The sequence below is a fragment of the Acinetobacter proteolyticus genome, from assembly GCF_000367945.1.
In the GTDB taxonomy this organism is placed as follows: domain Bacteria; phylum Pseudomonadota; class Gammaproteobacteria; order Pseudomonadales; family Moraxellaceae; genus Acinetobacter; species Acinetobacter proteolyticus.
This window is the reverse complement of the sequence record NZ_KB849179.1, coordinates 2,898,067-3,074,194: the sequence shown is the minus strand read 5'-3', so window position 1 is coordinate 3,074,194 and position 176,128 is coordinate 2,898,067. Positions and strand designations below refer to the sequence as shown.

The 176,128-nt window shown below is 41.4% G+C and carries 154 protein-coding genes, 3 tRNA genes, 3 rRNA genes and 1 pseudogene; 103 read left to right on the top strand and 58 right to left on the bottom strand.

The annotated features are described in order from the left end of the window. Positions 1 to 208 precede the first annotated feature (208 nt). Positions 209 to 1,441, bottom strand: a complete 1,233-nt coding sequence (gene tyrS, locus F993_RS02790) for a tyrosine--tRNA ligase (protein WP_016543200.1) — start codon at positions 1,439 to 1,441, stop codon at positions 209 to 211. Between the two features lie 61 nt (positions 1,442 to 1,502). Here tyrS and F993_RS02795 point away from each other — a divergent pair, with 61 nt between their 5' ends. Continuing rightward, the gene (locus tag F993_RS02795) at positions 1,503 to 2,636 is read left to right on the top strand and encodes an anhydro-N-acetylmuramic acid kinase (protein ID WP_004656880.1); all 1,134 of its coding nucleotides are present in this window, start codon (positions 1,503 to 1,505) and stop codon (positions 2,634 to 2,636) included. Between the two features lie 50 nt (positions 2,637 to 2,686). Here the strand turns inward: F993_RS02795 and erpA are convergent, their stop codons facing one another. The 5 genes from erpA to F993_RS02820 all read right to left on the bottom strand — a co-directional run bounded on the left by erpA (position 2,687) and on the right by F993_RS02820 (position 7,875). Beyond that, positions 2,687 to 3,022 (bottom strand): iron-sulfur cluster insertion protein ErpA, encoded by a 336-nt coding sequence (gene erpA / locus F993_RS02800; protein ID WP_004656878.1) that lies wholly within the window; start codon positions 3,020 to 3,022, stop codon positions 2,687 to 2,689. A 122-nt stretch (positions 3,023 to 3,144) separates the two neighbouring features. Continuing rightward, the gene (locus F993_RS02805; protein WP_004656876.1) at positions 3,145 to 4,149 is read right to left on the bottom strand and encodes a putative solute-binding protein; all 1,005 of its coding nucleotides are present in this window, start codon (positions 4,147 to 4,149) and stop codon (positions 3,145 to 3,147) included. Positions 4,150 to 4,437: 288 nt separating this feature from the next. Beyond that, entirely contained in the window at positions 4,438 to 5,445 is a 1,008-nt protein-coding gene (locus F993_RS02810) for a putative solute-binding protein (protein WP_004656875.1), read from the bottom strand. A 216-nt stretch (positions 5,446 to 5,661) separates the two neighbouring features. Next, positions 5,662 to 6,663 (bottom strand): putative solute-binding protein, encoded by a 1,002-nt coding sequence (locus F993_RS02815; RefSeq protein ID WP_004656873.1) that lies wholly within the window; start codon positions 6,661 to 6,663, stop codon positions 5,662 to 5,664. A gap of 204 nt (positions 6,664 to 6,867) precedes the next feature. Further along, positions 6,868 to 7,875, bottom strand: a complete 1,008-nt coding sequence (locus F993_RS02820) for a putative solute-binding protein (RefSeq protein ID WP_004656871.1) — start codon at positions 7,873 to 7,875, stop codon at positions 6,868 to 6,870. 213 nt (positions 7,876 to 8,088) lie between these two features. Here F993_RS02820 and F993_RS02825 point away from each other — a divergent pair, with 213 nt between their 5' ends. Then, entirely contained in the window at positions 8,089 to 10,017 is a 1,929-nt protein-coding gene (locus F993_RS02825) for an ATP-binding cassette domain-containing protein (RefSeq protein ID WP_004656869.1), read from the top strand. A gap of 343 nt (positions 10,018 to 10,360) precedes the next feature. Then, positions 10,361 to 10,918 (top strand): VTT domain-containing protein, encoded by a 558-nt coding sequence (locus F993_RS02830; RefSeq protein WP_004656868.1) that lies wholly within the window; start codon positions 10,361 to 10,363, stop codon positions 10,916 to 10,918. Between the two features lie 96 nt (positions 10,919 to 11,014). Here F993_RS02830 and gyrB read toward each other — a convergent pair whose 3' ends face one another. The 4 genes from gyrB to dnaA all read right to left on the bottom strand — a co-directional run bounded on the left by gyrB (position 11,015) and on the right by dnaA (position 17,280). Further along, positions 11,015 to 13,483 carry a DNA topoisomerase (ATP-hydrolyzing) subunit B gene (gyrB, locus tag F993_RS02835; protein WP_004656866.1) on the bottom strand — a complete coding sequence of 823 codons (2,469 nt, stop codon included), beginning with the start codon at positions 13,481 to 13,483 and terminating at the stop codon, positions 11,015 to 11,017. Positions 13,484 to 13,532: 49 nt separating this feature from the next. After that, the gene (gene recF / locus F993_RS02840; RefSeq protein WP_004656864.1) at positions 13,533 to 14,615 is read right to left on the bottom strand and encodes a DNA replication/repair protein RecF; all 1,083 of its coding nucleotides are present in this window, start codon (positions 14,613 to 14,615) and stop codon (positions 13,533 to 13,535) included. Positions 14,616 to 14,643: 28 nt separating this feature from the next. Beyond that, positions 14,644 to 15,792 (bottom strand): DNA polymerase III subunit beta, encoded by a 1,149-nt coding sequence (gene dnaN, locus F993_RS02845; RefSeq protein ID WP_004656862.1) that lies wholly within the window; start codon positions 15,790 to 15,792, stop codon positions 14,644 to 14,646. Between the two features lie 90 nt (positions 15,793 to 15,882). Then, complete coding sequence (gene dnaA / locus F993_RS02850; protein WP_004656859.1) at positions 15,883 to 17,280, bottom strand: chromosomal replication initiator protein DnaA; 1,398 nt, start codon at positions 17,278 to 17,280, stop codon at positions 15,883 to 15,885. Between the two features lie 668 nt (positions 17,281 to 17,948). On the opposite strand from dnaA, the gene rpmH reads away from it, so the two are divergent. From rpmH to mnmE, 5 genes are all read left to right on the top strand, one after another. Then, entirely contained in the window at positions 17,949 to 18,083 is a 135-nt protein-coding gene (rpmH, locus tag F993_RS02855; RefSeq protein ID WP_000831329.1) for a 50S ribosomal protein L34, read from the top strand. A 27-nt stretch (positions 18,084 to 18,110) separates the two neighbouring features. Next, on the top strand, positions 18,111 to 18,506 hold the full coding sequence (gene rnpA / locus F993_RS02860) for a ribonuclease P protein component (RefSeq protein ID WP_004656857.1): 396 nt from the start codon (positions 18,111 to 18,113) through the stop codon (positions 18,504 to 18,506). Positions 18,507 to 18,515: 9 nt separating this feature from the next. Next, complete coding sequence (yidD, locus tag F993_RS02865; RefSeq protein WP_004656856.1) at positions 18,516 to 18,839, top strand: membrane protein insertion efficiency factor YidD; 324 nt, start codon at positions 18,516 to 18,518, stop codon at positions 18,837 to 18,839. A gap of 2 nt (positions 18,840 to 18,841) precedes the next feature. Next, positions 18,842 to 20,602: a membrane protein insertase YidC gene (gene yidC, locus F993_RS02870; protein ID WP_004656854.1), complete on the top strand. Its 1,761-nt coding sequence runs from the start codon at positions 18,842 to 18,844 to the stop codon at positions 20,600 to 20,602. Between the two features lie 114 nt (positions 20,603 to 20,716). After that, complete coding sequence (gene mnmE, locus F993_RS02875; RefSeq protein ID WP_004656852.1) at positions 20,717 to 22,072, top strand: tRNA uridine-5-carboxymethylaminomethyl(34) synthesis GTPase MnmE; 1,356 nt, start codon at positions 20,717 to 20,719, stop codon at positions 22,070 to 22,072. Positions 22,073 to 22,128: 56 nt separating this feature from the next. Here the strand turns inward: mnmE and F993_RS02880 are convergent, their stop codons facing one another. Next, a complete protein-coding gene (locus F993_RS02880) occupies positions 22,129 to 23,310 on the bottom strand; it encodes a PilT/PilU family type 4a pilus ATPase (protein WP_004656850.1) in 1,182 nt (393 codons plus the stop codon). 434 nt (positions 23,311 to 23,744) lie between these two features. Here F993_RS02880 and F993_RS02885 point away from each other — a divergent pair, with 434 nt between their 5' ends. After that, the gene (locus tag F993_RS02885) at positions 23,745 to 24,443 is read left to right on the top strand and encodes a DsbC family protein (protein WP_004656848.1); all 699 of its coding nucleotides are present in this window, start codon (positions 23,745 to 23,747) and stop codon (positions 24,441 to 24,443) included. A gap of 54 nt (positions 24,444 to 24,497) precedes the next feature. Here the strand turns inward: F993_RS02885 and F993_RS02890 are convergent, their stop codons facing one another. The 3 genes from F993_RS02890 to guaD all read right to left on the bottom strand — a co-directional run bounded on the left by F993_RS02890 (position 24,498) and on the right by guaD (position 27,024). After that, a complete protein-coding gene (locus F993_RS02890; protein ID WP_004656846.1) occupies positions 24,498 to 24,749 on the bottom strand; it encodes a GlsB/YeaQ/YmgE family stress response membrane protein in 252 nt (83 codons plus the stop codon). Positions 24,750 to 24,955: 206 nt separating this feature from the next. Then, positions 24,956 to 25,483: a hypoxanthine phosphoribosyltransferase gene (hpt, locus tag F993_RS02895; RefSeq protein WP_004656844.1), complete on the bottom strand. Its 528-nt coding sequence runs from the start codon at positions 25,481 to 25,483 to the stop codon at positions 24,956 to 24,958. A gap of 212 nt (positions 25,484 to 25,695) precedes the next feature. Next, the gene (gene guaD, locus F993_RS02900; RefSeq protein ID WP_004656839.1) at positions 25,696 to 27,024 is read right to left on the bottom strand and encodes a guanine deaminase; all 1,329 of its coding nucleotides are present in this window, start codon (positions 27,022 to 27,024) and stop codon (positions 25,696 to 25,698) included. A 140-nt stretch (positions 27,025 to 27,164) separates the two neighbouring features. Here guaD and F993_RS02905 point away from each other — a divergent pair, with 140 nt between their 5' ends. Further along, entirely contained in the window at positions 27,165 to 27,791 is a 627-nt protein-coding gene (locus tag F993_RS02905) for a nucleotidyltransferase family protein (protein WP_004656838.1), read from the top strand. A gap of 24 nt (positions 27,792 to 27,815) precedes the next feature. Here the strand turns inward: F993_RS02905 and F993_RS02910 are convergent, their stop codons facing one another. After that, on the bottom strand, positions 27,816 to 28,772 hold the full coding sequence (locus F993_RS02910; protein ID WP_004656836.1) for a TerC family protein: 957 nt from the start codon (positions 28,770 to 28,772) through the stop codon (positions 27,816 to 27,818). 398 nt (positions 28,773 to 29,170) lie between these two features. Between F993_RS02910 and F993_RS02915 the strand changes: the two genes are divergently transcribed. Continuing rightward, positions 29,171 to 30,367 (top strand): low temperature requirement protein A, encoded by a 1,197-nt coding sequence (locus F993_RS02915; RefSeq protein ID WP_004656834.1) that lies wholly within the window; start codon positions 29,171 to 29,173, stop codon positions 30,365 to 30,367. A 67-nt stretch (positions 30,368 to 30,434) separates the two neighbouring features. On the opposite strand, the gene F993_RS02920 is transcribed toward F993_RS02915, so the two are convergent. After that, on the bottom strand, positions 30,435 to 31,352 hold the full coding sequence (locus tag F993_RS02920) for a LysR family transcriptional regulator (RefSeq protein ID WP_004656831.1): 918 nt from the start codon (positions 31,350 to 31,352) through the stop codon (positions 30,435 to 30,437). A 106-nt stretch (positions 31,353 to 31,458) separates the two neighbouring features. On the opposite strand from F993_RS02920, the gene F993_RS02925 reads away from it, so the two are divergent. The 4 genes from F993_RS02925 to F993_RS02940 are packed head-to-tail and all read left to right on the top strand — an operon-like array spanning position 31,459 to position 35,281. Beyond that, entirely contained in the window at positions 31,459 to 32,688 is a 1,230-nt protein-coding gene (locus tag F993_RS02925) for an acyl-CoA dehydrogenase family protein (RefSeq protein WP_171066086.1), read from the top strand. Positions 32,689 to 32,704: 16 nt separating this feature from the next. Further along, positions 32,705 to 33,826 (top strand): phosphotransferase family protein, encoded by a 1,122-nt coding sequence (locus F993_RS02930; RefSeq protein ID WP_004656828.1) that lies wholly within the window; start codon positions 32,705 to 32,707, stop codon positions 33,824 to 33,826. After that, complete coding sequence (locus F993_RS02935; RefSeq protein WP_004656827.1) at positions 33,823 to 34,521, top strand: histidine phosphatase family protein; 699 nt, start codon at positions 33,823 to 33,825, stop codon at positions 34,519 to 34,521. The genes F993_RS02930 and F993_RS02935 overlap by 4 nt, the downstream gene beginning before the upstream one ends. Positions 34,522 to 34,537: 16 nt before the next feature. After that, complete coding sequence (locus F993_RS02940; RefSeq protein WP_004656825.1) at positions 34,538 to 35,281, top strand: SDR family oxidoreductase; 744 nt, start codon at positions 34,538 to 34,540, stop codon at positions 35,279 to 35,281. 510 nt (positions 35,282 to 35,791) lie between these two features. On the opposite strand, the gene mpl is transcribed toward F993_RS02940, so the two are convergent. After that, on the bottom strand, positions 35,792 to 37,153 hold the full coding sequence (gene mpl / locus F993_RS02945; protein WP_004656822.1) for a UDP-N-acetylmuramate:L-alanyl-gamma-D-glutamyl-meso-diaminopimelate ligase: 1,362 nt from the start codon (positions 37,151 to 37,153) through the stop codon (positions 35,792 to 35,794). 223 nt (positions 37,154 to 37,376) lie between these two features. Here mpl and F993_RS02950 point away from each other — a divergent pair, with 223 nt between their 5' ends. Next, entirely contained in the window at positions 37,377 to 37,727 is a 351-nt protein-coding gene (locus F993_RS02950) for a DMT family protein (protein ID WP_004656820.1), read from the top strand. Between the two features lie 65 nt (positions 37,728 to 37,792). Here the strand turns inward: F993_RS02950 and F993_RS02955 are convergent, their stop codons facing one another. Further along, entirely contained in the window at positions 37,793 to 38,251 is a 459-nt protein-coding gene (locus F993_RS02955) for a hypothetical protein (RefSeq protein ID WP_004656819.1), read from the bottom strand. Between the two features lie 229 nt (positions 38,252 to 38,480). Here F993_RS02955 and purE point away from each other — a divergent pair, with 229 nt between their 5' ends. From purE to F993_RS02970, 3 genes are all read left to right on the top strand, one after another. Continuing rightward, positions 38,481 to 38,996, top strand: coding sequence for a 5-(carboxyamino)imidazole ribonucleotide mutase (purE, locus tag F993_RS02960; protein ID WP_004656816.1), 516 nt, complete (start codon positions 38,481 to 38,483; stop codon positions 38,994 to 38,996). A 68-nt stretch (positions 38,997 to 39,064) separates the two neighbouring features. Further along, entirely contained in the window at positions 39,065 to 40,186 is a 1,122-nt protein-coding gene (locus F993_RS02965; RefSeq protein ID WP_004656815.1) for a 5-(carboxyamino)imidazole ribonucleotide synthase, read from the top strand. Between the two features lie 596 nt (positions 40,187 to 40,782). Next, positions 40,783 to 42,081, top strand: a complete 1,299-nt coding sequence (locus tag F993_RS02970) for a lytic murein transglycosylase (protein ID WP_032812577.1) — start codon at positions 40,783 to 40,785, stop codon at positions 42,079 to 42,081. Positions 42,082 to 42,137: 56 nt separating this feature from the next. On the opposite strand, the gene F993_RS02975 is transcribed toward F993_RS02970, so the two are convergent. The 5 genes from F993_RS02975 to F993_RS02995 all read right to left on the bottom strand — a co-directional run bounded on the left by F993_RS02975 (position 42,138) and on the right by F993_RS02995 (position 46,549). Next, positions 42,138 to 42,521, bottom strand: a complete 384-nt coding sequence (locus F993_RS02975; RefSeq protein WP_167353068.1) for a hypothetical protein — start codon at positions 42,519 to 42,521, stop codon at positions 42,138 to 42,140. A gap of 119 nt (positions 42,522 to 42,640) precedes the next feature. Then, on the bottom strand, positions 42,641 to 43,549 hold the full coding sequence (locus F993_RS02980; RefSeq protein ID WP_004656808.1) for a matrixin family metalloprotease: 909 nt from the start codon (positions 43,547 to 43,549) through the stop codon (positions 42,641 to 42,643). A gap of 386 nt (positions 43,550 to 43,935) precedes the next feature. After that, the gene (locus tag F993_RS02985) at positions 43,936 to 44,847 is read right to left on the bottom strand and encodes a matrixin family metalloprotease (protein WP_004656804.1); all 912 of its coding nucleotides are present in this window, start codon (positions 44,845 to 44,847) and stop codon (positions 43,936 to 43,938) included. A gap of 380 nt (positions 44,848 to 45,227) precedes the next feature. After that, the gene (locus tag F993_RS02990) at positions 45,228 to 46,136 is read right to left on the bottom strand and encodes a matrixin family metalloprotease (protein WP_004656802.1); all 909 of its coding nucleotides are present in this window, start codon (positions 46,134 to 46,136) and stop codon (positions 45,228 to 45,230) included. Next, positions 46,133 to 46,549, bottom strand: a complete 417-nt coding sequence (locus tag F993_RS02995; RefSeq protein ID WP_004656800.1) for a hypothetical protein — start codon at positions 46,547 to 46,549, stop codon at positions 46,133 to 46,135. Before F993_RS02995 ends, F993_RS02990 begins: the two co-directional genes overlap by 4 nt. A gap of 206 nt (positions 46,550 to 46,755) precedes the next feature. Here F993_RS02995 and F993_RS03000 point away from each other — a divergent pair, with 206 nt between their 5' ends. After that, complete coding sequence (locus F993_RS03000) at positions 46,756 to 47,631, top strand: MBL fold metallo-hydrolase (protein WP_004656798.1); 876 nt, start codon at positions 46,756 to 46,758, stop codon at positions 47,629 to 47,631. A 57-nt stretch (positions 47,632 to 47,688) separates the two neighbouring features. Here the strand turns inward: F993_RS03000 and dnaK are convergent, their stop codons facing one another. From dnaK to F993_RS03015, 3 genes are all read right to left on the bottom strand, one after another. Then, on the bottom strand, positions 47,689 to 49,635 hold the full coding sequence (dnaK, locus tag F993_RS03005; RefSeq protein ID WP_004656796.1) for a molecular chaperone DnaK: 1,947 nt from the start codon (positions 49,633 to 49,635) through the stop codon (positions 47,689 to 47,691). Positions 49,636 to 49,809: 174 nt separating this feature from the next. Continuing rightward, the gene (gene grpE, locus F993_RS03010) at positions 49,810 to 50,355 is read right to left on the bottom strand and encodes a nucleotide exchange factor GrpE (protein ID WP_004656795.1); all 546 of its coding nucleotides are present in this window, start codon (positions 50,353 to 50,355) and stop codon (positions 49,810 to 49,812) included. A gap of 160 nt (positions 50,356 to 50,515) precedes the next feature. Beyond that, positions 50,516 to 51,409: a LysR family transcriptional regulator gene (locus F993_RS03015; RefSeq protein ID WP_004656794.1), complete on the bottom strand. Its 894-nt coding sequence runs from the start codon at positions 51,407 to 51,409 to the stop codon at positions 50,516 to 50,518. Positions 51,410 to 51,516: 107 nt separating this feature from the next. On the opposite strand from F993_RS03015, the gene F993_RS03020 reads away from it, so the two are divergent. From F993_RS03020 to rrf, 9 genes are all read left to right on the top strand, one after another. Next, positions 51,517 to 52,371, top strand: a complete 855-nt coding sequence (locus F993_RS03020; protein WP_004656793.1) for an MBL fold metallo-hydrolase — start codon at positions 51,517 to 51,519, stop codon at positions 52,369 to 52,371. 388 nt (positions 52,372 to 52,759) lie between these two features. After that, the gene (locus tag F993_RS03025) at positions 52,760 to 52,999 is read left to right on the top strand and encodes a hypothetical protein (RefSeq protein WP_004656792.1); all 240 of its coding nucleotides are present in this window, start codon (positions 52,760 to 52,762) and stop codon (positions 52,997 to 52,999) included. Positions 53,000 to 53,360: 361 nt separating this feature from the next. Further along, positions 53,361 to 54,431, top strand: a complete 1,071-nt coding sequence (locus F993_RS03030) for an alpha/beta hydrolase (RefSeq protein WP_212749788.1) — start codon at positions 53,361 to 53,363, stop codon at positions 54,429 to 54,431. Positions 54,432 to 54,564: 133 nt separating this feature from the next. Beyond that, complete coding sequence (locus F993_RS03035) at positions 54,565 to 55,122, top strand: peptidylprolyl isomerase (protein ID WP_004656790.1); 558 nt, start codon at positions 54,565 to 54,567, stop codon at positions 55,120 to 55,122. A 422-nt stretch (positions 55,123 to 55,544) separates the two neighbouring features. Continuing rightward, positions 55,545 to 57,082, top strand: a 16S ribosomal RNA gene (locus F993_RS03040). A 59-nt stretch (positions 57,083 to 57,141) separates the two neighbouring features. Then, positions 57,142 to 57,218: transfer RNA gene (locus F993_RS03045), tRNA-Ile, on the top strand. Positions 57,219 to 57,273: 55 nt separating this feature from the next. Next, positions 57,274 to 57,349 (top strand) — tRNA-Ala (locus tag F993_RS03050). Positions 57,350 to 57,726: 377 nt separating this feature from the next. Continuing rightward, positions 57,727 to 60,618, top strand: a 23S ribosomal RNA gene (locus F993_RS03055). A 159-nt stretch (positions 60,619 to 60,777) separates the two neighbouring features. After that, positions 60,778 to 60,892, top strand: a 5S ribosomal RNA gene (gene rrf / locus F993_RS03060). Together the 16S, 23S and 5S rRNA genes with 2 tRNA genes alongside form the textbook arrangement of a ribosomal RNA operon. 77 nt (positions 60,893 to 60,969) lie before the next feature. On the opposite strand, the gene F993_RS03065 is transcribed toward rrf, so the two are convergent. The 6 genes from F993_RS03065 to ribF all read right to left on the bottom strand — a co-directional run bounded on the left by F993_RS03065 (position 60,970) and on the right by ribF (position 67,676). Further along, a complete protein-coding gene (locus F993_RS03065; protein WP_004656789.1) occupies positions 60,970 to 61,515 on the bottom strand; it encodes a type 1 glutamine amidotransferase domain-containing protein in 546 nt (181 codons plus the stop codon). A 324-nt stretch (positions 61,516 to 61,839) separates the two neighbouring features. After that, complete coding sequence (locus F993_RS03070) at positions 61,840 to 62,382, bottom strand: NADPH-dependent FMN reductase (protein WP_004656788.1); 543 nt, start codon at positions 62,380 to 62,382, stop codon at positions 61,840 to 61,842. 106 nt (positions 62,383 to 62,488) lie between these two features. Further along, positions 62,489 to 62,971 carry an FKBP-type peptidyl-prolyl cis-trans isomerase gene (locus tag F993_RS03075; protein ID WP_004656787.1) on the bottom strand — a complete coding sequence of 161 codons (483 nt, stop codon included), beginning with the start codon at positions 62,969 to 62,971 and terminating at the stop codon, positions 62,489 to 62,491. Between the two features lies 1 nt (position 62,972). After that, entirely contained in the window at positions 62,973 to 63,515 is a 543-nt protein-coding gene (gene lspA, locus F993_RS03080; protein WP_004656786.1) for a signal peptidase II, read from the bottom strand. Further along, positions 63,508 to 66,345 (bottom strand): isoleucine--tRNA ligase, encoded by a 2,838-nt coding sequence (gene ileS, locus F993_RS03085; protein ID WP_004656785.1) that lies wholly within the window; start codon positions 66,343 to 66,345, stop codon positions 63,508 to 63,510. The genes lspA and ileS overlap by 8 nt, the downstream gene beginning before the upstream one ends. Positions 66,346 to 66,674: 329 nt before the next feature. Then, positions 66,675 to 67,676 carry a riboflavin biosynthesis protein RibF gene (gene ribF, locus F993_RS03090; protein WP_004656784.1) on the bottom strand — a complete coding sequence of 334 codons (1,002 nt, stop codon included), beginning with the start codon at positions 67,674 to 67,676 and terminating at the stop codon, positions 66,675 to 66,677. Positions 67,677 to 67,883: 207 nt separating this feature from the next. On the opposite strand from ribF, the gene F993_RS03095 reads away from it, so the two are divergent. The 3 genes from F993_RS03095 to F993_RS03105 all read left to right on the top strand — a co-directional run bounded on the left by F993_RS03095 (position 67,884) and on the right by F993_RS03105 (position 70,438). Continuing rightward, complete coding sequence (locus F993_RS03095) at positions 67,884 to 69,017, top strand: TDT family transporter (RefSeq protein WP_004656783.1); 1,134 nt, start codon at positions 67,884 to 67,886, stop codon at positions 69,015 to 69,017. A 333-nt stretch (positions 69,018 to 69,350) separates the two neighbouring features. Beyond that, complete coding sequence (locus F993_RS03100) at positions 69,351 to 69,917, top strand: phosphorylase family protein (RefSeq protein WP_004656782.1); 567 nt, start codon at positions 69,351 to 69,353, stop codon at positions 69,915 to 69,917. A gap of 242 nt (positions 69,918 to 70,159) precedes the next feature. Beyond that, positions 70,160 to 70,438: a DUF2164 domain-containing protein gene (locus F993_RS03105; RefSeq protein ID WP_004656781.1), complete on the top strand. Its 279-nt coding sequence runs from the start codon at positions 70,160 to 70,162 to the stop codon at positions 70,436 to 70,438. Between the two features lie 188 nt (positions 70,439 to 70,626). On the opposite strand, the gene F993_RS03110 is transcribed toward F993_RS03105, so the two are convergent. The 11 genes from F993_RS03110 to ubiG form a co-directional block, all read right to left on the bottom strand. Continuing rightward, on the bottom strand, positions 70,627 to 71,238 hold the full coding sequence (locus tag F993_RS03110) for a TetR/AcrR family transcriptional regulator (protein WP_004656779.1): 612 nt from the start codon (positions 71,236 to 71,238) through the stop codon (positions 70,627 to 70,629). A 243-nt stretch (positions 71,239 to 71,481) separates the two neighbouring features. Then, the gene (locus tag F993_RS03115; RefSeq protein ID WP_004656778.1) at positions 71,482 to 72,282 is read right to left on the bottom strand and encodes an ATP-binding cassette domain-containing protein; all 801 of its coding nucleotides are present in this window, start codon (positions 72,280 to 72,282) and stop codon (positions 71,482 to 71,484) included. A 13-nt stretch (positions 72,283 to 72,295) separates the two neighbouring features. Next, complete coding sequence (gene ssuC, locus F993_RS03120; protein WP_004656776.1) at positions 72,296 to 73,099, bottom strand: aliphatic sulfonate ABC transporter permease SsuC; 804 nt, start codon at positions 73,097 to 73,099, stop codon at positions 72,296 to 72,298. Beyond that, entirely contained in the window at positions 73,096 to 74,271 is a 1,176-nt protein-coding gene (ssuD, locus tag F993_RS03125; RefSeq protein ID WP_004656774.1) for an FMNH2-dependent alkanesulfonate monooxygenase, read from the bottom strand. Before ssuD ends, ssuC begins: the two co-directional genes overlap by 4 nt. A gap of 32 nt (positions 74,272 to 74,303) precedes the next feature. Then, positions 74,304 to 75,293 carry an aliphatic sulfonate ABC transporter substrate-binding protein gene (locus tag F993_RS03130; RefSeq protein ID WP_004656772.1) on the bottom strand — a complete coding sequence of 330 codons (990 nt, stop codon included), beginning with the start codon at positions 75,291 to 75,293 and terminating at the stop codon, positions 74,304 to 74,306. Positions 75,294 to 75,305: 12 nt separating this feature from the next. Further along, on the bottom strand, positions 75,306 to 76,298 hold the full coding sequence (locus tag F993_RS03135; protein WP_004656771.1) for a sulfonate ABC transporter substrate-binding protein: 993 nt from the start codon (positions 76,296 to 76,298) through the stop codon (positions 75,306 to 75,308). Between the two features lie 312 nt (positions 76,299 to 76,610). Further along, positions 76,611 to 77,966 carry an amino-acid N-acetyltransferase gene (gene argA / locus F993_RS03140; RefSeq protein ID WP_004656769.1) on the bottom strand — a complete coding sequence of 452 codons (1,356 nt, stop codon included), beginning with the start codon at positions 77,964 to 77,966 and terminating at the stop codon, positions 76,611 to 76,613. 112 nt (positions 77,967 to 78,078) lie between these two features. After that, positions 78,079 to 78,462, bottom strand: coding sequence for an RcnB family protein (locus tag F993_RS03145; protein WP_004656767.1), 384 nt, complete (start codon positions 78,460 to 78,462; stop codon positions 78,079 to 78,081). Between the two features lie 182 nt (positions 78,463 to 78,644). Then, positions 78,645 to 79,391 carry a YciK family oxidoreductase gene (locus tag F993_RS03150; protein ID WP_004656765.1) on the bottom strand — a complete coding sequence of 249 codons (747 nt, stop codon included), beginning with the start codon at positions 79,389 to 79,391 and terminating at the stop codon, positions 78,645 to 78,647. A gap of 37 nt (positions 79,392 to 79,428) precedes the next feature. Further along, positions 79,429 to 80,127 (bottom strand): HAD family hydrolase, encoded by a 699-nt coding sequence (locus F993_RS03155; RefSeq protein WP_004656763.1) that lies wholly within the window; start codon positions 80,125 to 80,127, stop codon positions 79,429 to 79,431. After that, entirely contained in the window at positions 80,124 to 80,840 is a 717-nt protein-coding gene (gene ubiG / locus F993_RS03160) for a bifunctional 2-polyprenyl-6-hydroxyphenol methylase/3-demethylubiquinol 3-O-methyltransferase UbiG (RefSeq protein ID WP_004656762.1), read from the bottom strand. Before ubiG ends, F993_RS03155 begins: the two co-directional genes overlap by 4 nt. 178 nt (positions 80,841 to 81,018) lie before the next feature. On the opposite strand from ubiG, the gene F993_RS03165 reads away from it, so the two are divergent. After that, complete coding sequence (locus F993_RS03165; RefSeq protein ID WP_004656759.1) at positions 81,019 to 81,639, top strand: thiol:disulfide interchange protein DsbA/DsbL; 621 nt, start codon at positions 81,019 to 81,021, stop codon at positions 81,637 to 81,639. A 53-nt stretch (positions 81,640 to 81,692) separates the two neighbouring features. On the opposite strand, the gene F993_RS03170 is transcribed toward F993_RS03165, so the two are convergent. Continuing rightward, on the bottom strand, positions 81,693 to 82,328 hold the full coding sequence (locus F993_RS03170) for a TetR/AcrR family transcriptional regulator (protein WP_004656758.1): 636 nt from the start codon (positions 82,326 to 82,328) through the stop codon (positions 81,693 to 81,695). Positions 82,329 to 82,435: 107 nt separating this feature from the next. After that, complete coding sequence (locus tag F993_RS03175; RefSeq protein ID WP_004656756.1) at positions 82,436 to 83,086, bottom strand: TetR family transcriptional regulator; 651 nt, start codon at positions 83,084 to 83,086, stop codon at positions 82,436 to 82,438. Between the two features lie 313 nt (positions 83,087 to 83,399). Between F993_RS03175 and F993_RS03180 the strand changes: the two genes are divergently transcribed. The 4 genes from F993_RS03180 to F993_RS03195 all read left to right on the top strand — a co-directional run bounded on the left by F993_RS03180 (position 83,400) and on the right by F993_RS03195 (position 88,904). After that, positions 83,400 to 84,425 carry a flavin reductase family protein gene (locus F993_RS03180; protein ID WP_004656753.1) on the top strand — a complete coding sequence of 342 codons (1,026 nt, stop codon included), beginning with the start codon at positions 83,400 to 83,402 and terminating at the stop codon, positions 84,423 to 84,425. Between the two features lie 33 nt (positions 84,426 to 84,458). After that, on the top strand, positions 84,459 to 85,601 hold the full coding sequence (locus tag F993_RS03185; protein ID WP_171066084.1) for a fatty acid desaturase family protein: 1,143 nt from the start codon (positions 84,459 to 84,461) through the stop codon (positions 85,599 to 85,601). A 97-nt stretch (positions 85,602 to 85,698) separates the two neighbouring features. Continuing rightward, positions 85,699 to 86,415 carry a ribonuclease PH gene (gene rph, locus F993_RS03190; RefSeq protein WP_004656749.1) on the top strand — a complete coding sequence of 239 codons (717 nt, stop codon included), beginning with the start codon at positions 85,699 to 85,701 and terminating at the stop codon, positions 86,413 to 86,415. Between the two features lie 308 nt (positions 86,416 to 86,723). Continuing rightward, positions 86,724 to 88,904, top strand: a complete 2,181-nt coding sequence (locus tag F993_RS03195; protein WP_004656746.1) for a phosphocholine-specific phospholipase C — start codon at positions 86,724 to 86,726, stop codon at positions 88,902 to 88,904. Positions 88,905 to 88,968: 64 nt separating this feature from the next. Here the strand turns inward: F993_RS03195 and F993_RS20245 are convergent, their stop codons facing one another. Next, positions 88,969 to 89,208 (bottom strand): hypothetical protein, encoded by a 240-nt coding sequence (locus F993_RS20245; protein ID WP_004656745.1) that lies wholly within the window; start codon positions 89,206 to 89,208, stop codon positions 88,969 to 88,971. A gap of 195 nt (positions 89,209 to 89,403) precedes the next feature. On the opposite strand from F993_RS20245, the gene F993_RS03200 reads away from it, so the two are divergent. After that, a complete protein-coding gene (locus F993_RS03200; RefSeq protein ID WP_004656743.1) occupies positions 89,404 to 89,595 on the top strand; it encodes an ABZJ_00068 family colistin stress protein in 192 nt (63 codons plus the stop codon). Here the strand turns inward: F993_RS03200 and nadC are convergent. After that, entirely contained in the window at positions 89,592 to 90,437 is an 846-nt protein-coding gene (nadC, locus tag F993_RS03205; RefSeq protein WP_004656741.1) for a carboxylating nicotinate-nucleotide diphosphorylase, read from the bottom strand. The two genes, F993_RS03200 and nadC, sit on opposite strands and share 4 nt — an antisense overlap. A gap of 145 nt (positions 90,438 to 90,582) precedes the next feature. On the opposite strand from nadC, the gene ampD reads away from it, so the two are divergent. Beyond that, entirely contained in the window at positions 90,583 to 91,176 is a 594-nt protein-coding gene (ampD, locus tag F993_RS03210; RefSeq protein ID WP_004656739.1) for a 1,6-anhydro-N-acetylmuramyl-L-alanine amidase AmpD, read from the top strand. 62 nt (positions 91,177 to 91,238) lie between these two features. Next, complete coding sequence (gene murJ / locus F993_RS03215) at positions 91,239 to 92,789, top strand: murein biosynthesis integral membrane protein MurJ (protein WP_171066017.1); 1,551 nt, start codon at positions 91,239 to 91,241, stop codon at positions 92,787 to 92,789. Between the two features lie 40 nt (positions 92,790 to 92,829). Here murJ and F993_RS03220 read toward each other — a convergent pair whose 3' ends face one another. From F993_RS03220 to F993_RS03235, 4 genes are all read right to left on the bottom strand, one after another. Beyond that, the gene (locus F993_RS03220) at positions 92,830 to 93,513 is read right to left on the bottom strand and encodes a BamJ family beta-barrel-assembly machinery protein (protein WP_004656735.1); all 684 of its coding nucleotides are present in this window, start codon (positions 93,511 to 93,513) and stop codon (positions 92,830 to 92,832) included. 46 nt (positions 93,514 to 93,559) lie between these two features. Continuing rightward, a complete protein-coding gene (locus tag F993_RS03225) occupies positions 93,560 to 94,267 on the bottom strand; it encodes a BamJ family beta-barrel-assembly machinery protein (protein ID WP_004656733.1) in 708 nt (235 codons plus the stop codon). Between the two features lie 206 nt (positions 94,268 to 94,473). Beyond that, on the bottom strand, positions 94,474 to 96,597 hold the full coding sequence (locus F993_RS03230) for a GNVR domain-containing protein (RefSeq protein ID WP_004656731.1): 2,124 nt from the start codon (positions 96,595 to 96,597) through the stop codon (positions 94,474 to 94,476). Positions 96,598 to 96,678: 81 nt separating this feature from the next. Then, the gene (locus F993_RS03235) at positions 96,679 to 97,788 is read right to left on the bottom strand and encodes a polysaccharide biosynthesis/export family protein (RefSeq protein ID WP_004656729.1); all 1,110 of its coding nucleotides are present in this window, start codon (positions 97,786 to 97,788) and stop codon (positions 96,679 to 96,681) included. A gap of 492 nt (positions 97,789 to 98,280) precedes the next feature. Between F993_RS03235 and rfbB the strand changes: the two genes are divergently transcribed. The 17 genes from rfbB to galE all read left to right on the top strand — a co-directional run bounded on the left by rfbB (position 98,281) and on the right by galE (position 116,301). Then, positions 98,281 to 99,363, top strand: a complete 1,083-nt coding sequence (gene rfbB / locus F993_RS03240) for a dTDP-glucose 4,6-dehydratase (protein WP_004656727.1) — start codon at positions 98,281 to 98,283, stop codon at positions 99,361 to 99,363. A 12-nt stretch (positions 99,364 to 99,375) separates the two neighbouring features. Then, complete coding sequence (gene rfbD / locus F993_RS03245; RefSeq protein WP_004656726.1) at positions 99,376 to 100,284, top strand: dTDP-4-dehydrorhamnose reductase; 909 nt, start codon at positions 99,376 to 99,378, stop codon at positions 100,282 to 100,284. After that, complete coding sequence (gene rfbA, locus F993_RS03250; RefSeq protein ID WP_004656724.1) at positions 100,281 to 101,168, top strand: glucose-1-phosphate thymidylyltransferase RfbA; 888 nt, start codon at positions 100,281 to 100,283, stop codon at positions 101,166 to 101,168. The genes rfbD and rfbA overlap by 4 nt, the downstream gene beginning before the upstream one ends. Then, a complete protein-coding gene (rfbC, locus tag F993_RS03255; protein ID WP_004656723.1) occupies positions 101,169 to 101,729 on the top strand; it encodes a dTDP-4-dehydrorhamnose 3,5-epimerase in 561 nt (186 codons plus the stop codon). An 11-nt stretch (positions 101,730 to 101,740) separates the two neighbouring features. Further along, entirely contained in the window at positions 101,741 to 102,979 is a 1,239-nt protein-coding gene (locus tag F993_RS03260) for a flippase (protein ID WP_004656721.1), read from the top strand. Beyond that, positions 102,976 to 103,884: a glycosyltransferase family 2 protein gene (locus F993_RS03265; protein WP_004656718.1), complete on the top strand. Its 909-nt coding sequence runs from the start codon at positions 102,976 to 102,978 to the stop codon at positions 103,882 to 103,884. Before F993_RS03260 ends, F993_RS03265 begins: the two co-directional genes overlap by 4 nt. After that, positions 103,881 to 105,065, top strand: a complete 1,185-nt coding sequence (locus F993_RS03270; protein ID WP_004656716.1) for an EpsG family protein — start codon at positions 103,881 to 103,883, stop codon at positions 105,063 to 105,065. The genes F993_RS03265 and F993_RS03270 overlap by 4 nt, the downstream gene beginning before the upstream one ends. A 22-nt stretch (positions 105,066 to 105,087) precedes the next feature. Continuing rightward, positions 105,088 to 106,098: a glycosyltransferase gene (locus F993_RS03275; protein WP_004656714.1), complete on the top strand. Its 1,011-nt coding sequence runs from the start codon at positions 105,088 to 105,090 to the stop codon at positions 106,096 to 106,098. A 2-nt stretch (positions 106,099 to 106,100) separates the two neighbouring features. Further along, complete coding sequence (locus F993_RS03280; RefSeq protein ID WP_004656713.1) at positions 106,101 to 107,138, top strand: polysaccharide biosynthesis protein; 1,038 nt, start codon at positions 106,101 to 106,103, stop codon at positions 107,136 to 107,138. 1 nt (position 107,139) lies between these two features. Beyond that, entirely contained in the window at positions 107,140 to 108,252 is a 1,113-nt protein-coding gene (gene wbjC, locus F993_RS03285; protein ID WP_004656711.1) for a UDP-2-acetamido-2,6-beta-L-arabino-hexul-4-ose reductase, read from the top strand. A gap of 12 nt (positions 108,253 to 108,264) precedes the next feature. Then, positions 108,265 to 109,395, top strand: coding sequence for a non-hydrolyzing UDP-N-acetylglucosamine 2-epimerase (wecB, locus tag F993_RS03290; protein ID WP_004656710.1), 1,131 nt, complete (start codon positions 108,265 to 108,267; stop codon positions 109,393 to 109,395). 10 nt (positions 109,396 to 109,405) lie between these two features. Beyond that, entirely contained in the window at positions 109,406 to 110,584 is a 1,179-nt protein-coding gene (locus tag F993_RS03295) for a glycosyltransferase family 4 protein (protein WP_004656708.1), read from the top strand. Positions 110,585 to 110,834: 250 nt separating this feature from the next. Then, positions 110,835 to 111,452: a sugar transferase gene (locus F993_RS03300; protein WP_032812765.1), complete on the top strand. Its 618-nt coding sequence runs from the start codon at positions 110,835 to 110,837 to the stop codon at positions 111,450 to 111,452. Between the two features lie 12 nt (positions 111,453 to 111,464). Beyond that, positions 111,465 to 112,340, top strand: a complete 876-nt coding sequence (galU, locus tag F993_RS03305; RefSeq protein WP_004656704.1) for a UTP--glucose-1-phosphate uridylyltransferase GalU — start codon at positions 111,465 to 111,467, stop codon at positions 112,338 to 112,340. Between the two features lie 16 nt (positions 112,341 to 112,356). Continuing rightward, positions 112,357 to 113,616, top strand: coding sequence for a nucleotide sugar dehydrogenase (locus F993_RS03310; protein WP_004656702.1), 1,260 nt, complete (start codon positions 112,357 to 112,359; stop codon positions 113,614 to 113,616). Positions 113,617 to 113,618: 2 nt separating this feature from the next. Then, on the top strand, positions 113,619 to 115,292 hold the full coding sequence (gene pgi, locus F993_RS03315) for a glucose-6-phosphate isomerase (protein WP_004656699.1): 1,674 nt from the start codon (positions 113,619 to 113,621) through the stop codon (positions 115,290 to 115,292). Next, positions 115,285 to 116,301: a UDP-glucose 4-epimerase GalE gene (gene galE / locus F993_RS03320; protein WP_004656697.1), complete on the top strand. Its 1,017-nt coding sequence runs from the start codon at positions 115,285 to 115,287 to the stop codon at positions 116,299 to 116,301. The genes pgi and galE overlap by 8 nt, the downstream gene beginning before the upstream one ends. 52 nt (positions 116,302 to 116,353) lie before the next feature. Here galE and F993_RS03325 read toward each other — a convergent pair whose 3' ends face one another. After that, entirely contained in the window at positions 116,354 to 117,724 is a 1,371-nt protein-coding gene (locus tag F993_RS03325; RefSeq protein WP_004656695.1) for a phosphohexomutase domain-containing protein, read from the bottom strand. Between the two features lie 381 nt (positions 117,725 to 118,105). Between F993_RS03325 and lldP the strand changes: the two genes are divergently transcribed. The 4 genes from lldP to dld all read left to right on the top strand — a co-directional run bounded on the left by lldP (position 118,106) and on the right by dld (position 123,695). After that, a complete protein-coding gene (gene lldP, locus F993_RS03330; protein ID WP_171066016.1) occupies positions 118,106 to 119,773 on the top strand; it encodes an L-lactate permease in 1,668 nt (555 codons plus the stop codon). 19 nt (positions 119,774 to 119,792) lie between these two features. Continuing rightward, positions 119,793 to 120,545 carry a transcriptional regulator LldR gene (gene lldR / locus F993_RS03335; protein ID WP_004656691.1) on the top strand — a complete coding sequence of 251 codons (753 nt, stop codon included), beginning with the start codon at positions 119,793 to 119,795 and terminating at the stop codon, positions 120,543 to 120,545. Further along, a complete protein-coding gene (lldD, locus tag F993_RS03340) occupies positions 120,542 to 121,693 on the top strand; it encodes an FMN-dependent L-lactate dehydrogenase LldD (protein ID WP_004656688.1) in 1,152 nt (383 codons plus the stop codon). The genes lldR and lldD overlap by 4 nt, the downstream gene beginning before the upstream one ends. Positions 121,694 to 121,988: 295 nt before the next feature. Then, positions 121,989 to 123,695: a D-lactate dehydrogenase gene (dld, locus tag F993_RS03345; RefSeq protein ID WP_004656685.1), complete on the top strand. Its 1,707-nt coding sequence runs from the start codon at positions 121,989 to 121,991 to the stop codon at positions 123,693 to 123,695. Positions 123,696 to 123,754: 59 nt separating this feature from the next. Here dld and F993_RS03350 read toward each other — a convergent pair whose 3' ends face one another. Beyond that, positions 123,755 to 124,969, bottom strand: coding sequence for an amino acid aminotransferase (locus F993_RS03350; RefSeq protein WP_004656684.1), 1,215 nt, complete (start codon positions 124,967 to 124,969; stop codon positions 123,755 to 123,757). Between the two features lie 457 nt (positions 124,970 to 125,426). On the opposite strand from F993_RS03350, the gene F993_RS03355 reads away from it, so the two are divergent. From F993_RS03355 to F993_RS03480, 28 genes are all read left to right on the top strand, one after another. Further along, positions 125,427 to 126,137, top strand: coding sequence for a GntR family transcriptional regulator (locus F993_RS03355; protein WP_004656681.1), 711 nt, complete (start codon positions 125,427 to 125,429; stop codon positions 126,135 to 126,137). Continuing rightward, positions 126,130 to 127,014 (top strand): methylisocitrate lyase, encoded by an 885-nt coding sequence (gene prpB / locus F993_RS03360; protein ID WP_004656679.1) that lies wholly within the window; start codon positions 126,130 to 126,132, stop codon positions 127,012 to 127,014. The genes F993_RS03355 and prpB overlap by 8 nt, the downstream gene beginning before the upstream one ends. A 269-nt stretch (positions 127,015 to 127,283) precedes the next feature. Beyond that, positions 127,284 to 128,441: a bifunctional 2-methylcitrate synthase/citrate synthase gene (gene prpC, locus F993_RS03365; RefSeq protein WP_004656677.1), complete on the top strand. Its 1,158-nt coding sequence runs from the start codon at positions 127,284 to 127,286 to the stop codon at positions 128,439 to 128,441. Next, the gene (gene acnD / locus F993_RS03370) at positions 128,441 to 131,059 is read left to right on the top strand and encodes a Fe/S-dependent 2-methylisocitrate dehydratase AcnD (RefSeq protein WP_004656675.1); all 2,619 of its coding nucleotides are present in this window, start codon (positions 128,441 to 128,443) and stop codon (positions 131,057 to 131,059) included. Before prpC ends, acnD begins: the two co-directional genes overlap by 1 nt. A gap of 77 nt (positions 131,060 to 131,136) precedes the next feature. Further along, positions 131,137 to 132,171, top strand: a complete 1,035-nt coding sequence (locus F993_RS03375) for a GTP pyrophosphokinase (protein ID WP_004656673.1) — start codon at positions 131,137 to 131,139, stop codon at positions 132,169 to 132,171. A gap of 130 nt (positions 132,172 to 132,301) precedes the next feature. Then, the gene (locus tag F993_RS20235) at positions 132,302 to 132,445 is read left to right on the top strand and encodes a zinc ribbon-containing protein (protein WP_004637424.1); all 144 of its coding nucleotides are present in this window, start codon (positions 132,302 to 132,304) and stop codon (positions 132,443 to 132,445) included. A gap of 127 nt (positions 132,446 to 132,572) precedes the next feature. Beyond that, the gene (locus tag F993_RS03380) at positions 132,573 to 133,148 is read left to right on the top strand and encodes a DUF4126 domain-containing protein (RefSeq protein WP_032812571.1); all 576 of its coding nucleotides are present in this window, start codon (positions 132,573 to 132,575) and stop codon (positions 133,146 to 133,148) included. 78 nt (positions 133,149 to 133,226) lie between these two features. Beyond that, positions 133,227 to 133,745: a GNAT family N-acetyltransferase gene (locus tag F993_RS03385; protein ID WP_004656668.1), complete on the top strand. Its 519-nt coding sequence runs from the start codon at positions 133,227 to 133,229 to the stop codon at positions 133,743 to 133,745. Between the two features lie 64 nt (positions 133,746 to 133,809). Continuing rightward, on the top strand, positions 133,810 to 134,508 hold the full coding sequence (locus F993_RS03390) for a hypothetical protein (protein WP_004656667.1): 699 nt from the start codon (positions 133,810 to 133,812) through the stop codon (positions 134,506 to 134,508). A gap of 125 nt (positions 134,509 to 134,633) precedes the next feature. Further along, positions 134,634 to 135,335 (top strand): hypothetical protein, encoded by a 702-nt coding sequence (locus F993_RS03395; RefSeq protein WP_032812764.1) that lies wholly within the window; start codon positions 134,634 to 134,636, stop codon positions 135,333 to 135,335. 133 nt (positions 135,336 to 135,468) lie between these two features. After that, positions 135,469 to 135,708 (top strand): DUF6868 family protein, encoded by a 240-nt coding sequence (locus F993_RS03400; RefSeq protein ID WP_004656664.1) that lies wholly within the window; start codon positions 135,469 to 135,471, stop codon positions 135,706 to 135,708. A 119-nt stretch (positions 135,709 to 135,827) separates the two neighbouring features. Continuing rightward, positions 135,828 to 136,532, top strand: coding sequence for a DUF1003 domain-containing protein (locus tag F993_RS03405; protein WP_004656662.1), 705 nt, complete (start codon positions 135,828 to 135,830; stop codon positions 136,530 to 136,532). A gap of 140 nt (positions 136,533 to 136,672) precedes the next feature. After that, a complete protein-coding gene (locus tag F993_RS03410; protein WP_004656660.1) occupies positions 136,673 to 137,560 on the top strand; it encodes a DMT family transporter in 888 nt (295 codons plus the stop codon). A gap of 571 nt (positions 137,561 to 138,131) precedes the next feature. Then, positions 138,132 to 138,584: a hypothetical protein gene (locus tag F993_RS03415; RefSeq protein WP_004656658.1), complete on the top strand. Its 453-nt coding sequence runs from the start codon at positions 138,132 to 138,134 to the stop codon at positions 138,582 to 138,584. Between the two features lie 96 nt (positions 138,585 to 138,680). Continuing rightward, positions 138,681 to 139,346 carry a pseudouridine synthase gene (locus tag F993_RS03420; RefSeq protein ID WP_032812762.1) on the top strand — a complete coding sequence of 222 codons (666 nt, stop codon included), beginning with the start codon at positions 138,681 to 138,683 and terminating at the stop codon, positions 139,344 to 139,346. Between the two features lie 24 nt (positions 139,347 to 139,370). Beyond that, on the top strand, positions 139,371 to 139,844 hold the full coding sequence (locus F993_RS03425; protein WP_004656655.1) for a GNAT family N-acetyltransferase: 474 nt from the start codon (positions 139,371 to 139,373) through the stop codon (positions 139,842 to 139,844). A 137-nt stretch (positions 139,845 to 139,981) separates the two neighbouring features. Beyond that, positions 139,982 to 140,347: a ribonuclease E inhibitor RraB gene (locus F993_RS03430; RefSeq protein ID WP_004656653.1), complete on the top strand. Its 366-nt coding sequence runs from the start codon at positions 139,982 to 139,984 to the stop codon at positions 140,345 to 140,347. A gap of 300 nt (positions 140,348 to 140,647) precedes the next feature. Continuing rightward, positions 140,648 to 141,469 carry an ABC transporter permease gene (locus tag F993_RS03435; RefSeq protein ID WP_004656651.1) on the top strand — a complete coding sequence of 274 codons (822 nt, stop codon included), beginning with the start codon at positions 140,648 to 140,650 and terminating at the stop codon, positions 141,467 to 141,469. Next, positions 141,466 to 142,137: an ABC transporter ATP-binding protein gene (locus F993_RS03440; RefSeq protein ID WP_004656649.1), complete on the top strand. Its 672-nt coding sequence runs from the start codon at positions 141,466 to 141,468 to the stop codon at positions 142,135 to 142,137. The genes F993_RS03435 and F993_RS03440 overlap by 4 nt, the downstream gene beginning before the upstream one ends. Continuing rightward, positions 142,118 to 143,218: a KpsE/RkpR family capsule polysaccharide export protein gene (locus tag F993_RS03445; protein WP_004656647.1), complete on the top strand. Its 1,101-nt coding sequence runs from the start codon at positions 142,118 to 142,120 to the stop codon at positions 143,216 to 143,218. Before F993_RS03440 ends, F993_RS03445 begins: the two co-directional genes overlap by 20 nt. Positions 143,219 to 143,223: 5 nt before the next feature. Further along, the gene (locus F993_RS03450; RefSeq protein WP_004656645.1) at positions 143,224 to 144,900 is read left to right on the top strand and encodes a polysaccharide biosynthesis/export family protein; all 1,677 of its coding nucleotides are present in this window, start codon (positions 143,224 to 143,226) and stop codon (positions 144,898 to 144,900) included. Positions 144,901 to 145,031: 131 nt separating this feature from the next. Next, a complete protein-coding gene (gene wecB, locus F993_RS03455) occupies positions 145,032 to 146,153 on the top strand; it encodes a non-hydrolyzing UDP-N-acetylglucosamine 2-epimerase (RefSeq protein WP_004656643.1) in 1,122 nt (373 codons plus the stop codon). Positions 146,154 to 146,208: 55 nt separating this feature from the next. Then, on the top strand, positions 146,209 to 147,438 hold the full coding sequence (gene wecC / locus F993_RS03460) for a UDP-N-acetyl-D-mannosamine dehydrogenase (protein WP_004656640.1): 1,230 nt from the start codon (positions 146,209 to 146,211) through the stop codon (positions 147,436 to 147,438). Between the two features lie 13 nt (positions 147,439 to 147,451). Further along, a complete protein-coding gene (locus F993_RS0119800; RefSeq protein ID WP_004656638.1) occupies positions 147,452 to 149,509 on the top strand; it encodes a CgeB family protein in 2,058 nt (685 codons plus the stop codon). Beyond that, entirely contained in the window at positions 149,509 to 151,449 is a 1,941-nt protein-coding gene (locus F993_RS03465) for a glycosyltransferase (RefSeq protein WP_004656636.1), read from the top strand. Before F993_RS0119800 ends, F993_RS03465 begins: the two co-directional genes overlap by 1 nt. Before the next feature lie 13 nt (positions 151,450 to 151,462). Beyond that, positions 151,463 to 152,638: a glycosyltransferase gene (locus F993_RS03470; RefSeq protein ID WP_004656634.1), complete on the top strand. Its 1,176-nt coding sequence runs from the start codon at positions 151,463 to 151,465 to the stop codon at positions 152,636 to 152,638. 189 nt (positions 152,639 to 152,827) lie between these two features. Then, entirely contained in the window at positions 152,828 to 153,814 is a 987-nt protein-coding gene (locus F993_RS03475) for a DUF6270 domain-containing protein (protein WP_004656632.1), read from the top strand. Positions 153,815 to 154,076: 262 nt separating this feature from the next. Further along, complete coding sequence (locus F993_RS03480; protein WP_004656630.1) at positions 154,077 to 155,273, top strand: hypothetical protein; 1,197 nt, start codon at positions 154,077 to 154,079, stop codon at positions 155,271 to 155,273. 20 nt (positions 155,274 to 155,293) lie between these two features. Here the strand turns inward: F993_RS03480 and F993_RS03485 are convergent, their stop codons facing one another. Both F993_RS03485 and F993_RS03490 read right to left on the bottom strand, forming a co-directional pair. Next, entirely contained in the window at positions 155,294 to 156,295 is a 1,002-nt protein-coding gene (locus tag F993_RS03485) for a galactosyltransferase-related protein (protein WP_004656629.1), read from the bottom strand. Further along, positions 156,288 to 157,298, bottom strand: a complete 1,011-nt coding sequence (locus tag F993_RS03490; RefSeq protein WP_004656628.1) for a CgeB family protein — start codon at positions 157,296 to 157,298, stop codon at positions 156,288 to 156,290. The genes F993_RS03485 and F993_RS03490 overlap by 8 nt, the downstream gene beginning before the upstream one ends. Before the next feature lie 94 nt (positions 157,299 to 157,392). Here F993_RS03490 and F993_RS03495 point away from each other — a divergent pair, with 94 nt between their 5' ends. Together F993_RS03495 and F993_RS03500 are read left to right on the top strand one after the other, a co-directional pair. After that, the gene (locus tag F993_RS03495) at positions 157,393 to 159,465 is read left to right on the top strand and encodes a capsular polysaccharide biosynthesis protein (RefSeq protein ID WP_004656626.1); all 2,073 of its coding nucleotides are present in this window, start codon (positions 157,393 to 157,395) and stop codon (positions 159,463 to 159,465) included. A gap of 9 nt (positions 159,466 to 159,474) precedes the next feature. After that, a complete protein-coding gene (locus tag F993_RS03500; protein ID WP_004656624.1) occupies positions 159,475 to 160,662 on the top strand; it encodes a capsule biosynthesis protein in 1,188 nt (395 codons plus the stop codon). Between the two features lie 47 nt (positions 160,663 to 160,709). On the opposite strand, the gene F993_RS03505 is transcribed toward F993_RS03500, so the two are convergent. Continuing rightward, positions 160,710 to 161,177, bottom strand: a complete 468-nt coding sequence (locus F993_RS03505) for an Lrp/AsnC ligand binding domain-containing protein (protein ID WP_032812567.1) — start codon at positions 161,175 to 161,177, stop codon at positions 160,710 to 160,712. 139 nt (positions 161,178 to 161,316) lie between these two features. Here F993_RS03505 and F993_RS03510 point away from each other — a divergent pair, with 139 nt between their 5' ends. From F993_RS03510 to F993_RS0119795, 4 genes and pseudogenes are all read left to right on the top strand, one after another. Beyond that, positions 161,317 to 162,573, top strand: a complete 1,257-nt coding sequence (locus tag F993_RS03510) for a D-amino acid dehydrogenase (RefSeq protein WP_004656619.1) — start codon at positions 161,317 to 161,319, stop codon at positions 162,571 to 162,573. A gap of 23 nt (positions 162,574 to 162,596) precedes the next feature. Then, positions 162,597 to 163,700, top strand: coding sequence for an alanine racemase (gene alr / locus F993_RS03515; protein ID WP_004656616.1), 1,104 nt, complete (start codon positions 162,597 to 162,599; stop codon positions 163,698 to 163,700). A gap of 9 nt (positions 163,701 to 163,709) precedes the next feature. Beyond that, positions 163,710 to 164,069 carry a RidA family protein gene (locus F993_RS03520; protein ID WP_004656614.1) on the top strand — a complete coding sequence of 120 codons (360 nt, stop codon included), beginning with the start codon at positions 163,710 to 163,712 and terminating at the stop codon, positions 164,067 to 164,069. Positions 164,070 to 164,260: 191 nt separating this feature from the next. Next, positions 164,261 to 165,695: pseudogene (locus F993_RS0119795) on the top strand (amino acid permease). Between the two features lie 65 nt (positions 165,696 to 165,760). On the opposite strand, the gene F993_RS03525 reads toward F993_RS0119795, so the two are convergent. Further along, entirely contained in the window at positions 165,761 to 166,642 is an 882-nt protein-coding gene (locus tag F993_RS03525) for a LysR family transcriptional regulator (RefSeq protein WP_004656608.1), read from the bottom strand. A 165-nt stretch (positions 166,643 to 166,807) separates the two neighbouring features. Here F993_RS03525 and F993_RS03530 point away from each other — a divergent pair, with 165 nt between their 5' ends. The 8 genes from F993_RS03530 to F993_RS03565 all read left to right on the top strand — a co-directional run bounded on the left by F993_RS03530 (position 166,808) and on the right by F993_RS03565 (position 175,987). Beyond that, complete coding sequence (locus F993_RS03530; protein ID WP_004656605.1) at positions 166,808 to 168,325, top strand: CoA-acylating methylmalonate-semialdehyde dehydrogenase; 1,518 nt, start codon at positions 166,808 to 166,810, stop codon at positions 168,323 to 168,325. Positions 168,326 to 168,339: 14 nt separating this feature from the next. Next, positions 168,340 to 169,230 (top strand): 3-hydroxyisobutyrate dehydrogenase, encoded by an 891-nt coding sequence (gene mmsB / locus F993_RS03535; protein ID WP_004656604.1) that lies wholly within the window; start codon positions 168,340 to 168,342, stop codon positions 169,228 to 169,230. Between the two features lie 81 nt (positions 169,231 to 169,311). Continuing rightward, on the top strand, positions 169,312 to 170,961 hold the full coding sequence (locus F993_RS03540; protein WP_004656603.1) for an AMP-binding protein: 1,650 nt from the start codon (positions 169,312 to 169,314) through the stop codon (positions 170,959 to 170,961). 10 nt (positions 170,962 to 170,971) lie between these two features. Next, the gene (locus F993_RS03545; RefSeq protein ID WP_004656601.1) at positions 170,972 to 172,099 is read left to right on the top strand and encodes an acyl-CoA dehydrogenase family protein; all 1,128 of its coding nucleotides are present in this window, start codon (positions 170,972 to 170,974) and stop codon (positions 172,097 to 172,099) included. 21 nt (positions 172,100 to 172,120) lie between these two features. Further along, complete coding sequence (locus tag F993_RS03550; RefSeq protein WP_004656599.1) at positions 172,121 to 172,894, top strand: enoyl-CoA hydratase; 774 nt, start codon at positions 172,121 to 172,123, stop codon at positions 172,892 to 172,894. A 13-nt stretch (positions 172,895 to 172,907) separates the two neighbouring features. Beyond that, a complete protein-coding gene (locus F993_RS03555; RefSeq protein ID WP_004656598.1) occupies positions 172,908 to 173,933 on the top strand; it encodes an enoyl-CoA hydratase/isomerase family protein in 1,026 nt (341 codons plus the stop codon). 117 nt (positions 173,934 to 174,050) lie between these two features. Continuing rightward, positions 174,051 to 175,409 carry an MFS transporter gene (locus F993_RS03560; RefSeq protein ID WP_004656597.1) on the top strand — a complete coding sequence of 453 codons (1,359 nt, stop codon included), beginning with the start codon at positions 174,051 to 174,053 and terminating at the stop codon, positions 175,407 to 175,409. Between the two features lie 206 nt (positions 175,410 to 175,615). Beyond that, positions 175,616 to 175,987, top strand: coding sequence for a rhodanese-like domain-containing protein (locus tag F993_RS03565; RefSeq protein ID WP_004656595.1), 372 nt, complete (start codon positions 175,616 to 175,618; stop codon positions 175,985 to 175,987). Positions 175,988 to 176,052: 65 nt separating this feature from the next. Here F993_RS03565 and F993_RS03570 read toward each other — a convergent pair. Beyond that, positions 176,053 to 176,128 (bottom strand) — tRNA-Gly (locus F993_RS03570).

Sequence of the window (176,128 nt, the reverse complement as noted above, 5' to 3'; positions counted from 1 at the left end):
AAATCCTTGTTTCTCAACAAGTTTTTATCTGCATCACCGCCGATGGATGTGCATTCTACAGCATTTCAGACCCAACACAACCCCCTTTTTTATTATTTTCTTTTGCATGTTTCTTTTTTCTACAAATTCAGTGTTTTCGTTGTTTTTATCAGCTATTTACGTATAAAAAGCAGGCTCATGACCTGCTTTTTATTTTTTTCATTGTGAATTAATCAGTGAAAGTCACTCGTGCAATGGCTTTTTTACCTGATTGGATGATTAAAGTGACATTCTCTTTTACAGAGTAGCTCATATCCACCACATTCCAATCAACTTTTACTGCACCACGCCCCACGGCGTCTTTCGCTGCCGCGGCATTTGGGTTTAAACCCGCAACACGAAGAATGGTTGCAATAAATAACTCACCACCAAACTCGCCACGAGAAATGGTCACTTCTGGGGTATCTTCTGGTACCTCGCCTTCAGTTACACGGTTACCTGCACTTTTATGTGCATTTTCGGCCGCTTCTGCATCATGGAAACGTTCAACCAATTCAAGCGCCAAGATACGTTTGATTTCCTGTGGGTTACGACCCGCAGCCATTTCATCAAGCAAAACTTTGATTTCATCCAATGACTTGAAGCTCAGTAGATCAAAGTAACGTTCAATCAAGCTATCCGGCATCGACAGGATTTTTTGATACATTGCCCCTGGGGTATCAAATACACCAATATAGTTGCCTAAAGATTTAGACATCTTATTGACGCCATCTAGACCTTCAAGAATCGGCACAGTAATACACACTTGTGATTCTTGACCATAACGGCCTTGTAGGGTACGCCCCATTAACAAGTTAAAAGTCTGGTCTGTACCACCTAACTCTACATCAGCCTCAAGTGCAATCGAATCATAGCCTTGTACCAATGGATACAAGAACTCATGAATTGCAATCGGTTGATGGTTGTTATAGCGCTTAGTAAAGTCATCACGTTCTAACATACGTGATACGGTTTGTTGACTCGCCAATTGAATTAAATCAGCTGCTGTTCTTTGATTAAACCATTCCGAGTTAAAACGAACTTTGGTTTTATTTGGATCTAAGATTTTAAAAACTTGTTCTTGATAGGTTTTCGCGTTGGCTTCAACTTGCTCACGAGACAACGGCGGACGTGTTGCGCTTTTCCCAGACGGGTCACCAATCATGGCCGTATAGTCACCAATCAAGAAGGTGACTTCATGTCCCAAATCTTGAAAAGTTTTTAATTTATTAATTAGAACCGTATGTCCTAAGTGTAAATCAGGAGCCGTTGGGTCAAAACCTGCTTTTACACGGAGTGGACGATTCTCTTTCAGTTTTTTCAATAAATCTTCTTCAGAGATAATCTCGTGCGTGCCTCGTTGAATGAGAGCAAGCTGTTCTTCGGCTGGCAAGAAATTTGACATCACAAAACCTAAACACATCAGTTATTCAATTTGTGCGATATACTAACATTTTTTCAGCATCTTGCAGGATAAGTTGTATATGAGCGCGATCTATATTGGTGTAATGACAGGCACGAGCATGGATGGTGTTGATATTGTTGCAACTTCATTCGATCCATTAACACTGCATGCCACGCTGACCGTGCCTTTTGAGCCTGAACTACGTGATGAGTTGATGGCATTAACTCTACCAGATGACAATGAAATTGATCGTATGGGCAAAGCGGATGTCGCTTTGGCGCAAATGATTGGGCACGGTATCAATCAACTGATTGAACAAAATAATTTAGACCGAAGCCAAATTAAAGCGATTGGATCACATGGGCAGACCATTCGTCACCGCCCAGAGCATGGTTTCACCTTACAAATTGGTGATCCCAATATCATCACAGAAATCACACAACTGCCTGTAGTCTCGGATTTCCGTCGTCGTGACATGGCCGCAGGTGGTCAAGGTGCGCCTCTAGTACCTGCTTTCCATCAAGCTCTGTTTCAACATGACAGCATTCACCGCGTGATTTTAAATTTAGGTGGCATTGCCAATGTCAGTATGCTGCCTGCAAATAATCTAGACGGCGTTTATGGTTTTGATACCGGCCCTGCCAATATCTTGATGGATGCGTGGTGTCATCGCCACACAGGGCATCCTTATGATGAAAATGGCGATTGGGCAGCCTATGGCAATCCTATTCGTTCTTTATTAGATCGTTTACAGAATCATGAATTTTTTGCCAAAGAGCCACCGAAGAGCACAGGTCGTGAAGACTTTAATTTAGAATGGCTGGATGAGCAGCTCAGCGATTGGCGCAATGATTTGGAATATGACGAACTGGAAGATACCCCAGAAAATGTTCAATCCACTTTAATGAAACTCACTACACGTGCGATTAAAAAAGCGATTTACCGCAGTAAAGAAACGATGCCGACGGGTGAAATCTATGTTTGTGGCGGGGGTGCCTATAACTCTCATTTACTTGAGCAACTCCGTTGGCGCTTACGTAAACACAATTGGTCGGTACAAACCACGGATGCCCTTGATTTAGCTCCGACATGGGTAGAAGCGACGGCGTTTGCCTGGTTAGCCATGCGTTTTGTAGAGCAGCTCAGTGGCAATTTACCTACGGTGACGGGTGCATCCGGTGACCGTATTCTCGGCACCATCACAGCGGTCTAAGACCAAAAAAGCTTCTCAATTGGAGAAGCTTTTTTTACATCAAAAATCCGTTAGATCGAGAACGATGAACCACAACCGCAAGTGGTGGTCGCATTCGGGTTTTGAACTACAAAACGAGAGCCTTCAAGTCCTTCCAAATAATCGACCACTGACCCAACAAGATATTGGTAACTGAGTGAATCAACCAGCATTTTAACATCGCCATTCATAAATTCAGCATCGTCTTCATTGATGCTTTCCGCGAAGTTAAAACCATAAGAGAAGCCTGAACAACCACCGCCTGTTACATAAACACGTAACATAAGATCGTTATTGCCTTCACTTTCGCGTAGTTGGCGAACTTTGTTAGCAGCACTATCTGACAATTCTAGAGCTTGGGCGTTCATGATGGATATTCCTCAGACTTCAATACGTCTTTCATAAATAAAAGACCCGATATGTAGTATAGCATACTCAATATCGGGTCTGTATTTGAAGTTTTAAAGTGCTGTTAAAGACTTTTACACGATTATTTGTAGTTCTCGTCTTGTAAGCCGCATTCAAAGTTTTTGGCATCTTCACGGCAACGGAATTGCCATAACAGTTTCATCATGCGCTTGTCATAGATTCCTTTCGCGGTCAGATTAATACGCGCTTCACGCATTAATTTTTGATAGCCTGGTTTGTCAGAAGCTGGAACTTCCATCCAATATTTTTGTGGAATGTCTGCTTTCATTTTTCCAAGAATGGTAAATGCACGTGGTAATTGTGCCTTCACCCACTCTCGCGACTTTTGGCCAAAACCTGTTGGGAATTTCTCTGGATGAATAATTAAGTTGCCTGTCACTTGCAGAATTGGATAATTCACAATCGCCCCTTTGGTTCCTAAACCCTTATACAGTTCCAAAGGTTTAAAGGCAGCAGCTGGTGCACCAATAATATCCACCTGACCATTATTGAACTTGGCACCAAAGTTGGTGATATCTGAGCTGACGGCTTGTGCACCGACTTGAGAAGCCATAATTTTTTGTGCTTCATCATAATCTAGGACAGCAATTTTCTTGCCAGCAGCTTTAGCCACCGTATTGATATTACGGTCATTTACCAATAAATAGGCATCACCTACAGGAATGACCCCAACCACTTCATATTTACCATTCACCATTGCTTTAGCAAAGGTCGGGCTGGCTAAACCCTGCATCACTTTAACGGCCAATTTAAGGTCAGTAATCGCCCCGATTGCATCCAATGAACCTGTAAACTGGTTAAACTGACGACCACGCATCCCTGTGATGCTGACCCCATCACATTTACCCGCTTTAAAGTCTTCAGCAATCACAGCTTCATTCGTTCCGACTTTAAGCTCAATATCAGCGCCCCAAGTTTTTGCAGCGAGTTGATAATCCTTCATTAATGCATAAACATCGCCACTTTTTCCCACGATATCAAATACACAAATCGTTTGTTTTGCCTGAGTGCCCGCAGAGACCGCGGCGATCCCAGTCGCAAGTAATAAAGTTTTAAACCATTGCATTTTATTTTTCCTTTGCATCTATGCTGATTGTTGTTGCATCCCATCCAAAATCAAACGACTGGCGGTATATCTTTAAATAGGCTTCACCAATGGATCAATGTTTGAATACAGTCATGTTTAATCGTCCTGATTGAAACATCTTTTAAATCTTCAAGATTCCATTTGGTTTTTATATTTTTATATAATTACGAGCTTTGTAAATCAACACAATGGCTTAAATGACATCTTAAAAAAAACAAAAAGCCTAGATAAATCTAGGCTTTAAGTGTTGATTGTGGCAATTCTGGATTATTCACCCGGTAATGCACATTCAAAGTTTGCTTTGTCTACTGAACAACGAGCTTTCTTCAATACAGACATCATGCCTGCATCGTAAATACCACGCTTAGTCAGATCCATACGACCATCACGTAATAATTTTTGATATTTCAAGTTATCTTCAGCACTCAAGTTCATTTTGTATTTGGCTGGAATTTCAGCTTCATAACGTTTGATCATTGAGAATGCTTTTGGAAGTTGTTTCACAAAGTAGTCACGAGATTTTTGACCAAAGCCAGCAGGGAATTTCTCTGGACGAATCACAAGATCTGCAGTCACTTGTAATACAGGGAAGTTAAACATCGCACCATTTGAACCTAAGCCTTTGCTTAATTCTAATGGTTTGTAGGCATAAGCAGGTGCACCGACCATGTCCACTTGACCGTTGTTAAATTTCGCAGCAAAGTTAGAAATATCAGAAAGTACCGCTTGCGCGCCTACGCGTTGTACCATGATTTTTTGTGCATCATCATAACCCAATACGGCGAATTTTTTACCCGCTGCTTTTTCAATTGAGTTAATGCTCTTGTCACGTACGAAAATGTAAGCAGCACCTAAAGGCGCGATACCCGCGATTTCGTATTTATTACCGCCTAAGTTAGTGGTCATTTTTGCTGCATTACGTGCATCAAGTACATAAGTAATCGCACGCTGTGCCACTTCATTGCTTGGTGCGCCGCCCAATGAATCAACTGAACCCGCAAATTTGTTATATGGACGAGCACGCATTGCTGTCATCGCAACAGCAGCACATTTACCCGCTTTAAAGTTATTGTCTGCAACCTGTTCATCCGTGATTGCAAGTAAGTTGACATCAGCGCCCCAGCTTTTCGCTGCGAGTGCCCAGTCTTGCATCATTTTGTATGATTCACCTGACTTTCCTAATAAGTCGAATACACACACATCAATTGCTGCTTGAGTAGAAGCAGATACACCAAAGATCGAAGTTGCTGCAAGAGCAAGTGCAATTTTTTTCATATTTTTCATCCTTTCACAAACTTTATGTTTGTCTCCTTGTTCGAAGCAAATATTAATCATGTTTTTTGAAAAAAAATAGAGCTTCTACTCTATTTTTATGACTAGATTGTTTATTTTTTACCCTCTTTTATCTATTTCTATTATTTTCTTAGGCAATTTTGTTATATCTGCCTCACTTTGTGTATAGATTTATATCTAGGCGACTGTTCTCCTTTTTTATTCACCACTCAAAGTACACTCAAAGTTCGTCCGTTCAACCGTACAACGGGCACGTTTCAACACATTCATCATACTCGCATCATACACGCCTTGCTTGGTTAAATTCATGCGTCCATCACGCAACATTTTTTGATAACGGGTTTTATCTTCATTGGTCAAGGTAATCTTTTTGGCATTCATTCCCGCTTCTAAACGCTGCACCATGGCAAAGTTACTTGGCAATTTGTTCACGAACCACTGTCGAGACTGAGTTCCGAATCCACTTGGGAATTGTGCAGGACGAATAATCAAGTCACCGGTAATATTGACCACGGGAAAATTAAATAATGCACCATTGGCTAAGCCCTTACTGATCTCTAAAGGCTTATAGGCATAGGCAGGCGCTGCAATTACATCCACCTGTCCGCTATTAAATTTTTTCACAAAATCAGAAATATCTGATGGTACCGCTACCAAATCAATGCTTTCTACAATGGCTTTTTGTGCTTGGTCATAATGTAAATAAGCAAATTTTTTGCCTTTGGCTTTTTCAATGGTGTCGATTTTTTTGTCACGTACAAAAATATATGCCAGCCCGACTTGGATAATACCTGCAACTTCGAATTTATCCCCATTCACTGTCGCTGTTAAACGATGTTGATTGCGCTTATCCAGCACATAGCTAATCGCCTTTTGTGCAATAGCATTGCTGGTAACCGCCCCGACCGCATCAACCGAACCTGCAAATTTATTATATTTTCGGGCACGCATGGAGGTCATATAGACCCCATCACATTTGCCCGCATCGAAATCTTTTTCCGCTTTTTCTTCGTCTTGATAAGGAATTAGCTCAACATCGCCCTGCCATGTTTTAGAAGCCAGCTTCCATTCCTCAATCAGTTTATAAGACTCCCCTGCCTTACCCAATAAATCAAAAACGCAAATTTGTTGTTTTGCCTGTACAGGAGTGCTCATGACAAATAGAGCTGTAGCACTCAATGCCCAAAGTCCTTTTTTCATCTTGTTTTCCCTTACTTTGCTATTTTGCACAATTTTCCATCAGTGCTTATTCAATATAGTCAGATTTTGACCAAAAGAATAGCACTTTTATATACATATGTCGGGTTTTCATCTGTTTTAACAGACTTGATCACGTTTTAATGTTTTAGGCCAATATCAACTCAAAAGCAGGATGTTGAGACATCCATCCACTGATGTATTGGTTTATTCACCACCTAAAGTACATTCAAAATTGGTTCGGTCTACTGTACAACGCGCGCGTTTCAGTACACTCATCATGCTGGCATCGTAAATACCACGTTTGGTCAATCCCATACGTGCTTCACGCAAGATTTGCTGATAACGGGTTTTATCCTCGTTACTGAGGTTGATTTTATATTTGGCAGGTAATTCTGATTCAAGACGCTGGATCAGTGCGAAATTGGTATTCAGACGGCTTAGAAACCACGCTCGAGAGTTCTGTCCAAAATTGCTGGAGAATTTTTCAGGACGGATAATTAAGTCCATGGTCATATTCACCGCTGGGAAAGTCATAATTGCACCCTCATTTCCCAGTCCCTTCGACAGCTCTAAAGGTTTATAGGCATAGGCAGGTGCCGCCATAATATCGGCCTGACCTGTATTAAACTTTTTGGCGATATCAGAGATATCTGCAAGTACGGCTTGTCCACCTAGGCTTTTCACCACGATCTTTTGTGCTTCGTCATAGCCCAGCACTGCAAATTTTTTCCCTTTGATTTGCTCAATAGTATTCATCTTCTTGTCTTTGACAAAGATATAGGCCAAACCAATTTGCGAAATCCCTGCAACTTCATAGTTTTCATTATCAACGGTGCTGAGCAAACGGCGTTGATTACGCTTGTCCAAAGCAAAGCTAATCGCTTTCTGTGCAATCGCATAGCTTGGTACCGCCCCAATGGCATCAATCGAACCTGCAAATTTGTTATAACGGCGCGCACGCATTGAAGTCATATAGACGCCATCACATTTGCCTTGTTCAAAATCATTTTCCGCCAACGCTTCATTCTGATAGCTGATCAAAAAAGTATCGCCGCGCCATGCTTTAGCGGCCAAGGCCCACTCTTCCATGGCCTTATAGGCTTCTCCTGATTTCCCCAACAAATCAAAAACACAAATTTTGCTCGCTGCATGTGTTTCTGTATAGCTCCCCAACACCAGCATTGCCCCCAATGCAAGAATTCCCTTGTTCATCCTTAAATCCTATGCTGCTACTTTTAGTCTTGTTGCTTATTTTTTCATATAATTTAAATAATAATCTGATTCGCGTCACAAAAATAGAGCTTTTACTCTATTTTATCATTGATTGCTCAGCTCAATCCGAACAACTTGATCTTAAATATAAAAATTTGCATTCATGGGCGATCACCTTAAAATGCAGCTATCTATTCGCTATTTTGCATGCTCATGATCCAATTTGACCAAGTTTCATTACGCCGTGGTGGGCGAGTTTTATTCCAAAAAGCTTCAATGCAGCTTCATCCGGGCTGGAAAATTGGTCTTACTGGGGTGAATGGTGCTGGTAAATCGACTCTATTCGCTGCATTCTTAGGAGACTTGGTCGCAGATGAGGGCAATCTGACTCGTCCCGCAGTATGGACTGTGGCGCATATGGCGCAAGAAATTAAAGCCTTAGAAATGCCAGCGATTGATTTTGTGCTGTCAGGCGATGAAGAATACTGGGATATTCAAGAAAAATTAGCGCATCCAGATCAACTCAGTAATGATGAGTTAGCCCAACTGCATGGTCGTTTTGACGAAATTCATGGTTATGCAGCACCCGCCAAAGCAGCACAATTGATGGCTGGTCTCGGCTTTCTTGATCACCAATTAAAATTAAATGTCGCGAGCTTCTCGGGCGGTTGGCGTATGCGCTTGAACTTGGCGCGTACCCTTATGAGCCGTTCAGATCTGCTGTTGCTGGATGAACCGACCAACCATTTGGACTTGGATGCGATCTTGTGGTTAGAAGACTGGCTCAAAGCGTATGAAGGTACGCTGGTCCTGATTTCACATGACCGAGATTTCTTGGATGCGATTACCGATCATATTTTGCATATCGAAAATCAAGAACTGACCTTATACACAGGCAATTACTCCACCTTTGAAACCACTCGTAGTGAACGCTTAGCGCAGCAACAGCAAGCTTTTGAGAAGCAGCAAGAAACCCGCGCACATCTACAAAAGTTTATTGACCGCTTTAAAGCCAAGGCCACCAAAGCCCGCCAAGCACAAAGCCGAATTAAGCAATTAGAGCGCATGCAGCAACTCGCACCAGCACATGTTGATACACCATTTACCTTCAGCTTCCGTGAACCGACCAAAATGAGTTCACCTCTGCTGAGTCTGGATGCTGCTACGATTGGCTACGGCGATAAAATCATTGCTGAAAAAATTCGTCTGCAAATCACCCCAAGTTCACGTATTGGCTTACTCGGGATGAATGGTGCAGGTAAATCAACCTTGATCAAGACCCTTGTCGGTGATTTACCACTACTTGCAGGCGAACGTAAGGCCTCTGAACTGCTCAATATTGGTTATTTTGCTCAGCATCAAATGGATGCTTTGGATGCCCATGCCAGCCCAATGCTGCAATTGGCACGTATTGCCGACAAACACATCAGTGAAGCTGCTTTACGTGCCTTTTTAGGTAGTTTTGGCTTTAGTGGCGAGCGTATGGATACGCCATGTGAGAGCTTCTCTGGTGGTGAACGTGCACGTCTGGCGCTGGCACTGATCGTATGGCAACGTCCCAATGTCTTGATTCTGGACGAACCAACCAACCATTTAGACTTGGATATGCGTCTGGCACTGACTATGGCGCTACAGGACTTTGATGGTGCGGTGGTGCTGGTATCACACGAACGCCAATTGATTGCCAGTGTCTGTGATGACTTGTTATTAGTGCATGCAGGTCAATGCACAGAATTTGCAGGTGATCTACAAGACTACGCTAAGTGGTTACGTGAAGCGCGCCAGCAACAGATCAATGCACAAAATGCATCACAGCAGCAAAGCACAACCACCCAAGCCCCTGCCGCAAAAGTAGATAAGGAAGCGCAACGTAAAGAAGCAGCTCGTCGCCGTGAAATGACGCGTCCAATTCGTAAAAATATTGAAAAGGTTGAAGCTCAGATTGAAAAGGTTCAGCCACGCTTAGCTGACATTGAACATGCTTTGGCGGATAGCGCCTTATATGAGGCTGAGCGCAAAAATGATTTGATCAAGCTGATGAATGAACAAAATGAGCTTAAAGCCAAGTTGGAACAGCATGAAGAACAGCTTTTAGAACTGATGATGGAACTGGAAGAATTGGAAAGCTCATTTGCAGATTAAGCCGCTACGTGATTCATACACATTGCTGTTTTGAGTGTGTATGAATTACAACGTTTAAGGTCATTTGTTTAAACAGAATTATTCCCTTTACAGCTTCAAAAGATGCTTCGGATACTTAAAAACACTATGAATAGCATGAAAAATGTCATGAATTTGTCGAGAATTTAAGATAAGGTAAAAATTGGAATTTTCTCAGAAAATTGAGCTTTAGTGTCAGGCTCGATATACTCAGCCCCCACTGTTGTAAATTTATAACTGACGAATGAATCCTGAGGGTTAAATTCATTTTACATTTTTTGTACTTTAATTTGGTGAGTACTCTATTTTGGATCATACAAACTGAATGAATTCTTTAGATTTTATTTTTAATTTTGAACATATTCTACCGGTCTTGGTTCAAGAGTACGGTTTATGGATTTATGCCATTCTTTTTCTGATTATTTTTTCAGAAACCGCCTTTGTTTTTATGTTCTTCCTACCTGGCGACAGTCTATTACTCACCGTAGGCGCATTATGCTCTGTGGTGGAAATCATGCATCTCGGCTATATGATCAGCCTTTTGTTCTTTGCTGCGGCATTGGGCTATATGGTGAACTACCATATTGGTCGTCATTTTGGCGACCGTATTTTCAATATGAAATCACGCTTTATTAAGCAAGAATATCTACAAAAAACTAATGTGTTCTTTCTGAAACACGGCGGAAAAACCATTTTGCTGGCTCGTTTTATCCCTTTTGCCCGTTCATTTGCACCGTTAGCGGCAGGTTCAAGCAATATGAACTATAGCCATTTTGTGATTTATAACATCTTGGGTGCATTACTGTGGATCAGCGTTTTAGTCACAGCTGGATACTTGTTCGGCCATGCATTGATTCAAGTGAGTGACTTTGTAGAGAATTAACCAGACAACAAGACGTTTCACGTGGAACGCAGATAATAAAAAAGCGATGATTATCAATATCATCGCTTTTTTATTTAAAACAGATGCTTAACGCAGTTAAGCATCAATATCTGCATTTAAGGCATTTTCTTCAATGAAGGCACGACGCGGTTCTACGTCATCCCCCATCAAGCATGAGAACATACGATCTGCTTCAATCGCATCATCAATGGTCACTTGCAACATATTACGGTTTTCAGGATCCATCGTGGTTTCCCAAAGTTGCTCAGCATTCATCTCACCCAAACCTTTATAGCGTTGGATCATCATGCCACGACGTGAGTCTTGTAAAATATGTTGCCACACTTGATGGAAACTGCTGACTTGAATACGGCGATCACCTTTTTGCAGATAAGCCCCTTCCTCAAGCAACTTGAACCAGCTCTTCGAGTTTTTCAACAGACGTGCATATTCAGCAGAATTTAACAGACCTGCATCCAATAAATATGAATGTGGTAAGTTATGTACATACACGGTCACACGAGGCCAGTAATGTGCTGATTTCTCACCTTGCGCATTTTCACGTTCAAACGCTTCTAAACTAATTTCTGGACGCAAGCTTGGTTGTAATTTCTCAATTGCAACACGTAATTGCTCTGCCCATGCTTCCACATAATCGCGTTCGTGATTGTGATCCGCTTTAAATGCCTCCAACTCCAGTAAGCCATCAAGCAAGCTTGCAGGATAACGTTGAGTTAAGCGCTGTAAGCTCTTTTGCGAGACTTGATAATCCGCAATCACTCTCGATAAGGCTTCACCAGTAATCGCAGGAGCTTCCGCACTGATATGCAATGAAAGCTCATCAATCGCATTAGAAATCAGGAAAGTTTCCAGTGCTTCATTATCTTTGATGTACTGCTCGTGCTTACCTTTCTTCAACTTGTACAATGGTGGTTGCGCGATATAGATATAACCACGCTCAACCAACTCCGGCATTTGACGGAAGAAGAAGGTCAATAACAAGGTCCGAATATGTGAACCATCCACGTCCGCATCGGTCATGATAATGATTTTGTGATAACGCAATTTGTCTGGATTATATTCTTCACGCCCGATACCACAACCAAGCGCGGTAATCAGCGTACCGACTTCTTGGCTTGAAATCATCTTGTCAAAACGTGCACGTTCAACGTTCAGGATTTTACCTTTAAGTGGCAAAATCGCCTGCATCTTACGGTTACGACCTTGCTTGGCACTACCACCCGCAGAGTCACCCTCGACCAGATACAGTTCCGACAATGCTGGATCTTTTTCCTGACAGTCGGCCAATTTACCAGGTAAACCAGCAATGTCCAAAGCACTCTTACGGCGAGTCATTTCACGTGCTTTACGTGCCGCATCACGCGCACGTGCCGCATCAATAATTTTGCCTGCAATCGATTTTGCAGCCTGTGGGTTTTCAAGCAAATAAGCTGAAAACTCTTTGTTCATGGCTTGTTCAACAGCAGGTTTTACTTCACTCGACACCAGTTTTTCTTTGGTTTGTGAAGAGAATTTTGGATCTGGTACTTTCACCGAAATGATGGCAGTTAAACCTTCACGTGCATCGTCACCGGTGACAGCCACTTTTTCTTTTTTCAGTAAGCTTTCATTTTCCATGTAGCTGTTTAAGCCACGGGTTAATGCAGCTCGGAAGCCTGCAAGGTGGGTACCACCATCTTTCTGTGGAATGTTATTGGTAAAGCAACGGACATTCTCTTGATAGCTGTCATTCCACTGCAATGCAACTTCAACACCAATGCCATTATCGGCATCCGTAGTGAAATGGAAGATTTCGTTGAGATGGGTTTTACCTTCGTTAATATATTTAACGAATTCAGATAAACCACCTTCATAGTCATAAACATGCTCGAGATTGACACGCTCATCACGCAGTACGATACGGACTCCTGCGTTCAGGAACGAAAGCTCTCGTAAACGACGTGCCAAAATATCCACACTAAAAATGGTTTGGCTAAAGGTCAGTTCACTTGGCCAGAAACGAACGGTTGTCCCCGATGTATCAGTTTCACCCACGACTTTTAATGGATATTGCGGATCGCCATGTGCGTATTCTTGCTCATGGATTTGGCCAGCACGGTGAATGGTCAAATGCAATTTTTTAGATAAAGCATTAACAACTGAGACACCTACACCGTGTAAACCACCCGACACTTTATAGCTGTTGTCGTCGAACTTACCACCTGCGTGCAGAATGGTCAGAATCACCTCTGCCGCAGACACCCCTTCTTCAGGGTGAATATCGGTTGGAATACCACGACCATTATCCGAGACGCTGACCGATTCATCTTCATGAATGGTCACCAAAATCTCGTCACAGTGTCCTGCTAAAGCTTCATCGATGGCATTATCCACCACCTCAAACACCATATGGTGCAAACCTGTACCGTCATCGGTATCACCGATATACATGCCAGGGCGTTTACGAACCGCGTCTAATCCACGTAATACTTTAATACTAGAGGAATCATAAGCCTTTTCATTTGTTTGTTCTGTTTGAGAGACTGATTGAGACTCTGAACTCATGGTTACTCCCTAGTAAATATCTAATCTATCCAAAGATGAGGAAATAAAATTATGGCGCAGCAAGACTGACTTGGCCGTGAACAACATGGAACAATTGAAAGGGAATCGACAGATCATGTAAGTGTTTTAATACCGACGCATGGTCTAAGGTGGTCATAAAAACCTGACTTCCCAACTGACTCAGTCGCTCAATTAAACGTTGTTGTGCAGCTAAATCTAACTCTGCTGTCAGATCATCTAATAATACCACAGTTTCCTTGTTACTCGCATGCAGCATTGCAATTTGTGACAGTTTTAATGCCATGATTAACAACTTTTTTTGCCCGCGAGAGAGTACGTCATCGGCATTGCCAAACGGCGTTTTTAAGCGTAAATCGGCACGGTGTGGACCATACTCGGTATAACGGCGATCAAGGTCTTTTTGATGCTGCTGAATCAAGTCCTGTAGCAAGCCCTGCTCGGTATGAAAGCCAGCACTGTATTCCAGTTCAATCTGCAGATTGGGCAACAACTGCTGCAAATCCTCATGAAAAAACTGATTCCATTGCTCAACGATTCCAACCCGTTGTGAGTGCAAAATTTCGCCATAATCACTCAGCATTTTGTTCCACGGCTCTAAATCAGCCAGACTGAGATTAAGCCGTGTTTTGAGTAAACTATTGCGCTGTTTTAATGCACGCGAATAATACTGCCAAGCAAAATAAAACTCAGGTTCCACGTGGAACATTAACCAATCCAGCAATTGCCGTCTGGGTTTAGCGCCGTGATCGATAATATCGGTACTTTGCGGATCGATATGTTGTAAAGGTAATAGTTTTGCCAGCTGACCTTGGGTCGCAATAGTATCGCCATTGACCTTAATCAGTTGCTCGCCAGAAGCCATTTTTTGCATACCAATACGTTCACTGGCCGATTGTGCAAACACAATCGCATCACCTGCCTCATATTGGATGTAATGTTTCGGAATATGGGTGCGAAACGAGCGACCTGTGGCCAATAAATGAATGGATTCAAGTATTGAGGTTTTTCCGGAACCATTGGCCCCGTAAAAAATATTAAACGGTTGCAACCCATTGAGCGCAACCGCCTTTAAATTACGTACACGCTCGATATTTAAACGCGTGATTTGCATGATTTTAAACTCAAATAATCAATGCCAATTAAACACGCATCGGCATGACAACATAAGTTTGATCAGGATGTGCAGGATCTTGAACAAGCACCGACTGGTTGGCCTCACTCATGCTCATTTTTACATCATCCCCGTCTAAAACGCTTAAAACATCTAGGATATATTGCGCATTAAATGACATTTCTAGGGGAGCATCTTGATATTGAATTGCAATATCTTCAACCGCTTCATCTTGTTCTGGGTTATTGGCACGCAACTGTAATGAATCCTGATTAAAATTCAAGAACACACCACGAAGTTTTTCATTACTTAAAATCGCCACACGCTGCAATGATTGTTTAAACACATCATGCGCAATAAAGACATGCTTATCGCCATTTTTTGGAATCACACGGCGATAATCAGGGAATTTTCCATCAATCAATTTCGTGGTAAAACGAACGGTAATATCACCCTGCTCTTTATCACGGCTTGGCGTATTGATAGTGACATTCAATAATTCACGGCCAATCAAAACCGTCAATTGTTCATCTTCAATACTGAGTAAGCGCTGTAATTCACCGACCGCCTTACGCGGAACAATGGCCTGCATCGGTGCTGCTGCTGTTGATGACGCCAACACTTCACACAACGCTAAACGATGTCCATCTGTAGTTACTGTACGTAATTGATTTTGATCAATTTCCAGCAATGTCCCAGTTAGGTAAAAACGTACATCCTGAACCGCCATGGCAAATGCCGTTTTTTCAAATAAACGCTTTAATTCACGTTGGGTAACCTGAACTTGTGTCCCTTGGCTATTTTCAGTGGTCAATAATGGATAATCTTCCGCAGGAAGTGTGCCCAAGACGAAACGGCTGTTGCCTGATTTTAAAATACAACGTTGGTCTTCGGTGATTTGGAGATCAATCAAGGCTGCTGTAGGAAGAGACTTACAAATTTCGACCAATTTACGTGCAGGAACCGTGGTTTCACCCGCTTCCAGGCAAGCCCCTTCTGCTAACGTAGTGCTGGCAACCAATTCAACTTCCAAGTCAGAACCTGTAATGGTTAAAGCCTGTTGTGTAGTTTGAATTTTAACGTTTGAAAGAATATTCAAAGTATGACGGCGTTCAACAGCCCCCACCACATGGGATAAAACATTGACTAAACTTTCTTTAGCGATTTTCAAACGCACGATTTTATTCCTCTTACAACAGAAGCCGATATGAATGTTAGCAGTGTACTATGCTGCACTTAAAAATAGTTTGCAACTCTGAAAAATAGATTAACTTTGTAACAAGCGCAGTAAATTTTTATAGTCTTCATTAAAAATAGGGTCTTCTTCACGCAAGCTGACCACTTTTTCACAGGCATGCATCACGGTACTGTGGTCACGACCACCAAAAGCCATGCCAATTTCTGGGAAACTATCCCCAGTTAATTCACGTGCCAACCCCATGGCCAATTGACGAGGACGCGCAAAAATACGGGTCCGTTTTGGCCCAATCAACTCTTTTAATGGAATACGGAAGTATTCACTCACGACTCGTTGGATATTTTCCACACTAATGGTACGTGCACGAATCGCCAATACATCTTTGAGAGATTCTCTGACCACATCCAAATCAATCGCGGTGCCTTTAAAACGTGAAATCGCCACCACTTTATTCAGGGCACCTTCAAGTTCTCGCACGTTTGCAACGACTTGTTGGGCAATAAACAAAGCACAATTTCGTGGTAAATCAACACCACTATTTTCAGCTTTTTTCAGCAAGTTCTCGATTCGGGTTTCAATATCCGGTGGTTCAACCCCCACAGATAAACCCCAAGAAAAACGAGAGACTAAACGAGGATCAAGTTCAGTGAGTTCTTTGGGATAGCGGTCTGAGGTTAAAATAATTTGTTTAGACTCATCCAGTAAAGCATTGAATGTATAGAAAAATTCAACAAGGCTTGCTTCTTTACCCGCGAGTAAATGAATATCATCGACCAACAATAAGTCTAAAGAACGGCAATTTTTCTTAAACTCTTCAACCTTACCTTTTTGTAATGAACTGACAAAGTCCTGTACAAAACTTTCTGAAGTCATATACATCACACGGGCATTTGGCTTGGCTTGTAATAACGCATTGCCGACTGCCTGCATTAAGTGGGTTTTACCGAGACCTGTTGGACCATACAAAAATAAAGGGTTGTGTTGAGAAGCGCCTAACTGCGTTAAAACTTTACGGCAGGTTTCAGCAGCCATTTGGTTAGAACGGCCTTCAACAAACAAAGAAAAGGTAAATAACGGATTGAGTTGCCTTTTTTTCGGGATTTTGGTGGCATTTTGACTGGGTTGAACCAGATCAGATTCTTTTTTTACTTTTGTTGGAACAGCAACAGGCGCACTACTTAATGCTGCTGTTGTGGTTGCAGGTTGCTCATTGGAAGACAGAATTGTCCCTGGACGTGAGTCAACCAGAATTTCAACCTGACGAACTCGGCCTTCCGACAATTGTTCGGCAAGAATAGAGATTAGTTCTAAATGGTTATCTTGAATATAACGCGTCCAATAGGGGTTTGGTGCGTATAAACGCATCACACCATCAACCTCTTCAGCAACCAAAGGACGAATCCACATCGCAAAGACGTTATCAGATAGCTCTTGTCGCAAGCGAGTTAAGCAGTCTGTCCAGAGCATGTGCATCCCCTATATATCCATTTTTTAAATTCAAAAATAAAAAACCACGCCCCTCATCTTTCAAAGGGGTCGCCATTCTAACCAAGTTATCCACATCTGTCAGGACAATTTATGGGACTTTTGCTGAAAAAGACAGCATTCGTTTATAAATTTAAATTCAAAACCACATGTGCATAACTTTTTGCACAAGCTGTGGATAGTTTTAAGCTCAAAGTTATCCACAAACTATAAAATTGATAAAAACATGCTTATCCACAACATAACTTTATGTTTATTCATAAAAAAACATCGATTTCCACAGAATAAATCCACCCTAATAAGAATAAATTTAAATTTTAAAATTTGAATTTACTTATAGGGTTCACCCGAATTGTGGATAACTGAGCATATCGAAATTTAAATTCAAAATCCAAGGATTAAATTTAAATAAGCAGATGAAATGTTGATAAGCTTGTTTGTAAGCTGTGAATATAGATGAATACTGATATAATTTAAAGAGATAGCTTGTGTATATTTTTTGTTTTCTATAAAAGCATTGGCTAGCGTGTTTCTTTATCGCTGCAAAACAAAGCAAACAAAATGTAAAGTTTTTGATTTTTCATTGACAGCGTAAACATTGCGCAATAAAATCGCGGACCTTTATAGAAAGATCATTTTGGAGTTTCGAAATGAAACGTACTTTCCAACCATCTGAATTAAAGCGTAAACGCGTTCATGGTTTCCGCGCTCGTATGGCTACTAAAGCAGGTCGTCAAGTTTTAGCTCGTCGTCGTGCAAAAGGTCGTCATAGCTTAACTGTTTAATACTGTTAAGCTGACCAGACTTGGGTGATGACACTTTACAGTTTCGGCACTGAATCTCGTATTCGTTGTGCCGCTGATTATAAAAGTGTATTTGATGGTGCGCTTTTTAAAGTGCATCAGCCCCATTTCCTTTTTTTAGCAAAATTAACCGAACAGCCGAAAAGCCGTTTGGGTATTGTCGTTGCTAAAAAAAAGGTACGTCGTGCACATGAACGAAATCGAATAAAACGTCTTGCTCGGGAGAGCTTTCGTTTACATCAAGCGCAATTTAATGCTGATATCGATATTGTGGTGATGCCTAAAGTAGGTATAGAAGCAATCGCAAATCAAGAATTACATCAACAATTAGATTTTGCTTGGCAAAAATTACAACGCTTAGCAAAGAAGCATTCCAAAGTCGTTGTGACATCCCTCCAAAATTAGAGATCTCCAATGGTACGTTTACTGCATTGGTTGATAAGATGTTACCAAATCGCAATTAGTCCATTATTGGGTCCTCGTTGTCGCTATATTCCCACTTGTTCGCAATATGCAATCGAAGCGTTGCAGACACATGGCGCGGTCAAAGGTGTATGGCTATCGACTAAGCGAATTTGCCGTTGTCATCCTTGGGGTGGGTCAGGCTATGATCCAGTGCCTCGTAAAGCAGTTCGTTTTATTTCGTTTCATCAAATAGATTCTCAAATGCATCACGTTGCTGTACCCTTTCGTGATCGTTTATTCAAGCAAAATCTCTCTAACCATTTGGGATTATAGATATGCAACAATGGGCCAGATTTGCAATTCTTGGAGCCATGTTTGTTACCGCATATTTGCTTATTTTGGCTTGGCAAAAAGATTATGGTCATGCTGCACCAGCACCGCAACAACAAGCGGCTGCTGTGACTGCACATGAAGTATCTGCAGATTTGCCAAATGCTCAAAATGCAACAGCGGCTTCAGACTTGCCACAAGCAAATGTGACTGCATCACAAGCCACAGAACATAATACATCTGTGAGTCAGCAACTGATTTCAGTACAAACTGATCTTTATCACCTGTGGATCAATCCCAAAGGTGGTGATATCGTCCGTATTGAATTGTTAAGCCATGATGAAAGCAAAGACAGCGACAAACCGTTTGTCATGCTGGAAAGTGATGCGAAACGTACTTACGTCGCTCAATCTGGTTTAATTGGTTTAAATGGACCAGATAGCAGCCGTGGCGGTCGTCCAATGTATGATGTTGAAAAAACAGCATATACCTTGGCTGATGCGAAAAGCGTTGCGTCGAAAGATGGTAAAACACAGCAAGTGTTGACTGTGCCGTTGGTATTTAAAACACCTGAAGGTGTGGAAGTGATCAAATCGTTCACCTTCACGCAAGGCGATTACCCAATTACCGTTAAACATCAAGTCATTAACCGCAGTCAGCAAAACTGGCAAGGTCAAATGTTTGGTCAGTTAAAGCGTGACAATTCGGATGATCCAGGTAAGTCTTCACAAGGTATTTTCACCTTGGGTACTTATCTTGGTGGCGCTTGGGGTACACCAGATGCGCATTATAACAAGTTAAAATTTACCAACTTTAATGACGAAAAATTAAATGTTGAAGCCAAAGGCGGCTGGGTTGCCATGGTTCAGCATTATTTTGTGAGCGCATGGATTCCTGGGAATTTAAAACTCACTCAGGCCGATGGTCAACCATATAATGCAAAATTAGAGTCACGTCAGTCTACGGACGGCATGAATATCATGGGCTTCACCTCTCCAGTGATCAATGTACCTGCAGGTACTTCAATGGAAGTGGATGCTAAACTGTATTCAGGTCCAAAAATCCAATCTGAACTCAAAGACTTAGCTGCTGGTTTAAACCAAACTGTTGATTATGGTTGGTTATGGCCAATTGCGAAATTATTGTTCTTGGGCTTGCAATTCTTCCATAACATTATTGGTAACTGGGGCTGGTCAATTATCTTATTGACGATCTTGGTGAAGTTGATTTTATGGCCACTTTCTTCAAAAAGTTATCGTTCGATGGCGAAAATGCGTGTGATTGCACCAGAAATGCAACGCATGAAAGAAGAATTTGGTGAAGACCGCATGCGTTTCTCGCAAGAAATGATGGCGTTATACAAGCGTGAACAAGTCAACCCGTTGTCTGGTTGCTTGCCATTGCTGTTACAAATGCCGATTTTCTTAGCCTTGTATTGGGTATTGATGGAATCAGTTGAACTCCGTCATGCACCGTGGTTAGGCTGGATTCAAGATTTATCTGCGATGGATCCATGGTTTATCTTGCCGTTGATCATGGGTGTGACCATGTTCGTTCAGCAAATGTTGAACCCACAACCGACTGATCCAATGCAGGCCAAAGTGTTCCGTATCATGCCAATCATGTTTACGGTATTCATGTTGTTCTTCCCTGCGGGCCTAGTGCTTTACTGGATCGTCAACAACAGTATTACCATTTTGCAACAATGGTTTATTAACAAAGGTGTCGAAAAAGACCGTCTCAACAAGGTTGAGCCGAGCGCTTAAGTTCGAACTTTTACTGAATAAATCCGCTTAAGATGGTAATCTTAGGCGGATTTTTCTTTGTCTGTATTTAGCGGTTGAACCCAACAACCCTTGCGTTTTTTAGGTGAATTTAACATGCAACATCAAACCACAATTGCTGCGATTGCTACCCCATTAGGTCGTGGTGGTGTGGGGGTGATTCGACTCTCTGGACCGAAAGCTTATGCGATTGCAGAGCAACTGACTCAGAAAAAACTGCCTGCAGCACGCATGGCCGGTTTCCGCCAGTTTTGTGATGCCGATGGCTCGGTAATGGACGAAGGCATTGTATTGTGCTTTCCAAACCCACATTCCTTTACTGGGGAAGATGTGGTGGAACTACAAGGCCATGGTGGTCCAGTCATTCAGAATGCGCTATTAGCACGTTTACTGGATTTGGGGGCGACTGCTGCAAAAGCGGGTGAGTTTTCCATGCGTGCCTTTGAAAATGGCAAGATGGATTTAGTACAAGCCGAAGCGATTGCTGATTTGATTGATGCGACTTCACAAGCGGCAGCACGTTCAGCAGTACGCTCTTTACAAGGTGCATTTTCAACCAAAATTAATACGGTTTTAGAAAAGCTGATTCACTTGCGTTTGCATGTTGAAGCTGCGATTGATTTCCCAGAAGAAGAAATTGATTTCCTGGCTGATGGCAAGATTTTGGCCTTGTTGGATGATGTACAAGATTCCGTTAAAGCGGTGCAGCAGTCTGCGCGCCAAGGTCAATTGCTTCGTGAAGGGTTACAGGTGGTGATTGCAGGTAAACCAAATGCGGGTAAATCGAGCCTGTTAAATGCACTCGCAGGCCATGAACGGGCCATTGTGACCGATATTGCGGGAACCACGCGTGATGTGCTGCATGAAAAGATCAGTTTAAATGGCTTGCCGATTACCTTAACCGATACTGCTGGTTTACGTGAAACAGGTGATATTGTCGAGCAGGAAGGGATTCGTCGTGCGATTAAAGAAATTGAACAGGCCGATTTATTACTGCTGGTCTACGATTTAAACCAGGGCGATGAACCGTTACAGCTGGCGCGTGAATATTTTGCCGATCATCTTGAGCCGAAACGTTTACTGTTGATCGGCAATAAATGTGATTTAACTGGTCAGGATGCGACTTTAAGTGATTATCAAGGCTTCCGTCATATCAGCGTGTCTGCCAAACAGGACATGGGGGTTCAGGCGCTCATAGATGCGATTACAGCGCATGCAGGCTTCCAACCTGAGGAAGACACCTTTATCGCCCGAACACGTCATTTAGACGCAATGAAGCGTACTCAGCGCTATCTTGCAGAAGCACGTGAGCAACTCGTTGTGTTTAATGCAGGTGAACTGGTAGCTGAATCATTGCGCCTAGCACAAAATGCACTAGGTGAAATCACGGGTGATTTTAGTGCGGATGATCTTCTCGGGAAGATTTTTGGTTCGTTCTGTATTGGTAAATAATCAGTTAAATCAATTATTAATGGCTTGGTTTGTGTTGCAATCCAAGCCATTGCTTATCAACCTTCTTCTTGTTCTTCCTCTGTTTTTTGTTCTTGTACCACATTTAACGCAGTCATCATTGCAACGGGTGCGCCTTCTTGGCGAGTACTTTTCAGCTTGATCTGTAAACGCAATTCATTGACTGAATCTGCATTGCGTAAGGCTTCATCATAGCTAATCGCGCCTTCGTTATACAGCTCAAATAAGGCTTGGTCGAAGGTTTGCATACCCAGCTCACGCGATTTGCTCATAATCTCTTTCAGTGCGTGGAACTGCCCTTTGAGGATATTGTCCGCAATCAATGGCGTATTCAACAAAATTTCAATTGCAGCACGACGACCTTTGCCATCTTGGGTACGTACCAGACGTTGTGAAATAATCCCTTTCATATTGGATGAAAGATCCATCAGCAATTGATTACGACGCTCTTCTGGGAAAAAGTTAATAATTCGATCCAATGCTTGGTTGGCATTGTTGGCATGTAATGTACCTAGACACAAATGCCCTGTTTCCGCAAAGGCAATCGCATGTTCCATGGTTTCTGTGTCACGGATTTCACCAATCAGAATCACATCCGGTGCCTGACGTAGCGTGTTTTTCAAGGCATGTTGCCATGAATGACAATCAACACCGACTTCACGATGGGTAATCATCGATTTTTTATGTTTATGCACATATTCCACTGGGTCTTCAACCGTAATGATATGCCCCGCTGAGTTTTCATTACGATGGTCAATCATGGCCGCCAAAGAGGTTGATTTTCCTGAACCTGTACCCCCAACAACCAACACCAGACCACGCTTTTCCATAATCACATTTTTCAGCGATTCTGGCAGTTTTAGTTTCTGAAAGGTTGGAATTTCTGAGGTAATGGTACGAATCACCATGCCGATTTGTAGCTGCTGTTTAAACACATTGACACGGAAACGGGATACATTGGGCACATTGATTGCGAAATTACATTCCCATTCGGTTTCAAACTCTTGGCGCTGTTTTTCATTCATCAAACTATAGGCAAATAGTTTGGTTTTATCCGCGGTGAGTGCCTGTTGCCCCAATGGACGCATTAGGCCTTGCAATTTAATGCTCGGTGGAAAATCTGCGGTAATAAATAAATCAGATCCCCCATATTCCACTACTTTACTAAGCATGTGAAACATAAAGGTTTTTGCTTCTTCTAATAGTTCCGCGTTATACATTGAGCTACCTAAATTTTAACAATGAAGCGAAGTTCATTGCTGTAATACGATGATAATCATCCCGATAGGGAAACATTTTTTTGTTTCTTGAAAATGAAGGATGATAGATTAATGCGACTCGATATGGAGCATTTTATTCCATCATCTTCATGGTGTTACTGAATGATGCGAATTATTCCAAAAAGCGAGGTATTGATCTATGTGCTTTTTAAAATCATTAAATAATTATCAATATGATGGACCTAAATTGTCAGTTTTTTACCGAATACATCGTTTGCAGCAGAGATTTTGGTGGATATGAGCGAAATAACGGGACGTTCCACGTGAAACATCGCGAGAATGGGTAGAGTTTTGGTTGTTGCTCGGTAAGCTGTGCTGTTGAAGAAATCCAAACTGATTACAATAGCTGCTGATTTTTGAATTGAGTGTCAGACATGTTAAAAAAAATTGGGATGTTCTCATTATTGAGCTGTATGTCAGCGATGAGCTTTGCCAACGTAGACAGCTTAAAAAGCAATTTAAATAAGCAATATCCCAATATCCAAGTCAGCAATATCCAACCCACAGAAATGACCGGTTTATATAGTGCCAGTCTGGATAATCAGATTATTTATTTGGATGAAAGTGCGCAACATATGTTTGTGGGTTCAATGGTGCGTCTAAAAGATCAAAAGAACCTCACCAAAGATTTAGTTATCCAACAAAATTCGATTGACTGGAAACAACTGCCTTTTAAAGATGCCATTAAAACGGTTAAAGGCAACGGTAAGCGTGAGTTAGCGGTGTTTTCTGATCCAAATTGTCCATATTGCAAAAAATTAGAAGCTGAACTGGACAAGCTGACTGATGTGACAATTTATACCTTTATCTATGCCTTAAAACCCCAATCGATTGCGGTGTCAAAATCGGTGTGGTGTGATGCCAATCCAGCTTATGCATGGAAAAACTTGCTCCAAAAGAATGTGCAACCGAAAGAAAAAAGTTGTGCCAACCCGATTGAGCGTAACCTCGAACTCGGCCGTAAACTTGCGGTGGATGCCACGCCAACCTTGATTTTCTCAAATGGTTTGAAAATGGTGGGTGGACGCAGTGCTGAAGAAATTCAGATGATTTGGAAAGAGCTCGGACTTTAATCAAAAAGCTCCCCAATCATCGTTTAAAATGAATGGGGAGCCTTTGGAAAGAGCTTAGCTTTTCTTGGTGATGAGTTTATAAAGGAATAAAATAATCACAGCACCCAGAACGGACGCAATAAAACCTGCTGCCGAATTTTCAGCATATAAGCCAAGTAAACGTCCACCGTAGGTGGCGAGTAATGAACCTGCGATACCTAATAAGGTCGTGACAATAAAGCCAGCTTTGTCATCACCCGGATGTATTGCACGTGCAATTAAACCAGCAAAAAAACCAACAACAATGGCTACAATCAGAGACCACATTATCTTTTCTCCTTGTTTTAAAAGCGGTATTTCTTATTATCCTGCTTGATTCGAGCGTACTTTGTCTGTAGTGGATTGCCTATTTATGTCGTATTTTTGTGCATTCTTTAGCAGGCTTTGTTTAATCACAAAGCATAAAAAAGGCACCCTAAGGCACCTGAGTAAAGTTCATGAACATTGATAAAATGCCAGTAACTGTCTACTCATTAAAGACCGATTTCACCAATAAATGGCAGATGACGGTACTTTTGATCGAAATCTAAACCATAACCGACAATAAAGCGATCTTCGACTTCGAAACCGAGGAATTTGACTTCTAACGGAATTTCACGGCGTGATGGCTTACTGACCAACGTACACAATTCAATCGAGTTTGGGTTACGTGTTTTCAGCATTTCAACCACTTTGCTGAGGGTATTACCTGAGTCGATAATATCTTCGACCACTAGCACATCTTTACCGTGAATTTCGCCATCAAGATCTTTTAAAATTTTGACATCACGAGAGGAAACGGTTCCACCACCATAACTAGACACGGTCATAAAATCGAGTTCATGTGGTTTGTCGATGGCACGGCATAAATCTGCCATAAAAATGACTGAACCACGTAATAAGCCGATCAGTACCAGTTCTTTATCACTTTGAGCATAGTGTGCATTGATTTTGTCGCCCAGTTCTTTCACTTTGGCTTGAATCTCTTCACTTGAAATCATAATGCGCATTGCAATGGTCATCGGTAGATTCCTAAAACTTAAAAACGGGAAAATAAAAAAGGTGTTGACCTGCAACACCTCGAAATCTTGAGCTAATCCGCCAATTTTAAAACAAAATCATCTTTCATGCACCTTTTGATGATGAAGAATATGTTTCATTTTGAGCAGATGCACGGTCACGTTTTAACAGAACAGCACATCCGACGGCCAATATGACCCATCCAAGTTTTTGTTTATTTAAATGTTTCGCTTTGGCTGTAGGCTTTTTGTCCATAGATATAGGTTGCCTCAATATTTCGGTCATCGCCCATGGTGAATAAAGCGAATAGGCTGTCATCAACCGATTTTGAACGGGACTGACGCAGTTGCTGCAATGCGGTCGGTTTCAGGTTCAGCACCACAAAATCGGCTTCTTTTCCGAGATTGAAGTTACCGAGCTTGTCATCCAGATGCAAGGCTTTTGCTCCGCCTAAGGTTGCATGATAGAGCGACTCAAACGCAGACAGTTTATCACCTTGTAGCTGTTGAACCTTGTACGCTTCATTGACGGTTTGCAATAAGCTAAAAGAGGTCCCTGCCCCAACGTCGGTGCCAAGGCCGACTTTAACCTGTTGTTGCCAAGTTTTGTTCAATGGGAATAAACCGCTACCCAAGAATAGGTTTGAGGTTGGACAGAAGGCAATTGCAGAATCAGTCTCATGCATGCATTTCCATTCAGCATCTTCTAAGTGCACACAGTGTGCGAATACCGAGCGCTGGCCAGTTAAACCATAGTGATGATAGACATCCAGATAGCCCTTTTGCTCAGGGAACAACTCTTTTACCCAAGCAATCTCATCTTTATTTTCACTCAAATGGGTATGTACATACACATCTGGGAATTGTGCTTTGAGTTGGCCTGCTTTTTCGAGTTGCTCAGGCGTTGATGTTGGCGCAAAACGTGGGGTAATTGCATACAGCGCACGACCTTGGCCATGCCACTTCTCGATTAATGCCTTAGAATCCTCATAGCTGCTGTCTGCAGTGTCGCACAAGGCTTCGGGTGCATGACGATCCATCATCACCTTACCCGCGATTAAGCGCATCTGGTGCTGTTCTGCGGCCTCAAATAAGGCATCCACCGATTCAGGATGTACCGTACAGAACACCAATGCTGTGGTGGTGCCATTTTTGAGTAGTTCATTGACAAAGAATTGCGCAATTTCTTTCGCATAGGCTTGGTCTTTGAACTGGATTTCGGTTGGGAAGGTATAGGTATTTAACCAGCTTAAAAGTTGCTCGCCGTAGGCCCCGACCATTTCAGTTTGTGGAAAGTGAATATGGGTATCGATCATGCCCGGGATGATCAACTGTTCTGGATAATGTTCAATTTTAACGTTTGCAGGAAGATGGGTTTGAGCGTCGTTCCACGTGCCAAACCAGCGAATTTTGCCCTGTTCAGTGATCATGACACCATCTTCGAGATAGCGCACTTGATCGGCAATTTCAGCAGCTTGGGAAACGGTTTTTTGAATATCTAAGAAACGACCACGAATCACCGTGATTGGAGTAGCCAAAGTCATAACAACCTACAATTTTACTTTTTTCGGTTGATTGTACCTGATTTTGCCAAAGTTACTGGATTATTCGTCTAATTCGTAGGCTTAAAAGGTATATAAATGTGACTCATAATTTAAATCAACTCAGTTTAGGGGAGATCGAAATGTATGTCTTATCTGGGGGAAACACAGAGACAGAGCAAAGCAATCGAAGCAAATTGTTTGATCTGATTATGCAGTCCCCTGCTTTGTATGGGATGTTGCAGCAATTGGCTCAATTACATCCTGCAGCTTATTTAGGTGCAGGCGTGCTTCGGAATACCGTGTGGGCGCATTTACATGGTCAAAGCTTTGACTTGAACAATTGCGATATCGATGTGATTTATCATGATGCAATGCAAACAGATCAGTGTTTGCAAAAACAGTTGCAGCAAGATTTAGAGCGTATCTTTCCTGAACAGCAATGGGATGTGGTGAATCAGGCCTTGGTGCATACTTGGTATGGTCAGGACAAGGCAGAAAACATTCAACCCCTACTATCGCTTGAACATGCTTTGTCGCTATGGCCAGACACAGCAACTGCGATTGCAGTCAGGTTAAACTGCGCTGGAGAACTGGAGCTGATCGCACCCTTTGGCTTGTATGATTTATTTGCACTGAGAATGCGTTGGAATCCGGCATTGGTCAGCTATGACACATTTAAACAACGGGTTGAATCCAAACAGTGGTTACAGCAATGGCCTAAATTGCAATTAGTGGATGATGCTCAAATAAAAAAGGGCCTTCATTGAAGACCCTTTGGAAATGTTTTGTGTTTATTGTTCTTGGCGTTTGTTATGACGTAACGAGAGATAAGCGGTGATGCTCAACACCAGGACGATAAAGCCTAATGAGATCCAGATTGGCATGTGGAATACATCGAGCAATAACATTTTTGCACCAATGAACAATAAGATAATGCCCAAACCATACGGTAAGTAATGCATTTTGCTTGCCGCACCTGCCAATAAGAAGAACATCGCGCGTAAGCCCAAAATTGCCATTAAGTTTGCGGTTAACACAATGAACGGGTCACTGGTCACAGCGAAAATCGCCGGAATAGAATCCACCGCAAAAATTACATCAGACGCTTCTACCAAGATTAACACCAAGAACAAAGGCGTTGCCCATAATATACCGTTCTGACGAACGAAGAACTTATTGCCTTCTAACTGTGGGGTAATCCGCATGTGTTTGCGTAACCATTTCAGGATTTTGATATCTTCAATATTGGTGTCTTCTTCATCCTGTCCTTTCAGGAACTTAAAGCCTGTGTAGACGAGGAACGCACCGAAGATATACAGCACCCAAGAGAACTCTTGTACGAACCAAGCACCAATAAAGATAAAGATGGTTCTTAAAATGATTGCACCAAGTACGCCGTAAAGCAGGATTTTACGCTGGAATGCTGGAGGAATTGCAAAAGCCGCAAAAATCATCAGCCAGACAAAGACGTTATCAATTGCCAGCGATTTTTCCAGTAAATAACCCGCAAAGTATTCCATGGTTTTTTGGTTGGCGATGGTTGCGCCAACGGTTTGTTGTAGATACAACCACAAACCACCACCAAAGATCATGGCAACGGTGACCCAAGCAATACTCCAGTAAGCCGCTTGCCTGATGGGTACATCTTGGTTTTGTTTTTGTTTAAAGCCTAAAAAGTCGACCAGTAGCATGACCGTTACGATTCCAAAGAACGCAACGTACAGCCATAAATTACCGATAGTTTCCATCACAACTCCCTATCTGGCAAATGGACATAAAAAAACCTTGACCAGTTGCCAGATGAATTAAATAAAACATCTGTTTCAACATGATCAAGGTCTTGCCTACATCACGATCGTTTGTGATGCTCAGAGTCCGACTTTTTGCAAAGTGTAATGACGAAACTCTGACACCTAAATTGTTCAGTTTCACAACCTAGGCTTGGAGGAGGCTACTCCCCTTGTCAAATTCTGTTATGGATGATGACATCCAAAGATAGGCATAGAATTACATAAATAATCGATATAAGCAAACTTTGAATGCATAAATTTTAAACATTATTTTTATCTGGGTGAGATAGGAAAATTCCTCAACTTGGATTAATTTAAACTCGAACTGCTTTGTAACGTGATGAGAATAAAAAAAGATGAGTCCTGCAAAAATTCAAGATAGATTACGAAAGCGACTTGCACCGCGTGATCCAACCGAAGCCCACCGAGCCGCGACACCCTTAGAACTGTTATTTGACCTGATTTTTGTGGTCGCGATTGCAACCGCAGGACAGCAACTCCATCATGCGATCATTGAAGCTCATCTATGGCATGCTTTACCGACCTATTTCATGGTGTTTTTCGCCTTGTGGTGGGCATGGATGAATTTCACATGGTTTGCCTCAGCCTATGACAATGATGACTCGCTGTATCGCTGTTTGACCTTTGTGCAAATTGTTGGCTCATTGGTGATGGCGGCGGGTATCCCCGCAGTGTTTCAAGAACATAATTTCGATGTCATTATCATTGGTTATGTGATTATGCGTTTGGCTTTAGTGACCCAATGGATCCGTGTTGCCAAGCATGATCCTGAACGAAGGGTAACGGCTTATCGCTACGCTGTTGGCATCGTCTTGGTGCAGTTGGGATGGTTGATTGGCAATTTTAGCGCCATTCATATGACGCCTTTGCTGTTCCTTATTCTGGTTTTGGCTGAACTCGCCGTACCGCTATATGCGGAAAAGCATGCGATAACGCCATGGCATCCACATCATATTATAGAGCGCTACAGTTTGCTCACCATCATTGTACTAGGTGAATCCATCATTGGCAGTTTTGCTGCAACGCAAGAAGCTTTTTCTAATCATGATGTCAATTTTAAAGAAATCTTTTTAGTGATTGGCGGACTATTGATAATGTTTGCCATGTGGTGGATCTACTTTGATCGCAGTCATCATCACCATCAACGTCGTGGAGTACAGCCTTTTTTATGGGGCTATGGTCATTTTTTTATCTTTATTAGTATCGCAATCTTAGGCGCTGCTTTAGCGGCGGCGGTTGATGTTTCAACTCAACATGCCCATATTTCCAGTCAAATGATGGGATGGCTGATCGCTGCCTGTCTGGCGATCTATAGCACGTACATCTGGTTGTTTTACGAGGCCTTTGATTTATCGGGCTGGCGACGCTGGCTTTATCCAATCACCATTTTGATCCTTTTCACGATTCCTATGTTTTTTGCCGATATTGGTTATATCGTTTTTGCGATGGCCGTGGTTTATATTCTGCGTCTTGTCATTTCCAAAATGTATTTGATGAATTGTAATGATGAGCAGGCGGCTGCAAGCAAATAATGCAAGTCTTGCAGCACTTATCTTTATAGAGCTGGAACAAGCGCGAAACGAGATACACGCGCTTGTTTTAAGCAAAGATTTTTAGAATTTCTGTGCGTAAGAATTGATGGCGTGAATTATGTTTCACCTGCTCATGCCAATACATCCCCATATTGATTCTAGGAAGTTCAATCGGCAGTGCATGAATGTGTAAATTATCTGAATAATGCAGATGTTTGAGAATACTTTGCGGAATGGTCAAGATCGCTTTCGGATATTGAGCCAAGACTTGCAGCGCCGTTGCATAGTGTTGGCAACGCAGAAAAATCTGCCGCGACAGTTGCTGCCGATTGAGATAAATATCTTCTAGTAGTAAGCCTGTGCGCCGTGACGATACCCCAATGTGTGGTGAGGATAAATACAGGGATAAATCCATGTGCTGCTGTTGGGTACACACCACAAAATGGTCTTCGATCAGGTTTTCAAATTGCACATGTGCCTGCTGCGGTTGTACCAGATCAATCACAAAATCAATTTGTTGGGCGGAGAGATCCGCCAGCATGTTTTTACGATCCAGTTTGGAACTCAGAAACTGAATATCCAGATTCAATTGGGCAAAATGATGGACCAGTTGCGGGAAAATAATCGGTTCGATTTCATCGTGAATGGCAATTTTCAGGCTTTGCAGCATGCTCGGCATAAAGTCCTGCTGAGGCACAGCTATCTGTTGAATCGCCAGTAATGCCGTTTGAATCGGCTGATAAATTTGCTCGGCATAGGGCGTGGGCAGCATCTTTTGCCCGCTACGCACAAATAGATCATCTCCGAGTTGTGTGCGTAAGCGTTGTAAGGCATGGCTGACCGCAGATTGGCTGATACAGAGCAGTTGTGCGGCTTTGGAAATGCTTTTTTGCTCAAAAATGGCAATAAAAAGTGGATATAGATTGATATCGATGCGATGAAAGTGCGCCACTTCCAGTGGGCTAGTATTATGAATTTGATTCATAGTTTTGCATAAAATAAAATCATTTCATTCATAATAAATTTTCGCTTATGGTGATGTAAAGCAGCGAATCAATATTCGCCATATTTTTACCTTGAGGGAAATGATGATGTTTGCATTGTCTGAACGCGCACAGGATTTTATTGCACGAACTAAAGCCTTTATCCAACAAGAAATTGAACCGATCGAAAAGACATTCTGGGATGAAGTCCATCATCGCAATGTTGATGGTGACTGGACTAAGTGGCAGTGGCCTGAACAATTACAACAATTGAAAGATAAGGCAAAAGCGGCGGGCTTATGGAATATGTTCTTACCTGATGCTGAACTGGGTGCAGGTCTATCAGTACAGGAATATGCACATATTGCGGAACTCACAGGACGTAGCTTACTTGCACCGACAGTGTTCAACTGTAACGCGCCTGATAGCGGCAATATGGAAGTGTTATGGCGTTATGGCAGTGACCAGCAAAAACAACAATGGCTGCACCCCCTGCTCGCTGGCGAAATCCGTTCCGTATTCTGTATGACTGAACCGGCGGTGGCATCCAGTGATGCAACTAATATGCAAGCCACGGCAGTGATTGAGGGTGATGAGATCGTCTTGAATGGCCGTAAATGGTGGTCATCGGGTTTGGGAGATCCGAATGCCAAAGTGATTATTTTCATGGCTTATACCCCTGACCCAAACAAAGACCGTCATCATCAACATTCAATGGTATTGGTGCCGATTGATACGCAAGGCGTGACGATTGAACGGATGTTGCCTGTATTTGGGGATTATGATGCGCCGCATGGGCATGGACAGGTTAGTTTTGACAATGTGCGTGTACCCGTCAGCAGCTTTATTGGTGGCGCAGGCCAAGGTTTTGAAATTGCCCAAGGTCGTTTAGGGCCAGGGCGGATTCATCATTGTATGCGTTGTATTGGTGCTGCTGAAAAAGCCTTGGAGTTGATGATTGATCGAGGCATGTCACGCAAAGCTTTTGGCAAAGAAATTCTGAAACTGGGCGGTAATTTAGAACGCGTTGCAGATGCGCGTGTGCAAATCGATCAAGCGCGCTTATTAACGCTGTACGCCGCTTATAAGATGGATACGCTGGGCAATATGGCGGCATTAACCGAGATTTCTGCGATTAAAGTGGTGGCACCAAGCGTATTGCAACATGTAGTCGATATGGCAATTCAAATCCATGGTGGCGAAGGTGTTTCACGCGATACCCCACTGACTGCATTTTTTAATCAAGCGCGGAGTTTACGTTTGGCCGATGGACCTGATGAAGTCCATAAAGGCATGATTGCCAAATTAGAACTGAAAAAACGTGGCTATGCTCGTTGATAAGGAAAATACAACAATGACAATGATTGATATCGGTGGACAGATTCGTCACGGTGAAGAACTGGATATTGCAGCGGTTGAAAGCTGGTTAAAAAAACAAGGTGTAGATCTGCAAGGACAGGCACAAGTGACCCAATATTCAGGTGGCGCATCGAATTGGACCTATCGGCTGCAGTATGACAATGCAGACCTGATCTTGCGTCGTCCACCTAAAGGGACCAAAGCCAAATCAGCGCATGATATGGCGCGTGAATACAATGTGCAGAAGCATCTTGCGCCGTTTTACCCTGTCCTGCCTGAAATGATTGCACTGTGTCAGGATGAGGGCATTATTGGCTGTGACTTCTATGTCATGCAACGGATCGAGGGCATTATTCCACGTGCCAATTTACCTAAAGATTTACAGTTGGATGAGCCGCAAGTACGGCAGTTGTGTTTGAATGTTCTGGATAAATTGATTGAACTACATCAAGTGCCTTATCAAGGCACAGAGTTAGAAAAATTGGGCAAAGGCGAAGGCTATTGCCGCCGTCAGGTCGAAGGTTGGGATGCGCGTTTTAGTAAAGCACTGACACCAAATGTGCCTGATTTTGCCTTTGTCCGTGAATGGTTGCTGCAACATATCCCTGCCGATGCTAAAACCTGCGTGATTCATAATGACTGGCGTTTTGATAATGTCATTTTAGATCCACAACAACCAACTCAAGTGATTGGGGTACTGGACTGGGAAATGGCAACACTGGGTGATCCGTTGATGGATTTAGGCAGTGCCCTCGCCTACTGGATCCAAGAGGACGATGATGCTTTGATGAAATCCAGCCGCCGGCAGCCCACCAATTTAAAAGGCATGCTGACACGGCAACAGGTGGTGGATTATTATCTGGAAAAAACAGGTTTACGGCCTGACAACTGGGCATTTTATGAAGTGTTTGGTTTGTTTCGTTTGGCGGTGATTGCCCAACAGATTTATTATCGCTATTACCATCAGCAAACCGATAATCCTGCCTTTAAGGATTTCTGGATCATGATTCATGCCTTACATCTTCGAGCTTTAAAATTGATTGCGCAAAACCATCCGCAAGCACGAGCATTGATTGCTGAATATGGTGCAAAACTACAGGATATTTTAAAACGATGACCACAATTTATTTGGTACGACATGGGCAGGCATCATTTGGTGCGGCAAGTTATGATCAGCTTTCAGCCAAAGGTGAACAACAGGCACAGGTCGTCGGTGATTTTTTTAAACAGACTCTGAAGCAAACACCGCTGATTGTGGCAGGTTCGATGCAACGTCATCAGCAAACAGCGCAATTGGCCTTAGCCCAAAGTTTTCAGGATGCAGCGATTCAAACAGAGTCGGCTTGGAATGAGTTTGATCATCAACAGGTGTTTGCTCAATACGAACCGCGTTTTAATCAACCTGAATTGCTGAAACAGGATGTTGAATTGATGGCCAATCCACGTGCTTATCTGGCCAAAATTTTTGATGGCGCGATTGATCGCTGGATTGGCGAGCAATATGACCATGAATATCATGAGACCTGGTTAGGCTTTCAATCGCGTGTAGAAAGTGCTTTGCACAGTTTGTGTCAGCACATTGATGCCACGCAACCCCGTCAGGCCGTGGTGTTTAGTTCTGGCGGTGTGATTTCTGTGGCGGTCGGTCAGGTGTTGGGACTGAATGCCAAACAGATTTTTGCGCTGAATTGGTCGATTGCCAATGCCAGTATAACCACACTGCGCTGGTCAAATGATCGTTTGCAATTACTCAGTTTTAATGAGCATCATTATTTGAAAGCGCGTGATGCTGAACTTTTAACATGGATTTAAAAAATAGGTGGCAGGCATGGCAAAGACGATTTTAATTACAGGGGCAAGTTCGGGCTTGGGCGCAGGTATGGCGCGTGAATTTGCTGCCAAAGGCTACAATCTAGCGCTTTGTGCACGACGTTTAGAGCGTTTAGAAGCCTTACAACAACAGTTGCAAAGCCAGTTTTCGATTCAGGTCAAGATTAAAACCCTGGATGTGACCCATTACGATGATGTGTTTACGGTGTTTAAAGCTTTTCAGCAAGAATTTGGAACGATTGACCGAATTATTGTCAATGCAGGCGTTGGTGATGGTCGCCGTATCGGTAAGGGGCATTTTGATGTGAATCGTGCGACCGCTGAAACCAATTTTATTTCGGCACTGGCACAGTGTGAAGCCGCGGTTGAAATCTTTAGAGCACAAAATAAAGGTCATCTGGTGGTGATTTCTTCGATGAGTGCGATGCGTGGTTTACCCAAGCATTTATCAACTTATGCCGCCAGTAAAGCTGCTGTAGCGCATTTGGCCGAAGGGATTCGTGCCGAGTTACTGCATACCCCAATTAAAGTCTCAACGATTTTCCCAGGTTATATTCGCACTGAATTGAATGAAGGTGCCAAGAAATTACCGTTTGAAGTGGATGAGAAAACTGGAAGTAAGGCTTTGGTGAAAGCGATTGAGAAGGAACCAGTGAAGGCGTATGTGCCACAGTGGCCATGGTTGCCAATGGGCATAGCAATGAAGATTTTGCCGTTAAAATTGGTGAATAAACTGAGTTGATTTGGATGGTTATTGCGGAGTCTTACTGTGGTCTCATTTTAATTTTAGACTAAGCCACTACGTCTTGCACTTCAGTTGAAATATATTTCAACTTCGTTCAGGCTCGACCTACTTTTCTTTCGGGGAAAAGTAGGCAAAACCTGAGGTACGAATAGTAAAGATTAATAATCTTTGCCGTACCGCAAGGTAAAAGCTCTGCTTGAGCAATAAACTACGCACTTTGTTTGTCTTGCGCTAGCCCAAAGCTTTAAGCGCTTTGGTTAGCTCAGGTTGTGGATGACGTTTACGCGTATCATCTTTCTTGTCGAACTCAGATTAAATTAATTTCTTGCTGATATTTACTATTGTGACGGCGGCATGGATGCCGCCTGTTTGGCAGGGGTCACATGGATGTACCCTCTGCCAAACAAAGGATTTTTGCTTACTTTTCATCCCTGAAAAGTGAGATATGCCTATACAAAAGATATAGGTTTTTTCCTAATAAATGAAGCCGTGCAATACCTGTATTTACTAAGACAAAGCCCTAATCAACTTTTGGTGTAAACCACCAAAACCACCATTGGACATGATCACCACAGCATCGCCCTCACCTGCTTCATTGACCACACGGGCAATGATGTCATCTAGAGAACGGCTGACTTCAGCCTTGTTTGCTGAAGCTGAGATCACAGGTTGTAAATCCCAATCCAAGCCCTCTGGCTGATACCAGATCACTTCATCCGCTAAACGTGCCGAATGTGCCAAACCATCTTTATGGCTGCCCATACGCATGGTGTTAGAACGTGGTTCAATGATCGCCCACAGCTTACGTTCGCCTAGGCGTTTACGTGCGCCGTCAAGTGTGGTTTCAATCGCCGTTGGGTGGTGGGCAAAGTCATCATAGACTTCGATGCCACGCACCGTGCCTAACAGCTCCATACGGCGTTTAACGCCACCAAAGTTGGATAAGGCTTCACATGCCTGTTTAAGGCTGACACCCACGTGTTGTGCCGCAGCAATCGTTGCTAAAGCATTGGCAACACTGTGTTGTCCTGTCATGTTCCACTTCACTTCACCAACCACTTGGCCGTGTTCCAGTACTTTAAAGTGACTGCCATCGGCACTGATCAACTCAGCAGATAAAGCGGCTTGGTCATTTGGTTCTAGACTGGTACGAACCACAGGGGTCCAGCAACCTTGCTGCAAGACTTCATCAATATTGGTTTCAGTGATTGGTGCAATAATACGACCTTCACTTGGAATGGTACGCACTAAATGGTGAAACTGTTTTTGAATCGCAGCCAGATCATCAAAAATATCGGCGTGGTCAAATTCAAGGTTATTAAGAATCGCCGTTTTTGGGTGGTAGTGAACGAACTTAGAACGTTTATCGAAGAAGGCAGAATCATATTCATCTGCTTCTACACAGAAATATTTACCACCACCTAAACGTGCGCTTTCACTAAAACCCAGTGGTACGCCGCCAATCAAGAAACCCGGATTTAAACCCGCTTGATCAAGCACCCAAGCCAGCATGGTGGTGGTGGTGGTTTTACCGTGTGTACCCGCGACACCAAGTACATGTTTGCCTTGTAGCACGTGATCGGCCAAGAATTGCGGGCCAGAAATATAAGGTAGGCCTTGATTCAGCATGTATTCAATCGCATCAATACCACGTTTCATGGCATTGCCGACAATCACAAGATCAGGATGCGGTTGCAAGTGGCTACGGTCATAGCCCTGCATCAATTCAATACCTGCATTTTCAAGTTGAGTCGACATTGGTGGATAAACATTGGCATCTGAACCTGTGACTTTATGTCCTAAATCTCGTGCGAGTAGAGCCAAAGACCCCATAAATGTGCCACAAATACCCAAAATATGCAGATGCATAACGCGCCTTCTCCACTGCTTTTCATACAGCACTGATATCGTATGTATGATTGTCGTTATCAATAAAAATCAAACGCAACGATAGCAAGGCTTGCATGGAAAAGATAGTCAAAATTCGTTGTTGTTGTTTACTTAAAATGATGCAGATAGATGCTAATATTTCAACGGTTTTACTGGCATGCTATTCCCTATTGTTCAACCCTGATTTGGATAAAAGAACACGATGTTGAGCCCGACACTTTTAGCGCTATGTTTGTTGATTATTTCCAACTGTTTTATGACCTTAGCATGGTATGGGCATCTGAAAATTCTGCATGATGCGCCCATTTGGCAGGCGATCTTATTTAGCTGGTGTATTGCACTACTGGAATACAGTTTTATGATTCCTGCCACCAAATTGCTCAACCAGCATGGCTGGAGTTTGGGCGAAATGAAGATTACCCAAGAAGTGGTGACTTTATTGGTATTTGTACCGTTTATGATTTTTCTATTTAAACAACCGTTTAAACTCGATTACATCTGGGCGATGCTGTGTTTAATGGGCTGCGTCTATTTTGTATTTAGAAATCAATAAATCATAATGACGAAAGATCAAATAGAGTCTTGAGGGCTTAGCCCTTGTGATCTTATGCTTCGGATTTATTTGGCAGGATGCAGACAGGCATTTTTTAAAATTTTGGCGAACTGTTGATCTCTTGCTGATTGATTTTCATATTCAAAGGCATAGTCTGTGTCCATGTTGGTACTGGATAAGGCACCATTGGGCTCAAAATTCGACAAGGCATAGCTATAAGTCTCATCATCACAGTACACACGATATTGGGTAATGGCGTAAAGCCTCCCGATCTTTGTTGGATTGACATAATAACCCGTCATTAATACAGGTTCTTTTTCATCGCTATGCGATGAACCTGTGACAATAAACTTCTCGTGCGTTGCTCCAGTCAGTGCATCACTTTTAATTTCGCCGTTATAGCCCGGCGCTTTATTTAAAGACTGAAAGGTTTTTTGAAATTCATCGAGATTTAAATTCACCAAAGCGGCATTGCTGTGCGCCGTAAAAAGTGCCATGAGCAACAGGCTTAGCCGTTTTTTCATGATGAAGGCTCTGATTGAGGTGGTTGTGCCCTATTATTGTAGAAATTCAACGCTATGTCATTGTTCATACGATCAATTTTCCTTATTTGTTAAAAAATCTGTTGATCGTGGTTCAGTTAAATTTTCGTGAGATGAAAAATCAGTCTATAATAATCGGGTTCTGAATCCTCTAAAGCTTGGCTCTCGTCGAGATTTATCTTCTTTAATTTTTGTCTCTGGAACATTAGCAATGAATGCGGCCGCAGCACAAGACGCTCAACCACTTGTTGGAATTATCATGGGTTCTCAATCAGATTGGGCAACTCTCGAACATACTGCCAATATGCTTAAACAGCTTGGTGTCCCATTTGAAGCGGAAGTTGTTTCTGCACACCGTACCCCAGACCGTTTGTTTGAATATGCGGAAACTGCACGTGATCGTGGTATTCAAGTGATTATTGCAGGTGCTGGCGGTGCAGCACATTTACCGGGTATGTGTGCAGCGAAAACTGATTTACCTGTGCTTGGCGTACCTGTGAAGTCTTCGATTTTAAATGGCGTAGATTCATTGCTTTCGATTGTACAAATGCCAGCAGGTATCGCAGTCGGTACTTTGGCCATTGGTCAGGCTGGTGCAACCAATGCGGCAATTATGGCGGCGCAAATCCTTGGCTTAACCCGCCCAGACATTGCAAAAAACGTAGCGGACTTCCGTACAGCACAAACCGAAAAAGTGTCGAATAATAATATCCCTGGTCATGAATGAGGATAAGCAAAGCAACGCTTTGCCCGAATGTAAGGCGAAGACTTTGTCTGAGCAAAAGAGTTATAGATATGAATAAAACCATCGGTATTTTTGGTGGCGGGCAGCTTGGCCGCATGATGGCGCAAGCCGCTTTACCACTGAATATTCAATGTACTTTTTTTGAAGCAGAAACGGATTGCCCTGCTGCAATTTTAGGTCCTGTATTTTCTAGCCAAAACCCGCAAGGCTTGCACGATTTTATTGCCAGTGCGGATGTATTTAGCCTTGAATTTGAAAATACGCCTGTTGCAGATGTAGATGTATTGACGCAAAGCAAAACACTGCACCCTCCTCGCCTTGCTTTGGCGACGGCACAAAATCGCTTGGCAGAAAAAAGTTTGTTTGACGAACTCGGTATCCCAGTTGCACCATATCGTGCTGTGGATAGCTTGGACAGCTTAAAACAAGCGGTGGCGGAGTTAGGCTTACCTATCGTATTAAAAACCGTAACCGGTGGCTATGATGGTAAAGGTCAATTCGTACTCCGTACAGAAGATCAAATCGAGACAGCTTGGGCTGAACTCGGCCCTGCGAAAAGCTTGATCGCGGAAAGTTTTGTCAAATTCAGCCGTGAAGTTTCAATCATTGCGGTGCGTGGTCAAAATGGCGATGTGAAAACTTGGGCTTTAGCAGAAAACCATCACCATAATGGTATTCTGTCACATTCGATTGTACCTGCACCGAATAGCGTTGATTTACAGCCGGTGGCACAGGACTATATTACCCGTTTGTTGAACCATTTAAATTATGTGGGTGTGCTCACGCTTGAGCTGTTTGTGACCGAACAAGGTTTATATGCCAATGAAATGGCGTGCCGTGTACATAACTCGGGTCATTGGTCGATTGAAGGTGCAATTTGCTCGCAATTTGAAAACCATATTCGTGCGGTTGCAGGGTTGCCATTGGGTTCTACGGAAGTGATTCGTCCAACCGTGATGATCAATATTATTGGTCAACATCCAAAATCTGAACAGGTTTTGGCACTGAATGGCGCACATTTACATCTTTATAATAAGTCTGAACGTACTGGCCGTAAGTTGGGTCATATTACCTTGATGCCAAATAATGCTGATGATTTAACAGGTTTGTGCCGTCAATTGGCGAAAATTCTACCTGTACCATTGGCATTAACCGCAGAAATGACGCTCTAAACTTATCCACAATTGCTAAAAAGCGGTCCTCGGATCGCTTTTTTTATTGCAGATTGATTTTAAATTTAAACTTTTAAATTTGAAAACAGAGAAACAAGGGGTGTGGATAACTTGATTGTGGCTTTTGAATTTAAAATAAAGCGGTCAATTTGAATTTAAAACTAGTCTGATTGTGGTTGTGTATTTTTAAATTCAAAAATAATCTCGATTTTTAAATTTAAAAGAAGCAGATCTGTTGAGATATGAATTTAAATAAGCGGCTTGTGGATATCTATTTTCATGATTTAAGTACTTAAAGCTATGATCAATCGATGTTCTATCCTGTATTTGGTTGATTGCTAGGGCTGAAATGAATTTAAAAGTGGATAACTTTTTAAATTTAAAATGATTGATTGGGGTGGGATGTGCTTTTGAATTTAAATGAGGGGTGTTGATAAGTTTTAAATTTAAAACGAGGTTGGAATTATGAATTTAAAAAGCGTGTTTTTAAATTTAAAACCTAGAAATAAATTCAAAGTTACGTTTCCAAACTGTACATCTTGATCGAGCGTGTTAAGGTGGAGAAGAAATTTAAATTCAAAAGTTTTGGTTCAGTCATGAAACGTTATTTTTCTTTTTTTCTAGGCACTGCCTTATTTACTTTTTTTAATCACGCGCATGCTGAGCTTGTGATTAATGGTGCAACGGTTTCGGCACCGACCACAACAGCAACTGTCGCTGGTAGTAATTATACGCCAAATTCGAATTTCCAAGGCTGTATTGCCAATTTACGTTCACAGGCGATTGCATCGGGTGTATCGGGCACAACCTATGATCGCTATACCCAAAATTTAACCCCAGATTATTCAGTGATTGATAAATTAAACTATCAACCTGAATTTTCGACCCCAATCTGGGATTATTTGTCCGGCCTTGTGGATAACGAACGCGTACAGGCAGGACAACAAAAACTGACTCAACACCGTGCAGTCTTAAACCGCGTTGAGCAGGCTTATGGTGTACCTGCAGAAACAGTAGTTGCCGTTTGGGGTGTCGAAAGTAATTATGGCGATATTTCGGGTAAATATCCCTTATTACAAGCACTCGGCACTTTAAGTTGTGAAGGTCGTCGTCAAAGTTATTTCCGTGGTGAGTTTTTTGCCACTATGCGTATTTTGCAACGTGGTGATTTAACCCAAGATCAACTTTATGGTTCATGGGCAGGGGCTTTTGGTCATACTCAATTTATGCCATCGACCTATGAACGTTTAGCGGTTGATTTTGATGGCGATGGCCGCCGTGATTTGGTTTCAAGCACCACCGATGCCTTGGCTTCGACTGCAAATTTCTTAAAGCGAGCAGGCTGGCAAACAGGTATGCCATGGGGCTTTGAGGTCAAAATTCCACAAGGTATGTCGATTTCTGGTGAAGGCCGTCGCAATAAAAAACCACTGAATAGCTGGATTGCGCAAGGGGTGACCCGTGCGGATGGGACGGCATTAATTCAAGGTAATTTATCGGGCAGTACCCCAGCAGGACTCATGTCACCCGCGGGCGCAAATGGTCCTGTGTTCTTGGTGTTTAAAAACTTTGATGCAATTTATAGTTATAACGCGGCTGAAAGTTATGGTTTAGCCATTGCCCATTTATCTGATCGTTTACGTGGTGGCACGCCATTTTTAACCGCTTGGCCAACTGATGATGCAGGGACATCTCGTGCAGAACGTCGTGAAATTCAACAGTTTTTAGTACAGCGTGGTTATGATATTGGTGCTGTTGATGGTTTGATTGGCGATAAAAGCCGTCAGGCGATCCGTCAAGAACAGAGCCGTCTTGGTTTAAATCAGACCGGGCGTGCAGGGCAACAGATTTTACGTGCCTTCCGTCAGGAACAGGCCAAGCAAATGATGCAGTAAAGCGGTTTAATAAAACAAAAAGGTCTGCTAATGCAGACCTTTTTTATCTTTCTGTTTTATGGCGCTGCGTCTAGTTTCACGGCCTCTAAAATATCAAAAATCACCGCAGTCACATCTTGGCTTAAATCACGATCATTGAAGATCTCAAAAGCGGTGATGGTGACATCAGTATCACTTGGTAGCTGTTTTTGTTCTTCTTCAATCAAGTGTTCAATCGGCAAAAGCGTCTGTTTAACTTCTAAATGCAGAATCTCGTCATACGCCACATTTTCATCTTCAAGCTCGATTTCTTGCTCATTGAAATAAGGAATTAAAATAGAGTGCAGATATGGGCTAATATCTTGAATATCCAAAAGTTCGACATCACGAGTTTGTTCAATCGTACTGATGTGGTCGTTCACTTCAATTAAGATATGATAATAACTCATGCAGATCTCCATTAAGGCTAAGATGATGTTTTAACACCACAATAACATGAATAAATCAAAACAATCGACCCATTCTTGTTATTGCTTAGCACATCATCTTATATTCATCTAGCATGCGTTATGATCTGCTTTTAATCAGCCAAACCGAGTAACTTGAGATCTGTATCCGTTAACTGGAAATCTTTGGCATCTTGATCTTTAATCCGTGGATACATTAAAGACTTTGGATCACGGGTGTGCTTGAGACCCAAAGCATGACCGAATTCATGCGCTAAAGTTAAACGTAGATCATCGATTGAAGAAAACTCATAAATAAAAATCTGTTTGCCATCAAATTGGCCTTTGTGTAGTACTTCAGGCTTAAAGGTTTCATTAAATTCATTCACAGAAGCACTTAATTGCTGATGAATCTGCTTTGATTTTTCAGCCTGTTGCTGATTTTGCTGAACTTTATGATTGTATTCAGTGATCTTGGCTTGCAACTTCTGAGCTTGTTGCTGTAATTGCTGCTGCTGTTTTTGTAAGGCAATGAACAGTGCTTTATTGCTGCTGTCTGCCTTATATTGAGCTAAGCCTTGTTGGTATTGCTGAGCTTGGGTTTCATAAGCTTGCTTTTGGCGCTCAAGCTGGGCATTGCTCTCGGCCAAATCTGCGTTGATTTTTTGCAACTGTTCATTTCGGTTTACCCAATTCTGTTGTTCCTGCTCAAGTTGACCTAAGCTTTCAGCACGTTTCATGCTGCGAATTTGACGCTGATCAAACACCAGATTAATGGCAAATTCAGCTTCAGGATCATACACAAAATATGTTTGCCCTGTGTTTTTTTCCCAAATTGCTGCTGCTTGCTGACTTAAGTCAATCATTTGCTGTTGATCAATATTCAAACGTGGGTCAAGTTCAGCGATACGATAACGTAAAGGTTGCGCTGTGCTATAGCGCACTTGTGACTGCGCTGAGGTAGTTGAGGAAATTTGAGCAAAAGCCGAGACGGGGACTAGCACGCTAAAGCAGGTAGCCAAAAGGAGAGATAAAAGACGCATAATAGGAGATAAAACATGAAAGAGGTCACATTTTAATCGAAAAAAAACAGTAGTCAAATTGATAGAAGCATGTTGAGCTTATGAGTTTTAAGGATATTTCCGTAAAATGAATAAAAATACATTTGTAGACATATAACTAAAAAATCGTGATAAAAAACAATATTTGTTTATTAAATGATCTAAAACCGACATCAGAACAATTGTTTATTTTTTATTTTAAATCGGCTTGATCTATAAAAATTGCTCGAAACATTTAGAAAAGATATTTTTTTTCAGCTCAAAAAATACATTCTATTTCACATAAAATATTTATCTATTTGTACAAAAACTATACTTAAAGTCTAGTCTTTGTTAATTCTTGTAAAGCATTTTGACCTAAAATCAGTTTAATAGATGGCTTTCACAAGGTCTTTATCCGAATCTGTGAGTGCAAATTGTTGAAGGTTTTGTTTTTGGATGACAGGGTACATCAATGAACTTGGATCATTGGTATGTTCTAAACCAAGTGCATGCCCAAATTCATGTGCCAGTGTGAAACGGAGGTCATTGATCGAGGAAAACTCATAGATCAGAATCTGTTTACCGTTGAAATGACCTTTATGGAATAAGTGGGGTTGAAACACTTGATTAAATTGGCTTGCTGAAGCAACCAATTGTTGGTTGTTCTGATTTAAGTTCTGGATGTGTTGATTGAGTTGTTGTGTGCGTTGATTATGTTCTTGAACTTCATGTTGTAGTGCCAAAGACTGTTGTTGTAATGCTTTCTGTCTTTGTGAAAATTGTTGTGCCAAATCCTGAGAACTTGAACGGCTTTGATTGAAACGCTGTACTTCTGCATTATATTGTTGGAATTGGGTAGCGAGTTGCGCTTGCTTAGTGGCAATTAACGCGGTCGTTTTTTGCAGTTCATCTTTAGCTTGCTTTAATTGTTGATTTTGAGTTTCCCATTGTTTTTGCTGTTGCTTCAGTTGATCTAAGCCCTGTAATCGCTCAGCACTGCGTTGTTGACGCTCATCAAAGACTAGATTAATGCTAAATTCGGCTTGTGGATCATAAATAAAATTTTGTTGGCCAGTTTCTTGTTCCCACAGTTTGGCGGCTTGTTGAGTCAGCTCAAGTACTTGTTGCTGGCTTAAATTAAAGCGTGGATCAATCTCTGCGATACGATAATGCACGGTTTTTTTGGGGCTTTTGTGTTGGTATGTATCCACTGAATGGCTATTGCTTTGCGCATTGCTGAATTGAGATATGCCCATGCTCAAACAAGCAATCAAACAGGCTAGAGAATGAACTCGCATGCTGAAACTTCCCCAAATAAAAACTTATTTTTGATCATTATTTTGCGAGCGTCAAAATGCTATGTAGTTAATAAATAAAATGAAAAAGTGTGATTTTTTTCTAATAAATAAAAAAATAAATCGAATGATTTACACAATAAAAAAATATGATTTTTGTTGTTTTTTTAATCATAAGTCAAAAAATATCAACGAATTAAATTAACAGTCGTAAAAAGGTTTATGCATAAACGCAAAAAATTGACCTATTGTTAACTTTTGTAAAATTTTTCTGAAAGCGGCAAGTTTTTAACTTTTCAGTGAATAATTGTTTGTTTGTGACATTTATAGTCCATCCAATTTTGAGTTATTTTGGAGATATTCAACCTCAGCAGGGACGATGACTATCTTGTCTGTAATAGCGCACGATCAGCTTGGGTCAGGCGAAAATGAGCAGCATTTTGTTCTTTCATGATTGGATACATCAGGGCTTGAGCATCCTCAGCGTGGGCTAAGCCCAATGCGTGTCCGAACTCGTGAGCCAGTGTTAAACGTAGATCATCCTCAGATTCGAATTCATAAATAAAGATCTGTTTGCCATTAAATAAGCCTTTGTGAAATAAATGGGGTTTAAAGCGCTGTTTATATTGGCTCACCGAGGCATTGAGTTGTTGGTCTAAAGTATTGAGTTCATCGACTTGCTGATTTAATTGAGCAATCTTCTGATTATATTGGTTAATTTCCTGCTGCAAGGTTTGCACATTCTGCTCTAGATCCCGCTGGCGTTGCTGAAAATAGTCCGAATTGGCAAATGAGCTTGGATGCTGTCGTGCATTTTGTTGTTCTTGATTATAGTGCTGGATTTGCTGATTCAGTTGTTGTTGTTTTAAATCCAGAAATTGCTTACTGCGCATGATTTCCTGTTCGATCTGGTCCAGTTGTTGTTTTTTCTCTTGCCAATGTTGTTGATTCGACGCGAGTTGGCTTAAATGTTCTCGGCGTTGCTCACTTTCGATTTGACGTTCATCATAAATCAGGTGAATGGCGAGTTGGGCATTCGGATCATAGACAAAATAATCCTGCCCAGTACCATCTTGCCAGATTTGGGTGGCTTGCTGGCTGATGCTTTTGACTTGTTCAATGCTGAGCTTAAAGCGAGGGTCAACTTCAGCAATCCGATAACGCAGACGTGTATCCAGTGGATTGGCAATACGATCTGTCAGCGAGTTAAATTTAAGTTGAGGATGTTGACGCGTTTGATAGCCTGACCAAAGCAGAAATAGCACCAATACAACAAGGAAGATGAATTTCATTCGTTATTTTTGGAAAATAGAGGTTGATATAGGCTGGGTAGCACTAAAATTCCCCAGATCAGAGTAGAGAGAATATTGCCTAACTCATAAAAGATAGCACCAAACCCAGATATGAATGTTGAAGAATAGCTGGGTAACAGATAAATAAGTAACAGGGGGAAAAAACTATAGACGTAAAGCTTTCTTGCCCATTGTTTAAATAGCAGCAAGCCGATAAATACAATAACAAAACCAACGGTCAATATGCTTGAGATGACAAGTTCCCATTTCTGTGGTTCTGTTGCTAATAGTTCATTAATTGCAATCGACGTTTCATCGTATGCATCAAAGATTGCACCTATAAAAATACTAAGCAGCGAAAAAATAAATATTAATCTAAATTGGGTTTTACTAATGACAGGATCTATTTTCATTTTTCAACTAGCGATCATTTTTTAATACTTGGGATTATACCGAAAAATAATTTCATGTGTATCAAGCCAATCGTGCGGTATTCAACTCGATTTGCTTAAGGTTTAGGTTTAGTATTTTAGATGGGACTCCACTCATACACGAGTCATATTGTGGATGAGGCAATTCATTCTGACTGACAATTAAAACAAAATGCAAAGGAATATGCATGCTGAAATATCTACTCAAAGCACCTGAGGCTGTCTGGGCTGCGACTTCGCCCGCACCAGCAAAGGCAGAAAATCTAAAAATTAAATATCTGGGGACCGCAGGGTTTATCCTGTCTGATGCCAATCGAAGCTTAGTGCTTGATCCTTTTATTAGCCGTCCCAGTCTTTGGCTGACCTTTACTCAACCTTTATCTAGTGATCCAGCATTGGTTAAACACTATATCCCTGATGCGGATGAGGTACTGATTGGACATGCGCATTATGACCATATTCTGGATGCCGCAGAAGTGTGTAAACAAACAGGCGCTCGCTTGATTGGTTCACAAGCCAGTGTGATGTACGGGCGTTCTGCGGGTTTGCCTGAGCAACAGATGCAAGCCACACAGGGAAGGGAAGTGATTCACTGCGGTGCGTGGCAAGTGGTCGGTTTACCTTCAATCCATGGTAAGGCGCTGTTTGGTCGTGTTCCATTGCCAGGAGATATGACTGCACCGCCACCATATCCACCGAAGTTTCATCAGTTGCGACATGGTTTGGTCTTGAATTGGTGGATTGATACAGGACAACTGCGCGTTGTTCACATTGATTCCGCCGATTTTATCGAGCAAGAGTTGCAGGGCAAACAAGCCGATATTGTCTGTTTATGTGCAATCGGGCGCAAATATCGTCCAAACTATGTCAAAGATGTGGTGCGACTACTGAAACCGAAATACATTATTCCATGCCATTGGGATAGCATGGTGACACCGATTGATGCACCGTCACAGCTATTGCCTGGTGTGAATATTCCTAAGTTTATTGAAGAAATAAAAGCCTGCGGTGTTGTACCTTTGTTTATGCCAATTTTGGGTGAACTTTATTTTGAACAAAAATGATTCATCTTAAAATATAAAAAAACCGCGCTTGCGCGCGGTCTTTTCTAAAGAGACAAATTATTTTTTGTCATCTTTTACTTCTGTGAACTCAGCATCTACAACGCCATCGTCCGCTTTCTGTTGTTGACCAGCATCACCACCTTGGAATGCATTTGGATCAAAACCTTCTGCGCCGCCAGCTGCACCTTGTGCTTGTTCATAAGCACGTTGTGTAATTGGCATCAAGATGTTTTGTAAAGCTTCAGTTTTCGCTTTGATGTCTTCAACATCATTTTCTTTCGTTGCTGCTTCAAGCTCAGAAACCGCAGTTGTGATGGCAGTTTTTTCATCTTCAGTGACTTTATCACCAAGATCTTTAACTGCTTTCGTCGAGCTAGAAACAAGCGCATCTGCTTCGTTACGTGCTTTTGCTAACTCTTCAAACTTACGATCTTCTTCAGCATTCGCTTCAGCATCTTTGATCATTGCTTCGATTTCAGCATCAGACAAGCCTGAGTTTGCTTTAATCTGGATCGATTGCTCTTTACCCGTGCTCTTATCTTTCGCTGATACTTTTAAGATACCGTCAGCGTTGATGTCGAACGATACTTCAATTTGCGGTACGCCACGTGGAGCAGGTGGGATATCGCCTAACTGGAAGTTACCCAACAATTTGTTTTGTTGAGCCATTTTACGCTCACCTTGGTAAACCGAAATGTCTACTGCAGGCTGGTTGTCAGCAGCGGTAGAGAACACTTGTGATTTCTTCGCAGGAATCGTGGTGTTTTTCTCAATGATCGGAGTCAATACGCCGCCCATCGTTTCGATACCTAAAGTTAACGGTGTTACGTCTAATAAAAGCACGTCAGTTTTGTCACCAGACAATACTGCACCTTGAATTGCTGCACCAATCGCAACTGCTTCGTCAGGGTTCACGTCTTTACGTGGCTCTTTACCGAAGAATTCTTGTACTTTTTGTTGTACAAGTGGCATACGAGACTGACCACCAACCAAGATCACGTCAGAGATGTCAGACGTCGAAAGACCCGCATCTTTAAGTGCAATACGGCAAGGCTCAATCGTACGAGCAACTAAGTCAGCAACCAAACCTTCAAGTTTTGCACGTGTTACGTTGATCACTAAGTGTTTAGGACCAGTCGCATCAGCAGTGATGTATGGAAGGTTGATTTCCGTTGCATTCGATGAAGAAAGTTCGATTTTTGCTTTTTCAGCAGCTTCTTTCAAACGTTGTAACGCAAGTGGATCATTTTTCAAGTTCACACTTTGTTCTTTCTTGAATTCTTCAACCAAGAATTCAATTAATGCGTTATCAAAGTCTTCACCACCAAGGAAAGTATCACCATTGGTTGATAACACTTCGATTTGCTGGTCGCCATCAAGATCAGCGATTTCAATGATTGATACGTCGAATGTACCACCACCTAAGTCGTAAACTGCAACTTTACGGTCGCCTTCTTTTTTATCCATACCGAACGCAAGTGCCGCAGCAGTTGGTTCGTTAATGATACGTTTAACGTCTAAACCAGCGATTTTACCTGCATCTTTAGTTGCTTGACGTTGCGCATCGTTAAAGTAAGCAGGAACAGTAATCACTGCTTCAGTTACAGTTTCACCTAAGTAGTCTTCTGCCGTTTTTTTCATCTTTTTCAAGATTTCAGCAGAGATCTGTTGAGGCGCTAATTTCTTATCGTTTACTTCAACCCAAGCATCGCCATTGTCTGCCTTGATGATTTTGTAAGGCACAAGACCGATATCTTTTTGTACCGCTTGATCTTCATAACGACGACCAATTAAACGCTTGATTGCGAATAATGTATTTTTCGGGTTGGTTACCGCTTGACGTTTCGCGCTTTGACCCACAAGGATCTCGCCATCTTTATATGCAATGATCGATGGAGTTGTACGTGCGCCTTCAGCGTTTTCAATTACTTTTACTTTATCGCCTTCAAGTACAGCAACACATGAGTTGGTAGTACCTAAGTCAATACCAATAATTTTTGCCATTGATTGTGTTCCTCTAAAATTTTTTGAATCCCCTAATTTCACTTTTGGTAAAGGGGATTTGCTTGTTATTCGATATGAGAGTCAATTGGTATTTTTCAAGCATTTTTATGAAAAAAAATCAAAAAACTCTCAAATTTCTGCATTTTTGAGCAAATAAACGCTTTGCTGCTTAGATTATTGACCAACCATCACCATCGCTGGGCGAAGTAGGCGACCATTTAAGGTATAGCCCTTCTGTAAAACAGTGCCAATTTGGTTGGCTTTGGCATTTGGATCGATCCCAACTGCTTGGTGTAAATCTGCATTGAAGCCATTTTGTGTATCCGCTTCAAGCACACCAAACTTCTCAAGCGTGGTGAGTAATGATTTCAGGGTCAGCTTGACGCCTTCAAGTACAGGCGTTTCTTCTTCGCCAGCAGCTTGAATTGCACGTTCAAGGTTATCGACGGAATCCAGTAATTCTTTTGCAAATTTTTCTAGCACAGTGTCTTTGTGCTTTTCAGATTCGCGTTGAATACGCTCGACACTCTTCTGCGCTTCATAAACAGCATTGGCAGTACGTGCTTTTTCTAGTTTCAAGCTTTCTTCGAGTTTGGTGATTTGCGCTTGTAAATCTTCAACGCTAAGCTCGTTTGCTTGCTCTATACCTTCAGCTTGAGTTTGTTCAGTCTGTTGCTCATTTTGAATGTCTTGAGCTTGCTCATTGTGCTCATTAGCCATTGATGATCTCCGTTGAAAAAGGTTCTTAAACATGTACAGTCCTTTTTGGCGTGAATGCTCATAGGGTTAAACCCGAACTGCCACATCTTGGTCATTCATAGATAGGGATGAAGTATGGGCAAGCCGACAAAATTCAAGCGTTCAGGTCGATTTAAATCTTTTAATTTTGCTGATTTAAGTAAAAATTTAAGTTTTCGATGACAAAAGCAATAAATTCTTGAGTAATTTTCGGTAAATGTTGTCTCGATGCATAGACTAAGGACAAGGTCAGATCGGGTGCAGCAAAATCTGTAAATACCTGTTGCAAACGTTGCTGCGCAATATCCTTGCGCACCAGCAACGTTGGCAACATGGCAATCCCTTGGGCTTTAAGACACATTTGATAAAGCGCAATCACATCGTTGCTTTTAAACGTAACATTTAATGGATAGTTTTGCGGTTGCTGATCTGTATCAAACAAGGTCCAGTACTGGTTATGGGTATGATGGGCAATGCATTCATGTTGAATCAACTGACTGGGATGTGACAGGGGCGTGTGGTCTTGTAAATAATGGGGATGTGCGCAAAAGGTGGATTCAATTTGACAGACAGGTCGGGCAATCAGCCCATCTGCAACTTTCTGGGTAATCCTCAAAGCAAGATCAACATGAGCATCCATTAAGTCCACGGTATTTTCTGTTAAATAGACATCAAAATGAATCTGTGGGTAGCGTTTCTTAAACTGTTTAATACATTCATTCACACCCAGTTGAAACAGAAATAGGCCACAGGTAAACCGAATCGTACCACTGTGCTGCTCAGGTGCAGCCAAACCTTCAAGTAACTGTTGCTGCTGTAAAATATTTTCACAATAGACCAAGGCTTTTTCACCCGCAGGGGTGAGCGAAACTTTACGGGTATTACGTTGAAACAACCGCGTCGAAAAAGTTTGTTCGAGATGTTCTAAATAACGTGACACCATCGCCTTAGAATAATCCAGATGTTCGGCCGCTTTACTGAGATTGCCTTGATGTGCAATACAGACAAAGACTTGAATGGCTTTTAAGGTATCCATGTTTATTATCATTGTTGCAAGATATGCAACATTTTATCTTAATTCAGGGTGTTTATTCAGCAATAATTGCAATTTAAAGTGTTCCTTATCAGATTGGAGACGATAAGATGAATACCAAACCCTACCTCATTGCTTTATCTACTTTAGCGGCAAGCTCTGCTGCTTTTGCACAAGACTTAAAAATCCAGAACTTTTTGGCTCAACCTGAACACTTTGGTGTGACTTCGACCCTAATTGAAGGTGATAAAGAAGTTTTATTGGTGAATGCACAATTCTCTAAATCAGAAGCATTGCGTATCGCTGCGGATATTTTAGATAGTGGTAAAACCTTAAAAACCATTTTTGTCAGCTATGGCGATCCAGACTTCTATTTTGGTTTAGATGTGTTTAAGCAATACTTCCCGAACGTGCAGGTGATTGCGACGCCTGAAACGGTGAAGCATATTCAGGATACGCAAGCGCTGAAAGTACAGTATTGGGGTCCAAAAATGGGTGCCAATGCACCGAGCAAGATTATTGTTCCACAAGCATATACGGCTAAAACCTTAACATTAGAAAATGAAAATATCGAAATTAAAGGTAAGAAAGAACTGACCTATTTGTGGATTCCGAGTGCCAAAGCTGTAGTCGGTGGTATTCCAGTGTCTTCGGGGATCCATCTGTGGACTGCGGATACCGCAACAGCCAAAGATCGTGCAGAAGTGGTACAGACTTTGGAAAATATTAAAGCCTTAAATCCACAAGTGGTGGTGCCCGCACATATGAAAGCGGGTGCGGCCGAAGGTCTTGATGCGGTGAACTTCTCGATTGACTATTTAAAGCAATATGAGAAAGCGGTAAAAGCCAGCAAAAATTCAGCTGAATTAATTGGAATTATGCAAAAACAGTATCCAACGTTAGGCGAGTCAAGCAGTTTAGAGTTGGGCGCCAAAGTGGTGAAAGGTGAGATGCAATGGCCTTAAACCAAGCTAAATAAACTGAAGAACCGTGATCAGAAGTCACGGTTTTTTATGACTGCTACATTTAATTTTAATCAAAATTACGCAATTGTAATCTTTTAAGCAGATTGTACGGTGTTTCTATGAATTATAAAAAAATAAGATAATCACCTTTTAACTAAAAAAATAAAGCTAAAAACCGTTAAATTACTTTAACTCTAATGCTTTAGCGGTTTTGAAGGTTTTTCTAAATATGTGAAACATGAAGAAAGTTGATTTAAGAAAAATTGCAAAATAGAGCGGCTTACATAACAAACTGCAACTAATCCGCATCACGTCCAAGAAAAAAATTGTGAATCATAGGCATCGCAAAGACAACTTTGCTTTTTGTCATAATGAAAGGAAATACGAAATGAAAAAGTTAGCATTGATTTCTGCGGTTGTAGCTGGTGTTGCGTTAACAGCTGTAGGTTGCTCAACTCAAGGTGGTTTAGACGCGTCTGGTTCAGCTCAAACCACAGGTGCAAACCCAGCAGGCGTACAAGGTGGTGTTGGTGTACAAGGTGGTTCGTCAGTTGATGTTCAACCTGGTGGCGCTTCTGCTGATGTATCAGGTTCAGTTTCTGGTTCAGCGGGTACCACTGCTCAATAATTTTTTAGAATAAAGTTGGCTTCGCATGAGATTGAACACACGATGCCGCATGCAATCTTACAAATGTACTGCTATACATTGCGCGAAGTTAACTTCATTCATAAAACTGACACTCTTTTAGTGCTATAAAACTAGAACGAATTCATTGGTTCTAGTTTTATCGTTTTGACAATCTCATGTTAAAACAGCATTTAATTGACATAAAATGTAGTTGTGAATAAGCACTATGGTTAATGACTTTTTGATAATAGCCCTTTAGCGTACGACATATTTTTCAAATCTTGAACTTGATCTAAGACTTTAGAAAAGCATATAGTCAAAGACAACAAGAATTATGGACAGAGCGAAGAAGGGGACAGAAGTGACAGCATTACCTCAAAAAATTCAAACTATTCTAGACAAAGGGCAAGGCCCCGCTGCACGAGCGCTTGATAAGCTCCCCAAAATTGTACAAGAGTCTCTTGCCAAGCTTCTCGTTTATCCGCACCAATATCCAGATTTAGATTCTTTTACCAAATGTCTGATGGCTGTCCAAATTAAACAAGGGCGCATTGGCTTTATTGGCGATGATCCCATTGAATCCCGCCGTCAGTTTGATGCACAAATGTTGGCAATCATTAATCGGCCGACCTCAATTGAATCGGTTGAGGATATTCGTCTTCCGCTACAAAGCGGTACCGTCTTTGCCAGACATTATCACCCTGCACCTCATAAAAAATTGCCGATGATTGTGTTCTATCATGGTGGTGGTTTTGTGGTGGGCGGTTTGGATACGCATGACGAAGCCTGTCGTCTAATTGCCAAGTATGCAAAAGTACAGGTCTTAAGTATTGATTATCCACTCGCACCAGAAGCATCGCCGCAACTATTGATCAAATCATGTGAAGATGCCTTGGCATGGGTGTATCAAAATCGCCGTCAATTGAAAATCTATAAAAACCGGATTGCGGTTGCTGGGGACAGTGCAGGGGGTAATATCAGTACTGCTGTTGCGCAACATTCCGTAGGTAAAGCTTATGCACCCCAAGCACAGCTATTGATTTATCCAGTGGTAGATTTCAAAAGTCGCCATCCATCTTTCTATGCTTATGGGGATGGTTTGGTGTTGACTAGCAAAGATGTAGACTATGTCACTGACTATTATGCGACACAACATAATGTTGCATTAGATGATCCGTTGATCTCACCAACCTATGGCAGCCTTAGAAAGTTGGCGCCTGCCTATGTGATTACAGCAGGGCATGATCTATTGCATGATGAAGGTGCAATCTATAGTCATAAGCTCAGACAAAACGGGGTAAAAGTCCAATACGTGGATTACCCCGATCAGACGCATGGCTTTATTAACCTGACACCTGTATCGAGTAAGGCCAAACGCAATACCATTGAAGTTGCCAAAAACTTTAGAAAATTTTGGGATAAACATAGTTAATAACGTTCGAGCCGATGTTTCACGTGAAACATCGGTTTTTTGTTTTAAAGATAACAAATAGAAATAGCAAAATAGCATCAGCAAAACTAAGATGAGCATTCACAACAAATCAATGATCAAGCCGAGAAAAGCAATGATGAAAAAGTTGTTTATGACAACAGGTTTAATTTTGGCAAATAGCCATTTATTTGCAAATACTATGGTTGATATGAAAACCAGTATGGGCAACATCGAAATCGAACTTTTTGATGATAAAGCACCTGTGTCTGCAAAAAACTTTGAAAGCTATGTAAAAAGCAACTTCTATACAGGCACGATCTTCCATCGCGTGATTCCTGGCTTTATGGTGCAGGGTGGTGGTTTAGATGCCAACATGATTGAGAAGACAACCAAAGCCCCAATTGTGAATGAGTCGAGCAATGGTTTGAAGAACACACGTGGTACTTTGGCCATGGCACGTACCAGTAACCCGAATTCTGCAAGTAGCCAATTCTTTATTAATGTCGCAGATAATAACTTCTTAAATAAGTCACCGATGGACGCAGGTTATGCCGTATTTGGGAAAGTAACCAAAGGGATGGATATTGTTGATAAGATCGTGAATGTACCAACGGCCAACTATGGTATGCATCAAAATGTACCGAAACAGCCCATTAAAATTATCAGTGTACAGATAAAGAACAGTAAGTAAAAAACAAAGCAGAAATATCTATAAAATATTTCTGCTTTAATTTTATGTGCTTACGAGAATTATGCTGCTTTGTTAAACAGATTGGTGTGTAAAAAAAGAACACTCGATAAAACAAGGGTTTAAAAAAGCTTGCACCCTAAAAAAAATCTCCTATAATGCACTCATCCCGACGCGATGAAGCAAAAATAACTTAGCTTTAACTGGTTAAGTTGTTAAATATTTATTGCGTTATTTACCGCTGACGAGGTGGTAAAAAGATCATTAAGAGAATAGAAGAACAACTTGTGTGGATTTTTACTAGTTAATCAATCGAAAATATTTCATTGATTGAAGAGTAGAAATTTCTCGAAGTTTATTTGAGCGAATTTTTAGTCAGAAAATTGATGAGCCAAGATTTGTAGCCATAAGCTACTAATGATTTTAAACTGAAGAGTTTGATCATGGCTCAGATTGAACGCTGGCGGCAGGCTTAACACATGCAAGTCGAGCGGAGTGATGGTGCTTGCACTATCACTTAGCGGCGGACGGGTGAGTAATGCTTAGGAATCTGCCATTTAGTGGGGGACAACATTCCGAAAGGAATGCTAATACCGCATACGTCCTACGGGAGAAAGCAGGGGATCTTCGGACCTTGCGCTAAATGATGAGCCTAAGTCGGATTAGCTAGTTGGTGGGGTAAAGGCCTACCAAGGCGACGATCTGTAGCGGGTCTGAGAGGATGATCCGCCACACTGGGACTGAGACACGGCCCAGACTCCTACGGGAGGCAGCAGTGGGGAATATTGGACAATGGGCGGAAGCCTGATCCAGCCATGCCGCGTGTGTGAAGAAGGCCTTTTGGTTGTAAAGCACTTTAAGCGAGGAGGAGGCTACCTGGATTAATACTCTAGGATAGTGGACGTTACTCGCAGAATAAGCACCGGCTAACTCTGTGCCAGCAGCCGCGGTAATACAGAGGGTGCGAGCGTTAATCGGATTTACTGGGCGTAAAGCGTGCGTAGGCGGCTTTTTAAGTCGGATGTGAAATCCCCGAGCTTAACTTGGGAATTGCATTCGATACTGGGAAGCTAGAGTATGGGAGAGGATGGTAGAATTCCAGGTGTAGCGGTGAAATGCGTAGAGATCTGGAGGAATACCGATGGCGAAGGCAGCCATCTGGCCTAATACTGACGCTGAGGTACGAAAGCATGGGGAGCAAACAGGATTAGATACCCTGGTAGTCCATGCCGTAAACGATGTCTACTAGCCGTTGGGGCCTTTGAGGCTTTAGTGGCGCAGCTAACGCGATAAGTAGACCGCCTGGGGAGTACGGTCGCAAGACTAAAACTCAAATGAATTGACGGGGGCCCGCACAAGCGGTGGAGCATGTGGTTTAATTCGATGCAACGCGAAGAACCTTACCTGGTCTTGACATAGTAAGAACTTTCCAGAGATGGATTGGTGCCTTCGGGAACTTACATACAGGTGCTGCATGGCTGTCGTCAGCTCGTGTCGTGAGATGTTGGGTTAAGTCCCGCAACGAGCGCAACCCTTTTCCTTATTTGCCAGCGGGTTAAGCCGGGAACTTTAAGGATACTGCCAGTGACAAACTGGAGGAAGGCGGGGACGACGTCAAGTCATCATGGCCCTTACGACCAGGGCTACACACGTGCTACAATGGTCGGTACAAAGGGTTGCTACCTAGCGATAGGATGCTAATCTCAAAAAGCCGATCGTAGTCCGGATTGGAGTCTGCAACTCGACTCCATGAAGTCGGAATCGCTAGTAATCGCGGATCAGAATGCCGCGGTGAATACGTTCCCGGGCCTTGTACACACCGCCCGTCACACCATGGGAGTTTGTTGCACCAGAAGTAGGTAGTCTAACCGTAAGGAGGACGCTTACCACGGTGTGGCCGATGACTGGGGTGAAGTCGTAACAAGGTAGCCGTAGGGGAACCTGCGGCTGGATCACCTCCTTAACGAAAGATTGGTGACTGGTAAGAATCCACAACAAGTTGTTCTTCGAAGATGTATCTGAGGGTCTGTAGCTCAGTTGGTTAGAGCACACGCTTGATAAGCGTGGGGTCACAAGTTCAAGTCTTGTCAGACCCACCAAATCTGATTGCAGTAGCTTGGATTGAAAGATATGTCGTTCATTAAGTGATAAGCTGGGGACTTAGCTTAGTTGGTAGAGCGCCTGCTTTGCACGCAGGAGGTCAGGAGTTCGACTCTCCTAGTCTCCACCATACATTACGAAGTAATGTAAAAAACGAAAGTTAAATTCCAAGATAGCTTATAGAATTTAGTAAGTAGATAGCTTATTAAGTTCTGTGATTTATCACAGTTTACTACGCACCGACGAGGTGGTAGTTAATCATTAACAGATTAGTAGAATTGAGTCTGAAATAAATTGTTCACTCATTCTTTGATTTAAACGTTTCGATGTTTAAGTTGAATGAAATGAGAACTAGCAAAAACACTGAATCAAGCGTTTTGGTATATGAATTTAGATTGAAGCTGTACGGTGATTAAGTTCACGAAACAACAAGCTGTATGAATTAATGTTTACATTGATTCTGTTGCTACACCCACTTGTAGGTGTAACGACTGTTTGGGGTTGTATAGTCAAGTAATTAAGTGCATGTGGTGGATGCCTTGGCAGTCAGAGGCGATGAAAGACGTGATAGCCTGCGAAAAGCTCCGGGGAGGCGGCAAATATCCTTTGATCCGGAGATTTCTGAATGGGGGAACCCACCCGCTATAAGGCGGGTATCATAAGCTGAATACATAGGCTTATGAAGCGAACGAGGGGAAGTGAAACATCTCAGTACCCTTAGGAAAAGAAATCAATTGAGATTCCCTTAGTAGCGGCGAGCGAACGGGGATCAGCCCATTAAGTTATGTGTGTTCTAGTGGAACGCTCTGGGAAGTGCGAACGTAGAGGGTGATATTCCCGTACACGAAAGGGCACACACAATGATGACGAGTAGGGCGAGGCACGTGAAACCTTGTCTGAATATGGGGGGACCATCCTCCAAGGCTAAATACTCCTGACTGACCGATAGTGAACCAGTACCGTGAGGGAAAGGCGAAAAGAACCCCTGTGAGGGGAGTGAAATAGATCCTGAAACCGCATGCATACAAGCAGTGGGAGCCGACTTGTTCGGTGACTGCGTACCTTTTGTATAATGGGTCAGCGACTTATATTCAGTAGCAAGGTTAACCGCATAGGGGAGCCGTAGAGAAATCGAGTCTTAATAGGGCGTTTAGTTGCTGGGTATAGACCCGAAACCAGGCGATCTATCCATGAGCAGGTTGAAGGTTGGGTAACACTAACTGGAGGACCGAACCCACTGTCGTTGAAAAGCCAGGGGATGACTTGTGGATAGGGGTGAAAGGCTAATCAAGCCTGGTGATAGCTGGTTCTCCCCGAAAGCTATTTAGGTAGCGCCTCGGACGAATACCATTGGGGGTAGAGCACTGTTTCGGCTAGGGGGTCATCCCGACTTACCAAACCGATGCAAACTCCGAATACCAATGAGTACTATCCGGGAGACAGACTGCGGGTGCTAACGTCCGTAGTCAAGAGGAAAACAATCCAGACCGCCAGCTAAGGCCCCAAAATCATAGTTAAGTGGGAAACGATGTGGGAAGGCATAGACAGCTAGGAGGTTGGCTTAGAAGCAGCCACCCTTTAAAGAAAGCGTAATAGCTCACTAGTCGAGTCGGCCTGCGCGGAAGATGTAACGGGGCTAAAACTATGTGCCGAAGCTGCGGATTTGACTTTAAGTCAAGTGGTAGGGGAGCGTTCTGTAAGCCGATGAAGGTGTATTGAGAAGTATGCTGGAGGTATCAGAAGTGCGAATGCTGACGTGAGTAACGACAAAACGGGTGAAAAACCCGTTCGCTGAAAGACCAAGGGTTCCAGTCCAACGTTAATCGGGGCTGGGTGAGTCGACCCCTAAGGCGAGGCCGAGAGGCGTAGTCGATGGGAAATTGGTTAATATTCCAATACTTCTGTGTAATGCGATGAGAGGACGGAGAAGGTTAAGTCAGCCTGGCGTTGGTTGTCCAGGTGGAAGGTTGTAGGCATGTATCTTAGGCAAATCCGGGGTACTCTATGCTGAGAACTGATAGCAAGCTGTACTTGTACAGTGAAGTGGCTGATACCATGCTTCCAGGAAAAGTCTCTAAGCTTCAGTTACACAGGAATCGTACCCGAAACCGACACAGGTGGTCAGGTCGAGTAGACCAAAGCGCTTGAGAGAACTCTGCTGAAGGAACTAGGCAAAATGGTACCGTAACTTCGGGAGAAGGTACGCTGCTGACGGTGATGGGACTTGCTCCCTGAGCTATTGGCAGCCACAGAAACCAGGCCGCTGCAACTGTTTATTAAAAACATAGCACTCTGCAAACACGAAAGTGGACGTATAGGGTGTGATGCCTGCCCGGTGCTGGAAGGTTAATTGATGGGGTTAGCGTAAGCGAAGCTCTTGATCGAAGCCCCAGTAAACGGCGGCCGTAACTATAACGGTCCTAAGGTAGCGAAATTCCTTGTCGGGTAAGTTCCGACCTGCACGAATGGCATAATGATGGCGGCGCTGTCTCCAGCAGAGGCTCAGTGAAATCGAAATCGCTGTGAAGATGCAGTGTACCCGCGGCTAGACGGAAAGACCCCGTGAACCTTTACTGCAGCTTGACATTGAACTTTGACCTTACTTGTGTAGGATAGGTGGGAGGCTTTGAAGTACGAACGCTAGTTTGTATGGAGCCGTCCTTGAAATACCACCCTGGTAATGTTGAGGTTCTAACTCTGCCCCGTAATCCGGGGCGAGGACCATGTCTGGTGGGTAGTTTGACTGGGGCGGTCTCCTCCTAAAGAGTAACGGAGGAGTACGAAGGTGCGCTCAGCGTGGTCGGAAATCACGCGTAGAGTATAAAGGCAAAAGCGCGCTTAACTGCGAGACCCACAAGTCGAGCAGGTACGAAAGTAGGTCTTAGTGATCCGGTGGTTCTGTATGGAAGGGCCATCGCTCAACGGATAAAAGGTACTCTGGGGATAACAGGCTGATACCGCCCAAGAGTTCATATCGACGGCGGTGTTTGGCACCTCGATGTCGGCTCATCTCATCCTGGGGCTGAAGCAGGTCCCAAGGGTATGGCTGTTCGCCATTTAAAGAGGTACGCGAGCTGGGTTTAGAACGTCGTGAGACAGTTCGGTCCCTATCTACCGTGGGCGCTGGAAATTTGAGAGGATCTGCTCCTAGTACGAGAGGACCAGAGTGGACGAACCTCTGGTGTACCGGTTGTGACGCCAGTCGCATCGCCGGGTAGCTATGTTCGGAAGGGATAACCGCTGAAAGCATCTAAGCGGGAAGCCTACCTCAAGATAAGATTTCCCTAGGAATTTATTCCTCTAAAGAGCCGTTCGAGACTAGGACGTTGATAGGTTGGGTGTGGAAGCACGGTGACGTGTGAAGCTGACCAATACTAATTGCTCGTGAGGCTTGACTATACAACACCCAAACAGTTGTTGTATTCAAGATAAATTCAATACATAACTTGATTTAGTGTCAAAACTAGTTACAATACGACTCGATTAAACTAATCCGTTAATAACTCTTTCGGTACTAAGTGGCAAAAAACGTAAGACCACCCAAAACCAAAACAGTTTGCTGGCGACAATAGCAAGAGTGAACCACCTGATCCCTTCCCGAACTCAGAAGTGAAACCTCTTAGCGCTGATGGTAGTGTGGCACTTGCCATGTGAGAGTAAGTCATCGCCAGCTTTTAAATACGAACACCCCCAACCTAACCGTTGGGGGTGTTTTTTATGCCGCGAAAAAATATAATTCATTTCCAAGCTTCAGCTTTGATTCAGTTCATCGAGAATTGCCTGGCTAAATTCTGGAAGATCATCAGGGCAACGAGAGGTGATTAACAGCCAGTTATTGGTATTACAACGATGTACTGCTTCATCAACCCAGTGTGCACCTGCATTTTCTAGGTCTAGACGAATACTTTTATAGGAGGTCAGATTTTTATCCTTAATTCGTTCTGCATTGATTAGTGTCCAAGGCGCATGACAGATTGCAGCAATCGGCTTGTTTTGATCAGTGAAATATTGAATGATGGCATGGGCTTTTTCATTTAGACGTAAGGTATCCGCATTCACTGTTCCACCAGGAATAATCAAAATGTCGTAATCTTCTACAGAAACCTGATCCAATGAGGCTTGTGGTGTATAACTTGGGCCAAGTGCTTTATCACCTTTTACCGTCTGTACAGCATCAAAGCTTTCTGCTGCATGGATGACTTCAATACCTTTGCCTTTTAGAAATTCGAGTGGTTGAATCAGCTCATCATGTTCAACGCCTGCGTTAGATGTGATGATTAATGCTTTTTTACCCATGGTTACGACCTCAAAATCATTTTTATTTTAGGGTAACAAGCTAAAAACATGGAAAATGTAGGGCTTTCTGGGGCAGATTGTATCTTGCGGGATACGATGTCAATTTCTGTTACATGCTTCAAATAGATAAAAAGAAGCCCCATCATCCTGACGGGGCTTCTTCATATTCAGTTTATGTCGTTGATATCCTATTAACGACCACGTCCTGTGTGTTTTATTATTCTCAATGAGACTTCCTGTCTCTCTATGCTTTATATATTAGCGATCAAGCCGAAAGCTGAACAGACGTAAATCGATCTAATCAACGTACGCTTAGGCTTACAACTAGACGATATTATATTTCTGTAATTTAGCAATCAGTGCTGCTAAGCCTTTCACTTCAAACTCATTGGCATCAAAGTTCTCATCTTTATTGCGTTTAAAGATGTCGCGAATTTCAATCACTGCATTGGGGTCAACTAGACCTAAGCTTGAGGTCACTTGGCGAATTTGACTGATTGAACGTGAGCCATTGGTTGAACCATAGCCGATAAAGGCTGCAGGTTTACCTTGCCATTCTTTACCCACATAATCCAAGGCATTCTTCAGTGCTGGACTATAGCCATGGTTATATTCAGGGCTAATGAAGATAAACGCCTGCGCCTGCGCAATTTTATCTGCCCATTGCTGTTGTTTCGGCTGATCATAAATGCCTGTCGCAGGGGGATGGGAACCTGCAAATAGCGGTAAGTCCCATTTCTTAAGATCAACAACTTCGGTTTGAACATCTTCTAATGCAAGTTCTGCTGTCGCTTGCTCTACCCAATTGGCGACTTTGATCGCTGTGCGACCTTCCCGAACACTACCAACAATAATATAAATCAGCATGTTTAAATTCCTCTGTTATTACTTTGATTTTTAAAAATGAATCGTTGTTTATGATCTTATACTTTTTTTAAGCGATAAAAAAAGCTCTCATTTGAGAGCTTTTTTGTTACATCAATTTGATGCCTTGCTGACCCGCAGGAGTGACTTTGAAGATTTCCACTTCAAAGGTGATATTTTTGCCTGCCAGTGGATGATTAAAATCAATCTCGGTAATGTCATCATTGACTGATTTTACGATGCCAAACAAGGTTGCTTTGGCTTTATCTTCAAATTCAATCATATGACCTACAATTGGGCGTTGCTCAAATTTGACGGTATCGAAAGTCTGAATATTTTCAGGATTCCAAGGACCAAAGGAGTCTTCAGGTGGTAAATGTACAGTACGACGGTCGCCTGCACGTAAACCAAATAATGCCTTTTCGAATCCTGGCAGTAAGTTACCATCGCCAATTACGAGGCTGACAGGTTCTTCACGACCACGGGTGTTATCAATTTCGACACCATTTTCAATAGAGACTGAAAAGTGTAAGTCGACTTTTGAGCCTTCTTGAATACGAATTTCTTCGTTTGGTTGGATAATTTCGTTCATCTTATGCATCCGCATTTTGGTTGCGTTTCTTCTCTAAGAAGAAAGTATCAATCAGCAGCAAAATCGTGCCTAGGGTAATTGAGCTATCCGCAAGGTTGAAGGCTGGGAAATGGCTATTTTGATAATAAACATGAATAAAATCGACCACATAGCCTAAGCTGACACGATCAATCAAATTGCCAATTGCACCACCGAGAATCAACGCAATTGCCATCGGTAACACGATCATTTTCTTTGGCATACGCATTAGCCAGAAAATGAAAATGAGCGATACCACACCTGCTAGAGAGGTAAAGAAGTAGCGTTGCCAGCCACCTGCATCAGACAAAAAGCTGAATGCTGCGCCATAATTATGCAGCAGTGTCCAATTTAAAAAAGGCAGGACGGGAACAGGGTCCGCATAGTTTAAATGCGAACTGGCAATCCATTTGGTCCATTGATCCAACACAATGGCAAGGACTGAAAGTCCAAGCCATAGTACGTTGTGCGGGTAAAATTGGAATAAGCCTTTTTTCGTTGGGCTTGTTTGCACAGAATTATGCATATTTTCTCACTTCGCCACTGCCAGTGACGTTGATAATACAACGAGCGCATAAACCAGCATGACCAACGTGTGTATTTACATCAGGCAATACATGCCAGCAACGTACACATTTTTCACCATCTGCCGCCGAAACTTGCACACGTAGACCTTCGAGGTCTGTGCTTTCGCCTTGTTCAGCATAAGGGTGAACGATGACTTGAGAGGTAATCAAGACAAAACGTAATTCATCAGCCAATTGGTTTAACAATGTTTGTAATGCTTCATCTGCCCAAAGTTCAACTTTAGCAGATAGGTTACTACCGATGAGTTTAGCGTTACGAGCTGCTTCAATCTGTTTATTTACTGCTGATTTTACGCTAATCAATGTTTGCCAATCTGCTTCAGACAGTAAGTTTGCTGTTGATGCAGTTGGGATGTCATACCATTCAGCGGTAAATACATATTTTCCAGTTTGTTCTGGAATCAATGGCCAAGCTTCTTGTGCGGTAAAGCTCAAGATTGGTGACATCCAGCGTACAAAAGCTTGCACGATATGATATAGCGCAGTTTGCGCAGAATGACGTGCCTGTGAATCTGCTTTGGTGGTGTACTGACGATCTTTGATGATGTCGAGGTAGAAACCACCTAAGTCATTGATACAGAAGCTTGTTAGCGCATTGGTCACAATATGGAAGTTCATCTCTTCATAGGCTTGCTGGATGGTTTTTTGAACCTCAGCAGCGCGTTGCAAGATGTATTGATCCAATGCAATCAACTGGTCGACTGGTAACGCATCTGTTGATGGTTTGAAGCCATTCAAGTTTGCCAACAAGAAACGTAAGGTATTACGAATACGACGATAACCATCTGATGCGCGGCTAAAGATTTCTTTACCAGCTGTCATCTCGTAACGATAGTCGGCAGATGCGATCCAGAAACGTAAACCATCAGCACCCATATCTTTGATAATGTCTTGTGGGGTAATGATGTTGCCCAATGATTTGGACATCTTACGGCCTTTCTCATCGACCACGAAACCGTGGGTGAGTAGACCTTTATATGGTGCGCGTTCATTGATCGCGATCGAGGTTAACAACGACGATTGGAACCAGCCACGATGTTGATCTGAGCCTTCAAGATAGAGGTCTGCTGGATCTTGTAGGTCATCACGTTCACGCAGCACAGCGTAGTGGGTTGTCCCAGAGTCAAACCAAACGTCTAGGGTATCGCGGACTGCATTATATTGTTCAGCATCAGCACCGATAAACTCACTCGCTTCACGGTTATACCAACCATCGATACCTTCTTGTTCGATCAGTTTAGCCACTTCTTCGATCAATTCAGGCGTACGTGGGTGTAATGCATTGGTATCTTTGTGCACGAAAAATGGAATTGGCACACCCCAAGTACGTTGACGTGAGATACACCAGTCTGGACGACCTTCAATCATGGATTGAATACGGCTTTGTCCCCAATCAGGCACAAATTCGATCTCATTTTCAATTGCATTTAATGCATTTTGGCGCAGACCATTGGCATCCATACTGATAAACCATTGTGGCGTCGCACGGAAGATAATTGGAGTTTTATGGCGCCAGCAGTGTGGATAGCTATGTTTGATTGGCTGATGTGCCCATAGACGACCAACTGCACCCAATGCCTCAATGATTTGAGGATTGGCTTTATAGATGTGTTCCCCTGCAAAAATTGGCGATGTTGGTAAATAAACACCATTACCACCGACAGGGTTTTCAACTTTTAATTGATACAGCAAACCGACTTTATAATCGTCCACACCATGGCCAGGTGCAGTATGAACGGCACCTGTACCACTGGTTGCAATCACGTGCTCGCCTAAAATGACAGGGACTTGACGATCTGCCAACAGTGGATGTTGTAAAAGAAGGTTTTCGATTGCAGAACCTTTGAAATCAGCAAGTACCACTGGGTTTTCCAGTTTGTAACGTTCGATCGCTGATTCAACCAAGTCTTTGGCTAGAATAAAGTTTTGCGTACCACGGTCAGTGGTCACTTGAACCAATTGATAGTCGATGTCAGCGTGTAGCGCGACTGCTTGGTTGGCAGGTAAGGTCCATGGTGTAGTGGTCCAGATCACGATATCCGTGGCATCTTGAACATCAACATTCAAACGTGCGCTGAGATCTTTAAGATCAACAACCGTGAAGCCAACATCAATCGCATCTGATTTTTTATCTTCGTATTCAACTTCAGCTTCAGCCAATGATGAACCACAGTCCATACACCAGTTCACTGGTTTTAAACCCGGTTCGATATGACCTGCTTTGGCAATGGCACCCAATGCACGCACGATATCCGCTTCTTGCTTGAAGTTCATGGTCAGGTATGGATTGTCCCAATCACCAAAAACGCCCATACGCACAAAGTCTTTCTTCTGTAATTCGACTTGGGTGTAGGCATATTCACGGCAAGCTTTACGGAAAGTTGAGGCATCCACTTTAACGCCGACTTTACCGACTTTTTCTTCTACTTTTAGTTCGATTGGTAGGCCGTGACAGTCCCAACCCGGTACATACGGTGCATCGAAGCCATCTAAAACGCGACTTTTAATAATGATGTCTTTTAAGACTTTATTGACGGCATGACCTAAATGGATTTGACCATTGGCATATGGAGGGCCGTCATGAAGAACATATTTTTTCTTGCCAATACGCGATTCACGAATCTGCTGATAAATGTTGTCGGCATACCACTCTTCTAACCATTTGGCTTCACGCACAGCCAAATTTGCTTTCATGGCAAATTCAGTATCTGGCAAATTGAGTGTGGCTTTATAATCCACTGCATTTTCAGGAGTTTGCTTATCGCTCATGCAAGTTTTCTTCCAGTTTGATCAGTTTGTAAACTGACATGTATTACTTTAGGGTCTGTTAACACTTCAGCCATGCCTTGCGTTATTGGCTAAAACCACACAAACAAGGCATGAAACGTAGGCAATGGCGATCCCCTTGTCAAGTTTCATAACGATGTTTGGGGCAGTTTTAGCTATAACCCTTCGGGACAGGGATATTTTTTGCCGCTACTGCGTTATAACTTGGCTCATTTAGAATGACTAAATTTCGCAAGTCATGCCTTGTATCGTCTAAAAAAACTCCTCTGTCGCAAGCATTGTGAAGTGTAAACAAACCCTACTAATTAAATTTAAAAAGGAAATTCAGCTGTGTTAGTACGATAGTCTCGTAACTTTTGCACATCATCATCAATTCCGGCTTTGAGGGCTTCAAGCGAAGGGTAATTCAGCTCACCATGTAAATAGTGAAGGAAGGTTACCCGCATCAATAAGCCATACAGATTAGCAGAAACATCAGGGAAATGTACCTCTAATCGCCATTCTGGCTGGTCTTGTTTGATGGCTGGGCGTGTCCCCACATGACCTGCACCAAACAAACTGTCAGCTTGATAGCCTGCAATCCCGTTGAGGGCAGGATCTGAATGTTTTACTTTTGCGCTCAATGATGCATTTTCACACATCACGTCCACTGCATAAATGCCGTTTAAACAGGGTTTATGACGGTTTAAACGCACATTAATGGTTGGAAAATCAAGGGTGCGACCAATCTGATCACCATATTGTACTCGGCCTGTGATGCTATAAGGGCGCCCCAAGAGTTTGGCTGCTAATGCCAGATCACCTTGTTGCAGAACTTGACGAATACGGGTCGAACTAACACGTTCACCATTTAAAGCGACGGTATTTAAATTGGTGACGTCAAAGCCGTAATCGCGTAAAAATTCACTGTTACCTTGGCGGTCTTTACCAAAATGGAAGTCATCACCCAACACTAGGCTTTGTGCATTGAGTTTTAATTTAAGTAGTTCAGCAAATTCAGTGGCATTTAAGCTTCTAAAATAATGGTCAAATTTCGCTACAGCAATATAGTCCACACCGAGCTCAGTCAAATATTCTACTTTTTCTCTGAGTGAGCTGATTCGAGGTGGTGCCTCATAACCTTTAAAAAATTCAAGTGGTTGTGGCTCAAAAATCATTACCAAGGTCTTTAAGCCTTGCGCGTCAGCCAAGCTTTTGAGTTGAGCAATCATCGCTTGATGGCCGAGATGGACACCATCAAAATTGCCAATCGTTACCGCAGTCGGCGGTAACTGAAAATCTGGCGATAATGCATTAAGACGAAGCAACTTCATGAGCGTTAAATACAGTGATTTTTGCAAAGGCTATATATTGCCATATTCTCAGCGTTTCGTCTTGTTGTTGTGTTTTTACACAGAAAAATTTCATTATTTAAAGTCTTTATATCAATTAAATTGATTCATTAAATAAAAATAAATCAATTTTTCTTATTTAATGATTGACCTAAAATAGCTGCATAGTCGCTTGATATTGAGAAAGAGATGAAAAAGCCGTTTTATCAGCTAGAGCAGAGCACCGATGTGATTCGCCATTTTACCCCGAACTGGTTTACTGCAACCATGGGAACGGGTGTGGTGGCGATGATTTTAGCACAACTGCCTTTCGCCTCATCTGTTTTGTTTATGCTAGCGACCAAATTATGGCAATTTAATATTCTTTTATTTAGTACCTTTAGCGTGCTGTATATTTTACGCTGGATTTTATTTCCAACCGAAGCAAAACAGATTTTTACTCATCCCAATATGAGCTTATTCCTCGGCGCGATCCCGATGGGCTTAGCCACGATTGCCAATGGTTTTCTGAGCTTCGGTATCGATTTATATGGTGATATTGCCGTTCAAATTGCCACTTATCTTTGGTATCTGGATGTGTTTCTTGCGGTGGTAATCGCGTGGGTGGTGCCATTTTGTATGTTTAGCTGCCAAGATCATCAATTACAACGGATGACCGCGGTATGGTTACTCCCGATCGTGGCCTGTGAAGTTGCGGCCAGCTCTGCGGGGCTGTTGTTGCAACATTTAGCAGCCAATCAACATGCGTTAACTATCTTGATCACAGGCTATGTGTTGTGGGGTATTTCTGTACTACCTGCTTTTGCGATCTTAACCATTTTGATGTTACGTTTAGCTTTACACCAGTTACCTGAAAAAGAAGTCGCGATTTCTAGCTGGTTATGTTTAGGGCCGATTGGAACAGGGGCATTAGCGTTATTATTACTGGGTGAGCAAGCGCCACGTATTATGCAGGCGATGGACTTTGAAGGCTTAGCGACCTTACTTCCAGCCTTGGGTATTGTGGCAAGTTTGGTGCTATTAGGTTTTGGCTTATGGTGGTTCGGGATTGCGATCTTGACCACACTGCGCCATATGCGTACTGGCATTCCATTTAACTTGGGTTGGTGGGGACTGACTTTCCCATTCGGTGTGTTTATTTTGGCGATCTTTAATTTAGCGCATCAATTACATATCGACTTCTTACAGTACGCGGCTGTGGTTTTAAGTCTGTTGTTGGTTGGCCTATGGGCATTGGTGATGAAGAAAACGTTGGCAGGGGCGTATAGCGGTCAATTATTTTTCTCTCCCTGTTTGGTCGCCTTACAGCAGAAGATGCAATAATATCGAGGTGTGCTAAAGCACACCTTTTTATGTAACCTGAGTTCGGTCTATATCTTTAGTTTTTAAAAACAATTATCTTGATGGAATCTTATTTGTTCTCATCCAATTTCAGGATAAACCTTCGGTTCGACTTACTTTTGTTTCGGCAAAAGTAAGCAAAACCATTGTCATCCGCAAAACTCGTTGACTACCATCAACTAGTTGAAAGAGTCGCAGAAACAACTCCTTATAAATGGAGCCCTGTCTCGAACAGTTGCGGACGACATTTCCGAGTATCATGTTTTTTGTTAAATTCAGGCTATGTTTGTTTATTTTGATTGAAAAGAGTCCTTTATGAATGCTGATATTGCTCTGATTATGGCTTTGCCGAATGAATCCAAAGGGCTGTTTGAACAAGCAGGTATTGAAGTTCATTACAGTGGAATCGGCAAAATTAACGCAGCATTCAAGGCATTTGAGGTGATTCAAAAGACGGGATGCAAAACGCTGATCAATTTAGGCAGTGCTGGCAGTTCACACTTTGATGCGCACAGTCTGGTTGAGGTGATTACTTTTGTGCAGCGTGATATGGATGTGTCTCCACTGGGTTTTGCCGTGGGAGTGACTCCGATGGATGATGAGATTCCAGCTGAAATCCATACTCAAGCCCATTTTGAGCTTTTACCCAAAGGGATTTGTGGAACGGGTGATTCTTTTGAAACAGGCGTTCCAAAGGTCAGTTGTAACCTCGTCGATATGGAGGCTTATGCTTTGGCCAAAGTGTGCCAAAAACTGGGAGTGCGTTTGATTTCGGTCAAATATATTACTGATGGCGCCAATGATACGGCCCATTTAGATTGGGAAGAGAATCTGCTGCTTGGTGCACAAAAATTATTGGCGCTGTATCAGGCGCATTTTTAAATGCAAAGGTTTAGCGTTGTATTATATGCAGGTAAACTCTTTCTGATCAGTAAGTTGTTGAAAATAAATAATTGTTGGGTTTCCACATAACGGTCATTATGTAAAATAAAAAGATATAAGAGTCTGTTTTATGAACAAATCAGACTCAAGTTGAGGAAGAACGTCATTATAAGACGTTCTGTTATTGCATAAATAATTTATAAAAATTGTAATTAGCGAATACTATATTTGAGATTAAATACATGACTGAAGACAAAATTATTAAATTTGATGAATTTACACGTGAACAAATGATCTTTTCATTGAAAAAATATACTCTTAAAGAGCTTGATTTAGATCTCGGAAATTTTCCCGCTCAATTTTTATTTGATTTTATTGTTGAAGAGTTTGGACATCATTTCTACAATCAGGCTTTAACAGATACTCATGAATGGTTAGCGGAGAGATTCTCCTACTTAAATGATGATTTATTTATATTAACTAAGGAAAAACCTAAAGAGAAAATTGTTAAGAAACTCTAAAACCAACAGAATATGCCTTACATGAAAGGCTTAATACATCAAACTATGACCCTCTTAATCTAAGCCATTCTGCGGTTTAGCGCAGATGAGTGGTTTTTCATCATACTTTGGATGATAAAAAAAGCGACTCACAAAGTCGCTTTTTTAATATATTTCAATCGCTAAAATTTAGGCTTTTAGAAGAAAATTTAACGGGGTAATACACCGTATAACATCAAATGTACGGTATGTTCGATAGTGCGTTGAAACATGCTACGGTTACGCAAAGTTTTACCTGTGACCATTTCCATTTGTGTTGAAAAATCAGCGTAATTCTGGGTGATCGCCCAAATATTGAGAATCAATAATTCAGGGTCAATCTCTGCCGACAATTTACCTTGCTCTTGCCAAGTTTGAATCACCTTGGTTTTACGCTTAAACAGCTTTTTTAACGGCCCTTTTAAGATCGGTAAAATATGCGGCGCACCTTGAATAATCTCAAGAGCAAATAAACGTGAGGCTTTAGGCTGATCACGTGAGCTTTCAATTTTTTGAATTAAATAGTGAGTCAGGGCTTCAGTAGGCTCAAGCTCAGACTCTAAGGTTTGCAAGGGTGCAAGCCACTTTTGTAATACCGTGGTGAGCACCTCGACATAAAGCGACTCTTTATTTTCATAGTAATAGAAAATATTCGATTTATGCATATTTGCCAGTTGCGCAATCTCATCCAGACTGGCACCACTAAACCCATAGACGGAAAAAACATCGAGGGCAGCATTCAGCAGTTGATTGCGCTTTTGTGTACTTTTTTTCTGTTCCATCTGCGAGCTTGATTCAAAAAATGTCATTGACATTGTAAGATAAATTGTCGGATTTGTGCACAATAACGAATTTTTTTTATCGAAAAAAATAGACTTTTTGGGTCAGTGTTGAGGATGTATTTGATAATTATTGAAATCTAAAAAAGCGTATACATATTTTGTAAATAATTCATTTTTCGTTCATCAAGTTTGACTGGCATTTTTTGATTATTTTTCTGTTTTCCAGTGCCTATTCAAGCGGTTTTAGGTGGCTAAAACCGCATCAAGGACTTGTTGTTCGAGCTGAGCGAAAGCAATACTCTTTTTTCGTGGGCGTGGCAGATTGACTTGAAAACTCTGCGCGATATGCCCTTGATCCAGCAGAATAATTCGATCTGCCAATTGCACTGCCTCACTGACATCATGTGTAACCAAGATGGCGGTAAACCCTTGTTCTTTCCACAGACGTTCAATCAGGTTCTGCATTTCCAGACGAGTGAGCGCATCTAAAGCGCCGAGTGGTTCATCCAGCAATAGAATACGGGGTGTATGTGAAAGTGCGCGGGCAAGGGCAGCCCGTTGACGTTGTCCACCTGAAAGCTGTGCTGGCCATTGGCTGGCTTTGTCTTTTAAGCCCACTTTTTCCAAGAGTTGTTGTGCGAGCAGGTGCTGATCTTTGGTTAAGCCCAACTGTACATTATGCAAGACACTTTTCCAGGGCAACAAACGTGGGTCTTGAAACATGACCCGAATATCATCGTTGGTAATGCCTTCACGGAAATTGCGAGCGGATAGGAACTTGATTTCGCCATAACTGGCTTTTTCGAGTTGGGCAATCAAACGGAGTAGGGTACTTTTACCACAACCACTGCGGCCAACGATGGCAACAAACTCACCCGCTTGGATGTTGAGGTCTAAATCCTCAAGGACTTTAACCTCACCATAGAATTTATACAGTTGCTCAATCAGAATATCAGCCCCATTGGCGGGTGCGGTGGTGGTTTCTGGCTCGGCAATCGGTTGAATGAGCGTGTTATCGTAGAAATTTAAATTTAGGTTACTCATTTTTCTGTCCCTTTTATTTTTGATAGCCTGCATGCCAACGTAATAGATAACGTTCCAAACCTTGTGCCAGTACGTCGGCTAATTTACCCAGCAGGGCATACAGTAAAATACCGACCAAGACGATATCAGTTTGTAAAAACTCGCGCGCATTCATGGTCATATAACCAATGCCAGACTGGGCGGAAATGGTTTCAGCAACGATCAGAAGCACCCAAACCAGACCTAAAGAAAAGCGTAGTCCAACTAAAATTGAGGGCATCGCACCGGGTAAGATAATGTCTCTATAGAGCTGCCAGCGATTGAGACCGTAGCTTTTGCCCATTTCGATCAGCTGCGGATCGACAGAGCGGATTCCGTGATAGGTATTGATATAGATTGGGAAAAATACGCCGACAGCAACCAAGAACAACTTGGCCGTTTCATCAATGCCGAACCATAAAATCACCAGTGGAATCAAGGCTAACGCAGGGATGTTACGAATCATTTGCAGGGTGGTATCCAGCAAGGTCGAGGCAATACGAGATGAGCCATTGAGTAGTCCTAAAACCAGACCAAGCCCGCCACCAATCAACAAACCGAGTAAGGCACGACCCGCACTGACTTTGACATGCTGCCAAAGTTCACCACTGAGCAGTAAGTGCCAGAAGGCACTCACCACAGCGGTTGGGGCAGGTAATACCCGACTTTGCAATAGGCCTGAACTAGAAGCCGCTTGCCAAATCAGGATCAGTAAAATCGGAAACAGCCAAGGCAGAAGACCTTTGCCTATTTTTTGTGTTCCACGTGAAACATCATTCAAAAATGGTTTTGCACTCATGCGTCCTCCTTGATCAAGGCTTTTGCTTGCTTGGTCTCAGGGACATAGTTATTGGCAATGATTTCTCCGAAAGGCCCCGTTAGATGTGGTTGCGCCAGTTTTTCACGGGTTTTAAGTGGCAGTAATGGGAACACCAGTTCGGCAAAACGGATCGATTCTTCCAAATGTGGGTAACCTGAGAAAATAAAGGTATCAATCCCCAAGTCAGCATATTCTTGAATACGTGCGGCGACAGTCTCAGGATCGCCAACTAATGCAGTGCCCGCACCGCCACGGACTAGGCCAATGCCGGCCCATAAGTTTGGAGAAACTTCCAATTGATCTTTACGTCCGCCGTGTAATGCAGCCATACGTTGCTGACCGACTGAATCCATTTGCGCAAATTTTTTCTGTGCTGCGGCAATGGTTGCATCATCCAGATATTGGATCAGTTCATCAGCGGCGGCCCATGCTTGTTCATTGGTCTCGCGTACAATCACATGTAAGCGAATGCCATAAGTGAGTGTGCGACCTTTGGCAGCTGCTTTGGCGCGGAGATATTCAATTTTCTCTTTGACCGCAGCCGGCGGTTCACCCCAAGTCAAATAGGTATCAACTTGTTCCGCTGCCAACTCTGTTGCTGCTTCTGAAGAGCCCCCAAACCAAAGCGGTGGGTAAGGCTGCTGTACCGGCGGGTAGAGCAACTTGGCATCATCGACACTCAGGCGCTCACCATGAAAAGTAAAAGATTCACCTGTATGTGAACGGGTCAAGATTTCACGCCAGATTTTGACATATTCGGATGCGGTCTGATAACGGGTGCTGTGATCTTCATAGAGACCATCACCTTTTAGCTCTTGCTCGTCTCCCCCTGTGACCAGATTCAATAAAATACGGCCATTGGAGAGGCGGTCAAAGGTCGCTGCCATACGTGCTGCAAGCGCTGGCGTGGTAATGCCTGGACGCAGCGCGACTAAAAATTTGAGTTGTTTGGTGGCATCAATCAGACTGGCTGCGGTAATCCATGGGTCTTCACAAGAACGGCCAGTTGGAATCAGTACGCCTGCATAACCGAGATTATCCACCGCAACGGCAATCTGTTTCATATAAGCATGATCGACCTGACGAGCACCCTTGCTGGTGCCTAAATAACGACTGTCACCATGAGTGGGGATAAACCAGAAAATATTCATGTCGATGTTCCTTATGAAAATGAAAGGTATGTTTATTGGGCAGACCAGACACTGTGCTGAATATCAATCTGCACAGGAATCAGTTGCTCTTGTTTAAATAAATCGGCGATTTGTTGCTGACTTTTGATCACTTCAGGGTTGAGCGCATATACCGGTGAAGGTTTTGGTCGTTTGTTCAGAACCTGTTGAGCGACAGGCGTACTGAGTCCGGTACTTTGTGCATAAATCTGTAGTGCTTGATCTTGATGTTTCACAATCCATTGATCTGCGCTGTTCACACTATGAATGAATTTCTGTGCTGAATCGGGATGCTTTTGAATGAAGTCAGGATTGCCGATATAAAAAGAATAGGTGGTTGGAAATGCTGAACCATCGACCAAGGTTTTGGTATGGCCCTGTAACTCAGCAGTCCCCAGATAGGGTTCCCAAATCGCCCAAGCATCTACAGCCTTTTTATCAAAGGCTGCACGAGCATCGGCAGGTGGTAACCAGATCGGTTGAATGTCTTGCCAAGATAGCCCTGCTTTTTGCAGGGTTTTGGCGAGTAGTTCGTGTGCACTTGAGCCTTTCTGTACCGCAACACGCTTACCTTTTAAATCTTGCAGCGTGTTGATCTTGTCGTCGGCATGCACCAATATGGCTTGGCCTGTCGGTGCAACGACTTCATAAGCGACATAGCTCAACGGTTTTGCTGCGGCTTGAGCAAAGATTGGCGGGGTATTGCCCACATAACCAAAATCGACTGCACCAACGGCAAGTGCTTCTAACATTTGCGGACCAGCTGGGAACTCACGCCATTCAATTTTTGCATTCGGGAATGCTTGCTCAAACAACTGTTGTTGTCTGGCCACCAATAAATTTAGCGATGATTTCTGGAAGCCAATCGATAGGGTTTTGACTGCTGTATCTTCAGTGCTGGAAGCTGTTTTTTCAGTATTTGGGGATTCGGTCTTTTGGCAGCCGCTGAGTGAAAATGCAGAAATCAGCAAGCCGAAAACAGAAACCTTAGATAACAACTTCATCATCATCCCCTATTATTTAATCTCGTTCTTTAATACGGCATCTTGAATCACAAGTTGCTTCGGAATCAGTTTTTGTGCAAAGAAGGCATCGGCCACATATTGCTGTTCTTTGGCGACTTTGTCAGAGATCGGTTGAACTCCGAAGCCCATGCGTGAAATTGAGCTTTTTAAAACATCCAACTCAAGCCCCGTCGGTTTTTCCAGTAATTTTGCTGCATCATCTGGATGGGTTTGTACCCAATCTGTGGTCTGGTTTAGCGTATTCACCAGCGTTTTCAGTGCTTCAGGATGGCTTTCGGCAAATTGACGATCTGCCAGATAAAATTGGTGATTGCTGACCAAATGCTCGCCTGTAGCGATCACACGGGCATGAATCTGATGTTCTGCTGCGGCAAAAAATGGGTCCCAGATCACCCAAGCATCGACTGCACCTTTTTCAAATGCCGCACGGGCATCGGATGGCGGCAGGTAAACGGCTTGGATATCATTGAGGCTGAGGTTATTGGCTTCCAATAATTTGAGTAAGAGATAGTGCACATTGGAGCCTTTGTTCAGTGCGATACGCTTTCCTTTCAGATCCTGTATCGACTGAATCGGCGAGTCTTTCTGCACAATCAATGCTTCGGCCTTAGGTGCAGGTGGTTGGTTGGCCACATAGACCAGATTGGGATTGGCGGCTTGAGCAAAGATTGGTGGTGCTTCACCTGCTTCGCCAAACACTACACTACCCACATTTAGTCCTTCCAATAGTTGTGGTCCCGCAGGGAATTCAACCCATTTCACCGTGACACCTTGAGCAGCAAGATTTTTTTCTAATTCACCTTTTGCTTTGAGAATCGGCAGGATGCCATACTTTTGAAAGCCGATATTTAATGTTGTGGTTTCTTGTTTTGTGGTCTCTTGCTGCTCTGGTTTTTTTGCACAACCTGCAACACCCATCATACTGGCAAGGCTTGCGGCAATGAGGGTCGATGTTGCCCATGAGCGATGGATTGTAATAGCCATGTTGGTTGTGCTCCCCGGAAAATCAAAAGATTTAAATAAGATGAGCAACTAAGCTAAAACTTTTTTTATTGCATAAAAAATAAATAATCGGGCTTTGCTTATGATGAAAAGTGCAAAATAGAAGATTGCATAATCTTATCGATAAATGGAATAAGTGTTTAAAAAACAAAATTATTAAGACATTGTTTTTATTTGTTTTTTATTATTTAACTGAATGGTGAATTTATTCTTCATTCAGACTTAAGCAAAGATAATGATGATGAAGAGAGATCTTTATCAAAAATAAACATATCTCTTCATCCTGTTGAATGCTTAGCGCAGTCTCTTTTTAAACACCAAAGAGTTACGTTGATAGTTATATAGGGCCTGACGTGCATTGGGTAAATCATCCACGCTGGCAGGGACAAAGCCCTGTTCTAGGAACCAGTGTGCAGTTCGGGTAGTGAGTACAAACAGTTGCTGAATACCCAGTTGTTTGGCCTTACTTTCCAGAAATTGCAAAATCTGGCTACCGCGATTGGATTTACGGTAGCTTGAATCGACTGCAACACAGGCAATTTCAGCAGAACGAATTTCATCTGATCCTGCCGGAATTGGGTACAGTGCGGCGCAGGCCAAAATCATGCCGTCGCGTTCAATCACCGCAAAGTGTTCGATTTCACTTTCAAGACGCTCGCGTGAGCGATAAACCAGAATGCCTTCTTGTTCTAATGGGCGCAGCAGATTGATTAAACCGCCAACATCCTGAATATTGGCAATACGCACTTCTTCATAGTGCGCATCGGTGATCAATGTCCCGACACCATCTCGGGTAAATAATTCTTCAATCAACGCGCCGTCATAGGCATACGAAATCAAATGCACACGATGCACACCAGATAAGGAGGCTTGTTGTGCTTGCTTTAGGTGTAATGCAAATTCTGGATATTGCTGCTGATTTTTTTGAATATAGGGTTCAAGCTGACGCGGACTTAATTCTCGCAGTAACTGTTGTTGTTCATTCAACAGCCCTTGTTTTTCACCCAAGAAAATCAATTTATCGGCTTTGAGCGCCGTCGCAGTTTTGGTGGCGACTTCTTCTGCCAGTAAATTAAACACTTCACCTGTGGTTGAATAACCTGTTGGACCAAGCAAAACAATATTGTGATTGTCTAAATGACGTTGAATCGCATCGGTATCAACTGAACGGACTTCTCCAGTAAGCTGGAAATCAATACCGTCCCGAATCCCGTACGGTTTGGCGGTCACGAAATTACCAGAAACAACATCAATGCGAGCGCCATACATCGGCGAGTTGGCCAATCCCATCGAAAGCAATGCTTCAATTTCGAGGCGGATCGAGCCGACCGCATTCATCACACCGCGTAAGGATTCACGGGTGGTGACGCGGCGATTTTGATGAAAAGGGGTTTCAATATGACGGTCTAGGAGATTTTGATTGATCTGTGGACGTGCGCCATAGACCAAGATGAGACGGATGCCCAAAGAATGTAGCAGCGCAATATCATGGATGATATGTTGGAAATTTTCGTGCTGAACCGCTTCGCCGGCAAACATCAATACAAAGGTTTTATCGCGATGCGCGTTGATATAAGGGGCGGAATGGCGAAACCAATGCACATAATCTTGGGGGGTACTATGTGAATTTTCAGTCATTTGGTTCGCCATGTCGATCTCAGATATGCAGCACTAGATCTGATTTTAACGAAAAAAATCAAAAGATAAATCTATTCCTAAATCTAGCATTCAACTTTATTCAGTCAAATGAGCAAAAGTGGGCTTAGAAACCCATAATTCGAATAATGCTGTTATCATCGGAATTGACTAAAATATAGTCGTTGTTGATCTTGTACCACTGTTCATTACGACCTGGGCGAGGCAGATTGTTGTCTTTATAGTCGACTTTATAACCGTTACCACGATAGTGCTGTGGCATCACATAGCCTTCCTGCCAACGATGCTGTTTTAAACGCTCAACACCGCGCTCTTCACGCATGCGACGTTCACGTTGACGATTTTCACCATCTGGACGATCAAAGCCACGACCATTTTGCCAGCCACCACCGCGCGAATCATCATCGCGATCATGCGGACCTGCAAAAGTCCCCAAACTACTGAACAGGGTTGTCGAACCTAAAACCAAGATAATGAAAATTTTTTTCATGATGCACCTTATGGACTTCGGATGTCTCTCATGTGAACTACTGTACGTTAAAAATGCAGAGAAACTGTGAAGATCGATTCATTATTACTTTAAAACAATGAAGATTTTTCACCCATTTCTCTGAAAAAAGCAGTTTTTAACGTCAGTGTCCAATGTTATTTAGAATTATTGTCAGGATGAAATTAAGCTTGAGCGTCAATACTTTGGCCATTCATATCTAAACTGTCATCGCCCATGAGATACAGATAGGCGGGCATAATGCTATCTGGAGTCGGGAGTACTTTGGGATCTTCCTCTGGATAGGCTTTGGCACGCATGGCGGTACGGGTCCCGCCTGGATTGATGCAGTTAAAACGAATATTTGGATAGGTATTTTCTGCGGCAAAGATTTTGCTCATGGCTTCAGTGGCCACTTTAGACACTGAATAGGCACCCCACAAGGCACGCGCTTCACGACCGACACTTGAACTGGTAAATACCACAGAAGCATGCTCAGACTTTTCCAGCAAAGGCAACAAAGCCTGAGTCAGAGCAAAAGGGGCACGTAAATTCACAGCCAGTACATCATCCCAAACATCGACAGGATAATGAGCCAGTTCCACCCGATCACCAAGCATCCCTGCATTATGCAAGATACCATCCAGACGACCGAATTGTTGCTCTAGCGTGCTTACCAACAGCTCATAATCATGGGTTGAGGCTGTTGAAAGCTGTAAGGGTAAAATCGCAGGCTGTGGCGCACCTAAGCCTTCAATTTCATCATAGATCACTTCAAGTTTATTTAACGTGCGGCCGTGCAAGACCACCGTTGCACCGTGCAGGGCATAACTCATCGCCGCAGCGCGACCAATACCATCACCCGCACCGGTGATCAGGATAATACGATCTTTCAGTAAATCTGGACGAGGTTGATATTCTGAATATTTCATTGTTATGCCTCCTGTTCTTATCTGCAAAAATTTAAATTTAACCCATCATACCCTGATTTTCTGACAACACCGTGATTTTCTGTTTAAGCAGTTGGTGGAGTTCAGCAATGGTATGAATGATCGCATCAGCCTGCCAAGCGGCAAGATCATCGCGGGATTCTACGGGTAAATAGCCATAGGCTGCCAAGATGGTATACATATCGGCATGGCGACCTGCGTCAATATCGCGCGGGTGATCACCGACATAGATAATATCTTGGGCATCGATCTCGAGCTGTTTGGCAGCCAAATACATTGGCTCAGGATCAGGTTTGGTCTTGCTGACATCTTCTGGGCACACCAAGACTGCACAGCGTTCAGTCAGACCCAGTTTGGCCAATAATGACTCACTTAGACCACGAGGTTTATTGGTGACAATGCCCCACGGAATTTGGTGCGCTTCAAGTTCTTCAAGCAACGGATACATACCTGAAAACAGGTCGGTATCGACCACAATATTGTCACCATACACATCTAAAAAACGTTGTCGATGCGCTAAAAATATCGGGTCTGTGACCTCTAATTCTGGATAGACCAGTTTCACCATGGCACGTGCGCCTTCCGACACCTGAGTGCGGATAGTATCGGCATCCACCACAGGGCGTTGTTCATCACGGCACATTTGCTGAATGATACGAATAAAGTCCGCAGCGGTGTCGATCAGGGTACCATCGAGGTCAAATAAAACAGCTTTCATTCAGCACCTGTATTGGTGGTATGCACCATGTAATTCACATCAACATTCGGCGCTAACCAATAGTGTTTGGTAATTGGGTTGTAATGCAACCCCGTCATTTCTTTCAGGCTAAGCCCCGCATTGCGAATATCATGCGCCATTTCAGAAGGGCGGATGAATTTATGATAATCATGCGTGCCTTTAGGCAATAAACGCAGCACATATTCCGCGCCAATAATCGCAAATAAATACGATTTAGGGTTACGGTTAATGGTCGAGAAGAACACATGACCGCCTGGCTTGACCAGCGTTTGGCAGGCTTTCACGATTGAGGCTGGATCTGGCACGTGTTCCATCATTTCCATACAAGTCACCACATCATATTGACCTGCTTGCTCTTGTGCCAGTTGCTCAACTGGGATTTGACGATATTCGATGTTTTGCACATTGTCTTGTTGTGCATGCAAACGACCCACAGCGAGGGGGGCTTCACCCATATCGATGCCAAGTACATCTGCACCACGACGTGCCATGCTTTCAGCTAAAATACCGCCACCGCAACCAACATCAAGTACTTTTTTACCCGCCAAGCCACCGACACGTTCATCCACCCAGTTTAAACGTAAGGGATTGATTTGATGCAGCGGGCGGAATTCAGAATGTTGATCCCACCATTTGGCAGCCAATGCTTCAAATTTTGCGATTTCTTGCGGGTCAACATTCAATTGCGACATGGTGTCACCTCTATATTAGGATGATTATTTCGGTTTAATCTGTTGGTAGTGTAGCGATTCTGGTAAAAAAAGCGATAAATCCAATAAAAAACTTCACACAAGCAAAACGAATTGCTCGTGTTTGTTTTATATTTAGCATATAAACTTACGAAAAATGCTTAGAGGAAAAGCAAAGCCAATGAAAAAGTTAGTATTAGGTGGTTTAAGTGCAGTTGCGTTGGCATTCTCAATGAATGCAATGGCAGCAGATTTTGTGGCTGGTAAAGACTATACCGTGATTGCCAATCCAGGCAAAACCTCAGCACCTGCTGGACAACTCGAAGTACGTGAGTTCTTCTGGTATGGCTGCCCGCACTGCTTCAAGCTTGAACCACATATGCAAGCATGGTTAAAGCAAATTCCAAAAGACGTTTATTTCTTACGTACGCCTGCGGCGATGAATAAAGTCTGGGAACAAGGTGCACGTGGTTACTACGTTTCGGAAGCACTGGGTGTACGCAAGAAAACCCATATTCCATTGTTCCATGCCATTCATGAAGGCGGTCAGCAAATCTTTGACCAAGCCTCTCAAGCAAAATTCTTTGCACGTTATGGCGTACCTGAGCAGAAATTTAACAGCATGTTTAATTCCTTCCCAATCACGGCAAAAATTGCTGAGTCGAATAAGTTGGCGCAGCAGTACCAGTTGACGGGTGTACCAGCGGTTGTGGTGAATGGTAAATATGTGGTGCAGGGTGAAGATGCAAAAGTAACACAGGTGGTGGATTACTTGTTGGAAAAAGAGCGTAAAGCCAAATAATTTACGCCCATCTTCAATCAAAAAAGGACTGTTGTGACAGTCCTTTTTTTTATTTAGTTTTGATCCATTTGCAGATCTTTTAAGTCGATCTGAACTTTCTGAGTTGGCAGTGACAAGGCCTGATTGACGTACAGATTAATCAATTTCTCACGTGAACCGATTGAACGCTGATAATAGCTTGAGTTCAACAATAAGGCTGCACCGTAGGTCAGTGACCAGATATAAGACAGGTAATCACGAATCGACATATCATAATTTTGTGATTTTAAATATTTTTCCGTCATGTCTTTCAACGACACAATGCGCTGTTGGCGAATGGCATATAGCTCGTCAAACAGGTGCTTTAACTTTGACTCAGTCATGGTCAGATGTTCTTCTAACTGATGTAGCAGAATGGTACGACTCGGCGAGGTCAAATGATAAAGCATATAGCGTGGCGCATATTCTTTGACATCGGTATTGTATTTGTCTGAAATCTTTAAAATTTCTTTTTCATTTTGAATAATGAGTTCCAGCAGCAATTCATTTTTGCTACGGAAATGTTTATATAAGGTGCCCTTGGCAATATCCAGTTCAGCAACCAGTTCATCTAGGGTCATTTCTTGGTTGTTTTCTAATAACAGCTTTTCCGCGACCTGCAAAATTTTTTCTTTACGAATTAAGAACTGAGTATGACGATCAGGATTCATGATGCTTATAAGCTCCTCATAGTGTTCTACACGGCGTTTGCATTAGTGTCTAATGCATCATAACGCTAAGCAATGCTTTTATATATCAAACTTTGGTTTGGATCAGGTCAAGCGTTTTGGGGTTCCCAGTTGGAGATGCCACTGAAGAGTAAACGGACTTGCGTCGCTGCATTGTCAATAAACAGGTTTTGTTGTTCGAGTAAATGATCAATGCTGAATTGCTTCGGCAGATTGATCCAGGTCATGGCCCATGTAAACGACATATTGATCAAAATGGTCGACAGTACCTGTAAGTCCTTGGCTTCTTTAATATGTTTGAAGGTTTCCAGTTTGCACAGATCGATGGCCAGATCTTCAATCAAAAACTCAATTTCACGGGCAATGGCAATACGCACCGTCTCTGAACCGCCCCAACGTTCTGCAATCATAAATTGCCATTGTTGTGGGCTGTGATTCACGGCCTGTACAAATAATTCAATACTGGTTCTGGTTTTGGCCGAACCACTATGTTGTAAATAGCTCTGTCCCAATTGGTGAATCAGGCTTTTTAAATGCAAAGAGACCTGATCAACCAGCTCTTGCCCAAGCGCGTCCATATCTTGGAAATGACGATAAAACGCTGTTGGGACTAAACCCACTTCGCGAGCAACTTCGCGCAAACTAATGCTACTGAATGAGCGCCCAGCAGTGCTGAGGTGAAGTGCCGCATCCAGTAAAGCCTGCCGACTCTGTTGTTTTCGTTCATCTCTAATCGACATGAATAAGACTCATTGAAACCGTACAACAGAGTCTAGCAAAAAAAACAGAAACTTTTTAGTCCTTGTCCATTGCTAAATGCCAATGTTTTTGATCTTTCCCTGATCAGGGCCTGCTAGATATGCGCTCATGGCATGCGTATTTTTTTTAATTTTTTCCTTATTTTAAACGGCTTATCAAAAAGTATAAAAAATATCCAAAAAATTAGTGAACAAGTGTTGACTCAGTGAACACAAATAAATATAGTGTACACATGTTCACTACATGAACATTTGTTCACTCAATATAAATAGCCAGATACAAAACGAGGAACGTATGAACGCAGAGTTAAGTTATCAGCCACATTGGATTCGAGAAGATTTTGTTGATTTTATTTTGCAAAAGATAAAGCCAACCTTTGCTTGGAAACGTATTTTGAGCGAAGTTACCGCCGTCGAGCCACTCAGTGCGGACATGGTGTTATTGACCTTAAAGCCAAATCATAATTTTGATATTCGCCAAGTTCAAGCAGGTCAAAGTGTATTGATTACCCTGATGATTAATGGGGTGTACCAACAACGTAGTTATTCGATTATTGATGTGACTGCACAGGGTGAAATCCGTCTAGGCATCAAAGTCCAAGGGGTAGTGTCTAAAGCTGCTCAGCAACTTCGGGTTGGGGATCACTTTGAGATTTCGCAGGCACAAGGTGATTTTATCTTGCACCAAGGTCAGCAACCCGCCGTGCTGATTGCATCGGGTTCAGGCATTACTGCGATTTATTCTTTATTGCAACAAGCATTACAACAGCAATTAGAGCAAATTCATGTGCTGTATTTTAACCGTGCTGAAGTGTTTCATCAGGACATCTTGGCCTTGGCTGAGCAATATCCACAGTTGCACTATCACTTCTTTAATACATCGGCACAGAAACAACATTTAGATGCTGCATTGTTAGAAAAGTTAGTCCCGAATTTTAAAGATGTAAAAGCGTATGCCTGTGGTCATCACAGCATGATGCGCCAAGCACAAGATATTTATACACAACAGGGTGTAGCTGAAAATTTCCATCAAGAATTTTTCCAACCTATACAAATCGAGCATTCAAGTGAGGCTCAACCGATTAGTTTCCGTCGTGCGCAGCAGAATTTTATTGCAACGACCAATCTGCTGAGTAGTGCAGAGCAAGCAGGTTTACGCCCACAACATGGTTGCCGCATGGGTGTCTGTAACCGCTGTAGCTGTACCAAAGTCAGTGGCGTTACCCAGAACGTCATCACGGGTGAAATTGATGATCAACCGAATCGTCCGATCAAGTTATGTGTAAGCCAGGCGCTTAGCCCAGTCACCATTGATCTATAAAAACAAAGATATTTGAGGATGAACAGTATGAATATGGCATTAGAATTTAAAAGCGTATCAAAGTCAGCGCATTTAACCCCTGAACAAGTTGAAGAGTTTGGTCGCCGTGTCGAGCAAATACGTTTAGAAGTGATGCAGAATCTTGGCGAGCAGGATTCAAAATATATCTATAAAGTCCGTAATTTTGTACGTTATACCGAAATCGCGTCGCGTGGCATGTTGATGTTCGGTGGCTGGATTCCACCCGTATGGTTGTTGGGAACCGCGATGCTGGGTGTCTCTAAAATCGTCGAGAATATGGAGTTAGGCCATAATGTGATGCACGGTCAGTTTGACTGGTTGAATGACCCAAGCTTGCGTGGCGAAGATTACGACTGGGATAACACCTGTTCAGGCAATGACTGGCGCTACACGCATAACTACATGCACCATACCTATACCAATATTGTCGGTAAAGATCATGATGTCGGTTATGGCATTTTACGTGTGACAGAAGATCAGAAGTGGGAAGTACGTCATTTAGCCAATATTCCATTGGCCTTACAGCTGATGTTCTTTTTCCAGTGGTATGTCGGTGTGCAAAACCTGCATTTAGAAGATGCATTGGTCTATAAAACCAAAACTTGGAAACAGGTCTGGGCAGATGCGGCCGAGTTCCGTAAAAAAGCCAAACGCCAAGTGTTGAAAGACTACGTGTTCTTCCCAGCGATTGCGACCATTAACTTTATTCCGGTATTAGCAGGCAATGCTGTAGCCAATATCATACGTAATTTATGGTCATCTGCAGTGATTTTTAATGGTCACTTTACTGAAGATGCTGAAACCTTTGAAGCAGATAATACCGAGAACGAAACCAAGGCGCAGTGGTACCTTCGCCAGATTCGTGGTTCAAGTAATTTCACGGGTGGCAAATGGATGCACTTTATGAGTGGAAACTTGAGTCATCAGATCGAGCATCATTTGTTCCCAGATATGCCAGCCAATCGTTATGAGCAAGTTGCACCACAAATCAGAGCTTTATGTGCTGAATATGGGGTGAACTATAACGAAGCTAACTTCATGAAACAGTTCTGGACGGTATGGGTACGCTTAGCCAAATGTTCATTGCCAAATGATCTCTCAGCACAGTTGGCACAAGGGTGGAGCAACCTTAAGTCAAAGTTTAAGTTTGCTTAATTCGGTGAATTGTAACCAATAAGTAAAACTGAAAGCGCGTGTAATTGAGCTATACTATGGCGCAATGATATTTGAGCCATAGTTTTAAGGAATCGTTATGCGTATTGACCAAAGAACACTAGACCAATTACGTGAGGTCAAAATTACCCGTAACTATACTCGTTACGCAGAAGGCTCAGTTTTGGTTGAGTTTGGTCATACCAAGGTGTTGTGTACCGCAAGCATTGAGAACTCAGTCCCTCGTTTCCTCAAAGGTCAGGGTCAAGGTTGGGTTACTGCGGAATACGGTATGTTACCGCGTTCAACCCATACCCGTAGCGATCGTGAAGCGGCGCGTGGTAAGCAAACCGGTCGCACCCAAGAAATTCAACGTCTGATTGGTCGTAGCTTACGTGCCATGGTGGATTTGAAGAAGTTGGGTGAGAACACCATTACCATCGACTGTGATGTGATCCAAGCGGATGGTGGCACACGTACTGCAGCCATTACTGGCGCAGCCGTGGCTTTGGTTGATGCCATGAATGTATTGCTCAGCAACAAAAAAATTAAACAGGATCCATTAAAGAGTTTAGTCGCAGCAATTTCAGTCGGGATGTATAAAGACGAAGTGCTACTCGATCTATGCTACGAAGAAGATTCAAATTGCCAAACCGATCTAAATGTGGTGATGACACAGGCTGGCGAATTTATTGAAATTCAAGGAACGGCAGAAGACAAACCGTTTACGCGCCAGCAGTGCAATGCCATGTTAGAGCTTGCAGAAAAAGGAATCGCGGAATTGATTCAGAAGCAACAGCAGGCACTCGGTTGGTAAGTTCCAGTTGATAGTGCGGGCGGTCTGGTTTTTTTAGACCGCCTTTTTTTTATCTATTTTTTGTCATCGAATTGCGATCAAATCATCATCGAACTGTCATTTAGATTGTATTGACTATCTGCACTGATATTGAATGGATAGTCAAATGCGAAATTTCTTTTTAGCGTTACTTGCTGGGAGCTGTGTATTACTCAGTGCCTGTAACGACGGTGACGACAATAATAACTCAACGTCAAATCCGCAGCCGCCAACGCCAAGCTGCAAAATGCATTGTGCACCCTAAATAAGAACAATAAGGAAATCGATAAATGAATCGTCGTGACTTTTTATTAAATTCAACCAAAGCTTTGTTTGGTACGGCTGCCTTGACCAGCTTCCCGATGAGTATTCAAAAAGCCCTTGCGATTGATGCCAAAGTCGAGACAGGCACCATCAAAGACGTTAAACATGTGGTGATCTTGACTCAAGAAAACCGATCTTTTGATAATTATTTTGGGACCTTGAAAGGGGTGCGTGGTTTTGGCGATCGTTTTACCATCCCGTTGAGTGAAGGTCGTAAAGTCTGGGCGCAGTATGACGCCAATAAGAATACCGTCTATCCATATCACTTAGACAGCAGCCGTGGCAATGCTCAGCGTGTCAGCGGTACACCGCACTCATGGACCGATGGCCAATATGCTTGGGATCATGGTCGTATGGGCAGTTGGGTCCAATACAAACAACCGCAATCGATGGGCTATTATAAGCAACAAGAAGTCGAATTTCAGTTTGCCTTAGCCAATGCCTTTACGCTGTGTGATGCTTACCACTGCGCCATGCATACGGGCACCAACTCTAACCGTATGTTTATCTGGACGGGAACCAATGGTCCAACAGGTGCCAATGTTGCCAGTGTGGTGAATGATCTGGATGCGATTGGCCCATCGACCACAGGTTATGACTGGACCACTTATCCTGAGCGTTTGCAACAAGCAGGGGTCAGCTGGAAAGTGTATCAAAACATGCCTGACAACTTTACAGATAACCCTTTAGCTGGGTTTAAACAGTATCGCCGTGCCAATGAATTATCAGGCAAACCGGTCAATAACAGCAGCATTTGCCCTGCCTATGATCCAGCAATTGATGCCAGTCAACCTTTGTATAAAGGCATTGCCAATACCATGCCCGATGGCGGTTTCTTAGGGACATTTAAAGAAGACATTGCCAAGGGACAATTACCGCAAGTGAGTTGGTTGGTGGCACCTGCAACCTATAGTGAACATCCAGGGCCATCAAGCCCAGTGCAAGGGGCATGGTATATCCAAGAAGTGCTGAATGCACTCACCGAGCGTCCTGAGCTGTGGAGTCAGACCGTTTTCTTGATTAACTTTGATGAAAATGATGGTTTCTTTGACCATGTGCCTTCACCAAGCGCCCCTTCAATGGATGCATCAGGCACGGTCTATGGCAAATCGACGCTCAGTAAAGAACAGATGTCCTATGAATATGCGACACATGCTAAGGCTTCGAATGGACAACCGAATTTTACCGATCCTAAAGTGAGTAATGGCGTTGGGGTCTATGGACCGGGGATTCGTGTGCCGATGTATATCATTTCTCCGTGGAGTCGGGGTGGTTGGGTCAATTCGCAAGTGTTTGATCACTCCTCGGTGATTCGATTCTTGGAACAATGTTTTGATGTGAAAGAGCCGAATATCAGTCCTTATCGTCGTGCCGTCTGTGGAGATTTAACTTCGGCATTTAACTTTAAAACGCCTAATTTACTGCCTGTACCAGACCTATCTGGTAAGAAGAGCAAAGCTGAGGCCGATGCGATTCGTAAAGCACAGGAACGTTTATCTCAGGTCAGCCGTCCGCTCAGTCAGACCGATCCAGTTCAGGAGATGGGGATTCGTCCATCGCGTGCACTGCCTTATGTACTGCATAGCAGTGCCAAAGTCGATGCTGTGGCTAAAACCGTGAAATTGATGTTCTCAAATACGGGCACACATGCGGCCGTCTTCCATGTCTATGACAAATTGAATCTGGATGCCGTTCCACGCCGTTATATGGTGGAAGCGGGCAAGCAACTGGATGATGTTTGGCAGACTAAGGACAATCAATATGATTTATGGGTGTTGGGGCCAAATGGTTTTCACCGTAGCTTTAAGGGTAATCTGACGCAGACGGCTCAAATTCAGGCACTCCCTGAAATTCGCGTTTGTATGGAAGAGTGTGACCCTAAACTGTTTTTAAAAGTACGGAATGATGCAGCCCAGCCTGTAAAACTGCTGGTCAAAGCCAATGCCTACTTACCGAACAAGACTTGGCAAATTGAAACGGCCGCGACTGAACAAGAACTGAGTTGGGATATGACTGAGTTTGGGGGTTGGTACGATTTTACCGTCACGATTGAAAATGATCTAAGCTATAGCCGTCGCTTTGCTGGACGTATTGAAACCCATGAAGACTCGATTTCTGATCCGTATATGGGCTTTTCAGTAAATTAAGGTTGTTTGATGTGAGACTAAGGCAGTTTAAGTAAATCTTAGGCTGCTTTTTATAGGTTGAAAATTATCTTAGTACAAACCAGTAGATACATAGAAATATCAATATGAGCAGCGTGATAAAACCGACGACAAATACTTCGGTACTATCAAAATCCACCCGTTGCCTCAGACGATAACAGCGAACCACCGCATAACCGATGCTGCGGATCAAGCCTTCAAAAATAATCTCAAAGATCAGGTCAACGAATAGAAAACGGAACAGCTTAAACAGCACATGAAATACGGCTTCGAATACGGTGTCCATACTTATTATTTTAATAAATTGAGCTGCTTAGCATTTTAAGCTTACACAGAGCGAAATGAAAGTAGACATAAAGCCATCATCGTCAACACAACATTACTGAGAGTTTACATGCCTGTAACACAGCCCACTGATTTGACTCATGTTGCTTTGATAGATTGAACACAAATTGAAATGAAGTATTTTTAGGGGATAACAATGTTACAAGTATTTCTGGTTTTACTCACCGCAGTGACTTTTGTACTCATGGCGGCTGACCCTCGTCCAACTGATTCGACCGAAGCCAAATCAGCGTGGAGTGAGCGAGTTGAAACGACGCAATTTGCTAAAACAGAGGTTTTAGTAGAACAAAAGCCAGTGAAGCAAGAAAAAGACCTTGATCAGGCTTAAGCATTAAAACGCATGGATAAATCAACTGCACGTACGTCTTTGGTCAATACGCCCATTGAAATGTAGTCCACGCCAGTCGTTGCCACTTCGCGTAAATTGTCGATGGTGATGTTGCCAGAAGCTTCTAATTTACAACGACCCGCAACATGCTTGACCGCATCAATCATCTGCTGTTGGCTAAAATTATCCAGCATCACAATATCAGCGCTGGCTTCAAGCGCTTGATTGAGTTCATCCCAAGTTTCGACTTCTACTTCGACCGGTTTACCGGGTGCAATCTCATGTGCTTTGCGAATCGCTTGTGCAATGCCACCTGCGGCCATGATGTGATTTTCTTTAATTAAAAAGGCATCAAACAAACCTAAACGGTGATTTTGTCCACCGCCAATCGCAACAGCATATTTTTGTGCAATGCGCAGGCCTGGCAAGGTCTTGCGAGTATCAAGCAATTTGGTATGCAAACCTTCCAGTTGGTGAACATAGCTGGCTGTTTTCGTCGCAACCGCAGACAGCGTTTGAATAAAGTTTAAAGCAGGACGTTCTACAGTGAGCAAACTACGCGCTGAACCCGCCAGTTTTAAAAAGGTTTCATTTGCTGCAACAACATCACCTTCCTGTTTTAACCAAGTCACTTGAACGGAGCTGTCGTAGGCTTGGATTAAGGCATTAACCCAAGGTTGACCCGCCAATACCATCTCTTCACGACTAATAATGGTCGCTGTGGCTTGTTCATCGGCTGGTGTGAGCAGGGCGGTGATATCGCCATCCCCAATATCTTCCTGTAATGCTTGTTGAATATTGATTTGAATAGATTGTTCAAGCAAAGATTGAGGAATACTCATACCAGTTCCAGTGTATGTTTGACTAAAAAACGTGTGTCATATATTAACACCCTCCCCATAAAAAATAAGTATTTCATCTCGATTATTCGTGATAAAGCATGTCAAAATGGGCTAGATAAATATTAAATTGCTGATTCGAGTCCTCATGCAACACGCTAGATTTGCTCAAGTACAAGATGGAATCTTAGAGGGTGCAAGCCAAATTGTATCGCCAAATTTTAATGCGCGCCCTGCCGATACCGAGATCCAATTGATCGTTATTCACAATATCAGTTTGCCGCCTTCACAGTTTGGCGGCGGCTATATTCAGCAATTCTTTCAGAATCAACTGGATTGGTCTGTACATCCTTATTTCCAAACCATTGAAGGAATGCAGGTGTCTGCACATCTGTTAATTTTACGCACAGGCGAAGTGATTCAGTTTGTGAATTTTAATGATCGTTCGTGGCATGCTGGTCGTTCCAGTTATCTTGCACAAAAAGAATGTAATGATTATTCGATTGGGATTGAGCTGGAAGGGAGTGATGATTTATCTTTTGAGCCTGAACAATATCAGGCTTTAGTTGAAGTGGTCAGTACCTTGCAACAGGCTTATCCAAAGATTCAAAACCATATTGCAGGTCATTCCGACATTGCCCCAAAACGTAAAACCGATCCCGGTGAACACTTTGATTGGCAATTGTTCCGAAATTTGCTTGCTCAACAAAAATTAGCCAAAAAAACAGCGTCGGATTTATAATTTCATAACGCAATCTATTCGGACTTTCATTACAATAACGCTTTTTAAAAGATAAGCCGTAGGTGAATGCGATGGCATTGTGGCGATCGACTGTAATTGTCAGTGCAATGACGATGTTATCTCGAGTATTGGGTTTAGTCCGTGATGTGGTGCTACTCAATGTATTTGGTGCAGGCAAGGACTTCGACACCTTCGTTGTTGCCTTTCGTATTCCCAACTTTTTCCGACGCTTATTTGCGGAAGGGGCTTTTTCCCAAGCCTTTATTCCTGTTCTGACCGAATATAAGACCAGCCGTGCCCATGCCGAAGTCCAGATTCTCATTAGTCGGGTGTTTGGCTGTTTGCTTACCGCGATGTCCTTATTGACCTTTGTGGCGATGGTGGCTGCGCCGGCGATTATTTATTTATATGCGCCGGGTTTCCATAACGATCCAGAGAAATTTGAGCTCGCGGTTGATATGTTCCGCCTGACCATTCCCTACTTAATGTTTATGTCATTGACGGCTTTTGCCAGCAGCATCTTAAACAGTTATGGTTCTTTTGCTTCACCTGCGTTTTCTCCAGTATTGCTCAATGTGGCGATGATTGCAGGAGCATGGTGGTTAACGCCGTATATGGCGGAACCGATTATGGCGCTGGGCTGGGCGGTGGTTGCGGCAGGTGTTTTACAGTTAGCGATTCAAATTCCTGAATTATGGAAAAAGAATTTACTAATTCCACCTAAGGTCGACTTCAAACATGAAGGTGTGGACCGTATTTTAAAACTGATGTTACCCGCTTTGTTTGGGGTATCGGTCACGCAGATTAACTTATTGCTCAACACCATTTGGGCATCATTTATGCAAGATGGTTCGGTGTCATGGTTATACAGTGCTGAGCGTATGACCGAGCTGCCATTGGGCCTTATTGGTGTTGCGATTGGTACGGTGATTTTACCTTCGCTGTCTGCGCGTCATGCCGAGCAAGATCAAGCCAAATTTAGAGGCATGATTGATTGGGCTGCGAAGATTATTATGCTGGTTGGTATTCCTGCCAGTATTGCGTTATTTATGTTATCGACACCGATTATTCAGGCCTTGTTTCAGCGCGGTGAATTTACCGTGGAAGATACGCGAATGACAGCCTTGGCGCTGCAATGTATGAGTGCAGGAGTGATCTCCTTTATGTTGATTAAAGTCTTCGCACCAGGCTTCTATGCGCAGCAAGATACCAAGACCCCAGTTCGTGTCGGCTTAATGGCGGTTGCAGCCAATGCTATTTTAAACGTGGTGTTTATTGGTTTGTTTAAATTGATTGATTGGCATGCCGAACATATGGCACTCGCCTTAGCATCTTCAGGTTCTGCTCTGGTGAATGCAGGAATGCTGTATTTCTATTTACATAAACGTGATATTTATCGTTTTGGTGCACACTGGAAGAAACTGGCATTTCAATATGCGGTTGCCAATATCGCCATGATTGCTGCACTTTGGTACGGTTTAACCTGGTATCAAGGCGATATTTCTCAATGGCTACGCATTGCCGAAGTAGCTGGCTTATGTGTGCTTGGTGTGGTTGCCTATGTGCTTGGTTTATTGCTGACAGGTTTCAGTCCTCGACATTTAAGAGCTTAAAATCATCAATAATAAAAACCCTCCGAATGGAGGGTTTTTATTATTGAACTTCAAGTAATTCAATATCAAATATTAACGTGCTATTGGGACCGATCGCATCGCCAGAACCGACATCCCCATAGGCGAGATTTGCGGGAATAAAGAAACGGCTTTTGCCACCTACTTTCATGGTTTGTACACCTTCGGTCCAACCGGCAATCACTTGGCTGAGTTTGAACTCAAGAGGATGATTACGTGCAATCGAACTGTCGAACACGGTACCATCGAGCAAACGGCCTTCATAGTTTACTTTAACCGTTGATGTCGCTTTTGGCGATTTACCTTGACCTTGCTGTAACACTTGATACTGTAGGCCTGACTTCGTGGTCACGATATCTGTTTTCTTGGCATTTTCAGCTAAAAAGGCTTTGCCAGCTTGATCATTTTTTTGTGCTTGTTCTTGAAACTCAACCAGTTGTTTGGCCTCTAGGCGCTTTTTATATTGATTCAGAACAGCGGCCATTTCTTCATCAGTTAATGAGGCTGCCTTCCCTTGAACTGCTTCTTGCAAACCTTGTACAAAGGTTTCGATATTTAAATCTTTTAAGGTTTCGGCATTGCCTCGACCCATGAGATAACCGTAGCTATAGCCCAATTGATCTTTTTGTGAACTCTTTTGTGTAATGGGTGCAGCCTGGACCGTTCCGATGGTGGCGGCAATTAAAATAAGACCTAATCTTTTCATTATTTCTTCCAAAAATAAAGGAGAGCACAAGCTCTCCTTAGATCACTTACTTAACAGCAATTAATTCTACATCAAAAATTAATGTACTATTCGGTGGGATCGACCCAGGAACACCTTGTTCACCGTAACCTAAGTTCGCTGGAATATAAAGTGTTGCCTTACCACCTTCTTTCATCAACTGTAAACCTTCAGTCCAACCAGGAATTACTTGATTCAATGGGAACTCAATTGGCTCACCGCGGTCATAAGAGCTGTCAAACACTTTACCGTCAGTCAGTTGGCCTTTGTAGTGGACTTTCACAACAGAGGTTGCAGCAGGTTGCTTACCTGTACCTTCTTTGATGATTTTATATTGTAAGCCTGAAGTCGTGGTTTTCACGCCTTCTTTCTTGGCATTTTCTGCTAAGAAACTATTGCTTGTTGCTTCAGCTTTTTTAGTCTCATTGACTTGTTTTTGTTGTAGTTCTTTTTGGAACTCAACATAAGCAGCTTGTAACTCTTCTTCGGTGTACGCTGCTGGTTTTTGTGCATGCGCATCACGGAAACCAGTAATAAATGCACTGGTTTCTAATTCAGGAGGCGTTTGTTTTGCAACTTCATAGCCTAATGCATAACTGATTTTTGCAACAGGTGCAGCATTTTTGTCAGCTTTGGCACCAAATTCAGTTGTTGGGTTTTTAGTAGCATAGTAAACAGGAACTAGCGCTGCACCGCCTAAAACGGCTGCGACAACGAAAGGTAAAGCTTTACTCATGAGATGTCCCAAAGTGAGATTTTAATAAAAAATATGGCATTGATCTTAGCATGTATAGGCTCAGGCATTGAATAATTAACAGCAAAAATGCATGGATTTTTTGTATGAGGATTGAGTTATTTGTTAAATCCATAAGTGTTCTTGTTGAAATAAAAAAACCAGAGAATTTATCGCCCTCTGGTTTCTTTTACTCAATAGCAGAGTAATTATTTGCTGGTCTGATATTGATACTGGGTAATTTGATAGCTTGGGATCTGATCTAGAATAAGACCATCAATTTCAAGCCCCGCATTCACAAAATAAGATTTTGCGAGCTCAATATCTTTAAGTTGCGTCTGACCATATTGCACTAAACAGAGATTAAAACCAGTAAATTGAGCAAGGTTCAAACTATCAGATGTTGCAAGTACGGGTGCAGAGCTGATCAGTATGTAATCATATTGGCTACTAATCTGTTGCATCAGTTGTTCAAAAATTGATTGATGCGAAGTAATAGAAGCCTCATCGCTGCTTTGCCCACGGCCAATCAGACTTAAATTTGGATAAGTCGTATTTACAATGATCTGATCTAAATTGGCTTGGCCACGTAAGTATTCAGATAAGCCCACTTTTGACGTGCTCTTGAAAAGCTGATCAAGTTCACCACGATAAAGGTCACTATCAATCACTAAGACTTTTTGCCCAGCTTGGCTGAGGTAAAGTGCTAAATGTTGCGCGATGATATCTTGGTTTTGATCAGGTGTAACACTTGTTATGAGTGCAACGTTATGTTGTTTTTGCTGTAACTTAAAACGCAAAGTTGGGATAAATGTCTTGAGTGCTTGTAACTCAGCAACAGCTTTCTTTTTTGCTTTAGGTAATTCAACGTAAGTGTTGATTCCAACAGCTTGTTCAATTTCATCGCGATGACGCACACCTGTTTGTAGCATGTTACGAATCAAGGCAATCAAGATGCCCACGAAACCGCCGACAAAAATGGAGAGGATTAAAATAATCAATTTACGTGGTTTGATGGGTTTAGTCGGTTCAACGGGATAATCTAAAACACGTAAATTCCCTGTTTCACCCGCTTTGGCTAAGCTTAAAGATTGGTATGTACCTAACAAATTAGTATATAGCTGAGTTTGTACCTGTACATCTCGGTAATATTGCAAATATTGGCTTTGTGTATTGGGCAATTTCTTTAATGCACTATTTAACTCATTAATTTTTTTATCAAATACACCAATTTGAGCATTAATCTCTTGCATCATTGGATGTTGTTGTGTGTATTGTGCTGCCAACTCTGCCTTTTTCTGTTCTAACTGAATTTTTTGTGTTTCAAGTTCTACGCTTTGCTTTAAATAAAGTCCTGCTTCTTGCTGAATATCAATCGTACCGTGAGTTTCTCGAAAGGCATTGAATTTTTGTTCAGTTTCTTCCAAATTATGTTTTAATTGTGGCAGTTGCTGGTTTAAAAAATCTAATGTTTTTGCTTTTTCTGCCGATTTAACAGCTAAGTTTTGATCTAAATAGGTCTGTAAAATATAATTTAATACATTGATTAGATGGGCTCTATCCGTACCATCATAACTAACAGAGATAATTCCTGTTTGCTTTGCAAGTTCAATGACTTTGAAGTCTAATAAAAAATATTTAAGAGCAGTAAGAATAGATTGTTTCTGAACAATATATTGTCCATCAAGAGCTTGTTTACTTGAAATATTGACTTTCCATAATTCGCTATTTGGATTTGTTTTTTGATTCAATTGACCTTTAAAAACCTCTACATCTGTTTGCTTTGAAGTAAGTGTAAATATTTGACCATTGAACGTTAAAATAAGATCTTTATCTAGGAACTTCTTAGGAATATCGAATTGTTGTATTGAAAAAGATTTGTTTCTATCTGAAATCTGAATTTCATTTTTTTTATAATAGGTGTGAAATTTATCTGTTGTAAAAGCTTCTTGCAAGAAAGACTGTTTCGGTGCAATGTGAATATTTAAATTTAAATCCTGAATTGTTTTCGCTAATACAGAACGAGACTGCAAAATCTCAATTTCCGTTTGAGTAGATTGCTGGCCATTCGCAAGACCGCCCAGATTGACTCCTGCTAAACTACCCAAAGAAGCAAGTTGAGAACTTAAGCCAGCTAGACCATTTTGTTTACTATCAATTACTTGAATTTTTGCATCAACAGAGTAAACCTTTTCTACAACACTTAAATAAATACCAGCACAAATTAAGGCAAGTACTATACAAAAGGCGATAAGTTTCCATTGTAAAATAATAGTGAAAAATAGTTCTCTGAGATCAATCGTGTCATCAGTCAGTTGTGTATTTGGGTTCATAAGTAAACAACTATTTAAAATTTTGGAAGAGCAATTTGCAAAGTCTTTAATATCTAAATCATTAATTTTATGGGTTCATGTTTATTTACCCAGTTGATCAAAACTGTAAAGCGCATTTGAAAATGGTATAACTTGGTTGACCATACGTTGCCAACGAGTTAAACCAGTTGCATCTATATAGACAATATCATTTTTTTGCATTGCAAATTGGTTAGCTAAAGCAAGATTACCGAGACTGCTTAAATTCAGTTGATAAATGGTTGAATGGCGATCTGTTAAATTAGTTCGCATGACGTAGATGCGAGCAGCGCTTGCGGTATAAGGATTAATTCCCTCACTTTCACCTAAAACATCACTTAAAGTCATACCCTGATCTCGTATAGTCAAAGCTTGACTACGGCTAGATTCACCCATGACATAAAGTTTCTGGTTTTGTTTGGTGTTAACAAAGATTGTATCATTTGGTTGGATTAACAATTTGTGCAGTGATAAGCCATTTTTTTCTAAGTCAACGAGATTCAAGTTATACGTGATACCCTGTCGAATGAGTTGTATCGAGGTATTATCACCTGTTTCAGGATTGACACCTCCAGCCATACCAAGGGCCGTGTATAAGCTAATTGGTTGATCATTCAGAGTATATTGTCCACTTTTCATCACTTGTCCATTGACGAAATAGCGGTTACCTTCATAGGATAAAACCCTAACGATAACATCGGGTGTTTTTAAATATTTTGCAAATTGAGTTCTTATATAACGATTTGTTTCTGCTAGAGTTTTTCCTGAAATATGCACTTGTCCAACCAACGGTAGCTGTATATTTCCATTGCTATCAATTGGATATCCAATCGCTAATGCTGATTGATTATTATTAACGGTATTATTGATTGGTGGTGTGATTTCAGGATAAGCCCATAATTGAATGGAGAGTACATCTCCCGCGTTTAAGCGATATTGATAGTGTGGTGTACTAAATAGAGCTGTAAAATTATTATGGGATTTGATAAAAGACTGTTGATGAAGTGTTGGTAGGGTGTCTTGTGTCAACTGTATAACGGTAATGTCCGCGCCCTGTTCAGTTCTAAAATTTCCTTCCTCCGGTAAATCATAGGTCTGAAGACCAGAAGTAATTGCACAACTTACAGTACTAATACTAATTGTAAGAATAGAAAATAGTTGGTAATACTTCACATCAAACCCTTGGATAATCTTATTTTTAATCAATATCTATTGTCTGATGTTAATACATCAATGGACAAAGGACGCTAAGTTGGAAAGATTTTATCCCAAAAGTTTAAAAAAACATAATAATCTTTTTGGGCGAAAATTAGTATTCGAAGAGCACTATGAACTTATTTCTAAAACAATTTTTAATGATTTTTTTAAGAAGTCAGCGTTGCTGAGAGAAGACCAAAATTTACAATAAAATCATTTAAATAAAATATGGCAAAGAGCTAACAAATTCATGAAAATTGTTATATTATGCCGCATAATATTCTATTGTTAAGTTTGAAGATTTTATTTTATTCCCTTTTTTTCAATAAGCTATGAAAGAATAGGGTTGCAAAAGACTCTGGTGGGTATTTTGCAAACAATTCTGTTGAGTTGTTCAATGATACTTTAAGTTTGATGTGGATATTTTAAGTTAGATAGAGTCTACTCAATGTAGTTTAGTGGAAAAATATGAAAATATTATTAACTGGTGGTGCTGGATTTATTGGTTCTGCTGTAGTACGCCATATTATAAAAACAACAGATGATACAGTTTTAAATATAGATAAATTAACCTATGCTGGTAATTTAGAGTCATTAAAAGAAGTTGATGGGAACTCTCGTTATCAATTTCAGCAAGTTGATATATGTGATGTTTTAAAATTAGAAGAAGTCTTTACACAGTTCCAACCTGATGTTGTGATGCACCTTGCGGCAGAATCTCATGTCGATCGTTCTATTGATGGGCCAAGTACCTTCATTCAAACCAATATTGTGGGAACATACTCATTACTAGAAGTGGCGCGAAAATATTGGCAGGCATTAGAGGAGCCTAAAAAACGAACTTTCCGCTTTCATCATATTTCTACTGATGAAGTATATGGTGATTTAGAAGGTACAACTGATCTATTTACAGAAACAACACCTTATGCCCCAAGCTCTCCTTACTCTGCAAGTAAGGCAAGTTCAGACCATCTGGTACGTGCTTGGCACCGAACTTATGGATTGCCTGTTATTTTAACCAATTGTTCTAATAACTATGGCCCGTTTCATTTTCCTGAAAAATTGATTCCACTAATTATTTTAAATGCCTTGAATGGTAAAGCTCTACCCGTTTATGGGAATGGGCATCAAATTCGCGACTGGTTATATGTTGAAGATCACGCTCGTGCACTTTATAAGGTTGTTACTGAAGCTTCTATAGGTGAAACTTATAATATTGGTGGGCATAACGAACAAAAGAATATAGATGTTGTTAAAGCAATTTGTGAGCTATTAGAAGAGATGGCCCCAAATAAGCCAGAAAATGTAACACGTTACCAAGATCTTATTACCTATGTTACAGATCGCCCTGGCCATGATCTAAGATATGCGATTGATGCAACTAAGATTCAAAAAGATTTAGGCTGGAGTCCTGAGGAGACTTTTGAAACTGGCTTAAGAAAAACAGTAGAGTGGTATTTAAATAATCAAGAATGGGTGCAGCATATTCAAAGTGGTGAGTATCAAAACTGGATAAAACAACAGTATCAGACTGCAGAAAAAATCAATTAAGTTGTTAATATCATGAAAATCTTGTTGCTAGGAAAAAATGGCCAAGTTGGATGGGAACTACAGCGTTCTCTTCAACCCCTTGGTGAAGTAATTGCTTTAGATCGGCAGCACAACGTGGATGGATGGAAAGGTGATGTTTCAGATTTTGCGGCAATATCACAACTTTTTGAACAAATTCGTCCAGACATTGTAGTGAATGCAACCGCTTATACGGCAGTTGATAAGGCAGAATCAGAGCTAGCCCAAGCGAGCTTGATTAATTATTTGGCTGTGAAGCATTTAGCTGAAGAATGTAGGAAATATCAATCACTTTTAATACATTATTCTACAGATTATGTTTTTAATGGAGAAGGAGTTCAGGCGTGGAAAGAAAACGATCAGACGTCTCCTGTTAACTCTTATGGTAAAACAAAACGTGATGGTGAAATTGCCCTAGAACAGAGCGGAGCTAGATTTATTAATTTTCGTACCTGTTGGGTTTATGCTACACATGGTCAAAATTTTATTAAAACGATGCTCAAACTTGGTCAAATAAAAGATGAATTAAATGTCATTAATGATCAAATTGGTACTCCAACAGGAGCTGCTTTAATTGCAGATGTTACAGCTCAAGCCATTCGTTATTATTTATTTCAGTCCCGTGAGCAAAAAAAGTTACTCGAAGGTCATTACCATTTAGCCTCAGATGGAGAAACGACTTGGTTTGATTATGCTCAATTTATTTTTACTTTAGCAACTGAACATGGATATGAGCTTGCATTAAAAAAAGTCTATCCTATAGAAACTAAAGACTATCCAACACCTGCTAAGCGACCATTAAACTCAAGATTAAATACTGAAAAGCTGAAACAAAATTTTAAAATACATTTACCCCATTGGCAACAAGGTGTCAGACAGGTATTGAAGGAGCTGTTTTCATGAGTCAAAAGCAACAACGTAAAGGTATTATTCTTGCGGGCGGTTCAGGAACTCGGTTGCATCCTATCACTAAAGGCGTATCGAAGCAGCTTTTACCCATTTATGATAAGCCAATGATATATTACCCATTGTCAGTCCTTATGTTAGCTGGCATTCGGGAGATTCTAATTATTTCTACTCCTGAAGATTTACCAAACTTTGAGAAGTTGTTGGGGGATGGCTCGCAATTTGGTATTGACCTACAATATAAAGTTCAACCTTCTCCAGATGGCTTAGCTCAAGCTTTTTTGATCGGTGCTGAGTTTATTGGTAATTCTGATGTGTGCTTAATTCTTGGAGATAATATTTATTATGGTCAAAGTTTTAGTAAGCAGCTCGAATTAGCGAATAGTCGAGAGGTAGGAGCAACTGTTTTTGGTTACCATGTAACCGATCCAGAACGCTTTGGTGTTGTCGAATTCGATTCACAAGGAAAAGTACTAAGTATCGAAGAGAAACCTCAAAAGCCGAAATCACAATATGCTGTTACTGGACTGTATTTCTACGATAATCGGGTGGTTGAGTTTGCGAAGCAAGTTAAACCTTCAGCTCGAGGAGAGCTTGAAATAACAGATATTAACAATGCCTATCTTGAAGATGGCTCTTTAAATGTTGAGCTGCTGGGTCGAGGTTTCGCATGGTTAGATACGGGAACACATGAATCTTTGCTAGAAGCAGGTCAGTTTGTATATACATTAGAAAAACGACAGTCTTTAAAAGTGGCTTGTCTTGAGGAAATTGGCTTCCATCAAGGGTGGATTACTCCCCAGCAGTTAAAAATTTCAGCAGATAAGCTTAAAAAAACAGAATATGGTCAATATCTCTTCAAGTTGCTGGATGAAAATTAAGTGAAAGTAGAAAAGACGAAAATAGATGGGCTATTGATTATTGAACCGACTGTATTTGGGGATGATCGAGGTTGGTTTATGGAAAGTTATAACCATCTAAAATTTGCCCAAGAGTTAGAGAGACTGTCTTTACCAGTACCGACTTTTGTACAAGATAACCATTCGTTCTCCCAAAGAGGCGTATTAAGAGGATTACATTTTCAAAAGCAACCTTTTGCACAAGGAAAATTAGTCAGAGTTGTTCAAGGAAAAGCATGGGACGTAGCTGTTGATTTAAGACCTCACTCTAAAAGTTATGGTGAATGGGTTGGAATTGAGTTGTCAGCACAGAATAAAAAAATGTTTTGGATACCTGAAGGCTTTGCTCATGGCTTTGTTGCTTTAGAGGACAATACTCAATTCCTATATAAGGCAACAAATTACTATAACAAGCAAAGTGAGGAGTCAATCATCTGGAATGATCCAACTTTAGCGATTGAATGGCCGATTAATCTTAATGAAATTTCATTATCAGAAAAAGATAGTGAAGCTACATTATTTATTGACTATCAACCTGTTTAAAGCTTTAACCAATGAGCTTGATCAAAAATAGTATTTATAATATTGCAGGTTTTGCAATTCCCACAATAATTGCAATTCCTGCATTGGGCGTTTTAGCACGTCAGTTAGGGCTTGAAAATTTTGGACTTTTCACTCTGGCTTTTGCTGTCGTTGGTTATGCGAGTATTTTTGATGGAGGTTTAACTAGGGCTGTTATTCGAGAAATAGCAATTTTTAGAGATGACTTGGAAAAACAGAAACAAATATTTTCCACTGCAAGCATAGTTGTATTAATACTCGGGCTAATAGCATCATGTATTTTGTATTTTGGTGCTACATCATTAATTGAGCTATTAAAAGTATCAGACGGAAATTTGATTGATGCAAAAGTAGCTTTTCAGTTGCTTGCTTTTATTATGCCTATTTACCTACTAAATCAAATTTGGTTAGCTTATTTAGAAGGTTTGGAAAAATTTGGCAATATAAATATTCAAAGGACAATAAGTAGTTCAGTGCTGGCTTTATTACCTTTAATCTTCTGCTTGATTGATGCAACCCTTGTAAATGCGATTTGGGGCTTAGTAATTGGACGAATATTCTCGCTTTTATTAACATTTTTTGTGTGTAAAAAAATTATTATAAACAGTGGTTTAGGTTTTTATAAACCTGTTTTTAAAAGGCTAGTTGCATTTGGTGGATGGCTAACTCTAAGTAATATTATTAGCCCAATTATGGTGTATTTTGACCGATTTGTTATTTCAAACATAATGGGGGCGTCAAAAATAGCCTTCTATACGGCACCAGCAGAGGGTGTTGCGAGGCTTGGGAATATTCCCTTTGCTTTAGCAAGAGCGCTTTTCCCGAAATTAAGTAATAGCCAAGACCCGGTCGAAAAGAAACGGTTAGAGCAACAAAGCTATTTTTTAGTTAGTCTTGTATGTTTACCGATCGTTATTTTAGGTATTCTACTATCAGATTTTATCATGGCGATATGGATGGGAGCGGAATATGCTGGTACTTCAGCAAACGTTTTTAAAATATTGTTAATCGGTTTTTTATTTAATGCGTTGGCCCAGATTCCTTATGCATTGCTTCAATCACAGGGTAAAGCAAAAACTACGGCATTAGTGCACCTTTCAGAGGTGTTGCCTTATTTATTGTTATTGTTCTTTTTGACGTTCCATTATGGTGTTATTGGTACAGCCATTGCATGGTCTGTGAGAACCTTTATTGATTTAATTATCTTATTTATTTTGTCGAGAAAAAGATGAAGCAAGTTGATATTGCCATGGCAACTTATAATGGCGAAAAGTATATAGAAGAGCAAATTAGATCAATACAGCAGCAGACATATACGAATTGGACTCTATGTATCAGTGATGATGGATCAAGTGATCAGACTGTAAGTTTGATTAAACAAATCATGGAAAGTGATTCACGTATAAAACTTGTCAATACAAATAGACAAGGAGGAGTCATACAAAACTTTAATGCAGCGTTGAGTCAAACAACAGCAGATTATATTCTGCTGTGTGATCAAGATGACATTTGGCCCAAGGAAAGATTGGCTACTTTAGTCCTTAAGATAGAAAATATTGAATGTAAAGATCCGTCAAAAGCAATCTTGGTTTTTACTGATCTTGAATTAATTGATGATCAAGGCAATAGACTTGCGCAAAGTTTTTATGAGGCAAATAGTTTAAGTCCAGCGGAGAATATGATAGATCATAATCTTCTCTGGCAATCAACCGTTTATGGTTGTACAACGATCATGAATAGAAATCTGCTAAACATTAGCTTACCTATACCTGAATATGCACTTATGCATGACCAATGGTTGGCTTTGAATGCAGTCCAAAATGATAGCCTTTATTATCATGATATTAAGTCAATTCGGTATAGACAGCATAGTGAAAATGTTGTAGGAGGAGCAAATCATGGTTTTTTTGGGAAATTTTATAATTTCAAACGGAACTTAAATAACATAAAGAAAAGTGTTGCGAAGATTAAGTTGATATTAAAAAATCATCCTAACCTATATGCAGATCAGAATGGCTTGAATCATTTAAGCAGTTTTAGGAGTTTTGCTATTAGAGAAATATTTCCTAAGATATTTACAGGTTCGAAAAAAATACAAAATCTATTTATTTTTTTAGGATTTGTTTTTAAAAAATGATTTATATTACTTATTTCTTATTGGCAACTATAATAAGCTTTTTTGTTTCTTCCAGAAAGCAAGCACTATCATTTGTTGTATTTTTAACATTCTCTTTTCTAGCATTTAGCTATCCAGCAGGTGGAGACTGGGTGGGTTATTTTGGTAATTATGATTGCCTAGTAAATAACAAATGCTATTCTGGATTTGTCGAATTTGAAGTTGGTTATGAATTTTTAGTCAAAACAATTGGGCAATTAGGGTTTCAACCTCTTCTTATATTTATAGCATTCCTTAATTTAATATTTATCTCTTCTTTTGCAAAAAAATTTGAAAATAGCGCTTTGATAGTGTTGTTTATTATGTGTGTATTCCTGTGGTCTTTATATATGGAGGCTATTAGGCAGTCTATAGCAATTTCATTGGTTTTATGGGGGATTTATGTATTATATTTGGGTAAGTTAAAGGAATTTATATTAATTGTTTTTCTATCCTCTTTATTTCATATTACCGCACTAATCACTCTGTTATTTGCTCTTCCTTATTTCTCTAAAAGGCTAAGTAAATTGGTAGCTTGGGGGATTGTTGGCATTAGTTTTATTTTTGTTTCTATGCCCACTCAATTTTTACAACTACTTTTACTCGTACTGCCCTTAGATTCAATGGCAGGAGCTAAGCTTAATTTTTATCTATCTTCTGATGCTTATAAGCCTCAACTTTCAATAGGAATTGGGACAATCCTAGATGTGCTATTGATTGGGTTAATCATTGTTAGCTTTAGAAGAGTAAGACTTTATAAACTTTATAATGATATTAGATTTCATCATGTTGTTTATTTAGGAGTCGCACTTTATTTAGCATTTGGGGTTTTTATTGGGAAAATGATGCCTGTTTTTACCCGTATAGGGTGGTATGGCTACCCACTAATTATAATTTTATTATATACAAATATTGGTAATTCAATGTTTTATAGAAAAAGTAGAGTAGGTTTTAAATATGATTTAAGAGTAACTTTAGTTTGTATGTATTTTTTACTGCAAACAATTCGACCGTTTACATATGATTATAATAATTTTGGTATTATGAATCAAGAAACAATTATACAGAATATTAATAACTTGGATGATGCTTCATTAAGAATTGCAGCAAGAGAAAAGTGCTTGGCTTTAACTCGATTAGGTTATGGTTATCTTTGTGATTGATTTAAGGTGTCAGAGAATTTAAATGATTTTAATTGATAGTGTTTATATAAATGATGGTGGTGGTCTGGTACTATTAAAGTATCTGGTTGATGTGTTGGGGAAAACTGAGCTGTCAATTTTTTATCTTTTTGATGAACGAACAAAAGATATTTTTAAGGATGTAAACTCTAGTAAACTTTTTGTTGAAAATAAAATTTCAAAAAGAAAAAAATTTTATGATTTAAATAAAAATAAATTTTCTTCAGTATTATGCTTTGGTAATGTTCCGCCCCCTATCAAGCTTGAAATTCCAGTAATGGTATACTTTCATCAACCGCTCTTCTTGAAAATACCATCAGAATTTTCTTTGAAAAATAAGGTGATTTATGGTGTAAAGCAGCTTGTCTTAAATTATTATAAAAATAATGCGACAATTTGGTTGACACAAAGTAAATATATTCAGGAAAACTTGGCAAGAAAATATTTTTCAGGGAGTGTTGAAAAAATAAAAGTAATGCCATTTTATCCACCAATAGATTGTTCCGAAAAGGAAATTATCAGGGAAAAAGCAAATTTTATTTATGTAAGTAATGCGGCCCCTCATAAAAATCATAGAAATCTAATTCTGGCTTTTTGTGCTGCCTATGACAAAATTGGTAAGGGTACTTTAACAGTCACTGTCCCATCAACAGCCGTTGAAGTTTGTAAATTGATAGATGAAAAAATTGATCAGGGTTACCCTATTGAAAATATAGGTTTTATTGATAGAAAAGCTTTGGTGGATCTTTACCTTTCTTCGGAGTATCTGATTTTTCCTTCTTTGGCGGAAAGCTTTGGTTTAGGTTTGGCCGAAGCAATTGATGCGGGCTGTAAAGTTATTGCATCAGATTTAGCTTATACCTACCAAGTGTGCAATCCATCTTTAACCTTTAATCCTTATATTATTCAGGATATGGAAGCTGCTATAATAACGGCGGTTACGGAAGATCTACCATCTTCCCAAAAAAATATCTCAAATGATATTGAACAACTCATTTCTATTTTGTCGGGCTAAATATGCGATTCGCTGAGAAAACGTTATTAATTACAGGTGGTACAGGTTCATTTGGTAATGCTGTACTTAAGCGATTTTTAGACAGTGATTTTAAGGAAATCCGTATTTTTAGTCGCGATGAAAAAAAACAAGATGATATGCGAAAAAAATATCAATCTAGTAAGCTTAAATTCTATATTGGTGATGTTCGTGATTTTAATTCGGTACTGAATGTAACTCGCGGAGTTGATTATATTTTTCATGCAGCGGCTTTAAAACAAGTTCCTTCTTGTGAATTCTATCCTTTGGAAGCTGTAAAAACTAATGTATTAGGGACAGAAAACTTATTAGAAGCGTCAATTCAAAATAAAGTTACACGTGTAGTATGTTTAAGCACGGACAAAGCCGTATACCCTATCAATGCAATGGGAATTTCCAAAGCGATGATGGAGAAGGTTATGGTCGCTAAATCGCGTAATCTTGAAAATACAAATACTGTAATTTGTGGTACGCGTTATGGGAATGTCATGGCATCTCGTGGTTCAGTCATACCATTATTTGTTGATCAGATTAGAGCAGATAAAGCAATTACAATTACTGATCCGAATATGACTCGTTTTATGATGACGCTTGAAGATGCTGTTGATTTAGTTTTATACGCATTTGAGCATGGGCAAAATGGCGATATTTTTGTACAGAAAGCTCCAGCAGCAAGCATCGATACCTTAGCTAAAGCTATTACACAAATGCTTGAAAAACCTGATCATGTTATTAATGTGATTGGTACTAGACATGGTGAGAAAGCTTTTGAAGCGCTTTTAAGCCGTGAGGAAAAAGCTTGTGCTGAAGATTTAGGTGATTATTTCCGAGTCCCTGCCGACCAGCGTGATTTAAACTATGAAAAGTACATTGAGAATGGAAATATTGAGGTTGTAGAGTATGAAGATTATAACTCTCATAATACTACACGACTTGATGTCGAGGGTATGAAAAAGCTACTGCTTAAGTTAGAGTTTATTCGTGATTTAACTCATGGCATTTACAAATCTCCAGAGGTTTAAGATGAAAGTTTTAATTACTGGGGCAAATGGTTTTGTTGCGAAAAATTTAATTCAATATTTATCTGAAAAAGAAAATATTGAAGTGTTGAAGTGTTACCGTGGCACTACAGAACAAGAATTAGAAAAATTAGTTTTAGCTGCTGAGTGGATTGTGCATTTAGCAGGGGTGAATCGACCTCTAGATGACTCGGATTTCATTGAAGGTAATGTATCGTTAACACAAAAAATTTGTAATATTTTATCTTTAAATAAGAAAAAAACACCCATAATTTTATCTTCTTCAATTCAGGCCGAGTTAGATAATAGTTATGGGAAAAGTAAGCTTGGGGGAGAGCAAGCCCTTATAAAATTAAGCCAAGAGAATGCCAATCCAATTTATATCTCACGGATGGTAAACATTTTTGGTAAGTGGTCTAAACCGAATTATAATTCTGCTGTGGCAACTTTTTGCTATAACATTGCGAATGAGTTGCCAATTCAAATCAATGACGAGAATGCGATTATTCGTTTAGTTTATATTGATGATGTTGTTGAAACTATTTGGGATATTTTAAATAATAAATACCCTAAAAATGAGCCTTTTAAGGTTCAGCCAGAATATCAAATTACGGTTGGACAACTTGCTGAGACACTTCGTAAATTTAAAGCTTCGAGAGAAACCTTAATTACAGAACCTGTTGGAACCGGCTTGGTACGTGCACTATATTCTACTTATTTGAGCTTTTTAAACCCTAAGCAATTTGATTATTTCGTGCCTAAGTACGGAGATGATCGTGGGGTTTTTGTAGAAATGTTAAAAACGCCAGATGCAGGGCAATTCTCTTATTTCACAGCACATCCAGGCATTACGCGAGGTGGGCATTATCACCATACCAAAACCGAAAAATTTTTGGTAATTAAAGGAAAGGCTTTATTTAAGTTTAAACATGTCGTTACTGGTGAATTTTACGAACTAGAAACCTCAGGTGATGAACCAAGAATAGTTGAAACAGTACCCGGTTGGACTCATGACATTACTAATATTGGTGATGATGAAATGGTCGTTATGCTATGGGCGAATGAAATATTTGATCGTTCAAAACCAGATACTTATGCGATGCCACTTTCAAATTAAAGAGTTATAGTTGTGAAGAAATTAAAATTAATGACAGTCGTAGGAACTCGCCCAGAGATTATTCGTTTATCTCGAGTAATGGCAGTATGTGATCAGTATTTTGATCACATTATTGTCCATACTGGACAAAACTATGATTATGAATTAAATGAAATATTTTTTAATGATTTAGGTATTCGAAAGCCCGATCACTTTTTAAATGCTGCTGGTGGATCTGGTGCGGAAACGATTGGCAACGTGATTATTGCAGTCGATAAGATTTTAGAGGAAGTGCAACCTGAAGCCTTATTGGTATTAGGAGATACGAACAGTTGTATGGCTGTTTTGCCAGCAAAACGTCGTAAAATACCTACTTTCCATATGGAGGCTGGTAATCGATGCTTTGATATGCGTGTGCCAGAGGAGATTAACCGTAGAATAGTTGATCATACTGCTGATATAAATCTAACGTATAGTACAATTGCCCGTGATTATTTGTTAGCGGAAGGCTTGCCTGCAGACTTGGTCATTAAAACAGGCAGTCCCATGTTTGAGGTGCTAAACCATTATAAAGACAAAATTGAAGCATCAGATATTCTTGAGCATTTGAATTTAAAAGAACATCAATACTTTATCGTAAGTGCACATCGTGAAGAGAATATTAACTCTGATCAAAATTTCATTGATTTGGTCAACACATTGAATGCTGTGGCAGAAAAATATCAATATCCCGTTATTGTTTCAACACATCCAAGAACACGAAAGCGTATTGAACAGCTTAATGTAGAATTTCATCCATTAATTCAGTTGTTAAAACCACTTGGCTTTAGTGATTATAACAAATTGCAGCTATCAGCTAAGGCTGCTTTATCTGATAGTGGAACGATCAGCGAAGAATCATCGATTTTGAATTTCCCTGCTTTAAATCTACGACAGGCACATGAACGTCCTGAGGGAATGGAAGAAGCTGCAGTGATGATGGTTGGATTGACACCTGAACGTATTTTACAAAGCTTAAATATTTTAGAAGATCAACCCCGTGGAAAAGATCGGCTTTTACGTTTAGTCGAAGATTATAGTATGCCCAATGTCAGTGAAAAGATTGTCCGTATCATTATGAGTTATACAGATTATGTAAATCGTATTGTTTGGAAAAAATACTGAGATTTTTAAGATGAAACAAAAGGTCTATCTAATCACTGAATATTATCATTCAAATCAAAATACAACAGGGTATCTCTTCGGTAAATTATATGAAGCTTTGAATGAGCAAGGTGATATAGACCTTACGTTGATAGCTAAAAAGGATGTAAATTGTCCTGAATATAGGAATGCTTATTATTTAAATGCTAAGGAGCCAAATAAGAACAACCTACTAAAAAGGTTTTTTTATGAGCTATCTATTTCTTTCAGTTTTTTAATTCAAATCTTAAAAACAGTAAAAAAAGATAGTACAGTATTTACTGGGACTACACCAATATTCTTGCTTTTCGTCTTGTTTTTTGTAAAAAAACTATTTAATTTCAGATGGATATTGTTAGTCCATGATGTTTTTCCTGAAAATTTAGTAGCTGCTAATATTTTAAGAAAAGATCAAATACTATTTAAGTTTTCAAAAAAAGTTTTTGACAGAATCTATGCAGATGCAGATGAAATAATTGTAATTGGAAAAGATATGCAGGATCTGGTGTCTCGGAAAACCTGTAAAGATAATATTACAATTGTTCAAAACTGGATCGATTCATCCGATATAGGAGTAGAAGATAAGAAAAATAATAAAATTTTAAAAGAGCTGAATTGGCTAAATAATGAAAGCACAGTTTTCCAGTTTTTTGGAAATATTGGTCGTGTCCAAGGTGTTGACATTATTTTAAAAGCGATTCAAAAAATGGATTATCTACATTTGGCGAGATTTCTTTTTATAGGAGATGGTGCCTATGTAAATCAATTAAAAGAACAAATAGAAAAACTGAACTTACCCAATATTATTTATTATGGTGCTCTAGATCAAAAAGATAAAACGTCTGGCTTGAATGCTTGTGATATTGCATTGGTTACCCTAGCTGAAGGAATGCTGGGATTAGGTGTGCCGAGTAAAACGTATTTTTCTATGGCTGCAAATAAGCCTATTCTTGCGATTATGGAACCAGCTTCAGAAGTTTCTGATATGATTCAGACACATCATATTGGTTGGGTTGTACCCCCGAATTGTGTAGATGAGCTATCAAAGACTTTAGATGAAATTGTATTAGCCAAATGTCACTATAATTTAAGTTCCCCGCGAGATATATTAGATGAGTATTATTCTGAAAAAGTGGCTATGACTAAAATATTAAAGATAATTAGAAAATAACTTTTACGACGTGCAGATTTAGCTAGATTAACTAATTCGGAGTTTTATCTATAAATAGACTGCTCATAGTTTTGTAATTTCAAAGTGGAATATTCAAGTGTTAGCTGATAAAATCTGCTATTTCATTGGGTGTCTTGGATCAGTCAATATCACGGGGTGGCCAAGTTACAGGATTACCTGAGAAAAGAAAGGTTCGATGTAAATAAAGTAAATGAAAAATTATTTGAAATAATGGGTTTAAATGCTGAAAATGAAAAGACTTGTTGATATTGTTGTTGCATCAATAGCAATTCTGCTTCTTAGTCCTGTTTTTATTTTTGTTGCTTACAAAGTTCGTAAGCATTTAGGTTCACCTATCTTTTTTTGCCAAGAACGACCTGGAAAAAATGGCAAAATTTTTAAAATGATCAAATTTAGGTCAATGAAAAACGCATTAGACTCGCAAGGCAATTTTTTACCTGATGAACACCGTATTACGCCATTCGGTCAAAAATTGCGAGCAACGACACTAGATGAGATGCCTCAATTATTCAATGTATTAAAGGGTGACATGAGTATTGTTGGTCCTCGCCCACAATTGCCTGAATTTCTTGAATATTATACAGTCGATCAAATGCGTAGACATGAAGTCAAGCCTGGTATGACTGGGCTTGCACAGGTGAATGGACGAAATAATTTATCCTGGGAAGAAAAGTTCGATTTAGATGTTCAATATGTTGAAAAACATAACATGATATTAGATTTTAAGATCATGCTGAAGACCGTTGATGTTATGATGAAAAGAGAAGGGATTAATGCGCCAGACCAACAAGTCGGGGCAAGTCGTTTCACTGGTTCAGAGTCTCAATCTAGTTCTATTGTAAAGTAAAGATTTAAAAATATGATCAAAAAAGCAATTTTACCTGTCGCAGGTTTAGGTACACGTTTTTTACCAGCGAGTAAATCTATTCCGAAGGAAATGGTGACCGTTGTAGACCGTCCAGCGATTGAATATGTAGTGCGTGAGGCGGTTGAGGCGGGTATTGAGCAAATTATTTTGGTTACACATTCCTCTAAAGCCTCGATTGAGAACTATTTTGATCGTAATTTTGAACTTGAAACAACTTTAGAACAAAAAAAGAAATTTGATTTACTTAAAGAAATTACCGATATTTTACCTAAGCATGTCAGTGTGATCAGTGTGCGCCAACCACAACCACTTGGACTTGGTCATGCGGTGTTGTGTGCGAAGGATATTGTCGGTGATGAAGCTTTTGCGGTGTTATTGCCAGATGTTTTAGTTAAAAACCGGACCGATGAGAATGATTTATCTCTGATGATTCAACGTTTTGAACAATCGCAAGCAGCGCAGATCATGGTAGAAGCAGTTCCTGAGAATCTGGTCGATCAATATGGTATTGTAGATGTCGCAGTTTCACCGAATGAAGGTGAAAGCGTTTTGATGCAGGGAATCGTTGAAAAACCTGCGGTGGGTACAGCACCTTCAAACTTATCTGTGGTGGGTCGTTATATTTTACCAGCTCATATCATGGCGCTTTTAGAAAATACCCCACGTGGAGCTGGCAACGAAATTCAGCTGACCGATGCGATTTCAGCATTGCAACAAACTGAAGCTGTTGAAGCATATCGTATGAATGGGCAAACCTTTGATTGCGGCAGTAAGTTAGGTTATCTGAAAGCCGTATTACACTATGGTATTGAGCATCCAAAATTGGGCGCAGATTTTAAGGGTTTAATTCGAGAATTAGCCCTCTAATTTAGGGCATGTGGTTATGAAAGTCGCAATCTTTGGCAATACTTTATATGCAGGCGTGATGTCTGCATTATTGTCTGAATCTGGGCATTTTGTATATTGGTGTTCACATCTCACCCCAAGTGCAGATGGTCAGCAATATTATTTTCATGATGAAAATGTCAGTCATTTACTTGAAAAACAACTCAGTAGTGGATTTTTGATTTATCGTGAATTAGATGCTATTCCTTTAGATATTGATGCCTACCTATTTAGTTTTAATCAAACCCAAGAACAACAAGTTTTTCAACTGTTAGCGTCGCTAAAACAGCGTCCGATTATTCATCCTAAACTGATGATCAATGCATCCACCTTTGGTTTACATGGGACTGAGCATTTTCAACAAATTCTTTCTGAAGATGACTGGGTTTATTTACCAGATACCATTCAAGAGGGGAATGCCCTACATAGTTTGACCCAAGCTAAGCAGCTGATCGTAGGATGTACTCAAACTGATGTTCAGCTCAAAATAAAAGAATTGCTGCGACCTTTTTTCCCTTTGGCACAGCAATATCTATTTATGCCGATTTTAGATGCTGAGTTTACTAAACTCAGTATTTCAGGCATGTTGGCGACACGGATTAGCTATATCAATGATTTGGCTGTGGTCGCTGAGAAACTTGGGATTGATATTGCTTCGGTGCGTCAAGGCATGGCAGCGGATAACCGCATTGGTTCAGCCTACTTGGCACCTGGCGCTGGTTTTGGTGGTGAAAATTTTTCTCATGATATTTTGACGCTTTCCAATACGGTTGCAAATACTGGGGTGAAAAGCCAATTGCTGAGTCAGGTTTGGGAAATTAATGAACAACAGAAAGAAATCCTGTTTCGTAAATTCTGGAATTATTACCATGGTGACTTACAGGGTAAATCTGTTGCAATTTGGGGAGCTTCTTTTAAAGAGAATACCTCAAGTATTCAGCAATCACCGATTCACCAAATGCTCGCAGCACTTTGGGCTCAAGGTGTAACGGTTCATCTACATGATCCGCAAGCCTTAGATGAAATCAAACTGATGTATGGGCAACGTGACGACTTAATTCTTTGTGAAGATCAGTACGATGCGGTTAAAAATGTCCATGGTTTGTGCGTACTGACGGCATGGAAACAATATTGGAGTCCAGAATTTAAACAGCTCGAACAATTGATGGCACACCCTTTAATTCTGGACGGCCGCAATATTTATGATCCAGACTATGTCAAAGCACAAGGCTTTGCATATATGGGGGTGGGGCGTTAAAGATGATCAAGCAGATTCAGCCTTTTGCAGTAAAAGAACAGGCTTCCGTCGTGGAGCATCTGTCATCTTTACAACAGCAATTTAAAGATACTCATCTAAATACATTATTTGCAGCAGATCCTGCACGCTTTAAACGTTTTTCGGTTGAGTATGACCAAATTGTTTTGGACTTCAGTAAGCATCGTATTGATCAAAAAATTTTAAATGGCTTAGTGGACTTAGCACAGGCACAAAATTTAAAACAATGGATTAAAACCTTATTTTCATCTGAACAGATTAACTATACTGAACATCGTGCAGCAATGCATTGGGCTCTACGTTTGCCACAATCGAGTCCAGACTTTACTGATATCAATCAGCTGGTACAGCAACAGTTGGAACGTATGTATGCCTTAGTGGATAAAATCCATGCAGGGCAGTATCGTGGTGCGACAGGTGAGGTGATTCAGGATGTGGTGAATATTGGTGTGGGAGGCTCTGATCTCGGTCCCCTCATGGTGACACATGCACTATCCGACTTTAAGATCGCGACTACAAAACCTTTAGATGTACATTTTGTTTCGACGATGGATGGCAGCCAGTTATCTGAGCTATTGCATCAACTCCGTCCTGAAACAACTTTATTTATTATCTCGTCAAAATCATTTGGTACCATTGATACACTTTCCAATGCACAAACCGTGCGTCAATGGTTAGAAAAGGCATTGGGGAATAATGACAAGATTCTGCAAAATCATTTTATCGGGGTCTCGACCAAGCCGGAAAAAATGACAGAGTGGGGCATTGCCGCTGATAAACAGCTGTTGCTGTGGGATTGGGTCGGTGGTCGTTATTCGCTGTGGTCTTGTATAGGGTTACCAATCGCACTAACCATTGGGGTTGAGGCATTTAAGCAACTGTTAGCAGGTGCTTATGCGATTGACCAGCATTTTCAATCCGCACCATTTCAGCAGAATATTCCTGTTTTGATGGGGCTTTTAGGCGCTTGGAATAATAATTTTCTGGATATCCAGACCCATGCAGTCTTGCCCTATGATGGCCGTCTCAAATATTTTGCAGCTTATTTGCAGCAGCTTGAAATGGAATCCAATGGTAAATCAATTCAACGCAACGGGGAAAAGGTTGGTTCCGCGACTTGTCCAATTGTGTGGGGTGAGGTTGGACCTAACGCGCAGCATGCCTTTTATCAATTGCTACATCAAGGCACACATTCGGTCAGCTGTGATTTTATTGCCCCTGTGAAACGTTATAATGCCAATCAATTTACCTATGCTGAAAGTGCGGAAGCCTTGGCGGAACAGCATCATTTGGCTTTATCCAACTGTTTGGCGCAGTCGCGTCTATTGGCTTTTGGTAATCAAGCATTGACAGCAGATGAACTTGAAGATTTACCTGCCTATAAACAATACGAAGGTAATCAACCGAGTTCGACGATTTTACTCAAAGAGCTGAATCCTTATAGCTTAGGGATGTTGATTGCGATGTATGAGCATAAGGTATTTGTGCAGTCTGTGTTATGGAATATTAACCCCTTTGATCAATGGGGGGTTGAAAAAGGCAAAGAGATTGCCAATCAACTGTTACCGATTTTAAATCGTGAGCAAGAGGATCTATCAAGTTTTGATACATCGACGCAAGGTTTGTTGAAAATATTGTTAGGAAAAATAGATGGCTAAAATTTTAGTCACAGGTGGTGCGGGTTATATCGGTTCGCATACCTGTTTAGAATTGCTCAATGCAGGCCATGAAGTTATTGTATTTGATAACCTTTCTAATAGTTCTGAAGAGGCTTTGTATCGGGTACAAAAGCTGACAAATAAATCGCTAGTTTTTGTGCAAGGGGATATCCGTAATCAAGTCGAGTTAGACCAAGCCTTTCAAGATCATCAGATTGATGCGGTAATTCATTTCGCAGGTTTAAAAGCGGTAGGTGAGAGTCAGCAAGTTCCTTTGGCTTATTTTGATCATAACATTGCTGGCAGTGTTCAGTTGCTCAAGTCAATGGAGAAAGTGGGTGTATTTACCTTGGCCTTTAGCTCCTCTGCTACTGTGTATGGGGAGTTGAATCCATCTCCTTATCAGGAAGAGATGCCATTGAGTTTGCCAAATAATAATTATGGTTATACCAAACTGATTGTTGAGCAAATGCTACAAAAATTGGCACAAGCAGATACACGCTGGTCAATTGCTTTACTGCGCTATTTTAATCCTGTCGGTGCACATAAAAGCGGACAAATAGGTGAAGACCCGCAGGGGATTCCTAATAACTTAATGCCTTATGTCACTCAAGTGGCTGTAGGACGGCGTGAAAAACTATCTATTTTTGGCAATGACTATCCAACCAAAGATGGCACTTGCGAGCGGGACTTTATCCATGTAGTGGATTTAGCTAAAGCTCATGTGCTTGCGGTCACCAATCGTTTAAATAATCGAGGGTGTCGGGCTTGGAATATTGGGACTGGTTCTCCAATTTCAGTTTTACAGATTAAAGAAACTTTTGAGAGTATAAATGGCATTTCAATTCCTACAGAGTTTGTAGACCGAAGAGCAGGCGATTTAGCAGCTTTTTATGCAGATGCTTCCCGTGCAAAAAATGAGTTGGGGTGGCAACCCCAATATACTTTGGAAGATATGTTGGCAGACAGTTGGAATTGGCAGAAGCAGAATCCCAACGGCTTTAACTGAATAGAACAGCAATAAAAAAAGGAGCGATACGCTCCTTTTTTATTGGACTGAATTAATCCTGAATCAAAGCCGTTAATTCATCGACATAATGTTGCATCGGTTGCGGGTTTTGATCGGCACGGCTTTCAATATTTAAACGCAGTAAAGGCTCTGTATTCGAAGCACGAACATTTAAACGCCATGCGCCAAAATCAAGGCTGACACCATCGGTACGGTCCACTTGCGGATTTTGATCGGCATAATGCTCAAAGATTTTTTGTACCGTCGCTTGGGTGTCTGCGACTTTAAAGTTGATTTCACCACTACATGGGAATTTGGCAATCATGTTTTCAACCAGTGTTGAAAGCGATTGACCTGTTTCTGACAGTAGCGCAATGGTCAGTAACCACGGAATCATCCCGCTGTCACAATAGGCAAAATCACGGAAATAATGATGGGCGCTCATTTCGCCGCCGTACACCGCATTGTGTTCACGCATCACGTCTTTAATAAAGGCATGGCCTGATTTTGACTGCACCGCGACGCCTTGATATTGATCGACGATATCAAAGGTATTCCAGACCAGACGTGGGTCATGCACAATCTTTTCACCTGATTGTTTGATCAGGAAGGCCTGTGCCAATAAGCCAACGATGTAATAACCTTCGATAAACTGGCCTTTTTCATCAAACAGGAAGCAACGGTCAAAGTCGCCATCCCAGGCAATGCCCATATCAGCGTGATGCTGCAGTACAGCATCACGGGTGCTGTCACGGTTTTCAATCAGGATTGGATTCGGAATACCATTCGGGAAGCTGCCATCTGCTTCATGGTGAATTTTAATAAATTCCACAGGGATGTTGAGTTGTTGGAATTTTTGTTCGATGGCATCAATCACATGACCTGCTGCGCCGTTCCCTGCATTGACCACCAATTTGAGTGGTTTAATTTTTTGTGGGTCAATATAAGTGAGCAGGTGATCCACGAATTCAGGCAAAATATTGTAGTTTTGGGTGGTGCCTTTATTCGCTACCTCATTGAATTGTCCTGATTCAGCCAGCGCCTGAATTTCTTTTAAGCCGGTTTCCGCACTGATGGGACGTGCATTTTCACGCACCAATTTCATCCCGTTGTAATCCATTGGGTTGTGGCTGGCAGTCACTTCGATTCCGCCTTGTACATCCAGATGGAAGGCAGCGAAATAGACTTCTTCTGTCCCAGTCATACCCAAATCAAGTACATTGACACCTGCATCATTCAAGCCTCGAATCGTCGCCTGTTTTAAGCCTTCGCTGCTTAAACGGATATCACAACCGATCACCACAGTTTTTGGTTGATAGATTTGTCCATAGGCACGACCAATGTTATAGGCAATCTCTTCATTGAGTTCTGTGCCGAGTTTGCCGCGAATATCGTAGGCTTTAAAGCAAGTCAGTTGAGTCATATTGTTCAATTCATAGTGATGTGATTTGAGTTGTGAACAGATTATACAGATATAGATAAAAAGTCATATTTATAGTTTTATCTTCAGCGATTGGTGACCTAAACCACGCAAATTGAATATTGGCCTGAAATTTTTCATCAGACTTTAGTCGAATGCTAAAAGCGCACATAAACAGAAAAGGATTGATTTATTTTAATTATTATTGGTCATACCAATTATAACGATGATGGTGGGGTTGCTCCTTGGAATTCATATAATTAAGATGCATAAAGATTGCAAATGGATAATATTTGCTGGTTTGGTGAATATTGGTCATACCAATATAAAAAGATTCGTTCAAGATCGAAGTGAAAACAAAATGACGCCCAGCATTTCAAGGAGATGAGAATGCTAAATGTGTGGCAACAAATTTATGATCCTTTCAATAATATCTGGCTATCCAGTGCGGTGGCGCTGATCCCGATTATTTTCTTCTTTTTGGCGTTGGCGGTATTTCGTTTAAAAGGCAGTGTGGCAGGGACCTGTACCGTCATTATTGCCTTACTGATTGCTTTATTCTTTTATCAGATGCCAGCTGAAATGGCATTTGCTTCGGTGATTTATGGCTTTTTTTACGGCTTATGGCCGATTTCCTGGATTATTATCGGTGCGGTGTTTCTGTATAAAATTTCCGTGAAAACCGGGCAGTTTGATGTCATTCGTTCCAGTATTTTATCGATTACCGAAGACCAGCGATTACAGATGCTCTTGGTTGGTTTTGCCTTTGGGACCTTTCTGGAAGGTGCCGCAGGTTTTGGTGCGCCTGTTGCGATTACCGCAGCCCTGTTGGTGGGATTGGGCTTTAAGCCGCTTTATGCTGCGGGACTCTGCTTGATCGTCAATACTGCGCCTGTGGCTTTTGGTGCAATGGGGATTCCGATTATTGTGGCGGGGCAGGTTTCGGGTGTCGAGACTATGGAAATCAGCCAGATGGTGGGTCGCCAGTTACCTTTCTTAACCCTTATTGTGCTGTTCTGGATCATGGCGATTATGGATGGCTGGCGCGGGGTAAAAGAGACCTGGCCGGCGGTACTGGTCGGTGGTAGTGCTTTTGCAATCGCGCAATATCTAACCTCTAATTTTCTGGGGCCCGAGCTACCGGATATTACGGCATCAATTGCTTCACTGGTCAGCCTGACCTTACTGTTCCGCGTCTGGAAACCAAAGCATATTTTCCGTTTTGAGGGGGTAGAGCCACAAAATACAAGCTCAGCAGCGCATACGCCACAACGCTATAGCATCGCACAGATTGCCAAAGCATGGTCGCCGTTTATGATTTTAACCGTGATGGTGACCATCTGGAGTGTTCAACCGTTTAAAGCCTTGTTTAGCAAAGACGGTGCCTTAGCGGACTGGATGGTTAAAATTGAAGTGCCGTATCTGCATAAGCTGGTGGAAAAAATGGCGCCGATTGTGCCTGAAACCACGGCTTATGAAGCGATCTATAAATTTGACTGGTTCTCTGCTACAGGGACCGCGATTTTCATTGCCGCCCTCATCACCATCATTTTCCTGAAAATGAAAACCCGTGACGCGGTTAGTACCTTTGGCGAAACACTGAATGAATTAAAAACCCCGATTTATTCGATTGGTATGGTGTTGGCATTTGCCTTTATTGCCAATTACTCCGGTCTATCTGCGACCCTGGCTTTGGCATTATCGCATACCGATCATGCCTTTACCTTCTTCTCACCATTCCTAGGCTGGCTTGGTGTCTTCCTGACGGGTTCGGATACCTCATCCAATGCCTTGTTTTCGGCTTTACAAGCGACCACAGCCCAGCAAATCGGGATTCCAGAAGTATTGCTGGTGGCGGCCAATACCAGTGGTGGGGTAACGGGCAAGATGATTTCACCACAGTCGATTGCGATTGCCTGTGCCGCGGTGGGCCTGGTGGGGAAAGAATCAGACCTGTTCCGTTTCACGGTAAAACATAGCATCATATTTACAGTCTTTGTTGGCATCATCGTCACGGTTCAGGCTTATCTGCTGCCGTGGATGATTCCATAACGCTACTCAAGGAAATGTGATGAGAATCTCCGATCAAGTGGTCATGAAATTACAGGCACTCATTGAGCAACGCCAGATGAAACAAGGCGATCGTTTGCCCGCCGAGCGTCAGCTTGCGACCAGTTTGGGGGTCTCTCGTCCATCCTTACGTGAAGCGATCCAGCAATTGAATAGTCAGGGCGTGCTCAGTAGCCGCCGTGGTGACGGGACTTACATTCAACAACTACCTGCTCAATGGTCACAACAGTTGATTGTGAATCCGATCAGTAACCTGATTGAAGAAGATCCATTGTACCGTTTTGATGTGCAAGAAGCCCGTTTGTTGCTGGAAGGCGGCACCGCATGGTATGCGGCATTACGCTCAACCGCTGAAGATCGCGCCAAAATCCATCATTATTTTGATGAGATTAGCCGCCATCAGAATGCTGGGGATTCGGCTCAGGCGGCAGTGGCGGATGCTGAATTCCACTTAGCGATTGCTGAGGCCTCACACAATATTGTGCTGATCCAGATGATGCGTGGCTTGTTTGACCTGTTGCAATACAACGTCTTACTGGGACGCAAGAAAGTTTATAACGATCCTGTCAATGGTGACTTGCTCAGTGAGCAGCATTTTCAGGTAATGGATGCGATTGATCGTAAAGATCCCGAAGCTGCACGCCAGGCGGTGTGTGGTCATATTGAATTTGTGATTAATCATGTACGTGCTCTGGATGATGATGAAGCTCGCCAGAAACGTGCAACACGTTTAAGTAGAGTTGACTCAAAATGATTATTTCTTCTGGCAATGATTATCGTGCTGCGGCACAACGTCGTTTACCGCCATTTTTATTTCACTATATTGATGGGGGCGCCTACTCGGAATACACCTTAAAACGCAATGTACAGGACCTGTCTGAAATTGCCTTACGCCAGCGGGTGCTGAACGACATGTCGGCATTGAGTCTGGAAACCAGACTGTTTAACGAAACCTTGTCCATGCCAGTGGCTTTGGCCCCTGTCGGTTTAACCGGTATGTATGCACGTCGTGGTGAAGTGCAAGCGGCGGTGGCAGCGGATAAAAAAGGTATTCCATTTACCTTGTCGACGGTTTCGGTTTGTCCGATCGAAGAAGTGGCACCTGCAATCAATCGCCCAATGTGGTTCCAGCTCTATGTGTTGCGTGATCGTGGCTTTATGCGCAATGCCTTGGAACGTGCCAAGGCAGCAGGGTGTTCAACACTGGTGTTTACTGTGGATATGCCGGTACCGGGTGCACGCTATCGTGATGCACATTCAGGCATGAGTGGCCCCAATGCGGCGATGCGTCGTTATCTGCAATCGATGTTGCATCCGCATTGGGCATGGAATGTTGGGATGTGTGGCCGTCCGCATGACTTGGGCAATATCTCAAAATATCTGGGTAAACCGACTGGGCTTGAAGACTATATCGGCTGGTTAGGTTCTAATTTCGATCCATCGATTTCATGGAAAGATCTGGAGTGGATTCGTGAGTTTTGGGATGGCCCGATGGTGATCAAGGGCATTCTTGATCCTGAAGATGCCAAAGATGCAGTACGTTTTGGTGCCGATGGCATCGTGGTGTCAAATCATGGTGGTCGTCAGTTGGATGGGGTGATGTCTTCTGCGCGAGCTTTGCCTGCGATTGCCGATGCGGTGAAGGGTGATCTGGCGATTTTGGCAGACTCTGGCATTCGTAATGGTCTGGATGTGGTGCGCATGTTGGCCTTGGGTGCGGATACGGTGTTATTGGGCCGTGCCTTTGTGTATGCCTTGGCAGCAGCAGGCGGGCAAGGGGTATCAAACTTGCTGGATTTGATTGAGAAGGAAATGCGGGTGGCAATGACGTTGACGGGTGCCAAGTCGATTCAGGAGATTAATGCAGATTGTTTGGTACAAGCCATTAAACAAGGTTTTTAAGAATAATTTGCTCAGTGATGCAGTAGGCACTGCCTCATCATTGGGTGACTTGCGTGTTTCTAGTGTAGAGGCGTTTGTCACTTTTGAAAGGTCAAAAGTAACCAAAAACCTTTTGTTGAGCAAACCGTACCTCCCTGTACGGTTGCTCAACAGGCGGCATCCTTGCCGCCAACCGCGATAGCAAATAAAAGGCTGATTCAAATTGAAGAATGAGCTACTCAAATGATAAATGACAAACAGTAAGACTCCGTCGTGTTGGTCTAGTTTTATAAATTGATAATTCAAAGGAGCCATCATGCAAACATTTTCTCCCCAAGTGGTGATTGATCGTTTACAGCAGATTGTTGGACGTCAGCATGTACTGAGTGATGATCAAAGTACACGGCAGTATCGTCAAGGTCGTCGTTTTGGTGAAGGCAAAGTCTTTGCGGTGGTGATCCCTGGGACCTTGCTGGAACAGTGGCAGGTGCTGCAAGCGGCGATTGAAGCAGACTGTATCGTCATCATGCAAGCGGCTAATACGGGGCTGACGGGTGGCTCAACCCCCTATGGCGATGATTATGACCGTCCTGTGTTGGTGATGAGTACACGCCGTTTAAAAGGGATTCAGGTGATTCATGAGGGTAAGCAGGTGATTTGTTTACCGGGGGCGACCTTGGACAATCTGGAGCAGATACTGAAAGGCTATGATCGTGAGCCACATTCGGTGATTGGTTCTTCCTGTATTGGTGCTTCGGTATTGGGCGGGGTCTGTAACAATTCAGGCGGTGCTTTGGTACGTCGTGGCCCTGCCTATACTGAACTGGCACTATACGCGCAGGTGAATGCCCAAGGTCAGTTGGAATTGGTCAATCATCTGGGTGTGAACTTAGGCTCAAGCCCAGAAGAAATCCTGACCCGTTTAGAGCAGCAGCGATACCAAGCGGCAGATATTTTAGATGATGCTGAAAAGCAAGCATCCGATCAACATTATGCGCAAGATGTCACGCAAGTCGATGCTGATAGTCCTGCACGTTTTAATGCTGATCCATCACGTCTGTATGAAGCCTCGGGTTCGGCAGGGAAAGTTTGCGTATTTGCAGTACGTCTCGATACCTATGAGAAGGTGGAGAGCAGTGTCTTTTATATTGGCAGCAATGATGCCGACGACTTGACCGCGATTCGTCGTTATTTACTCACGTCATTGCCAAGCCTGCCGATTGCAGGGGAATACATCCATCGTGATGCGTATCATATTGGTGAAAAATACGGCAAAGATACCTTCCTGTTTATTGAAAAATTTGGCACAGCCAATGTACCTAAGGCCTTTGCACTCAAGGATAAGGTCGATGGTTTTTTAGAAAAATTTAAAATCAAAGGGCTGACTGATCATCTTTTACAAGCGATCACGGCCTTGTTGCCGAGTCATTTACCGAAACGGATGACCGAATATCGTGATCGTTATGAACATCATTTGATGTTACGCGTTGAAAACAATTGCAAAGCCCAGACCGAGCAATTTTTACAAGATTATTTTGCGGTACATGCTTCGGGCAATTTTTTTCTTTGTGATGCGGAGGAAGGACGTAAAGCCTTTTTGCATCGTTTTGCAGTGGCAGGTGCAGCAATTCGTTATCGTGATACCCATCGGGATGAGGTAGAAGATATTGTGGCTCTCGATATTGCATTACGTCGCAATGACCGTGAATGGGTTGAACAATTGCCTGTGGAAATGGAACAGCAGATCATTCATAAGCTTTATTATGGGCACTTTTTCTGTCATGTGTTTCATCAGGATTACATTCTTAAAAAGGGCAACAATCCTTTAGCGATGGAACATCAGATGTGGCAGTTGCTGGATGCGCGCCGTGCTGAATATCCTGCCGAGCATAATGTTGGGCATCTGTATATTGCCAAGCCTGCACTGGCCAATTTCTACCAGAAACTTGATCCGAATAATTGTTTTAATGTCGGGATCGGACAGACTTCTAAATTGAAGTATTGGGGCAAGTCCAAGTCCTGACTTTAAATAAAACAGGCAATAAAAAAGGCGCTTCAAGCGCCTTTTTTATGCGTGATAACTTAAGCGGTTGCAGCAGATTTTGCTAAAACTTCAGCCACTGCTTTGGCAACTTTGTATACGTTGTTCATGTTCAGACCTGCAACACAGATACGGCCACTGCGTACCAAGTAGATTGCATATTCTTCACGAAGAATGTCCACTTGCTCAGCGGTTAAACCAGTGTAGCTGAACATGCCTTTTTGATTCACAAGGTAGCTAAAGTCACGTTCAGGAAGGGCTTTAGTTAGCTCATCTTTTAAGATGCTACGCATTTTGATAATACGCTCACGCATCTCTTTGACTTCGCTTTGCCATTGTTGGTTGAGATCAGCGTCATTTAACACTTGATCAACCAACCATGCACCTGTTGTTGGTGGGCTAGAATAGATACGACGTACCGTTGCTTTCAACTGACCGAATGTGCATTTTGCTGCTTCAGCATCGTCACACACGAAAGTCAAACCACCAACACGCTCGCCGTAAAGTGAGAAGATTTTTGAGAATGAATTGCTGACAATAAAGTTTAGACCTGCTTGGTCTAAGGCACGAATAGCGTAGGCATCTTGTTCCATACCATCACCAAAACCTTGATACGCGATGTCGAGGAACGGAATCAGGTTACGTTCTTTTAATACCACAATCACTTGATCCCATTGTGCAGGGTTCAAGTCTGCACCTGTTGGGTTATGGCAGCATGGGTGCAATAACACAATGCTTTGTTCTGGCAATGTTTTCAGCGTAGACAACATCCCATCAAAATCAACGCCACGTGTTTCAGCATCGAAGTACGGGTAGAAGTTGCTCTTGATACCTGCACCGTTGAAGATCGCAACGTGGTTATCCCAAGTTGGCTGACTCACCCAAACTTCTGAATTTGGGAAGTAAGTTTTTAAGAAGTCTGCACCGACTTTTAATGCGCCAGAACCACCAAGCGTTTGAATCGTTGCAACACGACCTTGTTGAATTGCAGGGCTGTTTGCACCAAACAATAAGGCTTGAATCGCATCACGGTAAGGTTTGAAACCTTCCATTGGTAAATAAAGCTTGGTTTGCGTATTTTTAGGTGCAATACGTTTTTGCGCTTCGATAATGGTATCAAGCTGAGGAACGATACTGTCTTCGTTATAGTACAAACCAATACTGAGGTTTACCTTTTCAGCACGTGGATCAGCATTGAACTGTTCCATCAATGAAAGGATTGGATCGCCTGCATAAGGTGGGATATGTTGAAACATTAACAATGTCCTTTTCTTCAACAAAGTGCATACATAGATGTCTGGGGAGGTCGGCGCTTTAGAAGCGGAACCTTCGATGCCCAATAATGTATCAATAAAGACTGCATGAAGCACGCTGTTATTTACATTTTGGTGCAGTATTTACTTACAAAATTTGTCGCTACAAGCTGATTATAAAGATTGTCTACAATCAAGCTGTCATACCATGGTCGTAGCATGAACAGTCTAAGGCCGCTCAGTCGATCAAAGCTCAGGGTTGAGTGATGAATTGGATTATCATTAACCTGTTGTTTTATCTATTATTATATAAGATTTTTGGCAGTGTGTTGATCAGCCACTGAGTGATCACAATCACGTCGGATTGAAAGCACCAGTCTAATTTATTGTCGACAATCCTATTGCATTTTTTCTTTTATCTGGTTATAAAATCATAAAAATTGTAGAGATTGTCGACAATATGCAAGATACCCTTGTTCCTCAAGCCCTCAGCACCAGTCAGGGAATGACCCTGACGGAACACGTATTCAAGCAAATTCAGTCGGCGATTGTATTGGGACATATTCCTGCGGGCAGCAAGATTTCAGAACCTGAACTGGCGCGTATTTATGGCATTAGTCGCGGGCCTTTACGTGAAGCGATTCATCGTCTGGAAGGGCAAAAATTGGTGGAGCGAACTGCACATGTCGGTGCGCGGGTAGTCTCGCTTTCACTGCAACAGTTTCAGGAACTCTATCAAATCCGTGCCTCTTTAGAAGGCTTGGCTTGTAGACTTGCAGCACAGCATATTGATAAAAAACAGATTCTGGCCTTACGTGATGTATTGCGGATGCATGCCGAAGATGAAAACTTTAAAGCAGGCAAGGGCTACTATCTGCAAGAAGGCCAGGATGATTTCCATTACTGCATTATCAAAAGCAGTGGCAATAAAACCTTAGAAAAAATGTTATGCGATGAGCTGTATCACCTCATCCGTATGTACCGAATCCAGTTTTCAAATACCCCAGATCGACCAAGCAAAGCTTGGGACGAACATATCCGCATATTAGATGCGATTGCTGAAGGTGACGGTGAGCTTGCCGAAATGCTGATGTACCGTCACATCAATGCATCCTACAAAATTGTTGAGCAAACATTGCTGCAAAATCAAGGAGAACAACAACATGGCTAAACAGTCAGCTGGTCAGCTATTCCGCGACGCGGTCGCAAATGAAAAACCATTACAAGTGGTCGGTGCGATCAATGCCAACCATGCGTTATTGGCAAAACGCGCAGGTTATAAAGCGATCTACTTGTCTGGTGGTGGTGTAGCCGCAGGCTCTTTGGGTTTACCAGATTTAGGCATCAGTAACCTTGATGATGTCTTGACCGACGTACGCCGTATTACCGATGTCTGTGACCTGCCGTTATTGGTTGATGTCGACACGGGTTTTGGCGCTTCTGCCTTTAATATCGCACGTACCACCAAGTCGATGATCAAGTTTGGTGCTGCTGCGATGCATATTGAAGATCAAGTCGGTGCTAAGCGTTGTGGTCATCGCCCGAATAAAGCCATCGTGACTCAGCAAGAAATGGTCGATCGTATTAAAGCCGCAGTCGATGCTCGTACCGATGACAGCTTTGTGATCATGGCACGTACCGATGCGCTTGCGGTTGAAGGCTTGCAGGCAGCGATTGACCGTGCAGGGGCATATATCGAAGCGGGTGCAGACATGCTGTTCCCAGAAGCGATCACTGAATTGGCGATGTATAAGCAATTTGCTGATCTAATCAAAGTGCCTGTTTTAGCGAATATCACTGAGTTTGGTTCAACGCCATTATTTACCACTGAAGAATTGGCTTCTGCCGATGTCAGCATCGCGCTCTATCCACTTTCTGCATTCCGTGCCATGAACAAGGCCGCAGAAAATGTTTATGAGACTTTGCGTAAAGAAGGCACACAAAAGAATGTGGTGGATACCATGCAAACCCGTCAAGAACTGTATGAACGCATTAACTACCATGCGTTTGAACAATATCTTGATGGAACTTTTGCGAAGAGTAAATAATTTTACCCCCTCCTAACCTCCCCCAGAGGGAGAGGGATTTCACGAATTTAAGCCCTTCTTTCATGAAAGTCTTAGTAATCGTGAAGGCGGCATGGATGCCGCCACGTTGGGCTGCGGTAGCAGGGAAGTACCGTCAGGCCAACAAAGGATTTTTGCTTACTTTTGATCCCTCAAAAGTAAGTCCAGCCGAAGGCTTATCCTCAAATAAGATGAGAGTTCGGTAAGACACCGCTACGAAATTCACCAAAGGATATAAAAAGGACAATCTTATGAGCAGTAATGAAACACCAACAGGCTTCAAACCAAAAAAATCAGTTGCACTCAGCGGACAAGTGGCAGGCAACACCGCACTCTGCACCGTAGGCCGCAGCGGCAACGACTTACACTACCGTGGCTATGACATTCTTGACCTTGCCGTCGGCAGTCAATTCGAAGAAGTGGCACACCTCTTGGTACACGGCAAACTTCCAAACAAAGCAGAACTCAAAGCCTATAAAGCAAAATTAAAAGCACTCCGTGGCTTGCCTGCTGCATTGAAAACCGCACTTGAGCAATTACCACCATCTGCACACCCAATGGATGTGATGCGTACTGGCGTATCTGTATTGGGTTGCTTAACCCCAGAACATGAAGACCACAACGAAGCGGGCGCAAAAGACATCGCGGATAAATTGATGGCAAGCCTAGGCTCAATGTTGTTGTACTGGTATCACTTCAGCAACAACGGTCGTCGTATCGAAGTGGAAACCAATGATGATTCGATTGCTGCACATTTCTTGCATCTCCTGCATGGTGAAGCGCCATCGGAAGAGTGGATTCAAGCCATGCATACCTCTTTGATTCTGTATGCAGAGCATGAGTTCAATGCATCAACCTTTACGTCACGTGTTGTTGCAGGGACAGGCTCAGACATGTACTCGGCAATCACAGGCGGTATCGGTGCGCTACGTGGACCTAAACATGGTGGTGCGAACGAAGTAGCGTTTGTGATTCAGCAACGTTATGACAATGCCGATGAAGCAGAAGCCGACATCCGTAGCCGTGTTGAGAAAAAAGAAGTGGTGATCGGTTTTGGTCACCCAGTCTATACCGTTTCTGATCCACGTAACGAAGTGATCAAGCAAGTGGCGCGTGAACTTGCTGAAGCGCAAGAAAATACCAAGATGTATGTAATTGCTGAACGTTTAGAAGCCGTGATGAAAGAAGTGAAGAACATGTTCCCGAACCTCGACTGGTTCAGTGCGGTGAGCTATCACTTGATGGGTGTGCCAACGGCAATGTTCACGCCATTATTCGTAATTGCACGTACTGCAGGTTGGTCTGCACATGTGATCGAACAACGTCAAGATGGCAAGATCATTCGTCCAAGCGCGAACTATACTGGCCCTGAAAATCTTGAATTCAAACCATTGGCGGAGCGTGGTTAATGAACACAAAATATCGTAAACCGCTGGCAGGTACCCAGCTTGAATACTATGACGTGCGTCAAGCCGTTGAAGATATTCAGCCAGGCGCATATGAAAAGCTGCCATACACTTCGAAAGTGCTCGCTGAACAGCTGGTGCGTAAAGCGGATGCCGAGAATTTAACGGCCTATTTAACCCAGTTGATCGAACGCCGTCAGGATCTGGATTTTCCTTGGTATCCAGCACGTGTAGTCTGTCATGACATTTTGGGTCAAACCGCATTGGTGGATCTTGCAGGTCTGCGTGATGCGATTGCAGACAAAGGCGGTGATCCTTCCAAGGTCAATCCTGTGGTGCCAACCCAGTTGATCGTGGATCACTCTTTGGCTGTGGAATTCGGTGGCTTTGATCCTGATGCATTTGAGAAAAACCGTGCAATTGAAGATCGTCGTAACGAAGACCGTTTCCACTTTATTGAGTGGACTAAAACAGCCTTTAAAAATGTTGACGTGATTCCTGCGGGCAACGGCATCATGCATCAGATCAACTTGGAGAAAATGTCTCCAGTGATTCAAAATCGTGATGGCTTAGCTTTCCCTGATACTTGTGTCGGTACCGATTCACATACCCCACATACTGATGCGCTTGGTGTGATTTCAGTGGGTGTCGGTGGTTTGGAAGCTGAAAACGTCATGCTCGGCCGTGCGTCTTGGATGCGTTTACCTGACATCATCGGGGTTGAGTTTGTTGGTCAGCGTCAGGCAGGCATTACTGCAACGGATATCGTGTTGGCATTGACTGAGTTCTTGCGTAAAGAACGTGTCGTTGGTGCTTACCTTGAGTTCTTCGGTGAAGGTGCTGACAGCATGTCTGTGGGCGACCGTGCCACCATCTCAAATATGACGCCTGAATATGGCGCAACTGCGGCAATGTTCTATATCGATCAGAACACGATTGATTATTTACGCCTGACCGGTCGTGAAGATGCGCAAGTGGCGTTGGTTGAGCAATATGCCAAAGAGATCGGTCTTTGGGCATCGGATATGACCCAAGCTGAGTACCCACGTGTACTTCGTTTTGATCTTTCAACAGTGACCCGTAACATTGCAGGCCCATCAAACCCACATGCACGTGTCTCTACGGCTGATTTGAAAGCAAAAGGCATTGCAGGCAATTTAGAGCTTGCCAAGGCACAAGAAGCTGAAGGTTTAATTCCTGATGGTGCCGTGATTATTGCTGCAATTACCTCTTGTACCAATACTTCTAACCCACGTAATACCGTTGCTGCAGGCTTACTGGCACGTAAAGCCAATGAATTGGGCTTGGTACGTAAACCTTGGGTGAAATCATCATTTGCACCAGGTTCTAAGGCAGCTGCGCTGTATTTAGAAGAAGCAGGTGTATTGGGAGATCTTGAGAAACTTGGTTTTGGTATCGTCGCCTATGCATGTACTACGTGTAATGGCATGTCAGGCGCACTTGATCCTGTGATTCAGCAAGAAATCATTGAGCGTGACCTGTATGCCACTGCCGTGCTTTCGGGTAACCGTAACTTCGATGGCCGTATCCATCCCTATGCAAAACAAGCGTTCTTGGCATCTCCGCCACTGGTAGTAGCGTATGCGATTGCGGGAACCATTCGTTTTGACATCGAAACAGATTCGCTTGGAAATGACAAAGACGGTAATCCAATTTATCTGAAAGATATCTGGCCTTCGGATGCTGAAATTGATGCGCTTGTGAAAGAAGCAGTAAAGCCTGAACAGTTCCGTAAAATCTACATTCCAATGTTCGATTTGGGTGTCAATGAAGAAGCAGCAAGCCCACTGTATGATTGGCGTCCAATGAGTACTTATATCCGCCGTCCACCGTATTGGGAAGGGGCATTGGCTGCACCACGTACTTTAGCCAATATGCGTCCGCTTGCGATCTTGGGTGACAACATCACCACCGATCACTTGTCTCCATCGAATGCGATTGTGCTAGACAGTGCTTCTGGTGAATATTTGGCGAAAATGGGTGTGCCTGAGGAAGACTTTAACTCTTATGCAACCCATCGTGGGGATCACTTAACCACCCAACGTGCGACCTTTGCCAACCCGAAACTGTTCAATGAAATGGTGGTTCGTTCAGACGGCACCATTAAGCAGGGTTCAAAAGCGCGTGTCGAGCCAGAAGGCGAAGTGATGCGGATGTGGGAAGCGATTGAAACCTACATGAACCGTAAGCAACCGTTGATCATTGTGGCGGGTGCGGATTATGGTCAGGGCTCAAGTCGTGACTGGGCAGCCAAAGGTGTTCGTCTTGCAGGTGTGGAAGCCATTGTTGCCGAAGGCTTTGAGCGTATTCACCGTACTAACTTAGTCGGTATGGGCGTGTTACCGCTTGAGTTTAAGCCGGGTGTTAACCGCAAAACTTTGAAGCTAGATGGTACTGAGCTATATAGCGTGATTGGTAATATTGCACCGCGTTCGACTTTAACTTTAGTGATTGAGCGTGCTACAGCTGATGGTAAGGAAGAAATTGTTGAAGTGCCTGTGACTTGCCGTTTAGATACAGAAGAAGAAGTGTCTGTGTATGAAGCGGGTGGGGTATTACAACGTTTTGCGCAAGACTTTTTAGAAGGTCAAGTGGCGTAATACTTTGATCTGAAAGTGATTGATTCTGTTTAATAAAAGCCCTACATTTATGTGGGGTTTTTTATGGGGAAATATTAATGGCTTCATTGGATTTTGAAAAAGAAAAAGTAATTTTTAGGGATTATTGGAATGAAAACTCTAATTTATTGAATCAAGCTAAAACGGCTTTTATAGCTATTATTAATGCCTTATTAATGGATGAATTTCCTATAGCTGCCGTAAGTGGAAGGGTTAAGTTACGAGAAGAATGTGTAAAGAAATTTTCATTAAAATATCAATCTGTTTTAGAACAAGACAATACACCTTATGAAATCAAAGATCATATTACGGATCTCATCGGTTTAAGGATAGTTTCACTATATGAAACAGATGTTTCCAAAATTAAAGATGCTTTAGCAGAAGAATTTGATGTCATAGAAGTGACTGATAAAATTTCGGCTATGGAAGCTAAAGACGACTCATTTGGGTATAAAGGGTTACATGTAGATTTGAAGTTAAAAAGTCCACGGACTGGAATGAAAGAATATAAAAGATATTCTGATTTAAGATTTGAAGTGCAGATTCGTACAATAATTCAAGATGCTTGGAGTGTTTTAGACCATAAAATAAAATATAAAAAATCAATTCCAACATCAATGAAAAGAAGAATTAACACCTTGGCAGCATTATTTGAGTTAGCAGATAGAGAGTTTTATAATATTAAAAGTCAGACAGATGATCAACAAGCTGAAGCAAAAGTAAAAGTAGACCAAACTACCTCTATCACTGAAAAGTTAGATGCTTTTACATTCTTAGCTATTGTTGAAGATAAGTTTGATGATTTTAAATTTCAGCCTTATAAAATTGATGGATTTGTAGCCGAAATTGTTGAATATTCTAATGGAACTCTGAAGATTAAAGATTTTAAAGAAATTTTTGAAAAAGAATTTGATGAGGTTGAACAATATAAAGAATATTTAGGTAAAGAAGAAAATGATCCTCATGTGATTAATCCCTTTACCGAAATTCGTCATATTCTTTATAAAAGTGACAAAGAAAAATATAAAAATATATTATATAAAAATCAAAGAGATAGGTTTGATTCTTGGCTTGGGGAGAATCAGGCCAAATAGAATTTTGAAAATGTTCTTAAATTTCATTCTTCACCTTTCCGCCATCACCACTCGTCGGAAAGGTCAATAAATAATCAAAACTATCACGCTATAGTATATGTACCATTTCTAAAATCTATGGAGAACAAAGATGGTAACTGCTGGCGAAAAACCTGGAACAGGCTTCTATTTTTGTGTTCAATGCGGACACCGCACCTATTTAGAAATTGGTACTGATCGTTTACCTCCGTGTACCAAATGCCTTGGCAATCAATTCAACAGTAAGAATGCCTAAGCCGCAAAATACCAAACAGTTACCCACTGTTTGAATAAAAGCCCTATCCCTTGATAGGGCTTTTTGTTACCTTAAAAATAAGATTTAAATAACAAGACCTGTCATAGGCATAGAAAGGTAATCCATGATGGAAACAATTTTAGGACTCTGTATTGGCGTTGGACTCAGCGCAGCCTGTGGCTTTCGCGTCTTTGTGCCGTTATTGGCCATGAGTATTGCCACCTTAATGGGGTGGTATCAACCTGCCCAAGGCTTTGAATGGTTAGCCATCCCATCAGTATGTATGGCATTGGGTTTCGCCACGATTTGTGAAATCGCAGCTTATTATGTGCCGTGGGTAGATAACCTATTAGATACCATTGCCACACCTGCGGCTGTGGTGGCAGGAACACTGACCACGATGGCGGTCAGCAGTGGCGAAATGTCGCAGTTTGCCACTTGGGCAGCGGCATTAATTGTTGGTGGCGGAACCGCAGGCGTGGTGCAAATGAGTACCGTAGCAGCACGGGGTGTCTCGACTGCAACCACAGGGGGATTGGGTAATTTTGTGGTTGCTACAGGTGAGTTGATTGGCTCGATCTTATTATCCATTCTGGCTTTTATCATGCCTGTGCTGATTACCGTCTTGGTGATTGTTTTTATTGTTGTTGCTGCACGCTGGATTCGTGCAAAACGCCAACAGCAAGCCAATCCTGTACGATAAGCTTATATTTTTTCAAATCTATAAATCTTCATATTGTGAATATGGATAATAAAATACTTCTTTAGGAGTAATGGCTAGATGTCACTTCGTTTGATCAAACCTCACGTAAGGTTTAAGCAGAGTTATAACGACTATATGAATGAACTGGCTGATGAAGAACGTTACCCACTAACACTGGACTTCGATCACACAGATTTTGACAAGTTTTTGAATAAATTAGAACAATATGAAAAAGGGCAGTTTTTACAAGAAGGACATGTTGCCAATATTACCTATTGGTTAGTCGATGATCATGAAATTATCGGTGTATCTAACTTAAGACCGCAACTTAATGCTCAAACTCAACATTGTGGTGGGCATATTGGTTTAGGGATTCGTCCTTCTAGACGCAGACAAAATTTTGGTACTAAGTTGCTGGAACTTACCATTCAGGAAGCGTGGGAATTGGGCTTAACGCAATTGCATATACATTGCTATAAATCCAATTTGGCTTCGGCAAAAGTCATTCAAGCAAACAATGGCTGTCTTGATTCTGAACTTATGCTAGATCAAGTGCTTCAAAGGTATGTCTTAAATAAAGCAATAGAAAAAATCTGAGTTAGTGCTGAGCATATAAATGCTTGATGTGAATGTTTTTCAATATTAAAAAAATGATGGACTTATGAAAACTCAACTCCTTGCCGCATCATTCGTATTATCAGGCTTAGCAATACTGCCACAACTCAGCTTTGCTCAAGAACAACCGACAGAGGAAGAGCTTAAATTAAGCCAAGACCAAGTCACTTATCAAACCTATATCCCTGCGAAATATCGCTTATTTAAAGCCATAGAGGGTGACTTGAATAACGATGGCATAAAAGATGTCGTGTTGATGGTGAAAGCAACCGATCCCGAAGCTTTTGTTGAACATGAGTATCGTGGCCGTATCGATACTAACCGCCGTGGTGTGGTTGTCTTGCTCAATGAAAAAGGCACATACAAGTCGATTGTCAGTAACTTAAATTGTTTTTACTCGGACAATGAAGACGGTGGTGTTTATTTCGCCCCTGATATACGCTTAGAAATTAACAATAATGTGCTGAATGTGCACTTTGCCCATGGACGCTATGGCTATTGGCGTTATCTATTTCGTTTGGAAGGCAATGATCTACGCCTGATTGGTTATGATGATTCAAGCAATCATGGACCTTATATTGAAAGCCAAACCAGTATTAACTTTTTAACAGCGAAGAAAGTTATTCGTGACAATTTAAGTCAAGACTTTGAAGGTGATCCAAAATTTAAAGAGAATTGGAGTAAAATTAATCAAGCCCCAATCTATTTATCGAAAATTAAAGAGTTTGATTATTTAAGCTTTTAAGGACTGGTGATCATTTTTAAGATTGTTGCTGCTCGCTGGATTCGTGCAAAATGCCAACAGAAACCGAGCCATTCCATATCAATGCAATAATTCCGATAACAACCTGAATGATGAAAGAAAAAAAGATGATAAAGACTCAACTTATTACCGCATTATTAGCATTCTCAAGCCTATCTGCACTGTCGCAAGTCAGCTTTGCCCAAGAGCAGCCGACAGAGGAAGAAATTAAATTAGGTCAAGATAAACTCACCTATCAAGCCTATATCCCTGCAAAATACCAACTCTTTAAAGCCATTGAAGGCGATCTGAATAAAGATGGTTTGAGGGATGTAGTGTTGATGGTCAAAGCGACGGATCCCAAAGCCTTTTTCCATCATGAATATTATGGACATTTAGATCGTAACCGTCGCGGTGTGATTGTATTACTGAATCAAAAAGGCAAATACAAACCTATTGTCAGCAATCTCAATTGTTTTAGCTCTGAAAATGAAGATGGCGGTGTCTATTTCCCACCTGAACTATGGATGGAAATTAAAAATAACCTACTGAGGATTTATTATTCACATGGACGTTATGGTTACTGGAGTTATTTATTTCGCTTGGACGGCAATGATCTACGCCTGATTGGTTATGATGATTCAAGCAATCACGGCCCCCTCATTCAAAGTCAAACCAGTATTAATTTTTTAACGGGTAAAAAAGTGATTCGTGACAATTTAAGCCAAGACCCAGAAGAAGATCCAAGGTTTAAAGAAACATGGAGCAAAATCAATCAGGCACCCATCTATCTATCCACAGTGAAGGACTTTGATGATTTAAGTTTTTAAAGACTGGCGATTATTTTATGATTGTTAGTCCTGTTGGATTCGTACAAAGCACCGAGCGTTGTGGGGAGTATTTTTAAGTTTTGCATCATAAAAGGCGCTTAAAATAATAACGATAAAATGGAGGGAAACAGTCATGAATACTTTCCAACTCACACAATTTTTTCTTTACATGACGATCTTGAATTATATCGTTTTAATCCTTTGGTTATTGGCCTTTGTCTTTGCAAAAGATTCGATTAAACGCCTACATAGACACTGGTTCAGCTTATCTGAGCAGCAGTTTGATGCAATTCACTATGGTGGGATGGCGATCTATAAAATTGCTATTTTATTATTCGGTCTCGTGCCTTATCTTGCTTTAAAGCTGCTCTAACAGACGATCTTTTTTCGGTTTAAGCTTACAAAAGCATCACGGGCAACTCGATGCCGCAGGATAAAATTGAATAACAATAACCAGATAAATGAATAAATCTCACAAAGAGAGGATAGAGCATGAATGGGAAAACAGAGTGTCAAAACTGTATTGTTTGTAAAAAAAGCTTTTCTATTAAAAGCTTGATTCCACTTGGAACGCTACGTCGGGTCATTACAGAAGAAATTGAACAAGATTTTCCAGAATGTGGGGCACAGGATTATATTTGCCTGCCAGATTTGACCAAGTATCGAATGCAATATGTACATTCACTATTAAACTCAGAACAAGGTGAAGTTTCAAATCTAGAAAATGATGTATTACAGAGCATGCAACATCATGATTTAATTAATAAGAATATAGAAACTAAATTTGACCAAGACTGGACCTTGGGAGAGCGACTGGCAGATAAAATCGCATCATTTGGTGGGAGTTGGACATTTCTGATTTGTTTTGCCGCTTTTCTGGCGATTTGGATCTTGGTCAATACCGTGGTCATGGTGAAACATCCTGCGGACCCTTATCCCTTTATTCTGTTGAACCTGATTTTGTCCTGTTTGGCTGCAGTACAGGCCCCGATTATTATGATGAGCCAAAACCGTCAGGAAGCTAAAGACCGTTTACGCTCAGAAAATGACTATAAGGTGAATCTCAAAGCAGAGCTGGAAATCCATAATTTACATGAAAAAATGGATCATCTGCTGATGCATCAATGGGATAGACTGGCAAAAATTCAGGAAATACAGCTCGACCTACTGACTGAAATGAGCAAGAAGAAACAATAGATGATGGATTGAATCAACACAGGCTAGTGTTGCATTGCTTGTGAAAAATATGCACTAGAACTTAAGATTTGAAGATGACCATCGAAAAAATAAGCAGAACAGCGTAAATTAGCGGCACTTATAATATTGCGCTCAAGCTTATGATGATGACTTGGATTCTGTTCACGCTCATGGCTGCATTTATGCAGGCTTGGCGCAATGCTTTTCAAAAACAACTCAGTACGAGCGTGGATGTTTATGGCACCACACTGGCGCGCTTTATCTTTTCACCGATCTTTGCCTTTAGCTATTTGGCCTTTCTCTATTGGCATCAGCCGGTTACAGCATCGGTACATTTTTCCGATAAATTCTGGCTGTATATTGTGATTGCGGGTATTAGCCAGATCTATGCCACTGCCTTGATGGTGAAACTATTTCAACAAAAGAACTACGCCATTGGTGTCGGACTTGCCAAAAGTGAAGCGATCTTGGCAGCCTTGGTCGGTGTGTTGTTCCTACAAGAACATCTCAGCACGTGGGGCTGGATTGGTGTGGTGATTGGGGGAGTTGCGGTATTTTTACTGAGTAAAGGCAAGCAACAATCCGATCTGTCCTTGAAAACCTTGCTGATTGGACTCGGGAGTGGGCTTTGTTTTGCCATCACTTCTTTGTTGGTGCGTGAAGCCAGTTTAGAACTGAGCATGTTGCCATTCTTACATCGCGCGGCTTGGGTGTTGTGCAGTTTGATCAGCTTCCAATGCATTGTATTGCTGATCTATCTTGGATTTTTCAGTCGCCCGACGCTCTATAAAATGTGGCAACGTGTTGGCTTAACTTTAAGAGTAAGTATTTGTAGTTTCTTGGCCTCGGTGGGTTGGTTTAGTGCCATGAGTATGCAGACCGTTGCGATTGTGAAAACGCTGGGTCAGGTCGAAATTCTATTTAGTTTGCTGATCTCAGCCTTCTTTTTTAAAGAGAAACTCGCCAAAACCGATCATTTGGGTCTGTGGCTGGTGATTGTTGCCGCGATTATGGTGATTTGGGCTTAGATGAGAAGGGGTTTTAGAAAAAATACACCTGTAAATTTGAATTTATCGGAATAAAAATCTTAGTTTTTTATTTCATGTGGAAAATATTTTAACTTATATTGTTTAACATGCAAAATTATTTCATTGATCATCGAAAATAGCTGTTTTTAGGAAAACAATCCCACCGTGATCTGCCTAAACTATGTCTCAAGGGTGTGAAAGGGATCGAAAAGAGTAGCATGCACCGATGCTTATAAAGCAAGTGTGTACGAACCCAAAAGGTCTCGATTCGGCTTAGGACGCTATAGATCAAAAGTTTATAGGCAAAGGTTATGGCTTACAAAGTCATAGGTGTTGAAGTAAACAACCTCTGTTTTCCCTTGATACCCTAAAAAATTTTAGTAAATATAAAATCAGCCATCAGGCTTAAATAATAAAAACTAGATCAATAAAACCAAAATTGAATGTGAAGTAAATCCTGAAATCCTGTCATTGTGAATATAAATCGATATTTTTATATTAAAAAACAAAGTGATATAATTATTTTTATATTAATAAATCAAAAAAATCACAGCAATAGGTCAGCACCATTATGAATGAGTTCGAGCTTAAAATCCGCTATCCACATCAAATGAATCACAATGACATCGATCATGTTGGTCGCTTTGATTTGGCAACGATTTTAACCAAGTTTGACGAGATGACTTGGCGTCAGCAGTTGGTTCGTCAATTACAACTCAATGGTGCAGATACCAGCTTTATTGTTAGTGATCATCGGACAGAACAGACTATTTCCATTACCCTTGATGCCTATGCTAAATCACAACAACTAGAGTTTAAGCTGGACAGTGATATCCCAGTCATTATTCCTAAAAAAGATCTATTTGGCTTGGTCACGCGTAAAAGCAAAGACAGCATTTCATTTAAACAATTGAGCTTGGCGCGTGCCAAAGATTATCTGATTGCATTTTTAAATCGGGACATTGCTACATTAGAAGAGCTCTATAAACAAAGCTTGGGCAAGGGGCTAAAAACTGTGTCTTAATTGTGCTTGCGATGAGGAAAATCAGTGGTTGCGAAAGCCGTTGGCGCAACTATAATCACTCTCCATCCTGTACCCGATTCAATTTGTTCTGTTGCCATGGCTCTAAACGACAATTTTATTTATACACCGCCACAAGATCCTTTAGAGATCGTCTATGAAGATGAAGATTTGCTGGTGATTAATAAGCCTGCTGGGCTATTGTCGGTGATGGGACGGTTACCTGAACATCAGGACAGTGCTTATTTACGGGTTTTGGAAAAATATCCCGCGGCTAAAGTCACGCATCGTCTGGATATGGCAACTTCGGGCTTACTCATGTTTGCTAAACATCGTGATGCAGAAGTGGCAATCAGTAAAATGTTTCAGGCGCGTACCGTCAAAAAATACTATGTGGCTTTGGTACAGGGGCAGATTCAGAGCGAGGGTAGTGTGGAAGTGCCGCTTATTACCGATTGGGAAAACCGTCCGCGTCAGATGGTGCATTTTGAATTGGGTAAGTCTGCCAAAACCTTATTTCAACTGATGCAATATGATGCTGCAACGGACCAAAGTCGTGTGCGTTTAGAGCCGGTCACAGGACGTTCCCATCAGTTGCGGGTGCATATGATGCATATCGGCCATCCGATTATGGGGGATAAGCTTTATCATCCTGAACCTGCCAAGTTCCATTTAAAACGCATGGCGCTACATGCGGCTTATCTTGCTTTTCAGCATCCTTTAAAAATGCATGCAGTTGAAATTCATTCTGAGCTAAAGTTCTAAGCACAACCACCAATAGGCAAGCGCATGTATTCGATTCAACACGCTGAATGGACAGCACTCTCAGAGATACAGCAACTGCAATTAAAAGCACTCTTATTAGAGGCTGATCCAAGTTGGCAGCAGATCTCAACCTATTTATTGCAGTCGAGTCTATTCTTCATGCTGAATGATCAGGCGCAGATCATTGCGCAACTGTGTGTATTCAGAGCAGATGATCAAGCTGAAATTAAAAATCTAGCCGTAGATTCACGTTATCAAAAACAGGGTCTTGCCAAGGCTTTGGTTCAATTTGCCATTGAAAAGAGCAAAGATCACAGTATTCAAACATTATGGGTCAAAACAGGCAATTCCAGTCTGGATCAATTAGCGCTTTATCAGAAATGCGGCTTTCGTTTGTCGCATATCGAGCCAGATGTATTTATAGATTATCCAGAAGCCATTTATGAAAATGGCATTCGCTGCCTTGACCAAGTGGTGCTTTGCTTAAAGTTTGAATGAGTTCTAGCTCAGCCTGTGATTCTCATTTTGATCAATTTTTGACTACAATATTTATATTAATGCGTCTAAAAACTGACATGAAAATCGGTTAATCTATAGCCAAATATCAAGCCCAAAACACAACAAAGGATATTTCTATGACACGCGACTATGACCAATTCCCAGATAATGATAATGGCAATGTGCTGTGGCAGATGGTTGAGGATGGTAATGACCTGAGCGAGCCGCATGAAGTCGAATTTTCGATTGTTTTTGAGAAGCAGGAACAGGTAGAAAAATGTGCCCTGCATTTGTTACACCAAGAACAGAAAATTTCTTTCTTTCAGGAAGAAGTGCATTCTGATGGTTCGGATCTGTGGGTGCTGAATATCCATGTGAATATGATTTTGGAATACGAAGACATTGCAGATTTGGAAGAATGGATGATCAAGATCGCCAAAGAGTTCAATGGCGAATATGATGGTTGGGGTTGTATGAGCTATATTTACGACGAAGATGAATAACTTAATTATGTGAATTGTTATCGAAATAACAATTCACTACATTATTTTGATCTGTTTTTACCGAGAGTGAATTGATTTGTTGTGAAATAAGTAACTGAAATTTATTTGTTTTAATTTTCTATGTGATCTGTTTACATGTTTTAAATTAATTTGTGTCCTAATTTATCGTTTTTGAATGGAAGAACTTTCTCGTAATTTGAAATTATGGAACATTTTGAAACTTTAACTTTTCGAAAAAATAATTTAAGCTTCGCTGGAAAATAAGGCTAGTGCAAAGATTAAGCACTTACAGGGGGTCGGATGGATGAGCAAACATCCAGTTTAAAAGGATTACCACGGTTAAAACCCCGTGGCGGACTGCAGGTTATGTATGCAGCAGTTCGTGCACTTTTTTTACGCGAGTTGCAAACCCGTTTTGGTCAGTACCGTCTTGGTTATGTCTGGATTTTACTTGAGCCAGCGCTGCATATCGGTTTTATGCTTATTCTATTTGGTGCGGTAAGCCATACCATACCGGGTATTGATTTTGAAGTTTTTCTGGTCAATGGGATTATTCCATTTTTTCTATTTAGAACGACTGTTAGTCAGTCTTTGGGTGCCGTTCAGGCTAACCAAGGTTTATTTAGTTATCGACCAGTAAAACCGATTGATACGCTAATCGCACGTAGTTTTTTAGAGCTTTTTTTACATTTTGTTTCTTATCTATTTTTTAGTGCAGTATTACTTTGGTTGGGCTTTCATATTAGTTTTGAGGCAATTCCTGCTCTATTAGGGTATTGGTTTTTATTGTTTCTTTTGAGTTTTAGCCTAGCACTAGTATTTATGGTGATTGGTGATATTTCACATGAGTTGAACAAGTTTTTACCAATGTTGTTTTTTATTCTCTATTTTTTATCTGCTGTAGTTTATACCATTCATTTAATACCTTATGAATATCAGCAATATTTATTATGGAATCCTGTAATTCATATATTAGAGTCAATGCGACATGCGGTCGCTCCGAATTATCCATTAACACAAGGTATTTCATTGACTTATGTGGGTGAGTGGATTATTGGTTCTTTATTTTTTGGTCTGTTACTATATAAACGCTTTGAACAGCAAATGGTTAAGTCCAAATGATTGAACTTCGTAATTTAACCAAATCCTATGTGACTCCCAAAGGGCGGCACTATGTTTTTAAAGATTTAAATGTCACTTTACCTGAAAATAAAAGTGTAGCGATTTTAGGTAAAAATGGTGCAGGTAAAAGTACCTTATTAAGAATTATAGGTGGGATTGATTTTGCCGACAGTGGCAAAGTGGTGACCAATAAAACTATTTCTTGGCCTGTAGCGTTGTCAGGTGGTTTTCAGGGCAGTATGACAGCCCGACAAAATGTTCGGTTTGTCGCTCGACTTTACCTAAGTCATGAAGAGGAAGTAGATCAAGTTGTTGATTTTGTTGAGTCTTTTGCTGATATCGGCAAGTATTTTGATATGCCGATTAAAAGCTATTCATCGGGTATGCGTGGTCGTATTGGTTTTGGCCTGAGTATGGCCTTTAACTTCGATTATTATCTGCTCGATGAAGCAGGAGCAGTCGGTGATGCCAATTTTAGGAAGAAAAGCCAAGCTTTACTTGATGATTTAAAGCAGAAGTCCAATATTATTATGGTTTCCCACGATCTAAATGATCTAACCCGCAATTGTGATGTGGCATTTTTGATGCGGAATGGTCAAGCGGAATTTTTTGAAGATATTGCAGAGGCAATAGAGGTCTATAAAGCATATGCGGTCAATAACAAATAAAGGTTTAGTGATTAGTTACATCGCCATTGTGATGTTGCCATTATTGCTGATTATTGCGTATCTAATGATTTTTGCTCAGCATCGTTTTGTTTCTCAATCGACTTTATTAGTAAAACAGGTTGGCGAAGTATCTAGTGCCTCTGCAGCAGGTGGATTAAGTACATTACTGGGTGTGAGTAATACCAATAGTGAAGATGCGCATATTTTAACGGCTTATATTAGTTCGCGTAATATGGTTGAAAGCCTCGAAAAAAAGCTCAACTTGCGTAAAGCCTTTATTGCACAAAATGATCCAGTTTTTGGACTTAGTCCAGATGCATCAGTCGAAGATTTAGTAAAATATTTTAATCATCGAGTTAATGTAGACTTAGATGAAAAAACCATGATGTTAACAATTTCATCACAGGGCTTTAGTTCAGAATTTGCTTTACGATTAAACCAAGAAATAATAAAAAATAGTGAAAGTTTTATTAATGATTTGTCTAAACAGATTGCAACAGAGCAACTTAAGTTTGCCGAAAAGCAATTAAACGAAGCTAAAACGCAATTGGATAATTCGCGCGATATTTTGTTGGAGTATCAAAATAAGAATCAAATGTTTGATCCACAGGCACAGGCTCAAGCAATTGCTACTATTGTTGCAACTCTCGAGGCGAATTTGTCAAAGTTAAGTACAGAAGAAAGAACTTTATTAAGCTATTTAAATGAAACCGCTCCACAGGTGGTGGCGATCCGTAGTCAGATTGAATCGGTGCAGAAACAAATTGCCGATGAAAAGGCTAAATTGACTTCACCAAATACCAGTAAATTGAATAAGAGTGTAGCGGATTTTGAAGCCTTAAAAGCTAACGTTGAGTTTTCAACAGATATTTATAAGCTGTCACTTGCATCACTTGAAAAAGCCCGTTTGGAAGCCTCTCGTAAACTGAAAAAACTAGTTGTGATATCTACCCCTGAACTAGCACAAGATGCAATCTATCCACGTATTCTTTATTTGATTGCGACTTATTTTCTGATTTTAAATATTTTATTTGGTATCACGATGTTGATTTACTCGATTATCCGTGAGCATAAGGAGTAAGCACAATGAAAAAATTATTAATCACCAGTATGCTTGCAGTTAGCTCATTTCATTGTTATGGTGCTGATACTACGACTCTTTTACCTCAAGAATTAACAAAAGATCTATTACAAGCGAATATTAATCCTCCAGATAATACAATTTTACCAAGTCAATCCGTGGTTGGTTTGTCTCCAAGCAGCACACAAAAGTACTCAACGACAACCAAAATGTTTGGTGAACAGCTGTTTAAAGGTGCTTTTGCCAGTACCGCAGGCTCAACTTTTAATGACAGCTATGTCTTGAATCCTGGTGATAATATTAATTTACGCCTTTGGGGTGCTTACCAGTTTGCGGGTACTTTAACCGTAGACCCGCAAGGCAATATTTTTATTCCCAATGTAGGTCCTGTCAAAGTGGCAGGTACCACCAATGGTCGACTACAGTCGTTAATTGAAGGCTATGTCCGTAAAACCTATGTCGCCAATGTTGGTGTCTATGCAGCTCTGGTGCAGTCTCAACCGGTTAAAGTGATGGTTACAGGTTTTGTGAATCAGCCTGGTTCTTATGGTGGTGTCGCCAATGACAGCGTACTGGCATATTTGGATCGTGCCGGTGGGGTCGATGCACAACGCGGAAGTTATGTCGATATCCGTATCATGCGTAATGGGCAGCTCAAGCAATATGTCAATCTGTATGACTTTTTAATTGCAGGCAAACTACAGCCTTATAGTTTCCGTGATGGTGATGTCATTGTGGTTGCGCCACGAAGTCATACCTTCTCGGTCTCGGGTGAGGTGTTTAATGCCTATGACTTTGAATTTAATGTGCCTGAAGTCACTGTTGCACAGGCGTTATCGGTAGCAAAACTGAAACCCGGGGCGACCAATGTCAGCATTATGCGTCGTCAGGGTACAGAGTACCGCAGTGAATATTATCCGCTCTCTGCTGCCAATAATGTGGTGATTGAAGATGGTGATATCTTAACAGTGACGGCTGACCGTTATGCCGGCACGATTCAGGTGAGGGTTGAGGGTGCACATAATGGTGCACATGCTGTGGTATTGCCATATGGTTCCAAACTGTCAGAAGTGATGAAACAGATTCAGCCGAATACCTTGTCAGAGGTCAATGCATTACAGCTTTTCCGTCCATCGGTTGCCAAGCGACAAAAGGAAATGTTAAACGTTTCTTTAGATAAACTTGAAGAAGCAACATTTTCTGTACGCTCAACCACACAGGAAGAAGCCAACCTACGGGTAAAAGATGCTGAACTGGTTAAACAGTTTATTGCTAAGGCACGAACGGTAGAGCCAAAAGGTCAAGTGGTTTTAAATGCCAAAGACTTTGATGATGTGATTTTAGAAAACGGGGATATATTAAATATTCCTGAAAAAACTTCGGTCATTATGGTGCATGGTGAAGTCACCTTCCCGAATGGCGTAGTATGGCAACCCAATATGACTGCGGCATCATATATTGATCAGGTTGGTGGTTTTACCCAAAAGTCGAATAAATCGAAACTGGTGGTGATTCATCAGAATGGTGAGTCTGAACTGGTCAGTAAACGCTATAAGATTCAACAGGGGGATGAGATTTTAGTTCTTCCTAAGGCGCAAACCAAAGTGGTGGAATTAACGCGGGGCATTACCCAAGTACTGTATCAGATTGCGATTGCAGCCAAAGTGGCATTGGATTTATAGGGATAACTTGTTTTTTTGCATGGATTGCTTATAGCGCCTTGATGGGTACTTGGATCAAGGTAAAAAAATATATGGTATAAGGTGTTGAAACAATAATTTTTGAATAAATTATTGAATAATTTGGTGAAAGTATGAAAGTGTTAGTTGTGTTTGGAACCAGACCTGAAGCGATTAAAATGGCGCCTTTGGTAAAACTATTAAGTGCAGATCCATTTTTTGAAACAAAGGTGTGTATCACAGCTCAGCATCGACAAATGCTGGATTCTGTTTTATCTGTATTTGATATTCAACCCGACTATGATCTCAATATTATGAAAGCAGGACAAAGCCTGACGGAACTGAATGCCAGAATGATGCTGGCACTTGAGGAGGTTTTGGTGGATTGCAAACCAGATCTGGTACTGGTACATGGGGATACATCAACAACACTCAGTACAGCAATGGCGGCTTTCTATCAAAAAATTGATGTCGGCCATGTCGAGGCGGGTTTACGTACTTACGATATTTATTCACCATGGCCAGAAGAAGCCAATCGTCAGTTGACCAGTGTGATTGCCAAATGGCATTTCTGCCCAACCGAAACCTCTGCCAACCATTTACTTCAAGAACATATCAATAAAAGCAAAATCTGTATTACTGGCAATACCGTAATTGATGCATTATTTTATGTAAAAGACCAACTGAATAATAATGAGGCTTTACAGCAAGAAATGCGTGCGCATTTTCATATGTTGGACCTCGACAAAAAGCGTGTTCTGATTACTGGCCACCGTCGTGAAAACTTTGGTGAAGGTTTTGAGAATATCTGTAAAGCGATTAAAGCACTAGCGGAAAGCTACCCTGAGGTCGAATTTGTCTATCCTGTACATATGAACCCAAATGTGATGCAGCCTGTTTATCAGTATCTTGATGGCGTAGATAATATTAAATTGATTGAGCCACAAGAGTACGTCCAGTTTATTTGGTTGATGCAACATAGTCATATTATTTTAACCGACTCGGGTGGTATTCAAGAAGAAGCACCTTCTTTAGGTATTCCAGTGTTGGTCATGCGTGATACCACAGAACGCCAAGAAGCTGTAGAAGCAGGAACGGTAAAGCTAGTGGGTACCTCAAAAGAATTAATTATTCAGCAGACCTCTGCTTTGTTAGATGACCAAACCCTACATCAGCAAATGAGTCTTGCACACAATCCTTATGGTGATGGCTTGGCGTGTCAACGAATTATTGAACATCTAAAGCAATTTGCTTAAGTGTAAATTGTTAATGAAAAATAGAACCATATTTTAAATATTGTAGAGAATATTCATGTCAGAGTTAAAAATTTCAGTCAGTGGCCTAGGTTATATTGGATTACCAACAGCAACCATGTTTGCCAATGCTGGCGCACAAGTGATCGGGCTTGATGTGAATCAGTATGCGATTGATACCATTAATGAAGGTAAGATCCATATTGTTGAGCCAGGTTTAGAAGAAATTGTAAAAAAAGTGGTGTCTTCAGGCCATTTAAGAGCATCTCTACAAGCAGAAAAAGCCGATGCGTTTTTGATTGCAGTACCAACGCCTTTTAAAGGCGAAGATTACACACCAGACCTTTCTTATATTGAAGCGGCAGTAAATACCATTGCACCTGTACTAGAGAAAGGCAATATTGTCATTTTAGAGTCAACTTCTCCCGTTGGAGCGACGGAACAGATGGTTGAGTGGCTATCGACTCTACGTTCTGATCTAAAATTTGCGAAGCATGAAACGGACACTGAAATAGATGTCCATATTGCTTACTGTCCTGAACGTGTTTTACCAGGTCATGTGATTCGTGAATTGGTTGAAAACAACCGTACTATTGGGGGGATGACTGCAGAATGTACCCAAAAAGCAAAAGAAGTTTATCGCATCTTTGTTAAAGGTGAGTTGTTAGAAACCAATGCGCGTACTGCAGAAATGACCAAGCTGACCGAAAATGCCTTTCGTGATGTCAATATTGCGTTTGCCAACGAGCTTTCTTTGATTTGTGACCGTTTAGATATTGATGTATGGGAGTTAATTAAACTGGCGAACCATCATCCACGTGTGAATATCTTAAGACCTGGTGCTGGTGTTGGTGGACATTGTATCGCTGTAGACCCATGGTTTATTGTCAACAAAACTCCTGAACTGGCAAAAATGGTACGTTCAGCGCGTGAAGTAAATGATTACAAGCCAAAATGGGTTATTCAGCAAATTGAAAATGAAATTGAAAAACTAGGTGCTTTAGGACGTAAACCAAAAGTAGCTTTACTCGGTTTAGCATTTAAACCTGATATTGACGATTTACGAGAAAGTCCAGCGGTTGAAATTGCGAAAGAATTTGGCTTGAATCATGATGTAGAGCTATTTTTGGTTGAACCGAATATTCATAAATTACCTGCTGAAATCACCAATGGTCGTTTAGTGGACTTAGATGAAGCTTTAGAGCAAGCAGATGTACGTGCGGTATTAGTTAAACATACGGAGTTCATTCAACTTTCAGCTGATACTGTTATGAGTTTTGTGGGTTAATAGGGATAAGCAAATGAGTACTAAATTAGAGCAACTGGTTAAAGAGTTAGATGAAGCACAAACAAAAAGAAATCAACATTGGAATAAACTTCAGCTAAGCCAGACAACTGAAAGAATTTTAAGAAAATTTGCTAAAGAACAAGTAGAAAGTGAGCAAAATTTTAGTAATAGTGTTAACTTTATAGTTCAATGTCTTCTAAAATATAATTCAAAGAATAAATTAGGTATAGAAGAAACTTTTTTGCTTTTTCTAAATCTATATTCTGATTTTATAGGGAATAAATATAAATTACATACTGAAGATGAAATAATAAAGTTAATATCAACTAAAATTTCTGAACAAAAGGTTCAGAGAAAAGTTTTATCTACTATTTTAAAAAATAATTTTTTAAAGAAAAGACAAGAAAAGCATATTAACCAAATTCAAAATTTTAAGAAATTTATAGAAGAAGAAAGAGAAAGTATCTCAAGAAGAAAGAAGTTTTTTGATGAAATTGATAGCTTAGCATATAAGTTATATATGGCAGAAAAGGAGAAAAATCAAAAAGTAGAAACTGTTGAAAAAAAACAGTTTGTTTTAAAGCCAACAACTGAATTAAAGGTTGCTGTTATTCTTGATGAATTCTCATTTAATTGTTTTAAAGATGAGTTTAATGCAATAGTAATTACACCACAAAATTGGAAAGAAACATTTGCCAAAGAGTTACCAGATATATTCTTTTGTGAATCTGCTTGGTCAGGAAGTGACTCTAATACTAGACCATGGAAGGGTAGAGTATATACAAGTACAAATTTTAAAAATGAAAACAGAAAAGAATTGTTGGAGATTTTAGATTTTTGTAAAAAAAGCAATATACCGACAGTTTTCTGGAATAAGGAAGATCCTACACATTATTCAGACCGAGTTCATGATTTTGTTAAAACAGCTGCATTATTTGATTTTGTATTTACAACTGCAGAAGAGTGTATTGAACAATATAAAAAAGATTATGGTTTGAAAAATGTTTATGCATTGCCATTTGCAACAACACCAAAAATGTTTAATCCAATTGAAGGAAATGAACGTAGTAATAGTATAATATTTGCTGGAAGTTGGTATGCAAATCATACTCAACGTTCAAAAGATATGGAAAATATTCTTGATGCAATTTTAAAAAGCCATGACTTAAAAATTGTTGATCGCTACTATGGCTCAGATGATGAGTTACATAAGTACCCAGAAAAATATAATTCATATATTTATCCAGGAGTTCCTTTTACTCAAATGCCTGAGCTTTATAAAGAAAGTAAATCGGCACTTACTTTTAATACTGTTAAAGATTCAAAAACTATGTTTGCACGTAGAGCATTTGAATTGATGTCTAGTAATACTTTAGTCTTAAGCAATAGTTCTAATGGAATGGATTCTTTATTAAAAGGCCTATATTTAGATTTGGAAAAAAATCCAAGTGTATTGGAGGATTTATCAGTTAAAGATATGGATATTATACGATCTAAGGCTCTTGATTATGTTTTATTGAATCATACATATAGACATAGATGGAATTATATTTTAAATAAAATAGATTATAAAACTTTGCCTGATTGTAATGCTGTCACAATTGTTGTTCTTTTAAATAACGAAGAAGAAATTAATAAAATTATTGATGATTTTGAAGAGGATAATAAAGATATTAAATTATTAATTGTTTTAGGTGATTCAATTGAAAAGCTTAAGATTAAGGATTATATATTTAAGTATAATTCTAATTTAATTAATGTGGTATCTAAAGATTATTTAAATAAATATGGTATACCTCATGATTTAATTGAAACAACACACTTTTTGTTGCTTGATCATAATTTTGATGGGTTTTATAAGGCTGCTGAAAAATTTTTAGCACATAGTTATTATCTAGAAGACTCTCATGTAATTATTGATGATGAATATAAATACAAATTTAAGAAGGGTTTTGTCGTGAAAAATGTATTTTCAAGAAAAAATAATTTTATGAAATTATTCAATTCATTAAATAATCATGTAAATGAAACTGTATATTGTTTAGATAGTAATATATGGGGGAGAATCTAATGAAAATTTCAGTAATTGTACCTTGTTATAATGCAATTTCTAAGATTGATAACTGTTTGAAGTCATTAGAGAGTCAAACTCTCGCAAAGCATTTTTTTGAAGTAATTTTTGTTGATGATTGTTCAAATGACGGAACGTACCAGTTTCTTCGCAACTATGTAAAATCAAAGTCTAATTTCCACGTTTTTAAACTTAATAAAAACTCTGGATCTCCATCAAAACCAAGGAATTTTGGAGTAACAAAAGCAAAAGGTGAGTTTATTTTCTATCTAGACTCAGATGATGCATTAATTGAGGATACATTAGAATCTTTATATAAATTTACTTTGTCAAATGATGTTGATGTTGTAAGAGGATATTTTCTTACTGATAATGGTAAGGAAAAAAAAGAATTTAATAGATTAAATTTAAATTTTAATGAATTAGAATATTTAGAGAAAATTAGAACAATTGTGAGTAAGCAATCTTTAACAGCTATTCAGTTGGTTAGGAAAAGTCTGCTTAAAAATATCAGATGGAAAGAAAATATTCGGATGGGAGAGGATATACTCTTTACTTTAGAGATTTTCTCAAAAACCGAGAAAATATATTATATTGACCATCCCACATTTATATATAACCAGCAAGTAAATCAAAAAAGACTTTCCAGTACTCAAACCTACGGCAAGCGTGAGTTAGAAAACCATTTGGTTGTATGGAAGGGTGCTGAAAATATATTATCAAAAATTGGTCTTAGTTTCTATGAATTACGTCTACGTATAGCCATTCAGAGTGTAATATTTTCACTTTTAAAATTTTATACGCATGATATTGATAAAGAGTTATTTAGTCAATTATCTAAGTTGATTTCTGATAATATCCAGCATATGCAACTTAATAAATTTAGTCAAAAATTTATTGATATTATTGAAGCAATTAAAGAAAATCAGTATGAAAAATGCTTGAATTTAATAAAGCCTAAAATGGTTGTTGCAGGTTATGATCTTAAATTTATAAAACCCTCAATTCCATTTTTGGAAAAATATTATGCAATAGAAATAGATGAATGGTCCGGACATGAATCTCATAATATAGAGCAAAGCAAAAAATTGTTAGAATGGGCAGATGTTATATTCTGCGAATGGCTGCTCGGAAATGCAGTTTGGTATGCGAATAATAAGAAGGCTCACCAAAAACTAATAATAAGATTACATCGTTTTGAGTTGACTACAAAATATATCAACCTGATAGAGAAATCTAAAATTGATAAAATTATTGCAGTCTCTCCATATTTTTATGAAAAAATCATTGAAAAAATTAAAATTAAACGTAGTCAAGTTACTGTAGTACCGAATTACTTATTAGTAGATAAATATATTTCATATGATAATGAAGATAAGTTATATAACCTTGGTATGATTGGTATTTTACCTTCTGGTAAAGGTTTTTATGAAGGTCTTAAGGTACTTTCTGGTTTAGTGAAAAATAACTCAAAGTATAAACTTAATGTTTATGGTAAAACTGTTGATGATTTACCATGGATTAAAAACAATAAAGAAGAAATGGAATATTTTGATAAATGCACCAGTTATATTCGTGATAATAATCTTTCAGATAATGTTGTATATCATGGTTGGTGTGATATGTACACAGAAGTAGGTAAAAATGGTTATATTTTATCGCTTAGTAAAAATGATGAATTGTTTGAAAGTTTTCATTTAGCACCTGCAGAAGGTTTTGTAGCTGGTGGCATAGGTTTATTTTTGCCATGGAGAGGGGTAGAGTACATATATCCAAATGAATATATTTTAAATAATGTGGGTGATTTAGTCGATTATATTGTTTCTACTAATCAAGATTACAATTTATTTACAGAGAGAGCAGTAATAGGCAATGAGTTTGTTAGAAATAACTACTCTATTGATCTTTTTTGTGAAAATATTTTAAAAGTAGTAAGATAATTTTGGATTGGTTATGCAGTATTTTATTGGTCAAACTCGATTTAGTGTTTATTCTCCAGATAGTAAAGCATGGAATATTTCTGGTTTCACAGAAGAGGATTATATAAAAAACCTTTATTCTGATGAGCGTTTGTCTATTAGAATGGAGATATTTATCGAAAAGTCTTTGCCTCTTTTAGACCTAATGCGTAAAGATTATTTTTATAAACATATCGTATCTTACTCGTCTAATTTGCCTGAAAAATGGAAAAAACACCTATATTCAGCTGCAAGAAAATATGATTTTTTATATCTTGATGAGGTTGATAGCAATGTTGGCAATCCTGTAAATAATATTTTGCAAGGAAGAAGTAATGGCTCAGTTGCATATTTTAGACTTGATGATGATGATCTTTTATCAATCAACTATTTAGATTATCTTGATAGTTACAATAATCTATCATTTAAAAATATGTGTATTTCATTTGGGAAAGGAATAGTTGCTCATTATGAAAATGGTAGATTTGTAGATTTTAGAATTTGTAATAGAAGGTTTTTAGCCATTGGCCAAGCTTATATTGGGGTTTTTGTTGATGGAAAGTTAGACATTCCTTGGGGAGTTAGTCATCATAATGTTGACTCTCAGTTACCTGTGGTTTTGGATTCTAGAAATTTTGTTTTTTTCTGGACTTTACATTCTGAACAAGATTCTAATCATAGATCAGGTGTTGATAATAATATTGATATACAATTAATGGAATATAGAAAAATTGATTCTTCTATAAATTTAGAAGAAGATTTTCCGTCTCTCAAATATGATTTAGAGAATTTTTCTATTAATGAAAAGCAATTTACGTTAGTTGATTCTTTTATTGCAGATAGAAAAACTTTACTACCAATTTCGATGAAAAATCAGAAATTATCTTATGAAATTGTTTATGACTTTGAGATTCCAGTAACAAAAAAGAATATGCCAAACTCTTTAGTTTTTTCTTTTGGTTTTGATTTCGATGCAAGAAAAATTCATGGTTTGAACAGATCAACAAATAATGATATTGGTTGGTTTAGATATATTAGTTTTTTTGATGGAAAAGCTAAAGGTAGCTTTAATATTGTTCTTGAAGAAAAAGGAATGATTAATTGTTTGAAATTTTTTATTTGGAATAATGAGATATCAAATTTCAAAATAAATAGAGTTGAAATTATTTGATACAACTGATTGTAAAGGGTGTTTTTAATTAATATCCTCTTAATATTGAACTTAAATATCTATTTAACTTTAGCAGATAGAAAGGCGGATCGTGTTATAATAGATTATACATTTTTTCGTTCAATTAGAGGTTGTTTAATTATTATTCATCCTCTGGCTGTGAAGCAATGCATTATTAGTGGATGAGTTATGATCAAGGTCTTTATTTGTGGAAGTTGTGTATCTAGAGATGCATTAGAGGTTGAAGGTAATGATAATTTTGAATTAGTTCATTATGGTGCCAGATGCTCTTTAGCGACTCTTGCTTTTCCAGATGTTATTGAAAATATTAATTTGGATAATATTTCATCGCCTTTTCAAAAGAGAATGGTTAATGATGATATTCATAGAAATATTTTAAAATATATCGGAGATAAAGATTTTGATTTTTTACTAATGGATTTTATTGATGAGAGGGATGGACTAGTAAATATTGAAAACAAAGGATGGCTTACAAATTCTGCAGAGCTCAAATCTACAGGGTATGAAGAAAAAGGTTCTTTTAATAGGATCATTTCGGGATCTGAAATTCATTTACAAAAATTTTTAGATGGATTTAATATTTTGTATCAAAAACTTCTTTTATTAAAAAAAGAAGATAAGATATTAATTAATAAGGTTTTTTGGTCTACTCATAAAGATAATGGTGAAACCGTTTCTCCAACAATTAATTATATTAAAGAGGCAAACGCTTTTTTAACCAAAATTTATGATTATTTAGCATTAAATTTTCCTAGCTTAAAATTTATTGAATATGAAAAAAGTTCACTTGTTGCAAAATCTGATCACAAATGGGGAGTTGCCGCCTTTCATTATGTTGATAAGTTTTATGTTGAAACTTTGGAAAAGCTAAATCAAATATATTTGAGTGATATTTTTATTAATGAGATGAAAATTAATCTAATAAATAATGAGCTTATTTTTAATGCACATGTGGTACATAATGAAAATAAGAGTATAGATTTTGCTGCATATTTGTTTAAAGACGGCAGAAAAGTAGATCAATTACTTTATCGTAAGGAAAGCTCATTTAAGTTTGGGTATAGGGGACAGGGCGAATATAAGGTTAGACTTTTCTGTAGATATAAAAATTCTAAGAATTTGAAAATAATGTTCTCGCCCGCTTTTTATTTTTAGCCCATGTGTTTTCAATATGAATACTTTTTAAATTTAATTGTTTTATGATTTATGTTACTTTAAATAACTTGATTTTTTGATAAGCTAGATATTGGGGTATTTTTTAGAAAATTGTATATTCGATAATTAGCATTATGAATTTTATTTTTAAAAATTAATATAATTTTAATACATAAATGATACAGTTGGCGCAAAAAATTAATTCTGCCTTTTATAGCATTAATTTTTTTATCAACTTAAACCATAAATGATTAAATAAGCTATGAATTTCAAAAACTTAACTTTATTTTTATCGATATGCCTCATTGGGTGTGGAAGTGGGGGTGGGAGTGAAACAACTGTAAATAAGCCTGAAGTACCCAAGGTAGTTGAACCTTCTAAACCAATAGATCCTGTTCCATGTAAGAAAGCTTTAGATCTTTCAAATCTGACTGATAATGGCGCAAAAATTATGCACTCCTTAGATGAGTGTGGTCAATATTTTCCAATACCTAGTGGTTTATTACCTAGCAAAGTTGGTAATGATATTTCAATTAATGATCTAGAAAGAAATACTCTCAACCAGAGAGATAAAATTCGTCTTGATACGCCATACTTTGTAAACGATCATGTTGTTCATCCAATTATTTTAGACTTTCAGAGCAAACTTGTAGAAAAGAATAGGTATTGGCTAGGTATTACGCCTTATCATAATACACAGGATGCGTATGAAAATCCGACAGTCTATGAGAGTAATAATTTAGAAAAGTTCAATCTTATTGCAAGGTTTAAACAACCCTTGTCTGATGCGCCAAAAAAAATAAACACTGATGATAAAACATATAACTCGGATATTGATTTTGGTTATGATCCATTCAAGGGTGAGTTAATTATGATGTGGAGAACTGTCACCTCTCTACATGGTAATGCTAGTAATAGACTATTTGACTTACGCTATGTTACATCCAGAGATGGGCTTAAGTGGTCTGAGGAAAAGGTACTATTTTCAAATAGCTATAAGGACCCAATTTTATCCCCTTCAATTTTATATAATACTGAAAACAATTTATGGTATTTATACTATGTTGGGTATCGAAAGAATAAAACAACGCTTGCATACAGAACTGCATCGAATTTAGGTGGTATGTGGAGTGATGTGCATTTCATTGATAGTCCAAAAAATATTGAACCATGGCACTTGGAAGCCCGATTTGTTGGACAACAAACTGTTCTATTAATTAACGATAATTTCTTCAGTAGAAACTTATATTTTGCTTTAAGTCAAGATGGTGAAAATTTCAAAGTTTCTGAGAAGCCATTGTTAATAGGTAAATGTTTGGCTCCTTATAAAGCCAGTTTTAGTCCAGTGTATAATGCAAATGGTAGTATTTCATTTAATGTATATTGGACATCGAGTGCTTATAAAGATAATGGGTCGCAGATTTGGCAATTGTTTTATGACAATATCGTAGTTAAATAACCTAATTATTTGGGAGATTGCTATTTTCTCAATTTATGCCCTTGGATCTCAGCCCAAAGTGCTGAGTATTCAGGGCGGTTGAGAGAGTACTGTGTTAACAACTGACAGAATGCTTTCAATAGATAGGGTGGGGCTGTATCAATTAGCGTTCCATCTTCAATTTGTTGTTTAAGTTTCAGTTCAAAGCGCTGCTGATTCGCTTGCCGTTGTTGGTGGTAAAGGCTTTTTTTATCTTTTTCATGATGAATATGCAGGAAATATTCTTTTTGAAAGAGTTGCTCTAGCTGGCTCTCCGCCAAAATGGCTCGGAAACCTGTGGCCATCATCGGTGCTAGATAGGTTTCATCAAGCAACAAAGCAGGTTGATATGTAATTAAACCTTTATGCTGAAATAAGCGTAGCATGAAGTCAAAATCTTCATAACCATGTCCAATAAATTGCTCATCAAAACCTTCGATTGTTTGTACAGACTTTAAGTCAGTAATGATGATGGATGATGGAAAGGCCAAGTGCAAAATCAGGTCTCGCCTAAAGTCATAATAGGCCTGTTTAAACGCTGTTAAAGTCAGTCGCTTAACTTGTTTACTGCCCTTTTTACTCAAATACAAACATGGATACATGCATAACTGTGCAGGATGCTGTTGTACCTGAGCAAATGCATTGTGGATTTGCTCAAGATTGATATGAATATCGATATCAAGAAACATGACATAGTGTGTTTGTACTTGTGCCAATGCAATATTTCTTAGACGAGAAAGATGTCCACTGGCACTTGGATCAATCACCAACGTGATTTGTGGGCAGCCTGCAATCAGCTTTTTGAGTTGTTGCACTTGGCGTTCTGGTTGTGCATTACAACCTAAAATAAAACGAATGGGCTGGTCTTGTACTGCCGAAACCAGACACTTGATTCTTTGCAAAATATCACTACTACGATAGCTTAAGTCGATCGGAATGACGATGGATAAATCAACCCAGTCATGATCAGGTGTTTTCTTTTTCGAGAAAAAAAATTTAAGCATATAAATAAGGGTGATCGATTTGGCAGCTGTTTAGGATGTCTTTTAACCACTGTTTCACCGTATAGTGGGTGAATACATGATCACAAGCATAACGTATTTTTTCATGTTGTTGCTGACTTAATCCAAAGCTGAGTTGAGTAAATAATTCATCTGCCTGTTCCTGTGTTTCAACCACTTCACACAGGTCTGGAAATAAATTCTGGAGTGCAAGGCTTGGATTGCTGATCACCAAACGACCACAGGCCATCCCTTCAACCACTCTTCTGGAGAGCATGGTGGGCGAGGTGGTGACTGAGTTAACATTAATAATTTGTTGAAATTTACGCATAATATGTCCCGTCTCACGATAGGGAACAGAGTGTAAATATTCTGCTTTCAGTGTTTCGGGGAACTTATAATTCTTGTCTTTTTTGTCATCGTGTCGATTGATAATGCATAAGCCATGTGGGGCTGCAGCTTGAAATAAAATATCTTGCCATTCACGACGTTCCGGGAACATATGATGCATATAGCTACCCATAAACAAGCTGGAGCGAGACACCGCTTGGCTGATCGGCGCAGGGTAGTGAATTTTGGGCTGAAACGGAAAATTTAAATAATTAATTTTTGAGTCTGGGCACAAGTTTTGATAATTCGGGATAGATGCACGATCAGTAGTAAAAATAAAATCAAATAAGCGTGCAGAATCAATAAATTGATCAAAATGGTACGGGTCTTCCTTATTCCAGAAAATCGTTGGAATTTGATGTTTTTTAGCCCATTGAATCAGTGCTTTGACTTTATCATTATTACGGTTTGGATGTTCTGGATAGTCTGCAATATGGTATTGCCATTTTCGGTTCTGACCTAACCATGCAGATTCAACTAAAACAAAATCAATTTTTCCTGGGAAAAAATGATAAAACCAATGCTGGTATGAAATTAAATTTACATTTGCCTCTAGCTCAAGCGCAGTAAAAGTAAAATCATCCAAGACAGCCAAGATATTAATTGATTTTTCCATTAAAAAAACTTAATTTGAATTAGTGGTTTAGTTTCAAATTTCCCCTGCCATAGGTTAGAAAAATTTTTGAAAAGAATATGTGATATAATGGTAAATGAACTGCACCAACATTGTAAATGTTCATATGTTAGATTACATTCCTTTTGGGATTAAGAAAATATATTTTTTTAAAAACAATGATTTATACTGCTCATTGACTCAAGAGGTCAAAAAACGCACAAACACGAAAAATAATAAAATATTTTGGGGGTGGGGGCGTAAAAACAGTTTTAAAAAAGCCCAAATATTGGCTGCTGAGCAGCATGGTGTTGCCATGTGTGCAGAAGATGGCTTTATTCGTTCTTTAGGTCTAGGTAAAGCGGGCTATCAACCCCTTTCTGTCGTTTTAGACCAGTCAGGCATCTATTTTGATGCGACACAATCCTCAGATTTGGAAAAAATAATCTCTGGGTTATCACTTTCTAAAGATCAAGTATTACAAGCACAAACACTCATTCAGAAGATTTTGAATGCAGGTATCAGTAAATACAATTTACATTACCAATCACTTAAATCAAACCAGTTTCAGCAGCAAAAAAATATCCTTGTGGTTGATCAGACTGTGGGGGATCAATCGATTCGCTGTGCCATGGCTTCGGCAGAAAGTTTTAATCGCATGCTGCAACAAGCGCAAAGTGACCATCCTGACGCTCAGATCTGGGTCAAAATACATCCCGATGTGTTGGCTGGAAAAGCCAAGAGCCACTTTTCGCTTGAGCACCTCAAAGCACCCAATATCAAGCTACTGACAGAGAATTATAATCCGATTGAGTTGTGTAAACAGATGTCTGAAGTCTATGTGGTGAGTTCTCAATTGGGCTTTGAAGCATTATTGTGCGGCAAGCCTGTGCATTGCTTTGGCATACCATGGTATGCAGGTTGGGGATTAACGCAAGATCGCGTGCAATTACCTGAAGCCATTCAAAACCGTAGGCAGGTCTCGCGTAGCATTGAACAACTCTTCGTCGCCGCTTATTTACGCTATGCCAAATATGTTTCGCCTGTTTCTCAGCAGATCTGTGAATTGCAGGAAATTGTCGATACTCTGATTCCTAACATTGAATTTCAAAAACAAATCCCCGCTACAACTGTGGTGGCTTATGGTTTTAGTCGATGGAAGAAGAGCTTTATTAAAGATTTTCTGGCCTTTCCTCAGGTTGAGCTACGCTTTAAACACTGGCGTAAACCAGCTAAAGATCAAGCCATTGTGGCATGGGGGAAGAAGGCGGCATTACTCAAGCAACAAGGCTACCAACAGGTATGGACGGTTGAAGATGGCTTTCTTCGCTCTTTGGGACTCGGTGCTAAACTTATTAGGCCTTTTTCATTGGTCTTTGATGATGTTGGAATCTACTACGATGCCACGCGTCCATCACGTTTGGAACAGCTACTCAATCAGGTCAAACTTATTCCAGAACAACAGCAGCGTATTCAGTTGTTGGTACAGCAGATCATTCAAAATAAACTGACCAAATATAACGTCGGTCAGCAGTTATCAGAAGGCATTCAAGCACTTAATAATATTGAGAAAAAAATAATTTTAGTGGTGGGACAGGTGGAAGATGATTTGTCGATCCAACTGGGCGGAATCGATATTAAAACCAATCTGGCTTTGATCGAAGAAGTGCGAAAAAACCATCCCGATGCATATATTATTTATAAACCGCATCCTGACGTAGAAGAAGGTCTCAGAAAGGGTAAAATTGCATGGGATGAGATGAAGCATCTGGTCGATCAGGTTGAAAAAAACGTATCAATTATCACACTATTCGAATATATTGATGAACTGCACACAATCACCTCTTTATCTGGATTTGAAGCTCTGTTAAGAAACATTAAAGTATACTGTTATGGTATGCCGTTTTATGCAGGTTGGGGAGTTACAGTTGATCGACACACATGTGAACGGAGACAACGTAAGCTCTCGGTGGATGAGTTAGCGTTTAGTGTTTTGGTAGAATATCCTGTTTATAATTTACCTCAGACGCGTATATTACAGATTCCGTTGGTCACACCAGAACATGTGATGCAACAGATATGCAAATTACAGCAAACGGCCGAGAAATCTCCATCAAGCGTTTGGTCATGGATGTTTACACGCTTGCGTGAATTGAAAATAAAGTTTTAGGATTAGAGATTGTCTATATATCTAGATGAGCTATTGTCAGCCAAAAAAGTTGTGTTATTACAAGGTCCAATAGGCTCATTCTTCACAGATTTGTCAGACTGGCTTACAACCAAACAAATTGAGTGTTTTAAAGTCAATTTTAATGCGGGAGACTGGCGTTACTACCATTCTCGCCCGAATATTTGGCATTACCGGAAAAAATCAACCGATTTTGGCGCTTGGTTGTCTGAACACATTCAGCAAAATCAAATTGATGCCATTGTTTGTTTCGGAGATTGCCGTTTTTACCATCAACAGGCACATGCAGTTGCGCAACAGTTGCAGATCAAATTCTATGTGTTTGAGGAAGGCTATATTCGTCCAGATTACCTCACCTTCGAGGCAGATGGGGTTAATGACTTTTCGAATTTTAAACAACTTTTTTTAGCTGAAAATAATCAGGATGCGGTAGAGTTGCATCGCGAATCCAGTGATAACCATTATCACCTGATGCTGTGGAGCGGCTTCCAATATTATCTATGTTGGGCTTTGCTGTTCTGGCTTTATCCTTTTTATCGACATCATCGCGGTTATAACCCTGTGCAAGAGTTTGGCTACTGGTTTATGGCGATGTTGCGTCGCTTTAAAAATTCCTTAGTTGAGCCGAAGCGATTTGATGCCTTTATTCAGCAACACAGTAAGAATTATTTTATCTATACCCTGCAAGTACATAATGATTCACAGGTCCGTGTGCATAGTGATTACACCGATATTCGCGATTGTATTGTCGAGATTCTTCACTCTTTTGCGCAGCATGCCAACCCAGCGCATCATTTAGTCCTCAAGCATCATCCGATGGACCGTGGTTATCGCCAATATGCTCAGTTGATTCAAGACGTTTCAGCAAAACTGGGGGTAGAGGATCGTGTTCATTATTTCTGTGATATCCATTTGCCGACTTTATTAAAACATAGCCTCGGTTTGGTCACGATTAACAGTACGACAGGGATTCAGGCACTGTATCACCACATTCCTGTGAAAACGTTAGGGCGTTCTCTCTATGATCTGCCTGGGTTAACCGTACAAGGTGATCTGGATGCGTTCTGGTGTAATCCGATTCCACCTGATGAAGCCTATTTTCATCTATTCAGAGAAAAACTAATTGAAATTACCCAGTTAAATGGTGCCTATTACGGTAAAAATTTCTGGATGAAATAATAGAAAGCCCTTTCATCAAGGGCTTTTTTATAGCTTTGAATGCCGTACTACACGCCCACATCCAAATACAAAGACTCTTTTACTTCTTCCATCACCACATAACTATGTGAAGAGGCAGAGGCAGGCAGTTTTTTCAATAAATCACCTAACAGGCGGCGATAGGCACTCATTTCCTTTAAGCGTGCTTTAACCAGATAATCAAATTCACCTGAAATCAGATGGCATTCCAGCACTTCTGGAATATCGACCAAGTCCCGCGCCACCTGATCAAATACATCACCCGATTTGGCTGAAAGCTTGATCTCCAAAAACACCAACAAGTTGCGATCGACATATTCAGGATTGAGACGGGCGTAATAGCCCATGATGATACCTTCGCGCTCCAAACGCTTGACCCGTTCCGAGCAAGGCGTGGTAGACAGGTTGACCCGAGATGCCAGCTCGCTGATGGCAATCCGGCCCTCACGCTGCAAAATGTCTAAAATCAGGCGATCAATACGGTCTAATTTACGCATCATTTATTCCCTTTTATTTTCATTTTTTCGTGACGAAAATATGAAATTACCTAGATTATACCCATAAAATCAGTCAAAAAAACTATTGATCCAAAAATATACTAGTTAAATAACCTAGTGTGTGCTCGAGGGATCTATTATGCGCGTAATCGTTTTAGGAAGTGGCGTCATTGGTGTGGCAAGTGCTTATTATCTTGCACAACAAGGTGCGCAAGTGACGGTACTTGACCGTCAATCAGGACCTGCTAAAGAAACCAGTTTTGGTAATGCAGGTCAAATCTCCCCAGGATACTCAACCCCATGGGCAGCACCGGGTATTCCTTTTAAAGCCGTCAAGTGGATGTTCCAACATCATGCGCCATTAGCGATTAATATTGATGGCAGTATGTGGCAGCTGCAGTGGATGGCACAGATGCTGAAAAACTGTAATCCACAAAGCTATGCGGTCAACAAAGAACGCATGATGCGTGTGGCCGAATACAGCCGTGACTGCTTACGTGATTTAAGAGCACAAACTGGCATCAACTACGAAAACCGTTCGAAGGGCACTTTACAAGTGTTCCGTAATGACGCGCAACTTGAAGCGGTACAACGCGATATTCAAGTGTTGCAAGAATGCGGTGTTGATTTCGCTTTACTCAATGCCCAAGAACTGGCGAGTGTAGAGCCGGCTTTAGCCCATACCGATAAATTGGTCGGTGGCTTACATTTACCGAATGATGAAACCGGCGATTGTTATTTATTTACCAATGCCTTGGCAAAACTGGCACAAGAGCTAGGTGTGGAATTCAAGTTCGATCAAAATGTCGAAAATCTGATTGTTGAAGGCGATGAAATCAAAGGCGTCAAGGTCAATGGTGAGGTCCTCACCGCGGATCGTTATGTCTTGGCCTTTGGTAGTTACTCTCGTGACTTCCTGAAACCATTGGAACTGAATTTACCGGTTTATCCAGTCAAAGGTTATTCACTGACAATTCCGATTGTAGAGCCAAAACTTGCGCCACAATCAACGGTCTTGGATGAGACTTATAAAGTTGCGATTACCCGTTTTGATCAACGTATCCGTGTCGGTGGTATGGCTGAACTGAGCGGCTTCAATCTTGGATTGAATCAAGATCGTCGTGCCACCTTGGAAATGGTGACTCAAGATCTATTCCCGGGTGGTGACCTCGCTCAGGCCTCATTCTGGACAGGTTTACGTCCGATGACCCCAGACAGCACCCCGATTATTGGTGCGACCCAGTACAAGAATCTGTTCCTGAATACAGGGCACGGCACTTTAGGTTGGACCATGGCCTGTGGTTCAGGCAAATTGATCAGTGATCTGGTCATGAACCATCGCCCTGACATCAGTACCGATGGTTTGTCGATTCAACGTTATTCGCACGCCGCTTAATTGCACAGACAGGGAAGTTAATTATGCCTCGTCCAATTACTGCGGTGATCCATGCCCAAGCCTTACGCCAAAACCTTGCGGTGGTAAGGCAATCGGTTCCCAACAGCAAAGTGTTTGCGGTGGTCAAAGCCAATGCTTATGGGCATGGGATTGAACGTGTTTATGCATCTTTTAAAAGTGCGGATGGTTTTGCCTTGCTCGATTTGGACGAAGCAAAACGTCTGCGGGCTTTGGGCTGGACCGGTCCGATTTTATTGCTGGAAGGGGTTTTCTCTGCCCAAGACCTGTTTGATTGTGCTCAATACCAACTCAGTTTTACTGTACATAATACCCAACAGGTGGCTTGGATACAGCAGCATGCCTATCCTGCTCAATTCGATATTTTCCTCAAGATGAATAGTGGCATGAACCGTTTAGGGTTTAAACCACAACAATATCGTGACATTTGGCAGCAGTTGAGCCAGTCAGACAACATTGCCAGCATCACCCATATGATGCATTTCTCCGATGCCGATGGTGACCGTTTTGGTGAAACAGGCATTGACTATCAACTGCAGCAGTTCGACGCCGCAATTGCAGGTTTGCCTGGAGAAAGATCGGTCAGTAACAGTGCTGCAATCTTAAGATATCAAACTCAACTACAGTCGGATTATGTGCGTGGCGGCATCATGCTGTACGGCAGTTCGCCCGATTATCCCAAACATACCATTCAGGACTGGGGCCTTGCGCCGAGCATGAGCTTGCGCAGCGAGATTATTGCCGTGCAACAGCTCAATGCCAATGAAAGTGTCGGTTATGGTTCTAGCTATGTGGCCGAGCAACCGATCCGAATTGGCATCGTGGCCTGTGGCTATGCCGATGGTTATCAACGTATTTCAGCAACAGGAACCCCTGTTCTGGTCAATGGGATTCGGACCCAAATCATTGGACGGGTCAGCATGGATATGCTGGCGGTAGACCTTAGCCCAATCAACGATGCCGATGTTGGTAGTGAAGTGGTGCTTTGGGGTCAGTCCAGTTCAGGCACAGTTTTAGCCATTGATGAAGTGGCAGCAGGTTCAGGCACCATCGGTTATGAACTGATGTGTGGCGTGACTGCACGTGTTTCATTTATTACTCAGGAATAAGGATTTCTTATGTTTCATTCAGATATTCAAAAGCTCAATACCAATGAAGTCATGAGCGCAGTGACGGTCTTCAATCAAGTGGTGTATTTATCAGGACAAGTGCCTAAAAATGCGGACTTAGATATTGAAGGGCAAACCCGTGAAGTGTTGGCAACCATTGAACAACTTTTGGCTTCAGCAGGAACCGATAAATCACGTTTATTGTCTGCGCAATTATTTCTTAAAGACTTGTCCGATTTCCCTGTGGTGAATACCATCTGGATTGACTGGTTAAAAGGTCATGTTGCACCTTCGCGTGCCACCATTCAGGCAGACTTGGTCAATCCGAAGTGGTTGATTGAAATTGCAGTCGTTGCAGCACAAAAATAAAGCGATCCGCTTTATTTTTGTTTAAAAAATATAAAAAAAGAAGAAAAGTAACGTATTTGCAGTAGATAAAACGTAGTCAGATACGTATTTTCTTGCAATCGAAATGAGTCAGCCGTCTTTAAAAGACAGCTAGGGTATGGCGTATAAATCAAGTGCTGACTCATTTAGGAAAAAAGTAAAAGGAACTTTATATGACGGTTACATCTCATCAGTCAGAAGGCGAACAGTCGCCCCAAGACTTACAACGTAAACTCTCCAATCGCCATTTGCAGTTGATCGCCATCGGCGGTGCCATTGGTACAGGGCTCTTTATGGGCTCAGGCAAAACCATCTCTTTGGCAGGCCCATCAATTCTGTTTATTTACATGATTATTGGTGGCATGTTCTTCTTCTTAATGCGGGCGCTCGGTGAATTGTTACTTGCCAACCTGCATTACAAATCCTTTGTCGATATGGCGCATGATCTGATTGGACCATGGGCTGGCTATTACATGGGCTGGACCTATTGGTTGGGTTGTGCTGGTTGGTATTGCCGATCTAGCCGCCGTGATCAATTATCTCACCTTCTGGCTGCCCGAAGGCACCATGTTTACCCCAATTGGTCAGGCTGCCATTAGTGCAGGCTGCGTGCTGTTTGTGCTGTTCTTAAACCTGCTCACTGTGCGCCTATTTGGTGAAATTGAGTTCTGGTTTGCCCTGATCAAGATTTTGGCGATTATTGGCTTGATTGGTGTTGGTGGCTATATGATTTTTAGTCATTTTCAGGCACCGCATGGTGCTGTCGCTTCGCTCAGTAATGTTTGGTCGCATGGTGGTATGTTTCCAAAAGGTTTGGATGGCTTCTTGGCTGGTTTTCAGATCGCAGTCTTTGCCTTTGTCGGTGTGGAATTGATAGGAACTACCGCTGCTGAAACCAAAGATCCGCATAAGAATTTACCCAAGGCCATTAATGCGATTCCGATTCGGATTATTCTATTTTATGTATTGGCCTTGTTGGTGGTGATGTCAGTGACACCTTGGAACATTATCCGTGCCGATAAGAGTCCATTTGTCGAGTTGTTCCTGAATGCAGGGATTGTGACATCGGCCATCATCATGAATTTGGTCGTCCTGTCTTCGGTGATGTCTTCCATGAACAGTGGGGTGTTCTCGACCAGTCGGATGCTGTTTGGTTTATCTAAAGATGGTCAGGCACCAAATGCCTTTGGGCGTTTATCCAAAAGTGCCGTGCCTGCCAATGGTCTGATCTTCTCGTGTGTGTTCATCATGGGCGGGGCGGTGTTGCAATACTTTGTGCCGAATACTCTTGAAGCCTTCACTTTAGCCAGTTCACTGTGTGTGATTCTATTCATTAGTGTCTGGAGTCTGATCATGGTGTGTTATCTGCGCTACCGTAAATTACGTCCAGAACTGCATGCACAATCAAAGTTTAAAATGCCGGGTGGTGTATTCATGTCTTATATGGTGATTGCCTTCTTGTTATTTGCTTTGGTGATTTTGGCACTTGAGCCAGATACCTTAAAAGCCCTGTATGTTAGCCCATTGTGGGTGGTTATTTTGGCAGTGACCTACCAGCTGATGTATAAACCCCGCATGAAAAAATTGGGGCGTGAATTGACCCAATAGCCTATGCTGATAGGAGTAAAAAACCGATCTCCATTGATCGGTTTTTTATGGTCTAGCGATTGTGTTTAATCCACCAATAAATGCTGATATTGATCGGCCTGTTTACGTAGATAATCCCAGACCAGTTTAATACGGGGTTCATGTTGCAAATCGACAAAGGTCAGCATCCAAAAGGTATGGGTATAGCGCACCTGTTGCTCTAATACAGCTTCAAGCTCGGGTTTATCATCGGCCAAAAACTTGGGCAAAATGGCCAATCCTGCACCTGCACTTACGGCAATTTGTTGGGCTAAAATACTACTGCTGCGGAAGTTGGCATTCAGTTTCAAAGGTAAACGTTCCAGACAATATAGCTCAGGGCTATAGACCAGATCATCAATATAATTAACAAAACGATGTGGGGTTAAATCCTGCAAATGCCGAATTGGTGGATGCTGCGTCAGATAGCTTTTGCTGCCGTAAATTTTTAAACAATAGTCGGACAAGCGCGTGATGATATAGGGCCCTGAAGTTGGGCGCTCAATTGAAACCACAATATCTGCTTCACGATGCGACAGTTTGATCATTTTCGGCACGGGAATAAGGTCGATGGTCAGCAATGGGTATTGCATGGAAAACTCGGCCAGTAAGCGTGCCAGAAAGGCGGTGCCGAAGCCTTCAGGTGTGCCAATTCGCACACGACCTTGCAATGGCTGATCGGGCTTTTCAATTTGCAGAAAGGCATATTCCATTTGCTCAACCCGTGGCACTAACGCCATGCCTTCCAGCGTCAGCTCATAGCCCGAGGCTTCACGTTTAAATAAGGTCACTCCTAAAGTTTGTTCTAAGGCTTGAATCCGCCGTGCCACAGTACTGTGTTCCACGCCGATGATCCGTGCCGCATTGGTCAAGGTTTTGGTACGTGCCAGTACTAAAAAAAACTGTAGATGATCCCAATCCACTTTCATTATTATGGTCTTCCTTGTGCATATTTGCACAACGATCGTGCATTAATTTGCGTTGGTGGTCAAAGCTTTCTTTGCTAGTCTCGAATAAAACCTGAATAAAGAAAATACGACGATCGATATTTTCTGAACACTGAACACAATAAAAATACGGCCTATGGAGAGGTTATGAACACAATCCAAAATATTCAATTGGAAACAGCCAAGTTACTCATTAATGGCAGTTTTATCGAATCTGAAACCCAACAATGGCAAGACATTATTAATCCTGCTACACAGGAGGTGATTGGTCGTGTGCCATTTGCGACGGTGCAGGAAGTCGATGCGGCAATTCAGTCTGCACAAGCAGCATTTGCTTCTTGGCGTCAAACCCCGATTCAGGCACGTATGCGTATCATGCTGAAGCTGCAAGACTTGATTCGTGCCAATATGAAAGCAATTGCACAGGTGCTGACGGCTGAACAAGGCAAGACTTTGGCCGATGCGGAAGGTGATATTCAACGTGGTCTGGAAGTGGTTGAGCATGCCTGTTCAGTCGGTACTTTGCAGATGGGTGAATACGTTGAAGGCGTGGCACGTGGCGTAGATACCTATACTGTGCAGCAGCCTTTGGGTGTGTGCGCAGGCATTACCCCATTTAACTTCCCGGCCATGATTCCATTGTGGATGTTCCCGATGGCAATTGTCTGTGGCAATACCTTTGTGTTGAAGCCTTCTGAACAAGATCCTCTTTCGACCATGATGTTGGTGGAACTGGCGATTCAGGCAGGTATTCCAGCAGGGGTACTGAATGTGGTACATGGTGGTAAAGAGGTGGTTGATCGCCTGTGTACGCATTCTGATATTAAAGCGATTTCCTTTGTCGGTTCGACCGCGGTCGGAACCCATGTGTATAACCTTGCAGGACAACATGGCAAACGTGTGCAGTCGATGATGGGGGCGAAAAACCATGTCGCGGTAATGCCAGATGCCAATAAAGAACAAACGCTGAATGCTTTAGTCGGTGCAGCTTTTGGTGCAGCCGGGCAACGTTGTATGGCATTGTCAGTGGCAGTGATGGTTGGTGACAGCAAGCATTGGGTACCAGAACTGGTCGAAAAGGCCAAGACTTTAAAGGTCAATGCAGGACATGAACCGAATACCGATATTGGTCCTGTGATTTCACAACGTGCCAAAGCCCGTGTACTGGATTTGATCAATAGTGGTGTCGAGCAAGGCGCAGAACTGTTACTGGATGGTCGTGATGTTCAGGTGCTGGGTTATGAGGACGGTAATTTTGTCGGTGCGACCATTTTCAGTGGTGTAAATACTGACATGCGCATTTATAAAGAAGAAATCTTTGGCCCTGTGTTGGCGATTATTTGTGTCGATACGCTTGAACAGGCAATTGCGTTGATCAATGCCAATCCATTTGGTAATGGTGTCGGTCTATTCACCCAAAGTGGTGCAACTGCACGGACTTTCCAGAACCTGATTGATATCGGTCAAGTCGGTATCAATATCCCAATTCCTGTGCCTGTACCGTTCTTTAGCTTTACCGGTTCACGTGGTTCTAAACTGGGTGATTTGGGCCCTTATGGTAAACAGGCGGTGCAGTTCTATACTCAAACCAAAACCATTACCAGTCGCTGGTTTGAAGACAGTCACGAAGTGGGCAGTGTCAACACCACCATCAGTTTACGTTAATAAGGGGATCATGGATGAATATCGCCTTTATCGGTCTAGGCAATATGGGCGGCAGAATGGCCCAAAACCTGCTCAAAGCTGGATTGACAGTCTATGGTTATGATCTTAGCGAAGTGGCCATTCAGCACTTTGCTGAGGCAGGTGGTGTGGTGTGTGACAGCCCGCAAGCAGCAGCGAAACAAGCTGATGTGCTGATCAGCATGTTACCTGCGGCCAAACATGTCAAAGAAGTCTATCTCGGTGAAAATGGAGTACTTGAAGTACTGAAAGCAGGCAGCTTATGTATTGATAGCAGTACCATTGACCCACAAACCATCAAGGACATTGCTGCGGTTGCCCAAAGTAAAAATATCCATATTTGCGATGCACCTGTTTCAGGCGGCACCATTGGTGCACAAGCGGGCACGCTGACCTTTATGGTCGGTGCCAATGATCAGACTTTTGATGAAGTCAAACCCGTACTCAGTCACATGGGCAAAAACGTGGTGCATTGCGGGGAGGTGGGTGCAGGTCAAATTGCCAAAATCTGCAATAACTTGATTCTGGGAATTTCTATGGCTGCCGTGGCAGAAGGCATGGCACTCGGTGCCAAACTGGGCATTGATCCAAAAGCCTTGGCTGGGGTGATTAACACCTCAAGTGGTCGTTGCTGGAGTTCTGAAGTGTGTAATCCATGGCCACAGATTAATGAAAATGCACCCGCTTCGCGTGGCTATCAAGATGGTTTTGCCACGCAGTTGATGTTGAAAGACTTGGGGCTTGCGGTAGAAGCGGCTGGGCAAGTTCAACAACCGATTGTATTGGGTGGGATGGTGCAGCAGCTGTATCAGCAAATGTGTATGCGCGGTAATGCGCATCTTGATTTTTCCAGCATTATTCAACAATACCTGCCGCCAGAGGCATAACAGCTACAGCCAAAGGATGGCTTTTATCAAAAAATTAAACCCTGTCATGAAGAACAATCAAACCAGACTGAGGGAACACAGATGTTGAATTATAAAGAGACGGTACAGGCTTTTGATCTGCACAGTACAGCAACACAGATGCTGTCAGGTTCAGTCGATGCATTGAATGCCTGTTATGAATGTTGTGATCGCCATGCGCATGACGACAAGATCGCGTTGTATTGGCAAGGCAAAGATGGTCGAAAAGAACAATACACTTTTCGCCAGTTACAGCAATGGTCGAGTCAATTTGCCAATTTCTTAAAATCGCAGGGTGTAAAAGCAGGTGATCGTATTTCAGGATTACTGCCGAGAACACCAGAGTTGCTGGTGACGATTTTCGCCGCTTGGCGAATTGGTGCGGTATATCAACCGTTGTTTACTGCATTTGGGCCAAAGGCAATCGAGCATCGTCTGCAACTGGCACAAAGTAAGTTGGTGGTGACAGATACAGGTAACCGCAGCAAACTAGATGAAGTTGAGCGTTGTCCCGCAATTGTCACAGTTGCAGATCAGCAAGCGACCCAGTTAAATCCAGAGGACTTTAATTTCTGGAATGAAGTACAGCAGCAACCTGAGCACTGTGACTTGGTCATGCGAACCCTGCAAGATCCATTTTTATTGATGTTTACGTCAGGAACCACAGGACCCGCCAAACCTTTAGAAGTGCCGTTAAAAGCCTTACTGGCCTTTGCTCGCTATATGCAAGATGCGGTTGGTTTAAGGGAAGAGGATTCATTCTGGAATATTGCCGATCCAGGATGGGCATATGGCCTGTACTTCGGTATTACTGGTCCCTTATTTTTAGGGCATGCCATCTTGTTCTATGACGGTGGTTTTAGCACGGACAGCCTGTGTCAAATTGTGAAGGATTATCAGATTACCAATCTGGCGGGGGCACCTACAGCTTACCGCATGATGATGGCGGCTGATCCTGCTCAGATGGCCGCGTTAAAAGGCCAGTTCCGAGTAGTGAGTAGTGCAGGTGAACCGCTAAATCCAGAAGTGATCCGTTGGTTTAAACAGGTGTTGGATGCGCCGATCTATGATCATTATGGGCAAACTGAAGTGGGCATGGTGGTGTGCAATCACCATGGTTTAAGCCATGAGGTTCGTGCTGGTTCAGCGGGTTTTGCCAGTGCAGGCTATCGTGTTGCCGTGGTGAATGAGCAAGGCGAAGAATTGCCTGCAGATACGCCGGGAATTTTAGCGGTCGATATCAGCCAATCCCCGATGATGTGGTTTGGTGGCTATCATGAAACCCGTAAATCGCCTTTTATTGGTCAGTACTATTTGACGGGTGATACTGCCGAGTTGCATGCCGACGGCAGCATGAGTTTTGTCGGACGCAGTGATGATGTGATCACCACTTCGGGCTATCGGATTGGCCCCTTTGATGTGGAAAGTGCCTTACTCGAACATGATGCGGTGGTTGAAGCAGCGGTCATCGGGGTACCTGATCCAGAGCGGACCGAGGTGGTGAAAGCCTTTGTGATTTTATCGGCAGGCATTCAGCCTTTAGAGCAATTGGCTGAGGAATTGAGTCAGTTTGTGAAAAAACGTCTGTCTGCACATGCTTATCCACGCTTGGTTGAGTTCGTCACTGAACTGCCAAAAACGCCAAGTGGCAAAATTCAGCGCTTTTTATTACGTCATCAGGAAATTGCCAAACAGCAAGCGAAAGCAGGTTAAGGAAGATAAGATGCAATTAACTGAAGAACAAAACTTAATTCGTGATATGGCGAAAAGCTTCGCCCAAGAGCAAATTAAACCGAATGCCAGTGATTGGGATCGACATGGCACTTTTCCCAAAGCCGCATTGGCACAAATGGGCCAACTCGGCTTTATGGGCATGTTGATTCCTGAGCAATGGGGTGGTTCTGACACAGGTAATCTCGCTTATGTCTTGGCGCTTGAGGAAGTGGCCGCAGCCGATGGTGCTACCTCAACCATCATGAGCGTGCATAACTCGGTGGGCTGTGTGCCGATTTTAAAATTTGGTAGCGATGAGCAAAAACAACGCTTTTTAAAACCCTTGGCACAAGGTGAAATGATCGGTGCTTTTGCCCTGACTGAACCGCATACCGGTTCGGATGCGGCAGCGATTAAAACCCGTGCCGTGAAAGATGGCGATGATTATATTCTCAATGGTGCCAAACAATTTATTACTTCGGGTGACAATGCGGGCGTGATTATCGTATTTGCCGTGACTGATCCCAATGCAGGTAAAAAGGGCATCAGTGCCTTCCTCGTGCCACGCGAGACACCCGGTTATGAGGTGATTCGCGTCGAAGAAAAACTCGGTTTACATGCCTCCGATACCTGTCAGATTGCCCTGACTGATGTGCGTATTCATAAGAGCCTGATGTTGGGTGCTGAAGGTGAGGGGCTGAAAATTGCGCTTGCCAATCTGGAAGGTGGTCGTATTGGTATTGCGGCACAGGCGGTCGGGTTGGCACGTGCAGCATTGGAAGAAGCCACGCGTTATGCCAAAGAGCGTTTGACCTTTGGCAAGCCAATTTTTGAGCATCAAGCACTGGCTTTTCGCCTTGCCAGTATGGCCACCGAAATCGAAGCGGCTCGACAACTGGTGCATTATGCTGCACGTCTCAAAGAAGCAGGGCAACCCTGTCTCAATGAAGCTTCCATGGCCAAGTTGTTTGCCTCGGAAATGACCGAACGCGTCTGTTCAGCCGCGTTACAGGTGTTTGGCGGCTATGGCTATCTGAAAGATTTTCCGATTGAACGCATCTATCGTGATGCTCGAATTTGTCAGATTTATGAAGGCACTAGCGATATTCAACGCTTAGTGATCGCACGTAGCTTATAACCAGAGAACAAGGAATCGATGATGCAGTGGCAAACCATTTTATTAGAAAAACGCAATGGTGTGGGGCTGATTACGCTGAATCGTCCGCAAGCCCTGAATGCGCTGAATAGTGAATTGATTAGCGAAGTGAATCAGGCTTTAGATGAATTGGAAAAAGATCGCGAGATTGGCTGTATGGTGTTGGCAGGCTCGGAAAAGGCCTTTGCCGCAGGTGCAGACATTAAGGAAATGGCCGAGCTGAATTTTCCCGATATTTATTTTGATGATTTTTTCCATCTTGCCGATCGTATCGCGCAACGCCGTAAACCGTTGATTGCAGCAGTTAGTGGCTATGCGCTTGGCGGCGGTTGTGAGTTGGCCCTGATGTGTGACTTTATCTATTGTGCCGACAATGCCAAGTTTGGTTTACCTGAAGTGACTTTGGGTGTGATTCCAGGGATTGGCGGCACGCAACGTCTAACCCATGCAATTGGTAAAGCCAAAGCCATGGAAATGTGCTTTACCGCGCGGCAGATGGGCGCAGTCGAAGCTGAACAAAGCGGGCTGGTAGCACGTGTGTTTGGTAAAGAACAATTACTGGAACAAACCCTGCAAGCCGCAGAGAACATTGCTGCACGCTCTTTAACGGCCAACATGATGCTGAAAGAAAGCATTAATCGAGCCTTTGAAGTCAATCTGTCCGAAGGCTTACGTTTTGAAAGACGGATGTTCCACTCTATTTTTGCCACATCGGATCAGAAAGAAGGTATGCAGGCTTTTGTGGAAAAACGTCAGGCCAAATTTAAAAATCGATAAGAGATCAACAACAATGAATATCGAAAATCAGTTAATGATTGAGCAAAAGGGTGGTCTTGGCCTGATGAGCTTAGATCGGGTCAAACATTTAAATGCCTTGTCACTGGAGATGATTGAGGGTATCTGTAGTCAACTGGAGTTGTGGCGTTATGATGCAGCAATTCAGGCGGTCTTGATCAAATCGAATAGCCCCAAAGCCTTCTGTGCCGGTGGGGATATTCGCTATCTATATGATAGCTATAAAAATGATACGGCTGATTATAAGGGCTATTTTAGCGCCGAATATAAGATGCTGAACCTGCTGCGTGACTATGCAAAGCCTGTGGTCGTAGTGCTCGATGGTTATGTGCTGGGCGGTGGTTTTGGCTTAGCACAAGCCTGTCATATTGTGGTGAGCAGTGAAAAATCCAGATTTGCAATGCCTGAAACTGCGATTGGCTTTTTCCCTGATGTCGGTGCGACCCATTTCCTGTCTCGACTGGATGATATTGGGGTTTATCTGGCCATTACGGGGGAGCAGATCAGCAGCAGTGACGCGCTTTATTTGGATTTGATCGACTACCATGTACCGAGTGACAAGCTACAAGCCCTGCAAGACACGTTGATCAATGAACCGAATCTAAGCAAACAAAATATTGAGCATATTGTTGCGTGCTTTATTACTCGACCTGCTGAAAGTGAACTGAAACAGTTGGCAGATGGCATTCGCAGACATTTTGGTTTTCAGCATTTGGACGAAATTGAGCAAAGCCTTGCGAATGAGCAGGAGGAGCAATTGCAGCCTTGGGCAGAAAAAATGCTCAACATCTTGCAACAGCGGTCATTCATTGCCAAACAAACTAGTTTGAAACTACAACATTTAGGCCGTGGTCTTTCCTTGCCACAATGCATGCAACTAGAGCGAGACCTACAAGATATCTGGTTTGAACACGGTGATTTTATTGAAGGGGTACGTGCTCTGATTGTGGACAAAGACAAACAGCCGCAATGGCAACAACGTAACCCAGAGCTGGAACAGATTCTGGAAAAACTCAGCTAAATCCAATCATGCATATTGACTCATCGAAGGAGTAGTAAAACGTCTGACATGCTGATGGTCAGGATTGATGATCAGCAAAAAATATAAAACAAGAAGATCCAAGAAAGGAACATGATGATGCAAACAATACATGGAAACGGTTCATCTGCTAAAAAGTCCTCTCATCGCTTGGCGGGTATCTCAAGTATGGTAGGCACCACCATTGAGTGGTATGACTTTTTTATCTACGGTGCGGCAGCAGCTTTAATTTTTAATAAATTGTTTTTCCCTAACCTTGATCCGTTGACGGGTGTGCTTGCCGCATTCGCTACCTATGCGGTGGGATTCATTGGGCGACCGTTGGGTGGTCTGGTATTTGGGCATTTTGGTGACAAGATCGGGCGAAAATCGATGTTATTGCTCACCTTGATGTTGATGGGGATTCCAACGGTCCTGATTGGTCTGTTACCCACTTATGAGTCGATTGGCTATTGGGCTGCCATCTGCTTGGTGATCCTGAGATTTATCCAAGGTATGGCCATGGGCGGCGAGTGGGGCGGTGCCGTGTTAATGGCGGTTGAACATGCGCCAGAAGGTAAAAAGGGCTTTTGGGGCAGTCTGCCTCAAGCCAGTACTGGCGGTGGCTTAATGCTGGCCTCGATTGCATTAGGATTGGTGTCTTTACTCCCCGAACAGGCCCTATTTAGTTGGGGCTGGCGGATTCCGTTTCTTGCCAGCATCGTATTACTGGCAGTCGGTTGGTACATCCGAGTCAAAGTGCCCGAGTCGCCCGACTTTGAAAAAGTGAAGCAGCAGGCGGAAGAAGTTAAAGTCCCTGCTTTACAGGTCTTTAAAAACCATCCGAAGCAACTGATCACCATTATTGTGGCACGTGCGGCTGAAAATGCATGGTTTTATATTGCCTCGACCTTTACTTTGGCCTATACCACCACACAGTTGGGGATTGCCAGACAAGAGATCCTATTTGCCACCATTTGTGGCGCCATTGTGATTATATTTATGACCCCATTATGTGGACATTTGTCCGATAAAGTCGGTCAGCGTAATATGTTTATGTTTGGCCTATGTGTACTGGCGTTGTATAGCTATCCATTTTTTAGCATGCTCAATACCAAAGACCCTGTGTTGGTCTGGACTGCAATCGTGTTGGCAATTGGTGTGGTGTTTCCGATTATGTACGCACCGCAAGCGCAACTGTTTGCGCGGCAGTTTCCGGCAGAAATTCGCTATAGCGGTATCTCGATTTCGGTGCAGTTGGCTGGGGTATTGGGTGGCGGGTTGGCGCCGTTGATTGCCACGAAACTGCTCAGTGTCGGTAATGGCAGCCCTTATCTGATCATGATGTATATTGGCAGTATGGCGGTGATTGCGATTATCTCGACCACCTTTATGCCACGGGATCGAATACTGGCGGGGATGCAAACCGAGCGCAAAAAAACTGTGAATGTGCAAACCAAGGTCACAGAATCATCTTAGTGAAAAGACATTAATCTAAAAAGGTGTTTCCAAATAATTGGAAGCGCCTTTTTCTTTGACGGCTTTAAAAGGTTCCACGTGGAGCATCAAATATTTAGGCATGGAGCTATTTTTAAGCTTTGTTGCAAAGTGTGTTTATTCAGGCTTATTTAAATTGAAATGCGTTAGTATTTTGAGTGGATCCATATAAAGGAAGGATAATTAGAATGAACACAGTTGCTGAATGGGTTAAACAGGCAAAATCTGAGATTGAAAATCTGAGCCCAGATCAGGTTGAACAAGAATTAGCCTCAGGACAGGCAGTTCTGATTGATGTACGAGATGCAGAAGAGCGCGTTGCAGGAACAATTCCAAGTGCATTGCATATCTCCCGTGGTACTTTAGAGTTTGCTGCTGATCCGAGTAGTCCGATGTATAAGTCTGAATTACAACCGAATACTAGAACCATTCTACATTGTGCAGGAGGTGGACGTTCGGCCTTGGCAGTGAAGACTTTGCAGGCTTTGGGTTATCACAATGTGGCGCATTTAGAGGGTGGCTTTAAAGCATGGGTCGATGCGAATAAACCAGTGGTTTAATCGTGCATCTTAACTAAAGCACAAGAAAAAAAGCCCTAATCTTTCGACTAGGGCTTTTTTGAATCTGGAGCGGGAAAGGAGACTCGAACTCCCGACCCCAACCTTGGCAAGGTTATGCTCTACCAACTGAGCTATTCCCGC

Excerpts from the sequence above, each read along its gene's own strand:
- F993_RS03065 (WP_004656789.1), bottom strand. The coding sequence starts at position 61,515 with ATGGGTAAAAAAGCATTAATCATCACATCTAACGCAGGCGTTGAACAT.
- F993_RS03300 (WP_032812765.1), top strand. The coding sequence starts at position 110,835 with ATGAAAAGACTTGTTGATATTGTTGTTGCATCAATAGCAATTCTGCTT.
- galU (WP_004656704.1), top strand. The coding sequence starts at position 111,465 with ATGATCAAAAAAGCAATTTTACCTGTCGCAGGTTTAGGTACACGTTTT.
- lldP (WP_171066016.1), top strand. The coding sequence starts at position 118,106 with ATGAGAATGCTAAATGTGTGGCAACAAATTTATGATCCTTTCAATAAT.
- F993_RS02925 (WP_171066086.1), top strand. The coding sequence starts at position 31,459 with ATGTTTGCATTGTCTGAACGCGCACAGGATTTTATTGCACGAACTAAA.
- F993_RS02915 (WP_004656834.1), top strand. The coding sequence starts at position 29,171 with ATGAGTCCTGCAAAAATTCAAGATAGATTACGAAAGCGACTTGCACCG.
- F993_RS02975 (WP_167353068.1), bottom strand. The coding sequence starts at position 42,521 with ATGGAGATCTGCATGAGTTATTATCATATCTTAATTGAAGTGAACGAC.
- F993_RS02795 (WP_004656880.1), top strand. The coding sequence starts at position 1,503 with ATGAGCGCGATCTATATTGGTGTAATGACAGGCACGAGCATGGATGGT.
- F993_RS03525 (WP_004656608.1), bottom strand. The coding sequence starts at position 166,642 with ATGAAAGTGGATTGGGATCATCTACAGTTTTTTTTAGTACTGGCACGT.
- F993_RS02910 (WP_004656836.1), bottom strand. The coding sequence starts at position 28,772 with ATGGAAACTATCGGTAATTTATGGCTGTACGTTGCGTTCTTTGGAATC.
- F993_RS03225 (WP_004656733.1), bottom strand. The coding sequence starts at position 94,267 with ATGAGTAAAGCTTTACCTTTCGTTGTCGCAGCCGTTTTAGGCGGTGCA.
- F993_RS03470 (WP_004656634.1), top strand. The coding sequence starts at position 151,463 with ATGCAGTATTTTATTGGTCAAACTCGATTTAGTGTTTATTCTCCAGAT.
- galE (WP_004656697.1), top strand. The coding sequence starts at position 115,285 with ATGGCTAAAATTTTAGTCACAGGTGGTGCGGGTTATATCGGTTCGCAT.
- F993_RS03410 (WP_004656660.1), top strand. The coding sequence starts at position 136,673 with ATGATGATGACTTGGATTCTGTTCACGCTCATGGCTGCATTTATGCAG.
- F993_RS02930 (WP_004656828.1), top strand. The coding sequence starts at position 32,705 with ATGACAATGATTGATATCGGTGGACAGATTCGTCACGGTGAAGAACTG.
- F993_RS03420 (WP_032812762.1), top strand. The coding sequence starts at position 138,681 with ATGGCTCTAAACGACAATTTTATTTATACACCGCCACAAGATCCTTTA.
- F993_RS03200 (WP_004656743.1), top strand. The coding sequence starts at position 89,404 with ATGTTACAAGTATTTCTGGTTTTACTCACCGCAGTGACTTTTGTACTC.
- F993_RS03280 (WP_004656713.1), top strand. The coding sequence starts at position 106,101 with ATGCGATTCGCTGAGAAAACGTTATTAATTACAGGTGGTACAGGTTCA.
- ssuC (WP_004656776.1), bottom strand. The coding sequence starts at position 73,099 with ATGAGTGCAAAACCATTTTTGAATGATGTTTCACGTGGAACACAAAAA.
- F993_RS03495 (WP_004656626.1), top strand. The coding sequence starts at position 157,393 with ATGAACTGCACCAACATTGTAAATGTTCATATGTTAGATTACATTCCT.
- F993_RS03395 (WP_032812764.1), top strand. The coding sequence starts at position 134,634 with ATGATAAAGACTCAACTTATTACCGCATTATTAGCATTCTCAAGCCTA.
- acnD (WP_004656675.1), top strand. The coding sequence starts at position 128,441 with ATGAACACAAAATATCGTAAACCGCTGGCAGGTACCCAGCTTGAATAC.
- F993_RS03445 (WP_004656647.1), top strand. The coding sequence starts at position 142,118 with ATGCGGTCAATAACAAATAAAGGTTTAGTGATTAGTTACATCGCCATT.
- F993_RS03385 (WP_004656668.1), top strand. The coding sequence starts at position 133,227 with ATGTCACTTCGTTTGATCAAACCTCACGTAAGGTTTAAGCAGAGTTAT.
- wbjC (WP_004656711.1), top strand. The coding sequence starts at position 107,140 with ATGAAAGTTTTAATTACTGGGGCAAATGGTTTTGTTGCGAAAAATTTA.
- wecB (WP_004656643.1), top strand. The coding sequence starts at position 145,032 with ATGAAAGTGTTAGTTGTGTTTGGAACCAGACCTGAAGCGATTAAAATG.
- rfbA (WP_004656724.1), top strand. The coding sequence starts at position 100,281 with ATGAGTCAAAAGCAACAACGTAAAGGTATTATTCTTGCGGGCGGTTCA.
- F993_RS03565 (WP_004656595.1), top strand. The coding sequence starts at position 175,616 with ATGAACACAGTTGCTGAATGGGTTAAACAGGCAAAATCTGAGATTGAA.
- lldR (WP_004656691.1), top strand. The coding sequence starts at position 119,793 with ATGAGAATCTCCGATCAAGTGGTCATGAAATTACAGGCACTCATTGAG.
- F993_RS02905 (WP_004656838.1), top strand. The coding sequence starts at position 27,165 with ATGTATGTCTTATCTGGGGGAAACACAGAGACAGAGCAAAGCAATCGA.
- F993_RS03000 (WP_004656798.1), top strand. The coding sequence starts at position 46,756 with ATGCTGAAATATCTACTCAAAGCACCTGAGGCTGTCTGGGCTGCGACT.
- F993_RS03295 (WP_004656708.1), top strand. The coding sequence starts at position 109,406 with ATGAAACAAAAGGTCTATCTAATCACTGAATATTATCATTCAAATCAA.
- F993_RS03180 (WP_004656753.1), top strand. The coding sequence starts at position 83,400 with ATGAACGCAGAGTTAAGTTATCAGCCACATTGGATTCGAGAAGATTTT.
- yidD (WP_004656856.1), top strand. The coding sequence starts at position 18,516 with ATGGTACGTTTACTGCATTGGTTGATAAGATGTTACCAAATCGCAATT.
- F993_RS03510 (WP_004656619.1), top strand. The coding sequence starts at position 161,317 with ATGCGCGTAATCGTTTTAGGAAGTGGCGTCATTGGTGTGGCAAGTGCT.
- ampD (WP_004656739.1), top strand. The coding sequence starts at position 90,583 with ATGCAACACGCTAGATTTGCTCAAGTACAAGATGGAATCTTAGAGGGT.
- F993_RS03105 (WP_004656781.1), top strand. The coding sequence starts at position 70,160 with ATGACTGAAGACAAAATTATTAAATTTGATGAATTTACACGTGAACAA.
- F993_RS03195 (WP_004656746.1), top strand. The coding sequence starts at position 86,724 with ATGAATCGTCGTGACTTTTTATTAAATTCAACCAAAGCTTTGTTTGGT.
- F993_RS03150 (WP_004656765.1), bottom strand. The coding sequence starts at position 79,391 with ATGAAATATTCAGAATATCAACCTCGTCCAGATTTACTGAAAGATCGT.
- pgi (WP_004656699.1), top strand. The coding sequence starts at position 113,619 with ATGATCAAGCAGATTCAGCCTTTTGCAGTAAAAGAACAGGCTTCCGTC.
- F993_RS03440 (WP_004656649.1), top strand. The coding sequence starts at position 141,466 with ATGATTGAACTTCGTAATTTAACCAAATCCTATGTGACTCCCAAAGGG.
- F993_RS02965 (WP_004656815.1), top strand. The coding sequence starts at position 39,065 with ATGAATAAAACCATCGGTATTTTTGGTGGCGGGCAGCTTGGCCGCATG.
- alr (WP_004656616.1), top strand. The coding sequence starts at position 162,597 with ATGCCTCGTCCAATTACTGCGGTGATCCATGCCCAAGCCTTACGCCAA.
- recF (WP_004656864.1), bottom strand. The coding sequence starts at position 14,615 with ATGCAAATCACGCGTTTAAATATCGAGCGTGTACGTAATTTAAAGGCG.
- F993_RS03450 (WP_004656645.1), top strand. The coding sequence starts at position 143,224 with ATGAAAAAATTATTAATCACCAGTATGCTTGCAGTTAGCTCATTTCAT.
- F993_RS02810 (WP_004656875.1), bottom strand. The coding sequence starts at position 5,445 with ATGAAAAAAATTGCACTTGCTCTTGCAGCAACTTCGATCTTTGGTGTA.
- F993_RS03530 (WP_004656605.1), top strand. The coding sequence starts at position 166,808 with ATGAACACAATCCAAAATATTCAATTGGAAACAGCCAAGTTACTCATT.
- F993_RS02830 (WP_004656868.1), top strand. The coding sequence starts at position 10,361 with ATGAATTCTTTAGATTTTATTTTTAATTTTGAACATATTCTACCGGTC.
- F993_RS02980 (WP_004656808.1), bottom strand. The coding sequence starts at position 43,549 with ATGCGTCTTTTATCTCTCCTTTTGGCTACCTGCTTTAGCGTGCTAGTC.
- F993_RS02890 (WP_004656846.1), bottom strand. The coding sequence starts at position 24,749 with ATGTGGTCTCTGATTGTAGCCATTGTTGTTGGTTTTTTTGCTGGTTTA.
- F993_RS03355 (WP_004656681.1), top strand. The coding sequence starts at position 125,427 with ATGCAAGATACCCTTGTTCCTCAAGCCCTCAGCACCAGTCAGGGAATG.
- F993_RS02805 (WP_004656876.1), bottom strand. The coding sequence starts at position 4,149 with ATGCAATGGTTTAAAACTTTATTACTTGCGACTGGGATCGCCGCGGTC.
- F993_RS03550 (WP_004656599.1), top strand. The coding sequence starts at position 172,121 with ATGCAGTGGCAAACCATTTTATTAGAAAAACGCAATGGTGTGGGGCTG.
- hpt (WP_004656844.1), bottom strand. The coding sequence starts at position 25,483 with ATGACCATTGCAATGCGCATTATGATTTCAAGTGAAGAGATTCAAGCC.
- rpmH (WP_000831329.1), top strand. The coding sequence starts at position 17,949 with ATGAAACGTACTTTCCAACCATCTGAATTAAAGCGTAAACGCGTTCAT.
- ssuD (WP_004656774.1), bottom strand. The coding sequence starts at position 74,271 with ATGAATATTTTCTGGTTTATCCCCACTCATGGTGACAGTCGTTATTTA.
- mnmE (WP_004656852.1), top strand. The coding sequence starts at position 20,717 with ATGCAACATCAAACCACAATTGCTGCGATTGCTACCCCATTAGGTCGT.
- F993_RS03540 (WP_004656603.1), top strand. The coding sequence starts at position 169,312 with ATGTTGAATTATAAAGAGACGGTACAGGCTTTTGATCTGCACAGTACA.
- F993_RS02985 (WP_004656804.1), bottom strand. The coding sequence starts at position 44,847 with ATGCGAGTTCATTCTCTAGCCTGTTTGATTGCTTGTTTGAGCATGGGC.
- F993_RS03425 (WP_004656655.1), top strand. The coding sequence starts at position 139,371 with ATGTATTCGATTCAACACGCTGAATGGACAGCACTCTCAGAGATACAG.
- F993_RS03520 (WP_004656614.1), top strand. The coding sequence starts at position 163,710 with ATGTTTCATTCAGATATTCAAAAGCTCAATACCAATGAAGTCATGAGC.
- F993_RS03170 (WP_004656758.1), bottom strand. The coding sequence starts at position 82,328 with ATGAATCCTGATCGTCATACTCAGTTCTTAATTCGTAAAGAAAAAATT.
- ubiG (WP_004656762.1), bottom strand. The coding sequence starts at position 80,840 with ATGTCGCAATTGAATGTTGACCCGCAAGAAATCGCAAAATTTGAAGCA.
- F993_RS02885 (WP_004656848.1), top strand. The coding sequence starts at position 23,745 with ATGTTAAAAAAAATTGGGATGTTCTCATTATTGAGCTGTATGTCAGCG.
- F993_RS03155 (WP_004656763.1), bottom strand. The coding sequence starts at position 80,127 with ATGAAAGCTGTTTTATTTGACCTCGATGGTACCCTGATCGACACCGCT.
- F993_RS03350 (WP_004656684.1), bottom strand. The coding sequence starts at position 124,969 with ATGTTTCAACATATCCCACCTTATGCAGGCGATCCAATCCTTTCATTG.
- F993_RS02950 (WP_004656820.1), top strand. The coding sequence starts at position 37,377 with ATGTTGAGCCCGACACTTTTAGCGCTATGTTTGTTGATTATTTCCAAC.
- F993_RS03555 (WP_004656598.1), top strand. The coding sequence starts at position 172,908 with ATGAATATCGAAAATCAGTTAATGATTGAGCAAAAGGGTGGTCTTGGC.
- F993_RS20235 (WP_004637424.1), top strand. The coding sequence starts at position 132,302 with ATGGTAACTGCTGGCGAAAAACCTGGAACAGGCTTCTATTTTTGTGTT.
- F993_RS03480 (WP_004656630.1), top strand. The coding sequence starts at position 154,077 with ATGAATTTCAAAAACTTAACTTTATTTTTATCGATATGCCTCATTGGG.
- argA (WP_004656769.1), bottom strand. The coding sequence starts at position 77,966 with ATGGCGAACCAAATGACTGAAAATTCACATAGTACCCCCCAAGATTAT.
- rfbD (WP_004656726.1), top strand. The coding sequence starts at position 99,376 with ATGAAAATCTTGTTGCTAGGAAAAAATGGCCAAGTTGGATGGGAACTA.
- F993_RS03135 (WP_004656771.1), bottom strand. The coding sequence starts at position 76,298 with ATGGCTATTACAATCCATCGCTCATGGGCAACATCGACCCTCATTGCC.
- F993_RS03310 (WP_004656702.1), top strand. The coding sequence starts at position 112,357 with ATGAAAGTCGCAATCTTTGGCAATACTTTATATGCAGGCGTGATGTCT.
- F993_RS03095 (WP_004656783.1), top strand. The coding sequence starts at position 67,884 with ATGAAAAAGCCGTTTTATCAGCTAGAGCAGAGCACCGATGTGATTCGC.
- F993_RS02815 (WP_004656873.1), bottom strand. The coding sequence starts at position 6,663 with ATGAAAAAAGGACTTTGGGCATTGAGTGCTACAGCTCTATTTGTCATG.
- F993_RS02990 (WP_004656802.1), bottom strand. The coding sequence starts at position 46,136 with ATGAAATTCATCTTCCTTGTTGTATTGGTGCTATTTCTGCTTTGGTCA.
- prpB (WP_004656679.1), top strand. The coding sequence starts at position 126,130 with ATGGCTAAACAGTCAGCTGGTCAGCTATTCCGCGACGCGGTCGCAAAT.
- F993_RS02935 (WP_004656827.1), top strand. The coding sequence starts at position 33,823 with ATGACCACAATTTATTTGGTACGACATGGGCAGGCATCATTTGGTGCG.
- F993_RS03075 (WP_004656787.1), bottom strand. The coding sequence starts at position 62,971 with ATGAACGAAATTATCCAACCAAACGAAGAAATTCGTATTCAAGAAGGC.
- dnaA (WP_004656859.1), bottom strand. The coding sequence starts at position 17,280 with ATGCTCTGGACAGACTGCTTAACTCGCTTGCGACAAGAGCTATCTGAT.
- rfbB (WP_004656727.1), top strand. The coding sequence starts at position 98,281 with ATGAAAATATTATTAACTGGTGGTGCTGGATTTATTGGTTCTGCTGTA.
- grpE (WP_004656795.1), bottom strand. The coding sequence starts at position 50,355 with ATGGCTAATGAGCACAATGAGCAAGCTCAAGACATTCAAAATGAGCAA.
- F993_RS02820 (WP_004656871.1), bottom strand. The coding sequence starts at position 7,875 with ATGAACAAGGGAATTCTTGCATTGGGGGCAATGCTGGTGTTGGGGAGC.
- F993_RS03260 (WP_004656721.1), top strand. The coding sequence starts at position 101,741 with ATGAGCTTGATCAAAAATAGTATTTATAATATTGCAGGTTTTGCAATT.
- F993_RS03415 (WP_004656658.1), top strand. The coding sequence starts at position 138,132 with ATGAATGAGTTCGAGCTTAAAATCCGCTATCCACATCAAATGAATCAC.
- rph (WP_004656749.1), top strand. The coding sequence starts at position 85,699 with ATGCGTATTGACCAAAGAACACTAGACCAATTACGTGAGGTCAAAATT.
- rnpA (WP_004656857.1), top strand. The coding sequence starts at position 18,111 with ATGACACTTTACAGTTTCGGCACTGAATCTCGTATTCGTTGTGCCGCT.
- F993_RS03110 (WP_004656779.1), bottom strand. The coding sequence starts at position 71,238 with ATGGAACAGAAAAAAAGTACACAAAAGCGCAATCAACTGCTGAATGCT.
- erpA (WP_004656878.1), bottom strand. The coding sequence starts at position 3,022 with ATGAACGCCCAAGCTCTAGAATTGTCAGATAGTGCTGCTAACAAAGTT.
- F993_RS03230 (WP_004656731.1), bottom strand. The coding sequence starts at position 96,597 with ATGAACCCAAATACACAACTGACTGATGACACGATTGATCTCAGAGAA.
- F993_RS03100 (WP_004656782.1), top strand. The coding sequence starts at position 69,351 with ATGAATGCTGATATTGCTCTGATTATGGCTTTGCCGAATGAATCCAAA.
- dld (WP_004656685.1), top strand. The coding sequence starts at position 121,989 with ATGCAAACATTTTCTCCCCAAGTGGTGATTGATCGTTTACAGCAGATT.
- F993_RS03485 (WP_004656629.1), bottom strand. The coding sequence starts at position 156,295 with ATGCTTAAATTTTTTTTCTCGAAAAAGAAAACACCTGATCATGACTGG.
- mpl (WP_004656822.1), bottom strand. The coding sequence starts at position 37,153 with ATGCATCTGCATATTTTGGGTATTTGTGGCACATTTATGGGGTCTTTG.
- F993_RS03390 (WP_004656667.1), top strand. The coding sequence starts at position 133,810 with ATGAAAACTCAACTCCTTGCCGCATCATTCGTATTATCAGGCTTAGCA.
- F993_RS03545 (WP_004656601.1), top strand. The coding sequence starts at position 170,972 with ATGCAATTAACTGAAGAACAAAACTTAATTCGTGATATGGCGAAAAGC.
- F993_RS03475 (WP_004656632.1), top strand. The coding sequence starts at position 152,828 with ATGATCAAGGTCTTTATTTGTGGAAGTTGTGTATCTAGAGATGCATTA.
- F993_RS03380 (WP_032812571.1), top strand. The coding sequence starts at position 132,573 with ATGGAAACAATTTTAGGACTCTGTATTGGCGTTGGACTCAGCGCAGCC.
- tyrS (WP_016543200.1), bottom strand. The coding sequence starts at position 1,441 with ATGTGTTTAGGTTTTGTGATGTCAAATTTCTTGCCAGCCGAAGAACAG.
- ileS (WP_004656785.1), bottom strand. The coding sequence starts at position 66,345 with ATGAGCGATAAGCAAACTCCTGAAAATGCAGTGGATTATAAAGCCACA.
- F993_RS03405 (WP_004656662.1), top strand. The coding sequence starts at position 135,828 with ATGAATGGGAAAACAGAGTGTCAAAACTGTATTGTTTGTAAAAAAAGC.
- F993_RS03435 (WP_004656651.1), top strand. The coding sequence starts at position 140,648 with ATGGATGAGCAAACATCCAGTTTAAAAGGATTACCACGGTTAAAACCC.
- F993_RS02970 (WP_032812577.1), top strand. The coding sequence starts at position 40,783 with ATGAAACGTTATTTTTCTTTTTTTCTAGGCACTGCCTTATTTACTTTT.
- F993_RS0119800 (WP_004656638.1), top strand. The coding sequence starts at position 147,452 with ATGAGTACTAAATTAGAGCAACTGGTTAAAGAGTTAGATGAAGCACAA.
- F993_RS03025 (WP_004656792.1), top strand. The coding sequence starts at position 52,760 with ATGAAAAAGTTAGCATTGATTTCTGCGGTTGTAGCTGGTGTTGCGTTA.
- mmsB (WP_004656604.1), top strand. The coding sequence starts at position 168,340 with ATGAATATCGCCTTTATCGGTCTAGGCAATATGGGCGGCAGAATGGCC.
- lldD (WP_004656688.1), top strand. The coding sequence starts at position 120,542 with ATGATTATTTCTTCTGGCAATGATTATCGTGCTGCGGCACAACGTCGT.
- F993_RS03275 (WP_004656714.1), top strand. The coding sequence starts at position 105,088 with ATGATTTTAATTGATAGTGTTTATATAAATGATGGTGGTGGTCTGGTA.
- F993_RS03165 (WP_004656759.1), top strand. The coding sequence starts at position 81,019 with ATGAAAAAGTTAGTATTAGGTGGTTTAAGTGCAGTTGCGTTGGCATTC.
- F993_RS02920 (WP_004656831.1), bottom strand. The coding sequence starts at position 31,352 with ATGAATCAAATTCATAATACTAGCCCACTGGAAGTGGCGCACTTTCAT.
- F993_RS02995 (WP_004656800.1), bottom strand. The coding sequence starts at position 46,549 with ATGAAAATAGATCCTGTCATTAGTAAAACCCAATTTAGATTAATATTT.
- F993_RS03070 (WP_004656788.1), bottom strand. The coding sequence starts at position 62,382 with ATGCTGATTTATATTATTGTTGGTAGTGTTCGGGAAGGTCGCACAGCG.
- F993_RS02880 (WP_004656850.1), bottom strand. The coding sequence starts at position 23,310 with ATGTATAACGCGGAACTATTAGAAGAAGCAAAAACCTTTATGTTTCAC.
- F993_RS03035 (WP_004656790.1), top strand. The coding sequence starts at position 54,565 with ATGATGAAAAAGTTGTTTATGACAACAGGTTTAATTTTGGCAAATAGC.
- F993_RS03325 (WP_004656695.1), bottom strand. The coding sequence starts at position 117,724 with ATGACTCAACTGACTTGCTTTAAAGCCTACGATATTCGCGGCAAACTC.
- F993_RS03020 (WP_004656793.1), top strand. The coding sequence starts at position 51,517 with ATGAATACCAAACCCTACCTCATTGCTTTATCTACTTTAGCGGCAAGC.
- nadC (WP_004656741.1), bottom strand. The coding sequence starts at position 90,437 with ATGAGTATTCCTCAATCTTTGCTTGAACAATCTATTCAAATCAATATT.
- F993_RS03130 (WP_004656772.1), bottom strand. The coding sequence starts at position 75,293 with ATGAAGTTGTTATCTAAGGTTTCTGTTTTCGGCTTGCTGATTTCTGCA.
- wecC (WP_004656640.1), top strand. The coding sequence starts at position 146,209 with ATGTCAGAGTTAAAAATTTCAGTCAGTGGCCTAGGTTATATTGGATTA.
- F993_RS02825 (WP_004656869.1), top strand. The coding sequence starts at position 8,089 with ATGATCCAATTTGACCAAGTTTCATTACGCCGTGGTGGGCGAGTTTTA.
- ribF (WP_004656784.1), bottom strand. The coding sequence starts at position 67,676 with ATGAAGTTGCTTCGTCTTAATGCATTATCGCCAGATTTTCAGTTACCG.
- purE (WP_004656816.1), top strand. The coding sequence starts at position 38,481 with ATGAATGCGGCCGCAGCACAAGACGCTCAACCACTTGTTGGAATTATC.
- F993_RS03270 (WP_004656716.1), top strand. The coding sequence starts at position 103,881 with ATGATTTATATTACTTATTTCTTATTGGCAACTATAATAAGCTTTTTT.
- F993_RS20245 (WP_004656745.1), bottom strand. The coding sequence starts at position 89,208 with ATGGACACCGTATTCGAAGCCGTATTTCATGTGCTGTTTAAGCTGTTC.
- F993_RS03465 (WP_004656636.1), top strand. The coding sequence starts at position 149,509 with ATGAAAATTTCAGTAATTGTACCTTGTTATAATGCAATTTCTAAGATT.
- F993_RS03505 (WP_032812567.1), bottom strand. The coding sequence starts at position 161,177 with ATGCGTAAATTAGACCGTATTGATCGCCTGATTTTAGACATTTTGCAG.
- F993_RS03400 (WP_004656664.1), top strand. The coding sequence starts at position 135,469 with ATGAATACTTTCCAACTCACACAATTTTTTCTTTACATGACGATCTTG.
- guaD (WP_004656839.1), bottom strand. The coding sequence starts at position 27,024 with ATGACTTTGGCTACTCCAATCACGGTGATTCGTGGTCGTTTCTTAGAT.
- F993_RS03015 (WP_004656794.1), bottom strand. The coding sequence starts at position 51,409 with ATGGATACCTTAAAAGCCATTCAAGTCTTTGTCTGTATTGCACATCAA.
- F993_RS02955 (WP_004656819.1), bottom strand. The coding sequence starts at position 38,251 with ATGAAAAAACGGCTAAGCCTGTTGCTCATGGCACTTTTTACGGCGCAC.
- F993_RS02940 (WP_004656825.1), top strand. The coding sequence starts at position 34,538 with ATGGCAAAGACGATTTTAATTACAGGGGCAAGTTCGGGCTTGGGCGCA.
- gyrB (WP_004656866.1), bottom strand. The coding sequence starts at position 13,483 with ATGAGTTCAGAGTCTCAATCAGTCTCTCAAACAGAACAAACAAATGAA.
- lspA (WP_004656786.1), bottom strand. The coding sequence starts at position 63,515 with ATGCATAATTCTGTGCAAACAAGCCCAACGAAAAAAGGCTTATTCCAA.
- F993_RS03145 (WP_004656767.1), bottom strand. The coding sequence starts at position 78,462 with ATGAAAAAAATTTTCATTATCTTGGTTTTAGGTTCGACAACCCTGTTC.
- F993_RS03560 (WP_004656597.1), top strand. The coding sequence starts at position 174,051 with ATGCAAACAATACATGGAAACGGTTCATCTGCTAAAAAGTCCTCTCAT.
- F993_RS03220 (WP_004656735.1), bottom strand. The coding sequence starts at position 93,513 with ATGAAAAGATTAGGTCTTATTTTAATTGCCGCCACCATCGGAACGGTC.
- dnaK (WP_004656796.1), bottom strand. The coding sequence starts at position 49,635 with ATGGCAAAAATTATTGGTATTGACTTAGGTACTACCAACTCATGTGTT.
- F993_RS03430 (WP_004656653.1), top strand. The coding sequence starts at position 139,982 with ATGACACGCGACTATGACCAATTCCCAGATAATGATAATGGCAATGTG.
- F993_RS03185 (WP_171066084.1), top strand. The coding sequence starts at position 84,459 with ATGGCATTAGAATTTAAAAGCGTATCAAAGTCAGCGCATTTAACCCCT.
- prpC (WP_004656677.1), top strand. The coding sequence starts at position 127,284 with ATGAGCAGTAATGAAACACCAACAGGCTTCAAACCAAAAAAATCAGTT.
- F993_RS03490 (WP_004656628.1), bottom strand. The coding sequence starts at position 157,298 with ATGGAAAAATCAATTAATATCTTGGCTGTCTTGGATGATTTTACTTTT.
- F993_RS03265 (WP_004656718.1), top strand. The coding sequence starts at position 102,976 with ATGAAGCAAGTTGATATTGCCATGGCAACTTATAATGGCGAAAAGTAT.
- F993_RS03375 (WP_004656673.1), top strand. The coding sequence starts at position 131,137 with ATGGCTTCATTGGATTTTGAAAAAGAAAAAGTAATTTTTAGGGATTAT.
- F993_RS03115 (WP_004656778.1), bottom strand. The coding sequence starts at position 72,282 with ATGAGTAACCTAAATTTAAATTTCTACGATAACACGCTCATTCAACCG.
- yidC (WP_004656854.1), top strand. The coding sequence starts at position 18,842 with ATGCAACAATGGGCCAGATTTGCAATTCTTGGAGCCATGTTTGTTACC.
- F993_RS03175 (WP_004656756.1), bottom strand. The coding sequence starts at position 83,086 with ATGTCGATTAGAGATGAACGAAAACAACAGAGTCGGCAGGCTTTACTG.